This window comes from Microcystis wesenbergii NRERC-220, assembly GCF_032027425.1.
GTDB lineage: Bacteria > Cyanobacteriota > Cyanobacteriia > Cyanobacteriales > Microcystaceae > Microcystis > Microcystis wesenbergii_A.
Genome location: NZ_JAVSJA010000001.1, coordinates 690,267 through 920,952, shown reverse-complemented (window position 1 = coordinate 920,952; position 230,686 = coordinate 690,267). Strand labels below are relative to the sequence as shown.

Annotated in this window: 212 protein-coding genes, 2 tRNA genes, 13 pseudogenes and 1 riboswitch (2 of these 228 only partly in view); of the genes and pseudogenes, 126 read left to right on the top strand and 101 right to left on the bottom strand. The window is 42.4% G+C overall.

What is annotated here, in order from left to right:
- Positions 1 to 238, top strand: the final stretch of a protein-coding gene (locus RAM70_RS04605; RefSeq protein WP_190380518.1) for a response regulator transcription factor. The gene continues 419 nt to the left of window position 1, outside the view; the window shows 238 of its 657 coding nt (coding positions 420-657); its start codon lies off the left edge, out of view; it ends in the stop codon at positions 236 to 238.
- A gap of 14 nt (positions 239 to 252) precedes the next feature.
- On the opposite strand, the gene RAM70_RS04600 is transcribed toward RAM70_RS04605, so the two are convergent.
- The 4 genes from RAM70_RS04600 to RAM70_RS04585 form a co-directional block, all read right to left on the bottom strand.
- Positions 253 to 771, bottom strand: a complete 519-nt coding sequence (locus tag RAM70_RS04600) for a low molecular weight protein-tyrosine-phosphatase (RefSeq protein ID WP_287998580.1) — start codon at positions 769 to 771, stop codon at positions 253 to 255.
- Between the two features lie 2 nt (positions 772 to 773).
- Positions 774 to 1,067 (bottom strand): hypothetical protein, encoded by a 294-nt coding sequence (locus RAM70_RS04595; protein WP_002733401.1) that lies wholly within the window; start codon positions 1,065 to 1,067, stop codon positions 774 to 776.
- Between the two features lie 153 nt (positions 1,068 to 1,220).
- A complete protein-coding gene (locus RAM70_RS04590; RefSeq protein ID WP_287998577.1) occupies positions 1,221 to 1,859 on the bottom strand; it encodes a DUF2834 domain-containing protein in 639 nt (212 codons plus the stop codon).
- A gap of 107 nt (positions 1,860 to 1,966) precedes the next feature.
- The gene (locus RAM70_RS04585) at positions 1,967 to 3,559 is read right to left on the bottom strand and encodes a hypothetical protein (RefSeq protein WP_287998574.1); all 1,593 of its coding nucleotides are present in this window, start codon (positions 3,557 to 3,559) and stop codon (positions 1,967 to 1,969) included.
- A gap of 463 nt (positions 3,560 to 4,022) precedes the next feature.
- Here RAM70_RS04585 and RAM70_RS04580 point away from each other — a divergent pair, with 463 nt between their 5' ends.
- Positions 4,023 to 4,307 (top strand): hypothetical protein, encoded by a 285-nt coding sequence (locus RAM70_RS04580; RefSeq protein WP_045361508.1) that lies wholly within the window; start codon positions 4,023 to 4,025, stop codon positions 4,305 to 4,307.
- A gap of 108 nt (positions 4,308 to 4,415) precedes the next feature.
- Here the strand turns inward: RAM70_RS04580 and uvrC are convergent, their stop codons facing one another.
- The 7 genes from uvrC to rfbC form a co-directional block, all read right to left on the bottom strand.
- Positions 4,416 to 6,293 (bottom strand): excinuclease ABC subunit UvrC, encoded by a 1,878-nt coding sequence (uvrC, locus tag RAM70_RS04575; protein WP_312672480.1) that lies wholly within the window; start codon positions 6,291 to 6,293, stop codon positions 4,416 to 4,418.
- Positions 6,294 to 6,421: 128 nt separating this feature from the next.
- Positions 6,422 to 6,850, bottom strand: coding sequence for a hypothetical protein (locus RAM70_RS04570; protein ID WP_312672478.1), 429 nt, complete (start codon positions 6,848 to 6,850; stop codon positions 6,422 to 6,424).
- Positions 6,851 to 7,213: 363 nt separating this feature from the next.
- Positions 7,214 to 7,474: a hypothetical protein gene (locus tag RAM70_RS04565; protein WP_002742418.1), complete on the bottom strand. Its 261-nt coding sequence runs from the start codon at positions 7,472 to 7,474 to the stop codon at positions 7,214 to 7,216.
- A gap of 79 nt (positions 7,475 to 7,553) precedes the next feature.
- Positions 7,554 to 8,639, bottom strand: a complete 1,086-nt coding sequence (gene leuB / locus RAM70_RS04560; protein ID WP_312672474.1) for a 3-isopropylmalate dehydrogenase — start codon at positions 8,637 to 8,639, stop codon at positions 7,554 to 7,556.
- A gap of 172 nt (positions 8,640 to 8,811) precedes the next feature.
- On the bottom strand, positions 8,812 to 9,885 hold the full coding sequence (locus RAM70_RS04555) for a glucose-1-phosphate thymidylyltransferase (RefSeq protein ID WP_312672472.1): 1,074 nt from the start codon (positions 9,883 to 9,885) through the stop codon (positions 8,812 to 8,814).
- 4 nt (positions 9,886 to 9,889) lie between these two features.
- Positions 9,890 to 10,765: a dTDP-4-dehydrorhamnose reductase gene (gene rfbD, locus RAM70_RS04550; protein WP_312672471.1), complete on the bottom strand. Its 876-nt coding sequence runs from the start codon at positions 10,763 to 10,765 to the stop codon at positions 9,890 to 9,892.
- Positions 10,766 to 10,770: 5 nt separating this feature from the next.
- Complete coding sequence (rfbC, locus tag RAM70_RS04545) at positions 10,771 to 11,316, bottom strand: dTDP-4-dehydrorhamnose 3,5-epimerase (RefSeq protein ID WP_045361493.1); 546 nt, start codon at positions 11,314 to 11,316, stop codon at positions 10,771 to 10,773.
- Positions 11,317 to 11,449: 133 nt separating this feature from the next.
- Here rfbC and bioB point away from each other — a divergent pair, with 133 nt between their 5' ends.
- The 3 genes from bioB to lspA are packed head-to-tail and all read left to right on the top strand — an operon-like array spanning position 11,450 to position 13,645.
- Complete coding sequence (bioB, locus tag RAM70_RS04540; RefSeq protein ID WP_045361491.1) at positions 11,450 to 12,544, top strand: biotin synthase BioB; 1,095 nt, start codon at positions 11,450 to 11,452, stop codon at positions 12,542 to 12,544.
- The gene (locus RAM70_RS04535; RefSeq protein ID WP_045361489.1) at positions 12,516 to 13,166 is read left to right on the top strand and encodes a biotin transporter BioY; all 651 of its coding nucleotides are present in this window, start codon (positions 12,516 to 12,518) and stop codon (positions 13,164 to 13,166) included. Before bioB ends, RAM70_RS04535 begins: the two co-directional genes overlap by 29 nt.
- Positions 13,167 to 13,177: 11 nt before the next feature.
- Positions 13,178 to 13,645: a signal peptidase II gene (lspA, locus tag RAM70_RS04530; protein WP_045361486.1), complete on the top strand. Its 468-nt coding sequence runs from the start codon at positions 13,178 to 13,180 to the stop codon at positions 13,643 to 13,645.
- 348 nt (positions 13,646 to 13,993) lie between these two features.
- Here lspA and RAM70_RS04525 read toward each other — a convergent pair whose 3' ends face one another.
- Entirely contained in the window at positions 13,994 to 15,787 is a 1,794-nt protein-coding gene (locus tag RAM70_RS04525) for a fatty acyl-AMP ligase (RefSeq protein WP_312672469.1), read from the bottom strand.
- A 420-nt stretch (positions 15,788 to 16,207) separates the two neighbouring features.
- On the opposite strand from RAM70_RS04525, the gene RAM70_RS04520 reads away from it, so the two are divergent.
- The 7 genes from RAM70_RS04520 (at position 16,208) to RAM70_RS04490 (ending at position 21,820) form a co-directional block, all read left to right on the top strand.
- The gene (locus RAM70_RS04520) at positions 16,208 to 17,275 is read left to right on the top strand and encodes an IS4 family transposase (RefSeq protein WP_045356388.1); all 1,068 of its coding nucleotides are present in this window, start codon (positions 16,208 to 16,210) and stop codon (positions 17,273 to 17,275) included.
- Entirely contained in the window at positions 17,256 to 18,038 is a 783-nt protein-coding gene (locus tag RAM70_RS04515) for a Uma2 family endonuclease (RefSeq protein ID WP_312675807.1), read from the top strand. The genes RAM70_RS04520 and RAM70_RS04515 overlap by 20 nt, the downstream gene beginning before the upstream one ends.
- Positions 18,039 to 18,062: 24 nt before the next feature.
- Positions 18,063 to 18,596, top strand: a complete 534-nt coding sequence (gene purE, locus RAM70_RS04510) for a 5-(carboxyamino)imidazole ribonucleotide mutase (protein ID WP_045361479.1) — start codon at positions 18,063 to 18,065, stop codon at positions 18,594 to 18,596.
- A 42-nt stretch (positions 18,597 to 18,638) separates the two neighbouring features.
- Positions 18,639 to 19,439, top strand: a complete 801-nt coding sequence (locus tag RAM70_RS04505; protein ID WP_002761720.1) for a tetratricopeptide repeat protein — start codon at positions 18,639 to 18,641, stop codon at positions 19,437 to 19,439.
- 407 nt (positions 19,440 to 19,846) lie between these two features.
- Entirely contained in the window at positions 19,847 to 20,668 is an 822-nt protein-coding gene (gene cysH, locus RAM70_RS04500) for a phosphoadenosine phosphosulfate reductase (protein WP_045361446.1), read from the top strand.
- Between the two features lie 57 nt (positions 20,669 to 20,725).
- Complete coding sequence (locus RAM70_RS04495) at positions 20,726 to 21,592, top strand: alpha/beta fold hydrolase (RefSeq protein WP_287998529.1); 867 nt, start codon at positions 20,726 to 20,728, stop codon at positions 21,590 to 21,592.
- A gap of 99 nt (positions 21,593 to 21,691) precedes the next feature.
- Positions 21,692 to 21,820 carry a hypothetical protein gene (locus tag RAM70_RS04490; protein WP_312675968.1) on the top strand — a complete coding sequence of 43 codons (129 nt, stop codon included), beginning with the start codon at positions 21,692 to 21,694 and terminating at the stop codon, positions 21,818 to 21,820.
- Positions 21,821 to 22,195: 375 nt separating this feature from the next.
- Here the strand turns inward: RAM70_RS04490 and RAM70_RS04485 are convergent, their stop codons facing one another.
- The 6 genes from RAM70_RS04485 to rlmN all read right to left on the bottom strand — a co-directional run bounded on the left by RAM70_RS04485 (position 22,196) and on the right by rlmN (position 29,229).
- Positions 22,196 to 24,067: a GTPase family protein gene (locus RAM70_RS04485; RefSeq protein ID WP_045361442.1), complete on the bottom strand. Its 1,872-nt coding sequence runs from the start codon at positions 24,065 to 24,067 to the stop codon at positions 22,196 to 22,198.
- Positions 24,068 to 24,301: 234 nt separating this feature from the next.
- Entirely contained in the window at positions 24,302 to 25,177 is an 876-nt protein-coding gene (locus RAM70_RS04480) for a 3'(2'),5'-bisphosphate nucleotidase CysQ family protein (RefSeq protein WP_190380027.1), read from the bottom strand.
- Between the two features lie 92 nt (positions 25,178 to 25,269).
- Positions 25,270 to 26,112: a ChaN family lipoprotein gene (locus RAM70_RS04475; protein ID WP_045361438.1), complete on the bottom strand. Its 843-nt coding sequence runs from the start codon at positions 26,110 to 26,112 to the stop codon at positions 25,270 to 25,272.
- 98 nt (positions 26,113 to 26,210) lie between these two features.
- Positions 26,211 to 27,410 carry a bifunctional rod-capping linker CpcD/ferredoxin--NADP reductase PetH gene (gene cpcD/petH, locus RAM70_RS04470; protein WP_045361436.1) on the bottom strand — a complete coding sequence of 400 codons (1,200 nt, stop codon included), beginning with the start codon at positions 27,408 to 27,410 and terminating at the stop codon, positions 26,211 to 26,213.
- 292 nt (positions 27,411 to 27,702) lie between these two features.
- Positions 27,703 to 27,927: a rod-capping linker protein CpcD gene (cpcD, locus tag RAM70_RS04465; protein WP_502572676.1), complete on the bottom strand. Its 225-nt coding sequence runs from the start codon at positions 27,925 to 27,927 to the stop codon at positions 27,703 to 27,705.
- Between the two features lie 288 nt (positions 27,928 to 28,215).
- The gene (gene rlmN / locus RAM70_RS04460) at positions 28,216 to 29,229 is read right to left on the bottom strand and encodes a dual-specificity RNA methyltransferase RlmN (RefSeq protein ID WP_045361434.1); all 1,014 of its coding nucleotides are present in this window, start codon (positions 29,227 to 29,229) and stop codon (positions 28,216 to 28,218) included.
- A 503-nt stretch (positions 29,230 to 29,732) separates the two neighbouring features.
- On the opposite strand from rlmN, the gene rimK reads away from it, so the two are divergent.
- Positions 29,733 to 30,638 carry a 30S ribosomal protein S6--L-glutamate ligase gene (gene rimK / locus RAM70_RS04455; protein ID WP_312672463.1) on the top strand — a complete coding sequence of 302 codons (906 nt, stop codon included), beginning with the start codon at positions 29,733 to 29,735 and terminating at the stop codon, positions 30,636 to 30,638.
- A gap of 189 nt (positions 30,639 to 30,827) precedes the next feature.
- On the opposite strand, the gene RAM70_RS04450 is transcribed toward rimK, so the two are convergent.
- Positions 30,828 to 31,883, bottom strand: coding sequence for an ABC transporter ATP-binding protein (locus RAM70_RS04450; protein WP_312672461.1), 1,056 nt, complete (start codon positions 31,881 to 31,883; stop codon positions 30,828 to 30,830).
- A 123-nt stretch (positions 31,884 to 32,006) separates the two neighbouring features.
- Here RAM70_RS04450 and RAM70_RS04445 point away from each other — a divergent pair, with 123 nt between their 5' ends.
- Positions 32,007 to 32,687, top strand: a complete 681-nt coding sequence (locus tag RAM70_RS04445) for a hypothetical protein (RefSeq protein ID WP_312672460.1) — start codon at positions 32,007 to 32,009, stop codon at positions 32,685 to 32,687.
- 54 nt (positions 32,688 to 32,741) lie between these two features.
- A tRNA-Leu gene (locus RAM70_RS04440) sits at positions 32,742 to 32,823 on the top strand.
- A gap of 116 nt (positions 32,824 to 32,939) precedes the next feature.
- Here RAM70_RS04440 and RAM70_RS04435 read toward each other — a convergent pair.
- The gene (locus tag RAM70_RS04435; protein WP_190380023.1) at positions 32,940 to 33,842 is read right to left on the bottom strand and encodes an Rpn family recombination-promoting nuclease/putative transposase; all 903 of its coding nucleotides are present in this window, start codon (positions 33,840 to 33,842) and stop codon (positions 32,940 to 32,942) included.
- Positions 33,843 to 33,927: 85 nt separating this feature from the next.
- A complete protein-coding gene (locus RAM70_RS04430; RefSeq protein WP_190380022.1) occupies positions 33,928 to 34,590 on the bottom strand; it encodes a PEP-CTERM sorting domain-containing protein in 663 nt (220 codons plus the stop codon).
- A gap of 334 nt (positions 34,591 to 34,924) precedes the next feature.
- On the opposite strand from RAM70_RS04430, the gene RAM70_RS04425 reads away from it, so the two are divergent.
- The 7 genes from RAM70_RS04425 to RAM70_RS04395 all read left to right on the top strand — a co-directional run bounded on the left by RAM70_RS04425 (position 34,925) and on the right by RAM70_RS04395 (position 40,262).
- Positions 34,925 to 35,821: an ABC transporter permease gene (locus tag RAM70_RS04425; protein ID WP_045361429.1), complete on the top strand. Its 897-nt coding sequence runs from the start codon at positions 34,925 to 34,927 to the stop codon at positions 35,819 to 35,821.
- 267 nt (positions 35,822 to 36,088) lie between these two features.
- Complete coding sequence (locus RAM70_RS04420) at positions 36,089 to 36,421, top strand: hypothetical protein (protein WP_045361427.1); 333 nt, start codon at positions 36,089 to 36,091, stop codon at positions 36,419 to 36,421.
- A 286-nt stretch (positions 36,422 to 36,707) separates the two neighbouring features.
- A complete protein-coding gene (gene petP / locus RAM70_RS04415; RefSeq protein ID WP_002742483.1) occupies positions 36,708 to 36,899 on the top strand; it encodes a cytochrome b6f subunit PetP in 192 nt (63 codons plus the stop codon).
- Between the two features lie 22 nt (positions 36,900 to 36,921).
- Positions 36,922 to 37,998, top strand: coding sequence for a Get3/ArsA fold putative tail anchor-mediating ATPase NosAFP (locus tag RAM70_RS04410; protein ID WP_312672449.1), 1,077 nt, complete (start codon positions 36,922 to 36,924; stop codon positions 37,996 to 37,998).
- Positions 37,999 to 38,004: 6 nt separating this feature from the next.
- On the top strand, positions 38,005 to 38,985 hold the full coding sequence (chlG, locus tag RAM70_RS04405; RefSeq protein WP_045361424.1) for a chlorophyll synthase ChlG: 981 nt from the start codon (positions 38,005 to 38,007) through the stop codon (positions 38,983 to 38,985).
- Positions 38,986 to 39,274: 289 nt separating this feature from the next.
- Positions 39,275 to 40,003, top strand: coding sequence for a Bax inhibitor-1/YccA family protein (locus RAM70_RS04400; protein ID WP_312672447.1), 729 nt, complete (start codon positions 39,275 to 39,277; stop codon positions 40,001 to 40,003).
- A gap of 88 nt (positions 40,004 to 40,091) precedes the next feature.
- Positions 40,092 to 40,262, top strand: a complete 171-nt coding sequence (locus RAM70_RS04395) for a CAB/ELIP/HLIP family chlorophyll-binding protein (protein ID WP_002742489.1) — start codon at positions 40,092 to 40,094, stop codon at positions 40,260 to 40,262.
- Between the two features lie 51 nt (positions 40,263 to 40,313).
- Here the strand turns inward: RAM70_RS04395 and RAM70_RS04390 are convergent, their stop codons facing one another.
- Positions 40,314 to 40,934, bottom strand: coding sequence for a neutral zinc metallopeptidase (locus RAM70_RS04390; RefSeq protein WP_045361422.1), 621 nt, complete (start codon positions 40,932 to 40,934; stop codon positions 40,314 to 40,316).
- 310 nt (positions 40,935 to 41,244) lie between these two features.
- Here RAM70_RS04390 and RAM70_RS04385 point away from each other — a divergent pair, with 310 nt between their 5' ends.
- On the top strand, positions 41,245 to 42,528 hold the full coding sequence (locus tag RAM70_RS04385; protein WP_045361421.1) for a TldD/PmbA family protein: 1,284 nt from the start codon (positions 41,245 to 41,247) through the stop codon (positions 42,526 to 42,528).
- Positions 42,529 to 42,884: 356 nt separating this feature from the next.
- On the opposite strand, the gene RAM70_RS04380 is transcribed toward RAM70_RS04385, so the two are convergent.
- Entirely contained in the window at positions 42,885 to 44,567 is a 1,683-nt protein-coding gene (locus tag RAM70_RS04380) for a hypothetical protein (RefSeq protein ID WP_312672444.1), read from the bottom strand.
- 329 nt (positions 44,568 to 44,896) lie between these two features.
- Between RAM70_RS04380 and bchD the strand changes: the two genes are divergently transcribed.
- The 7 genes from bchD to RAM70_RS04345 all read left to right on the top strand — a co-directional run bounded on the left by bchD (position 44,897) and on the right by RAM70_RS04345 (position 52,081).
- Positions 44,897 to 46,894 carry a magnesium chelatase ATPase subunit D gene (bchD, locus tag RAM70_RS04375; RefSeq protein ID WP_312672443.1) on the top strand — a complete coding sequence of 666 codons (1,998 nt, stop codon included), beginning with the start codon at positions 44,897 to 44,899 and terminating at the stop codon, positions 46,892 to 46,894.
- 366 nt (positions 46,895 to 47,260) lie between these two features.
- Positions 47,261 to 47,764 (top strand): hypothetical protein, encoded by a 504-nt coding sequence (locus RAM70_RS04370; protein WP_045361410.1) that lies wholly within the window; start codon positions 47,261 to 47,263, stop codon positions 47,762 to 47,764.
- A 10-nt stretch (positions 47,765 to 47,774) separates the two neighbouring features.
- Positions 47,775 to 48,665: a hypothetical protein gene (locus tag RAM70_RS04365; protein WP_312672440.1), complete on the top strand. Its 891-nt coding sequence runs from the start codon at positions 47,775 to 47,777 to the stop codon at positions 48,663 to 48,665.
- A 281-nt stretch (positions 48,666 to 48,946) separates the two neighbouring features.
- The gene (locus RAM70_RS04360; protein WP_045361407.1) at positions 48,947 to 49,597 is read left to right on the top strand and encodes a hypothetical protein; all 651 of its coding nucleotides are present in this window, start codon (positions 48,947 to 48,949) and stop codon (positions 49,595 to 49,597) included.
- A 176-nt stretch (positions 49,598 to 49,773) separates the two neighbouring features.
- Positions 49,774 to 50,172: a DUF1824 family protein gene (locus RAM70_RS04355; protein ID WP_045361406.1), complete on the top strand. Its 399-nt coding sequence runs from the start codon at positions 49,774 to 49,776 to the stop codon at positions 50,170 to 50,172.
- A gap of 229 nt (positions 50,173 to 50,401) precedes the next feature.
- Positions 50,402 to 51,085: a 2-C-methyl-D-erythritol 4-phosphate cytidylyltransferase gene (ispD, locus tag RAM70_RS04350; RefSeq protein ID WP_045361404.1), complete on the top strand. Its 684-nt coding sequence runs from the start codon at positions 50,402 to 50,404 to the stop codon at positions 51,083 to 51,085.
- 54 nt (positions 51,086 to 51,139) lie between these two features.
- Positions 51,140 to 52,081 (top strand): glycosyltransferase family 2 protein, encoded by a 942-nt coding sequence (locus tag RAM70_RS04345; RefSeq protein WP_045361402.1) that lies wholly within the window; start codon positions 51,140 to 51,142, stop codon positions 52,079 to 52,081.
- Positions 52,082 to 52,218: 137 nt separating this feature from the next.
- On the opposite strand, the gene RAM70_RS04340 is transcribed toward RAM70_RS04345, so the two are convergent.
- A complete protein-coding gene (locus RAM70_RS04340) occupies positions 52,219 to 52,359 on the bottom strand; it encodes a type II toxin-antitoxin system HicB family antitoxin (protein ID WP_072024900.1) in 141 nt (46 codons plus the stop codon).
- Between the two features lie 187 nt (positions 52,360 to 52,546).
- Here RAM70_RS04340 and menB point away from each other — a divergent pair, with 187 nt between their 5' ends.
- The 4 genes from menB (at position 52,547) to RAM70_RS04320 (ending at position 56,212) form a co-directional block, all read left to right on the top strand.
- On the top strand, positions 52,547 to 53,380 hold the full coding sequence (gene menB, locus RAM70_RS04335; RefSeq protein WP_012267160.1) for a 1,4-dihydroxy-2-naphthoyl-CoA synthase: 834 nt from the start codon (positions 52,547 to 52,549) through the stop codon (positions 53,378 to 53,380).
- 247 nt (positions 53,381 to 53,627) lie between these two features.
- Positions 53,628 to 53,930: an RNA-binding regulator gene (rbp, locus tag RAM70_RS04330; protein ID WP_045361399.1), complete on the top strand. Its 303-nt coding sequence runs from the start codon at positions 53,628 to 53,630 to the stop codon at positions 53,928 to 53,930.
- A gap of 118 nt (positions 53,931 to 54,048) precedes the next feature.
- Positions 54,049 to 54,855 carry a TylF/MycF/NovP-related O-methyltransferase gene (locus tag RAM70_RS04325; RefSeq protein WP_312672436.1) on the top strand — a complete coding sequence of 269 codons (807 nt, stop codon included), beginning with the start codon at positions 54,049 to 54,051 and terminating at the stop codon, positions 54,853 to 54,855.
- A gap of 271 nt (positions 54,856 to 55,126) precedes the next feature.
- Positions 55,127 to 56,212: a glycosyltransferase family 4 protein gene (locus RAM70_RS04320; protein ID WP_045361396.1), complete on the top strand. Its 1,086-nt coding sequence runs from the start codon at positions 55,127 to 55,129 to the stop codon at positions 56,210 to 56,212.
- Between the two features lie 28 nt (positions 56,213 to 56,240).
- Here RAM70_RS04320 and RAM70_RS04315 read toward each other — a convergent pair whose 3' ends face one another.
- Together RAM70_RS04315 and RAM70_RS04310 are read right to left on the bottom strand one after the other, a co-directional pair.
- Complete coding sequence (locus RAM70_RS04315) at positions 56,241 to 57,011, bottom strand: FkbM family methyltransferase (RefSeq protein ID WP_045361395.1); 771 nt, start codon at positions 57,009 to 57,011, stop codon at positions 56,241 to 56,243.
- Between the two features lie 228 nt (positions 57,012 to 57,239).
- Positions 57,240 to 57,857, bottom strand: a complete 618-nt coding sequence (locus RAM70_RS04310; protein ID WP_002775352.1) for a DedA family protein — start codon at positions 57,855 to 57,857, stop codon at positions 57,240 to 57,242.
- 69 nt (positions 57,858 to 57,926) lie between these two features.
- On the opposite strand from RAM70_RS04310, the gene RAM70_RS04305 reads away from it, so the two are divergent.
- The 5 genes from RAM70_RS04305 (at position 57,927) to RAM70_RS04285 (ending at position 62,336) form a co-directional block, all read left to right on the top strand.
- A complete protein-coding gene (locus RAM70_RS04305; RefSeq protein WP_045361394.1) occupies positions 57,927 to 58,466 on the top strand; it encodes a pentapeptide repeat-containing protein in 540 nt (179 codons plus the stop codon).
- 525 nt (positions 58,467 to 58,991) lie between these two features.
- The gene (locus RAM70_RS04300) at positions 58,992 to 60,608 is read left to right on the top strand and encodes an ABC transporter substrate-binding protein (RefSeq protein WP_287998482.1); all 1,617 of its coding nucleotides are present in this window, start codon (positions 58,992 to 58,994) and stop codon (positions 60,606 to 60,608) included.
- Positions 60,609 to 60,756: 148 nt separating this feature from the next.
- On the top strand, positions 60,757 to 61,539 hold the full coding sequence (locus tag RAM70_RS04295) for an endonuclease/exonuclease/phosphatase family protein (RefSeq protein WP_045361391.1): 783 nt from the start codon (positions 60,757 to 60,759) through the stop codon (positions 61,537 to 61,539).
- Positions 61,540 to 61,809: 270 nt separating this feature from the next.
- Positions 61,810 to 62,046: a CsbD family protein gene (locus RAM70_RS04290; RefSeq protein ID WP_045361389.1), complete on the top strand. Its 237-nt coding sequence runs from the start codon at positions 61,810 to 61,812 to the stop codon at positions 62,044 to 62,046.
- A gap of 14 nt (positions 62,047 to 62,060) precedes the next feature.
- Positions 62,061 to 62,336 (top strand): GlsB/YeaQ/YmgE family stress response membrane protein, encoded by a 276-nt coding sequence (locus RAM70_RS04285; RefSeq protein WP_193745637.1) that lies wholly within the window; start codon positions 62,061 to 62,063, stop codon positions 62,334 to 62,336.
- 16 nt (positions 62,337 to 62,352) lie between these two features.
- Here the strand turns inward: RAM70_RS04285 and pyrR are convergent, their stop codons facing one another.
- Complete coding sequence (gene pyrR, locus RAM70_RS04280; protein ID WP_004162618.1) at positions 62,353 to 62,886, bottom strand: bifunctional pyr operon transcriptional regulator/uracil phosphoribosyltransferase PyrR; 534 nt, start codon at positions 62,884 to 62,886, stop codon at positions 62,353 to 62,355.
- 145 nt (positions 62,887 to 63,031) lie between these two features.
- Here pyrR and RAM70_RS04275 point away from each other — a divergent pair, with 145 nt between their 5' ends.
- Positions 63,032 to 64,429 (top strand): amidase, encoded by a 1,398-nt coding sequence (locus RAM70_RS04275; protein WP_045361387.1) that lies wholly within the window; start codon positions 63,032 to 63,034, stop codon positions 64,427 to 64,429.
- Here the strand turns inward: RAM70_RS04275 and RAM70_RS04270 are convergent.
- The gene (locus RAM70_RS04270) at positions 64,422 to 66,296 is read right to left on the bottom strand and encodes an ABC transporter ATP-binding protein (RefSeq protein ID WP_045361385.1); all 1,875 of its coding nucleotides are present in this window, start codon (positions 66,294 to 66,296) and stop codon (positions 64,422 to 64,424) included. The genes RAM70_RS04275 and RAM70_RS04270 overlap by 8 nt on opposite strands.
- A 664-nt stretch (positions 66,297 to 66,960) precedes the next feature.
- Here RAM70_RS04270 and RAM70_RS04265 point away from each other — a divergent pair.
- Positions 66,961 to 68,154: an IS4 family transposase gene (locus tag RAM70_RS04265; RefSeq protein ID WP_045356150.1), complete on the top strand. Its 1,194-nt coding sequence runs from the start codon at positions 66,961 to 66,963 to the stop codon at positions 68,152 to 68,154.
- Here the strand turns inward: RAM70_RS04265 and RAM70_RS04260 are convergent.
- Positions 68,119 to 68,373, bottom strand: coding sequence for a hypothetical protein (locus tag RAM70_RS04260; RefSeq protein ID WP_376750877.1), 255 nt, complete (start codon positions 68,371 to 68,373; stop codon positions 68,119 to 68,121). The two genes, RAM70_RS04265 and RAM70_RS04260, sit on opposite strands and share 36 nt — an antisense overlap.
- A 336-nt stretch (positions 68,374 to 68,709) precedes the next feature.
- The gene (locus tag RAM70_RS04255) at positions 68,710 to 68,940 is read right to left on the bottom strand and encodes a hypothetical protein (RefSeq protein ID WP_045361383.1); all 231 of its coding nucleotides are present in this window, start codon (positions 68,938 to 68,940) and stop codon (positions 68,710 to 68,712) included.
- A 1,045-nt stretch (positions 68,941 to 69,985) separates the two neighbouring features.
- On the opposite strand from RAM70_RS04255, the pseudogene RAM70_RS04250 reads away from it, so the two are divergent.
- The 4 genes and pseudogenes from RAM70_RS04250 to RAM70_RS04235 all read left to right on the top strand — a co-directional run bounded on the left by RAM70_RS04250 (position 69,986) and on the right by RAM70_RS04235 (position 75,073).
- Positions 69,986 to 71,248: pseudogene (locus RAM70_RS04250) on the top strand (RNA-guided endonuclease TnpB family protein).
- Positions 71,249 to 71,298: 50 nt separating this feature from the next.
- A complete protein-coding gene (locus RAM70_RS04245; RefSeq protein ID WP_312672424.1) occupies positions 71,299 to 72,687 on the top strand; it encodes an aspartate aminotransferase family protein in 1,389 nt (462 codons plus the stop codon).
- Between the two features lie 5 nt (positions 72,688 to 72,692).
- Positions 72,693 to 73,793, top strand: a complete 1,101-nt coding sequence (locus tag RAM70_RS04240) for a sulfotransferase family protein (protein WP_312672422.1) — start codon at positions 72,693 to 72,695, stop codon at positions 73,791 to 73,793.
- A gap of 284 nt (positions 73,794 to 74,077) precedes the next feature.
- Positions 74,078 to 75,073, top strand: coding sequence for a lysylphosphatidylglycerol synthase transmembrane domain-containing protein (locus RAM70_RS04235; protein WP_312672419.1), 996 nt, complete (start codon positions 74,078 to 74,080; stop codon positions 75,071 to 75,073).
- A 417-nt stretch (positions 75,074 to 75,490) separates the two neighbouring features.
- On the opposite strand, the gene kaiC is transcribed toward RAM70_RS04235, so the two are convergent.
- From kaiC to RAM70_RS04220, 3 genes are all read right to left on the bottom strand, one after another.
- Positions 75,491 to 77,053 (bottom strand): circadian clock protein KaiC, encoded by a 1,563-nt coding sequence (kaiC, locus tag RAM70_RS04230; RefSeq protein WP_045361377.1) that lies wholly within the window; start codon positions 77,051 to 77,053, stop codon positions 75,491 to 75,493.
- A gap of 193 nt (positions 77,054 to 77,246) precedes the next feature.
- Positions 77,247 to 77,561, bottom strand: a complete 315-nt coding sequence (gene kaiB / locus RAM70_RS04225) for a circadian clock protein KaiB (protein WP_002733742.1) — start codon at positions 77,559 to 77,561, stop codon at positions 77,247 to 77,249.
- 56 nt (positions 77,562 to 77,617) lie between these two features.
- Positions 77,618 to 78,547, bottom strand: a complete 930-nt coding sequence (locus tag RAM70_RS04220) for a circadian clock protein KaiA (RefSeq protein ID WP_312672415.1) — start codon at positions 78,545 to 78,547, stop codon at positions 77,618 to 77,620.
- 277 nt (positions 78,548 to 78,824) lie between these two features.
- On the opposite strand from RAM70_RS04220, the gene RAM70_RS04215 reads away from it, so the two are divergent.
- The 3 genes from RAM70_RS04215 (at position 78,825) to arsS (ending at position 84,308) form a co-directional block, all read left to right on the top strand.
- Positions 78,825 to 81,200, top strand: coding sequence for a hybrid sensor histidine kinase/response regulator (locus RAM70_RS04215; RefSeq protein WP_045361373.1), 2,376 nt, complete (start codon positions 78,825 to 78,827; stop codon positions 81,198 to 81,200).
- A 763-nt stretch (positions 81,201 to 81,963) separates the two neighbouring features.
- Entirely contained in the window at positions 81,964 to 82,713 is a 750-nt protein-coding gene (locus RAM70_RS04210) for a PEP-CTERM sorting domain-containing protein (protein ID WP_312672413.1), read from the top strand.
- Positions 82,714 to 83,330: 617 nt separating this feature from the next.
- The gene (arsS, locus tag RAM70_RS04205; protein ID WP_190380493.1) at positions 83,331 to 84,308 is read left to right on the top strand and encodes an arsenosugar biosynthesis radical SAM (seleno)protein ArsS; all 978 of its coding nucleotides are present in this window, start codon (positions 83,331 to 83,333) and stop codon (positions 84,306 to 84,308) included.
- A 124-nt stretch (positions 84,309 to 84,432) separates the two neighbouring features.
- Here arsS and RAM70_RS04200 read toward each other — a convergent pair whose 3' ends face one another.
- Positions 84,433 to 84,705, bottom strand: coding sequence for a DUF3143 domain-containing protein (locus RAM70_RS04200; RefSeq protein ID WP_045361351.1), 273 nt, complete (start codon positions 84,703 to 84,705; stop codon positions 84,433 to 84,435).
- Between the two features lie 5 nt (positions 84,706 to 84,710).
- The gene (locus RAM70_RS04195) at positions 84,711 to 85,205 is read right to left on the bottom strand and encodes a J domain-containing protein (protein WP_045361349.1); all 495 of its coding nucleotides are present in this window, start codon (positions 85,203 to 85,205) and stop codon (positions 84,711 to 84,713) included.
- 444 nt (positions 85,206 to 85,649) lie between these two features.
- On the opposite strand from RAM70_RS04195, the gene RAM70_RS04190 reads away from it, so the two are divergent.
- From RAM70_RS04190 to RAM70_RS04175, 4 genes are all read left to right on the top strand, one after another.
- Entirely contained in the window at positions 85,650 to 86,213 is a 564-nt protein-coding gene (locus RAM70_RS04190; RefSeq protein ID WP_312675805.1) for a thylakoid membrane photosystem I accumulation factor, read from the top strand.
- Positions 86,214 to 86,483: 270 nt separating this feature from the next.
- A complete protein-coding gene (locus RAM70_RS04185; protein ID WP_045361347.1) occupies positions 86,484 to 88,046 on the top strand; it encodes an iron uptake porin in 1,563 nt (520 codons plus the stop codon).
- Between the two features lie 180 nt (positions 88,047 to 88,226).
- Positions 88,227 to 88,565 carry a UPF0175 family protein gene (locus RAM70_RS04180; protein WP_008199858.1) on the top strand — a complete coding sequence of 113 codons (339 nt, stop codon included), beginning with the start codon at positions 88,227 to 88,229 and terminating at the stop codon, positions 88,563 to 88,565.
- Positions 88,558 to 88,911: a type II toxin-antitoxin system RelE/ParE family toxin gene (locus RAM70_RS04175; RefSeq protein ID WP_008199856.1), complete on the top strand. Its 354-nt coding sequence runs from the start codon at positions 88,558 to 88,560 to the stop codon at positions 88,909 to 88,911. Before RAM70_RS04180 ends, RAM70_RS04175 begins: the two co-directional genes overlap by 8 nt.
- A gap of 119 nt (positions 88,912 to 89,030) precedes the next feature.
- On the opposite strand, the gene RAM70_RS04170 is transcribed toward RAM70_RS04175, so the two are convergent.
- From RAM70_RS04170 to RAM70_RS04150, 5 genes and pseudogenes are all read right to left on the bottom strand, one after another.
- Positions 89,031 to 89,270, bottom strand: coding sequence for a hypothetical protein (locus RAM70_RS04170; RefSeq protein WP_045361344.1), 240 nt, complete (start codon positions 89,268 to 89,270; stop codon positions 89,031 to 89,033).
- A 2-nt stretch (positions 89,271 to 89,272) separates the two neighbouring features.
- Positions 89,273 to 89,509 (bottom strand): hypothetical protein, encoded by a 237-nt coding sequence (locus RAM70_RS04165; protein WP_004161776.1) that lies wholly within the window; start codon positions 89,507 to 89,509, stop codon positions 89,273 to 89,275.
- 125 nt (positions 89,510 to 89,634) lie between these two features.
- A pseudogene (locus RAM70_RS04160) lies at positions 89,635 to 89,727 on the bottom strand (PEP-CTERM sorting domain-containing protein); the annotation flags it as partial.
- A gap of 5 nt (positions 89,728 to 89,732) precedes the next feature.
- Positions 89,733 to 90,086 (bottom strand): immunity protein CdiI family protein, encoded by a 354-nt coding sequence (locus RAM70_RS04155; protein WP_002751842.1) that lies wholly within the window; start codon positions 90,084 to 90,086, stop codon positions 89,733 to 89,735.
- Between the two features lie 5 nt (positions 90,087 to 90,091).
- On the bottom strand, positions 90,092 to 90,508 hold the full coding sequence (locus RAM70_RS04150) for a hypothetical protein (RefSeq protein ID WP_287999301.1): 417 nt from the start codon (positions 90,506 to 90,508) through the stop codon (positions 90,092 to 90,094).
- Between the two features lie 340 nt (positions 90,509 to 90,848).
- Between RAM70_RS04150 and RAM70_RS04145 the strand changes: the two genes are divergently transcribed.
- Positions 90,849 to 91,094, top strand: coding sequence for a UPF0175 family protein (locus RAM70_RS04145; protein ID WP_002748168.1), 246 nt, complete (start codon positions 90,849 to 90,851; stop codon positions 91,092 to 91,094).
- Positions 91,091 to 91,600 (top strand): PIN domain-containing protein, encoded by a 510-nt coding sequence (locus tag RAM70_RS04140; protein ID WP_008205259.1) that lies wholly within the window; start codon positions 91,091 to 91,093, stop codon positions 91,598 to 91,600. The genes RAM70_RS04145 and RAM70_RS04140 overlap by 4 nt, the downstream gene beginning before the upstream one ends.
- A 34-nt stretch (positions 91,601 to 91,634) precedes the next feature.
- Here the strand turns inward: RAM70_RS04140 and RAM70_RS04135 are convergent, their stop codons facing one another.
- Complete coding sequence (locus RAM70_RS04135) at positions 91,635 to 92,372, bottom strand: PEP-CTERM sorting domain-containing protein (protein WP_045361340.1); 738 nt, start codon at positions 92,370 to 92,372, stop codon at positions 91,635 to 91,637.
- A 203-nt stretch (positions 92,373 to 92,575) separates the two neighbouring features.
- On the opposite strand from RAM70_RS04135, the gene RAM70_RS04130 reads away from it, so the two are divergent.
- From RAM70_RS04130 to thiC, 4 genes are all read left to right on the top strand, one after another.
- Positions 92,576 to 92,860 (top strand): type II toxin-antitoxin system Phd/YefM family antitoxin, encoded by a 285-nt coding sequence (locus RAM70_RS04130; protein ID WP_012264090.1) that lies wholly within the window; start codon positions 92,576 to 92,578, stop codon positions 92,858 to 92,860.
- Complete coding sequence (locus RAM70_RS04125) at positions 92,850 to 93,173, top strand: Txe/YoeB family addiction module toxin (protein WP_045361339.1); 324 nt, start codon at positions 92,850 to 92,852, stop codon at positions 93,171 to 93,173. The genes RAM70_RS04130 and RAM70_RS04125 overlap by 11 nt, the downstream gene beginning before the upstream one ends.
- Before the next feature lie 641 nt (positions 93,174 to 93,814).
- Positions 93,815 to 95,236: a type I glutamate--ammonia ligase gene (gene glnA / locus RAM70_RS04120; protein WP_045361338.1), complete on the top strand. Its 1,422-nt coding sequence runs from the start codon at positions 93,815 to 93,817 to the stop codon at positions 95,234 to 95,236.
- Positions 95,237 to 95,723: 487 nt separating this feature from the next.
- A riboswitch (TPP riboswitch) is annotated at positions 95,724 to 95,820 on the top strand.
- A gap of 8 nt (positions 95,821 to 95,828) precedes the next feature.
- Positions 95,829 to 97,211, top strand: a complete 1,383-nt coding sequence (thiC, locus tag RAM70_RS04115; protein ID WP_312672396.1) for a phosphomethylpyrimidine synthase — start codon at positions 95,829 to 95,831, stop codon at positions 97,209 to 97,211.
- An 86-nt stretch (positions 97,212 to 97,297) separates the two neighbouring features.
- Here thiC and RAM70_RS04110 read toward each other — a convergent pair whose 3' ends face one another.
- Complete coding sequence (locus RAM70_RS04110; protein ID WP_045361336.1) at positions 97,298 to 97,837, bottom strand: phycobiliprotein lyase; 540 nt, start codon at positions 97,835 to 97,837, stop codon at positions 97,298 to 97,300.
- 1,047 nt (positions 97,838 to 98,884) lie between these two features.
- Here RAM70_RS04110 and ltrA point away from each other — a divergent pair.
- Positions 98,885 to 100,727, top strand: a pseudogene (ltrA, locus tag RAM70_RS04105) (group II intron reverse transcriptase/maturase).
- A 102-nt stretch (positions 100,728 to 100,829) separates the two neighbouring features.
- The gene (locus RAM70_RS04100) at positions 100,830 to 101,750 is read left to right on the top strand and encodes an NAD(+) kinase (RefSeq protein WP_045361335.1); all 921 of its coding nucleotides are present in this window, start codon (positions 100,830 to 100,832) and stop codon (positions 101,748 to 101,750) included.
- Positions 101,751 to 102,277: 527 nt separating this feature from the next.
- Here RAM70_RS04100 and RAM70_RS04095 read toward each other — a convergent pair.
- From RAM70_RS04095 to RAM70_RS04065, 7 genes and pseudogenes are all read right to left on the bottom strand, one after another.
- Positions 102,278 to 102,736: pseudogene (locus RAM70_RS04095) on the bottom strand (ribonucleotide-diphosphate reductase subunit beta); the annotation flags it as partial.
- A gap of 43 nt (positions 102,737 to 102,779) precedes the next feature.
- Positions 102,780 to 103,457: a GIY-YIG nuclease family protein gene (locus RAM70_RS04090; protein ID WP_045361333.1), complete on the bottom strand. Its 678-nt coding sequence runs from the start codon at positions 103,455 to 103,457 to the stop codon at positions 102,780 to 102,782.
- Positions 103,458 to 103,753: 296 nt separating this feature from the next.
- Positions 103,754 to 104,359: pseudogene (locus RAM70_RS04085) on the bottom strand (ribonucleotide-diphosphate reductase subunit beta); the annotation flags it as partial.
- 53 nt (positions 104,360 to 104,412) lie between these two features.
- Positions 104,413 to 104,813, bottom strand: a pseudogene (locus tag RAM70_RS04080) (DUF29 domain-containing protein).
- A 63-nt stretch (positions 104,814 to 104,876) separates the two neighbouring features.
- A complete protein-coding gene (locus RAM70_RS04075) occupies positions 104,877 to 105,329 on the bottom strand; it encodes a DUF29 domain-containing protein (protein WP_312672395.1) in 453 nt (150 codons plus the stop codon).
- 3 nt (positions 105,330 to 105,332) lie between these two features.
- Positions 105,333 to 105,809 (bottom strand): DUF29 domain-containing protein, encoded by a 477-nt coding sequence (locus RAM70_RS04070; protein ID WP_159251557.1) that lies wholly within the window; start codon positions 105,807 to 105,809, stop codon positions 105,333 to 105,335.
- Between the two features lie 37 nt (positions 105,810 to 105,846).
- Positions 105,847 to 108,159, bottom strand: coding sequence for a ribonucleoside-diphosphate reductase subunit alpha (locus RAM70_RS04065; RefSeq protein ID WP_312672393.1), 2,313 nt, complete (start codon positions 108,157 to 108,159; stop codon positions 105,847 to 105,849).
- Positions 108,160 to 108,646: 487 nt separating this feature from the next.
- Here RAM70_RS04065 and RAM70_RS04060 point away from each other — a divergent pair, with 487 nt between their 5' ends.
- Entirely contained in the window at positions 108,647 to 111,640 is a 2,994-nt protein-coding gene (locus RAM70_RS04060) for a plasmid replication protein, CyRepA1 family (RefSeq protein WP_190380418.1), read from the top strand.
- A 25-nt stretch (positions 111,641 to 111,665) separates the two neighbouring features.
- Here RAM70_RS04060 and RAM70_RS04055 read toward each other — a convergent pair whose 3' ends face one another.
- Together RAM70_RS04055 and RAM70_RS04050 are read right to left on the bottom strand one after the other, a co-directional pair.
- Complete coding sequence (locus RAM70_RS04055) at positions 111,666 to 112,157, bottom strand: GNAT family N-acetyltransferase (RefSeq protein ID WP_045361323.1); 492 nt, start codon at positions 112,155 to 112,157, stop codon at positions 111,666 to 111,668.
- A 220-nt stretch (positions 112,158 to 112,377) separates the two neighbouring features.
- Positions 112,378 to 118,515: a translocation/assembly module TamB domain-containing protein gene (locus RAM70_RS04050; protein ID WP_312672390.1), complete on the bottom strand. Its 6,138-nt coding sequence runs from the start codon at positions 118,513 to 118,515 to the stop codon at positions 112,378 to 112,380.
- Between the two features lie 458 nt (positions 118,516 to 118,973).
- On the opposite strand from RAM70_RS04050, the gene RAM70_RS04045 reads away from it, so the two are divergent.
- From RAM70_RS04045 to RAM70_RS04030, 5 genes and pseudogenes are all read left to right on the top strand, one after another.
- Positions 118,974 to 120,164: a DUF3747 domain-containing protein gene (locus tag RAM70_RS04045; protein ID WP_312672388.1), complete on the top strand. Its 1,191-nt coding sequence runs from the start codon at positions 118,974 to 118,976 to the stop codon at positions 120,162 to 120,164.
- Between the two features lie 417 nt (positions 120,165 to 120,581).
- Positions 120,582 to 120,899 (top strand): annotated as a pseudogene (locus RAM70_RS04040) (IS630 transposase-related protein); the annotation flags it as partial.
- Between the two features lie 8 nt (positions 120,900 to 120,907).
- Positions 120,908 to 121,024: pseudogene (locus RAM70_RS22875) on the top strand (IS630 family transposase); the annotation flags it as partial.
- Positions 121,025 to 121,107: 83 nt separating this feature from the next.
- A complete protein-coding gene (locus RAM70_RS04035) occupies positions 121,108 to 121,518 on the top strand; it encodes a transposase (RefSeq protein ID WP_312675803.1) in 411 nt (136 codons plus the stop codon).
- A 29-nt stretch (positions 121,519 to 121,547) separates the two neighbouring features.
- Positions 121,548 to 121,973, top strand: a complete 426-nt coding sequence (locus tag RAM70_RS04030) for an IS630 transposase-related protein (protein ID WP_312672158.1) — start codon at positions 121,548 to 121,550, stop codon at positions 121,971 to 121,973.
- On the opposite strand, the pseudogene RAM70_RS04025 reads toward RAM70_RS04030, so the two are convergent.
- Positions 121,907 to 123,121: pseudogene (locus tag RAM70_RS04025) on the bottom strand (ISL3 family transposase). The gene RAM70_RS04030 and the pseudogene RAM70_RS04025 sit on opposite strands and share 67 nt — an antisense overlap.
- Positions 123,122 to 123,366: 245 nt before the next feature.
- Here RAM70_RS04025 and RAM70_RS04020 point away from each other — a divergent pair.
- From RAM70_RS04020 to RAM70_RS04010, 3 genes are read left to right on the top strand one after another with little or no spacing between them, the layout of a single operon-like run.
- Complete coding sequence (locus tag RAM70_RS04020) at positions 123,367 to 123,849, top strand: IS630 family transposase (RefSeq protein ID WP_235614858.1); 483 nt, start codon at positions 123,367 to 123,369, stop codon at positions 123,847 to 123,849.
- A 17-nt stretch (positions 123,850 to 123,866) separates the two neighbouring features.
- Positions 123,867 to 124,112 carry a transposase gene (locus tag RAM70_RS04015; protein WP_312675775.1) on the top strand — a complete coding sequence of 82 codons (246 nt, stop codon included), beginning with the start codon at positions 123,867 to 123,869 and terminating at the stop codon, positions 124,110 to 124,112.
- Between the two features lie 17 nt (positions 124,113 to 124,129).
- On the top strand, positions 124,130 to 124,375 hold the full coding sequence (locus RAM70_RS04010; RefSeq protein ID WP_376750906.1) for a transposase: 246 nt from the start codon (positions 124,130 to 124,132) through the stop codon (positions 124,373 to 124,375).
- Between the two features lie 112 nt (positions 124,376 to 124,487).
- On the opposite strand, the gene tnpA is transcribed toward RAM70_RS04010, so the two are convergent.
- Positions 124,488 to 124,928 (bottom strand): IS200/IS605 family transposase, encoded by a 441-nt coding sequence (gene tnpA / locus RAM70_RS22870; protein ID WP_376750909.1) that lies wholly within the window; start codon positions 124,926 to 124,928, stop codon positions 124,488 to 124,490.
- A 70-nt stretch (positions 124,929 to 124,998) separates the two neighbouring features.
- Here tnpA and RAM70_RS04005 point away from each other — a divergent pair, with 70 nt between their 5' ends.
- The 4 genes from RAM70_RS04005 to RAM70_RS03990 all read left to right on the top strand — a co-directional run bounded on the left by RAM70_RS04005 (position 124,999) and on the right by RAM70_RS03990 (position 130,354).
- On the top strand, positions 124,999 to 126,171 hold the full coding sequence (locus RAM70_RS04005; protein ID WP_312675802.1) for an RNA-guided endonuclease InsQ/TnpB family protein: 1,173 nt from the start codon (positions 124,999 to 125,001) through the stop codon (positions 126,169 to 126,171).
- A gap of 107 nt (positions 126,172 to 126,278) precedes the next feature.
- Positions 126,279 to 127,808: a glucose-6-phosphate dehydrogenase gene (zwf, locus tag RAM70_RS04000; RefSeq protein ID WP_008206375.1), complete on the top strand. Its 1,530-nt coding sequence runs from the start codon at positions 126,279 to 126,281 to the stop codon at positions 127,806 to 127,808.
- Between the two features lie 147 nt (positions 127,809 to 127,955).
- Positions 127,956 to 129,311 carry a glucose-6-phosphate dehydrogenase assembly protein OpcA gene (gene opcA / locus RAM70_RS03995; protein ID WP_312672385.1) on the top strand — a complete coding sequence of 452 codons (1,356 nt, stop codon included), beginning with the start codon at positions 127,956 to 127,958 and terminating at the stop codon, positions 129,309 to 129,311.
- A 458-nt stretch (positions 129,312 to 129,769) separates the two neighbouring features.
- A complete protein-coding gene (locus RAM70_RS03990; RefSeq protein ID WP_002776136.1) occupies positions 129,770 to 130,354 on the top strand; it encodes a Uma2 family endonuclease in 585 nt (194 codons plus the stop codon).
- Between the two features lie 132 nt (positions 130,355 to 130,486).
- On the opposite strand, the gene RAM70_RS03985 is transcribed toward RAM70_RS03990, so the two are convergent.
- Entirely contained in the window at positions 130,487 to 131,695 is a 1,209-nt protein-coding gene (locus RAM70_RS03985) for a phosphoglycerate kinase (protein ID WP_045361309.1), read from the bottom strand.
- A 163-nt stretch (positions 131,696 to 131,858) separates the two neighbouring features.
- On the opposite strand from RAM70_RS03985, the gene RAM70_RS03980 reads away from it, so the two are divergent.
- From RAM70_RS03980 to RAM70_RS03970, 3 genes are all read left to right on the top strand, one after another.
- Positions 131,859 to 132,269 (top strand): universal stress protein, encoded by a 411-nt coding sequence (locus tag RAM70_RS03980; RefSeq protein WP_045361308.1) that lies wholly within the window; start codon positions 131,859 to 131,861, stop codon positions 132,267 to 132,269.
- Positions 132,270 to 132,503: 234 nt separating this feature from the next.
- Positions 132,504 to 132,986: a photosystem I reaction center protein subunit XI gene (locus RAM70_RS03975; RefSeq protein WP_045361306.1), complete on the top strand. Its 483-nt coding sequence runs from the start codon at positions 132,504 to 132,506 to the stop codon at positions 132,984 to 132,986.
- A 56-nt stretch (positions 132,987 to 133,042) separates the two neighbouring features.
- On the top strand, positions 133,043 to 133,159 hold the full coding sequence (locus RAM70_RS03970) for a photosystem I reaction center subunit VIII (protein WP_002737043.1): 117 nt from the start codon (positions 133,043 to 133,045) through the stop codon (positions 133,157 to 133,159).
- Positions 133,160 to 133,302: 143 nt separating this feature from the next.
- On the opposite strand, the gene RAM70_RS03965 is transcribed toward RAM70_RS03970, so the two are convergent.
- Complete coding sequence (locus RAM70_RS03965) at positions 133,303 to 135,504, bottom strand: hybrid sensor histidine kinase/response regulator (RefSeq protein WP_312672383.1); 2,202 nt, start codon at positions 135,502 to 135,504, stop codon at positions 133,303 to 133,305.
- A gap of 403 nt (positions 135,505 to 135,907) precedes the next feature.
- Between RAM70_RS03965 and cobN the strand changes: the two genes are divergently transcribed.
- From cobN to RAM70_RS03935, 6 genes are all read left to right on the top strand, one after another.
- Positions 135,908 to 139,549, top strand: coding sequence for a cobaltochelatase subunit CobN (gene cobN, locus RAM70_RS03960; RefSeq protein WP_312672381.1), 3,642 nt, complete (start codon positions 135,908 to 135,910; stop codon positions 139,547 to 139,549).
- Between the two features lie 80 nt (positions 139,550 to 139,629).
- Complete coding sequence (locus tag RAM70_RS03955) at positions 139,630 to 139,809, top strand: hypothetical protein (protein WP_079210004.1); 180 nt, start codon at positions 139,630 to 139,632, stop codon at positions 139,807 to 139,809.
- 3 nt (positions 139,810 to 139,812) lie between these two features.
- On the top strand, positions 139,813 to 141,102 hold the full coding sequence (locus tag RAM70_RS03950; protein ID WP_072024898.1) for an AAA family ATPase: 1,290 nt from the start codon (positions 139,813 to 139,815) through the stop codon (positions 141,100 to 141,102).
- Positions 141,092 to 141,799 carry a DUF4276 family protein gene (locus tag RAM70_RS03945; RefSeq protein WP_045361302.1) on the top strand — a complete coding sequence of 236 codons (708 nt, stop codon included), beginning with the start codon at positions 141,092 to 141,094 and terminating at the stop codon, positions 141,797 to 141,799. The genes RAM70_RS03950 and RAM70_RS03945 overlap by 11 nt, the downstream gene beginning before the upstream one ends.
- Before the next feature lie 221 nt (positions 141,800 to 142,020).
- Positions 142,021 to 143,073 (top strand): phosphotransferase enzyme family protein, encoded by a 1,053-nt coding sequence (locus tag RAM70_RS03940; RefSeq protein ID WP_045361301.1) that lies wholly within the window; start codon positions 142,021 to 142,023, stop codon positions 143,071 to 143,073.
- 204 nt (positions 143,074 to 143,277) lie between these two features.
- Entirely contained in the window at positions 143,278 to 143,658 is a 381-nt protein-coding gene (locus RAM70_RS03935; RefSeq protein ID WP_045361299.1) for a DUF7682 family zinc-binding protein, read from the top strand.
- Positions 143,659 to 143,696: 38 nt separating this feature from the next.
- Here the strand turns inward: RAM70_RS03935 and RAM70_RS03930 are convergent, their stop codons facing one another.
- Together RAM70_RS03930 and RAM70_RS03925 are read right to left on the bottom strand one after the other, a co-directional pair.
- Positions 143,697 to 144,161: a DUF29 domain-containing protein gene (locus RAM70_RS03930; protein ID WP_045361298.1), complete on the bottom strand. Its 465-nt coding sequence runs from the start codon at positions 144,159 to 144,161 to the stop codon at positions 143,697 to 143,699.
- A 13-nt stretch (positions 144,162 to 144,174) separates the two neighbouring features.
- On the bottom strand, positions 144,175 to 144,663 hold the full coding sequence (locus RAM70_RS03925) for a DUF29 domain-containing protein (protein WP_287999262.1): 489 nt from the start codon (positions 144,661 to 144,663) through the stop codon (positions 144,175 to 144,177).
- Positions 144,664 to 144,943: 280 nt separating this feature from the next.
- Between RAM70_RS03925 and RAM70_RS03920 the strand changes: the two genes are divergently transcribed.
- Positions 144,944 to 145,879: an ROK family protein gene (locus tag RAM70_RS03920; RefSeq protein ID WP_312672377.1), complete on the top strand. Its 936-nt coding sequence runs from the start codon at positions 144,944 to 144,946 to the stop codon at positions 145,877 to 145,879.
- On the opposite strand, the gene RAM70_RS03915 is transcribed toward RAM70_RS03920, so the two are convergent.
- From RAM70_RS03915 to RAM70_RS03905, 3 genes are all read right to left on the bottom strand, one after another.
- Positions 145,862 to 146,464, bottom strand: coding sequence for a Crp/Fnr family transcriptional regulator (locus tag RAM70_RS03915; protein ID WP_045361294.1), 603 nt, complete (start codon positions 146,462 to 146,464; stop codon positions 145,862 to 145,864). The genes RAM70_RS03920 and RAM70_RS03915 overlap by 18 nt on opposite strands.
- 342 nt (positions 146,465 to 146,806) lie before the next feature.
- On the bottom strand, positions 146,807 to 147,238 hold the full coding sequence (locus RAM70_RS03910) for a hypothetical protein (protein WP_238567878.1): 432 nt from the start codon (positions 147,236 to 147,238) through the stop codon (positions 146,807 to 146,809).
- Positions 147,239 to 147,475: 237 nt separating this feature from the next.
- Positions 147,476 to 147,628 (bottom strand): hypothetical protein, encoded by a 153-nt coding sequence (locus RAM70_RS03905; RefSeq protein ID WP_238567877.1) that lies wholly within the window; start codon positions 147,626 to 147,628, stop codon positions 147,476 to 147,478.
- 332 nt (positions 147,629 to 147,960) lie between these two features.
- Here RAM70_RS03905 and RAM70_RS03900 point away from each other — a divergent pair, with 332 nt between their 5' ends.
- The 7 genes from RAM70_RS03900 to RAM70_RS03870 all read left to right on the top strand — a co-directional run bounded on the left by RAM70_RS03900 (position 147,961) and on the right by RAM70_RS03870 (position 153,533).
- On the top strand, positions 147,961 to 148,299 hold the full coding sequence (locus RAM70_RS03900; RefSeq protein ID WP_045361292.1) for a hypothetical protein: 339 nt from the start codon (positions 147,961 to 147,963) through the stop codon (positions 148,297 to 148,299).
- Positions 148,292 to 148,903, top strand: a complete 612-nt coding sequence (locus tag RAM70_RS03895; RefSeq protein ID WP_045361291.1) for a class II aldolase/adducin family protein — start codon at positions 148,292 to 148,294, stop codon at positions 148,901 to 148,903. Before RAM70_RS03900 ends, RAM70_RS03895 begins: the two co-directional genes overlap by 8 nt.
- A gap of 60 nt (positions 148,904 to 148,963) precedes the next feature.
- Complete coding sequence (locus RAM70_RS03890; protein ID WP_045361289.1) at positions 148,964 to 149,167, top strand: hypothetical protein; 204 nt, start codon at positions 148,964 to 148,966, stop codon at positions 149,165 to 149,167.
- A gap of 169 nt (positions 149,168 to 149,336) precedes the next feature.
- Positions 149,337 to 150,725, top strand: a complete 1,389-nt coding sequence (gene argH, locus RAM70_RS03885) for an argininosuccinate lyase (RefSeq protein ID WP_312672375.1) — start codon at positions 149,337 to 149,339, stop codon at positions 150,723 to 150,725.
- 202 nt (positions 150,726 to 150,927) lie between these two features.
- A complete protein-coding gene (locus RAM70_RS03880) occupies positions 150,928 to 151,383 on the top strand; it encodes an NUDIX hydrolase (protein ID WP_103112635.1) in 456 nt (151 codons plus the stop codon).
- A 285-nt stretch (positions 151,384 to 151,668) separates the two neighbouring features.
- Positions 151,669 to 152,850, top strand: a complete 1,182-nt coding sequence (locus RAM70_RS03875; protein ID WP_312672370.1) for a restriction endonuclease subunit S — start codon at positions 151,669 to 151,671, stop codon at positions 152,848 to 152,850.
- 446 nt (positions 152,851 to 153,296) lie between these two features.
- Positions 153,297 to 153,533, top strand: coding sequence for a ribbon-helix-helix protein, CopG family (locus RAM70_RS03870; RefSeq protein WP_045361284.1), 237 nt, complete (start codon positions 153,297 to 153,299; stop codon positions 153,531 to 153,533).
- A 363-nt stretch (positions 153,534 to 153,896) separates the two neighbouring features.
- Here RAM70_RS03870 and RAM70_RS03865 read toward each other — a convergent pair whose 3' ends face one another.
- Entirely contained in the window at positions 153,897 to 154,982 is a 1,086-nt protein-coding gene (locus RAM70_RS03865; RefSeq protein WP_312672368.1) for a molecular chaperone DnaJ, read from the bottom strand.
- Positions 154,983 to 155,381: 399 nt separating this feature from the next.
- On the opposite strand from RAM70_RS03865, the gene RAM70_RS03860 reads away from it, so the two are divergent.
- From RAM70_RS03860 to RAM70_RS03840, 5 genes are all read left to right on the top strand, one after another.
- Positions 155,382 to 156,740, top strand: coding sequence for a CmpA/NrtA family ABC transporter substrate-binding protein (locus RAM70_RS03860; RefSeq protein ID WP_312672366.1), 1,359 nt, complete (start codon positions 155,382 to 155,384; stop codon positions 156,738 to 156,740).
- A 112-nt stretch (positions 156,741 to 156,852) separates the two neighbouring features.
- Positions 156,853 to 157,683 carry a nitrate ABC transporter permease gene (ntrB, locus tag RAM70_RS03855; RefSeq protein WP_312675800.1) on the top strand — a complete coding sequence of 277 codons (831 nt, stop codon included), beginning with the start codon at positions 156,853 to 156,855 and terminating at the stop codon, positions 157,681 to 157,683.
- A gap of 69 nt (positions 157,684 to 157,752) precedes the next feature.
- Positions 157,753 to 159,771, top strand: a complete 2,019-nt coding sequence (locus RAM70_RS03850; protein WP_190380941.1) for an ABC transporter ATP-binding/substrate-binding protein — start codon at positions 157,753 to 157,755, stop codon at positions 159,769 to 159,771.
- A 79-nt stretch (positions 159,772 to 159,850) separates the two neighbouring features.
- Entirely contained in the window at positions 159,851 to 160,690 is an 840-nt protein-coding gene (locus RAM70_RS03845; protein ID WP_045361277.1) for a nitrate ABC transporter ATP-binding protein, read from the top strand.
- 530 nt (positions 160,691 to 161,220) lie between these two features.
- Positions 161,221 to 161,694, top strand: a complete 474-nt coding sequence (locus RAM70_RS03840; RefSeq protein WP_002800917.1) for a phosphate-starvation-inducible PsiE family protein — start codon at positions 161,221 to 161,223, stop codon at positions 161,692 to 161,694.
- Positions 161,695 to 161,757: 63 nt separating this feature from the next.
- On the opposite strand, the pseudogene RAM70_RS03835 reads toward RAM70_RS03840, so the two are convergent.
- Positions 161,758 to 161,910 (bottom strand): annotated as a pseudogene (locus RAM70_RS03835) (transposase family protein); the annotation flags it as partial.
- 146 nt (positions 161,911 to 162,056) lie between these two features.
- On the opposite strand from RAM70_RS03835, the gene mtnB reads away from it, so the two are divergent.
- Positions 162,057 to 162,674, top strand: coding sequence for a methylthioribulose 1-phosphate dehydratase (gene mtnB / locus RAM70_RS03830; protein WP_045361246.1), 618 nt, complete (start codon positions 162,057 to 162,059; stop codon positions 162,672 to 162,674).
- Positions 162,675 to 162,722: 48 nt separating this feature from the next.
- Here the strand turns inward: mtnB and RAM70_RS03825 are convergent.
- Positions 162,723 to 162,793: transfer RNA gene (locus tag RAM70_RS03825), tRNA-Cys, on the bottom strand.
- A gap of 134 nt (positions 162,794 to 162,927) precedes the next feature.
- On the opposite strand from RAM70_RS03825, the gene RAM70_RS03820 reads away from it, so the two are divergent.
- Positions 162,928 to 163,263: a hypothetical protein gene (locus RAM70_RS03820; RefSeq protein WP_045361244.1), complete on the top strand. Its 336-nt coding sequence runs from the start codon at positions 162,928 to 162,930 to the stop codon at positions 163,261 to 163,263.
- A gap of 830 nt (positions 163,264 to 164,093) precedes the next feature.
- Positions 164,094 to 166,739 carry an efflux RND transporter permease subunit gene (locus tag RAM70_RS03815; RefSeq protein WP_312672361.1) on the top strand — a complete coding sequence of 882 codons (2,646 nt, stop codon included), beginning with the start codon at positions 164,094 to 164,096 and terminating at the stop codon, positions 166,737 to 166,739.
- A gap of 6 nt (positions 166,740 to 166,745) precedes the next feature.
- Here the strand turns inward: RAM70_RS03815 and RAM70_RS03810 are convergent, their stop codons facing one another.
- The 5 genes from RAM70_RS03810 to RAM70_RS03790 all read right to left on the bottom strand — a co-directional run bounded on the left by RAM70_RS03810 (position 166,746) and on the right by RAM70_RS03790 (position 172,396).
- On the bottom strand, positions 166,746 to 168,170 hold the full coding sequence (locus tag RAM70_RS03810) for an FAD-binding domain-containing protein (protein WP_045361240.1): 1,425 nt from the start codon (positions 168,168 to 168,170) through the stop codon (positions 166,746 to 166,748).
- A gap of 175 nt (positions 168,171 to 168,345) precedes the next feature.
- A complete protein-coding gene (locus tag RAM70_RS03805; RefSeq protein ID WP_190380195.1) occupies positions 168,346 to 169,038 on the bottom strand; it encodes a Uma2 family endonuclease in 693 nt (230 codons plus the stop codon).
- Between the two features lie 130 nt (positions 169,039 to 169,168).
- Positions 169,169 to 169,858, bottom strand: coding sequence for a ParB N-terminal domain-containing protein (locus RAM70_RS03800; protein WP_312672360.1), 690 nt, complete (start codon positions 169,856 to 169,858; stop codon positions 169,169 to 169,171).
- Positions 169,859 to 171,208: an AAA family ATPase gene (locus RAM70_RS03795; RefSeq protein ID WP_045361236.1), complete on the bottom strand. Its 1,350-nt coding sequence runs from the start codon at positions 171,206 to 171,208 to the stop codon at positions 169,859 to 169,861. It lies immediately after the preceding gene.
- 246 nt (positions 171,209 to 171,454) lie between these two features.
- A complete protein-coding gene (locus tag RAM70_RS03790; protein ID WP_045361234.1) occupies positions 171,455 to 172,396 on the bottom strand; it encodes a serine hydrolase in 942 nt (313 codons plus the stop codon).
- A gap of 110 nt (positions 172,397 to 172,506) precedes the next feature.
- Between RAM70_RS03790 and RAM70_RS03785 the strand changes: the two genes are divergently transcribed.
- The 6 genes and pseudogenes from RAM70_RS03785 to RAM70_RS03760 all read left to right on the top strand — a co-directional run.
- Positions 172,507 to 173,169 carry a 4'-phosphopantetheinyl transferase family protein gene (locus RAM70_RS03785; RefSeq protein ID WP_312672359.1) on the top strand — a complete coding sequence of 221 codons (663 nt, stop codon included), beginning with the start codon at positions 172,507 to 172,509 and terminating at the stop codon, positions 173,167 to 173,169.
- A gap of 97 nt (positions 173,170 to 173,266) precedes the next feature.
- Positions 173,267 to 174,400: a glycosyltransferase family 4 protein gene (locus tag RAM70_RS03780; RefSeq protein WP_045361230.1), complete on the top strand. Its 1,134-nt coding sequence runs from the start codon at positions 173,267 to 173,269 to the stop codon at positions 174,398 to 174,400.
- Positions 174,401 to 174,455: 55 nt separating this feature from the next.
- Complete coding sequence (gene clpS, locus RAM70_RS03775) at positions 174,456 to 174,749, top strand: ATP-dependent Clp protease adapter ClpS (protein ID WP_002765336.1); 294 nt, start codon at positions 174,456 to 174,458, stop codon at positions 174,747 to 174,749.
- Positions 174,750 to 174,751: 2 nt separating this feature from the next.
- Complete coding sequence (locus RAM70_RS03770) at positions 174,752 to 175,036, top strand: DUF2103 domain-containing protein (RefSeq protein WP_002732155.1); 285 nt, start codon at positions 174,752 to 174,754, stop codon at positions 175,034 to 175,036.
- Between the two features lie 5 nt (positions 175,037 to 175,041).
- Positions 175,042 to 176,988 (top strand): pentapeptide repeat-containing protein, encoded by a 1,947-nt coding sequence (locus RAM70_RS03765; protein ID WP_312672357.1) that lies wholly within the window; start codon positions 175,042 to 175,044, stop codon positions 176,986 to 176,988.
- Positions 176,989 to 177,057: 69 nt separating this feature from the next.
- Positions 177,058 to 177,273 (top strand): annotated as a pseudogene (locus tag RAM70_RS03760) (DUF2442 domain-containing protein); the annotation flags it as partial.
- Positions 177,274 to 177,380: 107 nt separating this feature from the next.
- Here RAM70_RS03760 and RAM70_RS03755 read toward each other — a convergent pair.
- From RAM70_RS03755 to RAM70_RS03735, 5 genes are read right to left on the bottom strand one after another with little or no spacing between them, the layout of a single operon-like run.
- On the bottom strand, positions 177,381 to 178,421 hold the full coding sequence (locus RAM70_RS03755; RefSeq protein WP_045361225.1) for a sulfate/molybdate ABC transporter ATP-binding protein: 1,041 nt from the start codon (positions 178,419 to 178,421) through the stop codon (positions 177,381 to 177,383).
- Positions 178,422 to 178,440: 19 nt separating this feature from the next.
- Positions 178,441 to 179,283 (bottom strand): sulfate ABC transporter permease subunit CysW, encoded by an 843-nt coding sequence (gene cysW / locus RAM70_RS03750; RefSeq protein ID WP_312672356.1) that lies wholly within the window; start codon positions 179,281 to 179,283, stop codon positions 178,441 to 178,443.
- 41 nt (positions 179,284 to 179,324) lie between these two features.
- On the bottom strand, positions 179,325 to 180,167 hold the full coding sequence (gene cysT, locus RAM70_RS03745) for a sulfate ABC transporter permease subunit CysT (RefSeq protein ID WP_312672354.1): 843 nt from the start codon (positions 180,165 to 180,167) through the stop codon (positions 179,325 to 179,327).
- Positions 180,168 to 180,186: 19 nt separating this feature from the next.
- Positions 180,187 to 180,528, bottom strand: a complete 342-nt coding sequence (locus RAM70_RS03740; protein WP_194015022.1) for an NIL domain-containing protein — start codon at positions 180,526 to 180,528, stop codon at positions 180,187 to 180,189.
- An 11-nt stretch (positions 180,529 to 180,539) separates the two neighbouring features.
- A complete protein-coding gene (locus RAM70_RS03735; protein ID WP_312672348.1) occupies positions 180,540 to 181,583 on the bottom strand; it encodes a sulfate ABC transporter substrate-binding protein in 1,044 nt (347 codons plus the stop codon).
- A gap of 170 nt (positions 181,584 to 181,753) precedes the next feature.
- Between RAM70_RS03735 and RAM70_RS03730 the strand changes: the two genes are divergently transcribed.
- On the top strand, positions 181,754 to 182,533 hold the full coding sequence (locus RAM70_RS03730; RefSeq protein ID WP_045361217.1) for a Crp/Fnr family transcriptional regulator: 780 nt from the start codon (positions 181,754 to 181,756) through the stop codon (positions 182,531 to 182,533).
- A 19-nt stretch (positions 182,534 to 182,552) separates the two neighbouring features.
- Here RAM70_RS03730 and rnc read toward each other — a convergent pair whose 3' ends face one another.
- On the bottom strand, positions 182,553 to 183,230 hold the full coding sequence (gene rnc, locus RAM70_RS03725) for a ribonuclease III (protein WP_312672345.1): 678 nt from the start codon (positions 183,228 to 183,230) through the stop codon (positions 182,553 to 182,555).
- Between the two features lie 58 nt (positions 183,231 to 183,288).
- On the opposite strand from rnc, the gene RAM70_RS03720 reads away from it, so the two are divergent.
- From RAM70_RS03720 to RAM70_RS03690, 7 genes are all read left to right on the top strand, one after another.
- Positions 183,289 to 183,843, top strand: a complete 555-nt coding sequence (locus RAM70_RS03720; protein ID WP_312672343.1) for a hypothetical protein — start codon at positions 183,289 to 183,291, stop codon at positions 183,841 to 183,843.
- 208 nt (positions 183,844 to 184,051) lie between these two features.
- Entirely contained in the window at positions 184,052 to 185,908 is a 1,857-nt protein-coding gene (gene thrS, locus RAM70_RS03715) for a threonine--tRNA ligase (protein WP_288000173.1), read from the top strand.
- Between the two features lie 114 nt (positions 185,909 to 186,022).
- Positions 186,023 to 187,048: a CobW family GTP-binding protein gene (locus tag RAM70_RS03710; protein ID WP_190380185.1), complete on the top strand. Its 1,026-nt coding sequence runs from the start codon at positions 186,023 to 186,025 to the stop codon at positions 187,046 to 187,048.
- Positions 187,045 to 187,263 carry a hypothetical protein gene (locus RAM70_RS03705; RefSeq protein ID WP_190380198.1) on the top strand — a complete coding sequence of 73 codons (219 nt, stop codon included), beginning with the start codon at positions 187,045 to 187,047 and terminating at the stop codon, positions 187,261 to 187,263. The genes RAM70_RS03710 and RAM70_RS03705 overlap by 4 nt, the downstream gene beginning before the upstream one ends.
- Before the next feature lie 257 nt (positions 187,264 to 187,520).
- The gene (locus RAM70_RS03700) at positions 187,521 to 188,300 is read left to right on the top strand and encodes a hypothetical protein (RefSeq protein ID WP_045361207.1); all 780 of its coding nucleotides are present in this window, start codon (positions 187,521 to 187,523) and stop codon (positions 188,298 to 188,300) included.
- Positions 188,300 to 189,109, top strand: a complete 810-nt coding sequence (locus tag RAM70_RS03695; RefSeq protein ID WP_079208731.1) for a metallophosphoesterase family protein — start codon at positions 188,300 to 188,302, stop codon at positions 189,107 to 189,109. Before RAM70_RS03700 ends, RAM70_RS03695 begins: the two co-directional genes overlap by 1 nt.
- A 21-nt stretch (positions 189,110 to 189,130) precedes the next feature.
- Entirely contained in the window at positions 189,131 to 189,829 is a 699-nt protein-coding gene (locus RAM70_RS03690; protein WP_002802574.1) for a metallophosphoesterase family protein, read from the top strand.
- 354 nt (positions 189,830 to 190,183) lie between these two features.
- Here RAM70_RS03690 and RAM70_RS03685 read toward each other — a convergent pair whose 3' ends face one another.
- The 4 genes from RAM70_RS03685 to RAM70_RS03670 form a co-directional block, all read right to left on the bottom strand.
- A complete protein-coding gene (locus RAM70_RS03685; protein ID WP_312675796.1) occupies positions 190,184 to 191,167 on the bottom strand; it encodes a methyltransferase domain-containing protein in 984 nt (327 codons plus the stop codon).
- A 341-nt stretch (positions 191,168 to 191,508) separates the two neighbouring features.
- The gene (locus RAM70_RS03680) at positions 191,509 to 191,748 is read right to left on the bottom strand and encodes a FeoC-like transcriptional regulator (RefSeq protein WP_130757729.1); all 240 of its coding nucleotides are present in this window, start codon (positions 191,746 to 191,748) and stop codon (positions 191,509 to 191,511) included.
- Positions 191,749 to 191,857: 109 nt separating this feature from the next.
- Complete coding sequence (feoB, locus tag RAM70_RS03675) at positions 191,858 to 194,182, bottom strand: Fe(2+) transporter permease subunit FeoB (RefSeq protein WP_288000182.1); 2,325 nt, start codon at positions 194,180 to 194,182, stop codon at positions 191,858 to 191,860.
- Between the two features lie 36 nt (positions 194,183 to 194,218).
- Positions 194,219 to 194,860: a FeoA family protein gene (locus tag RAM70_RS03670; protein ID WP_288000184.1), complete on the bottom strand. Its 642-nt coding sequence runs from the start codon at positions 194,858 to 194,860 to the stop codon at positions 194,219 to 194,221.
- A gap of 166 nt (positions 194,861 to 195,026) precedes the next feature.
- Between RAM70_RS03670 and RAM70_RS03665 the strand changes: the two genes are divergently transcribed.
- The 3 genes and pseudogenes from RAM70_RS03665 to RAM70_RS03655 form a co-directional block, all read left to right on the top strand.
- Complete coding sequence (locus RAM70_RS03665) at positions 195,027 to 195,179, top strand: hypothetical protein (RefSeq protein WP_312672334.1); 153 nt, start codon at positions 195,027 to 195,029, stop codon at positions 195,177 to 195,179.
- 170 nt (positions 195,180 to 195,349) lie between these two features.
- Positions 195,350 to 196,888, top strand: coding sequence for an ApeA N-terminal domain 1-containing protein (locus tag RAM70_RS03660; protein WP_312672333.1), 1,539 nt, complete (start codon positions 195,350 to 195,352; stop codon positions 196,886 to 196,888).
- 184 nt (positions 196,889 to 197,072) lie between these two features.
- Positions 197,073 to 197,673, top strand: a pseudogene (locus RAM70_RS03655) (ATP-binding cassette domain-containing protein); the annotation flags it as partial.
- 491 nt (positions 197,674 to 198,164) lie between these two features.
- Here RAM70_RS03655 and RAM70_RS03650 read toward each other — a convergent pair.
- The 3 genes from RAM70_RS03650 to RAM70_RS03640 are packed head-to-tail and all read right to left on the bottom strand — an operon-like array spanning position 198,165 to position 199,173.
- Complete coding sequence (locus RAM70_RS03650) at positions 198,165 to 198,380, bottom strand: transposase (RefSeq protein ID WP_376750905.1); 216 nt, start codon at positions 198,378 to 198,380, stop codon at positions 198,165 to 198,167.
- A 47-nt stretch (positions 198,381 to 198,427) separates the two neighbouring features.
- A complete protein-coding gene (locus tag RAM70_RS03645) occupies positions 198,428 to 198,646 on the bottom strand; it encodes a transposase (protein WP_376750908.1) in 219 nt (72 codons plus the stop codon).
- A gap of 44 nt (positions 198,647 to 198,690) precedes the next feature.
- Positions 198,691 to 199,173, bottom strand: a complete 483-nt coding sequence (locus RAM70_RS03640) for an IS630 family transposase (RefSeq protein ID WP_235614858.1) — start codon at positions 199,171 to 199,173, stop codon at positions 198,691 to 198,693.
- A gap of 245 nt (positions 199,174 to 199,418) precedes the next feature.
- Between RAM70_RS03640 and RAM70_RS03635 the strand changes: the two are divergent.
- Positions 199,419 to 200,633 (top strand): annotated as a pseudogene (locus tag RAM70_RS03635) (ISL3 family transposase).
- Here the strand turns inward: RAM70_RS03635 and RAM70_RS03630 are convergent.
- From RAM70_RS03630 to RAM70_RS03600, 7 genes are all read right to left on the bottom strand, one after another.
- The gene (locus tag RAM70_RS03630) at positions 200,567 to 200,992 is read right to left on the bottom strand and encodes an IS630 transposase-related protein (RefSeq protein WP_312672158.1); all 426 of its coding nucleotides are present in this window, start codon (positions 200,990 to 200,992) and stop codon (positions 200,567 to 200,569) included. The pseudogene RAM70_RS03635 and the gene RAM70_RS03630 overlap by 67 nt on opposite strands.
- Positions 200,993 to 201,021: 29 nt before the next feature.
- Positions 201,022 to 201,405 (bottom strand): transposase, encoded by a 384-nt coding sequence (locus tag RAM70_RS03625; RefSeq protein WP_312675792.1) that lies wholly within the window; start codon positions 201,403 to 201,405, stop codon positions 201,022 to 201,024.
- A 112-nt stretch (positions 201,406 to 201,517) separates the two neighbouring features.
- Entirely contained in the window at positions 201,518 to 201,958 is a 441-nt protein-coding gene (locus RAM70_RS03620) for an IS630 transposase-related protein (RefSeq protein WP_312672026.1), read from the bottom strand.
- A gap of 135 nt (positions 201,959 to 202,093) precedes the next feature.
- Positions 202,094 to 202,327 carry a photosystem I reaction center subunit IV gene (locus RAM70_RS03615; RefSeq protein ID WP_045361194.1) on the bottom strand — a complete coding sequence of 78 codons (234 nt, stop codon included), beginning with the start codon at positions 202,325 to 202,327 and terminating at the stop codon, positions 202,094 to 202,096.
- Between the two features lie 77 nt (positions 202,328 to 202,404).
- Positions 202,405 to 203,034, bottom strand: a complete 630-nt coding sequence (locus tag RAM70_RS03610) for a DUF6391 domain-containing protein (RefSeq protein ID WP_045361192.1) — start codon at positions 203,032 to 203,034, stop codon at positions 202,405 to 202,407.
- On the bottom strand, positions 203,031 to 204,155 hold the full coding sequence (locus tag RAM70_RS03605; protein WP_045361190.1) for a hypothetical protein: 1,125 nt from the start codon (positions 204,153 to 204,155) through the stop codon (positions 203,031 to 203,033). Before RAM70_RS03605 ends, RAM70_RS03610 begins: the two co-directional genes overlap by 4 nt.
- A gap of 15 nt (positions 204,156 to 204,170) precedes the next feature.
- Complete coding sequence (locus RAM70_RS03600) at positions 204,171 to 204,872, bottom strand: 16S rRNA (uracil(1498)-N(3))-methyltransferase (RefSeq protein WP_045361188.1); 702 nt, start codon at positions 204,870 to 204,872, stop codon at positions 204,171 to 204,173.
- A 326-nt stretch (positions 204,873 to 205,198) separates the two neighbouring features.
- Here RAM70_RS03600 and RAM70_RS03595 point away from each other — a divergent pair, with 326 nt between their 5' ends.
- From RAM70_RS03595 to RAM70_RS03575, 5 genes are all read left to right on the top strand, one after another.
- The gene (locus tag RAM70_RS03595) at positions 205,199 to 205,525 is read left to right on the top strand and encodes a hypothetical protein (RefSeq protein ID WP_045361187.1); all 327 of its coding nucleotides are present in this window, start codon (positions 205,199 to 205,201) and stop codon (positions 205,523 to 205,525) included.
- A gap of 1 nt (position 205,526) precedes the next feature.
- Entirely contained in the window at positions 205,527 to 207,578 is a 2,052-nt protein-coding gene (locus tag RAM70_RS03590) for a DEAD/DEAH box helicase family protein (RefSeq protein ID WP_052426737.1), read from the top strand.
- An 80-nt stretch (positions 207,579 to 207,658) separates the two neighbouring features.
- Positions 207,659 to 207,829, top strand: a complete 171-nt coding sequence (locus RAM70_RS03585; RefSeq protein WP_190381420.1) for a hypothetical protein — start codon at positions 207,659 to 207,661, stop codon at positions 207,827 to 207,829.
- Between the two features lie 432 nt (positions 207,830 to 208,261).
- Positions 208,262 to 210,202 carry an AAA family ATPase gene (locus RAM70_RS03580; protein WP_312672328.1) on the top strand — a complete coding sequence of 647 codons (1,941 nt, stop codon included), beginning with the start codon at positions 208,262 to 208,264 and terminating at the stop codon, positions 210,200 to 210,202.
- Complete coding sequence (locus RAM70_RS03575) at positions 210,202 to 210,609, top strand: hypothetical protein (protein ID WP_312672326.1); 408 nt, start codon at positions 210,202 to 210,204, stop codon at positions 210,607 to 210,609. Before RAM70_RS03580 ends, RAM70_RS03575 begins: the two co-directional genes overlap by 1 nt.
- 42 nt (positions 210,610 to 210,651) lie before the next feature.
- On the opposite strand, the gene RAM70_RS03570 is transcribed toward RAM70_RS03575, so the two are convergent.
- The 11 genes from RAM70_RS03570 to RAM70_RS03520 form a co-directional block, all read right to left on the bottom strand.
- On the bottom strand, positions 210,652 to 210,903 hold the full coding sequence (locus tag RAM70_RS03570; RefSeq protein ID WP_012266136.1) for a hypothetical protein: 252 nt from the start codon (positions 210,901 to 210,903) through the stop codon (positions 210,652 to 210,654).
- A gap of 5 nt (positions 210,904 to 210,908) precedes the next feature.
- A complete protein-coding gene (locus RAM70_RS03565; protein WP_045361266.1) occupies positions 210,909 to 211,667 on the bottom strand; it encodes a hypothetical protein in 759 nt (252 codons plus the stop codon).
- Between the two features lie 30 nt (positions 211,668 to 211,697).
- Positions 211,698 to 212,090, bottom strand: a complete 393-nt coding sequence (locus tag RAM70_RS03560) for a Mo-dependent nitrogenase C-terminal domain-containing protein (RefSeq protein ID WP_045361182.1) — start codon at positions 212,088 to 212,090, stop codon at positions 211,698 to 211,700.
- A 721-nt stretch (positions 212,091 to 212,811) separates the two neighbouring features.
- Positions 212,812 to 214,569 carry an arginine--tRNA ligase gene (gene argS / locus RAM70_RS03555; protein WP_312672325.1) on the bottom strand — a complete coding sequence of 586 codons (1,758 nt, stop codon included), beginning with the start codon at positions 214,567 to 214,569 and terminating at the stop codon, positions 212,812 to 212,814.
- A 92-nt stretch (positions 214,570 to 214,661) separates the two neighbouring features.
- Positions 214,662 to 215,048 (bottom strand): type II toxin-antitoxin system VapC family toxin, encoded by a 387-nt coding sequence (locus tag RAM70_RS03550; protein ID WP_045361180.1) that lies wholly within the window; start codon positions 215,046 to 215,048, stop codon positions 214,662 to 214,664.
- Entirely contained in the window at positions 215,048 to 215,275 is a 228-nt protein-coding gene (gene vapB, locus RAM70_RS03545; RefSeq protein ID WP_002800430.1) for a type II toxin-antitoxin system VapB family antitoxin, read from the bottom strand. Before vapB ends, RAM70_RS03550 begins: the two co-directional genes overlap by 1 nt.
- A 41-nt stretch (positions 215,276 to 215,316) precedes the next feature.
- Entirely contained in the window at positions 215,317 to 215,796 is a 480-nt protein-coding gene (ispF, locus tag RAM70_RS03540; RefSeq protein WP_045361179.1) for a 2-C-methyl-D-erythritol 2,4-cyclodiphosphate synthase, read from the bottom strand.
- 583 nt (positions 215,797 to 216,379) lie between these two features.
- The gene (locus RAM70_RS03535) at positions 216,380 to 216,991 is read right to left on the bottom strand and encodes a DUF4276 family protein (RefSeq protein ID WP_052276065.1); all 612 of its coding nucleotides are present in this window, start codon (positions 216,989 to 216,991) and stop codon (positions 216,380 to 216,382) included.
- Between the two features lie 24 nt (positions 216,992 to 217,015).
- The gene (locus tag RAM70_RS03530) at positions 217,016 to 218,203 is read right to left on the bottom strand and encodes an AAA family ATPase (protein ID WP_052276064.1); all 1,188 of its coding nucleotides are present in this window, start codon (positions 218,201 to 218,203) and stop codon (positions 217,016 to 217,018) included.
- A gap of 609 nt (positions 218,204 to 218,812) precedes the next feature.
- Positions 218,813 to 221,629 carry a preprotein translocase subunit SecA gene (gene secA, locus RAM70_RS03525; RefSeq protein WP_312672321.1) on the bottom strand — a complete coding sequence of 939 codons (2,817 nt, stop codon included), beginning with the start codon at positions 221,627 to 221,629 and terminating at the stop codon, positions 218,813 to 218,815.
- Between the two features lie 775 nt (positions 221,630 to 222,404).
- Positions 222,405 to 225,620, bottom strand: a complete 3,216-nt coding sequence (locus RAM70_RS03520) for a type ISP restriction/modification enzyme (RefSeq protein WP_312672320.1) — start codon at positions 225,618 to 225,620, stop codon at positions 222,405 to 222,407.
- Between the two features lie 478 nt (positions 225,621 to 226,098).
- Between RAM70_RS03520 and RAM70_RS03515 the strand changes: the two genes are divergently transcribed.
- The 5 genes from RAM70_RS03515 (at position 226,099) to RAM70_RS03495 (ending at position 229,604) form a co-directional block, all read left to right on the top strand.
- Positions 226,099 to 226,839: a DUF433 domain-containing protein gene (locus RAM70_RS03515; protein ID WP_104397688.1), complete on the top strand. Its 741-nt coding sequence runs from the start codon at positions 226,099 to 226,101 to the stop codon at positions 226,837 to 226,839.
- Positions 226,836 to 227,258 carry a PIN-like domain-containing protein gene (locus tag RAM70_RS03510; protein WP_046662367.1) on the top strand — a complete coding sequence of 141 codons (423 nt, stop codon included), beginning with the start codon at positions 226,836 to 226,838 and terminating at the stop codon, positions 227,256 to 227,258. Before RAM70_RS03515 ends, RAM70_RS03510 begins: the two co-directional genes overlap by 4 nt.
- A gap of 252 nt (positions 227,259 to 227,510) precedes the next feature.
- The gene (rpmB, locus tag RAM70_RS03505; RefSeq protein WP_002775299.1) at positions 227,511 to 227,747 is read left to right on the top strand and encodes a 50S ribosomal protein L28; all 237 of its coding nucleotides are present in this window, start codon (positions 227,511 to 227,513) and stop codon (positions 227,745 to 227,747) included.
- A gap of 144 nt (positions 227,748 to 227,891) precedes the next feature.
- Positions 227,892 to 228,158, top strand: coding sequence for a photosystem I reaction center subunit PsaK (psaK, locus tag RAM70_RS03500; RefSeq protein WP_002734065.1), 267 nt, complete (start codon positions 227,892 to 227,894; stop codon positions 228,156 to 228,158).
- A 309-nt stretch (positions 228,159 to 228,467) separates the two neighbouring features.
- Entirely contained in the window at positions 228,468 to 229,604 is a 1,137-nt protein-coding gene (locus tag RAM70_RS03495; protein ID WP_312672311.1) for an amino acid ABC transporter permease, read from the top strand.
- Positions 229,605 to 229,661: 57 nt separating this feature from the next.
- On the opposite strand, the gene RAM70_RS03490 is transcribed toward RAM70_RS03495, so the two are convergent.
- Positions 229,662 to 229,907: a ssr2422 family thylakoid membrane protein gene (locus tag RAM70_RS03490; protein ID WP_002732005.1), complete on the bottom strand. Its 246-nt coding sequence runs from the start codon at positions 229,905 to 229,907 to the stop codon at positions 229,662 to 229,664.
- A 58-nt stretch (positions 229,908 to 229,965) separates the two neighbouring features.
- Positions 229,966 to 230,686: the 3' portion of a DUF4336 domain-containing protein gene (locus tag RAM70_RS03485; RefSeq protein ID WP_312672309.1), read on the bottom strand. The gene runs 455 nt beyond the window's last position; the window shows 721 of its 1,176 coding nt (coding positions 456-1,176); the start codon falls outside the window, past its right edge; the stop codon is at positions 229,966 to 229,968.

The window sequence follows — 230,686 nt, the reverse complement described above, 5'->3', positions numbered from 1 at the left end:
TCCCAAAACTAGGGATGTTTTAACTTCTTCTTTACAGGACGATTTTAAGTTAACTAATCGCGAGCGGGAAGTGTTAGAACATTTAGCCCGGGGACTTTCTAATATTGAAATTGGGCAAAAACTGCATCTTAGTTCTCGCACGATCGAGAAATATGTTAGCAGTTTACTCAGAAAAACAACTACTAACAATCGCGCCGAATTGGTGCGTTTTTCCCTCGAACACAGATTAATCGATTAGCTGGAAGAAAAAACTTAAATTTTGTTTTTTACGTCCTCCAAAAGACTGCCACAGGAGTCTAAAAGTAGCTCGATTACGCGGTCAAAACCTTCACGACCACCGTAGTAGGGATCGGGAACTTCTTTTTCTGGGTGATAACGGGCATAGTCACACATTAACTTGACCTTTTCTTGATATTTTCCTGTCCGATCTAGGGATAAAATATCTTGATAATTGGATTTATCCATGGCTAAGATTAGATCAAAATTCTCGAAATCCTCGCGGGTAAATTGTCTAGCTGTCCCTTGCAGAGGAATACCGCGTTTTTTGGCCGCCGTATTCATGCGAGAATCGGGAGGAGAACCGATATGATAACCGGCAGTTCCCGCGGAATCACAGAGGATTTTATTGCTTAATCCTTCTTGTTCAATCAGATAAGTCATGATATTCTCGGCAGCGGGAGAACGACAGATATTTCCTAAACAGACGAAGAGTAGTTTATAGGGCATAAATTGACTGGTAGAATCATCACTAAATTGCCAATTATAGGGCATTTTTAACATCCCGATAAAGATTTATCCTCAAAAAACTCCTCGCTGTCCATTAACCTAATTTTGGCTAATCCCAAGCTTTCTAAATAATCTTGCCACCCTTGGGGGGTATCTTCGATCGCTAATAATCCTAATACCCTAGCTACGTCTGCTACCCAGGGTAGGGTATGAATTCTATAACCCTGCCAGTTTACCTCTAAGGATAACCAAGCGGGAATCTCTTGGGGGTTAAATTGTTGGGAGGCAAGATAATCAGCTTGAAAGCAGTAAATCCGAGGTGGTTTTTGACTCTCTAACAAGGGTAAACACTCCTTCTAATCTGGACATTAATCTCTTTCCCCATATTTTAGGGGAACCTCAGCATAATTTTTGTTAAATATGAACTTCTCTTGTCAAGAAATGGTTAAAAAACAACTGATAACTAGGCCGAGTTTCCCCAAGGTAATTTACCCTTAATTCTCCCCTAAGCGAGGACGAATAATTAAATAAATTGCCGGACCGATTAGAGGCAATAGGGAAATTACCGGCAACAGGAAAGGATTTTTTAATCCCCGTCGGGTTAGATCATCTTGCAGCAAAATTGGACATAATAGGGTTAAAAGACAGAAATCTAAACTCATAACATGAATAAAACGGCTAGTTTGCCACTGATGCCAAAAATCAGACCAATTGCCGTTAATTAATCCGTAAGCGATTAAAATTGCCGCAGTAATTAGGGCAATTACTCCCAACCAAGGTGAGTCTAAAAGTTTAATGACCAGATTTTTTTTACCAGTAAAATTGCTATTAGGTTGACGGAGAGTTAGATAGGGTAAAATAGCGAAAGCACCCACAGCAAAGGAGGCAAAAGCAAAGGGCCAAGCGATGATTTTTTGGTCACGACCATCGATAATTAAAAGGCTAGTGTAGATAATTGGCCAAACTCCCATCAGGTTAAAAAGAGCAATAATTAACGGGTTGATATCTTGCCATTTCCCAGTGGAAAGATCGATAATTAAATTCACTGTATCTGGTTGATCGGGGGGCGCTAGTAAAAAAGCGTATAATCCGAAGCCTAACCACAGTAAACCGAGAATAATTTTTGTTAACATGGGAGTAGATAATTAGGTTAATTGAGTAATGGATTTTTCATCGGATATTTTAGTACAAAAGTGATCAAAATGTCAAGCAAGATTACCTAATCAATGATCACTAATTTTTAGGGAAGACGACGGGGATTCATGGTTTCTACCGGGCTAATTTCTGTACTTTGAGAGTGGAGTAAGCGAGTTTGTTCGAGGATAGTTTCTAAGTCTTCATCCGAGAATTCTTGTACATAGTTTAATTTCACTTCTTCTAGGAAGATAATTAATAACATCTCGATTCTTTCTAAACTGTGACGGGATTGTAATTCCCCGGCGAGAGATTGCCCGAAACGCTGGACTAATTGCTGCAATAAACGCTCAAAAACTTCGTCTTCCTGGGTAATATTTTCCGCTATGTTAACAAAAGATTGATACAATTGACTAGATAGACGATTGCTCAAGTCAGTTTTTAATCCTTTCATGCCGGGTAATCGCAATAAGCTTTGATAAGCGGGAGTTTGACTGAGAATTTTCTCGATATTGTATTTAATTAAAGCTTCTGCTTCTGGTTTAACTTGCGGTAAAACCTTGTTAACGGTGCTATTAACTACTAACTGAAAAATTTCAATAACTTCATTAGTATCATTGAGATTATTATATCCGCCATTGAGGGATCGATCGAGAAGTTTCTCCACTTGTCCCTGTCGAATATATTCCTGAATTTTATTAATAATTCTCAGGACAATTATCTCAGTAATATCTTTAGAAATTAGCGCAACTAAGCCTTTAACTGCCTGTTCTTTAATCAACCTTAAGTTAATAATTTTAACTTGATCTAGGCGAATAACGGTAGGAATAAATCGCAACCATCTCCAGATAGGAATAAACAGAAAAATATCGTACCATCGCCATAACATAGCCTCGCGCCAACGCAGACCTTTATGAGTGCGAGCAATCCACCAAGTTCTCAGCATAAATTCCCAGAAAAAGATGGTTCCAAAGAAAAAATCGATCGCCTCAAAGTTATCTATCGGTCTCCCATCTTCTCCTAGGGGACGAAAATAATTAGTTTCTATTAAAGGTTGAATTTCTTGATTAAAAAACTTCAACTCTTTTTCCCAGCCATTTTGACTGAGATAATCCCAAGTCCAAAACTTCTGAAAGGCTGTTTTTGCAGAAACATTTTCTGTTTGAAAAACCCGCAAGCGCATTTTATTTTTAATCTTCTCTAAAGTCCCAGTTTTCTCCGCCGAGGCAAAGGGATTATTATCGATCATATCGACACTTTTTTGGCGCAAATTGTCTAAAATCTTCTCAATCTCTTGGCGATATTCTCCCAGATTAAACTCTGGGTTAAAGAGCTTTTGATTAATTATTTGATTAAGTTTATTAACCGTATCTAAATATTCACTGGTACTGCGATAGGGTTTAATCCCTTTCACCACATCATACTTAGCGATTCCTTTAACAAAGGGAATTTCTAGGGGTTGATCGGGGGGTATTTGTAATTCTTGAAAGGCAATCGGCCCGAGTTTTATTGGTTCATTAAATCTTAATAAAGTTATTTGCAAGCGTCCCTGTAACCAAAAATCTCGCAGGGGAATATAGGTTAAATCGAAAATAACCAGAATATAATTACATAACACCAATAGGGCCATGCAAGTCTCAAAGAGATTGCGCGGGGAAAAACGACGGTTTCTGATCACGGGGGTTTTAGTCAAAGTCATTAGCCTAGAAAGCACACTTTGACCATGGTAAACCGAAAACGCCTAATTTTTTGCCTGAAAGCGATATAAGTAGTTAAAAAAGGAGCGGTTAAACTTAGTTCTGCCTCAGCAATTAATAGATGTGGTCTTCTATTCTGTGATAGCATCCTAGCAGATTCAGTTAAGCAGTTAAGTAGCTGGTTATAATTAAATTGAAGATAGATTTTGCGTCTGATCCCCCCTGCCCCCTTGATAAGGATAGGGCTGATTCATAGTAGGGTTAATTTAAGGTAGGGTTGATTCATGAATCAACCCTACCTTGATGAGGGGGGTGCCGATAGGCGGGGGGAGCTGAGAACTTTTAACACCTACCTACTTACGTCGGTAAGTCGCAGATTAGCATAAAATTACCCTGAATTGATTTTTATCTGTCAATAAGCCTAGGTTAAAATAGAGAGACAAACGTTGAAACAGAGTCTAGTCAATGAAAGTTGAGGCATTAAAAAAACGGCTGGAGAGAAATCGCCCTATGACTACAATCACGATTCCTATTCCCGAAGATGTGATTGAAGATTTAAAGCGGGTTGCACCGTTGCTTGGTTTCTCAGGTTATCAACCTTTGATCCGTGCTTACATTGGACAAGGGCTGCGTGAGGATTTGGAGCGTCTAGAGGGAGATACAATTTCTGCTCTCGTTGCTAGTTTGAAGCGTCATGGCGTAAGTGATGAACTGCTGCAAGAAGCCTTGAGTGAAGTTACTCAGCGTTAGTCTAGGTTTTCAGTTGTACTGCGATCGCTTGTAGAACATAGAGTTTTATTGAAGATATTCTCATCATAACCCCCCGTCAAGCCTTAGATATTCTTCAACAGCTTATCCCTACCTAGGATGAAAATAATTATAAATTTCCTTAGCTAATTGTTCCCCAATTCCTGTCACCTGTTGCAATTGTTCTAGGGAAGCTTCGCGAATATAATCCAGAGAATGAAAATGAGCTAATAAATCTTTTTGTCGCTTAAAACCTAACCCCGGTATCTCATCCAGACGGGAACGGCGACTTTTTTGCATTCTTTGTTGTCGGTGAAAGCTAACAGCAAAGCGGTGCGCTTCATCCCTGACTCGACGCAATAATTGCACTCCGGGTTGTTCCTTATCTGTCTCTAAAGGAGAGGATTCTCCGGGTAAAAAAATCTCCTCTCTCTGTTTAGCTAAACTAACAACTTTTACCTGTTCTAATAAATTCATCTCCCCTAAAACTGCCACCACTGCTGATAATTGTCCTTTTCCCCCATCAATCATGACCAAATCGGGAAAATCATCACTTTCGGCAATATTATCGGGATTTTCGGCATAACGACGGAAACGCCGGCGAATTACTTCTGCTAAACTGGCGAAATCATCGGAATGGCCGATTTTAACCTCGGGATTTTTGATTTTATAGTGACGATAATGTTGATTAGCGGCCACCCCATCGATAAACACCACTCCCGACGCGACTGCATTAGAACCCTGAATATGAGAAATATCATAACCTTCGATGCGGTGGGGTAGTGCTGGTAAATCGAGAATTACCGCTAAATCCTGCAAAGACTGTAAATCTCGTTCGGCGCTTCTTTTCGTCTTTTCTAACTCATAAAGAGCGTTTTTCTCCACCATAGCTAATAAATCCGCTTTACTTTGCCGTTGGGGGACAGTTAACTCGACTTTGCGACCCTTTTTTTCCCTTAACCACCCCGCTAACACCTCACCTTCCGGTAATTCGCAGGGTAACAGGATTTCGCTGGGAATTTCCACCCCTTCCACCGATAAATAATGTTCTTCTAGGACTTTTTGCAGGATTTCTCCCTCGTTTGCTGACTGACTATCGGCAAAAAATCCCAAACGTCCCACCAAACGACCGGAACGCACTTGGAATAATTGTATGCAACAATGCTGCTCGTCTTTAGCTAAAGCGATTGCGTCCCGGGATACGGTATCATCAGGTAAAGAGACTTTTTGATCGGTATTAAGGGCCTGTAATCCGCGAATTTGATCCCTAATCGTGGCCGCTTGTTCAAAATCTAGGTTTTCCGACGCTGCGAGCATCTTTGCTGCTAATTTCTCTAATAATTCTCCCGTCCTTCCCTGAAAAATCATCGCCACTTTCTGCAAGGTTTCCCGATAATCCTGGGGACTAATTAATTTTTGACAAACCCCCGGACAACGACCGATATCATAATTTAAACAGGGACGGTCTTTAAAAAGAGGTTGGGGACGTTGACGCAGGGGAAAAGTGCGTTTAATTAGGTGTAAAGTGTGGCGCAGCAGCCTAGTATCGACGTAGGGACCATAATAACGGTCTTTTTGGTTATTTATCCTACGTTTGCGGGTGATAAAAATGCGCGGGTAGGTTTCCGACCAAGTAATACAAATGTATGGATATTTTTTATCGTCCTTGAGGAGAGTATTAAAATGGGGCTGATGTTGTTTAATTAGATTAGCTTCCAGGGCCAAGGATTCTGCTTCCGTGTCGGTGACGATAAATTCAATTTCCGTCACCTGTCGCACCATCAAAGCAATGCGGGGACTGAGGGGTTGACTGGGACGAAAATAGGAACGGACTCTAGACCGGAGTTTTTTGGATTTACCAATGTAGAGAATTTCGCCATTTTGGTCGCGCAGGAAGTACACTCCCGGTTCGAGGGGAATTTCCCGAAGACGATTTTCTAGGCGATCGAGGTCTTGGATTAGGGTAGAGTTAAGATTATTCCCGAACATCTTTTTATAGTAACCCAGTGTACAACTATATTTTTAGTCTTGATTTACAAGGCTTTCAGAAATCAGCAGAGATTAAAGTATCCTCTGGAACCCTGATTCTGTCATTGTTAGTTGCACATCGCGTAAATTTAATAATGTTTTTGACTATCTAGACCGCCATACTGCCAATAGCGATCATCATCACTTCCTCTGACCCGCCCTAATACCTTTCCTGAGTCGTCATAGCATTTATACCATGTATAACCAAGAAAATTACTATTTTTTTTAACCCTTCTCGTCTCTGGAGCATATTTTCTGATTAGTCGCTGAATATCAGGCTTATAATCTTGAAGAACACGATCTAGCTCTTTGTCGTCGTTTGGTGGCGGTGGTGGCGGTGGCATTGTCCCCAATAGGTGATCAATGGTTTTGACGCAATCAAGAAAAGAGGAAATATTGCGTGCGATACATTCTCCTGTTTGTACAATCACAATGGCGTAGCCGTCACCGTGATTAATAACGCCATAAGGGCCTTTGACAGTTACAAATTCATTTTGGATTGGCTTGATGTCACTCATAGAACTACTTCTTTTTGTAATTACTAAAGTTAATATATAGCGTTTTTCAGTCTGCTGAGGTACAAAAGTTATGGGTTTTAGGCAAGAGGCAAGAGGCAAAAGGCAAAAGGGAAGAAAATAGGTGTACCTCACTAGCTTAGGAAACGCTATATAGCGTTTCCTGTTCGCAAGAGGTACATTATCGATGGTGAAAAGCTTAATTAGCAAAGGTTAAACTGTGCCACACAGGTGTGAGAACCGCTATATTACGCTCTGAGCTTCTTGTCTCTCCTTAGTTGCACATCGCGTTAGTAAACAAAAAAATTACGTCAGTGGGTATTAGCTGACGTTTGGCAAGATATTCGGGGCAAATCTTCACAAAAATTAATAGGCTTCTGATTCGATTTGCTTAATCGGGACGAAACATTCCCCGGGGAGAAGAATCGGTTTATTGTTAAAAATCAATTGGCCGCGATGATTGTCGCGGTTAATAGCGACACCGAAAGGACGTTTACTAACTCTGCTATTGAGGGTACAGTAGATGCGATAAATGCGTCTGGCCGCCCGTAAGACAGTAGGATCTAACAAAATTGGGATTTCCATATCGACACGCTGTTGTTCGGTTTTCTGGGATAGGGCTACCATATCACTCGTCTCCCCACGATTAAATTGACATATTTATTAAATCAATGGTATATGACGATTTCGGAATTTGGCACTTTTGTTAAGATTCTAAAACTTTCAGGATGGCCTGGCCCATCCCTTGGCATCCCACTAAGGTCATACCTTCCGAGAAAATATCTCCAGTACGATAACCAAACTCTAAGACTTTTTCGACGGCTTTTTCCAGCGATGCTGCCGCTAAAGGCTGATTTAGCCCATATTTTAACATCATAGCAGCGCTGAGAATCTGGGCGATCGGATTGGCTTTATCTTGGCCGGCGATATCTGGGGCCGAACCGTGGACAGGTTCAAAAACTCCCACCCCAGCAGTCCCTAAACTAGCGGAGGGTAACATTCCGATACTACCGGTTAACATGGCCGCTTCATCGGAGAGAATATCACCGAATAAATTGCCCGTGACGATAGTATCAAATTGTTTGGGGGCCCGGACTAACTGCATGGCCGCGTTATCGACGTAGAGATGGGAAAGTTCCACATCGGGATAATTAGCGGCGATTTTCGTCACCCGGTCGCGCCAGAGTTGGGAAACATCGAGAACATTAGCTTTATCGACGGAACAGAGTTTCTTGCCGCGTTTTTGGGCAATTTCAAAGGCCACCTTAGCGATGCGGTCCACCTCCGATTCCAAGTAAACCATGGTATTTACACCGCATTTTTCTCCCGTTTCCGTCTCAAAAATCCCCTTCGGTTGACCGAAGTAAACACCCCCGGTCAATTCCCGGACAACCATGATATCCACTCCCTCGATAATCTCCCGTTTGAGACTAGAAGCGTCGATTAATTGCGGAAAAATGGTGGCAGGACGCAAATTAGCAAAAAGACCTAGGCCAGATCTTAAGCCTAATAATCCCGTTTCTGGCCTTTGCTGCCGGGGTAAATTATCCCATTTATAACCCCCAATAGCGGCCAGAAGAACAGCATCACTATTTTTACAGGCGCTCAGGGTTGCTTCGGGGAGGGGACTGCCGGTTTCATCAATGGCTGCCCCTCCAATTAAAGCGGTTTGGAAGTCAAACTGGAGGTCAAATTTTTTACCGATGACTTTCAGTATCTCTACGGTGACAGCGAGGATTTCCGGCCCGATGCCATCGCCGGGTAGTAGGGTAATGCGATACTGTTGCGTCATAGTTCTAGAACGGTAAAATAGGTCAGACCCTTGATTATAACATAGTTAGGTGGGCTTTTTTCTCCTAAAAATGTCAATCTTTGCCAGAAAAACCAGGGAACCGCTGCGGAATTAGCTAAGGAAATTCTCGATCCTCTGGTATTAATTATAAGGGGCAGTTAATCCCCGATAACTACACTAATTCCACATGGGAATCATCCCCAATCATAAAGCGTAAAGCTTTTGGACGTTGGGGGGCAATTTCTAATTTTGCCCGTCGTCCGATAACACTATCAACTATGCGCTGATGAATGCCAATAATCGTGGCATCTTTGAGAATAACACTGTGTTCTATGTCGGCATCGATTAATTTTACTCCATTAGCCACACTACTATAGGGACCGATAAAACAATTCTCAATGTGACAATTTTCTCCAATAATGACAGGGCCGCGAATGGTACTATTAATAATTTTACTACCCTGACCAATTTGTACCCGTCCGATCACCTGACTATTAGCATCAATTTCTCCCTGCAAAGCGATTTCTAGAGAGGTATCGAGGATAATCCGATTTGCCTCTAATAAATCATCTTTTTTACCCGTATCTAACCACCAACCTAGTAGTTTATTGGCTTCTACTGCTTTATTTTGATTGATTAATTCTTGGATAGCGTCGGTAATTTCTAACTCACCCCGGCCCGAAGGTTGAATAGATGCGATCGCTTGGTGAATGGTGGGGGCAAAAAAATAAATCCCCACCAAAGCTAAATTTGAGGGAGGTTCTTTGGGTTTTTCGACTAAGTATAAAACTTTGCCGGTTTCATCTACTTTTGCCACCCCAAAAGCACTAGGATTAGACACTTTTCGCAACAGAATTAAAGCGTCAAGAGACTGTTTTTGGAAAGAGCCTAAAAAGGGCGATAAATCATCCTCGATTAGGTTATCACCCAAGTACATAATAAAGGGGGAATCTCCTAGGAAAGATTGGGCAGTTTTAACCGCGTGAGCTAATCCGGCTGGTTGATCTTGGCGAATATAAGTTATCTTAGCCCCAAACTGTTCACCATTGCCCGTGGTCTGACGAATTTCTTCCCCGGTTTCGGGACTGATAATAATGCCAATATCGGTAATTCCTGCGGCGACAATTGACTCGATTCCATACCATAAAATCGGTTTATTGGCAACGGGAACTAACTGTTTTGCCCCAGTATAGGTTAGGGGACGTAACCTCGTACCTTTACCACCGGATAAAATTAGTGCTTTCATAGTTTTAAAGATTAAATAGTTGGTTGAGCATAGCTTTGAGGGAATCCCGCCAATAGGGAGGAATATAACCCAATTGTTGTGAGATTTTTTGACCAGAAAGAACCGAATAGGCCGGACGCACTGCCGGGGTAGGATATTCAGCAGTAGTAATCGGAATTACTCTCTGAATTTTTAAGGGAATACCGCTTGTTTTTGCCTCCTCAAAAATCGCTTTAGTTAAATCAAACCAACTGGCGACACCGCTATTAGTAAAATTATAGATTCCTGCGGGATTATCGGCATTAATTAAAAGCTGAGTAATTGCCGCGGCGATATCTTTTGCCCAAGTGGGACTTCCCACCTGATCAACAACTACTTTTAACTCCTCTCTTTCCTTGCCTAATCTCACCATGGTTTTGACAAAATTACTTTTGCCATAACTGCCATAAACCCAAGCAGTCCGCAGGATAATTGCCTGAGAATTAACAGTATTAATCTCCTCTTCTCCCCTTAACTTTGATTGTCCATAAACCCCTAAAGGATTAGTTAGATCGGTTTCTAGATAGGGGGTATTTTTTCGACCATCAAAGACATAATCGGTGGAAATATGGAGAAATTTAGCTTTAATTTTCTCGGCAGATTCCGCCATAATTTTCGGGGCTGTAGCATTGATAGAATAGGCTAAATCTGGCTCGGTTTCGGCTTTATCCACTGCGGTGTAAGCGGAGGCATTAACCAGATAATCGGGGTGAATTTCCCTAATTAACTGGCCGATTTTTTCCGAGTTAGTTAAATCTAGTTCTTCTCGACCGATACTAATAACTTCACCTAACTGGGGTAAAGTTACTTGTAACTCTTGTCCCACTTGACCTTTAGCACCAATTAGTAAAACTTTTTTCATTGTCTTTAGGGGAAAACTTCCACGGATTTAAAGGGTTGTCCAGCTTGGTCTTTAGGGGAGAGAATCGGCGGGGTATCTAAGGGCCAGTCAATCCCTAAATCGGCATCATTCCAGGCGATGGTTTTTTCGTATTGGGGATAATAATAATTAGTGGTTTTGTAGAGAAATTCTGCTCGGTCGGAGAGGACTAGAAAGCCATGGGCAAAACCTTCGGGAACCCAGAAAATACGTTTATTTTCCGCACTTAAAATACAGCCTACCCATTGCCCAAAAGTGGGGGAACTTTGACGCGCATCCACTGCCACATCAAAAACACTACCGCTCACTACTCGCACCAGTTTACCCTGGGGATTGGGGATTTGATAGTGCAATCCTCGCAGGACATTTTTTAAGGACATAGAGTGATTATCCTGGACAAAAGTGGTATTAACCCCAGTTTTTTCTCGAAAATCTTTCTGATTAAAACTCTCCAAGAAAAAACCTCGATCGTCTCCGTAAACTTGCGGTTCAATGATTAAAACATCAGGAATTTCCGTCGGAATAACTTTCATAAAATCGGAGACAAGATAACTTTTGCGGGTAGTCTAGCACAAAAGGGTATTTTTTTCTAAAGTTTTTTATTAATCTTTCCCCAGTAACTGAATAATGATAAGATGAGCCTAACTTAGTTAGAGCATAAACGACGTGGTACAAGTCTCTACACACACCGCTACTCAATCTATCCCCGTGGAGGGAGAAGCCTTAAAAAACTGGTTACAGACTAGGGCTAATGAGATTATCGCCGGCGATCGACTCAGTAAGCAAGAGGCCCTAGCTTTAACTGCGATCGAAGGTCAGGAAAATATTTTCAGCTTATGTGAGGCTGCCGATCGCATTCGTCAGGCCTGTTGTGGTAATACGGTGGATTTATGTAGCATTATCAACATAAAATCGGGAAGTTGTTCGGAAAATTGTAGTTTTTGTTCCCAATCCGTCCACCATCCCGGACAAGATTCGCCTATCTACGGTTTAAAAAGTCGCGAGGAAATCGTCAGCCATGCGAAAGCAGCAGCCGACGCGGGGTCCAAACGCTTCTGTTTAGTTAGTCAAGGACGGGGATTAAAGTATAATAGCCCCAAATCCAAGGAATTCGAGGAAATACTGGCCACAGTTCAAGAAATCATTGAAACAGCCAAGATTAAACCCTGCTGCGCCCTGGGAGAGTTAACCCTTGCCCAAGCGCAAGCCTTAAAAGAAGCCGGAGTTACCCGTTATAATCACAATCTAGAGGCTTCCGAGAATTTTTATCCTAACGTGGTCTCCACCCACAGTTGGCAGGATCGGGTAGAAACGGTAAAAAACCTGAAAGCGGCGGGAATTCAGGCTTGTACGGGCGGAATTATCGGTATGGGGGAAAGTTGGACCGATCGTATCGATTTAGCTTTTTCCCTGGCGGAATTAGAAGTGGAATCAGTGCCGATTAACCTATTAAACCCCAGAAGTGGCACCCCTTTAGGTCATTTACCCAAACTAGACCCTTTTACTGCCCTAAAAGCGATCGCTATTTTCCGGTTTATCTTACCTCAACAAATCCTCCGTTATGCCGGGGGACGAGAGGCGGTGATGGGAGAATTGCAAAATCTGGGGCTAAAATCGGGAATTAATGCTATGCTGATTGGGCATTATTTGACCACTCTAGGACAACCCCCCCAACAGGATCAGGCGATGTTGGCTGATCTTAGTTTAATAGGAGGAGAAGCCCCCATCCCCGGTGAATACCAACCCCAACAGGCAACCTAAATCACGTCGAGGACGAGAATCTCCGCCGCGGCGCGCTTCCCTATCGGTTCCCAATGAGCTACTCTGGGCTTTGATTGGTTTGTTGCTGACAATTTTTAGTACATTCGTTCCAGTAAGCCTAGCTAGTTGGTCGGCTGCGGGTCTATCTTCACAAAAACTAGGCATAACTTACCAAATTGGGGCAGTATTGTTAACGGGCTGTCTGGGGGGCAAAAATGCTGGGCTTCTCGCCCAGGTGGCCTATATTTTTCTCGGTTTAACTTGGTTGCCTGTGTTTGCCCAGGGTGGGGGAATGGGTTATCTGAAAGAACCCAGTTTTGGCTATATTTTAGGCTTTATGCCGGGGGCATGGCTGTGTGGTTGGCTGGCTTTTCGCTGGCGCGCCAAGATAGAAACCCTGGCTTTAAGTGCTTTTGCCGGTTTGTTAGTGATTCATCTGTGCGGTTTATTATATATGCTGGGATTGTCGATTTTTCAGCCCCAAGCCAGTCAAATCATCTTTCCCGATAGTTTGCCCACCCTATTTATGAATTATTCAGTCTGGCCATTTTTAGGGCAGTTAGTAGTAATTTGTGTGGTGGTAATTATTGCCTTTTTCTTCCGTAAATTATTATTTTATTGATGCCACAGCCAATGTTAAAAAAGAATCGCTGGTTTTGGATAGTGGCGGTTATCGGTCTAATTTTAGACCAAGTAACTAAGTATATAACCGTGCAGAGTTTTGAGCAAATTGGTGATACTTTCCCGATTATTCCGGGGGTTTTTCATTTCACCTATGTGATTAATACTGGGGCGGCTTTTAGTGCTTTTCGAGGCGGTGTTGGTTGGCTCAAATGGCTATCCTTATTGGTTAGTTTGGGATTAATGGCTTTTGCCTACTTTGGACCGCATTTAAGTCGTTGGGAACAATTAGCCTACGGTTTTATTTTAGCAGGCGCTTTCGGCAATGGGATCGATCGCTTTTTGTTTGGTTATGTGGTGGATTTTCTCGATTTTCGATTGATTAATTTTCCTGTTTTTAATCTGGCCGACGTTTTTATTAATATCGGGATTATTTGCCTCTTAATTTCTACCTTTCCCCACAAGTCAAGGGTCCTGTAGGGGCGAAGCATTCGAGGGATAACCTATCGCTGAAACCGTAGATTTCCTATCCGAATGCTTCGCCCTTACTTGTTCTGTTCAAATGCAAGTGGAGTGACTCTTAAATTATTACAGATATATCAGCAGCCGTCTGTAAGCATCCCACCGAAAAACTAATGCGCTCCGGGGTTTGGGGGCGGCACTTCGACAGGCTCAGTGACCGCGCCACGCCCCCAACGGGTAGGGTTGATTCATGAATCAACCCTACTATGAATCAACCCTACTATGAATCAACCCTACCCCTGCCCCCTGCCTCCTGCCCCCTGCCTCTGTTATACTCGATCGGGTGAGCAATGCCCACCCGAAAAACTATGCTTCTGTTTCAGAAATAGAGCGATCGAATTTACTAACTAACTGAGGATTTTCTGACCAAGCATCGATAATACTCATATTCCCATTGAGAAAATTCTGTTTAATAGCGCGACGTTGAATTTTGCCACTGGCAGTTTTGAGAATTGTTCCCGATTTAGCTAAAACAATGGCATGGGTCATAATTTCGTGTTCTTCGGCGATTTCTTGACGGATATCGGCGATTAATTTGGCCGTATCTAATGCCCCGCTGCGACGTTCTAATTCCTGGACAATAACTAACTGTTCTTCCCCATTATCTTCAATAGAAAAAGCGGCACCATAATCGGGACGAAAAACCTCATTAAGATGCTGTACTGACCATTCTAAATCTTGGGGATAATGATTACTGCCACGGACAATAATTAAATCCTTAATCCGTCCCGTGATATGTAATTCCCCATCGAGAAGAAAACCTAAATCTCCGGTGCGTAAAAACGGCCCTTCTCCCGTATCAGCAAGATAAGCTTGAAAAGTCTCTTTGGTTGCGTCTTCCCGTTGCCAATATCCAGCGGCCATACTGGGGTCACTGGCCCAAATTTCGCCCACTTCATCGGCTGCACAAAGGGTGAAAGTATCGGGATTAACGATAGCTATACGGGTATCACAGACGCGACGACCACAACTGGGGACGTATCTAACTCCCGTGGTTTGATCGGAACCTACAGGGACAATTTTACCGCGTTCGTAGGCGGTGGCATCCAAAGCGGTGATAATTGGGGTGGTTCCCTTGGGTTTATTGGAAATCAAGAGGGTATATTCAGCTAATCCGTAGGCAGGGGCGAAAGTTTGCCAAGAAAAGCCATAATCTGCAAAAGTATCGACAAATTTGGCCATGACCTTCGGGTTAATCGGTTCGGCGGCATTTCCCGCGGCCTGCCAACTGCTCAGGTCTAATTCCGCTAAATCGGCAGCTTTAATCCTGCGAGTACAAAGATCATAGGCGAAGTTGGGGGCCTGACTATGAGTAACTTTGTACTTAGTAATATTTTTTAACCACTGCATCGGACGCTTAATAAAAGCAAAGGGAGACATGAGATAGCAGGGTGTACCGTTGTAGAGGGGGACGGTGATACCCTCGACTAACCCGTAATCGTGAAAATAGGGCATCCAAGTGAGGGTAACGCTATCCGGTTCGTAACCACAAGCTTTTTGCAAGTAACCGCAATGGTGCATCAGGTTAAAATGACTTAGCATCACCCCCTTGGGGATATTAGTCGAACCGGAGGTATATTGCAGATAGGCAAGCGCCGATTTATCCACCTGGGGATCTTGCCATTGGTCCGCTAGGGAAATATCAATACTTTCGGTAGTAATCCATTTCATTTGGTCGAATTCTGGGAATTCTTCCTTCACACCTTCAATAAGAGTCAGAATACTTTCGGTAACTAGGGCAAAGGTGGCATTAGCATCCTTGACAATTGCGCGTAAACGGGGCAGAGTGCGCTTAAGTCGTCCCGATTCCGGTGGGGGGACGGGAATGGCAATCACTCCCCCGTAGAGACAACCACAAAAAGCGGCCACTACTTCTAAACTTTGAGGATAGAGTAATAGGGCGCGTTCCCCTTGGGCCTGGTATTTTTGCAAATAGGCGGCGATTGCTCTTGCTTGGCGATCGAGTTCACTGTAGGTTAAAGGTGGGGTTTCTTTTTTACCATCGATAAGAAAAGTGTAGGCATGGCCGTCTGGTTGTGCCGTGGCGCGGTAACGTAAGAGTTCTACTAGGGTTGCGGGTTGAATTAAGGTTTCAGTCATCGTTGTTATCGGGCTTATTGGGGCTATTGTATAGAAGTTTTAACATATTTGCCGATGGCGCTAGGATAAGGTACGGAAGGCGATCGGTCAAGGTCTAGGATTAAGTAGCTGGTTATAATTAAATTAAAAATGGATTTTAGGTTCGATCCCCCCTGCCCTCCTTGATAAGGTAGGGTTGATTCATGAATCAACCCTACCCTTGATAAGGGGGGTGTCTGATGATTTTTAACGCCTACCTACTTAAGTTATTGGTTAAAATCCCGCCCCGCCCTATCTGTGCAATTGTGGGAAAAAGCTATAATTAATCAATCCTAAAATATCGGGAAAAAGTCATGACAGCCCTCTAAGTACAGGACAAAAAGCTTGAAAAGTAGGCGGGAGTGGGGTTTTATGAGAAATAGCACTAATCTCGAAACCCCTATGAACCAGTATAATGCGTTGAAACAAGCTCTCAAACCTCATTTGCGATGGCACGGAGCAAGACTCTCTTTCCTCGCTCTATTCTTACTGGCTCTGTTGAAAGTAAAAACCGTCAACCTCAAGGAATTAGCCCTAGGTTTTGAAGGTCGGGTATTGGTAGAGTCCCATTACAAACGATTACAACGCTTTTTTGGGGACTTCGAGATAGATTACCCTGAAATAGCTCGCATTGTAGTCCAGTGGCTCAATATCCCTCAACCCTGGGTATTGAGTATTGACCGCACCAATTGGTCATTTGGTAGTCATCACTACAACATCCTCACAGTCGGCATTGTCCATGAAGGGGTAGCTATTCCCATTCTCTGGTGGATGCTCAAGAAGAAAAAAGGCAACTCAAACAGCGATGAACGGATGCGTTTTATTGAGGAGATGCTGAAGATTTTTCCTTCTGCGGAGATTCGTTGCTTGTGTGGAGACCGTGAGTTTATTGGGCTGGCGTGGCTGAGGTATCTTTTGCTTGAACCGATGCTGGCTTTCTGTTTAAGAATTCGGGCGACAGACAAGATTGAGTACAATGGCAAGCGGTTGGCCGCCAAGGTTATTTTTGCCCATCTTGCCATTGGTGAATCTCAACGTCTGCAGGGGAGTTGTCTAATTTGGGGTTATCCCGTTTCTGTAGAGGCTCTTCGCTTACCCGATAATTCTTTGCTCATCGTCATTGGACAGCCCGATTGTCTGGGTCTGATTCAGGATTATGCCCAACGTTGGGGTATTGAAACTCTTTTTGGCATCTTTAAGACCCGTGGGTTTTGTCTAGAATCTACTCACTTTACTGACCCAAAACGTCTGCGTAAGCTTTTAGCCTTACTGACTTTAGCTTTGGTCTGGTCTCTCAAGACAGGATTGGAGATACATCATCTTAATCCAATTCCTATCAAGAAACATGGTCGCCGAGCAAAAAGCCTCTTTCGGCTAGGTTTAGACCACCTTCGTCATCTTATTCTCAATCCTTCATTACCTAACTTTTCTCTTTTTCTCCAGTCCTTACATTTTTTGTCCTGTACTTAGGACAGCCCTAGACATTATCCCAGATGTCACCTATCCCCCCACAGATTTATGGAGTGATGAACCACCCTTGGAAAGTGATCTACACCTGCAACAGATCATCATTCTCCTTAGTTGTCTAGAATTATTATGGCGCGAGAGGAGTGATTACTACGCTTCGGGAAATCTAACCATCTACTACAACGAGGAACAACTAAAAAAGCGCGATTTCTGGGGTCCTGATTTTTTTGTGGTTTTAGATACCGAAAAACGTCCCCGCAAAAGTTGGGTAGTTTGGGGAGAACAGGGTAAATATCCCGATGTAATTGTCGAGATTCTCTCCGATTCTACGGCTAATATTGACCGCAATAACAAGAAAATTCTCTATCAAAATACCTTTCGCACTCCTAATTATTTTTGGTTCGATCCTAATAGTTTAGAATTGCAGGGATTTAGACTAATTGAGGGACAATATCAAGCCATTTCTCCCAATGACCAAGGTTATTTGTGGAGTGAACAGTTAGGATTATATTTAGGTATATTTGACCGTAAACTGCGTTATTTTACCGCCGATGGTCAATTAGTCCCCACTCCCCAAGAAGCTGAGTTACAGCAACGACAGGCAAAAGAACAGGCTATTTTAGCCAAAGAACAGGCTATTTTAGCCAAAGAACAGGCTCTTTTAGAGAAAGAACAGGCTCTTTTAGAGAAAGAAAGGGAACGTCAGGCTAAGGAAAAATTGGCACAAAAACTGCGAGAATTAGACATCGATCCCGATACAATTTAGGGGAAATATTATTTTCTAGTAGTTATGGTGACAGCAGCGCCCCTAGTGGGTGTAATTATGGGCAGTGATTCCGACTTACCCACCATGAAAGAAGCGATCGCAGTTTTAGCGGCCTTTCAGATTAGCCACGAAGTCGCCATCGTCTCGGCCCATCGTACCCCCGAAAAAATGTTTGAATACGGCAAAAACGCTCATTTAAGGGGAATAAAAGTGATTATCGCTGGAGCCGGCGGCGCTGCCCATTTACCCGGGATGGTGGCATCTTTAACCCCCTTACCCGTGATTGGAGTTCCCGTAGTCACGCGCACTTTACAAGGGTTAGACTCTCTCTATTCAATTGTACAGATGCCCGCAGGCATTCCCGTGGCCACGGTGGCGATCGGTAATGCCAAAAATGCCGGACTTTTAGCGGTTCAAATTCTCGCCACCGGTAATGCCGATCTTTTAGAGCAAGTTATCGCCTATCGTCAATCCCTCAGCGATTCCGTCCTCGAAAAACAAAGCAATCTTCAACGACTAGGCTATCAAGACTATCTAGAGCAGAGTTCACCTAAGTAGGGTAGATTGAGAAAAGATTAAGTAACAAATTATGAAGTAATTATGCGTTGGATCACCGCTTGTGTATTGAGTCTATTGCTCTTTTTTGCCCTACCCATAGCGGCTTATGCCGATAGCCCGACTATTAGCGAAGAACAGATTAGAGAAGGGGAAGTTATCGCCGAAAAAGCCCTAGAAGCCACAGAAAAAGGGGATTACGCCCAGGCCGAAAGCTATTGGACCCAATTAGTCGCCAAATTCCCCACTAATCCCGCCGTCTGGAGTAATCGCGGCAATGCCAGAGTCAGCCTCAATAAATTAGAGGATGCGATCGCTGATTTCAACCAAGCGATCGCCATTGCCCCCGATGCCCCCGATCCCTACCTCAATCGCGGCACCGCTTTAGAGGGAGAAGGCAAATATCAAGAAGCGATCGCAGATTATAATAAAGTTTTAGAACTAGATCCCAATGATGCCTTTGCCTATAACAATCGCGGCAACGCTGAGGGCGGTTTAGGGGACTGGGAAGCCGCCGTCAAAGACTATCGCCAAGCCACTCAACTGGCCCCGAATTTTGCCTGGGCGCAAGCTAATCTGGCGCTGGCCCTGTACGAATTGGGCAGATATCCAGAAGCAGTCCAAAAAATGCGGAATATTGCCCGCAAATACCCCATGTTCCCCGATGTCAGGGCCGCCTTAAGCGCCGTTTTATGGACCCAAGGACAACAGGGAGAAGCGGAAAGCAATTGGGTAGCCGCCGTCGGCATGGATACCCGCTATCAAGACCTCGATTGGGTAAAAAGCGTGCGCCGTTGGCCGCCAAATATGGTTCTAGCCTTAGATAAGTTTCTTAACTTAAAGTAAAGAATTACTAAATAGTAACTTTTCTCGCAGTAGCCGGGCTGAGAGTCCAATTATCCTGAAATCAGCGACTAAGATACAATTGAGGCCTGTTAGTTCCATTAAGCTAAGACGCATTTAAACCGCTTATTCTTAGATTAGCCGAATCTCCCCCCCCTTGCCCCCCCGACCCCCCCGATGTCGGGGGGGGCGGGGGGGTGGGGGTTGGGGGTGTGTTGCCTTTTGCCTCTTGCCTCGTCTCAACAAGCAATTTAAATTACGAACAGCTTATCCTCGATCGAATAACCAGGCTCTAGAAAGGAAAAGGAATAGCTAGAGCGGGTCGATGGCCCAATGCTATAATCCAATTACAGGGATAGATTGGACTCTATCAGTATCCGCCGCTACTAATACCTTAAATCTTAGCCAGAATGCCAGATTTACACTTGCTTAATTCTCATCCACAGGCCCTAGAAACTGCCTTCATCCCCACTGCCGACCGGTCTTTTGCCTACCCTCTATCCCTCGACCTCGCCACAATTAATCAACGTTTTGACTCCGCTAACGCCGCGGAAATCGTCGCTTGGGCAGCGGCCACCTTTGGGGAAGGTTTGGTGATGAGTACCAGTTTCGGCATTCAAGCGGCAGTAATGTTGCACCTCGTCACCGCAATTATCCCCGATATTCCCGTCATTTGGATCGATACCGGCTATCTTCCCCCAGAAACCTATCAATTTGCCGAAGACTTAAGCCAACGCCTCCATTTAAACCTGAAAGTTTATCAATCTTCCCTCAGTCCCGCCCGCATGGAAGCAATCCACGGTAAATTGTGGTCAAATAACGATCTCGACTCCCTCAATCTCTACGACAAAATCCGCAAGGTGGAGCCGATGCAACGGGCCCTGAAGGAATTAAAGGCCACCGCTTGGTTAGCGGGTTTACGTCGCGACCAAACCGACCACCGCAAAACTCTCCAATGGGTCAATCAACAGGGCGAACGTTACAAAATATTACCGATCCTTGACTGGAATGCCAAAACCATATACCAGTATCTGACTAAATACGATCTTCCCTACCATCCCTATTTTGATCTGGGTTATGTCTCCGTCGGCGATTGGCACTCCAGTCGGCCTTTAACCGCCGATGATAGCAACGAACGAGACACCCGTTTCAAGGGTTTAAAACAAGAATGCGGTCTTCATTTACCCTTAACCCCCGGAGAAGCACAAAGTCTCGACGCAAGCTCCCTATAACTGCCAGGGTGGGAAAATTGCCGGTGCGATCGGTTCCTAGACGTTAGACAATGGTTAATGATTATTAATCCCCCATTAACCATGGCTATTTTAGAAAGTTTTCTCGAAGTCGGCCCTCTCAAGTGGTTTTATCGACAGGTTAACCCCGCTCAACAACCGGACACAACCCCCGTGATCCTACTCCATGGTTTACCCGCCCATGGCTATATTTGGCGGGAATTGTTAACCAGTTTAGAAGAATATAACATTAATGCTATTGCCCCCGATTGGATCGGTTCCGGTTTATCCGCTAAACCCGATGCCAGAGATTTCGCCTACACACCTAGCGCTTTTTGTCAAGCCTTGGCCGATTTTATTCAAGCTCTCCAATTGCCGAAAATCTCCCTCATTGTCCAGGGTTTTTTAGCCTCCGTCGGTTTACAATACGCCCTAGAAAATCCTGATAAAATTGAGCGCTTGATCGTTTTAAATACTCCCCTCTCCAGTGATGTCAAATTACCCTGGATAATGAAACAATGGGGGCTACCTTTCCTCGGAGATATGGCGACTCAAGATCCCTTATTAGTCGATCGTACTTTAGAAACTGGTAGCGGTTTTGTGATCAGTGATGCAGATCTGGCTATTTTCCGTCAACCTTATCTAAAAACTTCGGCAGTGGGTCGCGCTTTACTGGCCACGATTCGCAATTTAAACCTATCGAAAACTATGGCAGAAATTGAGACAGGTTTAGAGAACTTTGAAAAACCTATCCTTTTTGTCTGGGGAATGGCCGATCCTTGGTTATCTTCTGTCACCGTTGAAAAATTAGCTACTAAATCAGGAGTGGAATTAATCCCCCTCGCGGAAGCAAAACACTATCCCCAAGAACATTGGTCAAAAGAAATTAGTCCCCGGATTATTAATTTTCTCGGACGCAAAACCTAAAACCCGATACTTTCTGGGAATTGATAGCAAAATCTCCCTAGAAAGTATTGATCAAGTTATCCTTAGTATATCACTGTAGTTCTGCACTGGCCACCACCTATGGAAATACCAGCTTTAGGAAGGATAAATATAGAAAATAATCCCCCAGATATTAATAATTTAACCGATTGGGAGCGAGTTAAATCGATGAGCGATGCAGAAATCGAGGCTAATGCTTTGTCATACTAAATCTGGTTATTAAAGACTGATTATTTATTCCCCTTTTTGCATGAGTGCATGAGGAGAAAACGGGTTTCTCGGAGAAACCCGTTTTCTGTGCGTTATACCAAATCCCTTTTTAATAGTGTGATTAACTCTCAAGTTATGAATTGTTTCTCCCCACACCCCACACCCCACACCCCACACCCCACACCCCACACCCCACTATCCTATACTTTTTAAACAGGATTTAGTATTACTCAACGGATTTAGTATAAGCTGCACTGCATTTAAACTGCCTACTGAGGAATTTTAGTACAAAGGCCAGAAATCTCAACCCCAGAAACCTCTCCTCCCCACTCTCCTATACTTTTAAAGTGGAAGAAAGTTTTAGCTTAATTCTGGTTAAAGGCCTGTTTTTGTCGTTTCTAAATACCCCTGATAACTTGACTGGAACTGTTCGATCGATAGGTTCTTTGTCCAATATTCTACCAGAGCATGACCCCAGGCCCAAGCTTCCCTGTCGGCAGTGCTAGAATTTTCTAATAGTATTGGCCAAAGTGCCAATAAATCAAAACTTTTATTCTCCGTATTTAAGAGAGAATAAAGCTCGTAGGCCATCTGTAATTTACCGATCGCTACTGGTAATTGTTCCACAGGAATTTGTTCAGCTAAAAGATAGGCTAAAGTCGGTCTTCCCGTTGCTAAAGTGGAGATAAAACCTAGAATAGGACTTTTTAATAGGGCCGTTAAACCTTGCCCCGTGGCCATCTGTAAAGTATAGCGATCGATTATTTTCGCCGCTGCCAGAGTTCGAGTTTCTAAATCCGCTAAAAAACGGGCTAAACGCAACTGTTTTGCGGGCGAAATTGCCCCCAGTAAAGCGATTGATAACTCCTCATCCCCCCAAGCTTCTCTATCCGGCTGTTGACTGACCATCGGCAAAATGCGATCGCAGAGATCCTCGAATAATTCCGCCCGATACTGCAAGCATTCGCGGATATTGACTTCTTTGGGACTTTCTCCCGTCAGCCAATTATAGGGAGGTTGCCACTCTCGCACCGGACGCAGGCGATCGACTTGAGAAACACACACTATAACTGGTAAATTGTCAATAGTTTGTTGCAAATCTTTAAGAAAAGCCTCATCCATGGCCAGGGCGGGATCGAGGGCGGGAGTTACCAGAATCAATAAATCGGCGTTTTTGGCATAATTTAGAACCTTTTGCCGATCATCGGCCCGATTTGCCTGTTCGTAGCCCGGGGTATCCCAGAGGATTAACTCGTCTCCTTCTGGGGTTTGCCAATGGTAGGATTGGATCGCGTCGGTACTGGGCAATAGATCCACTTGGGCTAAATCGGCCCGAAAGAGAGTATTAATTAAACTGCTTTTGCCGGCCCCGGTGCGTCCAACCAGCAGAATATTAACCGGTTGGCGATCGATTTCCGTGATCGGTTCAGCTTGGGCGAGAATTTCCTTGAGAGTAGTAGTGGCGATTTTGGTCTTGGTGGGGAGAGTTGGGGCGAGATTGCCGCCACTGTAGAGTAACACCGCTTGGCGAGAGAGGTTTCTTAGGGCATTTTCCCGCAAAACTTGCCCTAAATTGACTAATAATTGCTGATCCGCTCGATCGCTGTACTTTTGACTGGCAACTTTAGCCGCTGCGGCGGCAGGATTAATTACCCATTGCGCCCAATTCCAGACCTGCCAAAGTTTCTGGGCCGAGGGTTGCAATTTTTGATAAACTTCGTAGGCCTGATAGGCTTGGCCGATGGTGATTTGATTCAGGGCCGGGGAAAGATTCTGCATCCAGCGATCGCTATCATCCACAGTTCCCCGAATTAAACCGTAGGCCTGGGGAATGTAAATATTTAATAAGGGGTACTTGACATCGGGGTAATATATATGGGCGATGGCACTGACCAAATCCTGACAGCGTTGCCAAAAAGTCGCCCAATCTTCCCAAACCGGGCGATCATTGCGGGACTCGACGATAATCCTCTCGATAATTTCCTCAACATTGCCCCCGGAATCACCCTCAGGAGGGGTTAATTCTGCCTTAATTTCCCCAATGGCGGCTTCAATTTCCCCGACTGCTGGGCGCGTCCATTTGACCAACAGGAAGCGCCAAGCAACAAAAATCAGGGTAAAAACTGCCCAAATCCAATTCAAACCCCATTGATTGATCTGGACACTGGCGGCCACGATCAGAAAGATGACCACAGCGGCGATCGGAACTGCTAAAATCAACCCTTGCCAAGTTTTTAACCGTAACATTTCTCGATCTGGTTTTTTTCCATTCTAGCGATCTCTGATTCTGGGTTAGGGGGCAGTCCTGATGCCAAAGTTGGCACCGCCAAGCCTGAAAATATTCTGATTGACGAATTGGCGTTATTTCAGCTTCTATTTTCCAGTCAGTCCCGATGAAAAAATTTTCACCCCCACAGATGAAAGAGGTTTCCTTCCCTACACCCCACACCCCACACCCTACACCCTCTTTCAAGTCAGAAATTAGACAGTGGCATCAATTTGGGCGAGGATTGCCGTGGACAACTGACAAAGTTGTTGATGACAAGGACCATTACTGGCCATGATCCCCCCCCATTGCCGCACATCGCCGCGATTATAGCGCACCGGTTGACCGTCAAAATAGGAGAATTTGCCGCCTGCTTCCGTTAAAATCAACTCTGGGGCGGCAAAATCCCAGTCTTTAGCCGCCGATTTCCCCGATAGGGAGATATAAACATCGGATTTTTGTTCGAGGATCGTGGCTATTTTACAGCCCACACTACCCACATAATTTTTACCGAAGAAGGGTATTTGACTTAATAAATTATCAAAACGTTGGTCGCGATGGGTACGACTAACCACCAGATAGAGATCGGTAATTTTGTCTTTATTGGCAACTTTTACCTGTGTAATAATTCCGTCGCTAGTTTCTAGAAAAGTGCCTTTTCCTTTTTGGGCAAAATAGAGTTTTCCTTGATCCGGCAGGGCAACCACGGCGATGATCGGTCTTCCTTGATAACATAAGGCGATATGTAGGGCATATTCTCCCGTTTTGTCGATAAAATCGCGGGTTCCGTCCAAAGGATCGATAATCCATACCCAATCTTTCGGGATAGCTTCATTACCCTGATGGGTTTCCTCGCTTAGATAACCAAAGTCGATATCCGAGAAATTTGTTTGTAATTCCCCTAAAATATAGTGATTTGCCGCTAAATCCGCCGCCGTCACAGGTCCGCCTTTTTTTTCCTCGTTGACGGCTAAATCCTCTTCACCGCGGTAGTAGGATTGGAGAATTTTAGCACCACCCCAACCCACGGCACGAGTCACAGCTAAAATGCGATCGAGCGTTTCGGTATCTTGACAGGTTAAATTAATCATAAAATAGCCTCAGTTTTTCAGACCTATTATCTACTAAATTGAAAGACTGGCATCTTAGCTTATCATCCCTTGCTCCCTAGCTCCTGACTGGCTTAATTTTGCCCCTGCCAAAAATAATCGGCGGGTTTTTTGGTTTCTTCCGGTGATGATTGAGGCGCGTCTCCCAAGAAAACCGAGCGCTGGCTGACGCGATCGCCTAATCTTCTTTGGACTCGACTGGGAATACCGTAACCGTAGGCAATATGACCTTTTCCTGCTAGGACGATGATCTGATATTCGGGATGAGCTTGCCAGAATTTAGCGATCGCATCGGCCATGGTTTCATCCCAGAGGACCTGTGCCAGAAAAAAGCGATCGAATCCCTGACTTTTGCCCCCCGTGTGTTGCTGATAAACGGCTAGGATCTGTTGACGGTACTCCTCGTTATCCTGGTTTATTTCGCTTTTAGGGGGAATGTAGGTCATTTCTGAGGTGGAGAGGCTTTCTAATCCCTCCCGTGCCACTTTTCTAGTGATTTCCGTGGGTGTATTTAGGGCGATCACTGGTAGTTTTTTCGCCTTGGCCAAGCGCAGGATCGGGGCGTAAAATTCCCAATCAAATCCCCAACGTTGGTCGTATTCACTTTTTTCTCTCAACTGATTTTCGCTAATTTTGCCGGCTAAATACTGATCCAAATAGATTTGGTAAGGACGTTGAAACATCTCAAAAGCGATCGCTATTTGGGGATTATTAGCCTGTAAATACTCGATAATAGCTAATTGGGCCTGATGATCGGCTTGACTATCGTGCCTTTCTCCCAGATAAATAATCTCGGCTGTTTTTAGAGCTGCCAGAATTTCTTTTTGGCTATTAGTAAAACTCCAGGCCCGGGGCAGCAAAATAAACAGTAGGCAGAGGGCAAGGAAAACGGGAAAAAAGCGTCGAGAGAATTTCATCTTTTTAAAGGCCTTTTAAGAAACCGATCTTAACCGAAGCCATGACAAAAAGGGTGGACAATGCCCACCCGAAAAAATTTTCAGAGAACCTTTTTGGTTTAGTAGGTTTCTACGTGCCAGCGATGTTCTTTTTTCAGTTGTTTCTGATAGACAGACCAATCAGCACTATTTTTAGTGGCGGCACCACTCATAGCATCGTTGATACCATCTTCCATCCCTTTCAGTCCGCACATATAAGCGTGGGTTTTGGGACTTTGGAGTAGATTCCAGATTTCGTCAGCGTGTTCGGCTACCCGGTGTTGAATATACATTCTGCCACCCTGGGGATTTTGCTGTTCCCGGCTGATGGCATAGGTGAGACGGAAGTTATCGGGAAATTCCGCCGCTATTTGCTCTAATTCTTCTTGGTAGAGAATATTGGCCGTTTTGGGAACTCCGAAAATCAACCAAGCTAGACCTTTGAATTTATAATCTTCGTGTTGTTCCTTGAACATCCGCCAGAGGAAAGCTCGGAAGGGAGCGATTCCCGTCCCGGTGGCCATCATAATGATAGTGGCATCTTCATCACTGGGTAGCAGCATTTCCTTACCCACGGGGCCAGTAATAGCCACATCGTCCCCCACCCCTATATTACAGAGATAGGTGGAACAAACCCCATAAACGGTTTCCTTCGTTTCTGGGTGTTGGTATTCTAACTGACGCACGCAGAGGGACACGGTTTTATCGTCTAATTTATCACCGTGACGGGTAGAGGCGATCGAATAGAGTCTCAATTTATGAGGTTTGCCATTAGCATCGGTACCCGGAGGGATAATACCGATACTTTGCCCTTCTAAATAGCGTAAATCGCCCCCAGAAAGGTCAAAGGTGACGTGTTGTACGATACCGATACCCCCCTCATCAACGAGAGCATAATTCTCGATACATTTGCCGATAAAGGGTTGATTCGGACGGTAGATGTTGACGGGGATATCTGTTTTTTCTTTCGCTTGAGTCATGGCCTTTTTCTTGGTCTGTTCGGGGACGGGCGATGATTGAGCGATTGGCTGTGGTGTGGAGGCACTAGAAACAGTTGCTACGGGGGCAATCCCATTTAAGGGTTTGATGCTGACGATACGACCACCTAAACGGGTAATCCGACGCATTTCTTGATTCATGCGACTGTAGGGAACCGTGAAAAACACGCTTCCACTCTGACGGATTGAATAATCCAAGCTGTCAGTATTGTCGTTTTGATTGAGACCCGCCACTTCGTAAACAAATAAACGGTTTCCCGCTAGTGTACTCGGACTGTACATTAAATATAACTCCCAACTCAAGTCACGATAATCGTTCCATAGTTTAGCCTACCATCGGTACACTACACCTAGGCCTAATTGAGAGTTATCTTAAAAAAACCACAGACATCGCTTTTATCCTTTCCTTGAAAATAGCTCAACTCTCTGGTTAAAATCTGTTACATTTGCAGCATTTTTACTTTTTATTAAGATTTATGTTATTTTTCCCCATTTATGTATGCTAAAAGTCCCCCTGGTTTGCCTGATCAGGACAAGACCGGGGGACAGATATTAGCGATAATTATTTTTTCAACTACTCGGCCGCAGCGGTGTTTAAGGGTTTAATGCTGACGATGCGAGCGCCTAAACGGGTAATCCGACGCATTTCTTGATTCATGCGGCTATAGGGAACGGTTAAAAAGACACTGCCACTCTTACGGATAGAATAATCTAGGTTATCAGTATTGTCATTTTGACTTAAACCGACGACTTCATAGACAAAAAGGCGATTTTCTTTGGCACTAGAGAGACTTTGCATCGAAATGGCTCCTACATTGATGTTATAGTTCTCTAGTTTAGCCTAGCAGGGAGACTAGCAATCTAGTTAGGGTTTGCGGCAAAAAGTTTCTCGTGGGGCCAGGGTGTGGGGTGTAGGGTGTAGGGTGTAGGGTGTAGGGTTTTATTTTAAGGTACTTTTCCCCTGAATTTTCCCCCCGATCCCTCCAATGGCTGGCACTTTTGGATTTCCCAAAAGTCTAAAAGTTTTACCCAACAACGTTTTTAGATTTATTCAGCCAACCCTAGTTAATGGCCGATTTACGGTCGTTTATTGTACCATGACGCTCGATCGCAATTGTCCACAGGCCGCATCGGCCGCTAAACCTCTGGAATAACGGACAGTAACGGCGACTTTTTCCTGTTCTAAAATAGTTTTAAAAGCCTTAATTCTCTTTTCATCAGGCCGTTGATAATCTACCTCTTGAATAGGATTATAGGGGATGAGATTGACGTGGGATTGAAACCCTTTCACCAGTTTTACTAATTCCCCTGCGTGTTCGGGTAAATCATTCACTCCCGCTAAAAGAATGTATTCAAATGTCACCCTTCGTCCCGTGATTTGAACGTATTCCTGACAGTCTTGGATCAGATTACTTAGGGGATAATGGTCGGCACTGGGGATTAATTTAGATCGAACTTGTTGATTAGAAGCATGGAGACTAACAGCAAAAGTTACTTGTAAATTATGTTCGGCTAGTTGCTTGATTTTATGGGGTAATCCCACGGTAGAAATCGTTAAACAACGCTGACCGATACCCACATCTTGATTCAGGGAATGAATCGCTGTCACCACTTCGGGGATATTTAATAAAGGTTCCCCCATACCCATAAATACCACATGACTAACTCGCTGTTGAAAATCCTCCTGTACTGTTAATACTTGGTCAACGATTTCATGTGCTTTTAAATTACGAGTAAAACCCCCTTTTCCCGTGGCACAAAAATCACAGGCCATCGGGCAACCCACTTGGGAAGAAACACAGACTGTCAATCTTTTTTCACTAGGAATTCCCACCGCTTCGATGATTAAACCATCGGCCAGTTTTAGCAGATATTTACGAGTGCGATCGGGTGCTACAGTGCGATAATGTATAAGGGAACGACCGATAGGATAATCTGCCATCTTGCTGCGCCATTCTTGGGGGAATACGGAAATATCCGCCAAAGAATGCACCCCTTTTTCGTATAGCCATTGGTGTAATTGTTTACCCCGATAAGCGGGTTGTCCCTGGTCTTTTACCCAGTCGGTCAGTTCCTCTAAAGATTTCGCTAGTAAAGTCATAAGTAGGTAGGCGTTAAAAATTATCAGACACCCCCGTTATCAAGGGTAGGGTTGATTCATGAATCAACCCTACCTTATCAAGGGGGGCAGGGGGGATCGAACCTAAAATCCATTTTAAATTTAATTATAACCAGCTACTTAATTATTGTCATTGCTCACCTTATCATTCTAACCGATCGCTCATGACTAGGAGTAAAACCCTAACAAAATTGTATTTATTAATTGACATCTTTTACCTTCGCTCCTTCTCTAGTCTTTGTTAGTCAATTAAATACTTAAAAACTATAACTTAAACTTAGCCTGACGACAAAAACCAATCTAGTCTTAAGCTTGATCTTTTTTGCTTTTTACCTAACCCAACTGTTCAAAGGGAACTGTCAGCGCCATAATAATCGATGGACTTCGATCGAGAGCAGAAATTTTATGAGTTGCCGGCCAAAAAAGCCAATATGGGGGAATAAGGAGCTATTCAGTTTTAAAAGCAATATTTAAGCGAACAATTTATGAAAATCGCTATTTTATCGCAAGATGCTTCTCTTTACTCGACTAAGCGACTGAAAGAAGCGGGAGAAGCCCAAGGACATGAGGTACGAGTGATCAATTATTTGCGCTGTTACATGAACATCACCTCCCATAAACCCACGGTTGTCTATAACGGTAAACCCTTGGAGAGTTTCGACGCAATTATTCCCCGTATTGCCGCCTCAAAAACCTTCTATGGAACCGCAGTCGTCCGACAATTCGAGGTGATGAATGTTTTTACTGCCAACGACTCGCAAGCAATTTCTCGGTCGCGGGATAAATTGCGTTGTCTGCAAATCCTGGCCAGGGAAGGGATAGGTTTACCGGTGACGGGAATTGCTCACGCAACTCAAGATATCGATGGTTTAATCGAAACCGTCGGCGGCACCCCTCTAGTGATTAAATTATTAGAAGGAACCCAAGGTATTGGGGTAGTCTTAGCGGAAACCGATCAAGCAGCCAAGTCAGTTATTGAAGCTTTTCGGCAATTAGAGGCTAATATTCTAGTACAAGAGTATATTAAAGAGGCCAGTGGGGCAGATCTGCGCTGTTTTGTCATCGATGGAAAAGTGGTAGCCTCGATGAAGCGACAGGGGGCCGAAGGGGATTTTCGTTCTAATCTTCACCGCGGTGGCAAAGCAGAAAAGATAAAATTAACCCCAGAGGAACGCAGTACGGCTATACGGGCTAGTAAAGCCATGGGTTTAAGGGTTGCGGGTGTGGACCTATTGCGGTCTAATCACGGACCTGTGGTTATCGAGGTCAATTCCTCTCCCGGTTTAGAAGGAATAGAAGCGGCCACCGGTGTGGATGTGGCCAAAAAAATTATCGATTTTGTCGCTAAAAATGCCACCCTAGTCCTAAATCGTGATCGATATCAATATTAGCCGTCAGCCTTGCATCAGTTATCAGTTATCAGTTATCAGTTATCAGTGGGTAAGTTATCAGTGGGTAAGTTATCAGTCAATAGTATTAAGCGATAAGCTCGGAGCTGCCTTTTTACTAAAAAAAATCTCCCCACACCCTACACCCTACACCCCACACCCTACACCCACTTTCAAGTCAGATGTGATTTATCAGTCGGCAAATACACGGACGCTATCGGGAATAATTGATAGTTTTACCTTTGTACCGATGTCTAATTGGGTGTTAATCGTTGTTCTAGCGTGGATTTGGCTGCCGGTGGCCGTTAGCAGACAATAACGGTATTCCCGCCCCAAAAATTGGCGATCGCAAATAACTAGATCTCCCGTCTCATCCGGGTTAATTTTGACATCTTCCTCTCTCAGCATCAATTCCCCTTTGTCCAAATCTTGACCATCGGCAATTTCCCAGACTCCTATCTCGGTTTGCCATTGTTCCCCCTCCCGTCTAGCGGGGAGAAAGTTAGCTTGGGTGACAAACTCGGCCACAAATCGCGAGGCTGGATGACTATAAATTGCTTCGGGATTGTTAATTTGTTCTAATTTTCCTTGACAAATGACCGCAATTGTGTCACTGATCACCATTGCTTCCTCCCGGTCGTGGGTGACAAAAATGGCCGAGATACCAGTCGCTTTCAGGATATGACGGATCTCGTGCCGTAAGCGTTGCCGTACCTGCACATCGAGATTACTTAAAGGTTCATCTAAGAGGATTAAAGAGGGTTTTGGGGCTAAAGCGCGGGCGAGGGCGACTCTTTGCTGTTGTCCTCCCGATAGCTGATGGGGATAACGTTTTTCTAGTCCTTGCAGTCCGACTAAATCCAAAGTTTCCGCCACCCTAGCGTTAATAGCTCGGCTCGATAATTTCTCCCCAGAATTTTTTAACCCAAAGGCGATATTGTCAGCGATGGTTAAATGGGGAAAAAGAGCGTAATCCTGAAAAACCATGCCCGTATTGCGTTTTTCCGGGGGAATAAAGGTTTTTTCGTCGGCAACTATTCGCCCCCCCAATTCAATTACTCCTTGAGAGGGTTTTTCAAATCCCGCAATCATCCGCAGTAGAGTGGTTTTACCGCAGCCCGACGGGCCCAATAATCCGAGAATTTCGCCCTCTGTTAAACTAAAACTGATATTATCAACAGCTAGAGTAGGAGAAGCGGGAAAACGCTTGTTAACCTCGGATAAACGCAGAATGACAGACTTTTTCATGGTGAGAAAGACAATCGCCCAGTCAGTGGCAGGGCCATTTACTTAAGAATTATTCCTAATTAGTTCACTACTATTATTTATAACATCTCAATGGACTAATTAGGAAACTTTCTCAAAAATTTCATGCTCACACCTGAAGATATTATTCTCGTTCCCCGGGGGGCCGAGCATAGCTCAATCCGCCGAGGATTAAGGAAAATCGGCGATTTAGCCCCGCAAATTATCCCGATTAACCTTGGCGCTCCAGAATTCCTCGACAGTTCCCCAGTCTCTAGGCAATCTCTAGAATTTCTTAATAAGTTCACGGGAAAAATTGTGCTTATGGGATTAGCGGGCAGTCTTAGCGATCGCTATCGAGTCGGAGATGGGGTAATCTGTCAAGGTTGTGGCGCGGAAAAGGGGAATTATTGGCAGTGCGAACCGGAAATAACCGCAGAAATCGCACAATTAACTGGATATAGTCTTGTTAAAGGTTTAACCAGCGATCGCCTGATTAGCCGATCCGAGGAAAAACGACGTTTAGGACAGGGGGGCTATGAAGTGGTCGATATGGAAGGAGCAAGGATTTTAGCGGCTTTATCGGGGCAAAAAGTGGCAATTGTGCGCGTGATTAGCGACGAGGTGACACAGGATTTACCCGATTTAGCCCCGGCAATTGATAATCAAGGTCAGCTGCTACCATTGCCCCTAGCTCGACAAATGTTAATCCGTCCTCTCCCGGCCTTCCATTTGATTCAAGGTTCCCTAAAAGGTTTATCCGTACTAACTCAGGTGGCGCGAAGGTTGTGCGGCAGTAATTTTTAAAAGTTGCTTGCAGATTATTTTTTTTCTGTGCTATAGTGATTAAGCTAAAATCAAGCGGATGTGGTGGAACTGGTAGACACGCACGTTTGAGGGGCGTGTGGCTTACGCCTTGCGAGTTCGAGTCTCGCCATCCGCATAAACTTTTATCTACCCTCCGACGAGAATTGCCCTTGTCACCCATCGTCAGGGATGGATATTTGGCCATCAAAATTTCCCAACTCACCCTTTCAGGTGGCTTAGGTTTGACTAAGTTTAGTTAAGCGGTTGCGAGGGGCGATTTAGCCAAAGCACTAGGTCGTTTAAGGTTGTAAAATCCAACAAAGCCTCAGCCAGGGACTCTAATTGCTCGATTTCTAAAGCCTGAATTCGGGCAGCCAATACCTCATCCACTGCACCAAAGCGACGTTGCAACAGACGTAAAATCAGGGCAGATTCCCCTTCCAGTCGTCCTTCCAGTCGTCCTTCCAGTCGTCCTTCCAGTCGTCCTTCCAGTCGTCCTTCTTCCTTGGCTTCACGATATACCCTTGTATCTGCCAATTGTAGTCCTAGCATCGCGTCAACCTCCTGCCGACTCAAGTTAGTAAATTTATACACCATAATTGTGGCAATCATTTCTATTATGGCGCGACTGGCTTCTGTATCTGCAATTTGCTCTTGGGTTCGTGCCAGTAAATAGCGGGCTTTTTCTGGTGCTTGGGTTTCTTCCACAGTAGTGAGTACCATCAAGGCAACTCCTAGGGGTAACTGCTGAATTTCCCCTAATTCTTTCAGATAAATTCGATGCACCTGATTACAATTGAGCAGCGCCCGGTAGGGATGGGTGTTACTTTGTTCTAGGCTACGGGTGGGATAGATGACAACAATTTGCCAATCGGTAAATCGTTCTCGCTGACGATAAAAATACAAAAATGATTCGCCAAATACCCTTTCATAGAGTCGTTCGTCTTTTTGAAATTGCACTTCGCAAAAATAGATCACCCCGCTACTATCATTATCGGGTGGCAGGAATACGCCATCGATCTCAAATTTGGGTTCCTTAACAGCTACGGAGTCAAAGCGGTATTCGGTGGCATTATCTGGCGGGTTTTCCAGTAAATCGAAGAGAAGGGAGGGGGATTGTTGAAAAAGCCGGTAAAATATCGAGTCTCGTTTCATTATGATCGGGATTGCACCATAGCGATCTTCCCATGAAACCCCTCAAAAAAGAGAGAGGAAACCCGCGTCTCCTCTCCCTTGGGCATTATTTTCTCGCTTTGCCCACAGCACCCCCTAGCATTAAACCGCCCAGGGTGATAAAACCAAGAACACTCGTGGGTTCGGGGACAGGAGTCGCATTAAGTGTAACGTTATCGAAAACTAATTGTGTCCCCCCATTATTCGGACGGTCAATAGAGATGCGAATTCCCGCACCCTGATCGGCAATCCCCGCCAGATAAGAAGTGTTGAACGATAAGAATACTCCTCTTGACGAAAAGGAACTCTGATTAAATGTAAAACTCGACAAAACCGTATTATTATCACTCCGGCGAAGCGAAATTGTACTGTTCGGCAAGGTCAAGTTGCCCGGTTCATCTAGACGAATACCCGCGAATAAATTGAGCGTGTATCGAGTTCCGGCTTGATAAGTGGCGGCTACATCTTGACGGATCGATCCACCATTGAAAGCAATAAGAGCCGCCTGCGAACCGTCGGGTACTCCGCTTGGAAATTGAGTCGCATTGAATGGCTGAACCCCCGCGTTGCCACTACTCACAGTCCAACCGGTAATAACTGGTGAAAAATTAGGGTTTGATGGTGTCTCGAAGGAAAAATTATTGACAGTCACGCTTGCAGCTTGTGCCGCACTAGCCGTTGCCAGAGTAGCCAGGGCAACCCCGGATAGAATGCCGAGTTGTAATTTCATCAAAAAAAAAGGGTTAATGGTAAATGGTTTGAGTGCGTGACATTTCGATTCGGGTTAAGCAATAGGGCAACCCAAAACAATGACAAGCAAATGCTCAAGGAGAGCACACACACTTCACCCCCTCCGCGTTGTATCAAAAGCTACAATTTAATAAATATTTACATTCCTCTCCACCAGGGCTTGCGCCCCTTGTATATTGGAGAAGTGGTAGGGTGTAAGTCTTTTCTTCGAGAGGATTTGCTGATCACCGGAACCCCAAGAGAGCCATCTGATCACTTATAAACTGTTGACTATCCAAATTACTCGTTGAGACTGCATTAGAGGTAAATATTTCATGAGCCAAACCATCACACCTTCTTCCTTAAAAGCTAGTTTAGCCCCCAATCCCACTAGAGCAGCAACGGTGGACGATGGGGGAAATGTGCTAGGGGAATTTCTGCAAGAAACTCTGGCCATGACTAAACGTCTGTTCATCCAATTACAACGTCGTCCTTCAACCCTAATCGCGGGGGTAATTCAGCCATTTATGTGGCTGATTTTATTTGGGGCATTGTTTTATAAGGCTCCCCAGGGTCTATTCGGCAACGATCTCAGTTATGCTAAATTTCTCGCCCCCGGGGTGATTGTCTTTACCGCTTTTTCTGGGGCCCTCAATGCTGGTTTGCCGGTAATGTTCGATCGAGAATTTGGCTTCCTTAACCGTCTCTTGGTGGCACCTTTAACCACTCGTTACTCGATCGTGGCCGCTTCTACCATCTATATTATCGCCCTCAGTTTCATCCAAACCGCCTCGATCGTGGCCGCTAGTGCCTTTTTAGGGGCAGGATTGCCCAGTTTAACGGGATTAGGTGCGATCGCTTTGATTGTTTTCCTAATAGTTTTGGGGATGACTGCCTTAAGTCTCAGTTTAACCTTTGCTCTGCCCGGACATATCGAATTAATCGCCGTCATTTTCGTCACCAATTTACCGCTTTTATTTGCCAGTACCGCCCTCGCTCCCTTAAACTTTATGGCAGATTGGTTACAAGTAATCGCTAGTCTCAACCCTCTTACCTATGCGATCGAACCGATCCGTTATATTTATTTCAATCAGCACTGGTCTTTTGATAGCATAGTCTTACAAACCCCTTGGCTTGACCTCAATTTCTTGACAGTTTTAGGCCTGCTCTTAGCTTTTGATCTGCTAATCCTTTTAGCAATTCAGCCCTTACTTCGTCGTCGTTTTGCTTAAATCAGTTATCAGTTATCAGTTATCAGTTATCAGTTACCAGTTACCAGTTATCAGTTTACTGTTCACTGAAAAGCCTACAACTTTCTCACCACCAAAAACTAGATAAGTAAGTAGTTATAATTAAATTGAAGATAGATTTTGCCTCTGATCCCCCCTGCCCCCCTTGATAAGGGGGATGCCGATCCCCCCTTAGTCCCCCCTTGATAAGGGGGGGGCTGACAACTTTTAACACCTACCCACTTAATTTTCTGAGGAGTTAGTCAGATTATGAATACTCAAAAAATGTTGCTCAAATCGTCTTTATTCCTAGCTACTATTTTATTAGTCGGGGCTGATTTTAATCCGCAAGTGTTAGCTCAAAGCTTGAACCCCAGTCAGCCGGATTATCAAAAAAATGAACGTAGTTCCGATGGCAGGGATGGTCTCGGTGGTTTTAATCCTCTAGACTTGATTCATAATAGTAATTTTCGCCGTAGCCGGGACGGAGCGGAATTTCAGGAAGACACCCTCAATAATATCAACGAAGCGGCCGAGGAGTTTAAACGCAAGCAAAGAGAACAAATAGAAAATCTCCAAAATCCTGCCCCAGAAACCAAATAAAACCCCTTTTTTGAGTAGCTAGACACAATTGATTACACATATCTAACTACCTCTTACCCCCCCAACCCCCCCGACATCGGGGGGGCTTACCTATTGCCTTTTGCCTCTTGCCTATCCTAACCAAGAAGTTGATTTTGTCCAACTACTTAGTATATATGATCGCTAAGTGCAGATGATCTGAGAAAGACCGATAACTGAAGAGCATTGGGGGGTTTATCTGACACGAATTTATATTAAACTTAGGATTGGTTTATTGAATTATCGTCTTATTAAAACTGTGGAAGTAATGGAAATCGGGCAAAAAGTCAAGGTCTGTCGCTTAAGAGACCGCGTTAACTCGGATGTAGCGGGTAAATTGGGTAAAGTGGGTGTCATCAAAAATTTTAAGATGACCGATGGCAGCGGTGTTGGTGCTGTTGTCCAGTTCGATGATAAGACCGCTACTTGGTTTTTTGAGGATGAACTCAAACTCATCTAAATACAATGCTTAGGAATTAATTATGTCCTTAATTTTGACCTTTTTGGGCAAGGGGGGCAGCGGTCGCAGTACGATAGCGATCGCTTCGGCAAGAAAAATGGCTGGTCTGGGGTCAAAAGTTCTCTTGATCGGTCAGGATCCTAGCCCCGCTTGGGGATTACTCCTCAAGGCCTCCCCTAGCTCCTCCATTACGGAAATTGCCCCTAATCTCTCGGTTATCCAGCTTAGTAGTACCCAGTTACTAGAAAAAAGTTGGGAAGAAGTCAAGGAATTAGAAAAGCAGTATTTGCGTTCTCCCACCTTGAAAAATGTTTATGGTCAAGAGTTGGGCATTTTACCCGGGATGGATCAAGCTCTAGCTTTAAATTTCCTGCGCGAACAGGATAAAAGCGGAAATTACGATGTCATCATCTACGACGGCAGCGGAGATATCAACAGTCTGAGAATGTTGGGGATTCCAGAGGTGGGTGGCTGGTATTTACGGCGTTTTCGGCAGGTTTTCAGCGATTCTGAGATCGGTCGCACCCTTTCTCCCTTTTTCCAACCGATCGCCGCTGCCGTGCTGAATTTCTCTTTTAATCCCGACGGTTTAGGGCAGAAGGCCGATAATAACATTTTAGACGAGGGACGCTCGGCTTTAGCTAATCCTCGGCGAGTTTTAGCCTATCTAGTCACCAATGATGATCCAATTGCGATCGCAGAGTCCAAATATCTTTGGGGTGGGGCGCAGCAAATCGGTTTAAATGTGGGGGGAGTGATTTTTAATCGCTGTCAGAGTGCTACGGAGGATTTTGCCCCGCTGCCGGCGGCGATTTTACCCGACCGTCAAGGAGAAGATTGGCAGGAATTAATCGCCGAGTTACCCAATTTTCTCACGGTGCAGCCGCCCAAACCGTTAATAATCGATACGGCAGCCGCTCAGGTCAAGGTTTATTTACCCGGATTCGAGAAAAAACAGGTAAAACTGACGCAATCGGGTCCAGAATTAACCATCGAAGCTGGGGATCAACGGCGTAATATTGATGTACCACCGCCGCTAACCGGACGAGCGGTAAAAGGGGCGAAATTCCAAGACGGTTACTTAATTATTTCTTTTTAAGGGATTATGTCGAACACCGAGATAGAAAACAAGGATAATCGAGGCGCAAAAACTCGCCAATTATTGGGCATGAAAGGAGCCTCATCGGCAGAAACTTCCCTCTGGAAAATCCGCTTACAATTGATGAAGCCGATCACTTGGATTCCTCTAATTTGGGGGGTTGTCTGTGGGGCGGCTTCATCGGGGAATTATACTTGGTCTTTAGAAGATGTCTTAAAAGCGGCCGCCTGTATGTTACTTTCCGGTCCGTTGATGACTGGTTATACCCAAACTTTAAATGATTTTTATGATCGAGAAATCGATGCAATTAATGAACCCTATCGTCCGATTCCTTCGGGGGCAATTTCTATTCCGCAAGTGGTCGGCCAGATTTTGGTTTTATTAGTGGGTGGATTAGGAATATCTTATCTTCTCGATCGCTGGGCCGGTCATGATTTCCCGATCATGCTCTGTTTAACCCTATTTGGTTCTTTTATCGCCTATATTTATTCAGCACCACCCTTAAAATTAAAACAAAATGGTTGGCTGGGAAATTATGCCCTCGGTGCTAGTTATATAGCATTACCTTGGTGGGCTGGTCACGCCCTTTTTGGTCAGTTAAATGGGACAATTATGATCCTAACTCTCATCTATAGTCTGGCGGGTTTAGGCATTGCTGTAGTTAACGACTTTAAAAGTGTGGAGGGTGACGAAAAATTAGGCTTAAAATCCTTGCCAGTTATGTTTGGAATTACCACTGCCGCTTGGATTTGTGTGATTATGATCGATGTTTTTCAAGCGGGAATTGCGGGTTATCTGATTAGTATTCATCAGAATCTTTATGCCGCTATTTTACTGTTACTAATTATCCCTCAGATCACTTTCCAAGATATGTATTTTCTGCGGGATCCGCTCAAAAATGATGTCAAATATCAAGCCAGCGCCCAGCCTTTTCTAGTGTTAGGAATGTTGGTGACAGGTTTGGCTTTAGGTCAGGGGATACTCTGAGGATTGTAATTAATAAAAACAGGAAATATCCAGTTGACGGGACATTATCGCCTTGAATCGGGCTTCTGTTGACGGTGACTTGAGCGGTCAAGGGGGGGTATCTGAGGATTTTTAACACCTACCTACTTAGCTCGATCCCTAGTCTTTTCGTTACAATCAAGAGGGAATCGATGCTGGGGAGAAAGTTACTTTTTTTTCTTCCCTCCGATTCGCCATTCTTGACGAACTAATCAAGAATAGTTTCTGTTTAACAAGATTGATTGAGACAAGTATCTCGAACCTAGTCACCATGAGTAATACCAGTAATTTTCGTCAAGCTTTACGCGAGGCTAAAAGCCAAGCACTTATCGGCCCTAATGTTATCCCCAAGGCCCTGCCCTATCTCGGTGGCGGTCTAATTTTGACTGCGGTGGGAACCTATGGCGGTTTAGGTGTGCTCCAATCCTATCCCCAGATTTTCTTCCCGACTTTCTTTGTCGCCCTGGTTGCCGAGATTATTTTATTTTTTGTCGCGCGTAATACTGCGGAAAGAGGCAATAAAAGCACTGCTCTGCCCCTCCTGACTCTCTATAGCCTTCTTTCTGGCTATACTCTCAGTGGAATCGTCTATGTGGCCTTAGGTACTTCCGGTGTCGGTTTGCGAGGAGTGGCAATTGCTGCCCTCGGTTGCGGCATCGCTTTTGTGTTGGGACGGAATATCGGCTCGAATCTGTCAGAAAAAGATGGTTTAGCCCTGACTCAAACCGTGAGCATCGGTATTCTCGCTCTTTTTATTGTTCTCATTGGTCAGCTAATTTTCTCTATCTTTGGTGGCGTTACTCCCACCTGGTTAGAAATCGCTATTTCCGGCATCGGGGTTTTCTTGTTTGCCGGCTCGGCAGTGGTGGACTTTTACATCTTGCCCCGTACCTACAGAGATGAGCAGTATCTCAGCGCTGCTTTATCGATGTATTTGACCTATATCAACCTATTTATCTTTATTCTGCGCCTTTTAATCGCTCTTAACGGTCGAGATTAGGGCAAATAGAGAGGAGTTAGAAATTAGTTACAACCTAACTTCTAACTCCGCTAGAATAGTAAAGAAATGTAAACAGCCTGTAAAGATTATGACTGAACCACAACCGACTCAAACCCCCAAATTAGAAGATCCCAAATTTGGCTTTAATGACTATGCCGAGCGCCTCAACGGTAGGGCCGCTATGATTGGTTTTGTGATCACCCTGTTGATTGAGTATCTCACTGGCCAAGGTCTGTTATCTTGGTTAGGGTTACAGTAGTTTTTTAAGCTTTTTTAGGCATTCTAGGGGAAATACAGCCTTGAGTGTTAGCTAACGCATACAGGCTTGATGATTTTCCCCGTAGAATCCTTGCAGGACCGAATCACCTCGCTGTTGGGGTGTGCCGTGGGAGCGATTAGGAGCTTCAAAATCGCCCACTTCCGAGGCCGCTTCCGCTAGAAGTTTTCCCGCTAGTATATAATCCTGTTTGGATAAACCTCTCGCTTCGGTAAATAACCAGGAAAGGGTATCTCCCGCAAGACAATCGGCCTGTAATTCAATGCCGATGCTCATTCCCCCTTCATCGATGCCACCGATACCCCGATTCCACTGAACAGCGTGAGCGGCCTCGTGAGCGACGGCGTAAAGGGGAAATAGGGGATTATCACTAATGCGAGTAACTTGCTGGAGATTGACGTAGACTGTATTATCTAGGGTGCAGAAAGCCGCTAGGGAAATTACACCGCAGGGAGTGGTTATCGGGCCATCGCTTAACAAATACTTAAAATTGATCTGATGTAATTGAGCAGTATATTCAATTACCGCTTCTAAGGCATCCGTAATATCGTCTGCTTGCGCTCTCTGGGCTAGAGGGGATAAAATCAACAGGGAACTACAAGAAACAGCAGATATCAGGGATAATAAACGTTTACGGCCAGAGTTAGGGTTCATGATACTAACAAAGTCGGGAGTGAGGAAGAAGTTTAATTGATCTGAATTAGCCTACCGCTACGATCAAAATTCTAAAGGCTATATCTAAGACTTCCAGAGAAAATACAGAATTTACGCAGCTTTTGATCGAAGTTATTTTGGCTCTCGATCGATTCTATGATAACTTTTTTGCCAACTGGATCATCTTTGCTCAAAAATATCGATGAATAAGCAAAAATTTTTTAACTCGCCGGAGTCTTATTAGCGGCGTTTGCGCCGAAGTGCCGGGGCTTGAGATAATCAGATAGCTATTATCTCAAAAACTATCACCATGACGATCGATCCGCAACAACTCATCGAACTGGCTCTCAAATCGGGAGCGGTGGCAGCCGAAGTTTATCAATCTTCCTCCCTTTCCCATCCCGTTTTTTTTGAGGCTAATCGTCTTAAACAGTTAGAAAGTTCCGAATCCGTGGGAACTGCCTTGAGATTATGGCGCGAGGGTTGTCCGGGGTTAGCGGTGGGTTATGGTGATGTAGAACCGGAAATTTTAGTAGAAACGGCGTTAAATTTATCCTATCTCAATGACCCGGAAGAAATCGAATTTTCGGCACCACGACAGGCAATTTATGACCCGATTGGGCAAGATGTGGCGGTAGAATCTTTAATCGAGATGGGTAATCAAATGATTGGCCAAATTCGCCAAGTTTACCCTGAGGTTATTTGTAGTGGTGAATGGGAATGTGAACGGGAAATCACCCGTTTAGTTAATTCTCAGGGTTTATATTGTCAATATACCGATACAGCTTTGAGTTATTATCTGGGGATTGAATGGGTGCGGGGGGAGGATTTTCTGGCGGTTTATGATGGGGAATATACTCGCAGTACACCTCATCCCGAAACGGTAATTAAACAGTTATTGCAGCGACTACAATGGGCAGCCAATAATGTGGATAGTCCCACGGGAAAATTACCAATTTTATTGACTGCTAATGCAGTTACCCTGTTATGGGGTACGGTGGCGATGGCTTTAAATGGTAAACAGATCCTAGAAAAGTCTTCGCCCTGGAGTGATAAAATCGGTCAATTGGTGATGTCAGAAAAGTTGACTTTATCCCAACAACCGGATCGAGAACCCTATAGTTGTCCCTTTGATGATGAGGGAACTCCTACCAAATTTTTATCTTTAATTGAGGGAGGTAGAGTTAAAGAATTCTATAGCGATCGTACCACGGCCAGATTATTAAAAACTACTCCGACGGGAAACGGTTTTCGTCCCGGTTTAGGGGTTTATCCTCAGCCGGATTTGGTTAATCTAATCGTTGCACCGGGAGAGGGAACTTTAGAGGATTTAATCTCGCAAATAGATGAGGGCCTGGTTATCGACCAAATTTTAGGTCATGGGGCGGATATTTCGGGCGATTTTTCTGTCAATATCGATCTGGGTTATCGCATAGAAAAGGGCAAAATCACCGGACGAGTTAAAGATACAATGGTGACGGGAAATGTTTATACAGCTTTGCAGAATTTAATCGCTTTGGGAGCCGATAATCAATGGAATGGCTCCTGTTATACTCCCTCGCTAATCGTTGATAGTTTATCGGTGGTGGGGTAAAAATGTGGCGTTGTCAAATTGAAAGATGCTCCTAATCAGATGGGAACTGAAATTACTATGTGTAGGGCTAATTCATGAATTAGCCCTACAATAGGCGTTGTCAAATTGAAAGATGCTCCTAATCAGATGGGAACTGAAATTAACTCAGCCTACTTTTTGGGGTTAATTTTTTTGGGCTTTATTTGACCTGAAAAAAGGGGGGTCGCAGGCAGGCACGGATTCCCATTATATAAGAAATTATCTGTCAAGTCGTGGGGTTTTGTCAAGCTTTTTTGGGAAAAAAAATTAACCGACACTCAAGGGGAGAAAATTAACCAAAGAGATATTATTTAATCCCCCCTGTGAGTCGGTATTTTTCAGCCCGGGATTAACGCTTTAGTTGTCGAGGCACCAAGGCGATTTAATTGCCGATTAATTTGCCATCCGAGGAGGGTTAAACCCAACCACTGACTGAAAATTGCCAAAGCGAAAGAGGGAAGTGTAGCGTATTTAGTAGCGGCAATGGGAAGAAAAGTAAAAAACCATAACAGCGGAGATTGACTGGGATCAACTCGCAAGACAGCAAAACAGAGAAAGGGGAAAATAATCAAAATGCCGATGCTAGTGGCTGCCAGCAAAGCGCGTTTATTTGTGCGGGCTAACATCAATAATTGGGCGATAGCGGCATAGACTAAAATCATGTTCATTGCCAAGAGAAACCCGGCTGCAGCGGCTAGTTTATATTGATGGAGAGGGGCGATAAAAATAGCGGGAAGGATAAATAAAATAGCAATAGCGACGTTAACAGCCATGGCTAGGGTAGAAGGGCTTTTTTCGCCAAAGATTAAAGCTTTCCCCAGACTAATGCCCTTTTTTCCTTGTAGATGACGATAGCGCGCCCAATCTTGGAGAGTTTGACGGGGGGGAGTGAGGGCAAAAAGGATTAACAAGGCAAAAATTGCCACAAAAACGCTAAGAATCGCAAAATTATCGAAAATATAGCTCGGTTCCAGAGTTTGGAAGACAAAACCTAGGCTAATAGCGCTAAAACAGCCCATCATCCAGTAACTTTGGGGTTTACTAACAAGAGTAGCGAGGGGATTATGGAAGCGACGCTGGATAATTCTGGTTAACCCGTAGGTGCAGAGGGCAAAATTGAGAAAAATTAAACTAATACCCGTTGTAACCGATTGCCAGAGAGATTGACCGTACCAACGCAGATCAAAGATTTGTGAGATTCCTAGATAGCCTACCGCATCGGGGGGGAGAAAGGTAGATTTAACTAGATAGGGGAGGACAAAACTAGGATTAAAGAGAATTAACCAATCAAAGGGGGTACGGGAACCACCATAGCCCGATGAAGTAAACATAGTGCTATAAAACACAAAGATTAAGACTGTAGCGCTGCCTAACCAGGGTTGAAATCCCCCTAACCATGGCGTGGCTAAAGCGAAACTGAGGGCGGCATGATAGAAAAAGGCACAACTAGCGATCAGAACCGCGTAGAAGGCTAAAATTAACGACAAGGGAATACCTGCTAATAAACCCGCCCCCAAGTGAAAGGGTAAAGCGAGAAGACAGACGAGATAGAGGAGAATGGGAACCCCGAAAAGTTTGCCGATAAAAATTGTTCTGGCGGGTTGGGGACTCAGACGGATAAAATTAAGTGTACCCCGGCGCTCTTCCCCGGAAAGATCGGCGATTAATTGATAGGTTCCCACCACTAAAAGAGCGAAAATGCCGGTAATACTCAGAAAAGTGAAGATATCTAACCACCATAACTGGGAGATAATCATCCATTGACCATTTAAGTCTTGGATACAGTATTTAATCCCACTATAGGGATAATAATCGTTGTTATTGGGGGGATTAGCGGTACAGTAACGACTAAATCCCGCCGCTACCGGCAAGAGATTTTGATAGTATAAATAAACTAATAATTGACCAACTAGGGAGATAATCGAGGCGATCGAGATATTTTTCGGGGTTAATCTTCCTTGCCATTCTCGCATAATTTGCGGGTTGGTTTCCGTAAGGCGATCGATTATTGTCGCTATCATATTTTTGTCCTCTCTACAGCCGTCAACAGGAGCTAATCCTAGATTAACCCGGCAACTTCTCGATCGGTTCGGGGTTGAAGAAATCGATCGAGATGCGGCTAAGTAGCTGGTTATAATTAAATTAAAAAGGGATTTTAGGTTCGATCCCCCCTGCCCCCCTTGATAAGGGGGGTGCCGATCCCCCCTTAATCCCCCCTTGATAAGGGGGGTGTCTGATAATTTTTAACGACTACCTACTTAAAATCTGAGTTCGGGAATCAAAAGGGGAAAAGTGCCAGACCAGTGAGCTTCTGTTTTACACTAGAATTTGGCCGCCTGAATCTAGATCTATGCCCACTCTGACCCTCAATTTTCCCCTAACTGCCGTTGTCGGCCAAGAAGCGATTAAATTAGCCCTACTCTTAGCCGCCGTGGATCCCGCCCTGGGGGGTGTGGTAATTGCCGGGCGTCGGGGAACCGCCAAATCAGTCATGGCGCGAGCGATACATTCCCTACTGCCACCGATCGAAATTATTGCAGGTAATGTCTTTAATTGTGATCCCAACAATGCCGACGAATGGGACGAGCGCACTAAAGAAGAATATAGCAGTGGAGAGGTCGCCACGGAAGTTATCCGGGCCCCTTTCGTGCAGATTCCCCTAGGAGTCACCGAGGATCGTTTATTGGGTTCCGTCGATGTGGAAGAATCGGTGAAACAGGGGGAACCAGTCTTTCAACCCGGTTTATTAGCCAGCGCCCATCGGGGAATTCTCTACATCGATGAAATTAATCTACTTGATGACCAAATTGCTAACCAATTACTAACAGTTTTAAGCGAAGGACGTAACCAAATCGAACGGGAAGGCATCAGTTTTCAACATCCCTGCAAACCAATCCTGATCGCTACTTATAACCCGGAAGAAGGGGATTTACGACCCCATTTATTAGATAGAATTGCCATTGCTCTTTCCGCCGATGGTGTCCTTAGTTTAGATCAACGAGTCACCGCCGTCAATCAGGCGATCGAGTATGCTGTTTCTCCCACCGCTTTTATCGCCCAATATGCCCAAGAAATTGATGATCTAAAAACCGAAATTATTCTGGCGAGGGAATGGTTAAAAGAGGTAAAAATTAAACCCGAACAAATTAGTTATCTAGTGGAGGAAGCGGTGCGCGGTAGGGTAGAAGGTCATCGCGCCGAGATTTTTGCCGTGAGAGTAGCCAAGGCCGCCGCCGCTTTAGAAGGTCGGGATTTAGTCAGTGCCGATGACTTAAAAAGAGCCGTCGAATTAGTTATTGTACCTCGATCGCTGATTACGCCGCCACCTCCAGAACAGGAACAACAGCCACCGCCACCACCGCCACCACCGGAACCGCCCCAAGACGAAAACCAGCAGGAACAGGAAGAAAAAGAGGAGGAGAAAGAGGAAGAAAAAGAACCAGAACAGCCCGATAATCTCCCGGAAGAATTTGTTTTCGACCCGGAAGGGGTTTTACTGGATCCTAGTGTGCTGTATTTCGCCCAGATGGCCCAGCGTCAGGGGAAATCGGGGGCGCGTAACCTGATTTTCTCGGAAGATAGAGGACGTTATATTAAGCCGATGTTACCCCGGGGCAAGGTGAAAAGAGTCGCCGTCGATGCCACTCTCCGGGCGGCCGCCCCCTATCAAAAAGCCCGTCGCTTAAGGAATCCCGAACGTCATGTGATTATAGAAGAAGGGGATCTGCGCTCAAAACGGCTGGCCCGCAAGGCCGGTTCTTTAATTGTCTTTGTGGTTGATGCCTCCGGTTCCATGGCCCTGAATCGGATGCAGTCGGCCAAGGGTGCGGTTATGCGTCTGTTAACGGAAGCTTACGAAAATCGCGACCAGATTGCCCTGATTCCTTTCCGGGGGGAGCGAGCAGATGTACTATTGCCACCAACTAAATCGATTACCCTAGCGAAAAAACGTCTAGAAACCCTGCCCTGTGGTGGCGGTTCCCCTTTGGCCCACGGTTTAACCCAAGCGGTTCATGTGGGGATGAATGCCCGTTTATCGGGGGATATCGGTCAAGTGGTGATTGTGGCGATTACCGACGGTAGAAGTAATATTCCTTTGGCGAAATCTTTAGGCGAACCGATTCCGGAGGGGGAAAAACCCGATATTAAGGCAGAACTGCTCGATATTGCCGCTAAAATTCGCTCTTTAGGCATTAAACTGCTGGTTATCGATACGGAGAAAAAATTCGTCTCCACTGGTTTTGCCAAAGAATTAGCCCTAAAAGCCGGGGGTAAATATTATCATCTACCCCGGGCTACGGAACAAGCGATCGCATCTATGGCGCGAGGGGCAATTGCGGGACTGTAGCTAGTGGTTAGGGGGTGCAGATCATTTTTGTCAATCTACCATCCCCACCCTAGCTTTAAGCCCTACCCTGTCAGGGTTTTAGACTATTATTGGGCTAGAAACAAATCGCACCCCCAAATGCGAGATGCTTACACGCAGTTTTTCATACATTTGTATTAATTGAAAAGTTACCGATAATTTCTCGGCAGTGGATATTTCTGTAATCTTGAGATACACGCCTAAAAATTGGCTATTGACTCGAATTTTGCTGATTTTCTGTTTGTTTTCTGGTCTGGTGTGAGAGAATCTAGAAAAACTTAACAATAATCAGGAATCAGCGAGGGATATACTACAAACAAACATGAGCAAGTTTTAATTAAGAGAACTATGAGCTTTCGATTTGGCAAAATCTTGATAGCAGGGGTATTGGCGGTACTTTTGCTAGTAACTTCCTGTGCTAAAGCTCCCTCACAATTTGACCAGGCGCAAAAAGAAAGTACCGCTCGCGGGGCGGCGGCAGTGGTGAAAGAATCCACCTCTGGCGGCAGTTTTAATCAGTTTTTCCCGCCTTCTGGGGGAGGATACGAGCGCGTCTATACCCAAGAGAAAAAAGGCTTTGCTGAGGCAAAACTGAAGCAAGATGGCAAAGTTCTGGCTATGTTAGCCATATCTGACATCAGCAATAATCCCGCCGCGGCCAATAAATTCCAAGACAGTAAAACCACAATTAAAGGTTTTCCCGCCGTCGAACAGGGTGCAACCGCCACCGCCGTTTTAGTCAATAATCGCTATCAAGTCAAGGTTTTATCGCGGGAGCCAGATTTTTCTGCCAGCGATCGCCAAGCTTGGTTAGCTAAGTTCGATTTAGATGGTCTAGCAAAGTTAAAGTAAGGAGACATCCGTGAGTAAGCCAATTTTTGAACTGGTGGACGAATTACCGACTAATAATCTCACCGTCAAAGTTCTCAAAACCCTTGATTATGTGGTGCCGGGGCAGTGGGATAACCTAGTCGGGTTTAAAAATACGATTATCACAGTCACCGGCGAAACCGACGAAAGCATGATCCAACAGATTGGCGATCGAGCCGTTTGGTTGTTTAATGATAAATCCCAGGGCTATCAACGGGCGCTCTGGCTCTACCAAACCATCGACAGCGCCGATAATGCCCTAGCCGCCGCCTCTCTTGCTAATGCCGTCGGGGGGAAAATTCCCCTCATGGGCGGTTTAATCGAAAGATTAACCCCTGCCCCCGAAAAAGCGCAAACCATCGATCTAACCCTGAAATTAGTGACAGAATTAGTCGCTTTTTGTCAAATTAATGGCATTCCGGGGGATAGTATCGATGATTTCGTCGCTTCTCTGGGAGATTATAGCGGCGAATCCCTGATGCGGATGGCGGCGTTAGTTTGTTTGGATGGTTTAATTCCCCTGGGAGGCAGTTTTATCCGGAAAGTGGAATCCACCCTCAGTATTCTCCACCCAGAAGAATTAGAATCTAACTCCACTTTCGGCAGTATTAAAGAATTGATTCCGGGGGGAAATACTGCCAGAAAATTAGACTTTATCGGTCAAAGTTTCGACTCGACTAAAGGTTGGATGAGTGGTTTTGTCAGCGAGCGCGGTTTGACCCAGCAGGGATTATTGAGCAAAATTCAGGGATTTATCGACTTTTCTGCCGATAAATTGGTATATGTTGGGGCATTCCTCGATATGACCACCAATTACTACGAACATACCGGCATTCAAACCCTCGCTCGTCGTTTAATCGAAAGAGCCGTGGCGGAAATTTAAGTGGCATTGAGGGCGGGGATGGACAGACCGATACTAAATCCGCTTTTAATAGTATGATTAACCGCCAATCCCACTTTAAAAACCCACTGCCCACTTCCCACTCTGCTATACCTTTTCAAGAGGATTTAGTGTAGTACCATTTTTCTAAAGTAATGGCAGAGATGGTTAATTACCCTCACCCCCAACCCCCCCCGACATCGGGGGGGTGGGAGAGGGAAATAAGATGCCTGCCACGAATAAAGAAAAATGGTATGATATACCATCCTTAGTCCCTCAAGGTCATGAATCAGTCACAACTTATCCATGCCGCTAAACAGCAAGATGCAGCCGCTATTATTGCCCTACTTAACCGAAGTCTCTTAACCAGAAAAATAGAGGTGATTGCAGCCACCTCACAAGAAAATGCCCTGACTCTAAAAGTTCAATCCAAAAGAATACCCAATCAACACAAGTTATTACCTTTTTTGTCGGCAGAAATCAAAAGCTTGGGCATCGATGGATTAGAACAAGTGATCGTTTACGGTATGACCAAGGAATCTGATATCCCCGTTTGGCAAGAATCGATAACCCTGAGTCAAGATGATTTAATCGTCAATCATGTCACCAAATTAAACTCTTTGCCGACAATAACCGCAGAAATTGCCGAAAATAACCCGGAAGATGTCCCAGAAGCTTTGGAAGACTCTGAAACAACTGAAGAAAAAGCCCTAGAGAAACGGGAGGAGTTCACTGAAGCGGCTGAGAATATTGTGGCGACTGGTGAGGGATTTTCCCTATCTCATCGGAGACATTCCTCTTTTCCCCTCAGTATAATTTTGCCTTACCTAGCGATTGGTTTTGGTGCTGGAATTATTATAGGTGCTTACTTCGGCTATCAAAAAGCAGTGAGTGAAATGTACGCACAACCTGGAGCGATCGAACAACCCCGATAAATTTTCTTGTCCCCAACCTGATATGATCGAAATTGGCGATCTTACGATTAAGACCAATGCAAAATTTTCCTATCTCCAAACCCCAATGATTTAGGGCTTTTTTTCTTGGGAATTTGTCGTTAAGGACAGCAGCAACAGTTTATTTTTTATCTTTAGCCCCACATATCTAACCGCTCATGTCTATTGAAGAAGCCTTGAAACTCCTAAAAGAATATGGCTGTATTCAACTAAAAATTGCCCAATCCTCTGAAGAAGAAGAAGCTCTAAGACAGGCAATTTTATTAGTTAACCAAGGTTCGGAATCAATTAATTTAGGTATCTGTGCCGATAACAATGAAGAGGGATTTAAAGCCCTAAAAAGTTATCTACAAGCCCTAGGATACCCCCTACCTAATACTCTCCCAGAAGACCAGCCAGAACCGGGAGCGGTGTATATTAAATACAGTACCCAAAGACAAGCTTCCTATCTCGATTCCTACACGGGAACCTATCGCGGTGTTCTGATTTCTTGTCAATCAGAAAATGATCAATTAGTCGGTACTTATGGTCACTTTCCCCTCGATTTATTCTCTTAAGAGGGATAGTTTTGGGCTTATTTAAGCGATTAACCATCAGCCGGACAGTGATTACTATTTACAAATAAGTAGGTGGGTGTTAAAAATTGTCAGATACCCCCCTTATCAAGGGGGGCAGGGGGGATCAAAGACAAAATCTATCTTCAATTTAATTGAAACCACTTACTTAACAACCAAAAAGCTCCCCACTCCTGTCCACTGAATTCTTAACTTTTTACCTGAAAAAAATATGTATTTGTTAATTCCAGCAGCGGGAATGGGTAAACGGATGGGCAGCGATCGCAATAAGTTACTGCTCACCCTGCACGGAAAACCTCTCCTCGCTTGGACTTTGCTGGCTGCCATGCAATCCAGGGCAATTATCTGGATTGGGATTATGGCACAACCGGAAGACTTTAACGATATCCAAGAAATTATCACCGCCATAAATGTCCTTAAACCCGTGCAAATCATCCAAGGAGGCGAAACCAGACAAAAATCGGTTTATAATGGCTTACAAGCCCTACCAGAGGGGGCTGAGACGGTTTTAATTCACGATGGGGCGCGCTGTTTAGCCACTCCCGAATTATTCGATCGCTGTGCCGCCGCTTTAGCCACTTGTCAGGGTTTCATAGCGGCGATTCCGGTGAAAGATACGATTAAAATTGTCGATAGCAAGGGTTGGATTGAGGATACACCCGATCGCTCGCGGTTGTGGGCAGCCCAAACGCCCCAGGGTTTTCAGGTAAAATTATTAAAAGAATGTCATGAACAGGGCCGAAAATTAGATTGGGAAGTCACCGACGATGCCGCCTTATTAGAAAAATGTGGTTTTCCCGTCAAAATTGTCGTCGGGGAAGAAACTAACTTAAAAATTACTACTCCGGGGGATCTGGCAATTGCCGAATATATTTTAAGTCAACGTTTGCCATAAAAGTTGACAGTAATTGTATTAGACTAGGTAGCGGTCAACTCTAGGCGGTCTCTGATGACTTTTCCCTTTATATCAGTAATCATTCCCATCTACAATGGTGAAGATGATCTTCCCGATTTGCTCAAATGTTTGCAAAGTCAAACCTATCCCCGAGAGCAAGTGGAGTATCTTCTCGTAAATAACAATAGCAGCGATCAAACAGGGTCTATTTTAGAACAGGCAGTGATCGAGAGTAAAGGGTCAGGATTTCCGTTAGTTGTTCTTACAGAAAATCAGATTCAAAGTTCCTACGCCGCTCGTAATTTAGGCATAAAAAATGCCCGTTATGATCTGTTAGTTTTTACCGATGCCGATTGTCGTCCTTCCTATCAATGGTTAGCAGAAATAGTTAAACCCTTTGGTGATGCTGATATTGGTATCGTTGCGGGGGAAATATTCGCCTTAACTGGTAACTCTATCCTAGAAAAATATGCTGAACGTCGAGAGATTCTCTCGCAAAAATTTCTCTTAGAACACCCTTTTTCTCCCTACGGTCAAACAGCTAATCTAGCAATTAGAAAAGCCGCTTTCGAGAAAGTTGGTCTATTTCGTCCTTATTTAACCACGGGTGGCGATGCCGATATCTGCTGGCGAATTTTACGAGAAACTCAATGGCAATTAGCCTATGCACCCACCGCCGTTATTTCCCATCGTCATCGTTCGACTATCAAGAGTTTTCGCAGTCAATTTCAACGCTACGGCCGTTCAAATCGCTATTTGCATGAACTACATGGTTGTGATTTACAAAGGAATTTTACCAGTTCCGAATTAATTTATCATCTCGGTCGTTGGTTATTAAAAGAACTACCAAAAAATACCCTCAAGTTACTGTTTGGTAAAGCTGATATAGTAGATTTATTGGCTACTCCCCTCGATTTAATTGGGTTTCAGTCCCGCAGCCAGGGACAAGCCACGGCCAAATTACCCGAAAAAGCTAAAGAAATCGAATGGCTTTAATTCAGTTATCAGTTCTCGGTTATCAGATGTGAGTTTTCAGTGATCAGTGATCAGTTATCGGTTATCAGATGTAAGTTTTCAGTTCACTGATTACTGATTACTGATTACTGTTTACTGATTAAGGTTTCTTCTATGGTTTATCCCTGAGTGAAACATCCCGGAAGGTCTTTAATTTCCGATACATATCCACCCTGATCATCAGGATAAATTGTTATTGGATATTTTAGTGCCAAATAAAACTCTAATAATTCCAGCTTAGTTTTATTAATTGTACTCATATTTTTACCTCTTTAAAGTTAGCAAATAGGATCAATATATTTTGAATAAACACTCAGAAAATATCAAGAAAGGAATCAGCTTTAAACCTTGTCCGTCAACTATCCATCCCCCTATTCTGGCGCTCCCTGCTTCAAAGTGGGGGACAAAATAGGGTAAGGTAAAAAAGCTGTGCCTATAACCGAGACCATGACCGTTGAATGGCAATCCGTCAAAACCTACGAGGATATTCTTTACCATAAATGGGGGGGAATCGCCAAAATTACCATCAATCGCCCCCATAAGCGTAATGCCTTCCGTCCGAAGACAGTTTTTGAGCTTTACGACGCTTTCTGTGATGCTCGCGAGGATGCGCGCATTGGGGTAGTATTGCTCACGGGTGCAGGTCCCCACAGCGATGGGAAGTATGCTTTTTGTTCCGGCGGCGATCAGACGGTGCGCGGTCAGGCGGGTTATATTGGCGATGATGGCGTACCCCGGCTCAATGTGCTGGATTTACAGAAATTAATTCGCTCCATCCCCAAGGTAGTTATCGCGCTGGTGGCAGGTTATGCGGTCGGGGGCGGTCATGTTTTACACTTGGTTTGTGATTTAACCTTAGCAGCGGATAACGCCATTTTTGGCCAGACCGGTCCGAAAGTGGGCAGTTTTGACGGCGGTTTTGGCTCTAGTTATCTGGCCCGGGTAGTGGGTCAGAAAAAAGCTCGCGAGATTTGGTTTCTCTGTCGGCAGTATAACGCCCAACAAGCGTTAGAAATGGGTTTGGTTAACCATGTCGTCCCGGTAGAGGAATTAGAGCAGGAAGGGATTAAATGGTCCCTAGAAATTCTCGAAAAAAGTCCCTTGGCGATTCGCTGCCTAAAATCGGCTTTTAATGCTGATTGTGATGGTCAAGCGGGTTTACAGGAGTTAGCGGGTAATGCCACTTTACTCTACTATATGACCGCCGAAGGGGCTGAAGGTAAACAGGCTTTTCTGGAAAAACGTCCCCCCGATTTTAGTCAATATCCTTGGCTACCCTAATCAGTGATCAGTAAACAGTAATCAGTGATCAGTGAAAAGAAAGCAGAAAACTGCCCTATAATACTGCCCACTTAATACTCCATACTCCTACTGATCACTGCTCACTGATAAGCTATGCTAGTTTAGAGAGAGTAGTTAGGTTCGGTAGCAGCATTGGTTTCAAACAGAAGCGGTTTTTCCCTGATGATCTTGACTGGGTTGTGTCCGATCTCCTTCTCAAAATGGCTGTGATATTGGGAGACAATCCATGACGATTTACGTTGGTAATCTGGTTTATGAAGTCACGAAAGAGGACTTGTACGGCGTATTCGCTGAATACGGCACGGTTAGTCGCATTCACTTGCCCGTAGATCAAGCAACGGGTAAAATGCGCGGTTTTGGTTTTGTGGAAATGTCCTCCGATGAGGAAGAAGCAAAGGCGATCGAAACTCTTGACGGGGCCGAATGGATGGGACGACAGATGAAAGTTAATAAAGCTCGTCCCAGAGAAGATAATTTTGGTGGTGGTGGCGGCGGTGAGCGCAAAAACTTCGGTCGCCGCGAACGTTAAAGAGATTCTTGTAAGATTCCAGAAGCGGTTATCAGAAATAACCGCTTTCCTATTGATAATTAATAAATCTGCGTTTGTTTTCTAACATCCTAATGCCCATTGTAAATGGGTAACAGCTATGAATGATCAATCCATTGCCCCGATTTCGTCCTTGATCGAGGATGAACCACTCCACCGCACATCGGAGCTGCCGATCTGGTTCGATAATTTCGCTAATCTGGCACAGGCCTACGAGGGAAGGCTCAACGAATCCGACCCCGTAATAGAGCCTAACGATCTTCGTCTGCATCTATTAACCACATTGCTCGGCACGCCTCCTTCAGAGGCCTATTATCTCGTGCAGGGTTTAGCCCGGTGTCGGGAGGTAGAGGGCGATGTGTGCGAGTTTGGTGTGGCGCAGGGAGAAACCTCCGCACTGATCGCCAATGAAATCGCCGGAACGGACAAGACCTTACATCTATTCGATTCCTTTCAAGGTTTGCCCGCCCCCTCGGAAAAAGATCACTTGCTCCACGATATTTTCGATTTGGGGAATATGGAAGCCTATAGGGGAAAAATGCGATGCCGTGAGGGAATGGTTCTAGAGCGATTACGGAAGATTTCTTTTCCCGAACATCGCTATGTAATTCACAAAGGATTTTTCGATCGAATCCTCGATCGAGGGGAAAATTTACCAGCGAGGGTTTCTTTCGCCTATGTGGATTTCGATCTGTACGAACCAATCAAACAGGTACTAGAGTTTCTCCACCCGATCACCCCCCTCGGAGCGATTATCATCGTCGATGACTACGGTTTCTTTTCTTCGGGCCCAAAGACGGCTGTAGATGAATTTATTCAAGATAAAAATGATCGGGAAAAGGTCTATGAGTACATGATTCCAGATACTCGATACGGACATTTCATCGTTTTGAGGAAAAAAGGCTAACGGACGCAAAGATATCCGTTCGTCTGTACCCGTAAATTGCCTCTGAATATCCAGTTTGTCGGGGGTAAATACAGAACCAAATCCTCTTTAAATCTCTTTAAAACTGCTCATTTGTCTGGCTGGACAGCTAAAATGAGAAAGTTTTAAGAAAGATAGATTTTGAGAATGTTATCAGGGAAAATCAAGATTTGATTCGCACCTACTCCCGCCTACCTTATTTGTTCTGATTTTCCCATCATCATCCAACCGCTGCCATAAACTTTGACAAAAAATGAAGATAGCAATCATCACAGCAACTCCCCAAAATGTCAAGCTCGGAAGTGGTACTTTCGTCACCAATATCCATCTGACTAACGAGTTACGCTCCCAGGGTCATCTGGTTGATGTCTTCTCGCCAGCCAAAGCATCGGGGCCGTTAGGCTATATGGCGCATCGCTTTCTTTGGAATTGGCGACTCCATCCCCGTCGCTTTGACCACTATGATGTGGTGGTAGGTTACGATATGGATGGTTACGCCATCAGCGATCGCCTGAAAGTCCCTTTTATCGTTTATATTCACGGTATTATTGCCGATGAAGCCACCTTTGAGCGGGGTTGGGTGCGAACTTCCTTAGAATTGATGGCAAAGGCCGAGAAAGTGAGCGTCCATCGTGCGGCTCTGGTCATCTCTACCAGTGAATATTCGCGTACTAGACTCAAGCAACTTTATCAGTATGATGGCAATATCGAGATTGTTCATCCTCTAATTGATCTCAAAGGGTGGGATGCAGCGGTCGCCTCGGTCAAGTATGAGGAAAAAAACCGCGAGCAGAGGAGGCCGACGGTGTTTTGTGTCGGTGTCCAGTATCCCCGCAAAAATGTTGCCACTTTAATCCGCGCCGCCGCAATTCTCCGCCGTCAAATACCTGATCTAGAGGTAAGAATTGCCAGCAAAGGTCCTGAATGGAATAATTTACGCCGTCTAGCACAAGAACTCAATTTAGAGCAAAATGTTAATTTTCTCGGCTATCTTTCCTATCAAGAACTGATCCAAGAATATCTTGATTGTCAAGTTTTTTGTTTACCTAGTCTGCAAGAAGGATTTGGCCTAGTTTTTGCTGAAGCTATGGCCAGTTATAAACCGATTGTCGCCAGTCGTTCTTCCTCGACACCGGAGTTGATTGAAGATGGTGTACAAGGTCTATTAGCCAATCCCTTAGATGCTGAAGATTTAGCCAGTAAATTAGCAGAAGTGCTTCTAAATCCAGAAAAAGCTCGTTCCTTAGGGAAAGCAGGTAGAGCGAAAGTTTCAGAATTTGATGCACCGATTATTGCCCAACGTTTCAGTCAGTTATTAACCAATTTTCTAGAAAAATAGATTAAATTTGACAATGAAAATTTAACTACTAACGCACAGCGTATAAATGGAAAATATCCACGAATGTCGAAGGTAACAGTTCTCTTTTTTCTAGTTGAATTTTGAAGCCGTTATCTGCCAGCATTTGGCTTATTTGCTTTAAGCGTCCCTTCTGATCGTGAATTTCAGCCACTATTTGCTTAATTTTTGGCCAGTCTTTAGCTTCGATGCTTTGAAATACTTCGTATTCTTCTCCTTCCACGTCAATTTTCAATAAATCGATGGAGTCGATACCGAGTTCATTAATTACGGAGGATAGAGTTTTTACTTCACAGACTACTTGTTCTTTTTCTTGGAAAAACTCTTCAAACAAATTTTCTATTTTTTGGGAATTCTGATCGACTTTAATATCTTCTAATTCAGCCAAGGTATCCTCTGGCTTTGTGGTTGAATTAGCAGACATATTAGGATAAAAAGTAAAGATTTTTGCTCGGTTATTTTCTGAACTTAATCCACAGTTAAATAAAACAACATCCTCTAAAGAATGCAAATGAATATTTTTTTGCAAAACCTCAAAAGTTGGACTGATTGGCTCAAAGGCGAAAACTTTTGCTGTTGGTTCAACTCCCTTGACAAAAATAGAGAATAGACCGATATTGGCTCCAACATCAAAGATCACATCGCCTTCTTTGATGACAATATCATGCCCTTCATATTGCCTTTCAGTAAATATTTCCGAAAAAATGTATTCTGTTTCCTCTTTGCTACTACTGTAGTAACATTCTAATCCATTAGAAAAAGTAATTTTTTTGGCTATCACCGTTGATGTATAGTTGTAATCTTGGACAAAATTATACTAACACCACGAATCGCTCCCCGTCAAGAATGAGGTAACAAGCCTCCCTTTCCAGGGGATAGCTAAAAGCTTTGATGTGCCTAGTTTCTAACCTTCTTTTTAGGTAGGAGAATTGTCAGATTCTGTCTTTTGCACGAGTGCCTGTTGCCTCTTGCCTTCAAAAGCTGATAACTGATAACTGAAATTACGGACTTAAGCCACCTTTTTCCGTGACTCAAGGATGGGGTGAATAATTGTCCAGGCCAGGACGATAATTAAAGCCAAGATACCAAAACGAGCCATAGAACTAACTAACTGGTGCAAGGGGAACAAACGGCCTAAAAAGAAAGATAATGTCACCATAATCGTCGCCCACACCGTTGCCCCACCGAGATTACAGAGGAAAAAGCGACCGTAGGGCATTCGGGCAATTCCCGCCATGGGACCGGCAAAGATTCTTAACAAAGCCACGAAACGACCGAAAAAGACCGCCCGGGGTGCATTTTTACTAAATTGATCCTTGGCTAATTCTAGTTTTTGGGGGGGAATCCGAAAGAATTTGCCAACTTTTAACAAAAACGGCCAACCTCCAGCGCGACCGAGCCAATAGCCAAAATTATCGCCCAAAACTGCTCCTGTAATTGCGCTGACTAAAACTAACCAATAGTTCAAATCACCGCTACCGGCAAGGAAGCCGCCGACAATTGTGATGGTTTCCCCGGGGATGGGAATCCCGGTATTTTCGAGGGTGATGCCGATAAATACTGCCCAGTATCCGTATTGGTGGGCGATTTCTTCAATATTTTCTAGGGATAATAGCTCTAGGGACATGGAGCGCTTTCTTAACAAAGGTTTACGAATATTCTAAGATATTTTTACAGTATTTAACCGTGGCTGAACATGACTTTTCCCAGTATTGATTTATTAGCAATTCGTCAGGGTCAGATAAAAGATTTAGCGGGCATGAACTTGTCAGGGGCTGATTTAGCGGGTGCAGACCTAGCAGGGGCGAATTTACGGGCAAATTTGCGCGGTGCTGACCTAACTGGGGCAAATTTAAGGGGAGCAGATTTTCGGAATGCCGATTTACGCGGGGCAATTCTCCTCGATGCGATCGTGACCGGGGCAAGTTTGGCCGGTGCTTTTTTAGCCGGGGCGGTTTTTAATCATCTAGATTTGTCTGGGGCGGATTTTCGCGGTGTCGATGGCCGGGGAGTGAGTTTTGTTGGGGCGATTTTAACCCAAGCGGATTTTACTAGCGCTAATCTGTCCGGGGCAGATCTGTCGGCAACCGATTTAGAGGAAGCAATTTTTTTCGGGGCGATTTTACGCGGAACAAATTTTACTGATGCCAATCTTCTTTGTGCTAGTTTAGCCTCGGCAGTAACCCCGGGGGCAATTTTCGATCGAGCTTGTTTAGAAGGGACAGGATTAACCTAAATGGCTGATAAGACCTCTTGTAAAAATCAAAAATTGTTGTTAGGGTTGGGAGTCAGTAGCCAGTAGTCAGGAGTCAGGAGAATTAAGAATGAACAATAATCAGTTAAATGGTCTATTTATAGACTTTATGCCATTTAATCCTTATTTCTGCCATTTTTGAACTCTGAAAAATTAATTATCCAAGAAATTTATAAAAGAAGAGCAGTTTCTAATCAGTTGCTGTCAGCTGCTCTAGGTTTAAAAATCTTGACCATTTCCCTGTTTATCTGCCTCCATAGCTCCAGCTATTCTCAACCATTTAACCCCTTTGCTGCCCTGGGTCTTATTCTTGGCCAAATTTATCAAGTTTTTGCCATCCTCGACCAGAAAATTTAGTTTAATTATCTGGGTAATCAGTGCAGTTATTGAAGAATTTTTCCCAACCAATTAAGCAATCAATTTACTTACTTAAGGCAACCTAGTAGAAAAGATTATGCTCAAAAATGATAGGATTGATTGATACCTAGCTGCCGTTAATCGCCATCGATGAGACCTTTACGCCGACTTTACCGCTATTTAAGTTTATTTTGCCTCTGTCTTCTTCTGACCGTGGGCTGTCAGTCCACTAATTCCAATTTACCCCGAGGGGATAGCGATCGCTTGATGATCGGGACAACCCTAAAACCACGCTCGATCGATCCTGCCGATAGTTATGAGTTAGCGGGACTTTTTATTATTTATAATCTCGGTGAAACTCTCTACACCTACGCGGAAGGAACCACTAATTTAAAGCCTCTCTTGGCCACGGAATTGCCCGAAATTAGCCCCGATGGTTTGACTTATACTATCCCAGTACGTCGAGGGGTTATTTTTCATGATGGCACGGTTTTTAACGCGGAGGCGATGAAGTTTTCCCTAGAAAGATTTATCAAAAATGGTGGTGAACCTTCCTTTCTTCTTCGGGATACAATTGATAAAATTACCGCTACAAAAGAAGACGAAATTACTATTAAACTAACCAGACCTTTTGCCGCCTTTCCCGCTCTTTTAGCTTACCCTGGAGCCTGTGCAGTTTCACCCAAATTTTATCAAATTGGCGAGGGTAAATTTAAACCCGAAGAATTTATCGGCACAGGACATTATCAATTAAAAGCAGTTACTAGCGATTCTTTTAGTTTAGAAGCCTTTGATCGCTATTGGGGAGAACCGGCCAAAAATAAGGGAGTTAATGTTCAAATTTATCTCTCTAATCCTGCCAATTTATTCAACGGTTTTCAGACGGGTGCGGTGGATATTGCCTATCAATCTTTACTCCCTCCTCAAGTGAGAAAACTACGCACAGAAGCAGACCAGGGAAAATGGCAAGCCATCGAATCTTCTGGGGCAGCAATTAACTTTATGAGCGTCAATCTCAAAAGTGAACCCACCGATAATATTTTAGTGCGACAAGCAATTGCTTCTCTAGTCGATCGAGATTTACTTAATGATCGCATTTTACAAGGTCAAGGCATCCCTCTTTTTAGTCTCATTCCTACTACTTTTTCCGAGTCACAACCGGTGTTTAAAGAGCGCTATGGCAACCATAATATAGAGCAAGCAAAACAATTACTAAAAACTGCTGGTTATAGTCAAGAAAAACCCGCGATTGTAGAAGTTTGGCACTCCTCCGGATCGATCACTTCCAGCACCGTGGCGGCGGTGATGAAAGCTCTAGCAAAACGGGATTTAGATAATATGATTCAATTTGAACCCAATAGTATCCTAGGAGCGGCATTTTTCCGTAATATTAGCCGGGGACTTTATACCACTGCTCTATCTAATTGGTATCCCGATTTTTTGGATGCAGATAACTATATTTATCCCTTTTTAGATTGTGCTAAAGGTTCCCCAGAAACTGGCTGCGAAGAAGGAGGATCGCAAAGTCAAGGCTCATTTTTTTATAGTCAAGAAATGAATCAATTAATCGACCAATCCCGTCGGGAAAGTAACCCAGCCAAAAGAAAGCAAATTTTTGGCAAAATTCAAGAAATTCTCGCCGATGAAGTTCCCTATATTCCCCTTTGGCAAACCAAGGAATACGCTTTTGCTCGCAATGGCATCAGGGGAGTTATCATCAATCCCAGTCAAACTTTTCCCTTCTGGACAATCGCCAAAAAATCCTGATAATTAATTATTAGGAGTCAGCATTGAATCAGTTATCAGTTATTAGTTATCAGTTATCAGTTATCAGATGTGAGTTTTCAGTTCACTGATTACTGTTTACTGTTCACTGACAAAACTCTCTATTTCCTTCCCCATTCTCCATTTTCCTATGAAACTAACAGCAATGTCCTTTAATATTCGCTACGATAAACCCGATACCGATGAGCGTAATTGGCGAGTAAGAAGGGAAGCCGTAGCGGCTTTAATTGCTCACTATTCTCCCGATATAATTGGTACTCAGGAAGCTCGCGCTAATCAACTATTGGATCTACACCGTTTATTGCCAAAATACCAAAGTTTAGGTAGTGATCGCAGGGGGACAGGATTAGATGAACATTGTGCGATTTTATATCAACCAAGTCGGTTAAAATGTTTAGAAATATACGAATTTTGGCTATCAGAAACTCCCGATATTATTGGCAGTATCACTGAAGCTTGGGGTAATCCTTATCCCCGCATGGTAACGGGAGCTAAATTTCGCACTCTTGAGGGGCAAACTTTGCAGTTTTATAACACCCATCTCGATTACTATAGTGACCAAGCTAAGGACTTAGGGGCTAAGTGCATACAGGAGCATTTTTGTCAACTAAATTTAACAAAAGATTACCTATTTTTAACGGGGGATTTTAATGTTAATTCTCAGCAATTACCCCGTCAGATTTTAACTCAACCTCTCCAGTCAGAAATTAGATTAAAGGATGCTTTAGCCGATTTGGAATTAGCCGAACAAATGAGCTTTAATAATTACACCGATACCCCCTATTTAGCCATCGATACCATTTATTATGATAGCCGTTTGCAGTTAGATTGGGCAAAAGTCGATCCTTCTCGTTGGCTGAATCTTATTCCTTCCGATCATTATCCCGTAATTGCTGCTTTTACCTTGCCCTAAAAATAGATGATTTTTGTATTTAGCAAATATATAGAGGCTGAAAGCTTCAGCAGACTCTGGTGATTCGATGGTTAAATTTGTTAAGTTTTTTAAACGGCAAAAAAATTAACAATAAGCGCAAGCCTTGCCAGATATAGATCGCTCTCAATGGCGAAACCAATAATAATTATTCCCAAAAACTTAAGATTTATTTACGTTTTTAAAGGGCAGTAATTACCGCATTTGTGTTATAAAAATAACAATAACAATTTCTTGACCGAGGAAAAATTTATGAGCATCGAAGACAAAATGAAAGCGGCTGCCAAAAATGTCGAGGGGAAAGTACAATCGGCTGCTGGAGAATTAACTGGCGACGAGAAAATGAAAGCAGAAGGAGAATTAAAGCAGCTACAAGCAGCGGCAATGAACGTGGCAGCTGATGTCAAAGATAAGGCAGAAAATTTGTTGGAGGACATGAAAAACGCCGCCCAGGACGCAATCGAAAACATCAAAGACAAAATTAACTGAACGGGATTAAAATCATGATTAATGTCATTTCTTGGATGATTTTGGGCTTTATTGCTGGTGCGATCGCAAAAGCTATTTATCCTGGGCGACAGGGGGGTGGTATTTTTGCCACGACTTTGCTAGGAATTATCGGGGCTTTTGTGGGGGGAACCCTGTTAAATTTGCTTCAAACTGGCAGTTTTGCCCTAGGGAGTTCTAGCTTGAGCATACCGGGTATTTTTGTGGCTATTATCGGGGCAATCCTGTTTATTTTCCTCTGGGGATTAGTTACCAAACTCCTTCCTCGCTAATAGTCTTAACTCCTGTTTATTTGATTAATTCCACCCCATCTTTGCCGTCAATCTCTTGTAGATAAACCTTTACCTGTTCCTCGGCTGCAGTGGGTAGTTTTTTGCCCGTAAAATCCGGGTGAATTGGTAATTCCCGATGACCACGATCAACGAGGACTAATAAGCGGATTTTTTGCGGTCTGCCATACTCAATAATAGCATTGAAAGCGGCGCGGATCGTGCGACCTTTATAGATAACATCATCGACTAAAATCACGGTTTTTCCCGTGACATCTAGGGGCATTTTGGTTTTAGCAGGAGTGCGGGTTTTAATGCGATCAAGATCGTCGCGATAGAAGGTAATATCGATCGCTCCCACGGGAACTTTTACCCCTTCTAAGCTCTCAATTTGACTAGCAATTAAATTAGCTAAAGGCACTCCTCGCGTGTAGATACCGATCAAAATCAAGTTATTTAAATCGCCACTTTTTTCGATAACTTCGGAAGCTAAACGGGTAATGGTGCGACGAATTTCGTCAGCCGAGAGAATTTCAATTAACTGTGGGGTCATAATTTTCCAAGACAAGGGGGGATAGGGGATAGGGAAATTTTTACGGCAATGGATACCTTTTTTTACTTTTTCTTTTTTCCTTTAAAACCATCTTCCCACTAACGAATATAATTATTTTCACTTACCTATTTTAACTCGATCGCTCATGAGTGATGAATTATTGCAAAAATCTGCCCTAGAATTAGCCCAACTGATTCGCACTAAACAAATCTCCCCCCTAGAATTAACCCATTTATACCTCGATAGAATTGAGAAATTTGACTGTCAAATCGGTAGTTTTGTCCATGTCGCCGGGGAAAGCGCCCTAGCAACCGCGAGCGCCCAAACGGAACAATTAAGTCAAATCACCGATACTGCCGAATTACCGCCTTTTTTTGGAGTTCCCACCGCCATTAAAGACTTAAATGCCGTCGCCGGAATGCCGGTTAGTTACGGAGTCGCCGCTTTACAGGGAAATATTGCCCAATACGACGAAGGAATCGTCACCAGAATGAAAATGGCGGGTTTTATCCTTCTGGGCAAAACTGCCACTTCCCAGCTAGGGTCCTTTCCCTACACCGAAAATCCGGGTTTTTTGCCGACTCGTAACCCCTTCAACCGCGATTATACCGCAGGAGGTTCCAGTGGCGGTGCGGCGGCGGCGGTAGCGGCGGGTTTCTGCCCGATTGCCCAGGGTTCCGACGGTGGCGGTTCCATTCGTACTCCGGCGGGTTGTTGCGGTTTGGTGGGGATAAAACCCAGTCGCGGGCGCGTTTCCTATGCCCCGGTGGGGGAATTTCAAAGCGGTATCGCCACTAACGGCACTCTTTCTAAGACGGTGGCAGATGGGGCGGCGCTGCTTACCGTGATTTCGGGCTATACGACGGGCGATCCCTACTGGCTACCCGATCCGCCCTTTTCTTTTCTAGAAGCCACTCAGAGAGGCGTAAAACCCCTGAGAATCGCTTTTTCTACTTCCATATCCCCCTTCGGCGAAGCGGCTTCCGTCTATAAAAATGCTGTGATCGAGACGGCTAAAATTTTAGAGGACATGGGGCATCACTTAACGGAGTATTCTCCCGATTTACAGGCTTTAATCGCTCCTTTTCGCCGTATTTGGCAAGCGGGGACGGCAGCGGCGGCAATTCCCAGGGAGTTATTAAGTCCCCTGAACCAATGGTTATTAGACAATTCTGGCAGCGCTGGGGAATACCTGCAAGCGGTGCGGCAGATGCACGTTATTTCGCGGCAAATTGTGGCGATGTTTGATAATTTTGATGTCTTACTTTTGCCAATTTTTCTACATCAACCCCCCGGAATTGGTGAGTGGGAAAATTTACCACCGGAAGAAACGATTAATAAGATGATTAGTTGGATTGCCCCTTCTCCGATTGCTAATGCGAGTGGTTTACCTGCGATTGCTTTACCCACGGGAGTGGATAGTCAGGGTTTACCCGTGGCAATTCAGTTAGTGGGCAAACCTGCCGATGAAATCACTTTGTTAGGTTTATCGGCACAATTAGAGGCAGCTAATCCTTTCGGTTTGATGGCTAATTTTAACTAGCAAGACTTTCGGTAAATTGGGGAATAGAAGCGATAAGTTTACGGGTGTAATCACTTTGGGGAGAGTTAATAATTTGGTTAGCTGTACCCATTTCCTCAATTTTACCTTTATTCATCACCATAATCCGATCGCTCATAAATCTGACGACACTTAAATCGTGGGAAATAAAGATATAAGTGAGATTAAATTCCTGCTGTAATTCTTTGAGTAAATTTAAGACTCCCGCTTGCACGGAAACATCTAAAGCAGAGACAGATTCATCACAGATAATAAACTGAGGATTTAAGGCTAAAGCGCGGGCAATACAAACCCTTTGTCGTTGTCCTCCTGATAATTGATGGGGATAGCGATCGAACCAATTAGGATCAAGTTTAACTCGTTCTAATAAATATTCTACTCGTTGCCGTCGCTTTTGGGAATTGCCGCCAGTATGATGAATAACCATCGGTTCTAAAATTGCTTTACCGATGGATAAACGGGGATTCAGGGAGTTGTAGGGATTCTGAAAAACTATCTGTAATTCCCGTCGCAGTAGTCTTAATTTTGGATCGCTGGGGTTTAATTTAGCGAGATTTTCTCCTCGGAAATAGATATCTCCAGAAGTGGCAGGAATTAAGCGCAGAATTGTCCTTGCTAAAGTGGATTTTCCGCAGCCAGATTCACCGACTAAACCGAGGGTTTCCCCCCGTTTAACAGCAAAACTGACCTGATCTACGGCATTAAAAAAGGTCTTTACTTGCCCGAAAACTCCCTTAACAGGAAATCTAACCGATAAATTTTCTACCGATAAAATATTCTCGTGATTCTGTAAACCTTCAATTCTGCTTTCTTCCTCTTGGAGAGTAATAAACTTAACTGCTGGTGGAGTAATTTCCTGTAAGTCAATAATCTTACCTTGAGAGTCTTTTTCGACTCGTAAAAAATCGCTGACGGTGGGCAATTTTTCTGGACGAGAGTTTAAGCGGGGGCGACAGGCAAGTAAACCTTTTGTGTAGGGATGTTGGGGAGAATTTAATACTTCTTCTTTCGTTCCCTGTTCGACGATTTCTCCTTGATACATCACGACAATTTGATCGGCAATTTCATTAATAACTCCTAAATCGTGGGAGATAAAAACCATTGACATTTCTCGATCGCTTTTACACAAATCGCGTAATAATCTTAATATTTCTGCTTGGACAGTCACATCTAAAGCGGTGGTTGGTTCATCGGCAATTAATAGGGTAGGATTACAAGAGATCGCCATGGCAATCATTACCCTTTGTAATTGTCCCCCCGATAATTCGTGAGGATAACGCTTGAGAATTGCTTCTTTTTGTTCTTGAATATAAGTTCTAATTTTTTCTCTGACATGACCCTTATTTTCTAAGGGAAAAGTTTCTATATACTTCTCCTCTAACTGTTCATCACTGGGTAATAAGCGCACTTCTTGCAGTAGAGAGATGGCTTGATTTTTTGCCTGTTCAGTGCTGACTTTTTGGTGCAGTAAAATTGCTTCGGTGAGTTGAAACTCGATGTTATAAACTGGATTAAGAGAACTCATTGGTTCTTGGAAAATCATCGCCATTTCTCCCCCGCGATAATAACGCAATTCTTCCGGGGGAATAGATAATAAATCCACTGCTTGCATTGACTGACCTTTTGCCGGACGAAAGCAAATTTCTCCCGCGGTAATTTTTCCCGGAGAGGGAACCAGTCCCATGAGTGCGAGGGAGGTGACGGATTTTCCTGAACCCGACTCCCCCACACAACCGAGAACTTGACCTTTCTGCAAGCTAAAACTAATGTTATTAACGGCGACTGTTGTTCTTTTCTGATTAGAAAATTCAACGGTGAGATGGCGAACGTCGAGAACTTTGTTATCCATGGGTCTTTAACTGGTGAAACCTAGCATCATCTTAACCTAAGTTGTCAATTTTAACTATATAGCAGTTATCTTATTGGTGAGGTGGGAAGTTTTACTTACCCAATCAGGTTACATTTTCTCTTGATGAGAAAAGCTATATTCACCTTCACTCATCAACAAATAAGAGGTAAGCTATTTTCTTAGCTTAATTATACTTATCCTCTCCAAGCCATTCATTTTGGTTCCGCATTCTATTTTTAATAATAGCTTTAATGGTGTCGGTTGAAACTTCGAGTTCTATCAGTAAACAAGTTTGTAATATTAAAGTTACGGTACACCATAGATCCTAGAGTTATTGATTTTTTATTTTTATTTTCTTGTCTGGGTTAGTTAAATTATTTCTAATCTCAGTTACTCGCTTAATAAATTTATCTTTTAAATCTTGATCTTGGTTTATTCTAGAGAATAAACTATCATCTTGTGAGTTGAAAGTATCAGCAAAGCTTTGTTTAGTAGCGTCATTGTTTTCAATGAATAAATAGGAAATATTATCTATAATATTTCTCAGTCTATCCTTTAGATCTCAAGGGGTGACAAAGGGGTTCAAAGGTAATCAAGATAAAGACTCTAGCCAAATGAACCCAAAAGAAATAGAGTGGTTGAGACAACCACCCAAAATTTCAATATGTTACCATCATTCTATCAGGCCTGTTTACAAGCCAGCTTGACACAAGCACAATATCTGACTCTACAAATTCTTATACTGCTCCTACAAAGCCATAGAACAGTACAATTGGAGAGATTGGCCGCCTTATTTCCCCAACCAATTACCTTTGAAAGCAGAAGAAGAAATTTACAAAGGTTTCTCAAGTTACCGCAATTAAGTGTAAAATTGTTATGGTTTCCGCTAATTAAACACATTATTAAGCAAGAGTTTAGCGAAAAAAATAAAAATCGACATCAAAGAAGAAAACTGAAAAAACTTAAGCATCTGGGACATCTATTATTGGTAATTGACCGAACAGATTGGAAAGGAAGAAATTTGTTTGTAGCTAGTGTTATTTGTGGAAAAAGGGCGTTACCTGTGTACTGGATATTGTTAGATAAACAAGGAAGCAGTAATTTAGGGAACCAAAAAAACTTTCTCAAGCCGGTATTAAAATTTTTGAAATCCTACCCAGTTGTCGTGATAGGCGACCGAGAATTTCACAGTGTTCAACTAGGAAAGTGGCTAGACGAAAAGGGGATAGCCTTTATTCTGAGACAAAAGAAGGGAACATCTTTGCTATTATCAGGTGAAGAAAACTATCAACCTCTAAAAGCTCTAGATATTCAACCGGGGACTCAGCATTTTTTTTCGGATATTTATCATACATCTGCTCATAAACTTGGCCCTTTTAATTTGGCCACTCGCTGGAAAAGACGCTACCGTAGTAAACAAGCCGAAGCTCCTTGGTATCTTCTTACTAATCTTGACTCTTTGGATGAGACTTTAAATTTATATGAATCTCGTTTTGGCATTGAAGCAATGTTCAAAGATTGTAAAACGGGAGGTTATAATATCGAGAAAACTAAAGTTAGCGAACCGCGTTTTTTAGCTCTTGTTTTATTAATTGCTATCGCCTATTCTTTAAATACAATACGGGGTCAACAACTCAATATTTTACCCCACCGTGTTTATATTTGTCGCCTCAAAGAATCTAATCGTTCTGCTGAAAGACATAGTGATTTTTGGATAGGGACTTATGGTACTTTTTGGGTTGAGTCGATGGATATTTTTTCGGAACTTGCCCTTTCTTTGATACGCCTCAAACCCCAGAAAAACCCTTATTTCTCCAAAGGGTTAACGGCTATGAGCCTTATCAAGCAAGCTCTTTAACCTTTCTGTCACCCCTTGAGCCTTTAGATTCATCTCAACCTTAAACAAGTATTTAACTTGGCTATCTAAAAACGTTTTGAAATCTTCTTGGATAGGATAATTTTGAATAACTTCGCAAAGTTGTTGAGCAATGCCATTTTGACAACTATCTTGAGACATATATTCGATATTATGTTTTATTTTTTTAGTTTGTTTATGATAGATATCCAACGCTTGCACAATATTCAGAAATTTATATTCCAGATATAATTTTGGAGTATAAATATTTATTAATAGTTCCTGAAAAATAGTTTTAAATTTCTCTCGGTTGTCTATCCAGTTTTGGGAATTTTTTCAAAATCATCTTTAATATCATCATAAGTTAACAGCATTTTTTACCAAGAGATATGATCGAAATTCTCTGAAAATTTTCTTTCATTCCATATAATCTCAATCGTATTTATTTGATCTGGGCATTGGCTATCAGTTTTATCATGTCTAGCGTGAACTGAAACAATTTGATTAGAAGAATAAGTAGCAAAGCTAAGAAAATCACGAAATTGGATATAGCACTTTTCACGTTACTGAGGTATCGACAAGTTTTGCCAGCAAGGGGCTTAAGCGCCTTGCCCATGCCTCATTCTGATGAAAACTGCTATAGATTTCTACAGTATTATCTAACCAGCCTATTTCTAAAGCTAAAGCTAGATATACTTTTAACGCAGAACCATCGATTTCTGACAGCTTCTCCTTGAGAGGCTTGATATAGAGTTTGATAAAACGACGTTGCTGGCGCAGTTTAGACATCGCAAACACCTTAACAGCTTTCGAGATACAGCACTTTCAGGCTCGCCCGCTCGCTTGTCGAAGTTGAACCCCCCCCTTACTGCAGGGTCTGACAACGGTTCCCGCGTTGCCTTAACGATCAAGGCGCCGCTTTAGTATTATATACCGTGTTTTCAAGGTAAAAATTACCGCTATTAAAATTCGCTACAACCCCTGCGCTGTATATTTTTGAAAAATAGATACTCAAATGAATGTCTTTGTCTAAATTTTAATATTTTAATAAACGGGGTCATGGAGCCGATTGGTGCTACGCACAGGTTGGCTGAAAGACCAAAACGCTTGGAGAGCTATCCACAAGTGGACAACTAGATAACAAGTGATATTCTAGTAGGTTCGGATAGGACCTAATCGTGTAAGACGTGAGTAGGGGAAACCAGAAAGCGCAGTGATGAGCTTCGAGAATCCCTCGCATGAGCGCTTCGGGGATTGTCAACTAGAGCGATCCGGCTTTTCTCGACTTTGTGTGATCATCAGTGCTTATCATTCGTAGGAGTCTTGCTAGACAAGGCTTTGAAGACTATATTTCTGGAAAATTATCCCTATTCTTCTTACTTCCACACAGAAACGAGAAGAGCCAAAAATCTTTAGCCGAAAGAGTTCATAGCTGTGAGAAATTTAGTTATTCTTGCGATAGAGATGTAGCCGCCGCTCAGGTTATGCTTAATTATGCAAGGGGTTGGGAACGAGCCTATGCGGGATGCAGAGTCGGTGAGCTTCTACCTTGTGCGGAAGCATGAGGCAAATAGAGGCAAAGAAGCGTCAGAAACCCCCCACTCACTGCTGAGTGGGGGGTAGTTTATCTCAAATGTCGGGGTGAAGACCCTCGCTTGAGTGCGACGGGATGAAACCCCGACCAATATAAAACAGCACTTCGACACATTTCGACACATTTCGACACGCTCAATGTAAAGGCTCAATGTCAAGGCTCAGTGACACGAAGCACGATTAAATCCTTGACAGTTTAGCCTTGCATAGTTTACCATAGTAGTATAGTTTGATAAGTAAGATGTTAAAAGCGTTTAAGTACAGAATTTATCCGACAAGTGAGCAATCAGTTTTGCTCGCCAAGTCGTTTAGCTGTGCTAGATGGTTTGACAATTACGCCCTAAATTTGACATCTGAAACTTACAAGCAAACTGGAAAAGGATTAAGCAGAAACGAAATAATTAAGCTGCTGCCTTCCCTAAAAAAAGAGTATGAGTGGTTAAGCGAAGTACCATCGCAGGTATTACAGCAAGCCGCTTTAAATCTTTCTAGTGCTTTCCTTAACTTTTTTGAAGGTAGAGCTAAATATCCTAACTTCAAGAAAAAGCAAAATAGGCAGTCAATTAGATTCCCTCAACACTGTAAGTTAAAAAATAATGTTCTGGTATTGCCTAAAATTGGTAAAGTCTATTGCCAAGTTTCACGGCCACCAGAGGGAAACTTAAAGTCTGTTACGGTTTCAGTTAATCCATCAGGAGAATATTTTGTATCTTCTCTCTATGATGATGGCAAGGATTTACCCCAGAAATCAACGTCTCGACTTCGCGGTTCGGCTGAGATCACCGTCGAAGCCTGAGCTCACGGCCGAAGCCTGAGCGAAGCCGAAGGGTCATCAGAAGGAAAAGCTATCGGGATAGACGTTGGACTAACCCATTTTGCTATTACATCAGATGGGACTAAACAGGGGAATCCTAAATACTATCGTAAGTACGAACAAAGATTAGCGAGGAGACAAAAGAAACTTAGTCGCAAGCAAAAAGGCTCTAACAACCGCAATAAAGCTAGAGTTAAAGTTGCTAAAGTTCACTCTAAAATTGTTCGTTGTCGTGAAGATTTCCTCCACAAACTAAGTCGTAAATTAGTTGACGAAAACCCAGTCATAGTGGTAGAAAATCTGGCAGTCAAAAACATGGTCAAAAACCATAAACTAGCCAAATCAATTAGTGATGCTGGTTGGGGTCAATTCTGTACCATGTTAAAATACAAGGCTGAATGGGAAGGAAAAATCTATATAGAAGTAGATAGATTCTTTCCTAGTTCTAAGACTTGTAGTAACTGTTTAAATCGTGTTGATAGTTTGAGTTTAGATATTCGTAGTTGGCAATGTCCTAAGTGTGGAGAAACCCACGATAGAGACATTAATGCCGCTAAGAATATTCGGGATGAAGGTTTACGAATTTTGGCGGTAGGGCATACCGCTACTGCTTCTGGAGGGAGAGTAAGACCAAGTAAAGGCACTGCTTTTACAAGGCATCTCCCCGTGAATGAAGAATCCCTCGCATGAGTGCGATGGGAGTGTCAAAATTAGTTTTTCAGTCATCAAATCTGGAATTTATGAGCATTTTAGAACTGATAGAAAAAAGACTAGAAGAAAACTTTGCCCTCCACGAACAATACCTAAACCCCCAGATGGTTAGGGTACTAAAAACGATCGGCTACGATCGCCACTACGTTAAAGCCGAAGGTCCCTACCTATTCGACAATCAGGGGGAAAAGTATCTGGACTTACTGAGTGGTTTTGGTGTTTTCGCTCTCGGACGCAATCACCCCAAGATCGTGCAAGCTTTACAAGAGGTATTGACGGCAGCATTGCCCAATTTAGTCCAATTGGATGCTTCCATCCTAGCGGGATTGCTGGCGGAACGGTTAGTAGCGATCGCACCGAATGGATTAGAACGAGTTTTCTTTGCTAATTCCGGCACAGAAACCGTCGAGGCTGCCATTAAATTTAGCCGCTACGCCACCGGACGCAGCCAAATTGTTTACTGTCAGGGGGGCTACCACGGGTTAACCATGGGTTCCCTTTCCGCCACGGGCGATCTCCATTATCGTGAGGGATTTGGGCCTTTTGTCGCCGATTTTAAGGAAATTCCCTTCGGCGATCTGGCCGCACTCGAAAAAGCTCTAATTAACCAAGACGTAGCGGCTTTTATTACCGAACCGATCCAAGGTCACGGGGTGAGAATTCCTGAACCGAACTATCTCCCGGCGGCGGCTGCCCTTTGTCGTCGTTACGGCACTCTTTTTGTGGCCGATGAAGTGCAGACCGGTTTAGGCCGGACTGGCAAAATTTGGGCTGTGGAACATTGGGGGGTAGAACCGGACATTTTATGTGTTGCCAAGGCTCTTTCGGGCGGTTTTGTGCCAGTGGGAGCGGTTCTCTGTCGTCGCTGGATCTTCGATCGAGTATTCGATCGCATGGATCGTTCTGTGGTCCACGGTAGCACTTTTGGTAAAAATAATCTGGCCATGGCCGCCGGTATTGCCACTTTACAGGTGATTGAGGAGGAAAAATTAGTCGAGCGATCGGCCGTAATCGGTCAACAAATTATCGCAGAACTACGGCCCCTCGTAGATCAGTACGAATGTTTGCAGGAAGTGCGGGGATTGGGTATGATGATCGCCTTGGAATTTGCCGAGCCGAGCAGTTGGTCACTAAAAGCCGCCTGGAAAATGCTAGAAACCGCCAATAAAGGGCTATTTTCCCAGTTAATCGTCGTTCCCCTCTTTACCCGCCATCAAATCCTCTCCCAGGTTTCCGGCCACGGCATGAATATCATCAAGTTTATCCCCCCCCTCACCCTCTCCGATGAGGATTGCCGTTGGCTTGTCACCGCCGTTAAAGATGTGGTCGCTGATGCACACCGCTTCCCTGGGGCCGCTTGGGAATTCGGTAAAACCTTGGCCAGCCAAGCTATACGCCAAAAAACCGCCAAAAAATAGTTAATATGTCCAGTTTGTTTCATCCCCTCTGCGGTAGTAACCTTAGTACCCTATTACGTTTATTTTTGACCAATGGCGGCATCGATCGCCCCAATTTGGCCCCAGCAACCTTGGCCCTGGCAGTTACCCTAGCGCGACTGCCTTTTTCTACCCTAGAACGAATTTTAATGACAGGGTTTTATGAGCGCGGCGTGCAGGTAAAAGCACCCATTTTTATTGTCGGCTATTGGCGCAGCGGCACGACCCATCTCCACAATTTACTCGGTCAATCGGAGCATTTTGGCTATATTTCCCCCCTAGCGGTGGGATTACCCTGGGATATCCTCGGTATCGTCCGCTTATTTCAACCGCTGCTAGAATTGGCCCTACCTAGCGATCGCCATGTGGATAACGTCGCCGTTACTCCCGATTCCCCCCAAGAAGATTCGATCGCCCTGGCCAGCATGATCCCCCTTTCCTACTACCATGGTTTATACTTTCCCCAACGTTTTCAGTATCATTTCGATCGAGGAGTTTTTTTTCAAGGCTGCAGCGACAGGGAAATCGCCACTTGGCAGCGTTGGCATACTCATCTATTAAAAAAAGTTTCCATCCATCAAAGAGGCAAACAATTACTAATCAAAAACCCCGTTTATACGGCACATATTGCCAAATTGCGAGCTATCTGGCCCGATGCTAAATTTATTCATATCTACCGCAATCCCTATCTAGTTTTTCCCTCAACTCGTCACTTTTTTACCCGCATCCTACCGGAACTAGCACTACAATCCTACGATAATTTATCCACGGATGAAATCGAGCAGACAATTCTGAAAAGTTATCCCCCAATGCTTAATTCTCTCCTGCGAGATAGCGCCGATTTACCCGCCGATAGTTTTGTAGAAATTCGTTTTGAAGATTTAGAAAAAGACCCCCTAGCACAAATCGAGAAAATCTACGATCAACTGCAACTTCCCGACTTAAAAATATCTAGGCCTCGCTTTGAGAAATATATCGCCAGTCTGCAAGGATATAAAAAAAATAATTATCACCCGGATGCCAAAGCGATCGAGTTAGTCGAATCCCATTGGCTCCCATTTATTCAACGTTGGAATTATTTTCAGTGATCAGCTTTTTCAGTTATCAGTTATCAGTTATCAGTCATAAGTAGGTAGGCGTTAAAAATTATCAGACACCCTCCTTATCAAGGGTAGGGTTGATTCATGAATCAACCCTACCTTATCAAGAGGGGCAGGGGGGATCGAACCTAAAATCCATTTTTAATTTAATTATAACCAGCTACTTAAGTCATAATTCCCGCTCTTTTATATCTTTTAAACAGGATTTAGTATAACTACTTCTTGCCTTTTGCCTATATCCTAACCAAAAACTTAATTTTACACGACTACTTATGAAATATCTTAAATTTATCTTTCTGGGTTTAGGTTTTGTTTTACTAGGGGTAATTTTACGCCAAACAAATCTACAAGAAGTTTGGCAACAAATCACCCTAGTCGGTTGGTGGGGAATGACATTAGTGATTATTTTTTATTTCCTAGAATTCCTCACCGATGTTTTTACTTGGCAACTAACTTTTAAGAGTATTCCTATCCAACCTCGATGGACAATTCGGCTATTATTAATTTACATGGTAGGGGCAGCCTTTAATCGCGTGACTCCCTTCGCTTCTTTGGGAGGAGAAGGTTTTAAAGCAGTGATGTTGAAAACTCACTATCAGATTAGCTATAAAGAAACCAGTGCCTCGATTATTCTGACCAAGACATTAAATACTGCTTCCCTTGTCTTCTTTGCAATTATCGGTTTTTTGCTGCTCCTAGCTTCCCCAAAATTCTCCAATTCTTTTAAAACTTTTACCGGATTAAGTCTTGCTATATTCTCCAGTTGTATCCTGATATTTTTCTTGATTCAGCGATTCCGTTTATCCTCCCGAATAGTTAATCGATTAGGTCATTCTTTTTTAGGCGATCGCCTAGCTAAACCTTTAGAAAATCTTCGCAGTGTCGATGATCGTTTAGGGGAATTTTACCGGAATCTGCCCCTATTTAGAAATGGCTTGATCGTCGGTTTTCTCAATTGGCCCCTCGGAGTTTTAGAAATCTATGTTTTAATGCAGTTTCTCCAACATCCGCTCAGTTTTGCCGATGCTTGGTTATTTGATTCCGTTGCCCAATTGGTGCGCGCTGGAACCTTTTTTATTCCCGCTAATATCGGTACTTTAGAAGGTTCTTTAGTGCTGCTGGGTGCTTCTTTAACCGGTAGTCTAGAATTAGGTTTAGCGATTTCCGTAATTCGCCGGGTTAAAGATATTCTCTGGATTATCTTAGGTTTGTTGATCTGGTGGTTATTTTCCCTAAGACCAACTTTACCCGATCGCTCTTCAAAATAATCTCAATCATACTAAATCCGTTGAGTATAGGTAACATATCAGGATAGGCACTCATGTACTCATGCGCTCATGCAAAAAGGGGAATAAATAATCAGTCTTTAATAACCAGATTTAGTATTATCAGTAACTTTTAAATTAGTACAAATATATGAACAACTGCGTGTAAGCATCCCACCGAAAAACTAATGCGCGGGGGGTTTGGGGGCGGCGCCACGCCCCCAACGGGGGGTTTGGGGGGTAGAACCCCCCAAAAGTCTGGATTTAGGACAAAAAATCTAGAAAGCACAGTTTTTAAAAATTCGCCGGGTTAAAGATATTCTCTGGATTATATTAGGTTTATTGATCTGGTGGTTATTTTCCCTAAGACCAACTTTACCCGATCGCTCTTCAAAATAATCTCCATCAGTCAACTGCCGATTATTCATCCTGTAATTTTTCGCGTACATTGCGAACAATCCGCGATAATTCAGTCTTTTCATCGACGCTAATTTTAGTCGGGGAACCACTAATAATCCGCTCGTAATTGCGGAAAGAATCCTTGATATCCGCCCCATCCTGACTGATAGTATATTCACGAATCCCTTTATCGTGCCAAGAACCGCGCATCTTAAAGACGTTAATCGCTCGCGACATTTCGCCGCGAATTTCCACATATTGCAACATTAAAATCGTGTCGGTAATCGTAGAAATATGGGATTCGGTGATCGAGTGCGCTCCCATAAATTGGTCGGTGGTATTGGTGAAAAATCCCGTAATTTCCTCCTGTTTGGCGTATCCTGTCACCCCGATCACAAATTGCCGAAAAGCATTATTTGTCACCCCGCGTGCGAGCGCCGATAGAGAATCGATGGCAATACGGGAGGGTTTAAATTCCGAGATTTCCGACTTAATCATCTGTAAATGGTCCTCTAATCCCGCCGATTCGGGGTAAGAACACAATAATTTTAATAATCCCTTGCGTTCCATCTCCTCAAAATCGATCCCCCAAGAAGAAGCATTTCGGGACAATTGGGCGCGAGATTCTTCATAAGCGAACAAAATCGCCCGCTCACCGCGCCGACAGCCTTCTTCCAGAAATTTACTGACTAAGAGAGTTTTACCCGTACCGGTTGCTCCTGTGGCCAAAATAATCGAATCCTTGAAAAAACCGCCCCCACACATATCATCAAGGGTTTTTACTCCCGAAGAAATGCGGACATTAGAAGATCGCTGAGTTAAACGCATCGCACCGAGGGGGAAGATATTAATGCCATCATTGGTGATAGTAAAGGGATATTCCCCCTTCATGTGGGTTGTTCCCCGTAATTTGAGGATTTCTGCGGTTCGGCGTCGCCTTTCTCCCTCTAGCACGTTCCGCATAATTACCACATTATCAGAGACAAATTCCTCTACACCAAAACGGGCCACCGCTCCGTATTCTTCGATACGTTCCGTGGTCATAATTGAAGTCACTTCTAATAATTTTAACCGGGCCACGAGCCGAAAAATTTCTCGCCGTACCACTGACACCGCTTCGTACTGCTGAAAAACAGCAGTTACAGAGTCAATTGATACCAGTTTGGCTTTATATTTGGTAATTGCGTATTGAATGCGCTCGATTAGGGCCGAAAGATCAAAACTACCCACCACCTCTTGACCTTCCGGATCCGGGGAAGCATCGAGAATAAATAATTTACCCTGGTCAATTAATTCTTCTAAATCCCAACCAAAACTATAGGCATTTTGGATAATATCGGTGGGAGATTCTTCAAAAGTAACAAACAGGCCCGGATAGTCAAAATACTTGATCCCGTGGTAGAGAAATTGCACAGCAAGCAGGGTTTTTCCCGTGCCAGAAGTGCCACTAACTAAGGTAGTTCGCCCCATGGGTAAACCACCGTGAGTGATCTCATCAAAACCTTCAATTAGGGTTCTAATTTTGCGAACACCTTTCGGTTTAATCGGTGGATTCAATTGGCTATTAGAGTTAGATTGAGTCATTATTTATCCAGCGAATATTTAAAGAGTAGGATTTTTATCTAATTTTTCCACAGAAACATATCAGGCCTGACTAGACACTTTACACCATCTTGATGTCCATTGACTCTTGACTTTCCCATAGACGTACTAGATTACGCACCGAGCATTTCTCCTTCAATAAATATAACCCGTCTAATCACCTATTGCCGAAGGCCTAGCTATCATTTTCTCGTTCACGAATTTCCTCGTACAGTAAGTCTAAACCGATCAGAACCTTCTCTCGATCGGACAAATCACCGATAATTTTCCGCACCGGGGGAGGGAGGACTTTCGCGAGGGTAGGAGTAGCGAGAATCTTGTCTTCCTCCGCTAGTTGCGGGTTTTTCAGTACGTCAATCACCTTGAGCGCATACACTCCCTGAAATTCCTCTTCTAGGATATTTTTCAGGGTTTTCAAGGCGCGCACGGAGTTGGGGGTATTCCCGGCGACGTACAGTTTTAAAACATAGGTTTTTTTAAAGACGCTCATAGGTTAGGATCACAGGGGCTGAGGATATGAGTTCATTGCTATTTGTCTGGGATATTTTAGTCTATTCCCAATAATAAATCATCAGGGATATCCTCGCGAGGTATGGAACGACGGTACATTTCCCCCAAGTGAGCAAGGATATCAATGAGAGCGAGACGATAATCTAGGAGAATTTCCTCACTTCTGCCTTCTAATTTTAATTGTTGGGAAAATTCATCCATTAACTCTATATGAATTTCCAGAATTTGCGACACTGAGAGATCGGTAAAAAAGACATTATTAACCAACTCATCGATCGCTTGATTAATCGGATAATCCTGTAGGAAGTAATTTAAAATAATCTCCCGATAATCTGCTCTTACTTCCCGCAGTAATTCTTTTTTTTCCTCCGGGGCAAGATTGCGATAAAATAGCTGCGGGTTGCGTTTGTAGTAAACACCTAAATAGCCGAGTCTTTCTTTTAATTTTTCTGCTAAACGGCGCTGTTGTAGGAGGAGAAAACTGTGATTATTTGCCACGGGATTCGGTTGGTTAACAATCGTAGTACGCTCGGAAAAAGAGCAATTAGGAGCTAAATGGAGAAATCTAGCGATCGCTTGGTCGATGACGGAGGTGATGCTGTCTAATTCCTTGACGGTAATTTGTAATTCGGCACTATGATAGAGACAGGTGGGAGAGTCATTCGTCTCGGCAGTGATGTTCTTGTCAGCGACAATGATCACTACTGGCAGTAAAATCCCCCCTTCGTAGAGTTGATTAAAAGTCGGCTGTAGGGAAGGATGAAAGACCACCAGCAAACAATCGATTTTTTCCTTCTGTGCCTCGATATTAGCCAGTAATTCGCTAGAAGACGACCCTAGGGTTAGATTATAGCGTTCATTAGCCAATAAAGCCGTCAAAGAATTAACCAGCCCCGGGGGTGAACTCACTCCCGTCAAGGGTGAGTCCGTTGGGACAAAAGCATAAATAGTCAGTCTCGGAGGCAACGTTTTCTCACCCGCAAGGTAGATAGAAAATAACAAACAATTAGGTTAGGCTTTCTCTGTTGAGAAGACAACCCTCTCGCCATCAGCTAAGGGAAGTTAAAGTTAACTTTGCTTTTTGGCAGTGGGTATTGTAGTTAATTGTAATCAATGGAGAGGTCGTCTAGATGAGCGAGCGTCATAATCAAGGTAGATTCAAGTTCTAGGACTACTAATAGTTTGGCCATCAGTTTGTTAATTATGCCCTAAAGTTACCGCCACCGCCCACCCAATTATCCCCATGCCTAGCGTTACCCTCAGTCTCCATCACTTTAATCAATCCGTCACTACCTGTGAATTAATTATTGACCGGGCCAGTCTTTGCGATTTAATTAATGCGGGCAATCCAGAAGTGATCGTGGTGGTGGATGAGCGGTATTGTCCCCTAGGACTGATTGAGAGTCAAGCCCTGATCGCTTACCTCCTCTATCAACAACAGCACCCCAAAACCAGAAACCCCTCCCCCAACTGTCTGGATCTGAGCGGTTGGCTGCGTCCGATTATCCCTCTTAACTCGCGCATGGCCGTCAGTGAGTTTCTGGCCACCCTGAGGGGAGAAGCGCTCGCCTTAGCCCCTATTTTAGTGGATGCTCAGGGCAAACTGTTAGGACGCTTAGACACGGGCAAACTTCTGCAATTTTGTCTCGGGCGCTCGATTCTCGATGATCCCCCTCCCCAGCCCCGCATCAGCGATCGCAATTTCCCCCCCCGCAGCGATCATCCTCTGGAATTTCTGGAACAATTACCGCTACCGCTGCTGCTCTACAGTCCAGAAGCGGGGATTTTATACCAAAATCAGGCTTGGTGCCAACAAATCGGGGCAGCTTTCCCCGCTAATATCGATAATTCTGCCTTGGCTTTGGTTAATGAACCCTTAACCCTCCCATCCCCCACCCCTCCCCTGTTCCCCCAGCGTCTAGAAACGCTGACATCAGGTTTAGCCAAGACTTGGCGACTGTTGTCCGCGCCGTTAAAATTGACAGGTAATTATCCCTTGATCGAGAAAGTTTCCGAACTGTGGTTACTGTTAGCCACCGATATCACGGAACAACAGCAATATTGTCAGGAATTAGCGGTTAAAAATGCCGATTTAGTCCATTTAAATCGTCTTAAGGATGAATTTCTCGCCTGTGTCAGCCATGAGTTTAAATCGCCCCTCACTGCCGTTATCGGTCTCTCCAGTCTGCTGCGCGAACAAAAAATCGGTGAACTTAACCCCCGACAGTCCAAATATGCCGATTTAATCTATCGCAGCGGTCGCCAGTTGATGGCTCTGGTCAATGATCTCCTCGATTTAACCCGCTTAGAGACAGGACAACTAAAATTAACTTTCACTAGAGTCAAAATCGATCGCCTCTGTCAACGGGTGTACGATATTATCGTCGATAAGTATCCCCAACGTCTAGATATCCCCGGCAGCTATCGTCTTGACATCGAATCCGGGTTAGATTATGCCCTGGCCGATGAAACCCGTTTACAACAGATGTTAGTGCATTTGTTAGATAATGCGGTGAAATTCACCATTGATGGCGGTAATTTGGGCATTAAAGTCAATCGTTGGGAAAATTGGCTGGCTTTTACCGTCTGGGATACGGGAATCGGTATTCCGGAAGAATCCCAGCATCTGATTTTTCAGAAATTCCAACAGCTAGAAAGTCCTTTCACCCGTCAATTTGAGGGTGCGGGTTTAGGTTTAGTCCTCAGCCAAAAATTAGCGCGTTGTCACGGTGGTGATCTATCCTTTGTCTCCAGAGACCGGGAAGGTAGTGAATTTACTTTACTGCTGCCGGTTCATCCCCAAGCAACAGAAGGGGAACAATCGCCTCCCCAGCGTCTGGTGTTGGTGGTGGAAGCTAATCCCCAAATGATCGAACAATTTGTCGATCGGTTGAGTGAATTGGGATTAAAAGCCATTATCGCTCGTAGCGGCACCGAAGCGATCGAAAAAGCCCGTCAGTTAAAACCCCGTTGTGTTTTTCTCAATCCCAATCTACCCCTCTTGTCCGGTTGGGATGTGTTAACGCTGCTCAAATCCCATCCCCAAACCAAAGAGCTGAAAGTTATTGTCACCGCCGCCGATTCCGAGCGCAACCGCAGTCAACAGCAAGGGGCCGATAGTTTTCTGGTTCCGCCGATCACCTCGGCCGCCCTGCAAGCTTGCCTAAATCTGACCGTTTCCCCTGTTCCTAGCCGAAAACGGCCCACTGCTCCGACTCTGCTGCGTTTACACGGCCATTATGCCCCCAATTTCTCCGATTTATCTTCCTTTAGCTGGATTTGGAATAATCAATTAGTTCGGGAGAATTATCGTTTTATTGAGGCCGATAGTTGCGAACAGGCGGAACTTTTAGCCACTGTCTGGGAGGTGGACGCTATCTTAATCGATAGTTCGATCGCAGAAGATTTATACTCTTATCTGCAAACCTTGAGCGAGTCGCAAACCCTCGCTAATTTACCCCTAGTCACCCTTGATGTGGCTGTCACCGAGGTGGCCAATCAAATCCCCGGTTTAGCTGTTTTTCCCTGTTTGGCCCCCCCGACGGAAAACCGCATCGAACAGCTATTAAAGGTAATCGAGACTGCTGATCTGGCTTTTTCTCGCCACAAAGAACGGTAAGGGGGAAGTGGGGAAGTGGGGAAGTGGGGAAGTGGGGAGAAGCTTTTTTCTGTGATCATTGGGTGCATCTCACATTTGCAGAAATACCGACAATCAGCAATTATCAGTGAATCTTAAATCATTACAGATATATCAGCAGCTGCCTGTAAGCATCCCACCGAAAAACTAATGCGCTCCAGGGTTTGGGGGCGGCACTTCGACACATTTCGACAGGCTCAATGTCAAGGCTCAATGTCAAGGCTCAGTGGCCGCGCCACGCCTCCAACGGGGGGTTTGGGGGGTAGAACCCCCCAAAAGCTGGGATTGAGTGATAAAATCGGGCATTACTTCCGATTTTAGCCGAGAGTTTCCCCGTAAAAATCCCAACTTGCTAGATTTACAAAAATGAGATGCACCCGTGATCATTGACCCCACTTTCCGCACTTCTTAACATTCAATTGATAACTTTTACTAATATATTGCTGACAACCCTTTGCCAGTAAGGACTATAGCTACAATGATGGATTTTTGTCAAGGTGAAGAATTGTAAATTTTTTTCTCAGAACAAATCAATTATTGAAAATGTTCTTAATAATAGTTTTTACAATGAAGGTTTTTCGTCAAAACATCTTGGGGAATGTAAAAATATATAGAGGTATATGAAGATGTGCGGAATGTCGGTTGACAAATAGGCCATTATGTGTTGACAGATGAGAGATTTACTGTTATCCTCGTGGGAGTAGCCTATACCCCAACCTTAATCTTCCTAACCACTGTCTATAAGATGAAAAAAATACGCACATACACCCTTCCCAATGCTGCTGCTCTGGCCGTCGCCGCTGGCGCAGGTCTGGCCACTGCACCAGCCCAGGCAGCCGCCGTCATACAATATAACGGTTGTGCAAGCACTAGCTTTTGCACATTCACCGAGCTTACTGGTGGTGGTAGTATCACCATTGATGAGGACGGGGATGGCAAAATTGACAAGAAGTTTGATAAGTGGGCGAGAACTGGAGCTGCGTTGCTACCAAGCGACCTTCAAATATCAGCTTCTGGGGCCCCTTTATCGGCTAAGTTAACATTCTCAACCGCCACCGGATGGAACGTTCCACCTGATCTTTTTAGTAACCAGTTCCTCTTCGATGTTACAGCCGTCAACCCCGACATACAGCTGACTACGTTGACAGCAGCCCTGATCACATCCAGTTCCACTCCTTTTGGAAATTTTCCGAACCCGACTGGAACGAGGGGGATCCAGGTGAATGCTAGTGGAGCAATTATATCTGACGATGTGGGTATTAAAACTTCTCCAAAGACTGTTGCCCTGCCCAACCCAATTACTGACACGATCAACGTAGCAATAACTGGGCTGTTATTAAACCCTGGTGTCTTTCCACCGGCGGGTACTGCCCAACTTAAGTCGTTCAGTCTTACTTTTGCCCAATCTACCAGAGTTCCCGAGCCGGGGACTGTTGCTGGACTTCTTGCTGTTGGTGGCTTAGGTCTGGCGATGAAACGCAGGCAACAAAGATAACTGAGCTTGGTGTCAGGACAACTATGAGGAGAGGCATCATAGGTCTTCGGTTTGAAACACCGTCCTTTCGGGGCGGTTTTGTTTTAAAGTTGGATTGGACACAGCAAGCCTCAAATGGTAAGCTAAGAGATTTTAACCGCCTATCCTTAGATTAGCTGCCCCCCCTTGCCCCCCCTTGCCCCCCCCAACCCCCCCGATGTCGGGGGGGCAGGGGGGGTCTCACAGGTGTAGGTATTTGACAAACCTGTGAAGACAAGACAAGGAGGACAAGGAGGGAAAGGGTGCATCTCATTTTTGTAAATCTACTAATTTGGGATTTTTCAGGGGAAACTTTCTCCTAAAATTGGGCGTTACTTTCGGTTTTATCACTCAATCCCAGCTTTTGGGTAGGGTTGATTCATAGTAGGGTTGATTCATAGTAGGGTTGATTCATAGTAGGGTTGATTCATGAATCAACCCTACCCGTTGGGGGCGTGGCGCGGCCACTGAGATCAGTTATCAGTTATCAGTTATCAGTTATCAGTTATCAGTTATCAGTTATCAGTTATCATTGATTATTGATTATTGATTGGTCACTGTTCACTGTTTACTGATTACTGTTTACTGATTACTCTCCCATGACTCCTTTTGTTGAGAAACTAAAAACTCCTTTAACTAAGCAAAAAATCTCGGTTCTGCAAATTAATTTGGGAAAAAGATGTAACCTTGCTTGTAGCCATTGTCATGTGGAAGCTAGTCCAGTTCGCTCCGAAGAAATGACTCCAGAAGTGTGCGAACAAATTATCGAACTGATCGAAAGATTTCCCCAAATTAAAACCGTCGATCTGACCGGCGGCGCCCCAGAAATGCTCTACGGTTTTAAACCAATTGTGGAAACCTCTAGAAAAGCTGGGAAAGAGGTAATCGTGCGCTCGAATTTAACTATTTATTTCGAGAAAGGATTTACTGATATTCCTGAATATTGCGCTGGCCATCAGCTGCGGGTGGTGGCTTCTTTACCCTGTTATCTTGCCGATAATGTGGATAAAATGCGCGGTCTGGGAGTCTATGACCGATCAATCGCCGCTTTACAATGGTTGAACCGTCTCGGCTACGCTCAAGAGCCGAATTTGATTGTGGATTTAGTCTATAATCCCCAGATTCCTAAGTCAGAGAATTTTTCTCTCACACCGGATCAACTATCCCTGACACGGGATTACAAAAAGTTCTTGCAAGAACATTTTAATATTTCTTTTAACAATCTATTTACTATCACTAACCTACCCGTCGGAAGGACACGCTTCCATCTGGAACACCGGCAACTCTATCAACCCTATCTTCAATTCCTCGAAGACTATTTTAATGGCGATACTATCGAGCATTTGATGTGTCGTAATCAGCTTTCCATTGATTATTTGGGTAATATCTATGACTGCGATTTTAATCAGATGGAGGATCGGGCCGCTTGCACCAGTCAAGGCCAAAAATTAACCCTGCCGGATTTATTACAAGCGGATAGTTTAGATGTAATTGCAGAGGTACAAACCGCTTCCTATTGCTACGGTTGCACTGCTGGCAGCGGTTCCAGTTGTGGAGGAGCTTTGATTTCAAGCTGAACAAGTGTACTGGATTGACAGCGTGTCTTGGAAAATTTAGTACAAATGCTCGGACTAACTCTCCCTGCTGCCAACTCCGGCACTGTCTTAACGAGTAATGTTAGATAGTCAAAAGTTTGGATGATTAGGGACCAGAAAAAACCGCCGATTCGATATCTTGGCGACTAAGGGAGTATTTAAAAGCGCGATTGATGTCACTGCCGTCATTGGCTGCCCGAAAGTAACGAACGGTGATTTCTTCGATATCGAGGCAGATTTCCGCTTTCCATGTCGGTTTTTCGACGATCCAACAGTGGACATTCTCGCTATTTTTCCGACAACCTAATTTAACTAGCCATGCTTCGATCGCCGGTAAGGGATGATTATAGAGGGGAGTATCAGCAGTGGGAATCTTCATCGCATCTAAATCAAAAATAATTGGGCTACAGTGACAGCATTCTCTCCTCGAAGCATAGCAATAATCACCGCTAGTAACAAGCAGCCGAGCAGGGTGAGTGCCAAGATAAACAAAGCAAAAATTTCTCCCGAAGATAGGGGGCGATCGGTAGGATCGAGATAGGCGCTACGATTAGCTATGGGTTCATCGCTATCGGGGATGGTTTGGATGACATTCCAGCGCGAGTAACCTATCTGTAAATCATACAGGGAACGGCGATCGGGATTACTCAGGGTGGCATAAGCTTCGTTAAGACGCTGGAATTTAACCTTTGCCACTTCGGGGCTGAGTTCGGTAGTATCGGGGTGGTATCGTTTGCTGAGTTCCCGATAGGCGCGTCGCACTTCGATCACCGAGGCCCTCGGATGTAGTCCTAGAATGGCATAATAAGTATCGGCAAAGCGCGAGTTAGCGGCAATGACTCGCGGGGTGGTTTGGGAATTATCGCGCTCGAAGGTCACAAGATTTTTTACCGAAAAATTGGGTTTAAAGCCTCGCCCTTTTAGGGCGACTTTATGTGATGTATGATATTAAGAATAGCGGGCCGGGTAAGCAACCGCTTAAAAAACCCAGTCATCAACCGATGAACGCACCTTGAAAACTAGAGTTATGGGGTTCTATAGGGGAATGCTCCTATAGGTAAAAGCTCTAAGCGTCAAGTACCAGAGAAACCAATTATTTTAGAGGTTTTGAACTGTATCCTAGGGCATAGGAAAACAGGCTTCTGTAAGGGAGCGAAAGTCTGAGGAGAGAACCACCTCTGGGTGGGATTTCGCCAGGAATCTAATTCAAGTGGACTCGTTGAGCCAGAAATTCTCAGCAGTGATGCTAGAAGAATCCACGTCCGTTTACGGCGTGGGGTATGTCAAACTGAAAATTGTCTTAATATTTTAACCCTGTTGATCATGAAATCTCGTTATCGGCTGCGTCTTCAGATCTGTCTTGTTTTTCTTATTATGGCCCTGGCGAGTTTGTCTCCTTGGCTAACCCCTAGCGCCTACGCGGGAATCGATGACGATCGCCTCGATGGTAATATTTTTGTGGTCTATGCGGGTAATGGTTCCCTCGTACCACCGCGTCTCAATTTAGCGGAAACTTTTCAACGGAAAATTCCGGCTATTATTGTCTATTATCTGGATGATAGTAGTGATTGTAAGCGATTTGCGGCGATTGTCTCCCGTTTTCAAGAGTTTTACGGTCGCGCCGCCAGTATTATCCCCGTTACTGTCGATTCTATCCCCTTAAAGTCTTCCTATCGTGCCGATGAGCCGGGTTACTATTATCGCGGTGGGGTTCCCCAAACGGTGGTTTTAGACCAACAAGGTAAAGTGGTTTATGATGGTTTGGGCAATGTTAAATATGAAGATGTGGATGATGTCTTAAGAAAGGTTTTTGATCTTTTGCCTCGATCGCAATCGCTAGAGTTAAAAAGACGCTCTTTTAACGAGTTTAACGCCGAATTGCGCTAGTTACCTCTTTTTTATCCTCAATTGAACCAAAAATAATCATTTAGAGATGCTGTCAGCAGCGTCTCTATCTTGTTCTTAGGAACAATAAAATTATTTACTTATTGCTTTTATTATCATTTAAGATTTATTTGAACCAATAAATGCTAGGCAATTCAGATTTTATCTGGAGTAACATTTGAAAAATATTTGCAACAGTGCCAGACTGGAAAAAGTTTGCTAACCTGATTATACTGAGAACAATAATCATTCTTGTAGGTGTGGGAACCAGCAATGAAAATCAAGCAAAATTTCCTAACAGCAGCGATATTACTGGGTTTTTCTGGTCCGGTACTGGCTAATAGTCTCGAAAACCTCTCTAGTAACCCCATGGCACAGGTAACAAGTGTCAATCAATTGCGGGATGTTTCTCCCACCGCCTGGGCTTTTGAGGCCTTAAGAAGTCTCGTGGAGAGGTATGGTTGTATAGTAGGTTATCCTGACCGCACTTTTCGCGGTGAACGCGCTTTAACTCGTTGGGAATTTGCCGCGGGGTTGAATGCTTGCTTAAATACCCTAGAAAGATTGATTCAAGAAGGAGTGGCGGTATTAAAAGAAGATCTAGACAGAATCAAGCGATTAGTCAGGGAATTCGAGACAGAATTAGCAGCCCTAGGAGCAAGGGTTGATAACTTAGAAAATCGAGTCGCTTTTCTGGAAAATAATCAATTTTCCACCACCACTAAATTAACTGGGGAAGTGGTGATGGCATTATATGGGGTAGCCACAGGAGAAAAAAACGGTGGTGAAGGGATTCCCCAAGTACCAGCTTTTGGTTATCGGGCCCGTTTAGAATTAAATACTAGCTTCACAGGCAAAGATTTACTCTATACCCGTCTAGCAACGGGAAATATTGCCGATTTAGCCGATACGACGGGAACTTTTGCAAGTACCTTAGCCTTTACTCAACCGGACGGCAATGATTTACTACTAGAAGTTTTAAACTACAGTTTCCCCCTAACGGAAAATATCCAACTCTGGTTAGAAGCGACGGGAGGTGCTAAAGATGACTTTACCAATACCCTCAACTTTTTGGATGGAGATGGTGCTAGTGGGGCGCTTTCCGCTTTTGGTACCCGCAATCCCCTTTATTTTGCCCCCGGACAAACTGGACTCGGTTTACAGGGTAATTATGGGGCTTTCCAATTCAGCGCCGGTTATCTTGCTGGAGATGCTAACGATCCTAACCCGGGCGCGGGTTTATTTAACGGTTCCTATACTGCCCTAGGGCAGCTGGGTTATGTTCCAAACGAGAATTTTGGCATTGCTTTATCCTACTTTCATGGTTATAACCAATTAGATACGGGAACGGGAAGCCAGCGCTCGAATTTCCAATTTTTCACCGAAGAGCTATTCGGGGAGGCTGTCCCGACAATTAATAATAGTTTGGGTTTACAATTTAGTTGGCGAATTGTCGATGGTTTTGTCCTCGGTGGTTGGGGGGGTTACACAAAAGCGAGAACTCTTAGCACTTTAGATGGACAACTAGAACGCGGGGATTTAGATATCTGGAATTGGGCGATAACTTTGGCTTTTCCTGATTTATTTAAGGAAGGAAATACCGCCGGTATTATTGTTGGTATGCAGCCTTGGGTATCTAGTTCTAGTATTAGATTAAATGATGGTAGTGGCACTAATGATCCCGATACTTCCTTTCATATCGAAGGATTTTATGAGTGGAAACTCACCGATAATATTGCCCTTACTCCGGGGGTAATCGTGATTACTTCTCCCAACTCAAATAACAACAATTCCACCTTAGTTATCGGTACTATCCGCACGACTTTTACTTTCTAATTTGTCTAGGCAGCAGGTCAGAAATAAAGATAAAGTATGACGGGATTTGACATCATCTCTCGACAACCGGCTGCTGTTCTGGCGTTTTGCACTCTAAACTAACTGAATTAAGGGGGCATTTATGGTATTTTTAGAAGCAATTTAGCCAACTTTTGTGGTTTACTTTTTAATGGCGATACAATGAAGTTACCACCACTTAATGAAACCTCTATGAGCCTCATCCTTCCTACTGAACTTCTGCAAACAGTCCAAATGACTGAAGCTCAAATGCTCACGGAAATCGCTATCATGCTCTATCAGCAGCAACGTCTTCAATTTGAACAAGCAGCCGAACTAACGGGAATGGCACTCGATGATTTCTACCAATTGCTAGTATCGCGTAATATCCTCACTCCATCCACTGACCCCGACGACGAACCCAAAGAACTGATCCTCACCAGTCTTTGTATTTCTCTTCAGCAAGCTAAAGAAGGCAAAGTACATCCCATCTCTGAACTGTGGGATGGCATAGATGTCTGAAGGAATCCCCTCTATTAAAATCCTTTTCTCTGATGAATTCAAGGACCGACTTCGCACCCTCGCCAAACGCTATCGGAGCATTCGTACTGATATACAACCCCTAATTGATGACCTTCAGATAGGCAAATTCATCGGCGATCGAATCCCAGGGACGGGCTACACTGTCTTTAAAGTTCGCCTCAAAAACAGCGATATTCAAAAGGGCAAAAGTAGCGGCTATCGTGTTATCTATCAACTTAAAGACAATAGTTGTGTTTTGATGCTCCTCATCTATGCCAAATCTGACCAAACAGACATCCCAGCGCAGCAAATTCAAGACATCATTAATAAGTTTGACAATTTTTAGAAGTATTAATAGATGCCAAAAATAAACCCCCTCAAGATTGAATGAAGGGGTATTTATGGTATTTTTAGAGGCAATTTAGCCTACTTTTGTGGTTTCTTTTTCAGTGGATTGAGAGGGTTTTAGTTGGCCATTGATAACAATGCCTCTTCTATTGGCTTTGGTAACTCAATAGGATGAAACCGATTCACAGAAAAAGCGTAATCTTCACCACTTTCATCAATAACCCGAATTAGACTGTTTATTTCCGCTGTCTCATCAGGGATAACGCGGTATATTTTGCCCACCTCTAGTGAAGCTTCGTAGCCTTCATTATTGAGACAAACTGCGAACTTATTTGTGGGAGATGACTCTATTTTCATGGTCAATCTAGAAACGGTAACTTGAGCTTAAATTCTTTTTTGCCGATGCCATGAGCTTCATACCAATGGACTTCAGCTAACCTTACTATACCATTGGGAAGCTGAACTTGGGCTATGCCCTTTAATTTTCTCCATTTACCTTTGCCATACTGTTTTTGCAACCGTTCCCGATTACGAATTCCTGTTCCTGTGGCAATAATCTCGATATTCGTGATATCGCTGATAATCTCAAAGTCCACGATCAAGCAAGCAATCTTAAAGAGTGGCCCTTCACTATAGCATCTATTGCCAAAAAAGAGATATAAAAAAACAAAACCCCCTCAAGATTGAATGAAGGGGCATTTATGGTATTTTTAGAGGCAATTTAGCCTACTTTTGTGGTTTCTTTTTCAGTGGATTTAGAGGGTTTTAGTTGGCGCTTAAGGGTTGCACCTGCGCCGAGAGTGCCGAGGGTGATGATACTCAAACTGTTATTTTTTGTACTGTAGATTTTGTGGTTATTTCCTTAGGATGTCTGAACAATTGACCTTCATTTTGGTAGAAAACTTCATAATCCGGGGCCAGTTCAAGACGTAACTGTTTCCATAAACTAATTCCTTCTTGTTTAAAATCCATTTCAGCTTGCTGATTAGGAAAATCTGATAAAGGTGGATAGTCTTGATTTAAAGTCTTATCGTAAGTATCCTGCCATGCGTTTAAACGCTGAATAGTTTCTTTACTTAATGGCAATTCTTCAGGAGCAATGTTATCAATTTCATCTACTCCCCAAAGTGGGTAACTTCCATAATCTGCCCAAAGTTTGATTCTGATTGCCATAACTATCATTCCTGAATAAGTTTGTTAATTAATCGAGTTGGAGTTGGATTAGCACTCACTAAGTAACCATTATGACTAATTTCTAGAGAAACATACTGAATAATTCCATTGATTTCTACTTGATAAATTATGCGACTTTTTCCTTGTATGCCAATAATTTTTCCCTCACTAATAGCTGTTACAATTAAATCGGGAATTTGTTCTTCAGTAATACCTCTCTGGAGAAAATCTTCTCGATGATTTTCTAGAATATGCAGCAATCCAGAACCTTTGTCACCTGCTTTTCCAGTTTCTAGAAAAACAATTTTCCCGCTAGTATCTTGAGTAATTATGATAATATTTTCTGGGGTATGTTTGATTGCTGCTTTTTTAAGTTCAGCAATCAGGAGTTTTTTCTGATCGTTGTTCGGATTCGACCTCATTGCCGATTATAGCTCAAGATTGCGTAAGTTGATCTAGTTTACTCATCCCTCAATTATACAATAAAACCCCCTCAAGATTGATTGAAGGGGCATTTATGGTATTTTTAGACGCAATTTAGCCTACTTTTGTGGTTTCTTTTTCGGTGGATTGGGACGGTTTTAGTTGGCAACTGATAATAAAGCCTCTTCTATTGGCTTTGGTAACTCAATAGCATAAAACCGATTCTTAATGTGTAAAATGTGTAAGAGGAAAAGACGCAAAAAATAAACCCCCTCAACTGACTAAATGAACGGGGTTATGATATTATTCCAATAGGAAGGGATAGATAGGGTTATAGCTATGAGTATTGATATCTCCGATGAAATTCTCAGTGCCACACGCATGACTGAAGCTGAGATGAGGCAGGAAATTGCGGTCATGCTCTTTCAAAAAGAGAAGCTCACCCTTGCTCAAGCGAGTCGATTTGCAGGAATGAATCGTATTGCTTTTCAACACCTACTTGCAAGTCGTCAAATTCCGGTACACTACGATGTCGAAGATTTTGAACAGGATATTAAGAACTTGCGGGAGATGGGAAGATTGTGATTGTTGTCAGTGATACATCCCCTATCAACAATCTTGCCGCCATTAATCAACTTCATCTGCTACAACAACTTTACGAAATAGTTTTTATTCCTGAAGCAGTTTATCGAGAATTAACTGAGCCTGATTTTCCGGTAGCAGGTTCAATAGAAGTCCAAACCTTAGATTGGATTCAAACTCGAACGGTAACTAACCGCACAGTGATTGAAGCTCTTGCAGATGAACTAGATAAGGGAGAAGCTGAGGCTATTGCTTTAGCACTTGAGTTGGGAGCAGATCAAGTTTTGATTGATGAGCGTCGTGGTCGTAGAATTGCTGCTAGACTTAATCTTCGATACACAGGAATTCTGGGCATTTTAGTTGAGGCGAAGAATCGAGGGTTAATCTCTGAGGTGAAACCCCTACTAGACGCTTTGATTGATCAAGCAGGATTTTGGGTGGCTGCACCTTTATACAGCAGTGTTTTACAGATTGTTGATGAAGAAAAAAATAAACCCCCTCAAGATTGAATGAAGGGGTATTTATGGTATTTTTAGAGGCAATTTAGCCTACTTTTGTGGTTTCTTTTTCGGTGGATTGGGAGGGTTTTAGTTTACGCTTCAGGGTTGAAGCTGCGCCGAGAGTGCCGAGAGCGAGGAGGCTGAGGATGGAGGAGGGTTCGGGAACAGAGGTAGAGGTAGTGTTGCCTAAGTTGTAACGAAAAGATGCGCTAGACAAGGCGGTATTAGTATCGCCTGCGCTAGGATAAGCAGGGCTACTGGCAGTGACAAACTCAAAAGGAGTAAAGCCAATATTGCTGACGTTGCCCCCCGCAGGAAGCTGCCCACCTTCACCATAGGCATCGCGACTTTTATTCAGGCCGTATGCAATTACCGAGTAATCGCCCGGTGCTAAATAGATGGCGTTGGTAAGGGATTTAAAGCGAAAGGAACTTTCTAGTGAAGCACCAGTGCCGCTGGCGATATTGACCGAACCGCCATTGATGGCTGAGACATTGGCGTTCGCTGCCCCTGCACCTGAGTTGATTTTAAACAGGGTTACATCATGTGAGTCTACCAAGCCATTCCCGCCCAAGTCGAAAACGCCCAAGTCTATGACAGTGATGCCCGACCCGGTGACGGTAAATTGGCGACCAATGTTGAGAGTGCCAGGGTTAAAGCCCTGAGTTGCGCCAGCACCGCCATAGGACAATATAGCAGCCTGTGCATTCCCAGTTACCGCCAGACTGATAAGTATTGCGCCCCCTCCCACGGAGTTTTTGACAAGTTTTGCCAATGTCATGGCTAAATTCCTCTTAAAAAATGTATTTTGGCTTGAAAAAACTAAAAACAAGCATACACACTCCCCCCCAACTGTATCCTAAGCTACAATTTAATAAATCTTTACATTTTTCTCCCTAACGAGCGACTCAGATTTTGGGGTTTTTGGGGACTTCAAGAGCTTTAAAGTGTACAATAAGGTTGTACAAGTCTCCCCTAAAAATCATGTTAAGCAAAGAAACCACTTACTCTCAGGCGAGAATGAATTTAGCCAGTATCTTAGATCAGGTGTGTGACGAATCGCAAATTATCGTCATTAAGCGTCGCAATCAGAAAAATGTCGCCTTAATTGCTGAAGATGAGCTTTCCAGTTTATTAGAGTGTGTTTATTTATTGCGATCGCCAGAAAATGCCCAACGCTTATTTCGCTCTTTAGCATGGACCCAGACAGAAGATGCAACTCCTCAAACATTAGCTGAATTGAAAGAGGAGTTAGGAATTGAGTCGTAAAAGAGAAAATAAGCCAGATAAACCTAAAAAAAATCCTATTCATGGTTATTTGCCCGTTTTTAGTCCTGATTTCAAAGCAGATCTAGCTTGGTGGTATCGGAACGAACCGAAAAAAGGCGATAAAATTTTAGACTTAGTGGCAGATATTTTGGATGGCGATCCGTTTACAGGATTGGGTAAACCCGAACCTCTTAAGTATATTGCTGCCGACACTTGGTCACGACGGATCGACTTAGAGCATCGTTTGGTTTATAAAGTCACAGGAAATAAGGTTTATTTTTTACAAGCTCGCTATCATTATCAATCAGGCTAAACTCAGACAAACCCATCAAGAACTGTTACAGGAGAAAGGGGACAAAGAACGTAGTAGGTTCCCCCTCGTAGCTTGGGTTGGGCTATCGCTTAACCCAAGACAGAAGGAGGACAGGGAAACAATACACACTCCCCCCTCACAACTGTATCAAAAGCTACAATTTTATAAATCTTTACATTTCTCTCCCTAGCTTAGGGGTTGACAGAGCAGGGAGTCTCAGGTGTTTTCCCCTGTTTTACTGCTTCTCAGGCGAACTATCGTCTTCCGTTAAAATGAGGGCAATTGGAGGAGATTACCATGCCAGCCAAGGACATCTATCATGATTGTGTCAAAATAGCCGGCCCTCTTGGGTTTGGTGGGTAAAATGTGGAACGAACCACAAAGGCACGAAGGACACAAAGATTGACCGCTTCCATATTAAGTTGAACTTATCACACAAAGAATAAGAGAGCCGAGACAGTAGAAGCCGATGGGCAAATCGCCATTGGGAGCCATTACCGACCTGAACAAGAAAATTACAGATTTTTTCAAGCTAGGATCAAAGATTTTGTATCGAAAAATACAAAACTGGACAAAGTGACTGTTTAGGATGGGTTTTTTGAGAAGCTTAAGAACCGATCCATACGTCAAAGGAGTTTTCCATGCCCGAAACGCCACAAGAAGTCTTGAAAATGATTCAGGACAACAATATTAAGATTATTGACCTAAAATTTATTGATATGCCCGGTATCTGGCAACACTGCTCGTTCTACTACGATCAAATCGATGAAAGCTCTTTCAGCGATGGTGTTGCCTTCGATGGTTCCAGTATTCGCGGTTGGAAAGCAATTAACGAATCCGATATGGCCATGGTTCCCGATCCTACCACCGCTTGGATCGATCCCTTCTACAAGGAACCTACCCTAAGCATGATCTGTAGCATCAAAGAACCGAGAACCGGTGAATGGTATAGCCGCGATCCTCGCTCTATTGCTCAGAAAGCGATCGATTATCTTAGCACTACCGGTTTAGGTGATACCGTATATTTTGGACCGGAAGCAGAATTTTTCCTTTTTGATAGCGCTCGTTTTGACCAAACCGCCAACTCCGGCTATTACTACATGGATAGTGTCGAAGGTCGTTGGAATAGCGGTAAAGACGAAAAGGACGGAAATCTTGCCTATAAACCCGCCTACAAACAGGGTTATTTCCCCGTTAGTCCCACCGATACCTCTCAAGACATTCGCACGGAAATGCTCTTAACCATGGCCGACTGCGGAGTTCCCATCGAAAAACATCACCATGAAGTCGCTACTGGTGGTCAAAACGAGCTAGGGATTAAATTCTCTACCCTAGTACGGGCTGCCGACTACTTGATGACCTATAAATACTGCATCAAGAACGTGGCCAAGAAATACGGTAAAACCGTCACCTTTATGCCTAAACCCATCTTTGGCGATAATGGTTCCGGGATGCACGTTCACCAGTCTATCTGGAAAGATGGTCAACCCCTGTTCGCTGGGGATAAATACGCCGGACTTAGTCAAATGGCACTGCACTACATCGGTGGTTTGCTTAGACACGCTCCCGCGCTCTTAGCTTTAACTAACCCCACCACCAACTCTTACAAGCGTCTCGTCCCCGGTTTTGAGGCCCCTGTAAACCTGGCCTACTCCCAAGGTAATCGCTCCGCTTCGATTCGGATTCCTTTATCGGGAAGCAACCCGAAAGCCAAACGTTTAGAATTCCGTTGTCCTGATGCCACTTCTAACCCCTACCTCGCTTTTGCCGCCATGCTCTGTGCCGGTATCGATGGGATTAAAAATCAAATTGAACCAGGGGAACCTCTCGATGTGGATATCTACGAACTCAGCCCCGAAGAATTGTCAAAAATACCCTCTACCCCCGGTTCTCTAGAAGCAGCTCTGGAAAGTCTCGAAAAAGATCACGCTTTCTTGACCGATTCTGGTGTTTTTACCGAAGACTTTATCCAAAACTGGATCACCTACAAACTCGATAACGAAGTTAACCCGATGCGCTTACGTCCCCACCCCTACGAGTTCTCTCTCTACTACGATGTCTAAGGTTTGATTGAATAATCATTAATCCTAGGGTAGGCTTTTGCCTGCCCTTTTTTTCGGAATCAGCAAGGGGTTGGGGAAGTGGGAAGTTTTTTGCCGTAAACAGTAAACAGTAAACAGTAATACTAAATCCGTTGAGCATAGGCTACATATCAGGAGAGGCAAGAGGCAGAAGGCAAGAGGCAAAAGGGGGAATAAATAATCAGTTTTTAATAACCGAATTTAGTATAATCAGTGAACTGAAAACTCGGCTCTTCTCGACTTTGTGTGATAATTTTTGCTTATGAAATCGTGAAATGTTTACTGGGAAAGACTTTTAGGACTATTTTGTTAAATAAACTATCAGTATAGACCTCGTTTCCACACAGAAACCAGAAGAGCCAAAACTCACATCTGATAACTGATAACTGATAACTGATAACTGATAACCGCCTAATCAAACAACAATCTTAAGCTTTATCTCCTCAGTCGTCAAGAGTGATACAATTGCCGTCATAGCTAGGGGTGTCTGAGGCAATCAGGCTGAGAAAGACCCTTAGAACCTGAGACTGGGTAATTCCAGCGTAGGGAAGCTGTTTACAGAGGAAATAAAATTATGAGACAAGAATGGGTTGCCCCCCGGCGCGGACAAGCAAATGTATCGCAAATGCACTACGCCCGTCAGGGGATAATTACCGAAGAGATGACGTATGTGGCAAAACGGGAAAATCTCTCTCCCGAATTGATTCGCGGCGAAATTGCCCGGGGAAGACTGATTATTCCCGCTAATATCAATCACCTCAACCTCGAACCCATGGCGATCGGTATTGCTTCTAAGTGTAAAGTTAATGCTAATATCGGGGCTTCGCCTAACTCCTCGAATATTAACGAAGAACTGGAAAAATTACACCTAGCGGTTAAATACGGCGCGGATACGGTGATGGATCTCTCCACGGGTGGCGGTAATTTGGACGAAATTCGCACTGCGATTATCAATGCTTCTCCTGTCCCCATCGGTACTGTACCCATCTATCAAGCGGTGGAAAGCGTTCACGGCAATATTGAAAAACTAACCGCCGAAGATTTCCTCCATATTATCGAAAAACACGCCGGGCAAGGGGTAGACTACATGACGATTCACGCGGGAATCCTCATCGAACACCTGCCTTTAGTCAAAACCCGTCTGACCGGGATTGTCTCCCGGGGGGGTGGTATTATTGCTAAGTGGATGTTACACCACCACAAGCAAAATCCTCTCTATACCCATTTCGATGAAATTATCGAGATTTTCAAGCGTTATGACGTTTCTTTTAGTCTCGGTGACTCCCTGCGTCCCGGTTGTACCCACGATGCTTCCGATGCAGCCCAATTAGCGGAATTGAAAACCCTCGGCCAACTGACGCGTCGCGCTTGGGAACACGATGTACAGGTGATGGTGGAAGGACCGGGCCATGTTCCCATGGACCAAATTGAGTTTAATGTGAAAAAACAAATGGAGGAGTGTAGCGAAGCACCTTTCTATGTTCTTGGTCCCCTTGTCACCGATATTGCTCCAGGGTACGATCATATCACTTCGGCGATCGGGGCGGCTCTGGCGGGTTGGTACGGGACGGCGATGTTGTGTTATGTCACCCCGAAAGAACATCTCGGTTTACCCAACGCTGAAGATGTGCGAAATGGCTTAATTGCCTACAAAATAGCGGCTCATGCGGCAGATATCGCCCGTCATCGTCCCGGGTCGCGCGATCGTGACGATGAACTCTCCATTGCTCGTTATAATTTCGATTGGAATCGTCAATTTCAGTTATCCTTGGATCCCGATCGCGCTAAGGAATACCACGATGAGACTTTACCCGCAGATATCTATAAGACTGCGGAGTTTTGTTCGATGTGTGGACCGAAATTCTGTCCCATGCAAACTAAGGTAGATGCCGATGCAATTACGGAATTAGAGAAGTTTCTCGCTAGTCAGAATCAAGACAATTTAACCCCAGTTTAAAGGGAGGTTATTGGAAGGGCTGATTTGATTTCAGCCCTATTCCTAGCATAGAAGTCAAAATTCTGGGAATAGCCGCCATTTTTTGACTAATTGACCCGTTTTTCTAGATATTGACCGATCATCAATTCTTGACCGGCGCGAGAGATAATAGTTTGTCGGGTGCGATATTGTTGACCGATGAGTTTAATTTCTTCTTCAAAGACAGAACCGGCGTATTCTGTTCTCAGACAGAGAGTAGAGGGGTTAGGAAAGGTATAAATGGCACTAACGGGTTTATCCGTCGCAAATCCCCGATCGCGATAGAGAATATTATCTAAAATACCGAATATAGTGGAACCGTTGGAGGGTTTTTTACTCTGGGGACGGAGATAATTACTTTGCCAAGTCACTTCCGTGCCACCTAATAAAGCTATATCTTCCAGATTATGTAAACGGGCAAGTTGAATTAATGGTTCGCTGCCTTGGGGTAAATATTTAATCTCGATGGCGCTGATAACTTCTTGGGGTTCCGTTTCTTGGGTGAGGGTGTAATAACGTCTCTGGGATTGCCAGCGTCCTTCTGTCTGCTTAAAAAAGGCTAAAGCCGAGGTTTCCAGCGATAATTGGGCGGTTTGAATTAATGTCATAGAAATAAAACCTTTCCTGTTTTTTGGGAGAGCAGATTTGTTATCCTTTGTCAAGAGTTTGCCAGAGAACTGTTACACATCTTAATACAATTATAACCTTGCGGGGAAATTAAGTGGTAGGGCTGTTGAGGGAGATAATTGGGAAAAAGTGACACAGATACAGCAGTTACAGGGAAAAAAGGGGATAAGATTGCTAAAACCTGCGAACTTATCCTAGTTACTTCCATTTACCTCTATCTATCGATTAATTCTGTCAAATTGGCTACAGTGAGGCCGAGGTGATTCCCCCAACCCCCTTTTTTACCTGTTACTTTTCACCCGATCTGCCCAGTCTTGGTATTGTTAAAAATATAGGTGCGAAACGTTTAGGCATGAAATAGGGCTGAAATGCCTGAAATAACCGCCTAGTAAGGTCTTCAGTCCCTTGACTGAATCTAAAAGGTCAACCTTGACCAACCTTATAACTGTTTATATGTCCCGACGTTTAGTATCACCCGATACCAAACTAGGCAAGGGAACTCAAGGTCAATACACTTTGTAACAATTATTTACAATTGCTACAAGGGTGAGAGTAACGGCGATAGCCACCCCCAGATTCAGAAATCACAATTCTGGGACTGAAGCGGGGAACGGAAGGCTCCGAGGTGTAACCTAACACCAGAATCGAGACCACTGCCAACCATCCATGATTAGGCGTGAGCCAAATGTCCGACCTGAACCATCGTAATAACTAAGCAGTGAAATAGGTTGAAACACTGCGTTCAAAAGAATAAGGGGAAAAGTAAGGACTTTTATATTTCACTTACACAGACCTGTTAAAGTACCCCGGTGGATAGGACAAATCTAAAGATGGAATGCCCATATAAACGGAACGTTATAAACCCTTTTAGGCTCTGAGTATCGGTCGAAATACCCAGCAGTGATAAGTGTAAGCGCAAGCCTTTAAGGGTGTGAGATGTAACCAAAAGCCAACGCTTGACGGTAATAGTCAAGATATGCTAACGGGTTACGGTTTGATTGTAAGGATAGAGTCTAGTAGGAGTCTATATGACGAAATCGAGAGAAGGTAAAGGGTTCGGGAAACCGAAAACCACTAAGACTACGAATGTATGGAAAGCTATCAATTGGGCGAAAGTCCAAAGATATGTTTTCAAGCTCCAAAAGAGAATATACCAAGCGGCTAAATCGGGACAGGATGCAAAAGTTAGAAGGTGGCAACGTCTATTGGTGAAATCGTACTACGCTCGTCTATTAGCGGTTCGCAAAGTAACCCAAGATAATCAAGGAAAGAAAACAGCAGGAGTAGATGGAATGATAACAATATCCCCAGAACAAAGGCTAAATCTAACCGAAGAAATCAAAGGAACACTTAAAGCAAAACCGTTAAGAAGGGTATGGATTCCTAAACCCGGTAGGGATGAAAAACGTCCATTAGGAATACCGACCATCAAAGACAGAGCTAAACAAGCGTTGATTAAATCGGCACTTGAGCCAGAATGGGAGTCAAAAATGGAAGGAACCAGCTATGGTTTCCGACCGGGAAGGTCTGCCCAAGACGCAATATCAAGAATATACATCACCATTAATCAAGGTAGCTACTTTGTGTTAGATGCCGATATTGCCAAGTGCTTTGACCGAATTAATCACAACTTTTTACTGTCCAAAATTCATTGTCCAAGTTCCCTGAAAAGAGACATAAAACAATGGCTCAAAGCAGGAGTATTGGATAACGGCGTATTTGAAGAAACAGAAACAGGGACACCCCAAGGAGGGGTAATAAGTCCACTACTAGCCAACATCGCACTGGATGGAATGGCAAGATTAATTGAAACTTTATTTCCCAAAAAGAGATATATCCAAGCCGTCTCAATAAGATACGCCGATGATTTTGTAGTAATTTCCCCATCACTCGAAATCATTGAACAGTGCAAAACTGCTATTTCTGAATGGTTAAAACCCATTGGATTAGAACTCAAACCAGAGAAAACCAGAGTGTGTCATACACTCAACCCCATTGAATACAATGGGAAAACAGAAGAACCCGGTTTTGACTTTCTAGGATTCAATATCAGGCAATATCCAGTAGGAAAATACAAATCTGGGAAAATAGGAGGGGGAAGACGATTAATTGGTCACAAAACCCACATTAAACCCAGCCAAAAAGCAGTTAAAGCCCACACAGAAGCGATTAAGGGTGTAATTAAAAAACACAGAACATCACCCCAAACAGCCCTGATTAGTCAACTAAACTCAATCATTAGAGGTTGGGCTAACTACTACTCAGGAGTAGTATCTACGGATACCTTCAATAAATTAGACAACACAGTCTGGTTAATGTTAAGGGCATGGACAGTATCAAGATGTGGTAAAGCGAGCTACGAAAAGCTGAGAAACTACTTTAGACCGGGTACAGTTAAACTCAGCAATGGGAAAGAAAGACACGAATCTTGGTTATTTCAAACCAAAGATGGTTATCAATTATGGAAACATAATTGGACACCAATTGTCAGACATACCCTAGTACGCCCCGACGCATCACCTTATGACGGAAATTGGACTTACTGGGCGACCAGAAGAGGACAAGCAATCGACACACCGACAAGAGTAGCCAAACTACTTAAGAAGCAACAAGGCAAGTGTAGCCGATGTGGGCAGTATTTCACCCCATCGGATTTAATTGAAGTTGACCACATTCACCCTCTAAGCTTAGGCGGAAAGGACGAATACAAAAACCTTCAATTACTACACCGCCACTGTCACGATGATAAATCGGCATCGGATGGAAGCCTAAAAATCATCTACATTGACACCATCAGAAGTTAATGTAGATAATACAAGGACAACCAAAAGATGTCAAGTTGTATCCTTAACAGGGGAACAGTCAAACTAGGAGCCGTGTGATGCGAAAGTATCACGCACGGTTCTGAATGGGAGGGGAGGTCGGTGACGACCTTCTCGACCCCTAATAACCTCCGAACCAGGTCTCAACTCCGTGCAGTTAAAACAAGTAATCATCGCTCACAAGGCCAACCATCCCCAAAGTAAAGCATGGGCGGAAAAATGCGCTAAACAGTTAGAAGCCCGTCAGTGTAAAGTTTTAATGGGACCCAGTGGCTTTAAAGATAATCCCTATCCAGTATTTTTAGCCTCAGCATCGGGAAAAATCGACCTCGCCATCGTTTTAGGCGGAGATGGAACCATTTTAGCCGCCGCTCGCTATTTAGCTCACGAAGACATTCCGATTTTAGCGGTGAATGTCGGCGGCCATCTGGGATTTTTAACGGAACCTTTTGAGATTTTCCAAGATACGGAGACGGTCTGGGAGCGTTTACAATCCGATCACTATGCGGTACAACAACGGATGATGTTAACGGCCAGAATCTATGAAGGGGATAAAAGGAACCCGCAGCCAGTGAGCGAGGCATTTTATGCCCTGAATGAGATGTGTGTGAAACCCGCTAGTATCGATAGGATGCCCACCTCGATCCTCGAAATCGAAGTGGACGGGGAAATAGTAGATCAGTACCAAGGAGACGGCCTATTAGTGGCCACTCCCACGGGGTCCACCTGTTACACCGCTTCCGCTAATGGTCCGATTATACACCCCGGCATGGAAGCGATCGCTGTCACCCCGATTTGTCCCTTGAGTCTCTCCAGTCGGCCGATTGTCATTCCCCCGGCATCTCTGGTCAGTATTTGGCCCCTGGGAGACTACGAATTAAATACTAAACTCTGGATGGATGGTGCTTTAGCCACTTCCATTTGGCCCGGGCAATGGGTGGGAGTTACCAAAGCCGAAAAATTCGCCCAATTTATTATCCTGCGGGAAAGCTATTCTTTTTATCAGACTCTACAGGAAAAATTACAATGGGCCGGGGCGAGAATTCATTATGATGGCAATCGTCATAATTAGGGTCTGCTGAAAAAGTTTTTCGTGGGGGTAGGGTGTGGCCCCCCCTGCCCCCCCGACATCGGGGGGGCAGGGGGGGTGTAGGGTTTTACCCATTTTCAGGACGTTCGGCGAGCTCAGTCGAGTGGACGGTGAGGCTTCGACGGTGAGCTCACGCCGAAGTCTCACGCCGAGGTCCGAACCGCTTGTCGAACCGCCGGGGTCAATTACCTAATTTTCAGGGAAAAAGTGCCTAAATTTCCCCCCCGATCACTCCAATGGCTGGCACTTTTTGATTTCAAAAAAGCCTAAAAATATTATCCAACAAGGTTTTTAGATTTATTGAGCAAGCCCTAAGTATATCTTCTAAAATTGGTCATTACTTCCGATTTTATCAGTAAATCTAGGCTTTTGGGGGTAGAACCCCCCAAACCCAGAAGTGCATTTGCTGATTGTCGGTATTTCTGCAAGAGAGGGTCAAAAGTTGTCAAAATATTTGACAAAGTTGCCACTTTATGGTAAGAAATTGGGTTATTCTTGTCCTGTAAATTTTAAATTTCATCCCATCCAGTTAAGCCAGAAGACATAACATAACTGGTAACGGTTGCTTCAAAAAAGTTAGCTTTGGTGTGGCCTTCTTTTTTGGTATCGGAGAAGCGTTCCAGATGGTTATAGGGACTTTTGTTATACTTTTCTTCCCTGTATAAAGGCTCAAGTCCGATCGCTTTTAGTCGAATATTAGCGAGGTATTTGGTGTACTGTTCGGTACTGTATTCGGTAATACCTAAAATGTCGTTGCCAACGATGTGATTAGTCCAGCGACATTCGTGTTTAACGGCACTATCGAACATCTCATAAATCTGTTCAACGGAATGGGAAAAAGTTGCCATGGCTTCGGGAATAAGTTTTTGATACAAACGGACGTGACTTAATTCGTCCCGGTTGATCATTTTGAAAACGTCAGCACTACCAGACATTAACTGTCGAGAAGCGAGATTATAGAAAAAGATGACGCAACTACCCATCCTTTCAGAGTGGGGCTAGAACATACCATTATCTCCTTGAACCTTTTCTTGAATCGATAGAGCGTATTGGATAACTATTATCATCCAAGATTTTTACAGAGTAAGTTCCTGCGTTAATCTTTCTGATAACAGATTCTGATTCCCATCCGAACATTGCGGCTATCTCAGAGAAAGAGATATTTATGTCAGACAGCAGTTCATGAATTAACCTTAACTGATCTATAGAGAGTTTTTTTCGTTTTACAGTGCTGCGTCTGATTGGATAGGTTATTGATGGATCGTACCAAGCTTTTCCGCAATTGATGTCAGATATAGTAGAGGCATCAATATTAAAAAACTCTGCAATAACGGAAAACTTAGTTTTCTCTGTCTTGAGGATTAGCTTTATTTCATTGACTTGTATCAAAGAAATTTTTTCATTCCCACTATACAGACATTCGTTATACCCGCACTCAATAGAGTTAAGCTTGTTTATCCAATAACTTTCTCTTTCCCTTAATCGACAAAGAGTTACTCCAGACTCTAGTATCTGAAAGTAAAATTTTTCAGGATACTTTTTTAACTCTGGGTAAAATCTCAATGATTCGTCTCCAATACTTGATAGCAACAAGTGTTGACCTATCCTTTGTGGAAAATTTCGGGTACACCCAATATATGCTCTTTCGTTTTCAAGGTTCTGCACTTTGTAAATAACGCCAGTCTCCATATCTGTAAAAAAAAATTTTTACATTTATAATTTGACATATTTACCAAGCGGAAGAAGATACTCACCCTCTGTTCGTTGAACCTTCCCCTTTAAAATAGAGGCTTGGCTGCTGATTACCCATTGTTTTTAATAACTGCCTTACGGCTTTTATTAAATCCCTTAAATTTTTTCTGCTCTCGCTCCTTTACGCTTATCTTTTCAGACTTCGCTTTGGTTTAAGGGCTTTAGGGCTTCCCAGCAATTTGGCGAGTTTTAACTAACACCTCACGATGCTAGTGGGCTACATCATTATTTAACCCGTTGTAAAAATACAAACTCTCCAGCAAATAATCGGCGACAAGGGCGATAAAATAGCTTTCAGTAGTTTGTTTATCGATGTATTGCTGGTAGAGAGTAGCAATAAATTCACAGCGATCCCTGAGAACTTTATCGGTACGCCAAAAGTCATAAACTTCACCTCTGCGATCTGGGGGAATAATCGTTTCAATTAAGTATTGATAACTTTGATTGTGCATGGCTTCTTGAGAAATTTGTTCCGCCATACAAAGACTAATTTCTGGCGCAGTGACGCTACCTTTTAGGTGGGGAATATTACAGGTTTGCACGGAATCAAGAAAGGTTAGATAGGACAAAATACCATGATATGCATATCTTTCTTCGTCGGTAAGATGCCCGTATTCAGTCACGTCTTGAGTGATATCTAAGCGTTGCGGGATCCAGAAATTTTCGCGCATTTGTTGATATAAACCCACCGCCCAGGTGTAGCGGACATCGTTTAACTGCATCAGGTTGGTGGTGTTACCAAACCAGATCGAACGGTTTTTGATCGCATCATCTCCCGCCGGATTGAAGATCGGGGAAATGGGCATCGAATGGCAAGAATTAACTAAATGTAAGGACATGATTACTTGGATATTATGGCACTTTTAGGTTATAATAGATTTTTGGTAAAAAGTCAAATGTTTTGATTTTGACTAGGAATAAATTCAAAATCTAGGGCTTCTGCCAAAGTAAATGGGCAATCCTTCGGGAATTTCTCTAGGTTTATCCCTGTTTCAATAGCGGCTTTTTTCTGGCTTTATCATAGCATTTTTTTAAATTTTCTTCTGTTAAAAAAATCTTAAGACTAGGGCTATTTTCTCAATCTTCTTCGATTCTTTCTCGCTGCTCAAAAAGGGTTAATGCCCAGCTTCTGATTTGTTTTTCTGGCTCTTGTAAGTATTTTAGTAAATGCCATAAAATCACAGTTAGATTACTTTTAAGGGCTTTCTGTTGACTTATAGACATAGATTTTATTTCGTCAATTAAATTCTCTAAATCTAAATCATAAAATTGATGATTTTCTAGTAAATATATGGTTTTATCTAACCAGAGATAGTAATCTTTTTCCTATAAGTTATTTTCCATAATTATCCCCCATTATTTTGAGATTTCAGGAAACCAATCCTCATTTAAAGCCTGTTCTATAGTGCAAATTGGAGCTAAACTGACCAAATTTTCAGCCATTCCAGATAAATCCAGAAATAATTTACGCGCATTTTGATAACAGGGCGAGAAAATTTCCGATAGATAGGGCTTTAAACTGGGACTGTCTTCAATAATTTGTTGAATTCTTAGGCGAAAGTTACGGATTTCATTTTTCCATCCTCTTTGATTATATTCTAATTCCGATTGCCAGTAAGCTAGTTTTAGCAAATGTTCTAATAACCGAGTTAAATAACTTTCTAAACTTCGTTTCTCACTTTTCCCCATACTACTAATTTCCTCGATGAGATTATCTAAATCCAAATCGGAAAATTGATGATTTTCTAGTAAAGATATGGTTTTCTCTATCCAGAGATAGTAATCTTTTTCGTATAAATCACTCTTCATTGCTTAATCCTCTCCGAGAAACTCAGGAAACCAATTTTCATCTAAAATTTGGTCGATTGATCCAATAGGTGTAGCACTTAAAAGTCTTTTATCGATGCCAGAACCTTCGACAAATAGATGGCAAGCATCCTCGTAACATGGCTCAAGAATCTCGGTGAGGTAAGATGCTAAGTTTGTATTATAAGTTCCATCCTTTTTGTTGCTAATAATTCTTTTGATTTGAATGCGAAAATTTAAAATCTCACGTCGCCACTTGTTTTTATTGTAATCGCGCTTAGATTGCCAATAAGTTAATTTAAGTAAATGCTCCAAGAGTTTAGTTAGTAAACTCTCTAACTTCTGACGTTCTCTTCTGGACATATCTTTTATTTCTTCAATTAAATTTTCTAAATCCAACTCAGAAAACTGGCGATTTTCTAGTAAAGATATGGTTTTCTCTAACCAGAGATAGTAATCCTGTTCGTATAAAGTCTTATCCATAGCTGTGATTCGGTGATGAATAAGACTTATCTTAGCCTTAATTAGCGCAACTAGAACAACTATCGTCAGACTCTCGAAAATTGTCCTTTTGTACGGTACGGATATAATAAATCGCTTTACAGCCCAATTCCCACGCCATAACTAGGGTATCAAAGATGTCTTTTGCTGTGAGACAACGGTTGGGTTCTGCGGGGAAGTAAACCCCTTCATTGAGGTTGAATAATAATTCCATAGAAATCCCCGTATCGATCCATTCTTGCATAGTAGCGATCGCTTTCACCACTTGTTGCTGTTCGAGATTTTTATTCTCTGAATAAAACCAGAAAGCTTCTTCAATAAAAGGTGGTGCGATGGGAACGGTTCCCTTTGCCCATTTATCGTAGAAAAAGCGACTATAAACCGGCAAAACACTAGCGGTACATCCCTGTACCAAACTAGAGGAAGTATTAGGAGCAATGGCGGTAATATGGGAGTTACGGATGCCAAATCGTTGAATATCTTCGGCTAATTGTTGCCATCTTTGCGGTTGCACCGCATTATTTAAAAACCATGCCACTGGTTTGGCACCGATTAATTTACCTTGACTCCATTCGCTACCCAAGAAAGCTTGATAAGCGCCGCGTTCTTTGGCTAATTCCATCGAGGAATAGGTACACCAATAGCCAATTTCTTCAAATAAATTACTAATTTCTGATAGGTTATTGTAGGATAATTTCCGTTTAGCTAACCAGTCAGCTAATCCCATCGCCCCTACCCCAATAGTGCGATATTTATCGTTGTGGTTTTTAGCATTATCAAAGGGAGGGTTAGTAATATCGATGGTGTTGTCGAGAATCCTGACAGCGATTTGACAATTAGACTCGATTTCTTCCCCGTCGATGTTGGCTAAATTAAGGCTAACTAAATTACAACAATGGGCAGTTTTATCGGGGGTGACATTTGAGAAGCTCTCCGTGCATAAATTTACACCAGGGATATAGCCATCGTGTTTATTAGGATTAGCGCGATTGATGGTATCTTTGAAGGCAATGTAGGGCATTCCTGTTTCTACTTGGGAACGCATGATAGTTTTAAATAAGTCCCGGGCATTGATTTTTTTATAGAGGACAATCTCTTTATCTAAATTAGCCTCTACTAAACGATAAGCCTCTTCAAATTCTTCCCCCCATAGTTCCGCTAATTCTATCCCTAATTTAGTGCGAACTTCGTAGGGATCTACTAATGTCCACTCGGCTTTAGTTATCACCCGACGCATGAATTCATCGGTGATAACTAATTGGGGAAAAATATCATAAGCTTTGCGTCTTTGATCACCGTTTTCTGTCTGCATTTCCAGAAATTCTGGCACGTCTAAATGCCAGATGTCAACACCGATAGTTACTGCCCCAGCGCGTCTTCCCCCCTGATTGACTGCAATAGCTGTATCGTTGAGTAATTTAATCCAAGGAATAATCCCACCGGAAGCATTAGCTTTCCCCATTACCCAGCTACCAGTGGCGCGAATTCTACTCACATTCACCCCGACACCGCCACCATTTTTTGAGATGCGGGCAGCATTAGTAATCTCGCCGAAAATGCTTTCTAAACTGTCGTCAATGGAAAGGATAAAACAACTGGTTAGGGAACCTTTGGGAGTGCGTAAATTGGCTAAAATTGGGGTGGCAAGAGAGATTTTTCTTTGGGCAATCGCCTGATAAAATTTCTTCGCCCAGGGGAGTCTATTACCAGGACTTTCCACACTGGCAAGCAGTAGGGAACAGGTTAATAATGCCTCTTGGGGTAACTCATTTTTGAGTAAATAACGGCTAGTGATTAACAATGCCCCGGCGTAGTCATAATCGATATCCCAATCGGGATTAATCCAAGAACCAGCTTCTTTTAATTCTGCCTCAGAATAGATGAGAATTCTTTCGTCGTATAGCCGATTCTTAACTTGAGTTTTGACAGTTTTCTCGTAATTTCCGTACTGATAACCCCGGGCTACTAAGGTATCTTTCCAAAGACTCCAAATATGCAATCTTCCCGCCACATAGCGCCAATCCGGTTCCTCTGGACTACACATTTCTAGGGCGCAATTGATTAAATTATCCTGTATTTCCCTAGTGGTAATCCCATCCCGCAGGCGTGTGGTTAAACCCGCTTCTAAGGCGATTGAATTGACTTTTTTGCCCTCACAAGCCCACTCTACCACCTCGCGAATTTTGCCGATATTTAAGCTTGTGGTGGAACCATCGCGCCGAATCACTCTAATTCCATGGCTGCCCATATTAGCTAAAGGGGTAGAACGAAAGGGTATTACTTCGTTATTTTTGTGAATGGAAACGGCAGTAGTCAAGGGCTTCGATTGCATAATTGGGAAATTGCGGCGTTAAAAAACTTGACAAATTAATCTATTTGTACTAGAGTATTCTATCAGATTTTCTGGGAAAACACAACATCTAGCGTGTTAAATAATCTTATCACTCTATATGTAGTAGAGCGAGGATTATTTTGTTCCCTAAAAACAGTGTTTTGGATGACATTTTCTGGAAAAAATTCTCGATTTTCCTAAAAAAATATAGTTCTTTTGTATGCTTGACAAAAAAAATATTCTTTGATAATAAAAACAGATTGACAAAATATTTTTGATCCGATTCTGCTTAACTGCTGAGGAGGTTGTGGTCAGACTTTATTTGTTCTTAACTTTTCGATAATTTAAGACAAGAGTGGATTAAAAGTCAAATTTCCTCTGAGAACCTCTGAGAGAGTGAATTTTCTCTTTTCGCTATTTAGTGGCTTACCGCTAGAATAATAGGACAAAAACGCTATATATAGCGTCTAGCCAGTAGAGGACAAGGATGAAATATTTAGAAGAATGGCGTGATAGCGGGGTGGATGCGGAGTTAATCGATCTCAATGTCACCAGTTTAGCGGGGTTATCTCCCAGTGAATACCTACTCTACTCCCAAGAATTACCGCGACGCAATGATGGCAGAGTTAGGGATGATATTCTCAAGCGTTATGAACATATCAGTCAAGGCGGTTGGTGGTGTTCAGGAATTGACTTATTAACGGGTAATTATGACCTTTGGGGCTGTTTTAAGCCCGATTTTCCCCGTTTAAGCCTTGATAAGGCTAAACCGATTAAGTACGAACATCCTCCCCAAACCCCTACGGGAGTCTTTGCTTTGCGGGTTCCCCTGAAAATTTGGCAAAGGATAGCCCAGCATATCAGTATTAATATTTTAACTGAAGAAGTGGATAATAAGCAAGAGGATCTCGGTTTTTGGTCCTGGGTAATTAAACATCCAGAGATACCTATTTGTCTTACGGAAGGAGCGAAAAAAGCGGGGGCATTACTAACAGCAGGTTATGCGACAATTGCCTTACCCGGAATTCACAATGGTTATCGTACTCCCAAGGACGAATTAGGTAGAAGAATCGGCAAATCTCATCTAATTCCGCAGCTAGAAAAATTAGCTAATTCAGGACGAAAGATTTATCTAGTTTTTGATCAAGAAACTAAACCAAAGAACCAACAAGCGGTTAATTTAGCTTTACAGAGAATGGGTTATCTATTCAGTCAGGCTAACTGTGAGGTAAAGGTAGTTACTTGGGATGCTGCTGACGGTAAAGGGGTGGATGATTTACTAATCAATCGAGGAGAAGATTACTTCCAACAAGTCTATCAAAAAGCTACCTCTTGGGAAATTTGGAAGGCAGCGAGTTTAAATAGTTTAACTCTCTCACCTCATCTAGAGTTAAATAGCCGTTACTTGCCAGATATTGCTATCCCTACATCAGCGCAGTTAATGGCGATTAAATCGGCTAAAGGTACAGGAAAAACTGAGTTTTTAGCTAAGATAGTTAAACAGGCTATTGCCAATCAACAAAAAGTTTTAGTTATTGGTCATCGAGTCAAACTGGTAGAGGAGCTATGTCAACGCTTTGGTTTAAACTATATCAGCAAAATTAGGGATAATCCTGCGGCACAAATTTACGGTTATGGTTTATGTATTGACTCTCTCCATCCCCAATCACAAGCTAAATTTCAAGCGGAAGATTGGCAAGAAGCTATGATTATTATCGATGAGATCGAACAAGTCCTATGGCATGGGTTAAATGGGGATACTTGTAAAGCTAATCGAGTAGCAATTTTAAAGTCTTTAAAGTCTCTGCTACAAGCTGTGGTCAGCAGTGGGGGAAAAGTCTTAGTTGCTGATGCTAATTTAAGTGATATTTCCCTAGAATATCTAACTTCTTTAGCGGCTATTAAACTAGAACCTTTCTTGATTAGTAACGAGTGGAAACCCAGTTATCAGGAAGCTTGGCGAGTTTATAACTACTCTGATAATACTCCCCAACAGCTAGTTAAGGATTTAGTTAAACATATTAAAGAGGGAGGAAAACCTTTTGTTTGTCTATCAGCACAAAAATTAACCAGCAAATGGGGGACAATTACCCTAGAATCTTATCTAAGAAAGCAATTTCCTCAGAAGAAAATTCTGCGGATAGATTCAGAGTCATTGCCAGATTCTAGTCACGATGCTTATCAAGCAATTGGCAATTTAAATCAGTTGTTGCTTAACTATGATATAGTTCTAGCTAGTCCTGCGATCGAAACGGGAATTAGTATTGATATTCAGCAACACTTTACCTCGGTTTGGTGTTTAGCACAGGGAATTCAAACTCCCACTTCTATCGCTCAATTTTTAGGGAGAATTAGAGAGAATATTCCTCGTTATATTTGGTCAGCAGTGTACGGATTTAATCAGGTGGGTAATGGTTCCACTTCTATCCCCAAACTTCTCACCTCTGGACACCGATTAACGGAGGTTAATATTCGCTTACTACACCAATCAGATTTAGAATCTCTTGAGGATTTAGATACAAATTTTCAAGCGGAATCTCTCCTCTGCTGGGCAAAAATGGCTGTGCGAGTAAATGCTTATATGCTTAATTATCGTCAGTCAATTCTAGGTATTTTACAAGCAGAAGGTCATAGAATTAAAGAACGTAATCAGGAAGAAGAACTAGAAATAACCAATCAGTTAACGGAAGCAATTGAAGAAATTAGGGAACATAATTATCGTTCTGAATGCGAGGCAATTGCCAGCGCTTCTGAGATCACGGAATCAGAATATCGTTGGCTTAAAAAACAGTTAATTAAGTCAGTGAAAGAAAGGCGAATTATCAGGAAATATGACCTATACAAACGCTATGGAATCCCCGTCACACCGCAATTAGTGATTAAAGATGATCAAGGATGGTATCAAGAACTACGCTTACATTACTTTTTGACAATTGGGCGACAATTTTTGTGCGATCGAGATGCTTTAATTGCGCGTAAACTGATAGAATCAGGTCACGGAAGTTTATTTATTCCCGATTTTAATGGTAGTCAATTAGGAGTGATTATCGGGACGTTAGAAGTGTTAGGAATTCCCGTATTATTAGCTAATCCTGAAAGAGAATTAACTAATCATGATGCCGACTTACAAAAAATGGCCGAAATCGCCATTAAAAACCGCAACGAGATTAAAACTATCACCAAGATTAATCTCTCTAATACTTCCCGTCCTCTGACGATTATTCGTAATTGTTTGAACTTGTTAGGTTATGAATTAACCAGCAAGGGCAGCCAGAGAATTGCTAAAAAATCTCTAAAAGTTTATCAGATTGTTGCCCCTCAGGATGGTAGAGAACAAGTGTTTCAACAATGGTTATTTAGAGATGAAAAATGTGCGGGAAGTTCTGAGATTTGGTATGAGGACTATCTCTTTTCTCTCACCCAGAAACCATCTCTAGGCGAATCAGAAAATGCTTATATTCAATTAAGTCTAGAATTATAGTCTAGCTATGGGGAAAATTGCCTATTTAAGCGACTTTTTTCCCTAAAATGACCACATCAGCCAGAAAATCCTCTAGAGCGGCAATTTGGGGTAAATAACCCCATCGTTGAAAGCCGAATTTTTCAAAGAGACGAATACTGGCTTGATTGTGGGCAAAAATAATACAGATAAGATTAGATATACCCAATTTTGGACAGCGCTCCAAGGCATATTCTACTAATAATTTACCGATTCCACGACCTTGATAATCGGGGGCAATATATAAACTAACCTCTGCCGTTTTTTGGTAAGCGACACGACCATAAAACATCTGTAAACTCAGCCAACCCACCACCCGACCTTCGATCACTATTACCCAGATGGGATACTGTTCAGGAGCGTGTTTTTTAAACCATTCTCGCCGACTTTCGAGGGAAATAGGCTTTAAATCTGCGGTTGCCTTGCGAGTGGGAACAGCAGCATTATAAATCTCGATAATTGTTGGTAAATCTGTTTCTTTAGCCTCGCGAATAATCATGGAAGGTCAAGTAAAAAGTAATAAAAGACTATTTCTTATTTCCTACAGCGTTTCTGATCAAGATGAAGTGTAACCTGATAGGGCATCGTTTCCTGTCTCCCATCCCCCCAAAACAAAAATCTCATACCTCACCATTAAGATAACTGCTAGATCTAGCTAGAGGATTTCTCCTGGTAATTAAGTATAACCCGATTTTGCCGCTTTATCCAGCCATCTTGCTTTAAAATTGAGTTTGATAGCGGACGGTAAACTCATTCAAATTGTAATCGTAGGAAAAGCGGATAAAAGACTGGGAATTAACTCGATAGACGGTTTCCAAATTGGGAAGAATATTAAAATCCGTTGCCCCGATCACATTACTAACCGCATTCTCCACATCATACACGACTCCTTGGGCTAAGAGGGGAATTGCCAACTGAACCACTCCAAACTGAATCAATTGTTCCGTATTTTTCCCCTGTAAACCATTAAAAACTGACAGCAATTGTTCCCCCAAAAGTCGAACTATTTCCCCTTGGCTGCGGGGGGGAGTGCTGGTTAATTTAACTAGGGGAGTGTTAAGCAATCCCTCATCTTCACCACTAGCAAAAGCCACTGCTTGTAGACAATTAGCAGCTTTTTGTAATTCTGCATTTGTATAGTTTTCCTCTAGGGGAAAAGGTGGACTATCAGGACGAATTTGGCACACTTCATTGATATTACCACCTAAATTTGGTAGCAAGCGGTTTAATTCACCTTCAACGCTGAGGGTGACATCGATCCGTTGAATGCGATTGAGGCTATCATCGGGAATTTCATTACTAGGAAAATCCCCCCCCGGACGGGAGATAGCAAAATCGCGAGATTGAGAAAATTCGCTGAGAATTGTTCGCAGTTGAATATCAACAAAGGGATTTAAAAGTCCCAACCCGCGACTAGAATCGAAAACAATAACATTTTGATTGCGTCGGTTAAGAAGAAAACGAGTATCGATGTAACTAACCCGTCCTCGATCGAGATTAATCACTCCATTGGTTTGTAATTTCTCCAGTGGAGTGAGCGAACCGTTCAAGGTTAAAGCACCACTAAAATCAAATTGATACAAAGGTTCTTGTTCGATGGATAATCCCGCTAAAGACACTTGGAAATTATTTAAAACTGGAGTAATATTTGTCGTCTGAGGAATGTTGAGAGGCTGCAGCCAGCGACTCACTGGTTTATCCGTTTCTTGATTAATTTCTGGGGTGCGAGGAAGAAAAACTTTACCCCTCGAAAGACGCACATTCCCCCCGATAATTGGTTGCTGAATTGTTCCCGTTACCATGGCATTCCCAGCAATTAATCCCCGATAAAGACCATTAATTGCTATATCTCCCTCTTGAATATTAACTGTTAAGGGATTAGGATTATTTTTGATGGCTTGAAAGAAAGGTAAAACTCCCACCACAGAAATTTGTCTATCAGCGATCGAGCCTTGTAATTCCTCTACTGTTAAGTTTTCAGGGGTTAACCCAATGCGGCCATTTACGGTTAAAATCTCTGGAAAAGCAACACTGCGGATAGCGGCATTATCGAGAGTAACTATACCATTTGCTTCTAAATCTTTGATTTTTAAGCCCTCTTTTACATCTAATCTTCCCGTCGCTGAAAGAACTACCTCTCCCTCACCGTTAACCCATTCGATGGCGTTTTGACTGATAGCTTCAATTAATTTGATTGCATCGGTTCCTAATTTTGCTTGGATTTTTAATTGATCATTACCCGGTAAGGGAGGATAGGGAATGCTGGCATAGATTTGGATTGATTCGGAGGAGGTTGTCCGCAAATCAAAACGATACTGATTATAGGTAAATAAACCAATTATATCTTGATTAATATTTTGGGCATTAATTGCACCATCAATAAAGGCAAAGTTACCCTGAATACGAGGATTTAATAAGGTTCCTGCAATTTGTCCTTGAGTTTTTAGACTACCGGATACATCCAAGGGAAACTGGACGAAATTTCTCAAGAGATCGAGAGAAATATTTTCCACGGCAAAAGTTCCCTCTACTTTGTTTAAGGAAAAATCACCCGCTAAAAATACGGAAGAATCTCGTGATTTTAATCTAATCGGTTCTATCCTGAGCAACTGACGATTTAAGTTAAGATTAATTGTTACTTCATCAATCGGAATTAATTGGGTATCGGTGGTGACAATTCCCAGAGGTTTAACAATATTTACTGTCGGTCTTTGGGGTCGCCATTCCCATCTATTGCCCTGAAATTGTACATTCAGTTCGGGATTTTTTAAAGTCCCAGTTAAGGCTATATTTGCTTGATAACGGCCGCGAAAATCTAGTTCGGAAGGTATGCCGACTACCCCTCTTTCCCCTGCTAATTGCTGGATTATTTCTTCAATTTTTGCCCGCAAATTTACCTGTTGTGCTAGGGAAGCTTCGGGATTACCTACTCCTAGGGGACTAAGTTGAATAGCTGGGTTATTCTCTGAGGAGAAAAGGGTGATTAAACTGGTTAAATCATAGATACTAGCAACTGATAATAAATCTTGAATATAACCTTTATCTACCCTCAGTTTAGCTTCTATTGCTTGGGTTTGCCAATTAAATAAACCTTGCAGATTATATTGACTTGCACCCGCTTGTAAACTACCTTCTTGCAGTTGAACTATAGAATCCCGATAAACCAAATTTGCCGTTAATTTTTCCCCGATTAAGTTACCTAAACTAGGTCGATTAATCTCTAGTTGTCCCTGTCCCTGTAAGTTAAATAAATTGATGTCTAGATTAGCATTCACTTGTCCAGCAATAATCCCCGGAATATTGTAGGCTGCCGTGGGAGATATTTTCAGGATTTCTAGGGGAAAATCGGCAATCTGAACATTTAAATTTTCTCCGCTTCGTTTAGCTGTTGCTAGAAAAGGAGTTTTATTTCCAAAAGCTTGGCGAATATTTATCCCTAAGGGAAGATAGGGCAGCAGACAATTATTTTGTTGACAAGGATCGAAAGTTAGGTCAATAATGTCCTGATTTCCCCGCAGATTTAAACTAATATTTTGACCGATTCCTGCTTGCATACTTCCTTTTAAGATAGGTTCAAAGGGTCGATCATTAATGCTAAAGTTAGCTAAATTTATATCTCCTTTGATTTGTATATTTCCCACTTTTTGCCAAGCAGTTAAGAGATTTTTTCCTGTGATTTGTCCTTGAAATTTTCCGATCCCTGTCAGTGTCGATTCTCTGGGTTTTAGGTTAGAATCAATCGGTAAAAGCGATATAATCTGAGTTAGCGGTACAGCAGCAAGGTCGGTTTTTGCCTGTAGATTTAAGTTAACCTCAGCGATATCGGGTTGACTGATAAGATTAGCTAAAAGAATATTTCCTCGCACATCAAAGCTATTTTCTCCCCACTGTGCCGAGAGATTATTAACCTGAATTGGTGTTACTCCCTGCCAAATTTCTTCAATGTTTCCCGCTAAATTAGCTCTAAAATCTAAGTTAGGAATCGAGATTGATTTTATTCCTGGCAATTGCCCTAGTACGGCAGTGGGATCGAGATTAGCGGCAATAATATCACTTTGCCAGAAGTTATTATTCAGTTGTGCCTTAGCTTTAATTTCTCCTTTGGCTACATTAATACGAGAGTTAAAAACTGCTTTGATACTGCTTAAGTTAAGTTGTTTTTCTAGCAGGGAGTCGAAAATAGTTTGGGCATTTCCTGTTGCTTGAAACCTGGTTTGGGAAATATTCAAAGGTATGGGAATATTAGTCTGAAAATTCTCTAAGCTACCGAGAATATTAAAAATCCCGTTGTTTAATTGAATAGCAGTATTAATCGGATTATTATCTACTAATAAGCGAGTATCTACCCTAGCATTGACGGTGGAAAAATTAGGGATTTTTCCCGCTAACAATTCCTTGATTGCACCAGTGAAATTGACTTGGGTTTTTCCTAGACTAACAGGAATATTTATATTGGGTAAAAACGGATTTAAGTTAATGCCATCTGTATTAACTATACCGCTTAAAATACCTTGTTCCAGTTGGGTTGTCGTTCTTAGGGATTGATTATTGACAAATAACTGTATATCTCCCTCTCCGCGCCAAGTTTGTAAATCCGTTAAAGTACCGCTAATCAGAGAATTTATCCTGCCAGCAAAGTTAATTTTTGCCCTGCCTAAACTGACGGGAATCGTTAAATTTTCTGTAAAATTATTGAGACTAATCCCACTGGTATTAACTGTACCTGTCATCAAACCTCGATTCAGTTTTGCTGTGGCAATTAAAGGATTATTATCTACTAATAACTCCAGATTTCCTTGACCTTGCCAACTGCTGAAAATATTATTTTTATTATTCAGTAATTCCCCTAAATAACCTTGTAAATTAATCTGCGATCGCAGTAATTTAACCTGAGTTGGTAAGTTAGGCAATAGGGAATTAATCGGCAATCCCGCTAGGACAGCTTTAGCCTGAAGATTTCCCTGCAATACTTGACTATTGACTAAAATTGTGCCTTGTTTACTGCTAATTCCTAAGTTAGCAACTGCGTTTAAAGTATTAACATTAAGTTGGTCAATTTTGCCACTAACCTGAATATTCGCTGTCTCTAAATTTAAGGGTTCTAAGGTTTCTAGGTAGGGGCAAATACTATCTACATATTGACAAACGATAGGCACAAAAGGAGTCAATAAAAAGTTATTACCCGTGATTTTTGCCTGGACTAATTTGCTAGTAAAATCACCATTCCCATTAACCTGTAGTCTGCCGCCATTTGTTTTAATGACCGTATCGGTTAAATTTATTTTGTTGCCTCCTAAAAATACTTTGCCCTCCCCGGCAACATTAATTAATCCTGACCGATTAACCCCAGGTATTTGCCAATTAATTAATAATTGAGGCAGTCCTAAACTACCTCTAGCTTTAATATTAGCTTGCAGATCGTTTATATTAATTTTAGCGGGAATTGTTGCGAATTGAGATATAATTTTTTTTGTGGGAAAATGCGCTTGTAAATTTAAATTAATCGGCATTTTTGTCCCGTCAAGAGGTTGATTTTTTTGCAGGGATTGCAGAATATTTAACTGCAATTTTCCTTCCCCTTTAATTTCTCCACCTGCGACGGGTTTAATTTGAATTTTATCTAAATTAAGACTATTGAGATTTGTTTGAAAATTACTGGTTATTGATTGAATAGGAATTTGCTCAAAAATAATCGGTTTGCTGTTGCTAACGGTTCCTTTAATTAGAGGTTGATCTAGTTTTCCCGTCACTTGAAAAGTAGAGCGTGCTTCTCCCCGTAAATCTAGAGGTGATTGCAGATAAATAATTCTTAAAAGCTGTTGTAAATCCACCGATTCTAGAGCGACATTGAGATGATAACCAGTTTGCCAATTTACTTCTCCTTTCACCTCAGTTTTAATCTTGCCAATACTTGCGATCGCCTGTTCAACTAATACTTTATCTCCCTGTAAATTTAACTTAGTTGTCAACTTAATTGGATACTGAAAAGGTTGGAATTTTCCCGCTACTTCCGTCACCTGAAAATTGCCATTACCTTGACTTTGATTTAGCTTTGCCCAACTGGGAATATTGAGAGCAATATTAGCATTTACTTGTCCTTGATTTAATTGAAAATTGCTCCCAGGAATTAAAGTTAATAGTTCACTTAAGTTTAAACGATCAATCTGAAGATTAGTTAGGCTTTCACCCGTTTTTAACGCTGTTTCTCCTTTAATTTTTACTTGACTTTTGAGGATTTCTGCGCTGAGATCGTAGGTGAGAGGTTGCTTTTGATGATCAATAAATCTTCCTTGACCATCGGCCTTAATTTCTATGGGTTTTTTCAGGGCATAGGGTTGGATAGTAATAGCTGCCTTCTCCACCTGAAAACCCAGATTTAACTTAATGGGTGCCTCCCGATCTAAGTTACTAGCTATTTTTTCTAAATTATCGAGCCATTGACCATTTTTATCCTGATCGAGATAAATACTGGGATTAATTAACTTGACATCAATCGGCAGCGGCAGGCCTAAAAGTAAGGGCAGCGGATTTAATCCCAATTCGATCGCATCAATAGATAAACTATCGGCAGAATTGGCCGTAGCTGGAATTTCCGATTTACCGATACGAATGCGATTAAAATAAAAACCCTCTATCTTACCTACCCTGACGGGTCTGTGTAGCATTTCACTGAAGATATTATCTAAAATTGGGGTGAGACGTTCATAAACTAAATAACGAGTCGTAAAATAGCCAAGGGAGGTAATTCCTAGGAGAGTAATTCCCCCGACAATTAAAGTAGAAGGCCGGCGGACAAATCGACCGAGACTCAGAAAAAGATTAGGACGAGGAGAAGGATCGCCAGGGGAGTTACTCATAATTGTTTACCTCACACACACCAAAGAAAGGGCAATGGCTCACTAGAGCTAATGAACTATGATAATTCACCGCAGCACTGATAGCCCTCAATCGATTAATTGCAATTTTTTAGGCGATTATTGGGCTTAAATCCTGTGAGGAATTCAAGGGATGCGGCCAATTAAAAGCCTCTCTCCCCATCTTAGCCTAAGACTCGAATGGCTGGCTAAAATTTTCAACAATTCGCCAAAATCTCCCTAGCTTCAACAGCTAACCGAATTAATATTGATCAATCCACCAGTTCCATCAGAATATTGCTCGGATCAATAGGTTCGGAAATTGAAGATTGAGAGAAAACTTGTGCAGACAGACAACAATCCGGCGCAGTCAGGAACAACAACCAGAAGTATTCAGTCTTAGAATATTGGGACTAGCACGTCTATTTTTACCGTAAAAATCGTCTTATAGATTAAAGATCATGAAAGCCAGATTATCGATCGCCCTAACCGCCCTAATGACCTTGGGCATAACTTCCACAGCAGCGGTCAACTTTGACGAACAGGACATCGAGCAGAGCCAGGTAATAGCGATCGCTCGTCCCTACGGAGGTAATAAATTTGACCTGCTAGTATTGGAACAAATCCAGGGAAAACAGAAGTGTTGGAGCGAAAGCGGCTCAAATCCCGTCATGATTGACCCGCTGCTCCTCAACTTTGACTTTACCGGCATTTGTCGCCGCGCCACCGATAGTAATGGTTATTCTATCCGTCTCGATGGCCGGGATTTTGGGCTAGATTACATCTTGCGTATTGTGGAACGCAATGGCGAATTATACTTAGTGGGAACTCCCCGGGATGCCCGCAGACCGGAATTAGTGGTGGGAAGAACCAGGGGAATGCAAACAGGATTTATGAAAATTATCCTCGAACCGGGTTGGAGATTTAGCCGTCGTACCTTCGAAGGCAAAAGTTTAGGCCACTTCTACTTTAGCGGCAAAGAAGCGGAAGTTCTCGCAGCCGCCGGCAGACCTTCCGTCAGCGAAACCACTCCTCCCCCCACTGCTGGGGCCAGTTTTCAGGATATTAGCGGCGATATCTATAAAACTGAGATCGAAAAAGCGATCGCGCTTGGGGTAGTGGCTGGTTTTAAAGAAGATAACACCTTCCGCCCCGAAAATCCCGTCACCAGGGAACAATTTGTCTCGATGATTATTGAAGGGATGGGAACTGTCACCAAAATTAACCTAGAAGAGATTCCCCCCGGCAGCGGCAGTTTTAACGATGTGGACGCGACGCGCTGGAGTGCCAAAAAAATCCAATGGGCCCGGGCCAATGGTATTGTTGCCGGCAAAGCTAACGGCGAATTCCGTCCCACCGACCCCATCACCAGGGCCGAATTGATGGCGATTCTCAAACAGGCCGCCACCTACCTGAAAACTCGGCAAAAACAAGCCCCCGATTTAGCCCAAACTAAAACCCCCGTCAATTTTTCCGATACTTCCGGTCATTGGGCCGCCGGTTTAATTACCCAGATGTCGGGATTTTGCGGTGTGGCCTCTCCCTTAAACGAACAGGGTAGTGCTTTTGTACCAAACGATCCCGCCCGTCGTAACTATGCGGCTGCTGCGATCGTCCGTACCCTCGATTGTGTTAAAACCGCCAAAAAATAACGGCCTCTCCTCCATCAGAGTTTGCGGCAAAAAGTTTTTCCTAGGGGTAGGATGTGGGGTGTGGGGTTTTATCCATTTTTAGGAAGTCAATTACCTAATTTTCAGGGAAAAAGTCCCCCCATTTTCCCCCCGCTCACTCCCAGGCCTGGCACTGTTTGATCTCAAAAAGGCCTAAAGATATTATCCAATTACCGATGACTGATGACTGATTACTGATCACTGATTACTGATGACTGATTACTGATTACTGATCACTGATTGTGGTTGTTAATTTTTACCTTAAATGTCGGTTTGAAGGAACCCTCGGTTTCACTGACGAGATGAAAAACCGACCAGCATAAAACAGCGAAGCACAACTATAGCAAAGAGCGGGATAGTTAGGACATAATAGAGAAAAAGAAATGAGGAGAAGCTTTCATGGCAGCACCCTATAGTGATGATTTAAGACAGAAAGCAGTGAGTGCCGTAGAGCGAGGGGAGAAAAAAAGCCATGTCTGTCGCACCCTCAATATTAGTCGTAATACATTAGACCTATGGCTGAAACGGAAGAAACAAACTGGGACGGTGGCCGCTAAAACTAACTATCGTCGAGGGCCGAAGCCCAAAATTGACGATTTAGAAGCCTTTCAAAAGTTGGCCGAACAATATGGGCATTTGACCCAAGAAAAAATGGCGCAAAAATGGGCTAACCCAGTCAGTAGGATGAGAATTGGTCAAGCGCTCAAAAGAATTGGATTTACTAGAAAAAAAAAACTTATGGCTACAGAGAAAGAGATGAAGAAGCCCGAAAAGAGTTTCTCCAAAAAATCAGAGGTTATGCCCCGGAAAGATTTGTCTATATTGATGAAGCTGGAATAGATAAGTACCTAAGCAAAATTAATTACACATATCTAAACACCTCTTGCAAGAGGCACTCTTGCCTCTTGCCTATCTTCACTAGGAAATTAATTTTGCACGACTACTTAACACCATCGATTACCCTTATGGATATTGTCACAAATCAGAAAGATTTGAGGCTTTAAAGTTAGGTCACTGTAGCGAAAGAGTTAGTGTGATCAGCGGTTGGTGGCGTGGTTCCACTATCGCGCCAATGGTGTTTGAGGGGTACTGTAATACAGAGTTGGTGTGTGAGTGGATAGAACAATTGCTATTACCCGAACTACTACCCGGTCAAATTATCATCATTGATAACGCCAGTTTTCATCCCAAAGAGAGAATCAAAAAATTGTTAGCTAAAGCGGGATGTGAAGTGCTATTTTTACCCGCCTATTCTCCAGATATCAACAAAATTGAAAAGTTCTGGGCTAGATTGAAAAACTATGTTATAGCAAAGAGCGGGATAGTTAGGACATAATAGAGAAAAAGAAATGAGGAGAAGCTTTCATGGCAGCACCCTATAGTGATGATTTAAGACAGAAAGCAGTGAGTGCCGTAGAGCGAGGGGAGAAAAAAAGCCATGTCTGTCGCACCCTCAATATTAGTCGTAATACATTAGACCTATGGCTGAAACGGAAGAAACAAACTGGGACGGTGGCCGCTAAAACTAACTATCGTCGAGGGCCGAAGCCCAAAATTGACGATTTAGAAGCCTTTCAAAAGTTGGCCGAACAATATGGGCATTTGACCCAAGAAAAAATGGCGCAAAAATGGGCTAACCCAGTCAGTAGGATGAGAATTGGTCAAGCGCTCAAAAGAATTGGATTTACTAGAAAAAAAGGCTCTTCGTTACTCTTTATGCTAAATCAACAGACAAGATGCCAAGATAACATACTTCTAACCCAAAAATTCCGAAAGTTTCTAAAGCCATAGCCTCGCCGTTTTATTAGTTTAAGTTTATTGTTGATTCCCTCGACTAATCCATTCGTTGTTCTTCGCTCGAAATAACTAATGATTTCTCCAAACCAGTTTCGGATTGTTTGACAACTCTTGGTAAAAACAATGGAGGATTTTGCCAACCATTCCGAGATAGATAGCAGTCCTTCTGTCGGATTCTCTGAGGTTTCATAAATCTTTCTGAATTCTTCCTTTAATTCCGGCATCTTTTTCAAATTTGGCCAATTTTCTTTGATAGCTTCTCGTTTAATTTTTTGGGGTTCCGTTCAATCTTCTTCATTTTTTAATAGGCTATATTTACTTCGCTTTAAAACTTCTAGCTTCGCTTCTTTTTCCGCTTTCTGTTTTTTATTTTTCTGCGCTTCTACGGCTCTTTTTTCTGCTCTTCTCTGTTCGTCTAACTCTTGATTAATTTGTTTCATTACATGGAATCTATCGGCGACTAATTCAACCGATGACATCAATTCTTTCACCAAATTTTTATAGGGCAACCAAAGGTCTATGCTCACTTCTTCAATTGGCTCTAACACCTCTTTTCCCCAGCCTGTAAGCGTTTTTCTCAACTCCTCTTGTGTTCGCTTCTCTAGAATAGCTATTAGTTTTCCCGTATCTAAATTTACTAAAACCGCACAGTAATTTTTTTGTCCTTTGACTAGAGCGATTTCATCAATTCCTAGTCTTTTTAATTCCGATAGGTCTGGCTCGGTAATTTCTTCAGCAATGTCCTCTAGCCTTCTTTGAATCTCTTCTTCCGTTACGTCATTTATTCGACTAACATTTAAAATATCTCCTGATTTTAATTGTTCGAGTATATTTTCGGCTAGTCTTTTCGTATAGGTTCGTTTACTGGCGACAAAATCTAACTCTTCGCTCAAGGGTTTTCGACAATTATCGCACTTAAATTGACGACGATTAACTTGTAGGTACACTGGTTGTCCTGAGATTGGTAAATCTTTGACTAAATATCGATGATTTTGGTGTAGTTTATCGCTCTCTAACCCACAACGAGGACAGATTGCTTTTTTCTTTTTCGATTCGACTGGTCAAACTATACCGACATTTTCTAGGTGTCGATAGCCTTGAATAGAGGTTCCTTCTAGGTTCAAAAATTTGTCAAGTATCATAAGTAAAATACTCTGGTTTTTGGCTATTATATCAAATCTTAACTCGATTGTCTATCTTTTGGTATTAACCTGTTTGTGTCTAAAATCTCTCCCTGTATAAATTTCAGCTATTTTTGAGCGTAGGCACTATCATCGAATTTTATTTGAAGTTAATTATTTGCATAACAATTACCGAAGAGCCGTAAAAAAAAACTTATGGCTACAGAGAAAGAGATGAAGAAGCCCGAAAAGAGTTTCTCCAAAAAATCAGAGGTTATGCCCCGGAAAGATTTGTCTATATTGATGAAGCTGGAATAGATAACACCATCGATTATCCTTATGGATATTGTCACAAATCAGAAAGATTTGAGGCTTTAAAGTTAGGTCACTGTAGCGAACGAGTTAGTGTGATCAGCGGTTGGTGGCGTGGTTCCACGATCGCGCCAATGGTGTTTGAGGGGTACTGTAATACAGAGTTGGTGTGTGAGTGGATAGAACAATTGCTATTACCCGAACTACTACCCGGTCAAATTATCATCATTGATAACGCCAGTTTTCATCCCAAAGAGAGAATCAAAAAATTGTTAGCTAAAGCGGGATGTGAAGTGCTATTTTTACCCGCCTATTCTCCAGACCTCAACAAAATTGAAAAGTTCTGGGCTAGATTGAAAAACTATGTTAGTCAGATTATCAATGATAGTGAAAACCTTGTGGATGCTGTGAGTAAAGCCTTCAGGCATCTGTCCTAACTAACTCGTTCTATGCCATATTACCCGAACTACTACCCGGTCAAATTATCATCATTAATAACGCCAGTTTTCATCCCAAAGAGAGAATCAAAAAATTGTTAGCTAAAGCGGGATGTGAAGTGCTATTTTTACCCGCCTATTCTCCAGACCTCAACAAAATTGAAAAGTTCTGGGCTAGATTGAAAAACTATGTTAGTCAGATTATCAATGATAGTGAAAACCTTGTGGATGCTGTGAGTAAAGCCTTCAGGTATCTGTCCTAACTAACTCGTTCTATGCCATATTACCCGAACTACTACCCGGTCAAATTATCATCATTGATAACGCCAGTTTTCATCCCAAAGAGAGAATCAAAAAATTGTTAGCTAAAGCGGGATGTGAAGTGCTATTTTTACCCGCCTATTCTCCAGACCTCAACAAAATTGAAAAGTTCTGGGCTAGATTGAAAAACTATGTTAGTCAGATTATCAATGATAGTGAAAACCTTGTGGATGCTGTGAGTAAAGCCTTCAGGCATCTGTCCTAACTAACTCGTTCTATGCCATAGTCAGATTATCAATGATAGTGAAAACCTTGTGGATGCTGTGAGTAAAGCCTTCAGGCATCTGTCCTAACTAACTCGTTCTATGCCATATGTCCTAACTATCCCGCTCTTTGCTATAATATTCAGGGGAGTCTTGATTCTCGACATATTTCTTAAGTTGGTCTATTGTGACACCGCCACAACTAGCCACAAAATATGCCCCTGTCCACAAAATTCTCTTATCTTGACCATATATCTCTTTCAAGTGGTCTGAAAAGTTATCCCACATCAGCTGGCAAGAAGTTGATTTTAAGTTAGCGATTAGACTACTTAACAGTTTATGAGGGGGGTAAGTTAAAAGAATGTGAACATGGTCTGATTCTCCGTTAATCTCTATTACCTTCGCCTCCCATTTCTCGGCTATGTTTTGAAAAACTATTCTCAAAAATTCTAAATGCTTTTTCTGAAACACATTTCTACGATATTTGGTGACGAGAACTATATGTACGGTGAGATTAAAGGTAGCTCTAGGAGTTTTAAAATAATTAGTCTTTATACTCTTGATATTTTGTACAGTGGATTGCTATAATCATAACATAACACATTGAGAGGTCGAACCCGTAGTCATAGAGTTTAAGTTAAAAGTCAATCCTTCCCAAGAAATAGCTATTCAAGAGGCTATCAGGGTGGGACAGTTTATTAGAAATAAGTGTCTAAGATTTTGGATGGACTCTACCAAAGAAGATCAGGTTAACTATGGTACTTTGTGTAAATTAACTACAGAATTAGCCAACAGTTCTGAATTTCCTTTTGTCGGTAAACTCAACTCTATGGCTCGTCAAGCAAGTGCCGAAAGAGCTTGGTTTTCTATATCCCGTTTTTACAACAATTGTCAAAGGGGTTTAGCGAAAAAAGGCTATCCTAAATTCAAAAAATTTTCAAGGTCTGTCGAGTACAAAACTTCTGGTTGGAAACTAACAGAAGACAAAAAGTTTATCCACATCACGGATAAAACAGGGATAGGAAAATTAAAGCTAATCGGTACTTTTAAACGTGAGATTCTCGATAAATCCACTATCAAAAGAATCAGGCTTATTAAACGAGCCGATGGCTTTTATTGTCAATTTGTCTTAGAAATTGAGAGAGTAGAACCCTTTGACTCTACAGGAAAAGAAGTAGGGATTGATTTAGGTTTAAACCATTTCTTAACCGACTCTAATGGGGATAAAATTGATAACCCACGGTTTCTTCGTAAGTCGGAAAAAAGACTAAAAAAGGCTCAACGTAAACTCTCAAAGAAGAAAAAGGGAAGCCAAAAAAGATTAAAACAGAAATCTAAAGTAGCTCGCCTTCATCTAAAAGTTTCTAGACAGCGTAAAGATTTTGCCGTCAAGACAGCAAAAGCGTTAATCCAATCTAACGATTTGGTAGTCTATGAGGACTTGAAGGTGTCCAATATGGTGAAAAATCCCAAGCTTGCTAAATCTATTCAAGATGCGAGTTGGTCAATGTTCACCGATTGGTTAGACTACTTTGGGAAAATACACGGGAAGTTTGTGGTAGCGGTGAACCCACAATACACTAGCCAACAATGTTCTAGTTGTGGTAATATCGTCAAGAAAACATTATCTGTAAGAACTCATGTTTGTTCTTGTGGGTGTGTCTTGGATAGAGACGAAAACGCCGCTATAAACATTCTCGCACGGGCAAATACTGTCGGGCGGACAGAAATTCAAGCCCGACTACAGACTACCCACTGTCTATTAAGTGAAAGCCTAATAGATAAGGTAACTGGATGAACAGGGAATCCTGAAGCGCTTGAGTGCGATGGGAGCGTCAATTTAGGTATCCCGTCGAGTATTTTCGCTAGACTGGAAAATAATGCACCTCGGCTAGACAAAATCCTATGGTAAAGCTGCTCGAAAATCCTCTCCGAGTGGGATTGCGACAAGAAAGAACCCCAGAACCCTTAATTTTAGTCATTTTTGGGGCATCAGGAGACTTAACCCAAAGAAAACTGGTTCCTGCCCTCTATCAACTGAAACGGGAAAGACGACTACCGGCCGAATTAACCATCGTTGGTACAGCGCGCCGAGAGTGGAGTCATGATTATTTTCGCCAACAGATGCGCCAAGGCATCGAAGAATTTTCCGACGGGATTGGCAGTGAGGAATATTGGCAAGACTTCGCCCAAGGATTGTACTATTTCCCCGGCAACATGGACGATCCAGAAAGTTACGCCAAAATGAAAGTCTTTCTGGAAGAACTAGACGGAATCCGGGGAACCCGCGGCAATCGAGTCTTTTATCTAGCCGTCTCTCCTAATTTCTTCCCCCCCGGCCTTAAAAACCTCGGCGCGGCCGGAATGCTGAAAGACCCGATTAAACACCGGTTAGTGATCGAAAAACCCTTTGGCAAAGACCTCAGTTCTGCCCAAGTTCTCAATCGAGTCGTACAAGAGGTTTGTCAGGAGAACCAAGTTTATCGCATTGACCACTATTTAGGCAAGGAAACCGTCCAAAACTTGCTGGTGTTCCGATTTGCCAACGCTATCTTTGAACCCCTCTGGAATCGTCAATTTATCGATCACGTCCAGATTACCGTGGCCGAAACCGTGGGAGTGGAGGAGCGGGCCGGATATTACGAAAAATCGGGAGCTTTGCGCGATATGGTGCAAAATCACCTGATGCAGTTATTCTGCTTGACGGCGATGGAAGCACCCAACGCTATTAACGCTGATAGTGTCCGCGGCGAAAAAGTCAAAGTCCTACAAGCGACTCACCTGGCCGATATTAATAACCTAGAAAAATCCGCCATCCGCGGCCAGTATAAAGCCGGTTGGATGAAAGGAAAACCTATTCCGGGCTATCGGGAAGAACCGGGGGTTAATCCGGAATCGACCACTCCCACCTATGTGGCCATGAAATTAATCGTCGATAACTGGCGTTGGCAGGGTGTCCCCTTTTATCTGCGCACCGGTAAACGTCTGCCCAAAAAAGTTTCCGAGATTGCCATCCAATTCCGCCATGTGCCGTTATTAATCTTCCAATCGGCGGCTCAACAAACTAATGCAAATGTACTGAGTATGCGGATTCAGCCTAACGAAGGCATTGCCCTCCGTTTTGAGGCAAAAATGCCGGGGTCGGAATTACGCACGCGCACGGTAGAAATGGACTTTAGTTATGGTTCCTCCTTCGGTGTCACCAGCGCCGATGCCTATAATCGCCTACTTTTAGACGCTATGCTAGGAGATCAAACCCTATTTACCCGTTCTGACGAGGTAGAAGAAGCATGGCGCATCGTTACTCCCGCTCTCGCCGCTTGGGATGCCCCCGCCGATCCCGCCTCCGTACCCCAATACGAAGCGGGTACCTGGGAACCCACAGAAGCGGAATTTCTCCTTAACCGCGATGGCCGTCGTTGGCGACGACTCTAAAACAGTGACCAGTAATCAGTAAACAGTGAACAGTAATCAGTAATCAGTAAACTAAAAACTCACATCTGGTAACTGATAACTGGTAACTCACATCTGATAACTGATAACTGATAACTGATAACTGATAACTGATAACTGATAACTGACATGACCACCCAAAGCCCCCCCATTGTCTCCCTGCAAGCACCGAAAGATGTTTCCATCGATGTGATCGAGCAGGAACTGCGCGATATCTGGCAATCCTATAATGATAATCAGGATGGTATGGCCGCCACCCGGGCCACCACCTTTAGCTTTATTGTCTATGAACCCGACGCAGTACAGGAATTGTTAACCCTTCTCGGCTATTACACCGGCCCGATTGATGGTATTGCCGGTCCGCGGACCCACGCCGCCATCAAAGTCGCCCAGAAGGACCTAGAACTAGAAGTAACTGGGCTTTCTAGCGATGAATTTGTCGCTCGGTTAAGGGCGGCCTGGGAAGCGGAAAAAAACGCCGAGGATGGGGCTAATCATCGTCAATACGCCGCCGATTTGGATGCGATTGGGGTCGCAGATGCGATCGCTGCTTCCAATCCCTGTCGCATTATTACCCTCTGTCCCACCGCCGAGGCCGATGAAGGGGTAAAAGCCTCTGTTTCTGCCTATTGTCCCGTTAACAAACGTAGTCAGAACACTTTAGTTTGCTGTGAATACGTTACTTTAAGCGGTACAGCGGAAGCTTTGGAACGAATTGGCGGCATTATTTCCGAGTTAACTATTCCCAGTTTGCCCAAATTTCTCTGGTGGAAAGCCAGTCCCGATGGCGAATATGGACTATTTAAACGTCTGGCCAGTCAATGTGATACGATTATCGTCGATTCCAGCACTTTTCGGGAACCGGAAACGGAACTGCTGCAAGTGGGGGATTTATTAGCCACAGATGTACCATTAGCTGACCTGAACTGGAGTCGTCTCGCTCCTTGGCAAGAACTAACCGCCGAGGCTTTTGATCCACCGGAGCGCCGGGATGCTATTCTGGAAGTCGATCGCATCACTATTGATTATGAAAAGGGCAATCCTTGTCAAGCTTTTATGTTCCTCGGTTGGATGGCCAGCCGGTTACAATGGCGACCGGTGGGATATAGTCACCGGTCGGGAGATTACGCTATTCATCGGATTAGTTTCCTCGGTCAGGACCAGCGTTTAATTGAGGCTGAATTAGCCGGTGTTCCCGTGGCCGATTGGGGTGAGATACAAGGGGATCTGATTAGTATTAAACTCAGTTCTACTAATCTTCAGGCCGATTGTTGTACGGTAATTTGTTCGGGAACTACCGGCTGTATGCGGATGGAAGCTTCGGGAGGGGCCCAATCTTGCCGGGTTGAACAAGTGTCCCATCTGGAAGACCAAAAAACAGAAACTCTGCTAGGTAAACAGTTACAGCGTTGGGGCCAGGACGTGCTTTATCAAGAAAGCATGAAAGTCACTAGCGCTATCCTCAAATTATCCCAACCGGATTAACAAATTAGCAACAATAATCCCACCCACTTTCGAGAGACCTTGTTAACAAGGTCTCTCGATATTTATACAGCAGTCAGCACCTGATTAAAACCGATAATTGTAAGTAGGTAGGCGTTAAAAATTATCAGACACCCCCCTTATCAAGCTATCCCTTATAGGGATCTTTCTTAACAATTTTTGCAGTAAGCACTCCAACCCTTATCCTGACTTGATTTCAGTTTTTTCTTTGTCAGTAAGGGTGTCAACAAGGAATATTACAAATTGTTAACCGAGTCTTGAAAGCCTTGTGCTACAAAGGTTTGAAATGTTAAGAAAGATGTGACTAAAGGACAGCTTATCAAGGGGGGGGCAGGGGGGATCTAACCTAAAATCCATTTTTAATTTAATTATAACCAGCTACTTACCTTTTCAGAAAACAGGTTATTATAAAGACAGAGCTTTGCTTTCAAGGGGTCAATATGGTCGCAACCACTGAGAAACGCTACACAGTCGCAGAATACTTTCAACTAGAGGAAACTGCCACCGACAGACACGAGTATCGAGATGGAGAAATTATTATTATGACTGGGGGAACTCCTAACCATAATCGCATTGCGGGAAATTTTTATAGAAGATTTCCCTTAACTATCCAGAATCAAGCCTATGATATATTTATCACCGATCTACGCTTGGCAATACCCGCCTATAATGTGTACACCTATCCCGATCTTATGATCGTTAAGGGAGAACCAATTCTTGAAAGAGGACGCACCGATACGATTACCAATCCACAGGTGATTATCGAGGTTTTATCAAAATCTACTCAAGACTATAATCGGGGTGATAAGTTTAAATTTTACCGTTCTCTTAATAGTTTTGAAGAATATATTTTAATCGATCAATATGGTTATTATATAGAACAATTTCATAAAAGAGGCGATCATTGGGCATTTCGGGATTATCACGATCAAGAAGCGATTTTAACTTTGTTTTCTCTAGATTTTCAAATATCCCTGACAGATTTATATCAGCGTGTCGATTTTACCGCGATTGAAGTATCCTAGTGGCTCAACTATTTTTGCCGCAAAAGTATTTGTATGATTAACTCCCAATCCAACTTTAAAAACCCACTCCCTAATTCATAAAAAAAGGTGGGGCAACACCCACCTTGTTTAAACCTGAGATATTAGCGATAATTAGGCTTCATCGAGAGCGGCAATACCGGGTAAAACCTTCCCTTCGAGTAATTCCAAACTAGCGCCACCACCGGTGGAAATATGGCTCATTTTTTCCGCCACTCCCACTTTTTCCACCGCCGCTACCGAGTCACCACCACCGATAATAGTAGTTGTACCCGTAGCGGTTAAATCGGCTAAAGTGTGAGCGATCGCATCTGTACCCGCCGCAAATTTATCGAACTCGAACACCCCCATGGGGCCATTCCAGAGGACAGATTTACAGCTAGATAAAGCTTCTTGGAAAACTTTAACTGATTCAGGTCCAATATCCAATCCCATCCAACCATCGGGAATATTTTCGACCTTGACGATTTGGGACTCGGCATCTTTATCGAATTGATCCGCTAACACCACATCGGTAGGAAGGAGGAATTCCACTCCTTTTTCTTTAGCTTTCGCTTCCAGGGATTTGGCTAATTCCAGTTTGTCCTCTTCCACCAAAGACTTACCAACACTTAAACCGCGGGCCTTGTAGAAAGTAAAGATCATACCGCCACCGATGAGCAGTTTATCGCACTTTTCTAATAGAGTTTCGATCACGCCAATTTTACTAGAAACCTTAGAACCGCCGATAATCGCCGCTAGGGGACGTTGGGGAGTTTCAATGGCGGCCTGTAGGTAGTTTAACTCTTTTTCAATCAAATAACCCGCCACCGAGGGGCTGAGATAGTGGGTAACGCCTTCCGTGGAAGCGTGGGCGCGGTGGGCGGTACCAAAAGCATCATTAACGTATAAATCGGCATTAGCGGCTAATTGTTTGGCAAAATCGGGGTCATTTGCCTCCTCTTCACCGTGGAAACGCAGATTTTCTAAAAGGGCCACTTGACCGTTAGACATTTGGCTAATCGCTGCCGTAACTCCCTCACCAATACAATCGGGACACATGATTACTTCCTGGCCCAGTAATTCCGAGAGACGTTTAGCCACAGGGGTCAGACGCAAATTTTCTTTAACTTGACCGTCGGGACGACCCATGTGGCTGCATAAAATAACCTTAGCCCCTTTTTTGATTAAATCCTCAATGGTTGGTAGTGCCGCCCGAATGCGGGTATCATCGCTGATTGCCCCGGTGGCTTTGTCCATGGGAACGTTAAAATCGACCCGGACTAAGACCCGTTTACCCGCTAAATCAGCTTCAGTCAAATTGGCTACTGTTTTTTTTGGCACAGCCGATAACCTCCTAGATTGCTTACCGTACAATAAAGATTAAATCAGGGTATCGCTACTTGCGGCAATTACTTTGACAAAGATTATTTCAGATTTGGGGATCAGTTTTGCAGTTCCAAGACCGATTTGCCCAGAAAAATTTGATTGGAGAGACTTGCTAATTATGTTTGAGACGATTTTATTTCCCATCGACCACAGCCGCGAAAGTCGTGACGCTACCAGTAGTGTGATCGAATTAGTCAAAATCTTTGACAGTCGTTTGGTCCTGTTGTCGGTGGTGGAAACGACACCCACCGGAGAAATTGCCCCCGACGATAAGATGAGTTCGATCGAAGCGGTGGATAGATTGTTACAATCGGCGCAAGCGATTTTCGCCCAAGCTGGCATCAAGGCGGAAATGATTGAAAGGGAGGGAATACCCTCTTTTGTCATCTGTGATGTGGCCGATGAAGTTAATGCCGACCTGATCGTTATGGGTTGTCGCGGTTTAGGATTAACCAGCGAAGGCGTGTCCGAAAGCGTCACCACCAAAGTTATTAACCTTGCCCCCTGTCCGGTGTTGATTATCCCTTAATCAGTGATCAGTGATCAGTGATCAGCTTTTTTCTCCCCCATCTCCCCACTCCCTTCTCCCCACTCCCCACTCCCTTCTCCTGAGAGAAATGTAACGAATTGTGAGAGTTTCAGCCGTCAACCCTTGAAAACTCGATCGATGGGGTTGCTTGAAGTAATTCTTAGGCCTAAAGTGTAATCTTAAAGTTTTATGATCAATTTTCCTGTTGATCGGAAAAAGGAGAACTCAAACACAATGGCTGAAACTGGATACAAACAGGTGGTGACACCCTACAATGATGATCCGTTCATTGGTCATCTAGCTACCCCCATTTCCGCTTCTGGTTTTACCAAAGCTTTTATTGGTAACTTACCTGCCTATCGTCCCGGTCTAGCCCCAATTCTGCGCGGTCTAGAAGTGGGTATGGCCCACGGTTATTTCCTCGGTGGTCCCTGGGTTGTCCTGGGACCCTTAAGAGACTCGGAATATGCTAATCTCGGCGGCTTAATCCCCGCTTTAGCCATGGTTCTTTTGGCTACGGGTTGTTTAGCTAGTTATGGTCTTGTCTCTTTCCAAGGTAAGGCCGCTACTGGTGATCCGCTGAAATCGGCGGAGGGTTGGAGTCAATTCGCCGCCGGTTTCTTTATTGGTGGTATGGGCGGCGCTTTTGTGGCCTATTTCCTCCTAGAAAATCTTGGTGTCGTTGATGGCATCATGCGCGGGGTTTTTAATCAATAATTAACCCTTTTTCTACCTGTTATCATTTCCTTATTTTTTTACTAGGAGCATTTGACATGACTGGTGCCTACGCAGCTTCTTATCTGCCTTGGATTTTAATCCCGATCGTCTGTTGGTTAATGCCAGCCGTAGTCATGGGTTTGTTATTCATCTATATCGAAAGTGAATCCTAATTTAGCCTAGGATTCCTACAATTAAGGGCTTGAAAATTAGCTATTTAATAGTTAGTTTTCAAGCCCTATTTTCTGAAGAAAAAAGAAGATGAAAATGGGTAAAACCCCTACCCGCACAAAAAACTTTTTGCCGCAAACCCCACTTATAAAGCGGTTAGATAGCGGATTTTTTCCAACAAGAGGGAGGGTTGAATCGGTTTGAGGAGATAGTCGTCAATGCCATGACGACCGAGGAAATTAACGCTGATTTCGGGGGTATCATTCAAGATTAGCACTTTACTGGCTTGAGTTTGGCTGGATTTTTTTAAGAGATGACAGAGATGATATATATCGGGCATTTTTCGATCGACAATTATAATACTTGGCTGCACGATCTCAATTTTTTTGATAGCGGAGACACTATCGATTAACCAAATAACTTGATAATGTGCCACCATCAATAACTCACAAATAAGATTGGCAATTTCTTCGTCACTTTCAATTAAAACTACAGTGGGATGGTGGTGATTAAAATGGGGATTATTATCCGAGGTTTGGGGTTGGGATTTGGGGGGCTTTTGTTGAGGTAAACGGACGGTAAAGATGGAACCTTTATCTAAGCAAGATTCTACCTCGATCGTGCCGCGATGGATTTCCACTAATTGTTTAGTTAAAGCCAATCCTAATCCCACACCACCATAACGACGTTTGCGGGAGCCATCCAATTGGGTAAATTTTTCAAACAGAAGCGGTATTTTTTGAGCAGGAATGCCGATGCCCGTGTCCTCTACCTGAAAAATGACCTGACTGCCTTCTTTCCACAGTCTCAGCGTGATAGCACCCTGTTCGGGGGTAAATTTCAGGGCATTTTTTAACAAGTATAAAAGTATCTGTTGAACTCGATCATAATCGGCATAAAAATAATGATCTTTTTCGGTAATTTTCATCTCTAAAATCAGATGAATTTCTTTAGTTTCTGCCTCTGTTTTAATAATTTCTAAAACGTGATTACAGAGATATTTTAGCGAAAATTGTTTAATATCTAAAACGGCTTTCCCTGCCGAAACTTGCGAGAAATTAAGCAAGTCGTTAATTAATTCTAATAGTTTATTGCCGTTATCCTGAATCACTTGTAGATAGTGTTTTTGTTTGTCGGGAGGTAAAAAATTACTGGCTGCCGAGCATTTTTGCAGGGTACTGGACAAACCGATAATACAAGTTAGGGGAGTTAATAACTCATGACTCATATTATTTAAAAATTCACTTTTGCAGAGGTTAGCGGCTTCCGCGGCCATTAAAGTATCTTGTAATTCTTGGGTTCTTTCTATTACCCGGCGTTCAAAAATATCTTTTTGTTCCTGGACTTGAGAATATAATTGCGCTTGATAGATAGCGATGGCGAGATGTTCACCAATCTGACCTAAAAATTTCTTTTCTTGCGGCAACCATCGGCGTTTTTCTTGACATTGATGGGCAATTAATAAACCCCACAATTCTTCTTGTACCACAATCGGGGCGATTAATTTTGATTGCACTTGGTGCTGTCGCAAAAATTCGGCTAAACAGAAGGAAGAAGAATAGTTAACATCCACATCATCCACAGCCAGAATTAATCCTTGACGATACTTTTCCTTGTATTGGGGAATATAGGAAAAACAATCGTCTTCGGGGGTTAAATTTAACACCGAATTTATCTGGTCAGAAATGCGCGACTCGGAAGTTATTTTTCCCTTTCCCTCACCAGTACCAGGGAAAAATTGATAAATTAACAATCGGTCCACTTGCAGAAACTCCCGCGCTTCCCTGACTACGGTTTCCAGAATCACCGGTAACTCCAGACTCTGACGCATTTGGGTGATGACTTGGTTTAATAATCTTTCCTGTTGGATTTGTTGGGATAGGGCAGCTTCTACCGGTTGACAAACGGAGAAGATGCGGGGACAACCCCCATCAGCAGACGGAGAAGAAATTATCGAGAGAATTTTGACTAAAATTTTATTTTGAAAACTGCTGACATTATTGGATAGAGGCAGATTTAAAATTTGATAACCCTGCTGAATTTTTGGGTGGTGGAGAGACTTGACAGCCAGTCCTTGCAGAAAGTTTTTAATCGTGTTCGCTTCAAAACTAATGCGGACTTCGTACTCAAAGTTATGTTCTTGGGGACTGGCTAACAATAAAACTTGTAGGTCAGTGGAAAGCAAGAGTTGATAGATTTCTCCTGTCTGTGGGGGAATATCTCTTTCACTTAGACTAATCCTCGGCCCTGTCACCTGTATTGCCAACTGTCCCCACCAAGAACGAATTTGTTCGAGGTGAGTAGATGACAACACTTGACAGCAAACATAAGCGGGAGAAGCATTCATTTATCATTTATCATTTATCAGTTATCAGTTATCAGTCATCAGTTATCAGTTATCAGTTATCAGTTATCAGTTATCAGTTATCAGTTATCAGTTATCAGTAAGGTGATGGGGGGACTGGGGACTGGGGTTTGGTCAAGTTTTCTTAGTCCCTATCCCCTACTATTCCCCAATCCCTATTCTTAACAGTGTTTCTCATAAGTGGGAAATGTAACCTAATTTGATATCAACTCCTGACGACCGACCACTGGCTCCCCAAAACGAAAACTTCGCACCTCACCATTAAGATAACTGCTATAAATTGCCGCAGACAGATATAATCATCTCTATCTACCTAAAAATGATCCCTCGATCGAGACCCTGATTCTCAAAACCTAATCATTATTTAACCTGACTCTCAAAACTTATGCACCGAATTGCTCCCCAAGCGGGTGGTTGGACAGCAGATACCGAAGGGGTGATTATTATTGACCAAAATCCGGCCCCGATTGTTCTCCTCACCATGGCTGATACCGATATTCAAACTCTAGCGGCAGCTATCGACCATCTACCGGATAATTTTCCCGCAATTCGCGCCCTCAATTTATCCCAGTTACAGCAGCAATACAGTATCGATAACTATGGGGACAAGGTACTATCCCAAGCAAGAGTGATTATTCTTCGCTTATTGGGGGGACGGGGGAGTTGGTCCTACGGGTTGGAAGTAGTTAAGGAAATTGTCGAGGAAACCGGTGCGACTTTATTTGTCCTCCCGGGAGAGGATAAACCGGATTTAGAGTTGATGAGTCATTCCACTGCTTCCCTGACTACTGTTAACCAGTTATGGTGCTATTTCACGGAAGCAGGGATAGATAACTGGATTAATGCTGCTAAATTTATCGCGCATACCTGTCTCCATCTCGACTATCCTCCCTCTCCTCCTCAGGTTGTCCCTCGGTTGGGAATCTATTCCCAGATAACCCTATCCCAACCCCAAGCACGGACTTGGATACTTTTCTATCGTTCCCATTATCTCGCGGGTAATACCAAAGCTATCGATGCTTTAATCAGCGCTTTCACCCAAAGAAATATGGAAACTGTCCCCATCTTTCTCTCCTCTCTCCGGGAAATTGAAGTGCAAGAGGAACTATTAACCCTCTTTTCCCACCATCCCCCAGACCTAATTCTCGACACCACTAGCTTCTCTATCCAACGACCGGAAGACAAACAAAATCATCACTTCTGGCAGTCCCTCAATAAACCCATCTTCCAAGTTATCCTCAGCAGCAGCAGTTTAGAAGCTTATCAACAGGGTTATCAAGGTCTTTCCCCCCGGGATGTGGCCATGAATATCGCTTTACCAGAAATGGATGGCAAAATTATCACCCGCGCTATTTCCTTTAAATCTGTCCTCACCCGACATCCCAAACTAGAAACGGAAATAGTTATCTATCAACCCCTCCCCCACCGGGTTGATTTTGTCGCTGATTTAACCGCAAACTATTGTCAACTCTCCTCCCTTCCCAACTCCCAGAAAAAAATTGCTCTCATTTTCCCCAACTATCCCAATAAGGATGGTCGTATCGCTAACGGAGTCGGTTTAGATACTCCCGCTAGTGGTTTGGAAATTCTTCGCGCACTACAAACCCAAGGTTATACCCTCACCGACCTCCCCGACCATAGCGATGAATTAATGCGATTGCTGATTTCCGGTATCACTAATGACCTGGAGACAAGGGAATTAAAACCTATCTATCAATCTCTCTCCCTAGAAGCATATCTAGATTATTTCTCCTCCCTTCCCCCCGATAATCAAAGCGCTATGCTTGACCGTTGGGGACATCCGGACGGGGATTTTCCTATCCCCGGCATCCAGTTAGGTAATGTCTTTATCGGTATTCAACCTTCTCGCGGTTATGACCTTGACCCGACTCTTAATTATCATTCCCCCGACCTGGAACCTACCCACAGCTATCTCGCTTTTTACCATTGGTTACGACAGGAATTCCAAGTCACTGCTGTGATTAATCTCGGTAAACACGGCAATTTAGAATGGCTACCCGGGAAAAGTCTCGCTCTTTCTCCCCATTGTTATCCCGAAATTGCTTTCTCGTCGCTGCCGAATTTTTATCCGTTTATTGTCAATGACCCCGGAGAAGGTTCCAGCGCTAAAAGACGTTCCCAAGCTGTTATCATCGACCATCTCACCCCCCCAATGACGCGAGCGGAATTGTATGGGGATTGGGAAAAGTTAGAGTCCCTCATCGATGAATATTATCAGGCAGAATCTCTTGATCCTTCTCGTTTAGCTCTGATTCGCGAGCGGATTAGTGATCTGGTGGCGAAAACTAATCTCGATCGAGAGCTAGGCACGATCTCGCGTAGCGAGCGCGTTGCGACCAGCGCTTCCTTTAGTCAATTTCTCACCGTCGTGGATGGTTATCTCTGTGAACTCAAGGAAGCACAAATCCGCGACGGTTTACATATCTTCGGTCAATGTCCCCAGGGTCAGCAGTTAATTGATTTAATCCAATCGATCGCTCGTTCTCCCAGTCCCGACCGCCCCGGTTTAACCCGTTCGATCGCCCTTGACCTCCATCTCGACTGCGACCCCCTGACGGAATATAACGATACTACTACCTATCTGGAAAGTCTCGCTCAGGATTTAATTAGCCAGAAAATTGAACCTCTAGGCGAAAATACGGCAAAAGAATTGGTTTGGCTAGAAAATCAGTTAATTCCTGCTTTAAAACAAACCCCCGATGAACTTACCTATCTCTTAAAAGGTCTCGCTGGCCAATACGTCCCCAGTGGTGCTTCCGGCGCTCCTACCCGCGGCCGTCCCGATGTTCTCCCCACCGGCAGAAATTTCTATTCTGTCGATACCCGCGCAATCCCCACAGAAACCGCGTGGGAAGTGGGAAGAAAGGCCGCAGAGGCACTAATTGAACGTTATACCCAAGAAAATGGCGAATATCCCCGCACTTTGGCGATTTCTATCTGGGGAACCTCGACGATGAGAAATAGTGGCGAAGATGTGGCCGAAGCCATGGCTTTACTGGGAATTCGTCCCCTTTGGGATGGTTTTTTCCGTCGGGTGGTCGGGTTTGAAATCCTTACCCCGTCTAGCTTAGGCCGTCCTCGCATTGATGTTACTGTTCGGGTATCCGGCTTTTTTAGGGACAGTTTCCCCAGCATACTACATCTTCTTAATTCTTGCATAAATGCGGTAGCTTGTCAAGAGGAAGAAGAAAAAATTAATCCTTTAGCGGCGAAAGTGAAGACAGAGAGGGAGTTTTGGCTAAGTCAGGGCTTAGGAGAAAAAGAGGCGAAACTGAGAGCTACTGCCAGAATCTTTGGCTGCAAACCGGGTGCTTACGGGGCCGGTTTACAGGGGTTAATCGAGTCACAAAACTGGCAAAATGATCAAGACTTAGCTAATGCTTATATTAACTGGAGTTGTTATGCCTATGATAGTCAAGGAACTGCCCATTCTTTACCGGAAGTATTGAGAAATAGACTGCAAGAATTAGAGATAGTGCTGCACAATCAGGACAATCGGGAACACGATATTTTCGACTCCGATGACTACTATCAATTCCAAGGCGGCTTAACTGCCAGTGTCCGGGCTTTAACCGGCAAAAATCCCGTCACCTATTTTGGTGATCATTCCCGTCCGGAAAATCCCCGCATCAGAAGCCTAGAGGAAGAAATTCGCCGGGTATATCGTTCGCGAGTAGTGAACCCCAAATGGATAGCGGGAGTGATGCGACACGGCTATAAAGGCGCTTTCGAGATGGCTGCGACCGTAGATTATATTTTTGCCTACTCTGCCACTACTCACCTAGTGGAGGATTTTATCTATCAGGGAGTAGCCGAAGCTTATTTATTTGACGACAAGGTACAACAATTTATTCAGGAGAAAAACCCCTGGGCATTGCGAGATATGGCCGAAAGATTATTAGAAGCTCAACAACGGGGATTATGGACGCAGGTGGACCAGAAAACTTTAGATCGATTGAGGGCAATTGTCCATGAGGCCGAAGGAGCGATCGAATCGGGTCAGTAATTAGACCTCTTGTAAAAATCAAAAATCTGACCTTAGGTGAGGAGTCAGTAGCCAGTAGTCAGTAGTCAGGAGAATTAAGAATGAGCATTAATCAATTAAATGCTCTATCTAAGGATTTTATGCCTATTTTTCTCATTTTTGAACTCTCAAAAATTAATCAGGCAAGAACTCTATTAATAACCGCTCTAGAATCAGTCTATACTATATATTCTCCGGGGAGAAATTGCTCAGATTACTTTAGTAATGAGAAACGGGACTAAATAATGGCCGGAATTGAGGGATTGAGGATTAAAAATTATCGAGCGCTCAAGGATATAACTCTGGGCAAGTTATGGAATACTCAAAATCGAGATTCTCTGACACCGATGACGGCCGTTATCGGCAAAAATGGTGTGGGAAAAAGCACACTTTTTGATGCGTTCGGTTTTTTATCTGATTGTCTTAAAGGAGGAGTAGAAGAAGCTTGTGATGTGCGAGGTCGGGGCGGGTTTGAGCGTCTTCGTTCCCAGGGTCAGGAAGGAAGCATTGAATTTCAGATTTACTATAAAGAAGATTACAATTCCCGACCAATTACCTATGAATTAGCTATTGATCTAGATACCGATAATAGACCTTATGTAAAAAAAGAAAGACTCAGACAGAGAAGAAAAGGTCAAAAGACCGGATGGCCTTTTTCATTTTTAATCCTCGATGAAGGGAAAGGAATCGTCTGGAAAGGAGAAGAAGAAGGGAAACAAGTAGAAGAAGGTCAAGACCATTTTGATTTACTTAAGTTAATAGAAAAAATTCAACGAGAAGCTGATGAGGAAAGCAAGGAAACCGAGTTAGTGGAACTGAATGATAAGCGCAAACTAGGAATTGCTACGTTAGGTTCTCTCAAACAGCATCCGAGAATTTCCCTATTTCGGAGATTTATTGAGGGATGGTATCTCAGCTATTTTACTCCCGATGCGGCCAGAAGTTTGCCCCTAGCCGGACCCCAGAAACATCTGAATATCCATGGAGATAATCTCGGTAATGTGGTGCAGTTTATGGAAAGAGAGCATTCCAAGAAATTTCAGAATATACTTAATAGTATTTCTCGTAAGATACCGGGTATAGAAAAAATTAGTACCGAAAAAAGTCCCGATAATCGACTACTATTAAAATTTAATGATCGGGGATTCCAAGACCCATTTTATGTACAGCAAATGTCCGATGGTACTTTAAAAGTATTCGCCTATCTCTTACTGTTAGAAGACCCTTCTCCACCGCCATTTATCTGTATTGAAGAGCCAGAAAACGGCTTATACCATAAACTATTAGAAACCTTGGCTCAAGAATTTAGAAAACACGCCACAGGACAGAGAGGACGTTCTCAAATTTTTATCACCACTCATCAACCTTATTTTGTTGATGCTCTCCAGCCGGAAGAAGTTTGGATTCTGGAAAAAGGTGATGATGGTTTTTCTCGGATTAAACGGGCCAGTGACAATCCCTTAATCAAGAATCTCGTCTCAGAAGGATTGCCCCTTGGTAGTCTTTGGTATAGTGATTACTTAGATGAGAGATAAGGTCAGGCACTTTGAAATTTTGGTCGAGGATTTGTCGAGAAAAAAAGCACTTGATATTCTGATTCCTAGGATTATTGACATGAATGCAGGTCATACATTTAGGGTTCATTCCTATAAAGGCAGTGGTCATATTCCCAGAGACTTACAGTCTGTTTCCGATCCTAGTAAACGGATTCTTCTTGAACGACTACCTAAACTGATTCAAGGATATGATAAAACTTTTTCTAGTTACCCTGATAATTATGCTGCTGTACTGAGCGTGGTTTGCGATCTGGATAATCGATGTTTTCGGGAATTTCGACAGGAATTAAGCAATTGTCTGGAAAAATCTGCTATCCAATCCCAAATTTACTTCTGTATTGCTATTGAAGAAGGAGAAGCTTGGTATTTAGGTGATATTAATGCCATAAAAATTGCTTATCCCCAGGCCAAAAGTGCTATCTTGGATTCCTATATTAATGATAGTATCTGTGGTACTTGGGAAAAACTGGCAGATGCTGTATATAAAGGTGGAGCGAAACAATTATCTAAGTTAGGTGGAGCTTCTGTGGGTCAAGAGAAAACAGTCTGGGCAGAAAATATTTCTCCTCAGATGAATGTGGATATTAATCGATCGCCCAGCTTTGGCTATTTTCGGGATAAACTACGTCATCTCAGTCAGGAAGAATCAACAACTTTAGTACAGCCTTTCTCATAAAGATGAAGTGTAACCTAATTTGGTATTAACGACCGACTCCCCAAAACGAAAACTTCCTATCTCACCATTCAGATAACTGCTGTGGGTGCTTAAAACTCAAATCTGATAACTTACAGAGGAATGTAGCAAAATATACGGAGCGCTCGAACCAATTTGTAATATATGTGGCCTATAAAATAGAATGATGCGAGCGTTGTCCATACTTGCATCGGGAGGGAACCGTGACGACTTTTCTGGCTTCGCTCAATTTACTGCTTTCTGATTCTCCCGCTGCTAATTTTCAGACTGGAGAACGAACTTTTCCCGCATTCTACTCGACTCTTGCTCCTGCGGCCCTAGCAGATTTAGTTTTTTCTCGTTACGAGATTGATGTACCGAAAAATTGTCAATTTTGGCATCGGGGTTTAAGTGATGTGTATCTCCTCGAAACCCTGACAACTCCCTACATTTTGCGCGTGTCTCACTGCCATTGGCGCAGCAAAATGGAAATCGACTTCGAGTTAGAATTATTAGATTATCTCGATCGCTCTCAGGTTCCCGTCGCCGCCCCAATTCGCACCAAAAACGGTGATTTATCGGTAGAAATTAATGCCCCGGAAGGGAAACGTTACGCCGTCCTCTTTCCCTATGCCCCGGGAGGAATTGCTATTGGGGATCTAGATATAGAACAAGCCTATCATTTAGGGGCGATCGTGGCTAATTTACATCGGGTGACAGCAGATTTTCAACCCCTAGCCTATCGTCATCCCCTCAACCTCAAATATCTTCTCGACGATTCCCTGCAAATTATCGCACCTTTTCTGCACCAACGACCGAGGGACCTAGACTGTGTTTTAGAAACCATTGGGGAAATAGAGGAAGAAACCGCTAAATTACCGACAGAATCTCCCTATTGGAGCATTTGTTGGGGCGATCCTCATAGTGGTAATGTGCATATCACCCCTGATAATCAGATGACCCTATTTGATTTCGATCAGTGCGGTTATGGTTGGCGAGTTTTTGATATCGCTAAATTTCTGCAAGTTTCCCTACAATCCGGCTTAAATCGCCTGGTTCGCCACGGTTTCATCCAAGGCTACGATGAAACAGTGCCTTTAACCGATGGTGAATTATCTTGTCTTCAGTATCTCACCCAAGCGGCCTATATTTGGTCTTGGTCAATTAGCTTAAATAACCTGCGTTTAACCGATTATAGTCGTCTGTGCGCCAATTATTTTAGCAGCCGTTTGGCCATTCTCAAACGTTTAAGAACCCAAGAATGGGAATTATTCTAAGCAGCCTTGATCTTGTCGGGACAGCAGCCTCAACTAACGAAGATAAACTTTCTTGCTGGTCAATGGCCAAACGAGGTATCGATCCCTGTATGCTGGTAAGTATAGATAATCGCTAGGTAAAGACTTTCTTCTCCATCTGCCAAAAGTGAAGCAAGCTTTACCGCTCTTGAATAGTCTCTCACAGCCTTACAGACAGATGGTATTATGTCCAGAAGAAAGAAGAAGTTTCCCTGTGGTCACAAGGGTTATGGCCAAGTCTGCCATCATTGCGCTGAACTAGATGCCGCTTGGGAAGAAAGAAAACGTCAAAAAAATGCCTGGGAAGCCACTTTTTCCCAAGATCCGATCGATCTGCGGGAATTACCGAAAAATGTGGTACTTAAAGCTAGGGAAATCCTGCAAGGATTGCAAAATCACCGCAATTATCGAGATTTCCATGGTAAACGATTGCGACACGATCGCTTTATTATCAGTATCCCCGTTACCCGCAATTATCGCCTCATCTGTCGCGACTACGGCAATCTCCTCGTCCCGGAAGCGGTCATCTCTCACGAAGATTATAATGTTTGTAAACCGGGTAGGTGAAGCTAATCTTTAGTTTGCTTGGGAAGATTTATCGCTGTTTATGTCTCCCGAAAATCCGGCAGCCAATTTTCATCGAGAATCTCCTCTAGATTAGCTAACACTTCCAGAGGGAAAATACTGGCATCTAATTCGGTTTCGTCAATAAGCAGATGGCGAGCATCGAGATAACATTCCTGCAAAATTTCCCTTAAATAGGACTTTAAACTGGGACTATCTTTGAGAATTTTTTTGATCTGAATCCGAAAATTTCTAATTTCTTTTTTCCATCCAGCTTGATTATAATCCCGTTGGGATTGCCAGTAAGTTAACTTCAGTAAATGTTCTAAAAGTCGAGTTAATAAACTTTCTAATGCTCGTCGATTATTTTTCCCAAAATCTGCTAACTCCTCTAATAAATTCTGCCAATCTACCGCTTGAAAATCACCCCGACGCAATTGATTGATAGTGTTTTCCAACCAAAGTTGATAATCGCTATCGTAGAGATTTGAAATAGTAATATTCATGATTTTTTACTCCTTAATTGCACTTTTCAGAATCATTGCCGATAGCTTCCCAATCCGGCAGCCAATTTTCAGCGAGAATCTCCTCTAGACTAGCTAACACTTCCCCAGGGAAAATACTGGCATCTAATCCAGTTATATCAATAATTATCTCCCGGGCATCGGTGTAACATTCCTCAAGTATCTCGGATAAATAGGGTTTGAGACTGGGACTATCTCTCAGTAATTTCTTGATTTGTTTCCGAAAGGTTCTAATTTCCCCTTTCCATCCAGCTTGATTATAATCCCGTTGGGATTGCCAGTAAGTTAACTTCAGTAAATGTTCTAAAAGTCGAGTTAATAAACATTCTAATGCTCGTCGTTCACTTTTAACCAAATCTGCTAACTCCTCTAATAAATTCGGCCAATCTACCGCTTGAAAATCCCCCCGACGCAATTGGTTGATAGTGTTTTCTAACCAAAGTTGATAATCGCTATCGTAGAGAGTGGAAGTAGTGGTGATCATCTGCTGCCTCCTTGTAGTTATCTCGATATTAACCCAAAAAAAACGGCTCTCTTGGACATTGGGTGAAAAATGTTCATTATGTTAGATTATGGGCGCAGGCAGTTCGATCAACTCACTGACCACGTTGCGCCCCTTGTATATTGGAGGAGTGGTAGGGGCGTATAGCGTACGCCCTTTCTTCGATCAGATCAGCTGATCACCATAACCCCAAGAGAGCCAAAAAACCGCCAAAAAGAGTGATAATAAACCTAGCTATTCCCAGAGTAACAAGGAAAGCCCGATGGTGAAAACAGTCATAGGTGTCGATTTAGGTGGAACCGCTATTAAAATTGGTAAGTTTGACCAAGAGGGCAATTGTCTCGAATCTCTCACCTTGCCCACTCCCCAACCCGCTACACCCAAAGAAGTCGCCCATACCATACATCAAGGCATTTGTCAAGTAAATTTAGATAAAAGTTGTCAAGCCATCGGTGTGGGAACGCCGGGGCCGGCGGATGCTCAGGGAAGAATTGCCAAAATAGCGATTAATTTGGCAGGATGGCGGGATATTCCCCTCGCCGATTGGTTAGAAGAAAGTACGGGAATGCCGACAATTTTAGCCAATGATGCCAATTGTGCCGGTTTAGGGGAAGCTTGGTTAGGAGCGGGCAAACGGTTTCAAAACTTGCTCCTGTTGACCTTGGGGACGGGAGTAGGAGGGGCAATTATCCTCGATGGTCACTTATTTGTCGGCAGCAAGGGAACAGCCGCAGAATTAGGCTTAATAACCCTCAATTTTGACGGTCCATTGTGCAATAGCGGTAATCAGGGTTCCTTAGAACAATACGCCTCCCTGCAAGCTATTCGCCGGATGACTGGCAAAGAACCGAAGCAATTGGCAGAATTGGCCGAAAAAGGCGATCGAGAGGCTTTAGAATTCTGGCAGGGTTACGGTTGTTTACTGGGGGCTGGTATCGCCAGTTTACTCTATGTTCTCACCCCAGAGGCGGTAATTATCGGCGGCGGCATTAGCGCCAGTGCTAAGTTTTTCTTTCCCTCTCTGCTCACAGAAATCGAAAGACGGGTTTTACCTAGTTCCAGAGAAGGATTAGAGGTATTAACGGCCGAGTTAGGTAATCGCGCCGGGATGGTGGGGGCCGCTAAATTAGCTTGGCAATTAATCGACCGCCGCGGGGAGTCTATTATGGTGGGGTCTGACTTAATCGTGAATGATTAAATGGCGAGCGCAATCGAGACTCACCGCTCCCTGACGCTGAAATTCCCCTAATAAACGCGTTATCGTTACCCTGGTGGTACCGATAGCATTGGCGAGATTTTGATGGGTTAAACGTATCTTTAAACGACTGCCTTGGGCGATTGGTTCTCCCATCTCCCGCTTTAATAACTGTAGTAACTGCTGGAGACGTTCCTCCACTCGTTTGAGTCCTGCGATTGCAAGGAGCGATTCCGTTTGTTGTTGACGACGGATCATTTGATTTAACATCATCCTGGTTAATTCCGCCGAATTTTCCACTTCGGCGCTCGTGTACCATTTTAGGTACAGTTCCGACAAGGCTCTGGCGTGATAGGATTCTAGATGGGTCAAATTTAAGCCGAAAAAGTGGGATGAATGAACCCAGCCTAGTAAAATTTCCTCTCCACTCTCAGATACTTGACTTAGTTGCGCCATACCCCGATAAACTTGCCAGACTCCATCAACCACCAGAGGAATATTTTCCCCGCGATCATAAAAATGGAGCCGACGACTCTCGCTATAGTCTTCTCGGAAGGGTGAGGAGTTGGGATTATAGGTGAGCAACATGATCAAAGTTCTCCTGGGTGAAGGGCTAACAATTTTAACCCCACTTTACTGTATCAAGGTAAACATTAGGTAATCCCCAGATTAACAGTGAGCAGTTATCACTGAGCGGATGTGAGCCTTTTTTCTGCTGCGGTTTGATCTTTCGCCAATCCCGCTACCTTTACCGGATAAGCAAGACGGCTCACCACTACTACCGAATCCCTCATCGAATCCCTAGCAAATGCCTTAAAAACCACTAAATCCCCTGACACCTAGATAGACTTGGCTGAATAAATCTAAAAACCTTGTTGGGTAAGACTTTTAGACTTTTTGTCAATCAAAAAGTACCGGGCATGGGAGTGATCAGGGGGAAAATTCCGGGACTTTTTCCCTGAAAATTAGGTAATTGGCCACCTCAAAACCGGTAAAACCCCACACCCGTTCGGACCTCGGCGTGAGCTTTTGTCGAACGCTGAGCTCACGGCCGAAGCCCACACCCCCCCTGCCCCCCCGATGTCGGGGGGGTTGGGGGGGCCACACCCTGCCCCCAGGAAAAACTTTTTCAGCAGACCCTAGATAGACTTCCCTCCAGTGGGTACGAAGATAATCTGGGTTAAAAGAACAGTCCACATAATTAACGACATTGGGTAATTCTTGCCCAGGAATTTCCTGTTTGAGAAACCTTAATAATTTGTTTTCCCAATCCCTAGGATAATCGCGGATAATTGGATGTTTGATCACCAGTGGTTGGTATTGATTCTCATCCAGATCGACGATAATATCAAGATTGAGCATTCCTCAAGGACAGATAAATATTCCTGGGACGGCAATTTGAAATTATCCTGCTAATTTTACCTGTTTAAGCACGACAACAAAATGACCCCCTTCAGGAATTTTATAGGGAATTTGACTTCTCTTGATAATGGGCTTCACTTCCAGATTGTAACTGCAACCTAAACCTTCTTCTAGGCTGATTTCTTCCTCTTGCTGATTGGGATGGGGAACGTATATGGTAAATTGATAGGAGTCCTGTCAAGGGTTGCCGATCGCTTCTTCGTGTTCTTCTTGATAATCGTGGTAAACTTTGCCTAGTTCTTGACCTACATAGCTATCTTGATCGCACATATTGCTCAGGGACATATTAATTACTCCCTGCTCAAATCTTGTCTCTCCTAATACATTCATTTTCTCTCATTTCCTACGCCTAATTAGGATCATTCAAATATGGGTAAATTAGTATTTATGTCAAGTTTTTAACAATTTTTTTGGAAAAAAAGATTAAATTATTTTAAGTAATTTGTCAGTTGATTACAATCTATGTCAAAATGGGATATACTTCTCGCAAAAAGGAAAATTTCTGCTATCGATGGGAATGTTGATGATGACCGGATTTTAGTTAAGGGTTTCTGCTTCAGTGATCACTAAAAAAAGCTGGTCAACATTCAGCTAATTTCTCTGCTTTTTTATCCATGAAAACTTAATTATTTACCCAATCTAATTGCCATGTATGAGAGTCTATGAACACATTTACTCCCCATCAAATTGTTAGTTTATTCTGCAAAAATCGAACTTTATACGGAGAAGTAATTCAGGTGATCGAAAGTCGTTCGGCTCTTTGGGTGCGTCCTCTTTGGTTAATTGTGTCCGATAATTTTGAGACAATTGATGTGCGGGAAGGTTCCGATTTAATCCTGCCGATGGACTTATTTAAACCCGCCTTAGACACGGAAGTTTTACCCCTATTTTCCCAAGTTATCAAAAATAATTATATCACTAATATTTCCTATCCTCTCCAGGACTTTGTGCAGAAAGTTTGTCAAAATTATCCCGAATATTTTCAAAAAATCTATGATTGATGAAGGTTACGTTAAATATAATTGTACTTGGATTCCTGACCGTCCCTTAGTAAGCTCAGAGATTGCAGAATTAAATTATTGGCGCAATCGGCTCTATCAACTGGGATTAATCGGTCAATACGATAACGGAATCGGTTTTGGGAATGTGAGTAAACGAGGAAAAATAGACAAAGAAATTATTATTTCTGGCACTAACACTGGAGGAATTCCAGTATTAAATGAATCCCATTACACCACAGTTATAGACTACGATTGGAGAGAAAATCGGGTCACTTGTCGGGGAACAATTGCCGCTTCTTCAGAAACCTTAACTCATGGAGCAATTTATGAAGCGAATCCCCAGATTAATGGGGTGATTCATATTCATCATCGACCCCTGTGGCAAAATTTGATGTATCGAGTGCCGACTACTCAAGAAAATATTGCCTATGGAACCCCAGAAATGGCCGCAGAAATTATCCGTTTATGTCAAGAAGATCGTCTAGAGGAGCAACAAATTTTAGTGATGAGTGGTCATGAGGAAGGAATTATCGCCTTTGGGCAAGATTTAGAAAAAGCGGGCAATTTACTATTAGCCTATTACCAGCAATCTCAATCATCTTGAAAGTGACCTCCTCTTTGTGTTAACTTGTTTTGTAGATTTTCGCCTTTGAGGAATGCCATCGTGATCGACACCTTGCATCATCTATCTGTCTCGATCGACTTTTCGCCTCTCACCAATGTCTTGATGACTATTTCGGAGCAAGACGTGGATATCATCGGGAATGTCCAGAAAGCCTTCTCAAATTTCGTCAAAACTGGGCAAGCATGGGCTTTAGTAATCGGTTTCATTGCCGGTTATATGTTTCGAGGTTTTACTTCTTATTAGCTTTTCGCCTATCAGCATTCAGCCAGAGTGAGCAATTCTTGCTATTCTTATGCTTGTAGGGTTGGAGATTTTTCTAACCTGAAGCGGTAATGCTATCAGCAGCGGATTATTCCCCAAAATTGTCCAGCATATTTTGGTTAACTTTATACACAATAATCTAACGAAAACAGTGACAGCAAAGAAAACTTGGAGCGATCGCTTTGAAGGTAGTCTCCATCCTACGATCGTAGAATTTAACGCCAGTATTGGCTTTGATATCGAATTAATCGAGTATGATCTCACCGGATCGATCGCTCACGCTAAAATGCTCGCCTATACGGGTATTATCAGCCCCGAAGAAGCAGATAGTCTCGTCTCTGGATTGGAACAAATTCGTCAAGAATATCGCACCGGCAACTTTAACCCCGGCATCGATCAAGAGGACGTGCATTTTGCCGTGGAACGTCGTTTAACCGAGATCGTGGGAGATGTGGGCAAAAAACTACACACGGCCCGTTCACGAAACGATCAGGTAGGAACGGATATACGTCTGTATCTTAGACAACAAATCGATGATATTAGGCAAGAAATTCGCAATTTTCAGCAAGCTTTAGTCAATCACGCTGAAAACCATCTGGAAACCCTGATCCCCGGTTATACCCACCTACAGCGCGCTCAACCGATTAGTTTAGCCCATCATCTCCTAGCTTATTTTCAAATGGCCGAACGGGATCACCAAAGATTAGGGGAAATTCGCGCCAGGACTAATATTTCGCCCCTAGGATGCGGGGCCTTAGCGGGGACGACTTTTCCCATCGATCGTCATTACAGTGCCAATTTACTCGATTTTGAGCAGGTGTATAACAATAGTCTCGATGGAGTTAGCGATCGAGATTTTGCCATTGAATTTATGACGGCCGCTAGTCTGATTATGGTCCACCTGAGCCGTTTGAGCGAAGAAATGATTCTCTGGTCTTCCCAAGAATTTAGTTTTATCACTCTCACCGATAGTTGTGCCACGGGATCTAGCATTATGCCCCAGAAAAAAAATCCCGATGTTCCCGAATTAGTGCGCGGCAAAACAGGGCGGGTTTTTGGGCATTTACAGGCGTTATTGACCTTAATGAAGGGTTTACCCCTAGCCTATAACAAAGACTTGCAGGAGGACAAGGAGGCGTTATTTGATGGCGTTAAAACCGTGCGGATTTGTTTGCAAGCGATGACGGTACTTTTAGCCACCGGAATTCAATTTAAAACCGACCGATTAGCTAATGCGGTGGCGGAAGATTTTTCTAATGCGACGGATGTGGCGGATTATTTAGCCAGTAAGGGAATTCCCTTCCGAGAAGCTTATAATTTAGTCGGGAAAGTCGTTAAAAGCAGTTTAGCAGCGGGTAAGTTATTGAAAGATTTAACCCTGACCGAATGGCAAGAATTACATCCAGCTTTTCAGGCCGATATCTACGACGCGATCGCTCCTCGTCAGGTGGTGGCGGCCCGTAATAGCTATGGTGGCACAGGTTTTGAACAAGTGCGATCGGCTTTAATTCAAGCTAAAGCCATTCTCGATCATGATTGATATTGTTGGGGGTTGGGGGATAGGTGTTAGGCAAAAGTCCTGACTTGAAAGAGGGTGTAGGGTGTGGGGTGTGGGGTGTAGGGAAGGAAACCTCTTTCTTCTGACAATTAGCCGAACCTCCCCCAATCCTTTTACTGTTGCCTTTTGCCTTTTGCCTTTTGCCTCGTCTCAACAAGCAATTTAAATTACGAACAGCTTATATATGGGTCGTGTTTGGCATTTTATTAAAAGTGTGATGGGAATTATCTTTCGTCATCCTGTAACTGGGGTGACAATAATTCCGCTGCTTGCTGATGGTACAATTGTTTTAATCCGACGCAGAGACACCGGCAAATGGGCCCTACCGGGGGGAATGATCGATTGGGGGGAAGATATTTTTAATACTGCTCAAAGGGAATTAAAAGAGGAAACAGGATTAAATTTAGTCAGTTTAGGGCGTTTAGTCGGGGTTTATTCCTCTTTTGACCGCGATCCGCGCATTCACTCCATTTCATTGTTAATTGAAGTGACAGCGGCGGGGAATTTTCAGATCAAAGATACATTAGAAGTTAGCGAGGTGAGAGCTTTTAGCGTCGAAACTTTACCTCTAGGCAATCTCAGTCACGACAATGATCGCCAACTAGAAGATTATCTCAGGGGTGCCACTGTAGTGGCTTGATTTTTTCCTAGTATCGGCTCTCCCAGGTTTGGTGGGTAAAATGTATTCTAGGATACAGTCCTGCTGGCGAGTGAGTGGAACGAACCACAAAGACACAAAGGACACAAAGATTGATCGATCATATTGTAAGTTCATAGTAGGGTGGGTTAGACGGCAACAATCTAGGCGTTAAAGTCAATCTAACAATCCGTCGTAACCCACCGTTTTAGTCAACCGAAAGGATATTTGATTTATGTTTGAAAATAAGATTGATCAGGTTTTACACGCGTTAAAGGAGATGTTGGGATGAGAACCACAACCTTTCGAGATGTCCTTTTGGAAGAGATTGCCGAAATAAAGTCCGGTGTTGGTTTCCCTATATCAATGCAAGGCTGCGAAAGCGGGGATTTTCCCTTTGCGAAAGTAGGAGATATTTCTAACAGAGCGCGAAGTGGAGAACAGTTTATTTCTGATGCTCCTAACTGGGTAAAAAATGAGGACTTGTCCACATTAAAATTCACTCCATTTCCTACGGGTACTATTGTATTTGCAAAGATTGGTGAAGCTATACGCCAAAATTTCAGAGCAGTATCAACCCGACCCATGTTATTTGATAACAACGTCATGGGGGTTATTCCACAAGAAGAAAGGGTCGATACAACTTATTTGTATTTTTACTTAAGAACACTTGATTTTTATCATCTTGCGGGAAAAACGACTGTTCCAGCCATCAGAAAATCAACTATCGAGAAGCTCAAAATCCCCCTCCCACCCCTCGAAGAACAGCGAAGAATTGCGGCAATTTTAGATAAAGCGGATGGGGTGCGACGCAAGCGCAAAGAGGCGATTCGGTTGACTGAGGAGTTGTTAAAATCGACTTTCCTAGAGATGTTCGGTGATCCTGTTACTAATCCGAAAGGGTGGGAGATATGTAAAATTGGAAAGATAACAGATGTAAAAACTGGCAAGACTCCAAGTCGTGAAGATGAAGAAAACTATGGCGGAGATATTAGATGGGTAAAAACGACTGAAGTAAGAGAATTGATAATTAAAGAAACTGAGGAGTTTTTAACCAAAAAAGGAGCATCACAAGTATCCATTTTCCCCAAAAATACTATTTTGATAGCTATGTATGGGCAGGGCGCAACTAGAGGAAGAACAGCACTCTTGGGATTACCTTGTGCGACTAATCAAGCTTGTGCAGCAATTATGCCAAGCGAAAAATATGCGCCATTTTATTTATGGACATTGTTAAGGCTTTCATACGAAAGACTTAGAGAACTTGGACGTGGAGGAAATCAGCCGAATCTTAATCTTAGCATGGTCAAAAATTTTTTGATCCCCATGCCACCTCTGGAAAAACAAATATACTTCCAAAATATTGTACTGAACTTACAGTCTCAACGACAAAAAATGGATCTAAATCTGCAATATCATGACAATCTCTTTAATTCCCTTTTACAAAGGGCATTTAGGGGGGAACTGTAGCCATGGCAGCTGGCGGATTGCTGCCATAATCTTGTGGGAAATGCCATTAAAAAAGACGGTTGGACAATTAGCCAAGATTCAGCTACCGCCGCGGCGACTTCGACCTCTGCGGTTTTCGGGTGGTGTGCGGTGCTGGGAGGACTTTGTAGCCCTTTTTCTCTTTTTTCCCTTTTTACCCTTATTCCCTATTTTTTCTCTTTTCCTTTCTTTCCCGCTCTTAGGCGGGTCGATTTTTTTGAGAAAATGGCGTTAATGTTAAATTTTATTAAGACAATGAAAGAGTTATCGGTTATCAGTTGGGAAGGTGGTGTGATATTATGGGTAGTAAAGTTGCTCAAAAAGCTGGTCAGTTTGCTATTAGCATAGTAAACGCTGATAAATATCTCAGCCCAGAAAAGAAAGAAGTTATCCTGTTATAATAAAGTTAATTGATATTTGTTTAAGTTATGAACTTCAATCTTTATCTGGAAGATGAATTAAGTCAGCAACTACAGGCTTTATCTCACTCTACAGGCAAATCCCAGAATGCTTTGATTCGAGAAGCAATACAGCTTTTAATTACCACAAAAGAACAGTCTCAATGGTCGTCAACTATCCTTAATTTTCAAGGGGTAAGTGATGGTATTATTTTTGAAGCTTATAGAGAGGAACTTTCCCCACCTAGAGAAGATGAGGTGATTTAGTGCTGGTTTTGCTCGATACTTGTACGATTAGTGATTTTGTCAAAGGTGATAGCAACACTCTAGTGCAGATCAAAAATCACTGTCTGTTAATAGGTGCAACGGCGATTACTCATAATCTTAAATTGAATAGGACTTGCTGAAAAAGTAGGGGCGAAGCATTCGGATAGAAAATCTACGGTTTCACCGATAGGTTATTGCCCGAATGCTTCGCCCCTACAGGACACGGGCCGATGAAGACGCAAGGTTTTGAACGACGATTCTCTCAAAATCTTGCACCTGTGAGAGCAAAACAGAACCCTAAAACCCTTACCTCGTCTATATTTCACATTTATTCAGCATACCCTAAATATTGGCGTTCTCTCTTCAACGGCTGATTCTGCGAAGTTGCTCCAGAAGTTGCTCAAGAATGTCTTCCATCTCTTCCGGGCTGCTGCCCATATTCCTGGCCGGTCCGCGCAGAAACTCTTTAACCGTTATCTTTTTATCGCGAAAGTCACGGACAAAATTATAGACTTTTTCGGTGGATTGAACTTGTAATTTCATCTCCTCTAGCATTTGCTCAATCGGGTCGATGCCATCCTTCTCACAAGCGCGACTGGCCCTCACCATCTCGCCTTCCGGGGTATTTCGCACCGAGCGCAGTTCTCTTTTCAGGTTCTCGTATTGCTTTTTGAGTAGTTCGTTATTGGTTTCAACCCTCTCGCACTGTCGTTTGAGGTCGCTTTCCGATGAGCCTTCAACCGCGAAAGAGTCCCCCATTTGATGCTGTCGTTCGATTTCCAGCAGTCTGGCAATATCTCCCTCTTTATAGGCACGGTTGACTTCCTTCATGATCTCGTTGTGACGCATCCGAGTTTCGGGATCCGTAACCTTGTCGGGGTGAAAAATCTCGGCCATTCTCAGGAAAGTGCGGCGTATTTGTCTAGATTCGGGAGATTTAGGCGAGCTTTCAGGTGATATCTCTGTTCCATCATCGTTACGGCCGTAGGAGTCTCCCCCAGAGAAGAAATCCTGCGCGGATTGCTCCGATGATCCTTCCGGTCCTTCGTCTCCGAAAAGTTCGTCTAGTTCTTCATCTCCATCCTCAAATTTTGGGCTAATCACCCCCGTTAACTGAAGTGTCTCGTAAATTCCGAGAATGCTTTTCTTTGTCTGCTGCCCCATTTTTCTAGCAGTGAGGATTTCGTCAAAAAGGGCGTGTATTTCGCGGTCGAGGTCGGTAAGTTTTTCATAGAGGGGTTGCCCTCTCTGGAAAATCTCCGTCGCCAGGGAACGCATCTGGTCGAGGAATTTCTTTAGTTCGGTGCGTTTTCTGGCAATCTGCTTGAGAAGCCACTGATGCTCCTCCTCTAAAGCTTGGAGACGAAAATGTAGGGAAGAGAGAGCCAAGGAAGGGGAGGTGGGCGAATCAGAGGAGTTCGGTGATTTCGGCTTTTTAGATCTGGTCATTACTTTGGGGTGAAAGCGTATTGTCTATTCTACCAAGCCAGAAGGAGCAGCATTCCTAAAACTCACCCTTGGCTCATTTTGTTGTTTCTCCCCACTCCCATCACCCCATCACCCCTGCGCCGGCGCTCCTGCGGAAACCTTTTTAAGTGGCTAGAAGCTAGATATATCAATGGTCTTAATTAATTCTTATCAATCGAATTAAATTTTTGTACATAAAATTCTCGCTCAGATTAATTATTTTTTCCAAATTCCGCTAGACTTATTTAGTAAGTTCAATCGAGTTTAGATATTCCATAGCTAAATTTCTATAGCACAGGCTAGAAGGAAAGTTTAGCTGGGGGTTTCTTTAGCCATAATTCAGCACACATATTTGCTCTAGCAAGCAGGTAGGAGGACTCTATGTCAAATTTTTCGAGACGGAAATTTTTAACCACGGCGGCAGTTTCAGCGGCAGGGGCTGTTGTCCTCAAAGGTTGTGTGGGTAATCCCCCCGACACTACGGGTGGAACCACCACCACCGCGCCCGCTGCCCCGGTTGCTTCTCCCGTCGCCATCGCCCCGGAACAAGCTCCTGAAACCACCAAAATTAAATTAGGTTATATTCCTATCGTTGAGGCCGCACCCTTAATTATTGCCAAGGAAAAAGGCTTTTTTGCTAAATACGGGATGCCCGATGTGGAAGTCTCCAAACAAGCAAACTGGGGATCCGCTAGAGATAACGTCGAAATTGGCGCAGATGCGGGCGGAATTGACGGGGGACAGTGGCAAATGCCCATACCTTACCTAATTTCCGAGGGACTAATCACCAAAAATAACGTTAAAGTCCCCATGTATGTGTTAGCGCAGTTAAACACCCAGGGTAACGGAATTGCGATCGCAGGTAAACACGAGGGCAAAAATATCGGTTTAGACCTGAAACCCGCCAAAGATTACATCCTCGCCATGAAAACGACGGGAACTCCCTTTAAAGCCGCCTATACCTTCCCGAAAGCTAACCAAGACTTCTGGATTCGTTACTGGTTAGCCGCTGGTGGTATTAACCCCGATACGGATATTAACCTAATTGCCGTACCCGCAGCCCAAACCGTGGCCAACATGAAAACGGGAACCATGGATGCGTTTAGTACCGGTGATCCTTGGCCGGCGAGAATTGTGGCTGATCAGATCGGTTTTATGTCAGCTTTAACCGCAGAAATCTGGCCCTATCACCCGGAAGAATACCTCGCTATCCGCGCCGATTGGGTGGATAAAAACCCGAAAGCCACCAAAGCGGTGTTAAAAGGAATTATGGAAGCGCAGCAATGGCTCGATCAAGAGGCAAATCGGGCAGAAGCGGCGGCAATTCTCGCTAAACCGGCTTATTTCAACCTCAAGGAAGAAATTATCGCCGGTCCTCTCAAAGGAATGCAGAAAATGGGTGACGGTAAACCGGAAATCACCGACAAAAATAAAGGGGTTTTCTACTGGAAAGATCCCGCCGGTAGCGTTTCCTATCCCTACAAGAGTCATGATCTCTGGTTTTTAACCGAAAGTGTTCGTTGGGGTTTCTTGCCGAAAGAAACTTTAACCACTGCCTCCGCATTAATCGACAAGGTTAACCGCGAGGATCTTTGGAAAGCGGCAGCCACAGAATTAGGGGTTCCCGCAGCTGATATTCCCACCAGTACCTCCCGCGGTGTCGAAAAATTCTTTGATGGCAAAACTTTTGATCCTGCCAATCCCCAAGCTTATCTCGATAGTTTGGCGATCAAAAAATAGCGAGCTTTTCTCGATAGGCTAGGGGCATAAAATATCTAGTCTATTAATCCCAAAAATGTTTTCTTCTCTCCCCAATCAAGTAACTTTATCTTCAACAAAGGAAAACGGCAAAATGGCAAGTAGCGTCAGCAGAACAAGTAAAGGTGGTTTCAACTTCGGTAAATTCTGGAAAAAACATTCCCAAGATATTCTTCCCCCGATTATCGGTACCTTGGGTTTTCTGATTGTTTGGCAATTAGTCTCGATGGTGGGATTAATCAAATTACCCCCCCCATCCGACCTAATCACCAATGAACGAACTCGTACTTATTTAATGTATCCTTTCTTTGATCGTGGGGGCATTGATAAGGGACTATTCTGGCAAACTTTAGCCAGTCTGCAACGGGTATTAATCGGTTATTCTTTTGCCGCAGTGGTGGGTATTGGTGTTGGGATTATGGTCGGTTTAAATTCTTTCTTAAATAAGGCCCTCGATCCCCTTTTCCAATTCCTGAGAACAGTTCCTCCTCTTGCTTGGGTTCCCCTATCTTTGGCCGCTTTACAACAAAACCAACCTGCAGCTTTATTCGTGATCTTTATTACCGCAGTTTGGCCGATTTTGATTAATACTACCGTCGGTGTCCAACAAATTCCCCAAGACTATATCAACGTTAAACAAGTCTTGCAATTGTCCAGCAAAAAATTCTTTTTCAAGATATTAATTCCCTCGGCTCTTCCCTACATATTCACTGGTTTGAGAATTGCGATCGGTTTAGCTTGGTTAGCGATTATTGCGGCGGAAATCGTTATGTCGGGTATCGTCGGTATCGGTTTCTTTATCTGGGATGCCTACCAAAATAACTACATCAGCGATATTATTCTCGCTCTGTTTTATATCGGTGGTGTGGGTTTATTACTCGATCGCTTTATGGCTTGGTTGCAAAATCAAATCGTTCGTCAATAGGGAATCGATGGGGAAAATTTCCCCATTTTCAAATAACTGAAACTTGAGCCAATTTAAGGAGAAAAAACTATGAGTTTGTTTGTCGCTGTCGATAACATCGATAAAGTATTCCCCCTCAGTGGTGGCGGTGAATATGTGGCATTGAAAGGGATTGATTTACAGATCAAAAAAGGGGAATTTATCTCCCTCATCGGTCACTCCGGTTGCGGAAAATCCACCCTCTTAAACATGATTGCTGGTTTAGATTTGCCCACGGAAGGGGTGGTGACTTTGCAAGGTCAAAGCATTAAAAAACCAGGTCCTGATCGCATGGTAGTTTTCCAAAACTATTCCCTTTTGCCCTGGTTAACCGTCAAAGAAAATATCACTCTGGCCGTCGATCAAGTTCTCACCCAACTATCAGAAGACGAAAGAAAAGCTGAAGTCGAAAAATATATCGATCTGGTCAATCTTCGTCATGCAGTGGATAAACGTCCCAACGAATTATCGGGGGGGATGAAACAACGGGTAGCGATCGCTCGCGCCCTAGCCATCCGTCCGAAAGTCCTCCTTTTAGATGAACCCTTTGGGGCGTTAGATGCCCTGACTAGAGGTAATCTACAGGAACAGTTAATGCAGCTGTGCGAAGAATACGAAATGACCTCGGTAATGGTGACGCACGATGTGGATGAAGCGGTGCTATTATCCGATCGCATCGTCATGCTCACCAATGGCCCCGGCTCAAAAATTGGCGGTATTTTGGAAGTGGATATCCCCCGTCCCCGCAAACGCATGGAAGTGGTGGAACACCCCAGTTACTACAGTCTCCGGAGTGAAATTATCTATTTCCTCAACCAACAAAAACGGATCAAAAAACTACGCGCTCGCAAAGTCGAAGTGATTGCCCGTCACGGTTTAGAAAAAGTCAATCTAGAGATCGGTTTTGTTCCCCTCACCGCTTGCGCGCCCCTAGCAGTGGCCAAAGAAAAGGGATTCTTCACTAAACATGGTCTAGATGAGGTGAATTTAGTCCGGGAAACCAGTTGGCGAGGCGTTGTGGACGGGATCGCGGGGGGATTCCTCGACGGGGCGCAAATGCCTTCAGGAATGCCCACCTGGTTAACCGTCGGTGGTTATCAGGAGCAACCTTTGCCGATTGTCAGCGCCCTGACGATGACTCGTAACGGTAACGGTGTCACCCTCGCTAAACGCTTCTATGACGAGGGAGTGATTGACGGTAACGCCTTAAAACAGATGCTATTGGAATCGAAGGAGCAGCGCCATATTTTTGGCATGGTTCACCCCTCCTCGATGCACAATTTGCTCCTGCGTTACTGGTTAGCGGCCTCTGGTATTGACCCGGATAAAGACGTTCACCTCGAAACTATTCCCCCGGCCCAAATGGTAGCCGACCTGAAAACCGGTAGTATTGACGGTTATTGTGTCGGTGAACCCTGGAATCTAAGGGCCGCCATGGAAGGTATCGGTTACACCGTCGCCACCGACTTAGAAATCTGGCAGGGCCACCCGGGTAAGGCCCTGGGAGTCCGGGAAGATTGGGCTAATAAATACCCTAATACCCATGTCGCTTTAGTCAAAGCACTGCTGGAAGGTTGTAGCTACTGTGCCGAGGAAGGGAATCAGGAAGAAATTCGTCAAATCCTCGCCAGTCGTCAGTATCTTAGTACCAATATAGATTATATCCAACTGGGTGATCCCAACTCCTACGCGTGCAGTCTCGATCAACCGATGAAAGAATATGCACACCATCTGTTCTATGGAGATGGGGTAAATCGTCCCAGTCGTACCGAACACCTCTGGATGATGACCCAAATGGCACGCTGGGGCCACATTCCTTTCCCCCGTAACTGGGTAGAAATTCTCGAACGCGTCTGTCGGGTGGGTGTTTTTAGTACCGCGGCCCGGGAATTGGGTCTAGGGGATATTAAATATCGTCGCACACCGATCCTTTTATTCGATGGTATCGAGTTTGATGCCGAGGATCCGATCGGTTATCTCAATAGTTTAGAGATCAAACAAAACGTCACCATGGCCGAAGTGGCTATTGATGCTCGTCCTAGTGCCAGTGAATCTCGCAAAATTGCCTAAAAATCGACTAAGGGGATAATTCCTAGCCAATTATCCCCGGCCATTGCCCCTATTAACTAATTTCCCCCAAAGACTAATCATGTACACCACCACCGACACAGTTAACCGAGCAACCCAGGCCCCCACTAAAGAAGCTTTTGTTACCATTGAAGGAGTTTCTAAGGTTTATCCCACTCCTAGAGGCCCCTACACCGTCCTCAAGGACGTTAATCTCAGCATCAATGAAGGTGAATTTATCTGTGTGATCGGTCACTCCGGTTGCGGTAAATCCACCCTATTAAATATGGTGTCGGGTTTTTCTTCTCCCACCGATGGCATCGTTAAAGTTAACGGTAAGAAAATTACTAAACCCGGGCCCGATCGCATGGTAGTGTTTCAAAACTATGCTTTATTGCCTTGGTTAAGCGTTTTTGAAAATGTCTATCTCGCGGTAGATGCGGTGTCTCCCAATGCTCCAGAGGCACAAAAACGCTCGATCGTGCGGGAACATTTAGCTATGGTGGGTTTAACGGAAGCTATGGATAAAACCCCTCCCCAAATCTCCGGGGGGATGAAACAACGGGTTTCGATCGCCCGGGCCCTTTCTATCCGTCCGGAAGTGTTGATTCTTGATGAACCTTTCGGCGCGTTGGATGCGATTACCAAAGAGGAATTACAGGAAGAATTGCTGAAAATCTGGCAAGATAAACGCTGTACGGTGTTGATGATTACCCACGATATCGATGAGGCCCTTTTCCTCGCTGATAAGCTGGTAATGATGACCAATGGACCGGAAGCGAAAATCGGCGAAGTGATGAATATTCATTTCCCCCGTCCCCGCGATCGGGAGAGAATTATGGAGGACCCTGAATATTATCGTCTGCGTAACTATGCCCTCGACTTCCTCTATAATCGTTTCGCTCACGATGATGTCAGCTAGATGTGAGCATTTGTATTAGTTTGGGGTGCGGTTGACTTAATAGCGATCGCACCTAGATTTTTTTCTAGGGAAGCCTTCTTCAAGTAAAATTATTTCTAAGTAGGTAGATTTTAAAAATTGTCAGACACCCCCCTTATTAAGGGTGGCAGGGGGGATCAGCACCCCCCTTATCAAGGGTGGCAGGGGGGATCCCCCCGCCTATCGGCACCCCCCTTATCAAGGGGGGATTAAGGGGGGATCCCCCCGCCTATCGGCACCCCCCTTATCAAGGGGGGATTAAGGGGGGATCGAAGGCAAAATTAAGATACACCCAATTATTTCGAGAGTTCTAAGTAAGTAGATGTTAAAAATTGTCAGATACCCCCCTTATTAAGGGGGGCAGGGGGGATCGGCACCCCCCTTAATAAGGGGGCAGGGGGGATCGGCACCCCCCTTAATAAGGGGGCAGGGGGGATCGGCTTACTTGTTAGCTAAATAGAACAATTAGCAATAAAATACAATAATAATTTTTACTTTTTACTTAATTGATCATGCTCAAACAGATACGGAAACTACTTATCAATTTTGGTCAACAATGGCGCGATGAAGATTTCATGAGGTCGATTCATCTCATCGAAAACATAGTTTCTAAGGTTTTATCCGTAGCCTTAATTGTTGTTATTATTGTTTCTCTTTATGATTTAGTAGTTATCCTAATCAAAGACCTATTTACTACGGAACCCGTCGGTTTTTTTAGTAAAACTTTAATTGAAATATTCGGATTATTTCTCAATATTTTGATCGCTTTAGAGTTATTAGAAAACGTCACTGCTTACTTAAGAAAACACATCGTACAGGTTGAATTAGTAGTAGTTACTGCCCTGATTGCCATCTCTCGAAAAATTATTATTTTCGATCCCAATAAATACAGTAAAGATGATTTAATTGCCCTCACCGTGGGAACCTTAGCTTTAGCGGCAAGTTATTGGTTAATCAGAAAAGTTAATCGCGATAATCGCTCTTGAAATAAGTAGTTGCGACCTGATTGATGCCAATAATTGCTGGTTAGATTTTGGTCAAATTGGCAGACTTTTGGCAAAATCCCCTAGCTCTCTATAGCCTGAGTATCCTTGCATAGTTCCTAATATTATTATTAGCAAAACTAGCGATAAAGGATGTCTTTTCCGTTTATTTTTCCGAGAGTCCTTGACTTATTTAAGTTTTTCTATTAAGCTAAACATATCTTTAAAATATTAACGGTCACTCTCTATTTTACCTGATAGTGATTGCTTTTGACTTTCTGACCGTATTATGAAACAACCCTAACCTTAAAGGGGGGTGAGGATGTCATAATAGTCAGTCCCTATCTACCATATCTCTAAAAACCATGAGCGATCCTCGTCTATCTCTAGTGGCAGCTGCCCGAAGATTTTATCAACTGGGTTGGATGCTTGGTACTGCGGGTAATTTATCCGCTAAAGTTGATGACCATAGTTTTTGGATTACTGCCAGTGGCAAAAGTAAAGGTAAACTCACAGAACAGGATTTTGTGCGAGTGGATCTGACGGGAAAAGTCAGAGAATTAGCTCATCGGGATAATCGTCCTTCGGCAGAAACTAGCATTCATCGGGTGATTTATTGCCTCTTTCCCCAAGCACAAGCTTGTTATCATGTCCACTCGGTGGAAGCGAATTTAGTTTGCCGTTTTGCTCGCGAGGACAAGTTATCGTTACCTCCCTTAGAAATGTTGAAAGGTTTAGGTATTTGGGTAGAAAATCCTCAAGTATTTATGCCAGTTTTTGCTAACTATCTCGATGTGCCGAAAATTGCCGCAGAAATAGAAAGTAGATTGTCAACTTTCCCCCCAGAAATTCCCGCTTTACTGATTTCTTACCATGGCGTGACGGTGTGGGGTGAGTCTCTAGAAACTACCGAGAATTATTTAGAGATAGTCGAGTATATTTTTCGCTATCTAGTGGCAGCCTATCAAGTAAAACCTTGTTAAATTTTCATTTAGACAAGGCAATCAGGAAAAGATTGCCGATATTTTTCAAGGCGCCACCCAGATTCGAACTGGGGGTAAAGGTTTTGCAGACCTCTGCCTTACCACTTGGCGATGGCGCCGATCAATAGACCTTTATCCTAACATAACAGTTGACAGTTTGCCAAGAGTGGAACCCAAGAGTCAAGCACTCAATCTATAATTTAGGCAGCCCTTCTCTAATCTAGTGGAGGATTTCAGGCTTAAAAAAGCGATTATGATGATAAATCAAAGGTATTTACTAACTTTTATCGGTTTATTAGCTTTATGCTTTCCAGTAAAGGCTAATAATGCCGTTTACCTTAGCCAAAGTTCTAATACTGCCACGACTTTCGACAGTTATCGTCAAGAATGTTTACAAAGAGCGCGCGGGGAAGGATTAGCTGCTGATGTGGCAAAAGACCTATGCGACTGCACGATTAAAAAATTCCAAGCTCGTTACAATCTACAGCAATTCCGCGCCCTCGTGCAGAAGTCGAAAACCGATAAAGCTGCCGCTAGGACTTTATCCAGTGTGGGAGAAGCTTGTTTTGATGAGATTTTGTATGAATAGCAGGGAAGGGAGCAGTTAAGTAGGTAGGTGTTAAAAGTTGTCAGACACCCCCCTTATCATAGGGCTGATTCAAGGTAGGGTTGATTCATGAATCAACCCTACCCTTATCAAGGGGGGATCGAGCCTAAAATCCATTTTCAATTTAATTATAAACAGCTACTTAAGTAGTCGTGCAAAATAAATTTCCTAGTTAAGAAAGGCACTCATGCAAAAGGCACTCATGCAAGAGGTGGTTAGATATGTGTAATTAATTTTGCTTAGGTACTTATCAGTAATCAGCTTTTTTTCTCCCTTCTCCCCTCTCCCTTCTCCCCAATTCATAATTCATAATTACCCGCTCATATATCATACTTTATGCTTTTTGTCAAAAAAACTTTTTTTTTGCAATAAAACTACATAAAAAAAAGATCATCGTTGTGGGTGAAAATGACTGATTTACCCGTCTTAATTAGGATCACCTTCTAGGTGTGGCAAGGGTTTCAACCATTGCTGCCCAAAAAAGCACAGAATAAGCCACTATGAAATTCTATCAAATCGCTGTTACCATGATAACGTCGTTGTTAAATAAAAATCTTTCTCAATTAATTCTTAAGAATTTATAAATATTGCGGAATATTAATTTAAATATTCTCAAGTTTTTACAGTCAATAAATAATTTTTGCTTATCTTTGTCGAAAAATAGAACTCCTGCAAAAATCCAACATCTACCATGGGGTTAGGAGTCAGTTATCAGTTATCAGTTATCAGTTATCAGTTATCAGTTCACTGAGAAAACACCCCACACCCTACACCCCACACCCCACACCCCATACCCCACTTATTCAACAAACATGAAAGAATCATGGCGAGAACGTCTGAATATCTCTCGAATAGCGATTAATGCCCCGAGGTTAACCATTGCTTTCTGGTTAGCGGTGGCCGTGGCGGGAATTTTGGCTTTTAGTTCCTTAAAATACGCGCTTTTCCCAGATATCAGCTTTCCAGTCGTCATAATTAACGCTCAAGCGGATTTAGCTACTGCTATCACCACGGAACAGCAATTAACTAAACCCCTAGAAAATCCTCTTTTCTCTCTCCCCGGTCGTCGTGATATTTCTTCGACTACTGCCCCCGGACAGTCAGTAATCAGCGTTTTCTTTAAAATTGGCACAAATTTAGACAAGGCCACCGCAGCAGTTAAACAGGCTATCTCGCAAGTCCCTTTACCCCCTCAAGCTACCACAGAAGTTATCCCCGTTGATTTAAATGAGTCGGCAACAGTTACATATACGCTGGTGAGTGAGCAGAAAAATCTAGAAGAATTAAGCCAAATCGCCCAAGATAATTTAATTCCGCCCTTAAAAGCTCTCCCAGGTACGGCTAAAGTTAATTTACTCGGTCAAGGTACAGTTAGGGAAGATAATCCCCATAAAAGTTTAACCCGACCATTACCCACGCTGGTACGCTTTAATGGCCAAGAAGCAATCGCAGTGCAGGTAATCAAAAAAGGTGCCGCCAATAGTCTCGATCTGGCCGCTCAAGCAGAAAAACTGGTTAAAGACATAGCACAAAAACTGCCCGATGTCAAGATAATTTTAGCTGAAACCCAAGCGGAATATATTCGCGCTGCCCTACAAGGCACGATCGATGATTTACTTTTGGCAGTTTTGCTGTCGGTGCTGGTGATCTTGATATTTTTAGGCAGTTTCGCCGCTACAATCATTTCTGCTCTGGTTATCCCCCTATCTCTTTTGGGGACTTTCATTATCATGGCCATCTATGGGTTTAATCTGGAAACCCTGACGCTGCTGGCCCTGGCTTTGGTGATTGGCATTGTCGTGGATGATGCGATCGTTGATGTGGAGAATATTTCCCGTTTAATCGACGCGGGGGAAACCCCGAAAAATGCGGCACTCAAGGGGACAAGGGAGATCGGATTAGCTGTCACCGCCTCCACTTTAACCATTGTTGCCGTGTTCATACCCGTGGCTTTTATGGGGGGTGCGGTGGGGCAGTTTTTCCAACCCTTCGGTTTAACTGTCTCGGCTGCGGTGATTTTTTCCCTGTTGGTCGCCCGAACTTTATCGCCAGTTTTGGCAGTATATTGGCTGAAACCGCAGTCACGGGCAAAAATGACGAAACAAAAGCGACCGATTGAAAACGCCTATCGACGGCTCTTAAACTGGTCATTGCGTCATCGTTTGCTGGTCATTGCTATTGCCCTAATTACCTTTTTGGCGGGTATTGCCCTGATTCCTTTTATTTCTAGGGGATTTATTCCCCGACTCGATCGCGGCGAGTTTAATCTGGTTTATACTTCTCCTTTGCCGAAAATAACGCAAATTAGCCCTAATAAACCGACCGCTAAGAGTTCTACTGATAGTTTCGCTTGGATTTCCCAGTTAGCTAGTTCTCCCGAAAGTTTTCTTTTGCGTCGCACTATCCGCGATGGCAGCAAATTAGAAGCGCCGATTTTGCAGGATGGGGAAGTGGAATCGACTTTTATGATCGCCGGTTTACGCGGTGAGCCGAATCGGGGCAAAATTCACGTTACACTGAAGGGCGATCGTAAATCTCACACCAGTGCCGTGCAGCAACGGATTCGGCAAATTTTACCGCCAATTAGAGGGGTGAATGTCAGTATCGAGGACATTCCTTTTGTGCAAACGGAAGCGGAAAAGCCGATCCAAATTGCGATTAAAAGCGATAATTTGCAGCTATTGCGCGATAGTGCCGAGAAATTGCGGGTTGAGGCTGCTAAAATCGCCGGTTTGAAGGATATTTCCCTATCATCTAGATTAAATGAGCGGGGGGATTTTTTGGCGATCGAGCGTTTAAATGGTCAACAGGCGATTTTTCTCAGTGCTAATCTCAGTCCCGATTTAGGATTAGAAGATGCGGCGATTAAAATTGAAGGGATTCCTTTACCGGAAGGGATAACTTTACAGCGTTGGGGTACTTCTTCTCAAAGTAGCGATGTTTTGGGCAGTTTTGGTCGCACTTTAATCCTAGCGACAATTTTAATGTTAGGAGTTTTATGGCTATTATTCAGAAGACTGCTAGAAACTATCGTCATCGCTTTATGTTTACCTTTAGCGATTGTGGGGGCAATGTTGGGGTTATTGGTAACGGGTAGTGAGTTTAGTATGATTTCTCTGATCGGGTTTATCTTCCTCTTGGGATTACTCGATAAAAACGCTGTGTTATTGCTGGATTATACTAACCAATTGCGTCAACAGGGTTGGAGTCGGGAGGAAGCGGTTTTAGAAACGGGAATGATTAGGTTAAGACCGATTTTAATGACCACCTGTTCGACAATTTTAGGTATGATTCCGATCGCTTTGGGATTGGGTACTGGTGCGGAATTGCGGCAACCCATGGCGATGGTGATTGTGGGAGGTTTAGTCACTTCTTCCCTGTTGAGTTTAATTGTTGTGCCTGTGTTATATCTAAGTTTAGAGGATGTTTGGAACCAGATTAAAGCCGGTCAAAAGTAGCTAGTTTTATTGTTTTGGCTTCTGATTACTATAGAGTCGTTTGAATTCTTTTTGTTGTTGATTATGATCGACAATTGGCTCAGGATAACCACAACGATGTCTTTCTAAACGGGGGATTTTCCCGGTTACTAGATATTCCGTATCTACGGAAGCTAATTCCGGCAACCACTGACGAATATATTCCCCTTCCGGATCGAATTTTTGTGTCTGACTAGCGGGATTAAAAATTCTTAAAGGTTTCGGATCCATGCCACTAGAGGCACTCCACTGCCAACCACCATTATTAGCGGCTAAATCGCCATCAAAAAGTTTCTGCATGAAGTATTTTTCGCCTTTTTGCCAGTTAATAATTAAATCTTTGGTTAAAAAACTCGCCACGATCATGCGACAACGATTGTGCATCCATCCCGTTTCATTTAATTGTCGCATGGCCGCGTCAACGATCGCATAGCCGGTTTTTCCCTGGCACCAAGCTTGAAAATGTTCTTCGTTATCCTGCCAAGGAAAATGACGAAATTCTTTTCTATAAGCACCGACCGCCAATTCTGGGAAAAAATAGAGACAATGCTGGTAAAATTCCCGCCAAGCTAACTCTTGCTGCCAAGTGATAATACTATCTTTTGCTTCCTGGGCGCGGCAATTTTCTAATAACTCTAGGGTTGCCGTCCAAATTGTGCGAATGCCAATCGCCCCAAATTTTAAAGCAGCACTCAAGCGCGAGGTCCCATCGAAAGCGGGGAAGTTACGATCTTCTTGATAATTGTTAATAACCCCTTGACAAAATTCTTCTAATCTGCTATGGGCGGCCTTTTCTCCGGGGGTGAGGGGTAAGGGGTTTTGCCAAGTAAAACCTAAATTTTCTAGGGTTGGTAAGTTAATAGTTTCTGTGAGTTTCTCCCCCTCATTTTCGTCTAATCCTTGCAGGTTTTCTAGGGTTTTGGGGCTGGCTTTGGCTAATTGGCTCCAATTTTTCCAAAAAGGAGTATATACGGTGTAGGGACTTTTTGAGAGGGTGAGGACTTGCCCTGGAGCGTGGAGAAGTTGATCCCAGAAGGTTTCTACTTCAATTCCTTTTGTTTGTAAAGCGGCGATTACCTGTTGATCCCGTTGACGCGCGTAGGGTTCGATATCGAGGTTAAAAAAAACTGCTTTTGCCGATAAATTGCTGGCTAAGTTGACGAGTGCTTGACTGGGGTTGCCGCGAATAATCAGTAATTGACTACCTTTTTGGCGATAATTTTTTTCTAATTCCTCTAGACAACCGAGGAGATAGGCAACTCTAGCTGGGGCGATATCATCCCCTTCTAAAATAGCAGGATCGAGGCAGAAAACCCCGATAATTTTCGGACTGCGCTCCCTAGCTTTACTCAGTCCAATATTATCCGAGAGACGTAAATCGCGACGATGCCAGAAAAGGATTAGATTTGACATAAAGTAAGGTGATGAGTGGTCACTGAGCTTGTCGAAGTGAAGATTATCAGGGGCGAGATTATTTTACATTGAGCTTGTCGAAATGTGGGGTACAGTTAAGAACAAATTCAAGTCAAAAATACTCTTTCTATAATTCTAGGACAGTGGATCAAGAATAATTGTCTAATTTTACAATCTAGCTGTAATTGGCAGTTAATTTCTTGACAAAATCTCGATGTTCTGCTGTTTCTAACCCCCGCTGCAAAATCAATAAAACTTTTCCTAAGTCGCCCATTAATAAAGCGTTTTTATCCAGCCATAAACCGGGGAAGATTTGGGAGCGCATTATGCCCTCACTATCGGGTTCTAGTTTAATATATTCTCCTGCCTGTAGCCGAAACCAATCAATTTCTTGTTCATAAAACCGCCAGACTAGATATTCTTGGACTTGATTGCGACGGTAAACATTTAATTTTTGATGAACATCGTAGGAAGCACTAGAAGCTGCAATTTCGACAATTAATTCCGGCGCGCCTTCTACATAGTCATCTTGACTAATTGTTGATTGTCCTCCCTTGTCAATTCTTAATAGGGCATCCGGTTGGGGTTCGTTATCAATATCTAATCTCACGGTGGCATTATCACCCAATCTAACACCGGGGGTCGCCGCTTTATAGAGAGCTAACCATCCGATAATATTAGCATGAGGCTCGGCGTGACTTTCAAATCTGAGGGGAGATGCCATATAAACAATTCCTTCAATTAATTCCGCTTTTTTGAGATGGGGCATCCCTTGATAACGTCGTTCAAATTCCCATCGAGTTAATTTATCGCCGTTTTCTAGGGGAGGAATTGTTAAAGAAGCAGCAATTACTGGGGTAGTTGTCATAAGTTTTCTCTTTTCACCCGTCTTCTAGTTAATCTTTGCCCGCTATCGGATCAGGCTTTTTTACTGATCTTCCATTATTATAACATCCATCGGTAGGGTGTGTTAAAGTAGCTCAACACACCCACAAAAATCAATTAGAAGTCAGCAAATAATCGATAAGTTTAATTAATCTTTTCTCTTTAACTCCTGACACTGGGCGATTTAGGACATCTTCCAAAGAATCAAAGGGCTTTTCTGAACGTTTTTTCAGAAAGTCATTAACAGATGCAGGTGGAATTCCCCCTTTTTTAAGTTGATTAGCATCACAGGTATTCAAAAGCTCTAAAATCGACTTAGAAGGAGGAGGAGGAGGAGGATAAATAATAATTTTTTCTTCCAGTCTTTTGATTTCTTTTTGGTACTCCTCTCGGATTGCTTGTAACTGGGTTTCTAATCGTTTTTCAAGATTACTCATCCTCAATTCTAGAGGATTATCTATTTTTTGGGGCCTGGTAATTAACCCAGGAGAAGGAGATAATAACTGTATTTGCTGTAAAGCGATATTCTCCGCTTCTTTATCAACTACAAAAGCGTTAATCATCTCGAGGTCAGGAACTTTCTGATTGGCGATAACAGAAGCATAATATTCTAAATCTCCACTGATAATATTATAACGTTCATCAACTTTTTTATTATCAGCTTTTTTGAGAATAGCAGGGCGAATAAGTCCACCCATTTCAATAATAAGATTGGCTAAATTTTCCAATTCAGTTTCAGAGAAGGTTTCTCTGGGAAGAGAAGGATTAATATCAGTAATATCGACTCGTAAAAATTTACACATTTATTTAACTCCTATTTTAGCTAAAACTTCTAGTGCTAAGGCTTCAAATTCTGCTGCTGATACTCCCGCATCGCCTTTATGTTCAGCATAATCCATTATAGATTGGGGAGCAGGAATTTCTAAATCTCCCACGGTAACGTATTGATTTATACAGCGAGATAAAGGCATTCTTTCCGAGATAGTCGATTCCATCAAGGGTAAATTATATTTGTCTGGAATCACTTGTTTTTGTTTGGGAAAATTATATCTTAAGTATTGAGCATGGGTGGAAATTTTGGAAGGTAAAACGCCTAAAATTTGTAAGGTTGGTTTACCCAAATCTCCACGACTTTCATTGATTTCCTCTTGAACAAAGTTTTTAACGCTATCTAATCCTTGATTAGAAAATGGTTTAAGATCAGAAGGAATTATCAGATAATCAGCTGCAATTAAAGCAATGCGTGCATATAAATCAAGTGCGGGAGGTGCATCAATAATTACAATATCGTATTGATCCTTTACTTTCTCTAATTTTCTGGCCAATCTAGCAAATACCGCCGCATTATCTTTAATTTTAGCTTGGTTAGCAATTAAAGATATGTGAGAGGGAATAACATCAATTTCTGGATGATTGAATCCTTGAGACTTTCTGACGATATTCTCAATAAAAATGCGGTTACTGTTATCTAGCAAATGAAAAACATTTTTATCTTTTAAATCATCGTCATCATCGAATTGAAACTTAATTAAACCAACGGCAAAAGTACTATTAGCTTGAGCATCAATATCAATCAATAATACTCGCTTGCCTTTTTTACTCAAAGCTGCCGCTAGATTGGTAGCGACGGTGGTTTTACCAACACCACCTTTATGATGATAAATTGCGATGGTTTTCATGGGATTTTTGTTGTTGATTGTTGGAGAATTGAGCGGTGGAATACCCAGGAATAAAGTTTCGTAGCCAATCAGAGATTTTAACTGTTCTAAGTGAGCGGCAATTTCTAACCCAGAACATCTAAAAACTAAATAAATTTTATCGGGTTTTCTTTGATAAAGTTGAATCTCATCACCGTTGGTTAATAATCCCCACTGCACTTTAAAGTAGTTGAGATAATAACCTAAGCGGTGACGATGATTGATGAGCTTTTCTCTGGGGTTTTTAGCCTCGACAATTAGACAGTGAGAGGATAAAAACTGCTTTTTGTTGATAGGTTTTTGAGCGGAAACAAGGAAATCTAAACGTACTTTACCGAAGCTAACTTGTTGATACCAATGTTCGGCATTGTAGCCTAGTTTTGGGAGTAAATACTGAACAATTAATTTACTCTCCACTTCCCTTTCGTTATGACAATGGTGAGGGTTGAAAGTCACACATTTGAGGAAATACTTAAGAACAACTTATTGTTAGTTTAAATGATGACGGCCTTTCCCGTCAAGGTGAAGCACAGACTAAATCCTTACTTAATCAAGTATTTCAGCTGCAATAAAGAACCCCATCTATCCGAGAAAAGCTGTATATTGAGATGCACATCAGTAAATTTACGGATTTATGGCAGTAGGATGTTTATCTAGCACTTTTGGCAATGGCAGAGAAAACCATCCTACTTACAGCTTCAATTAATTAAACTGCATGATTTTCTCGGCTACTTTCTGGGAAATAAAAGGTAAAATTGAGCGGTTTTGACTGTTATCTTTTCCCTCGGTAAATACCACCAAGAGATAGGGAGTATGATGGGGAATTTCAATATAGGCTGCATCGTGACGCACTTGACTTGTCCAACCAGCTTTTGACCAAATTTGACTACTTTCTGGTAATCCTTGTCCCAAAAATCCTAAAATTTGTGTCTCATCTCCTTGACTTGTCCAATCAGCAGGATTAAGACTTCGTTTTAGTAAAGACATCATCATCTGGGAACGTTGGGAAGAAACCGCAATCCCCCCGATAATAGTATGAATTAAACGCGCCACTGCATTGCTAGTTAACATATTGCGATTCTCCATTAATTCCCCTAAAAAAGCGCGTTCACGTCCATAGGGACCATCAGACCAAGTTTTTTGATTAACGTTAATTGTCGCTAATTCTGGCCAATTTAGGGATTGAAAATAACGATTAACTATGTTGCGTTGTTGCTTCCAAGTTTCAAAGGGACTGGCGGCAATTTCTGGACCGCTAGTGGTTCCCGTGACCAGATCTACAACTAAACTGGTAGCATCATTACTAGAGTCAACAATCATGTCACGAATGGCGCGATTTAATTCGGTGTTTTCGGGAATCATTCCCCCTTCTAACCACTCATGAATTGCTACTAGATAAAATAATTTCACTAAACTAGCGGGATAGGTTCTTTCTTGTCCGCGATAGCTAAATCCGCGGGGGGAATATTTCCAGAATTCTTCGTGAGAAATTGCTCCCCCCGTGTTGACGATAACGGGAGGATCATATACTATCCAAGTTAGGGCAATTTGTTCTTGAGCTAATTGGGGAAATTCTCGCCAAGTTGTTTCTAAAATATCTGTACCGAACTGTTGGAGGTGGTCTTCAGTATGAAAAAAGTTCATAGGTGTGCTGCAAAGTCAAGAGTTAGAAGGTGGATAAATTCTTGAGTCGGCAATTCTCATTTTACGGTAAAATTTACCGATAATTAATTATTTGAGTGCTTCTGAGTTTAATGTTTATATCTACCGATGAGGTTCATCTCTATTTTATCAGTCTTGATCCCTCTGGGGATAGACTAGAAAAACTGGCTTCTTTGCTCTCGGAAGATGAAATAATTAGAGCTAATCGTTACCATTTTCCCGAACACAAGCGGCGTTTTTTGGTGGCGAGGGGGTGTTTACGCGAGATTTTAGGGTCATATTTGGCGATAAGTCCCGAAAAAATCGAGTTTATCTACAGTGAACGGGGAAAACCGAGTATTAACTACCAATTACAGTTTAATCTCTCCCATTCCGAAGATATGGCCATCTGTGGCTTGACTTTAACCGCTCGCATCGGGGTAGATTTAGAGAAAATGCGCCAGATGAAAGATTTAAATAGCTTGACAAAAAGGTTTTTTTGTGCTAGGGAACACGAGCTTGTTGAAAAGTCCGCAGAGAAGGAAAAGCTATTTTTTCAGTTATGGACGGCAAAAGAGGCTTATTTAAAGGCACTGGGAACGGGAATTAGCGGGGGACTCGAACGAGTGGAAGTGGGCCTCAATCCCTTAAAATTAGACAATGTGGCGGGGGAATGGCAATTATGGACAGCGGCAATCGGCGATAATTATCGAGCGACGGTGGTTATCGAAGGTAGCGATCGAGTGATTAAAACCTTTGGCCTTTCTGATCTATGATTAATTGGGGAGTTAATTGCCTTGAGAAATTCAGTAATTATTCCTAGCTATCTCAAAAAAAGCTTGTCCTTAATTATTACTTAACCTTGTTTTCTCTATGCGAATTGCTCTTTTTACAGAAACTTTCTTGCCGAAAATCGATGGAATTGTCACCCGTCTTAAACATACCGTGGAACACCTACAAAGATTAGGTCATCAGGTATTAGTTTTCTCTCCCGATGGCGGTTTAAAGGAGTACAAAGGTGCTAAAATTCATGGAGTTACAGGGATTCCCTTACCCCTATATCCGGAATTAAAAATGGCTTTCCCCCGGCCTTCAGTCGGTCAAGCTTTAGAGAGGTTTAAACCTGATATTATTCATGTGGTTAACCCGGCTGTTTTAGGGGTGGGAGGCATTTATTTTGCCAAAACTATGAACATTCCCCTCGTCGCTTCCTATCATACCCATCTCCCCCAATACCTACAACACTATGGATTAGGTTCCCTAGAAGGATTACTCTGGGAATTATTAAAATTGGCCCACAATCAAGCAAGTTTAAATCTCTGCACTTCCACTGCTATGGTGCAAGAATTATCTAGTCGTGGCATTGAAAAGGTAGAGCTTTGGCAAAGGGGAGTCGATACGGAATTATTTCAACCTCATTTAAAATCCCCGGCTATGAGACTGAAATTATCCCAAAATAACCCCGATAGTCCTCTCTTATTATACGTTGGTCGAGTGTCGGCCGAAAAAGAAATTGATCGCATTAAACCAGTATTAGAAGCGATTCCCGAAGCAAGATTTGCCATTGTGGGAGATGGTCCCCATCGGGAAGCTTTAACAAGTCATTTTGCTGACACAAATACCCATTTTGTCGGTTATTTACAGGGGTTAGAATTAGCCTCCGCTTTTGCTTCCGCAGATGCTTTTCTTTTTCCCTCACGCACAGAAACCCTCGGTTTGGTACTCTTAGAATCCATGGCTGCCGGTTGTCCGGTAGTGGCAGCAAATTCGGGGGGAATTCCTGATATTGTCACCGATGGAGTTAATGGTCATCTCTTCGATCCTAGGGATGAAAAAGGTTTAATTAGTGCCACCCAAAGATTACTAACCGCCAAGGCAGAAAGAGAGGAATTACGACGAAATGCGCGCCTAGAAGCGGAAAAATGGGCATGGCAAGCGGCCACCAAACAGTTATTAAATTACTATCACCGGGTTTTGAATAATAATACTGTGGCTTTTGCCGCTTAATTGTTGTCAAAATGCTCGAATTTAATTGCAAAAACCTTGACCTATTATAACTTCTATGGCCAGCGCACCCAGTACCACCTTAGATAAGTCCACCCAAGTGGTCAAAAAGACTTATCCCAACTATAAAGTTATTGTTCTCAACGATGACTTTAACACCTTCGATCATGTGGCCAATTGTTTAATTAAATATATCCCGGATATGACCACCGATCGAGCTTGGGAATTAACTAATCAAGTTCACTACCAAGGACAGGCAATTGTCTGGACAGGTCCCCAAGAACAAGCGGAACTTTATCACCAACAATTGCGACGGGAAGGATTAACCATGGCTCCCCTAGAGGCCGCATAATTATGAATAATGGTCGCTTAGTTTGGAATCATTCTACTCATATTCCGGGGTTGATTGCGGTATTAGAAAAGTTAATTACCTATCAAGGAATCACCACTGTCACCCCGGGGGTACTTTCTCGCTCAAAAGGTCATTGTCCGCGGTTACAATTGCGGATATCAGTGCCAATTCGTGGTGGTTTTAAGCTGATTGCGAGGACAGGAAAAAGTGTTCAGGAGGTCTTTGTTATTACCGATTTAAACCAAGAGGATTTAGAAATGGCTATCCAAGCTTGTTTAGGAAAATAACTGTCGTGGGTGCGTTGTTGAAAGGCTGCTGGTTACTAATCATTGTTTTTCTGTTTTTCTCTGTACATTCTCTCCCTAGTTTGGCAGTAATGGATAGAGTTCCTTTAACAGTAACTTTATTGCAGGAACGTTTAAGCGCACCCGTCCTTAAAGAAGGGATGACTACCATCGATTTAGCCAATTTGGTTATCGATATCCGCGATGAAAATAAAGAACTGCAAGAACAATTTTATCAACAGATTCAAGGTCAAATTAATCGCGCTAAACAACCCCTAGGTTTAGATTTTAGTAATTCCTTAATTCAAGGCAATTTTATCGCTTCCCGTCTGGGTTTACCGACTCCTTTAACAAAAGTGGCTCTCGCTACCTTATTATCACCCACGGAAGAACAGTTATTACAACAGGACGAAAATTTTTTATTCGATAGCGATGAACCGGTTTTTAATGTCACAGTATTTCGCGGACCTGTGAAGTTGCAGGGAACCGTATTTATGGGAGAAGTGGACTTTTCTAAGACTTTTTTTCTGCAAATTGTCGAAGCAATGGCAGCAAAATTTAGTCGTGAAAGTAATTGGGTAGAATCTCGTTTTGCTAGGGTAGCGAAATTTACCAAAGCCACTTTTATGGGAGATGTAAATTTTAGTCAAAGTCAATTTTTAAATAAAGCTATCTTTCGCACGGCCCATTTTAAAAGTATTACTAACTTCCATCGCAGTCATTTTACTGCCGAAGCTTATTTTGATAAAACCAAATACGATAAACCCGCAGATTTTACCCGTACTTTCTGGGAAAAAGAAGCCAATTTTTCCCAAAGTCAATGGCGAGATCGTCCGCTATTTTCTAAGAGTAGATTTTTAAGTTTATTAACCTTTAAAAATGCCACTTTTGAGAAATCGGGTGCTTTCCGGTCTAGTTATTTTAATGGTGTGGTTAGTTTTCAAGATGTGAAACTTTTAGATCAGGTAGATTTTAGTAATTCCACTTTTACTAAAAATAGTTATTTGAGTGTATCAGGATTAGCTTTTGATTCCGATAAAGCGAAAATACTGGGAGATAGAGGAGTAATTGGTCAAGCAATTTATTTACCAACCTTAGCAGGAAATGAAACAGTTTTAAGAAATTTAGTTCGTAATTTTCGCTCCCTAGAACAAATTGCCGATGCTAATCAAATTGAATACAAAACCGAAAAATTGCGAGTTCAACAGTTAAAACAAAAGCTAAATAATATCTCAATTATTCGCCTAATTAACCTCACTTGGTTAGCTGATTTTCTGCATACTTCTTTCCTTGCTTTACTATTACTCTTAAGTCAAGATGGTACAAATTTTAGTTTAGTTTTCGGTACAGGAATCATAATTTTTGCCTATTTTGGCTGTTTATTTTGGTTAATTGATCGCGTGCGTCGTCTGACTCCTAAACCAGTAATTCCTAATCGTTATGAAATCCTTTGTATGGTAACTAGCTATATTATTCTCACCCTTTCAGGTGTGTTTAATATCCTGCAATCTGCCAGCCGTCCTCTACTAACTTTAACAGCTATTGCCCTAATTCTTGTCCCCTTACCCCTAATTTTAATTATCGAACTTTATCGTCGGGGACGCTATCACGATTTAATGGATAGTTCCTATTTCCTACAAGATGGTAGTATGCGACAATTACGCTTATTAATCACCCGTTTACCCGTAGTTCCCGAATTTCCCCTCTTTCGCGATCGTTATACTCCCATTCCTTGGCAAAAGCGTTGGAATTGGTTAAATTATTATGATTTAAGTCTCAATAATTTGCTAAAAATAGGCTTTAATGATTGGCGAGTTCGCGATCAAGAATTACCCGCTATCATTTCTTTTTTAGTTTGGTATCAATGGGGTATCGGCATCTTTTATATCACTCTCCTTATCTGGACCCTCTCGCGCACGATTCCGGGGTTAAATCTCTTGATTTATTTAAAATAAACTGTAAAAATTTAAATACAAATGAACTTATAAACCCTTGGACAAAATACTTCTCAAGCTGAAGTAACTCATATTTCTTCCCCTGGAATATGGATTCTTGCAAACAATGAAGAAATGTTTCTTTCTTATCAAGATTTTCCTTGGTTTCAAGATGTCCCTATTAGACAAATTTTAAATATACAAGAGCCTTTTCCTAATCATTTTTATTGGCCAGATTTAGATGTAGATTTAAGCACAGATAGCAAACCTTTTGACTTAGTGTCAGCAGAAGTCCCTAGCTTTTAGCGATGGGATGAATGCTGACACTAAGTTAAAATACACCAACAGCCGCCTAACCCCCGCATAAATTATACTTCATCTTTATGAGAAATGCTGTAATAAACCTAAAGTTTTTAAATTGAATAATCGATAAATTTCTCACTTTTATTGTCAAAATCAGTGAGTAAGGTCGCTTTTCTTGGTTTTAAATTTACCGTTTGTTCTGGTTGTAACTGTAATTGCTTGTACTCCTCACGATTGAGATAAGCCACCACCATTTCCCCATCGGCTAACATTAATTCTACTTGTATTTCCCAGCCTAAATGAATAACTCTTTTTACCACTGCCCAACTATTCAATCCATCTTGACTGGGCATAATTTCGAGGTCGTGGGGACGGATAAAAACGGTAGAATTATGACCCTGATGATGCCCATTTCCTAATCCCGCTAGATTAGGTAAGATATTCACTTCCCCAATAAATTGCATCACAAAAGGTGTGGCTGGATGATCGTAAATTTCGGCGGGAGAACCCACCTGTTCAATTTTACCATGATTCATCACGACAATCGTATCGGCTACTTCCATTGCTTCCTCTTGATCGTGGGTAACAAAAACACTGGTAACGTGAACTTCTTCGTGTAAATTTCTCAGCCATACCCTTAATTCTTTTCTAACTTTTGCATCTAAAGCCCCAAAGGGTTCATCTAATAATAATACATTCGGTTGAATGGCTAAAGCGCGGGCTAAAGCTACTCTTTGCCGTTGTCCTCCTGATAATTGGGCGGGATAGCGATCGCCTAATCCTTGTAATTGAATTAATTCTAATAATTCCTCAACTCTTTTCTTAATTACTGGCGATTTTTGCTGGCGAATTTCTAGACCAAAAGCAATATTTTGACGAACAGTTAAATGTTTAAATAGGGCATAATGTTGAAAAACAAAGCCGATATTTCTCCGTCTAGGATCCACATGGGTAGTATCTTGTCCGTTAATAATAATCGCGCCATTGTCGGGACTTTCTAATCCCGCAATTGAACGTAATAAGGTTGATTTTCCCGATCCCGATGGTCCGAGGAGGGCGACTAATTTGCCTTCAGGAATGGTTAAATTGATATTATCTAAGGCTTGAAAATTGCCGAAACGTTTGGAAACTTGGTGGATGGTAATACTCATATTTTTAGGTTAATTGTAGTTATGTAGTATGAATTTTGTGGGCGGTTTTACGTTCGAGAATTTCTTTGATAATTAAAGTAACTCCCGCTAGTAAGGCGAGAATAGCCGCCGCACTAAAAGCGGCAGGAGTGAGATAATTTTTATAGGCCTGTTCTACGAAAATTGGCAGGGTGGCAGTTCTCCCTAAAATACTGCCAGAAACCACAGAAACCGCCCCAAATTCTCCCATCGCCCGGGCATTAGTTAACAGCACTCCGTACATCAATCCCCAACGAATATTGGGTAAAGTTATGCGCCAGAAAATCTGCCAATCACTTGCCCCTAAAGTGCGCCCTGCTTCCTCTTGTTCCAAACCAATTTCTTCTAAGACTGGGATAACTTCTCTAGCGACAAAAGGCATAGTAACAAATATAGTTGCTAATACCATTCCGGGTAAAGCAAAAAGTATTTTTATATCGAAAAATTCTAAGAAAGGACCTAACCAACCATTGCGCCCATAGAGCAGTACAATCATTAAACCCGCTACCACGGGAGAAACGGCAAAAGGCAAGTCAATTAAACTAATTAATAAAGTTTTGCCACGAAATTGATTGCGAGCAATTACCCAGGCTGCACAAAGTCCAAAAATTGTGTTTAAAGGTACAGTAATTAGGGCAATAATTACTGTTAATTTCACGGCTTCGATAAAGTCAGAAGTTCCTGCCGCTTCTAAAAAAGCTTGGAATCCATTGCGAAAAGCATAGTAAAATACTGCCGCTGCCGGAATAAAAAGCAAGAAGGCAAGATAGACAAGGGCGATAATAATTAGTAGGGGTTTGTAATCCCATTCTTTCGGTTTAGTTAAGGCTTTTGGATTCTGCATTTTTGCTCTGTACTCAATTAGATTCTAATATTTTTTACTCTTTACTTAACTTTGTATTTTTGCCCCCATTGTTGCAGGAAATTAATTACTACTAACATCAACAAAGAAACCAGTAATAAAACCATGCCGATTACTGTCGCCCCTGTGTAATCATATTCCTCTAGTCTTTGGAAGATTAAAACTGGGGCAATTAAATCCTTAAAGGGGATATTAGAGGAGATAATAACTACGGAACCATATTCACCGATCGCTCTGGCAAAACCGAGGGCAACTCCTGTTAAAATAGCGGGTAGTATTGTGGGAAAAATAACTCGCCAAAAGATTTGCCAAGAGGAAGCGCCGAGGGATAAAGCCGCTTCTTCTACCTCTTTTTCCATTTCCTGTAAAACCGGCTGTAAGGTGCGGACAATGAAGGGTAAAGCGATAAATAACATCGCCACAAAAACCCCTAAAATGGTAAAGGATATCTTAATGCCAAAGGGGGCAAAAAATTGACCGAGCCAACCGTTATCACTGTAAACTGTGGCTAGGACTAAACCGGCAACAGAAGTGGGTAAAGCAAAGGGCAAATCTACACAAGCATCGACAATTTTTTTACCCGGGAATCGATAACGCACTAATACCCAAGCGATAATAGTGCCAAAAACTCCGTCAATTAATCCGGCGATTAAGGAAGTAAAAAAAGTGACTTGGTAAGCGGATAAAGAAATCGGTAAAGTGGCAATGCGCCAAAATTCGGCAAAACCAAGAGTTAGGGATTTAGCAAATAGTGCCGCCGCCGGTAAAACCAACAAAACCACTAGATAACTAATGGTAATTACCCAAGGAATAGAAACTTTTTTCAGGGGTTGACTGGGAGATAAAGATAATTGTGGGTTAGCCATTGTTTATTATTGCTAGAGATTACCAATTGTCGGCTTCTTCAAGAACTTGTGCTGAATCATACCAAACTTCTACATCTAAATCTGCCAGATAGGAAAGGGCATTTTCTATCCCTTGGGAGTTGCCTTGTAGTTGTAGATCGAACCAGCCATCTTGATTATTATTTGCCGCTAACAAAGCGGAAAATATATTCACTTTTAGACCGGAAAAAGACCCCAAACGTGCTATAATTGGCTCGTTAATATATTGTTTAGGAACCCGAATTTTTATTCTTCGGGAAGTGGGGCGATCGAGTCCTGATTGATCGAGATGTAAGTCACTTTGGGGATGATTAATAGTTTGCCATTGAGGTTGATTATCCATGGTTTTTCTCCTTAGGATTTACCAGCTTTAGTCAGAATTTTATCGAAGACGGCTCCACCATCAAAGAATTGTTTTTGTACCTGATCCCAACCGCCTAAATCCTGCACGGTAAAGAGATTTTTTATCTGAGGAAATTTACTCTCAAACTCTTTAACTATCGTCGGTTCAACGGGACGAAAACCCACCTTAGCAAATTCTCTTTGTGCCTCTGGGGTAAATAAAAACTGCACAAAAGCCTCGGCCACTTTTCTCGTACTTTTTTTATCCACATTGGCATCAACAACCGCCACGGGATTATCAATAGAAATATTGTAATCGGTGGGAACAGTGTAGGCCAACTTCTCGCCTTTTTGGTTAGCGAGAATCATCTCATTTTCGTAATTAATCAGCACATTTCCCTGGCCTTGTTTAAAAAATACATCACTAGATTCGCGAGCATCTCTAGGTAAAACTGGCGCGTTTTTAAACACTTTTTCGACAAAAGTTTGCGCCGCTTGTTCACTGCCTCCCGCTTGCGTCACCGAACCCCAAAGAGCGAGAAAATTCCAGCGCGCTCCGCCAGAAGTCTTGGGATTAGCGGTAATAACTTTAATATTATCCTTGGCTAAATCTGACCATTTATTAATTTTAATATTGGCATCACGAGGAACAAAAGCCACTACAGATTTATGAACAATAGAGTCATTCGGAGCTTCTTTTTCCCAACCGGGTTGAATTAATCCCGCTTGCTCAATTTTCTTGGTATCCAAAGCTAAAGCCAACGCTACCACATCCGCTTCTAAACCATCGATAACGGCACGAGTTTGGGAACCGGAACCACCATAACTCTGTTCAAAAGTTACCTTTTGCCCCGTTTTTTGTTGCCATTCCTCGACAAATTTGGGAATGATTTTTTCGTAGGCACTTTGGGTGACAGCATAGGAAACAAGCGTCACAGTCAGGGGTTTTTGGCTGTCATTGTCGCTATTGGTGGGGGATGGGGTGCAAGATACCAGCATTCCCCCCGTCAGGACAGTTGCCATGAGTAGGGACAAACAAGACTGGGATGACTGCATCGACGGCGCTCCTAAGCTTTACTCTGAGGTTGTATCTGTTTTCAGGCGTCTTTTAATCCTACAGCACAGAAAAAAAAATTTCAATACATTTATAAAACAAATTGGGAATAAGGCGATAACAAGGGAAACTGTGAGAAGATAAAATCAGTGCTACATCTAGGTTTGAGACTATGGGCAAGAGCGTCAAAGCCAAAAAAACAACCCTCCTACAACAACTGATTAACCAGAGTTTTCTCTTTCGCGGACTAGAGGAAGCTTGGTTAAGTCAGTATCTCGATGCCGACAATCTCAAGCTAGAGACGCTATTTTCCAATCGTCCCGTCTATACGGCTTTTCTCCCCGATGAATTTCTAGATGTTTTGTATGTGATTTTAGATGAGGGTGTAATCGTCGTCCGCAGCACTCCCCTCGACCGGATTATTGCCATTACCTACCCCGGCGGCTGTTTTGGTATGAGGAGTTTACCCTTTAGTTATGGTTTAGCCAGTCGCGCCTTTCCCTGTTTGGTGGAATCCTATAAAACTACCCACGTCCTGAAAATTCCCTTATCGGCACTAGAAAAGATTTACAACGATAACGAAAGTTTTCGTCAACGGTACTGTTTTTTATTTGAATTACAGCAAAAATTCGAGTATCATTTGCTTAATTGCAGTAGCTATCCACCCCAAGCTGTGGCGGCTTTACTGAGAGCTTTAATCTATCAAGAAAGAGAATTAGGCAGTCAACCGAGTGCTGAAAATATCTATACTTTTGATCTATCCGTCGATGTGATTGCTCGCGCTTGTCAACTCAATCAACGCACCGTCGAACAGGTATTAAAAGGATTGCAAACCGTGGGATTAATTGCCTCAGAATCGACGGGGGATTTAATTCGGGTACTAGATGCCGAGGGTTTAAAAGAAGTGTACAGTGCCACCAGGGATAAAGTTAATTGGTGGCCCCTAAGATAAGTAGGGTTGGCCCTATTTACTATTGCAATTGACAGCGCTTTAAGGCATCTTCGGCAGCCGCTTTGGTGGCATCCTGTTTCCGTTTACCTTTACCTGTACCGTAGAGAAGATTATTAACCCGCACTTCGGCAGTAAATTCCCTAGCGTGGGGGGGTCCTGTCACATCAATGATCGCATATTCTGGATTAGAGGCAAAATTGGCCAGCGCCCACTGTTGAAAGAGATTTTTGGCATCGATAAAAGATGGCGATTCCGATTGTTGAGAGACTAAATGAGAGGCTACAGGGATAAAAAGTTGATGCAGATAGTTTTTAACCGCATTTAACCCCGAATCTAGATAATAAGCCCCAATTATCGCTTCAAAAGTGTCCGCTAATAGGGTAGGATTTGATCGCCCCCGATCTTTAATTGCCCCCTTGCCTAAACGCATTAACTCCCCCAGGCCGATTTCAAGGCCCAATTGCGCTAATTGTTCTTCTTTGACCAAATTTGACCGCAAACGGGTTAATTCGGCCTCGTTCATGGCGGGATATTTCTGATACAAAAGTTCGCCCACCAAAAAAGCCAAAATCGCATCGCCCAAAAATTCTAGGCGCTCGTTATTTTCCGTCAATTCGGACTGTTCGTTAACATAGGAACGATGGGTTAAAGCTTGGGTGAGAAGGAGAGCATTTTGAAAAGGAGGCAAACAAGACATTACAGAAATGATCAAGTCAAGAGCATTTCTTATCTTAATCTGACCCCACCCCGAATAGATGAGACGAACGATCCTTTTTTTACTGTTTTTTCCGGCTAGTTTAGGCATAATCTCCCAAATCTTCTCACCGGAAAACCTATCCGCTGCTATTCTTGCCCTAGGTACCCTGGGGATGTGCATGGAACAGGCACGCATGGCAGCGGTGGACTTGGGAGAAATTGCCCAATTTCAGCAAAAAACCAGCGATCCTCGCCTCGATCGCTTTTTTATGGTCACAATTAGTACAATTGTTTTAGAATTAGCGGGCTTTTATGTGGCTGCCCTCTGGATAGGATGGGGAGCTTTAATAGTTTTAGTTAGTCAAATTTGGTTTCATTGTTTAGCCAAAATTCAACTGCAGCCAAGCACGGGAAAAATTATTGACCATGGCATAGGGCCACGTTTACCCATCTTACTCGCTGACGGAATCGGCATAATCTTCGTGGCTTTCTGGTTAGCCAAAATTGCCCCCCTAATTATGGCCATAACTTTAACGACAATGTTATTAATCTACGGCTCTATTAAGTATAGACCTCTTGTCAAATTCAAAAATCTTCCCTTGGTTGAGGAGTAAGTAGCCAGTATTCGGTCGTCAGGAGAATCAAGAATGAGCATTAATCAACTAAATTCTCTATTTAGAGATTTTATGCCTATTTTTCTCATTTTTGAACTCTCAAAAATTAATTATCGTTGAGCTTGCCGCTAGAGGATTTGAGCGCATTTTTCTCTCAGACATCAGCCCTCCTTTGCTAAAATGATAATCATTATCACTTTAACTAGCAATGGTCAATCAGATTAAGTACCCCCTAGCAGAAAGCCCCGTTATCGAAGAAGATTCGCAAAAAATCGTAAAAATACGCCATACTTGCGCCCATATCTTAGCGATGGCTGTACAAACTCTCTTTCCTGAAACCAAAGTCGCTATTGGTCCCTGGACAGAAACGGGATTCTACTACGATTTCGATCGCCCAACACCCTTTACCCCCGAAGATTTGGAGAAAATAGCGGCAGAAATGGGGCGAATTATCGGGCAAAACCTGCCAATTATCCGAGAAGTGCTGGAAAGAAGCGAAATTGCCGCAGAAATCGAGCGCCTTAATCAACCCTACAAAAAGTTAATTTTAGAGAGAATTCCCCCAGATGAAACCATTACCCGTTATTTTATCGGTAGTCCAGACGCAGGACGGAGCGATCGAGAACCCTCGTTAATTGATGGTGCTGTTTCTCCCCCGGAAGAATTTTGGTGGGATCTGTGCGCGGGACCCCATCTCAACTCGACGGGGGAAATTAACCCCGATGCTTTCGCCTTGGAAAGTGTAGCGGGTGCTTATTGGCAAGGAGATGAAAAACAGCCGCAATTACAGCGAATTTACGGCACAGCTTGGCAAACCCCCGCAGAATTACAAAATTATCTCCAACAAAAAGAAGAAGCGCAGCGACGAGATCATCGCAAATTGGGACAACAATTAAAATTATTTAGCATCCAAGAAGATGCAGGTGGAGGCTTAGTTTTTTGGCATCCCCGGGGTGCAACAATGCGTTATTTAATCGAAGATTATTGGCGCCAAGCTCATTTAGAAGCCGGTTATCAATTTCTTTATACTCCCCATCTAGCTAATTTAGATTTGTGGAAAACTTCCGGACATTGGGACTTTTATCGCGACAATATGTTTGAGGCGATCGAGTTAGAACAGCAAAGCTATCAAATTAAGCCGATGAATTGTCCTTTTCATGTTTTAACCTATCAAAATGACCTGCATTCCTATCGAGAATTTCCCCTAAGATGGGCAGAATTAGGCACAGTTTATCGTTACGAGCGCTCGGGGGTTTTACACGGATTAATGCGGGTGCGAGGTTTTACCCAAGATGATGCTCATATTTTCTGTTTACCCGAACAAATTGCCGCAGAGATTCTAGGAGTTTTGAACTTAACCGAGAAAATTCTCTCCGATTTTGGCTTTACTAATTATCAGATAAATTTATCGACTCGCCCCAGTAAATCCGTGGGTAGCGATAGTGTTTGGGAATTGGCAACGGCGGCTCTAATTGAGGCCTTAAATGCTAAAAAGTGGGATTATATTGAGGATCAGGGAGGTGGGGCTTTTTATGGTCCCAAAATTGATATAAAAATTCAAGATGCGATCGGTAGAATGTGGCAATGTTCCACGATTCAGGTCGATTTTAACTTGCCAGAACGCTTTGATATGCAATATGTCGCTAGGGATGGTACTCGGGAAAGACCGATTATGATTCATCGAGCTATTTTTGGCTCTTTGGAAAGATTTTTTGGTATTTTAATCGAGAATTATGCGGGAGATTTTCCTCTCTGGTTAGCACCTATTCAAGTCCGTTTATTACCCGTTAGTGATGAACAGCATCATTATGCTTTAGAGGTAGCAATGCAGTTAAAACAAGCTGGTTATCGAGTGGAAATCGATAAAAGTGGTGATCGTTTAGGTAAACAAATTCGTACAGGAGAACTAGAAAAAATCCCTGTCTTAGCTGTGATTGGAAAACGAGAAGTTAGCAGTAAAACTCTAAGTGTTCGCACTCGACAAGGGGGTGATTTAGGTTCGATGACGCTGGCAGATTTATTAGAAAAAATGCAAACAGCGATCCTATCTAAAATTAATCTCTGAAACTTTTGTATAAACCGGCAAATAGGGGATATCGATCCCTTCCAGGCGAATTTAACAGGGTTGAGAAAAGCCTATTTTCTGTCAATTAATTAACTTACAAGTGGGTTAGCTGCCATGAGTTCTTTGATAATTCCTCTCTCCGATTCCCTCCCTTGCTTGCCTAAATCGGGAATGCCTGTGACGATTATTACTGGTTTTTTAGGGAGTGGAAAAACCACCTTACTAAATCATATTCTTGACAATAAAGAAGGGTTAAAAGTTGCCGTGTTAGTCAATGAGTTTGGGGATATTAATATTGATTCTCAATTGCTTGTCTCCATCGATGAAGATATGGTAGAATTGAGTAATGGCTGTATTTGTTGTACGATTAATGATAGTTTAATTGAGACAGTCTATCAGGTCTTAGAAAAAGAAATACCCGTGGACTATCTAATTATTGAAACCACAGGATTAGCAGATCCTTTGCCAATTATCCTCACTTTCCTAGCCACGGAATTAAAATATCTGACTCGCTTAGATTCTATTATTACCCTCGTGGATTCTGAAAACTTTACTGCCGATCATTTTGATAGTAATATTGCCCTTAGTCAAATTCGTTATGGTGACGTGGTAATTCTCAATAAAATAGATCGAGTCAGTCCCAAGAAATTAGATGATTTAGAAAAGTTTATTCGTCGAGAAAAAGAGGGTATAAGACTCCTAAAAAGTAGTTATGGTCAGGTTCCTTTGGGTTTATTGTTAGACCTAGGTTTAACTAAAGAAGAATTGTATAAAGTCCAGTTGAGAGACTTTCAAAAAAATCGCCCAATCTCCAGTGATAATCAATCTCCTGAAGACTTTAATTTTGTCTCCTTTGTTAGCGATAAACCATTTAATCTAGATAAATTTGAACCTTTTCTCACGGAAAAAATGCCGATAAATGTTTTTCGAGCAAAAGGGATTCTCTGGTTTCAACAAAGCGATTTAAAACATATTTTTCAATTGAGCGGCCCTCGTTACGATCTGCAAGCGGTAGAATGGGATACATCTCCTAATAATCAGTTAGTTTTTATCGGCAGAAATTTAAATAAAGAGGAAATCTTGACACAACTAAACGAATGCTTGGCTAGTTCTCAAAAAATTAAAAAGCACAAACTATGAATAATTTATGGATAAAAACTTTAAAATTTAACGAACCCTCGATCCAATGGTTTACATCTCTTTGTTCTCCAAGCTCATTATCGCAAACCCTTGCACTTTACGGAAGCGGCGATCGATTAAGGGAACAATTAAAAACGAGGGGAATTACCTTAGTTGATTTACCCGATGGACAAAGCCAATGGTATCCTAGAGAAAAGAGCCATAACCATGATTAAGCTGTTAAGCATTTAAATTGCTTGTTGAGACGAGGCAAGAGGCACTCTTGCAAGAGGCAACAGTAAAGGGATTGGGGGAGATTCGGCTAATCTTAAGAATAAGTGCTTTAAATGCGTCTTAGCTTAATACCGCAAGAAACCGCCAATTTTTCCCAAAATAACCTTGCTAAGTCTAGAGGATTGGTTAAGGAAGATTACTTGCCCCAATCTCACTTATGCTAGAATGATTATCATTACCACAATAAAGAAGGAGCAAAATGATTATCGTGGTGACGGGGGGTATAGCTGCGGGAAAAACCCATTGGATTCGCCAACAAATCGCCCAAAGCAAGCAGCCAAGTCTATATTTTAGTCCCCAGACGGAAACTTTTCCCATTGATCACCTCACTTTACAGAGTGAGTTTCCCCAGTTGTCCTCTATTTCTAGGGAAGAAGAAGACCTTTTGAGCAGTTTATCCATGGAAAACACGATCTATATGGAAGTACCATGGCATTTAGACAGGCAATCCCTCGAAAGCTTTCTAAAACCCCTCAATTGTCATCGGGTAGCGATTACGTCTCCAGACGAAGAAATCCCCGAAGGACAAGTTCCCGTCGATGAAATGGTCATCAGTCCCGTCAAAACAACAATAAAAGGTGATCAATGGTTAAAAAAACGAGAAATACAGATTTATAGAGCCGTTTTAACGGGAGAAATCCTCGATTTTTCCAGTTTAACCACCTTTTGGACAGAATTAACCCAAGGGGCCTATGGGGAAGTGCTGCGGGTCAAAAGTATCTTCGATATCATCGACGGTCAGTGTATTTATGGGGAATTTATGGATGAATGGCCAGAAAAAGACTTTCAAAGCTTAAATTTCCCCTTAAATCTCGATGGGAGACCGAATCGCTTTAGTGGGATTGAAATCGTCGGTCGCAATCTCGATAAACCGACAATTGCCGATACCCTGAGTGATTGTTGTCTGTCCGATGAGGCACTTTTTTATTATCAACAACAATTTCAAGAATCTTTAGAGCCAGAAATGGAGTTAATCTGATGAAAATAGCCGTTTTATCCTGTATTCATGGCAATATGCCCGCTTTTAATGCTGTTTTGCGAGATTTAGACCAACAGGGTTGTCAAGAAATCTACTGTTTAGGGGATTTAGTTGGGTATGGACCCCATCCTAACCAAGTGGTGGAAAAAATCCGTCAACTGGGGATTACCACGGTACAAGGGTGTTGGGATGAGGATATCGTTGAGGGATTAAATGCCTGTGAGTGCAGTTATCCGTCGCTTTTAGCAGAAAAACGCGGGAGATTAGCTCACGAGTGGACAAATCAAATAATCACCCCAGAAAACCGTAATTATTTGTCAAAACTGCCCGAAATTTTTAAGCTAGATCACCTCTGTTTTGTTCATGGTAGTCCCCAAAGTAACCATGAGTACCTTTTAGCCGAAATGGACGCTTTTACGGCTTTAGAACGGGTTTTATCGGTAGATACAGAGGTTTTATTCTGTGGACATACCCATATCCCCTACATTCGCACTCTCGACGCGGGAAGCTTGCAAATAAAAGTGTATCAACCCGATGGGGAACAGTCGCGGCAATTTACCACACCGGTTAAACGTATCATCAACGTGGGATCGGTGGGAGAACCGCGTCACGGTCGTCCAAATGCCACCTATGTGATTTACGATCGAGAAACGGCAGCGGTACAACTGCGAGAAGTGGCCTATAACTATCAGGAAACCTGTCAGGCTATTTTAGCATCGGGTTTACCTCCTATTTTCGCTTGGCGATTGGCTAAGGGTCTAGAATATGCGGAAAAAGCCGATGATCCGACTCATGTTTGCGAACGTTAATTTGTGATAAATCAAGAAATTATGTGGGCAATTTTAAGCGGTATTCAAGGCAATTTACCAGCCTATCAAGCGGTCTTGGAAGATATTCAGCAACGGTCAGTTACTGTAGAAAATTTATATATTTTAGGAGATTTTATCGGTGTTAATCCCGATAGTGAAATGCTAGTAGAACAAATACGTTATCCCACTAAAAATAACTTATATCCGCAGGTTTGTCGGGGATGGTGGGAAGAACAATGTCTAATTTTACACAGTTTAGGAGCAACAGGAGAACCGACGGAATTAATCCATAAACATGGAATTGATAGCACTAAACAACTCTGGGACGCAGTTTCTTTAGAAACGGTGCAATGGTTACGAAATCTCGATTTTGGTTTTGTCGAGTTGGATTGTTTATTAATTCATGGCAGTAGTGTCAGTGTTAGTGAAGAATTAACCCCCGATACTCCCCCATGGCAAATTTTAGATCGACTGCAACGGGTGGGAGTTAATAATCTATTTTGTGGTCGTGCAGGACAAGTTTTTGATTATTCTTTACAGTCCGCTAATTTAACTAGCACTGTTACTACTTTAGATAAACGGCAACCAAGTCAAACTTTGACGATTCAAGATAAGCGTTTAATTGGGGTTGGTAGCGTTGGTAAAGAATTAAATAAAGCAGTTTACACTCTCTATAATCCTAGTAATAATTGCGTGGAGTTTAGAACCGTACCTTATTAATCCATGAAAGATTAATTAAATATTCAAGATTAATTTAAGTAGGGCTTGCTGAATAAATCTAAAAACCTTGTTGGATAAGGGTTTTAGACTTTTTTCCCCGCAAAAAGTGCTGACCATTGGAGGGATCGGGGGTAAAATTCAGGTACTTTTTCCCTGAAAATTAGGTAACTGACTACCTCAAAATCGGTAAAACCCTACACCCCACACCCCACACCCCACACCCTGCCCCCACCAACAAACTTTTTCAGCAGACCCTAAGTAGGTAGGCGTTAAAAATTATCAGACACCCCCCTTATCAAGGGGGGATTAAGGGGGGATCAAGGGGGGATTTATCTTCAATTTAATTATAACCAGCTAGATAACTGAGGTAAGAGACTCTTGCTGACTTGCTTGCAGATGGGATTGAGCGCGAACAGCGCGGAACATCCCAAAACGACATAAACCCGTGCCAAAGGCCAAACGCATCAGCAGAATTGTCGGCACTTCTCGGACGGATTTAAGCAACCCAGTTAGACCAAATTGCCACCAACCTTGGGGACGAATCACCCCCTGCCAAATGGTATCAATCCAAGAGGGTAGAGTGGCTTTTGTCCAGTCAGCAGTCACCACTTCCCCATCTACCAATCCTGTGGCCGCTAACTGTTCGGCAAAACCTTCGATACTGGCAAAAGCGGGGTGGGACCACTGATCCAAAAGTTGGCGCATTACAGGACTTTCCCAGAAATTAAGCGGTTTTTGACGGTCATCTCGCTGATTCCAGTCTGCTACCACCAGGACTCCCCCCGGCTTAAGAACTCGCAGTAATTCCTGAGCAAAAACGGCTTTGTCCGGCATATGGGGACCGGCTTCGATTGACCAGACCACATCAAAACTCTCGTCGGGAAAAGAAAGGGCCATGGCATCATCGACCAAAAAGCGAGCATTTACATCTGGGGGTGTTAGTTCTTTGGCCCGTGCCACTTGTTTGGGACTAATGGTGACACCGGTAACGGCAAATCCGTAGTCGCGGGCCAGAATGCGACTGCTGCCACCAATACCACAACCGACATCGAGGAGAGTTGCACCGGCGGGTAGTTTATCCAAACCTCCCCAAGAGACCATTTCCGCCACAAAGTCGGCTTTTGCCTGTAAAAAGTCTTTTTTTTCTGGTGGGGAACCGTAGTGACCTAAATGGATGTGTTCCCCCCAATAATATTCTAAAATCCCGTCTTCGGTCCATTGGTCGTAGGAGTTGGCCACCGAGTCCGACGATTGGTACTTGCGAGAGGAAACAAAATAGACGACGATAGCGATCGCTAGGAGTAAACCTAAAGATGATGTCAGCAAAAGTATATTCATTAAATGCTGCTGGGCAAACTGATACAAAGCTTAATAACTCTTAAAGATTATACAACCTTGAGGTTCTGCGGTTGAGTGACTTTGGTTCTTCGCCAGAAATTAACTATCCCCGTTGAAAGCGACTGGTAAGTAGGTAGGCGTTAAAAATTATCAGATCTCCCCCCTTATCAAGGGGGGATTAAGGGGGCAGGGTAGGGTTGATTCATGAATCAACCCTACTATGAATCAACCCTAGGAGGCAGGGGGGATCGAACCTAAAATCCATTTTTAATTTAATTATAACCAGCTACTTAATACAGCAGTTATCTTAATAGTTAGATCACTTCTGTAGTACTAAACTTTTATCTGTTTGTCCCTGTGGAATTGCCCTCAATCCATTCGTAAAAAGCCATAGATTCTGGGGAACAACGGCTGCATCCTCCGCATTTTTCTAGGGAAATCAGGCGAATTCGCCCTTTTTTCAGCAAGCGATCGAGCATAGGACTTAAGGCATCCGCCGACATCCGAAAGTGTGTAGATAAGTCAGCCAGAGATGCTTTCTGATTTTTGGCAAGATAAGCCTGTATATCGGTTAAAATCATGGTTTATAAGCGAAAAAAATCGAGAAAAGTTGCTTGATTGCGGTGGGTTACGGCGAATCTAAATAATTTGTTAGTTGCCTAGCTTTTTGTCGCCTAACCCACCCTACTTTTAAATTGCCGGACGGTTGATTTTTCGGGGACGGAGATTTTTTAAGGTGAATAAAACCCCGACTACGGTTAAACCCATCAAGACTATCCAAAAGAGAGAAAATCCCGGATGTCGAGAAAAAGTAGCGATTTGATAGAAGGAAGTGGCAACAATATAGGCCATTCCTGTGGTCCAGAAGGCAATAAAAGCAGTCCAACCGGCATTAGTTTCGCGATATACTGCCGATGTGGCCGAAACACAGGGAAAATAGAGCAGAACAAACAAGAGATAGGCAAAAGCACCCGCTTGACCATCAAATCTTTTCACCATTGCGCCAAAGATTCCTAAATCTACTTCTTGCTTCTCGGCAGCCGTTTTTTGATCTTGCAGATCACCAATATTTAAACCCAAGGGATCAAGTAATTGATTGGGTAATTGCGCTAAATTGGCGGGAATAGTGGCAATAGCTCGGTGAATTTGCCGCCAAAAGTCGAATTTTTCCGCCGCTGCCCCCTTATTCGGGTTATCTTCCCCTGCTAGTTGGCTGTAAATCGAGTTTAATGTCCCTACCATTGCTTCTTTGGCAAAAACTCCCGTAAAAATTCCCACTGTTGCCGGCCAATTTTCCGGTTCTAGTCCCATGGGTGAGAAAATAGGAGTTACAGCTTTACTGGTAGCACTTAAAACCGAGCGCTCGCTGTCTTGATTACCAAAAGAACCATCAAAACTGAGGGAGTTGAGTAGTCCCAAAATCATCACCATTAAAACGATAACTCGTCCAGCTTTCCATAAAAACGCTTGCAGACGTTCCCAAGTGCGAATTAAAACCCCTTTCAGACGCGGTAGATGATAGGGAGGCAATTCCATAATAAAGTGACTGACTTCTCCCTTGAGTAGGGTTTTTTTCATCACTAATCCCGTCAAAATAGCGGCGAGAATTCCTAAGATATAAAGACCAAAAACGATATTTTGACCACCTATGGGGAAAAAAGCCGCCGCAAATAGGGCATAAACAGGTAATCTGGCCCCACAGGACATAAAAGGGTTCATCATAATCGTCATTAAACGATCGCGAGAATTTTCTAGGGTTCTGGTGGCCATAATTGCCGGTACACTGCAACCAAATCCCACTAGCATGGGGACAAAGGATTTACCCGGCAATCCCACCAAACGCATCAATCGGTCCATGACGAAGGCTGCCCGGGCCATATAGCCGGAATCCTCTAAAATTGACAAAAAGAGGAACATAAAGCCAATTACGGGGATAAAAGTGGCGACGGTTTGCACACCTCCCCCCGCTCCATCAGCGAGCAGAGCAATTAGCCAACCGGGGGTATGGATTTTTTGTAAAACTTGGGACAAACCATCGACAAAGATAGTCTGGGCAGTTAAATCGAAGAAATCGATAAAGGCAGCACTAACATTGATGGTAAACAAGAACATTAGGTACATTACGCCCAAAAATATCGGAATTCCTAACCAGCGATCGAGAACAATCCGATCGAGGCGATCAGACATGGTATCATTTATTTGTCCAGTCCGTTGAGTGGCTCCCTGAGTAACTTGTTGAATAAAGCCATAACGAGTATCAGCAATTAAAATATCAAGGTCTTCCCCTAAAACTTGGTGTATTTGTCGTCTATGCTTGACGATAATGCTTAATAGTTCCTGGGAGCGCAATTCTGGGGCGATGCGATCCTCGTATTGCAGTAGATTTAAAGCGGTCCATCTTGGCTCAACGATCCTTTTACTGCTATGGTCGTTAATGTAGGCAACAATCTCGTTAAGAGCTTCCTCAATTACCGCAGGATAAGCCACATAAGCGGCAGTATGGTTAATATTACCAACTAATTCCCCAATTTTTTGCTTTAATTCTCCGATTCCCTCCCCTTTAACCGCACTAATCGCCACGACAATTGCATCCATGCGAGCGCTTAAGAGTTGCGGATTAACCACAATACCCCTAGTTTTAGCCACATCCATCATATTCAGGGCAATCAACATCGGTAAACGCATCTCCATGATTTGGGTAGTAAGGTAGAGATTACGCTCTAAATTGGCAGCATCGACGATATTAATCACTAAATCCGCTTCTCCTGACAGCAGATAGTCCCTAGCGACTAATTCATCCATTCCTGTCTCCCCTTCTTCTACATCGAGGGAATAGACTCCGGGTAAATCCACAAGGGTGATATCTTCCCCGTTAACTTGAAATCTTCCCTCTTTGCGATCGACTGTTACTCCCGGCCAGTTGCCGGTGCGTTGATTGGCCCCTGTGAGAGCATTAAAAAGGGTAGTTTTGCCACAGTTAGGATTGCCAATTAAGGCGATAATGGGTTTGACCATAATTTAGGATATTGAGTGACGAATAGGCTTAGATGATTAAATTTTGCTTTCTGGGTCTATTTCTTCGACGATTAAAGTGTCTGCCTCCTGTTTACGCAGACTGAGATGAAATCCCCGCACTCGAATCTCGACGGGATCCCCCAAAGGTGCGACGCGAATAACGGTAAACTCTGTCCCCGGAGTTAATCCCATTGATAACAATTTTCCTTTGTATCCGCGCAATGCTCGGTCATAACCGACAACTTTACCCGCTTTTCCTATGGGTATCTCCCGCAGAAATGTTCTTACTTCAGGTAGGTCTTTTTTGGGTTCCAGTTTTTTCGGTTGAATGTCACTAACGAGGATTTTTTCGGCCATTTCCGCCCCGATACCGATACGATTGTCTTGAATGCCAATTAAAACCGATCCCCTCGGTTGGGAGCTAATTACCTGTAATTGAATGCCGGGGTTTAATCCCATACCTAGGAGTCGATTGATTCCTCCTGTCCCCTGAAATCCCACTAACCAGACGGTTTTTCCCATTTCCACTTGTGCGAGGGGATAGGTGGCTGTTAGATCAGTATCCATGGAGCTAGTACGTTCTGAGGCTGCCTCTGTACCACCCCAAGGAGAAAATTGGGCTTTATTTGGCGATTTTTCTGGGTCTTCTGGTTCATTAGGTCTAATTTTATCGTCCATGCTTTTCTTATCTCCAAAGGTAAAGAAGGTCTTTCATTCAAGAGTGATAATAATTCCTTGATAGCTCATCGAGTTTACTGAAGTAGCCAAAGGGTGAGAACTGCACTACTGTCAGCCTCAGTCAACGGTTTTGAAACTGTCTAAGACTTGTGATCGCTAAAAATAAATGCTAATTATTCTCAATTACCAGTCTAATCGAAAAGGGGAGACAGGAACGAAAAATATTTCTTTAAAAAAGTCACCAGTCTCCGGTAAATGGCGATCGCTGAGAGACGAAAATCTTCTTAATGCCGAAAACTTGTTAGTTATCTTGTACTAAATTCGCTATAATGCGAAAAGGTATATTTATACTACAAACTTAATGATCAGCTATAGCGTTTTTCAGTCTGCTGAGGTACAAAAGTTATGGGTTTTAGGCAAAAGGCAAGAGGCAAAAGGCAAAAGGGAAGAAAAACAAGTGTACCTCACTAGCTTAGGAAACGCTATAATATGATTGACGAATTTGAAAGAGAAGGTTACTGGTGGCTCCCTGAACACCCAGAAAAACGAGTAATTGGTAAACTTTCCCATAAACTTAATCAACGTTTAGTTTTAAATATTGATGATACTTTCAACACTTTAGCCCCGCTATTGTCCTGGTTTCCTGATGGATTAAAACCACAAGTAACCCTGATTTATGGAAAACTTATCGATGGGAAATTTGTCAGCCTTTTTAACTGTGATATCGAGGAAACAACAACAGGAGAAAATCTGGTGAATTTGCAAGTAAATCCCGAAATGCTTTTGTATAATATATATTTTCAGAACAATTATCTTTTAAATAAGGAAGACTTGAACAAATTTCAAAAATTAAGAGTTGATTTTTCTTCTTTAAATGAATGGGTAAAAATTAGTCCTTTAGATATGAAAAGTGAAATTTCATCCACTGGAGAAATTAAGCAAGTCAAGGTTACTTACGAACAATTGCCAAATATTAAGCTAGGAGTAATCAAAGAACTGGAACTGAGTATCTATTTTGTCCCGATTTTTAATCTTAGCTCCACTGAAAGTGCTGATATTAAATATATAATTGGTCTTGAGATTGTCAATAAAAACTCAAGCAGTTTAGAAGATTGTAAAAACTTAGTTATCCAATTTCGTGATTTTCTTAGCTTTGCTACTTATTCTTCTAATCAAATTGTTTCAGTTCACGCTAGACATGATAAAAATGATAGCCAATACCCAGATAAAATGACTCCGATTGAAATTATATGGAATGAAAGAAAACTGTCAAAAAATTCCGATTATGTCCATCATCGGTCAAAAATGCTGTTAACTTATGATAATGTTAAAGATGATTTGGAAAAAATTTTTCAAAACTGGATAGATAAGCGAGAGAAATTTAAAATTGTCTTTCAGGAACTATTAATAAATATTTATAATCCAGAATTGTATCTGGAATATAAATTTCTGAATATTGTGCAAGCGTTGGAGATATATCATAAACAAACTCAAAAAGGAAAACATAAAATCGAATATATGTCTCAAGATAGTTATCAAAATGGCATTTATCAAAAACTTCGCGAAGTTATTCAAAATTATCCTATGGAAGAAGATTTCAAAAGGTTTTTAGATGGGAAAGTTAAATACTTGTTTAAAGTTGAGAAGAATCTAAAGGATAGACTGAGAGATATTATAGATAATATTTCCTATTTGTTCGTTGACAACAATGACGACACTAAACAAAGCTTTGCTGATACTTTCAACTCACAAGATGATAGTTTATTCTCTAGGATAACCCAAGATCAAAATGAGTTAGATAAATTTCTTAAGCGAGTAGTTTATATTAGAAATAACTTAATAGTTCACCCAGACAAGGAAATCAAAATAAAAAATCAAGAACTCTATGATCTTTTGTGTACCGTAACTTTAATATTACAAACTTGTTTACTGATAGAAATCGAAGTTTCAAACAACACCATTAAAGCTATTATTAAAAATAGAATGCGGAACCAAAATGAATGGCTTGGAGAGGATAAGTATAATTAAGCTAAGAAAATAGCTTACCTCTTATTTGTTGATGAGTGAAGGTGAATATAGCTTTTCTCATCAAGAGAAAATGTAACCTGATTGGGTAAGTAAAACTTCCCACCTCACCAATAAGATAACTGCTATATAGTTAAAATTGACAACTTAGGTTAAGATGATTCTAGGTTTCACCAGTTAAAGACCTATGGATAACAAAATTCTCGACGTTCACCATCTCACCGTTGAATTTTCCAATCAGAAAAGAACAACAGTCGCCGTTAATAACATTAGTTTTAGCTTGCAGAAAGGTCAAGTTCTCGGTTGTGTGGGGGAGTCGGGTTCAGGAAAATCCGTCACCTCCCTCGCACTCATGGGACTGGTTCCCTCTCCTGGAAAAATTACTGGGGGAGAAATTTGCTTTCGTCCAGCAAAAAGTCAGTCAATGCAAGCAGTAGATTTATTATCTATTCCCCCGGAAGAATTGCGTTATTATCGCGGGGGAGAAATGGCGATGATTTTCCAAGAACCAATGAGTTCTCTTAACCCAGTTTATAACATCGGGTTTCAACTCACCGAAGCCATTTTACTGCATCAAAAAGTCACCCCCGAACAGGCAAAAAATCAAGCAATATCTGCAAGAAGTGCGCTTATTACCCAGTGATGAACAGTTAGAGGAGAAGTATATAGAAACTTTTCCCTTAGAAAATAAGGGTCATGTCAGAGAAAAAATTAGAACTTATATTCAGGAACAAAAAGAGGCAATTCTCAAGCGTTATCCTCACGAATTATCGGGGGGACAATTACAAAATTTTCGCCACCAGAGATGAAAGAGGTTTCCTTCCCCACACCCCACACCCCACACCCCACACCCCACACCCTACACCCTACACCCCACACCCTACACCCTACACCCTCTTTCAAGTCAGGAGTTTCAGGCTTTGTTGCCCTCTTTTTTAGTACCAGTTTATGTACTATAAGAAGGATAATGCCAGGTTTTTGAAGGTCCCAATCCTATTTTCGCAGCATGAACATCGGATTTTAACAGGTCAAAAGCCTTATTTTAAAAGGGTTTTACCATTATTCAGCCAGCCCTATTTATCCAAATATCAGTAAACAGTAAACTGATAACTGATAACTGATAACTGATAACTGATTGGCTGATATAGCAAAGAGCGGGATAGTTAGGACATATGGCATAGAACGAGTTAGTTAGGACAGATGCCTGAAGGCTTTACTCACAGCATCCACAAGGTTTTCACTATCATTGATAATCTGACTATGGCATAGAACGAGTTAGTTAGGACAGATGCCTGAAGGCTTTACTCACAGCATCCACAAGGTTTTCACTATCATTGATAATCTGACTAACATAGTTTTTCAATCTAGCCCAGAACTTTTCAATTTTGTTGAGGTCTGGAGAATAGGCGGGTAAAAATAGCACTTCACATCCCGCTTTAGCTAACAATTTTTTGATTCTCTCTTTGGGATGAAAACTGGCGTTATCAATGATGATAATTTGACCGGGTAGTAGTTCGGGTAATATGGCATAGAACGAGTTAGTTAGGACAGATACCTGAAGGCTTTACTCACAGCATCCACAAGGTTTTCACTATCATTGATAATCTGACTAACATAGTTTTTCAATCTAGCCCAGAACTTTTCAATTTTGTTGAGGTCTGGAGAATAGGCGGGTAAAAATAGCACTTCACATCCCGCTTTAGCTAACAATTTTTTGATTCTCTCTTTGGGATGAAAACTGGCGTTATTAATGATGATAATTTGACCGGGTAGTAGTTCGGGTAATATGGCATAGAACGAGTTAGTTAGGACAGATGCCTGAAGGCTTTACTCACAGCATCCACAAGGTTTTCACTATCATTGATAATCTGACTAACATAGTTTTTCAATCTAGCCCAGAACTTTTCAATTTTGTTGAGGTCTGGAGAATAGGCGGGTAAAAATAGCACTTCACATCCCGCTTTAGCTAACAATTTTTTGATTCTCTCTTTGGGATGAAAACTGGCGTTATCAATGATGATAATTTGACCGGGTAGTAGTTCGGGTAATAGCAATTGTTCTATCCACTCACACACCAACTCTGTATTACAGTACCCCTCAAACACCATTGGCGCGATCGTGGAACCACGCCACCAACCGCTGATCACACTAACTCGTTCGCTACAGTGACCTAACTTTAAAGCCTCAAATCTTTCTGATTTGTGACAATATCCATAAGGATAATCGATGGTGTTATCTATTCCAGCTTCATCAATATAGACAAATCTTTCCGGGGCATAACCTCTGATTTTTTGGAGAAACTCTTTTCGGGCTTCTTCATCTCTTTCTCTGTAGCCATAAGTTTTTTTTTACGGCTCTTCGGTAATTGTTATGCAAATAATTAACTTCAAATAAAATTCGATGATAGTGCCTACGCTCAAAAATAGCTGAAATTTATACAGGGAGAGATTTTAGACACAAACAGGTTAATACCAAAAGATAGACAATCGAGTTAAGATTTGATATAATAGCCAAAAACCAGAGTATTTTACTTATGATACTTGACAAATTTTTGAACCTAGAAGGAACCTCTATTCAAGGCTATCGACACCTAGAAAATGTCGGTATAGTTTGACCAGTCGAATCGAAAAAGAAAAAAGCAATCTGTCCTCGTTGTGGGTTAGAGAGCGATAAACTACACCAAAATCATCGATATTTAGTCAAAGATTTACCAATCTCAGGACAACCAGTGTACCTACAAGTTAATCGTCGTCAATTTAAGTGCGATAATTGTCGAAAACCCTTGAGCGAAGAGTTAGATTTTGTCGCCAGTAAACGAACCTATACGAAAAGACTAGCCGAAAATATACTCGAACAATTAAAATCAGGAGATATTTTAAATGTTAGTCGAATAAATGACGTAACGGAAGAAGAGATTCAAAGAAGGCTAGAGGACATTGCTGAAGAAATTACCGAGCCAGACCTATCGGAATTAAAAAGACTAGGAATTGATGAAATCGCTCTAGTCAAAGGACAAAAAAATTACTGTGCGGTTTTAGTAAATTTAGATACGGGAAAACTAATAGCTATTCTAGAGAAGCGAACACAAGAGGAGTTGAGAAAAACGCTTACAGGCTGGGGAAAAGAGGTGTTAGAGCCAATTGAAGAAGTGAGCATAGACCTTTGGTTGCCCTATAAAAATTTGGTGAAAGAATTGATGTCATCGGTTGAATTAGTCGCCGATAGATTCCATGTAATGAAACAAATTAATCAAGAGTTAGACGAACAGAGAAGAGCAGAAAAAAGAGCCGTAGAAGCGCAGAAAAATAAAAAACAGAAAGCGGAAAAAGAAGCGAAGCTAGAAGTTTTAAAGCGAAGTAAATATAGCCTATTAAAAAATGAAGAAGATTGAACGGAACCCCAAAAAATTAAACGAGAAGCTATCAAAGAAAATTGGCCAAATTTGAAAAAGATGCCGGAATTAAAGGAAGAATTCAGAAAGATTTATGAAACCTCAGAGAATCCGACAGAAGGACTGCTATCTATCTCGGAATGGTTGGCAAAATCCTCCATTGTTTTTACCAAGAGTTGTCAAACAATCCGAAACTGGTTTGGAGAAATCATTAGTTATTTCGAGCGAAGAACAACGAATGGATTAGTCGAGGGAATCAACAATAAACTTAAACTAATAAAACGGCGAGGCTATGGCTTTAGAAACTTTCGGAATTTTTGGGTTAGAAGTATGTTATCTTGGCATCTTGTCTGTTGATTTAGCATAAAGAGTAACGAAGAGCCTTTTTTTCTAGTAAATCCAATTCTTTTGAGCGCTTGACCAATTCTCATCCTACTGACTGGGTTAGCCCATTTTTGCGCCATTTTTTCTTGGGTCAAATGCCCATATTGTTCGGCCAACTTTTGAAAGGCTTCTAAATCGTCAATTTTGGGCTTCGGCCCTCGACGATAGTTAGTTTTAGCGGCCACCGTCCCAGTTTGTTTCTTCCGTTTCAGCCATAGGTCTAATGTATTACGACTAATATTGAGGGTGCGACAGACATGGCTTTTTTTCTCCCCTCGCTCTACGGCACTCACTGCTTTCTGTCTTAAATCATCACTATAGGGTGCTGCCATGAAAGCTTCTCCTCATTTCTTTTTCTCTATTATGTCCTAACTATCCCGCTCTTTGCTATAACATAGTTTTTCAATCTAGCCCAGAACTTTTCAATTTTGTTGATATCTGGAGAATAGGCGGGTAAAAATAGCACTTCACATCCCGCTTTAGCTAACAATTTTTTGATTCTCTCTTTGGGATGAAAACTGGCGTTATCAATGATGATAATTTGACCGGGTAGTAGTTCGGGTAATAGCAATTGTTCTATCCACTCACACACCAACTCTGTATTACAGTACCCCTCAAACACCATTGGCGCGATAGTGGAACCACGCCACCAACCGCTGATCACACTAACTCTTTCGCTACAGTGACCTAACTTTAAAGCCTCAAATCTTTCTGATTTGTGACAATATCCATAAGGGTAATCGATGGTGTTAAGTAGTCGTGCAAAATTAATTTCCTAGTGAAGATAGGCAAGAGGCAAGAGTGCCTCTTGCAAGAGGTGTTTAGATATGTGTAATTAATTTTGCTTAGGTACTTATCTATTCCAGCTTCATCAATATAGACAAATCTTTCCGGGGCATAACCTCTGATTTTTTGGAGAAACTCTTTTCGGGCTTCTTCATCTCTTTCTCTGTAGCCATAAGTTTTTTTTTTCTAGTAAATCCAATTCTTTTGAGCGCTTGACCAATTCTCATCCTACTGACTGGGTTAGCCCATTTTTGCGCCATTTTTTCTTGGGTCAAATGCCCATATTGTTCGGCCAACTTTTGAAAGGCTTCTAAATCGTCAATTTTGGGCTTCGGCCCTCGACGATAGTTAGTTTTAGCGGCCACCGTCCCAGTTTGTTTCTTCCGTTTCAGCCATAGGTCTAATGTATTACGACTAATATTGAGGGTGCGACAGACATGGCTTTTTTTCTCCCCTCGCTCTACGGCACTCACTGCTTTCTGTCTTAAATCATCACTATAGGGTGCTGCCATGAAAGCTTCTCCTCATTTCTTTTTCTCTATTATGTCCTAACTATCCCGCTCTTTGCTATAGCTATAAAAAAACCGACCAACAAGAGAGAATTCCTGTCAGTCAGTCAGTGATGATAGGCCGAATTTTACTCAGCTTTATTTCTTAGCGGGGGCAGCCTTAACGAGTTCCAATTCACTTTCAGCGAAGTTATTGGTATTCAGTCCACTGGCGCTACCACTAAAACCGTTGTAGTTAACAGTGTCAAAACGAACGATAACGGGATAGAGGATACCACTTTTATCAACACTGGCTACGGTTCCCACATCGTTGTACCAGTAAGACTCTTTACGTTTGATTCTAACTTTGGCTCCGCGTTCGATTCCAGGCATAGGTGTTGTTTTTTTTAGGGTTTAGTTAACAGGTTACAATCAGAGCGAATTTGCCGAAAGGGTTTTTACTTTAAGTTTTATTGCAAATCTTGCCACTCTGTTTGGACGAAATGCCCCGAACGTCCCCATAGGTCTGCCTTTGGTGCAATATTAACGATTGTTAAGTTAAAGGGAATGGCTGTGGTCAGGTATTTTTGGGCCGACATTCCCACATCTGGCCCGATTTGAAAAGCGGTGGCGGTGGCTAAACCTAAGCCTAATAACTGAGAAATCGGACCTCTGGGGAAGATAAGATGAGTTCCTAAGACTAAGCCGGCGGTTAAGGCTAAAGTTACCGATAAATTGGTGCCACAACGCGGATGTAATGCCAATTGCCCCTCGCCATTTTTGAGACGATGGAGTGCCTGTTTGGCCGCAATTTGCAGTTCATTTGTATTAACCTGTCCGTAGAGATAAAAACCCCTATCGGTGGAGAGTCCCCCCAGGGCCTCGTTATCCGCTGGGGAATGGTCAAAAGGGGATTGACGACGGGCGGCCATTTCGCTTAATACCCAGACGGTGGCGTGTTCCAAGGCGTGAACCTGTCGCAGGGTGAGAAATTCTTTGAAACCGGGGATAAAGCCGATTTGTGCCAGTAAATCGCTGTCTTGCTGGGGCGAGGGGTTAAACCAGTCGAAAGAGGGGTTAGAAGGGCTACTAGGGGTCATAAAGTTGCGGTAGGGGGAGTTTTTTCGAGAAAGATGAGGGCGCTATAGAGTTGAAAGGCGGTGTCCCAGTAGGTGTCTTCAATGCGTAATAAGTCCAAATGGGGATTGACCATAGGCAGTAATTCGTAAAAATCGGCGGTGGTTTCGGCAAAAGCTGGAAAATCTGACCACAGGGGAACTGCTGCTAGTTGTTGTTTTAGGTAAGAAGCGAAATGATTCCAGTTATCCCGATTGGTGGTCTGTCTTTCCCGACTTTGTTGGTGGTCGGAAAAAGTAATCCCCGCTTGAAAGTGGTAATGGTGATCGCAAATACGAATAATTAAATCCTGTTTTTTCAAATGTAGATCAATAATCTGGGCATAATCAAGAATACTAATTTTTCTCACTTGATTGCGGCGCGCATCCATATCGACACATTCCCCAAAAATCGGCAAGATTCCCTCTACCACGGCGGTAACTTCTGACCAATCAAAAGTTATACTTGCGGTTAGGTCGCTATGGGAAGATTGATAGACTAGGGTGGCTTCTGGTTGGATAGCCCGGAAATATCGAGCTAAATAGACCCTAGGCCGGTTAATCGCTGTAATTGGCTGGCAAAAACAGGGAATTCCTTCTTTTTGCAAGTCGTGAACATATATTGCTAATTCTGCCATCGCCCCGACTCGATACAAGCGCCACGAACGGCTAGGGATTTGTAAGCGGGCGCTATAGGCATCTATTTTAAATATTTGGGCAAATTTTTGGGCTAAGGGCTGTTTTTCTTCGTTAGCCACCGGTTCAAGAATTAACAGCCCCATTTCTCGATTACTAGGGTTGGTTTTGGCTTTTTCGAGGGCAGCCTGTCGCTGTTGTTGTTGCTGTTCCACTTCCACCCGTTCAATCGCTTCTAAGCGGGCGATTCCTTGACGAATTTGGGCGATAAGTTGAGGATTAGTGCTAACTTGCAACATTTTTCGGTATTCTTGCCCTGCTAGTCCGATTTCTCCCTTGATTTCGCTTAAACGCGCTTGGTAGAATTTCAGCCAAGGGTTATCGTTTTCTAGGGTCTGGAAGTCGTTGACAAGACGGGCGGCAGTTTGATAGTCTTGACGGTCGAGTGCTTCAGCAATTTCTTTGAACATAGAAACTCCAATCAATTAGCTGTCTAAATAGGCGTTAATGATAGCAAGAGCCACTAAGGGAGCGGTAATTGTTCTCAAAATGCGTTTTCCCAGTGATACAGGCAGAAAATCAGCGGCGAGCGCTTGTTCTATTTCTGCCTCCGTCCATCCCCCTTCCGGTCCGATGGCAATAGTTATCTCGGTTGATGTTTGCAATTGAGAAAGTAGCGGGGCCACTGTTCTACGGGTAACACCAATATAACAAGTTGTCTGTGGGTTAGCTCCCCGCTTAAGGATTGCTAAAAATGGTTGTGGTTCTTCGATAATAGGAATAATCTGTCTTTCTGATTGTTCTACAGCTTCCCGGGCAATTTTTCGCCAACGGTCAATTTTTTGAGGACTAGGATTAACTAAACCGCGTTCTGTTAGCAGCGGGATAATCCGATAAACTCCTAATTCGGTGGCAGCGCGGACGATATCATCAAAGCCATTTTTGGGAATTGCTACCATTAAATTCACTTGTACTGGTAGTTCGGTAGTTTCGTTTATCGCTTCTAAAAGATGGGCCGAATTATCAATTATTTCTGCTAACCACGCTTGTCCTTGTCCATTTAGGGCAATAAAATGGTCATGGGATTTTAAACGAACAACTTTTTTAAGATAATGACTTTGTTCGGATGTTAAGGCAATTAACCCGTTTTCTAGGGTGTTAAAATCGAGAAGAAGACGGTAATACAAGGCGGTTTAGTCTATATTGCTATTGTGAGCAGAATCACTGTCAGCTATCTATTTTAGCTTTTATAGCGGTAAGCGCTTGAGTGAGATACAGACCAAGCTTTGCCTAGCATGGTTTATAGCTTGTGACACTGTACCTAATACGACTGCACACCGCTATAAGCTAGTGAGGTACACATATTTTTCTTCCCTTTTGACTTTTGCCTCTTGCCTTTTGCCTAAAACCCATAACTTTTGTACCTCAGCAGACTGAAAAACGCTATATGGTGTTTTTGTGTAGGGTAGATTAGCCTAAAACCTTGATCATTAACAAACACGGGAATTGATTAATGAATTTACTAGGCATCGTTTTATACTCTTTTACTGGGGTGCTTTTGTTGGGGTTAGCTGTAGCTATCTGGTGGTTGGTCGATACCCTATCTTTATCCTCCACTAAACCGAAAAGATTCACTTCTAAAAATAATCGTCAAAATTTGCCAATCAGTCAGCCTAAACTTTTCTACTTAGAAAGAGAACTTTTAACCCTCGTGAATGGAGATAAAGCTTTAGCGACTCGATTGCTTTTAAATATTAGATTGAGAAATCCCCAACGCAGTAAAAGCTGGTGTTATGAAAAAGTTATTTATGATCTAAAACGAGATCGAGGAGGAATTTAAATTGCCATTACAACAATTAGACCTATTAGAAGAATATCGCAGTGATCGCCATAATCTCATTGCCGATTTTTATCTACCTTGTTTAGCACAATCTACCCTCTATTGTCGAGCAGTCGGCTTTTTTTCTAGTTCTTCCCTTGTCTCTCTAGCTAAAGGATTAACTGCTTTAATTCGCGGAGGGGGAAAAATGCGTTTAATTGCTTCTCCCTATCTCTCGAAAGAAGATATCGAGGCCATTAGCCAGGGATTAAAGCAAAGGGAAGAAGTGATTAATAAATCTTTATTATCTGTTCTGGAGATTGACTTAGACGAAATTACTAAAAATCGTTTTGCCTGTTTAGCGTGGCTATTAAGTCAGGGAGTCTTAGAAATAAAATTAGCCATTCCCAAAAACTTAGTTAATTTTGGCTTATATCATGAAAAGTTAGGCCTATTTATTGATGCTTTTGAAAATGCGATCGCTTTTACTGGTTCTGCGAATGAAAGTCACAGCAGTTTACAGGATAATTTCGAGTGTATCGATATTTTTCGCTCTTGGCAATCTCAGGAACAGCTAAGAGTTCAGAGAAAAATTGATAATTTTGAAAAACTCTGGCACAATCAAACTCCCCATCTAGATATTTGGGATTTTCCCGCAGCAGCAGCCCAATCTCTCTTAAAATTTCGTCCTGATTTTCCACCCACTACCGAACCCGATAGCAGTAGCAAAAAAACTTTTAAAGTTGCCGCCGATACCGGCAAATATCAGTTATCCTCTCCTCTAAAAATAACACCCCAGCCCCGTCAAATTGAGGCAATAAGTGCCTGGAAACAAGCCAAATATCAGGGGATACTCGCCATGGCAACAGGGGCGGGAAAAACGATTACAGCCCTAGCGGCAGCTAGTGGTTTATCAAGGTTAGAATTAATTGTTATCGCTGTACCCACTAAAGAATTAGTCCAGCAGTGGGTGAAAGAATTAAACTGTCGAACTACCTATGCTTTTCCTGTGGTAGCGATGGGTAATTCTCGTGCTTGGCGTGAGGTTTTATTTCGCAAATTACGGTTAATTAATCATCAAGAATTGCCCTCTCAGAGATATCCTGTAATTGTGGTGGGAACCTATGGAGAGTTAGCTAAAAATACCGTTAGTGATTTAATTACTGATGCGGGAGGTTTGCCAAAAGAATCTTTATTAATTGCCGATGAAGTTCACGCTACTGGTGCGGGAGTTTATCAGCGTCTTTTACGCGATGATTTTAGTTATCGTTTGGGTTTATCAGCAACTCCTTTGCGTGCCTACGATGAACTCGGTACGGAAAAAGTTTTAGATTATTTTGGGGGAATTGTCTATGAATACGGGTTAGAGTTAGCTATTCAGCAGGGTATTTTGTGCGAGTACGATTATCACGTTTATGTCACCTATCTCGCAGAAGAAGAACAGGAAAAATATCGTCAGTTAACGGCAAAAATTGCTCGCTTATCTACCCAAGAAGACAGTCAAAAGGTGAATTATTTATTAATTCAACGGGCGCAATTAATTAAAGCAGCGGGGGCAAAATTAACTATAATTGATCGTATTCTGGCTGAACACACCTTAGAACAAACACTAATTTATTGTGCCGATATTGCCCAAGCAACTGCTATTAGTACCCGATTGGCGCGTCAGGGAAAAAGAGTCGCTCGCTATAGTTCCTTAGACAGCGATCGAGTTATGTTATTATCACAGTTATCTTCGGGAAATCTTGACGCATTAGTGGCAGTAAAATGTCTCGATGAGGGAGTTGATATCCCACAAGTCAGTCAGGGAATTATCCTCGCTGCCGATGCTTCTCCTCGTCAATTTATTCAACGTCGCGGCAGAATTCTCCGGGCAGCCGTGGCCAAGAAGAAAGCGACTTTAATCGATGTCTTGGTGGTTCCTCCTTGGGGCGATGGTGAGGTAAAATTAATTGCATCGGAGATCAAAAGAGTTATTGATTTTGCCCGGGCAGCCAGCAATCAAGCTACAGTTATCAACAGATTAGTCCAAGAATTAAGTTACTATGGCCTTACCTACTCAGATCTGTTATAAAATTTATCCTCATCAAGGTATCTCTTGGCAAATAAGAGTTAAGACTTGACAATCCCCACTCCCCAACCCCCAAAAAATTCATGGACATAACTGCTAAAATTAAAGAACTAGCACAAAAATATGAGATACCTGCCCAACTGCTGGGGGAAGCCATGGCTTTAGAAGTAGAAAAAATTACTCTAAAAAATCGGCGGCTATCACCTAAAATTGTCGAACTTATCGAAAAATATACCGACTCCTCACAATCATAAATTTTATAGATATCTTGCCTAATTTATTTGTAACTGTTCAGGGGGTAGGGTTGATTCATGAATCAACCCTACAATGAATCAACCCTAGTTCAGGGGGGGACAAAATCTGATAATCTAAAAAGGCGTAGAAAAGAGCGGCTACTGTGGGAGAGTAGTATCCATGCCTCTAGGAAAGGCAGTTCTTCTCCTTCTCTGCTGCCCCAGGAGAGTCCTTCCACAGAGTCAATGCCACTGGCGGCTTGACATCCCCCCCCTGAACGGTTACATTTATTTTTGGTAGTTTAAAAACGACAAAAATAAATATTAAGTTGCATAAAATATCTAAATAAACCATTTAATTGATTATTATTCATTCTTAATTCTCCTGATTACTGACTACTGGCTACTGACTCCTAACCAACCACAAAATTTTTGATTTTTACAAGAGTTATTATGACTTTGAGACTGAAACAAATTCGCTTAACTAATTGGAAATGTTATCCCAGTCAAAATATTACTTTTAACCTGCATCCCGACAGAAAAATTCAGATCATCTTCGGTAATAATGGCCACGGTAAAACTTCTCTGATGACGGCGATTTTATGGTGTCTCTATGGGGTAGATATTGTATCTAAAGAGACTCTGAAAACCTATTTTTATCGAGGTAAGGATGATTCTTCACCGGCAAGAGAAATGCGGGTAGAATTAAATTTTACTAGAAACGAGAAAAATTACTTTATCAGTCGCACAGCGAAATTAAAAGTTAATGGTAGCACTTCTTATCCCAGCGTAGAGGAAGCATTATTTTATGAAGATGGAACCATGAGAAGTAACTCTAGGGAATATATCGAAGCATTGCTTCCTAAATCTATTCGAGATTTTTTCTGTTTTGATGGCTTAAAAATTGAACAATATACCCAGATAACCCAAACTAAAGAAGCAAAAGAAGCAATTGAAAAAGTTTTGGGTATCCCTGAATTAAGAAATCTGCGCGATGATACAGAAAAAGCCTTGCAAGAATTAGAAAACCGTTTAAACAAAGCAGAGGGAACCAGTCAAACTTTAAAAGATAAGAGAAAACAATTGCGAGAATTAGAAGGAGACCTTGACCTTCAAAAAGGTCAGCTTAAAAATGCTAAAGATGAGGAAAAAAATGCTAAAATTATCCATCATGATGCTCAAGAAAAAGCCGCACAGATTGAAGGTTTACGAGAAAAACAAGAGGAAATTCATGACTTAGAGAAAAAGCGTATCGGTTTACAAACTCAGTTAAATAACCTACAAAAGTCTATCGATTCTTGGTTAAAAAAAGCTTCGATACCTTTGCTGATTAACTTTGTGCAGGAAATGGCTGACGATTTGCAAGTTACTAGCTTAAAAAGCACCTATAAAACTAATTCTACAGCAGTTTTAAAAGCAATACTTGACGACGAAAGCTGTCTATGTGGTCGTTGTTTAGATCAAAATTCTCGTGACTTTATCCTGCAACAAATTGCCGAACTAGAGTCCTTAGAAGTGGACAACGCCACCAGAATAGAAAAAGACCAAATTAGAATTGATTTACAGGGAATTATCCGAGATAATGCCAAATTTAGCAATTATAGTCAATTACTTTTGCAAAGAGATCTTTTAGAAGAAGAAATGGAAGAAATTAAGCAACATATTAAACAGCTAAAACAGGAAACCACGGGAATAAATCAAGACTCGGCAAGGGATATTTGGCGAAAAGTTGACGAATGGGAACGAAAAGTCAATGAGAGTGAAGAAAGGATCGAACGCTTGCAAAAGGAAATTGAAATCAAAGAAAAGCAATTAGAAAATTTACGCAAAGAAGTGGAAATTTTAGCTAGTGAAAATCAAACCACATTGATGTTATCTAATCAGGTTAAAATGGCCAGAGGTTTAAAAAATGCCACTAACGAATTAATCGAATGGCATATCGATAATTCCCAAAAAATGATTAATCAAGTAACCAGCGATCGCTATTTACAAGTAACCAACAAACCGGAGGAATATAGAGGAGTAGAAATCACTCCCGAATACACTTTAGGAATCCGTACTATCACAGGAAAATTATTAAATCCCGATGTCTTAAGTGCGGGAGAAAAGGAAGCTTTAGCCTTTGCTTTTATCACCAGTTTAAATCAAATAACCGATACCTGTGTTCCCCTAATTATGGATACACCTTTCGGACATTTAGACGAAGAACATCAAAAAAATATTATTAACTCTCTCCCTAATTTAAACTCCCAAGTAATTATTTTAGCCACCGATCGCGATCTTCCCGATCCACTTTTAAATCTGCTGCTTCCCCACACTACTGATATGTTCAAAATACACCGTTTAGCTGCCGATGAAGATGCTTCCGTGATTGAAGTGATGGAGAGTTACTAATGCAGAGAATCGATTCCAGTTTGAAGATTTATGCCTCGGAAACTTCCAGAAATTATCTACAGGTACTAAAAGATAATAAAACCTTTGAGCGCATGGTAGATGCCTATTTATTCGCCGCTGCTTTTGCCATTAAACAAGACTTCAGTATCTACGGAACCACTCTGAGCAATCGACAAGATTTAATTAATATTAGTCAAATCGATCAAGAAGTTATTTTAGCTTTAACCGCAGGAATTTATATTATCTGTAAAAAGAATTCCTATCCTCAACCCAGCGACGGCAAAGAAGTTTTAGATAAGATCTGTCAATACGCAGAAGTGGGATTAAGGGAATTAAAAGAACGCTGGCAAGGCAAAGTCAGCAATCAAATTCAAGCTGATATTGAGAGAATTATCAATAATCTCTGAAATTCTCTCCATCTAACTATCTTTTTTAGCGATAACGACAAATTACATTCTTTCCACACTGCCAAAAAAGACGGGTTCCACGCGAATAGCGACGATACTAGCCGGACGTAAAACCATATATTCCCCTTGGATATTTCTGATCGGAACATTGATAAAATCCTGGGAATCGGCTTTCGGAACTAATTCGTTACTGTACCACTTTTGAAATTCTTGGATAGTCAAAAAACGGACCTCCTCGCGATGTCCACTGCTTAAGAACAAATGTACGGCGTACTCGTCAGCTTTTCTACTCATTTTTTTTAACTAATCAGATTGAATTTTTGTAATAAAGTTGCCATTAAAGGCGGAAAGGTGAGACGCAATTCGCTAGGATCCGAGAAAATTAATTTTTGGTAGCTTGGCAGGTCAAAAGCCAGTTTACCCTTTAATTCCGCTCGATTTTGATAGGTTAGCAGAATTTGTCCGCCCTGTTTACAAGCGATCGCATAACCTAATTCTACACCCACTAGGGGACTGGGCAGTAATTCCGTTTCCTTTTGACTAATCGCCGTAGCATCGGCGATAAATAATAAACTTTTGCGGATTTTGCGTAATTGACTATCACTCAATCTGGTGACATTGCCCTCAGTTCGGGGCGTTTCTTCGATGGTTAAGGGCAAACGGGAGCGTTTATTGAGATTTTCGACGGTTTCGGTCAAAACTGTTTTTAAAGCGGTGCTAGAGTCCTTAAATTGGCTTTGGGAGCTAAAATAAATGACGGGATCCAACCAAGCGCTGAGGTCCTGTTTAGTAAAGTAAATTTCTTGGGAAATCAGGTCAATATTCGAGATGACGTAACCGCCACTACCTTCGAGGTAAAATTCCACCCTTTCCCCTTCTAGATAGCGTTGGAACCAGACAGAACCCTGTATTGTCAGACTATCATCGAGAAAATCGGCTCTTAAACCCGATTTTAAGAGACTATTGCGACTTAAGCGCAAGTCGTGGGGACGTTTGACAACCTCGCGGATAGGTTCGTATTTGTCCAGATACCAAGCTTTCAGAGCGATGATGGCCATAGGTGTGGCGATTAAAGACACTCACCCATTTTAGCAGTAAGCACCGATATCCTCTCCACATTCATCGGCCAGGTAAGAAAGAGCGCGAAATCTTAACATCATCAGGTTTTCGTAGAGGGGATTTAGCTTGCAAAGGGGCGGAATCTCTAGAATTGTCTGGTTAAATAGGGTAATTTTCCGCGCAAAGGGACATTGAGCCGGAATTAGACGACAAATCTGATGGGCTAGTGCGGGTGTATTGATTTCTAGGCGATCGATTCGTTGCCGCAGGGGTTGCCATAAATCCCATTTTGGTTGCGGTGACGGGTTTTTCCGATTGCCTTTCGACCAAGGGGCAATCCAATTAGACAAAATTATTTTATTTGTGGTATAATCTGATACATCAGCATCAGCCATAGCCTTACCTTCTATTGATTGACTCATAAGGTTCTATTTGAGATTACGACAGGGCGAATACTCTTTCCCGAAAATCCTCTAGGACGTTCCGACATTTGACCGCTTTAACAATAACATCTCTGGGATAATAGGTGTGGCTTATTGCGTCAGCGGCCCAGATGCGGGAGTAAGCTGTTAACTATCTAAATTACTCGTTAAGACTGTCTATGAGCGAGCAGGGAGCAGGGAGAGGAAGTCTGAGCATTTGTACTAACTTCCCATCTCCGAGTTATCACCTGAAAGCGAATAGGCAACAGACGACAATAAGATAACGTCACGAGTGAGTTTAACTAGATTAATCTCTAAGCTTCGCCCAAAGATATTGGCTCTGATTAGAGCTATTTCTAGGTTAGCAAAAACTCAGGTTTTTTCACGTCAGCATAGGACATTTTTTCGGTGTATAAAATAGCACCTACTTTTGTCAAAGATACGCAATCCAAGGTGTGGGGTGTAGGGTGTGACCCCCCCTGCCCCCCCGACATCGGGGGGGCAGGGGGGGTGTGGGGTGTAGGGTTTAGGGTGTGGGGTGTAGGGTGTGGGGTGTGGGAATTATGAATTATCAATTATCAATTATAAATTGGGTAGTTTTTTGCTGTGAATAGTAAACGGTGAACTGATAACTGATAACTGATAACTGATAACTGATAACTGATAACTGATAACTGATAACTGATAACTGATAACTGATAACTGATAACTGATAACTGATTTACATTCTTTCCAAAACGGGGATTCCCAGGAGAGATAAGCCTAATTTTAGGGTTCTTGCCGTTAAATCACACAGAACTAAACGAGAGGTTTTAATCGGTTCTGCCGCTTTAAGAACGGGACAATTCTCGTAGAAACGATTATACTTTTTACTGAGTTCATAAAGATAATCACATAAACGATTGGGTAATAAATCCTCTTCCACGGTCCTAATTACTTCCGGAAGTTGCAGTAATTGTTTAGCCAGAATTAATTCGCTTTCATCCTTGAGAATTAGCGGTGAATTGGCACTTAAATCCTGAAAATTAATACCACCTTCGCGACTGATACTCTGGACTCTAGCGTAAGCGTACAGCATATAGGGGGCGGTGTTGCCTTGCAGATTGAGCATTTTGTCGTAACTGAAAACGTAGTTACTATGGCGATTTTGGCTGAGATCGGCGTATTTAACGGCACTTAAACCGACAGTTTCGGCAGTCTTAGCGATAAAATCGCCGGTTTCTTCTCTTTCCTCGCTCGCCAGTCTTTTTTCTAAGTCAGCTAGGGAACAGGCGATCGCTTGATCGAGTAATTCTTGTAATTTTACCGTCTCCCCGGAACGAGTTTTTAATTTTTTACCATCTTCCCCTAAAACTAATCCAAAAGCGACGTGAACCACTGCCACATTATCGGGTAAAAATCCCGCTTTTTTAGCCACCTGAAATACTTGGGCAAAATGGTTGGCTTGTCCAGCATCGGTGACATAAATTATTCTTGCGGCTTTATCTTGCTGAACTCGATAACAAATTGCCGCTAAATCGGTGGTAGCGTAATTATAACCGCCGTCGGATTTCTTGACAATTAGGGGCAAAGGATCACCCTCTTTGTTGGTAAAACCATCGAGAAAGACGCATAAAGCGCCGTTGTCTTCTGTTAGCAATCCCTGTTGATCTAATTCTTTGATTACTGCCTCAAGGTAGGGATTATAAAAAGATTCACCCCTTTCGGTTAGTTTTATATCGAGAATATCATAGATTTTCTGAAATTCCCGTCGTGATTGTTGACAAAGTAACTGCCATGCTTGACGACTTTGAGGATCACCCGACTGTAATTTTACTACGGCTTGGCGGGCAGTTTCTTTAAAGTTTTCGTCTTCATCAAAACGAATTTTGGCCTTTTTATAAAAGCTAACCAAATCCCCCAAATCGAGAGCATCTGCTTGGGTTAAAGCGCTAGGATAAGCTTCTTGTAGATAGGTGATTAACATCCCGAATTGAGTACCCCAATCCCCGACGTGATTAAGACGAATTACTTGATGATGACGAAATTCCAAAATCCGAGCAATACAATCACCAATTATAGTCGATCGCAAGTGGCCAACGTGCATTTCTTTGGCAATATTGGGACTGGAAAAATCGACAATAATTTTTTGACTGGGGTTAGCAGCGGCAACTCCTAAACGGTTGTCAGTAATTAGGTCTTTTAATTGGGTTTCTAGATAACTGGGTTTCAGGGTAAGATTGATAAAACCGGGTCCGGCAATTTCGGGGGGTTGACAGAGATCATCTATCTCTAGATTTTTTAGTAAAGTTGCCGCCACTTCCCGGGGTTTTTGTTTTAATTCTTTGGCTAAAGAGAGGGAAATATTACATTGATAATCGCCAAAACGGGGGTTACTAGCGGCCACAATTAGGGGATCGGTAGCGGCGAAGTTTTCCCCAAAGGATTTAACTAGGGATTGGGAAAAACGTTCTTTTATTTGTTGGATAATGGCAGTCATAGAGAGAATTTAGCAATGAATGTTAGAAATCTATGGGTAATGAGGAAATTTATCTTGCTCTCATCTTGAATAGAATTGAGCCGGACGGGGTATTATGTCCATTTTCTTGGTACATTATAAGCATCAAATTTAGTATCTTTACTAATTAGAATTAGCGATCTGTTTAGAGATTGAGCAATTAGCATTCTATCAAATGGATCACGGTGATGCAAGGGTAAAGTACAAATTTTTAGAGTATCAGAAAATGATATAGACAGTAAGGTTATATCTGATGCTTCTAGTTTAGTTTCAATGGTTTCATAACTTTTTTGTAGGGCTAACTTACCTAAATTTAACTTAATCGCGATTTCCCAGAGACTAACAATACTGACATAAACTTCAGGAGCAAAATCAATTTCCTCCCGAAGATTATTAGGTAAGTTAGGATCGTTTTCAGTTAACCAGATGAAAGTATGGGTGTCCAGAAGAAAAGATGTCATCACATATATTCCTGAAAATCTTCCAAAGACTCATCAAAATCATCAGACAAAGGTAAGGTAAATGTACCTTGTAAAATTCCTGAACGACGTTTTCTAAGAGAAGGTTTCTCTATAATAGCATCTGATTGATAATTGGCCATCAAATATTCAGCATAGTGAAGCAGCTCTATTTTTAAGAACTCTGGCATTGTTTCGACAGTTTCTAAGATTTTTGTGTCTATATTCATAAGTTCTGGATACTTAATCTCAGCAAATTTTTACTAATTACTTATTCCTTAACCAATAAAACCACGGCATAAACTGCTATACCTTCTTCTCGTCCTACCGGTCCTAATTGTTCGTTAGTAGTGGCTTTAATTCCCACCTGTTCCGGATTAATCTTGAGGGTTTCTGCTAACTTGGCTCGCATCGCATTAAGGTGGGGTTTCATTTTCGGTTTTTCGGCGACAATTACCGAATCAATATTATTAATCTGCCAACCTTTATCGATAATTAACTGATTAACTTGCTCTAATAATTTTAAACTATTCGCCCCTTGCCATTGCGGGTCTGTGGGGGGAAAATAATGACCGATATCGCCTAAACTAAGCGCCCCCAGCATGGCATCCATAATAGCGTGGGTTAAGACATCGGCATCACTATGACCCAATAAACCCACAGTATGGGCAATTTCTACTCCTCCTAAAATTAAAGGTCTTCCTGTTACCAATCGGTGGATATCGTAGCCGTTACCAATACGAATATTCATAGAGCAGTCTCCTTGAAGTTATATTAATTATCTTATCGCAAAAGGGAACGGGAAACGGGGAAATATTTTCCCTGACTTGTCCTTATTAGCTAATTAGCTAGGAAGGATGAACTATTCTGCTGAAGTTTTTTGCAGTGCAATGAAAGCTTATACTAAATTGATTTTTGATAGTATCATTAACTGCCAATCCAACTTTAAAAACCCACTTGCCACTTGCCACTTCCCACTCTATACTTGTTAAATAAGATTTAGTATAACTCGATCGCTGTTAAAATTGCGGTAGAATCAGGAGAGGGTTGGGTTTCATGCTTCAACCGTTCGGCAAAAGCTCACGGCCGAAGCCCAACCTACGTTCTTTTTCAATAAGATTTATAGCGTTTTTCAGTCTGCTGAGGTACAAAAGTTATGGGTTTTAGGCACTCATGCAAAAGGGAAGAAAAATAGGTGTACCTCACTAGCTTCGGAAACGCTATAGTTAAACACCGAATTGTGAACAATTATGCAACAATTTATTCAACAGTTAAAAATCGATTTATCCTTGACAGTGATCTAGCAGTTTCATCATTTACTTTCCTAAATATCCTTAGCTAATCATCGCCAATAAACCTTGATAAAAAATCTGAAAACTAGGAGAACAATTATGAGCAGGAGTCATAAATTGAGAAATTTCTCGGGCTGCTTTCACTTTTTCTAAACCTCCTCGATGATACCCAGCTTTTTGAAGTATCTTTTCTAAGTTTTCCCAAGTTCCGCCCGTAATTTCATCGGGTTTTCTGTATTTTGCTTGCTGTCCCACATTAGTAGAAACTTTGGGATAGGCTGAGACTATAGCCTGAATATCACCAAAAAACCAAGCTTCTAGTTCTTCTATAGCAATTCTATTTAACACCTGAAATGTTTTTTTATCTTCACTAATCGTTTTGGTGATCAGTCCTGTTTGTTGGGCAATATTTTCTAACTTTTCTTTGAGCATTTGACAATCTTCATTGTCTCTATCTACAAGAATAATGATTCGATAATCATCGGGTATCCAGCATTGATAGCCTTTTAATCGCTCCGGTAGTTTTTTGATTAAATCGGATTTACCTCGAAAGGCATGAATTTTATAGGTGACATTCTCAAATAATATTTTAGGTAAAATTCGATTTAAACATTCTTGGGTAGAAAATTCTTCAACTAAAAATTCAATATGCACTTTTTCCCTCCTTTGCTATTAAACTTAAATGCTAGGATTACCCACATCAAAATAGTCCTCCATCCATAATTGACCCAACAAAGCACCATTTTGAATAAATTCCTTAACTCCTTGCATTGCTGAAGTACGTTTAGCTTGAGTAAAACCATTTTCATCTCGATAAAGTACCCAAACCTCATCTGGTTTCAAACCATCTACAAAAAAGGGAGAATGAGTTGTTACCATTAATTGTGTACTTGCGGTCGCTGCCCGACATTCTTCTGCTAATTCAGGTAATAAACGGGGATGAAGATGATTTTCTGGTTCTTCTATTCCCAGTACTTGCGGAGGGCTTGGATCGTATAATATAGTTAAATAAGCCAACATTTTTAAAGTGCCATCGGAGGCAAATTTGGAAAGAATTGGCTCTTGAAAAGGTGCGTCTTTAATTTGAAGTAAAAGCTGTCCATTCGGCATAATAGATGCTTCGACTTTTTCTAATCTAGGAATTCGACGAGAAAGGGTTTGTAAAATAGATTCTAATCGTTGAGGATGATCTTCTTTTAAATATTGAATAACATTAGGTAAATTGTCACCAGTTGGCGATAATCTTTCTTGCGCTCCTGCTTCTGGTTGAGTGCGAGTATTATCTGCGGTTAAGTAGGAAAGATACCAACTTGTGATAAAACGACGCAAAGCACTAACCCGGGGATGTTTGGCCAATTGTCCGAGGGTACTAACAGCTAAAAATTCTGGGGAGTCTAATCGTTCATAAATTCGTTCATCTTCTTCTTGGGGATTTTCTCCACTAATCACTATTCCTTCCCCTTCTTTAAAGTTTAAAAAGCGATAAGGTTTGCCCCTCGCTCCTTGTCTCCACTGTAACCATTCTTCGGCAACATAAGGGCGATTGTTAGCTTCATTAATAGCCAAATGATAGGTAATTAAAGGTGATGCAAATTTTTCTCGATATTTTAATTCGATAATGATGTAACCTTCTTGTCCTCTGGTTCTTAATTCTTTAAATCTTCCCCGTTTGTCCCAAGCTTTTTTTAAACCAACAGTAAAACATTCAGAGAGGAAAGCAAAGACATCAAATATGGTAGATTTTCCGCTCCCATTAGGACCGAGAAAAACGGTTAAAGGAGCAATGCTTTTTAATTCTAAGTCCTGTAAAGCTCGGTAATTTTGTACGCGCAGATTTTCGATTCGAGGTATAGAGTTTTTAGACATTGATTGTTGCTCTCTGCTGCTTTTAGCTCGTCTTGTCCCAGATTAGCTGTTAATTTTCCCAGTTCCCGCAAAAAACTGGTCAATTTTTAGTAATCTGGCTCTTCTGGACTGGTTATAGCAAATTAGCTCTCCTGATTCTACCGCAATTTTAACAGCGATCGAGTTATACTAAATCTTATTTAACAAGAACGTAGGTTGGGCTTCGGCCGTGAGCTTTTGCCGAACGGTTGAAGCATGAAACCCAACGCTCTCCCGATTCTGCCGCACTCCGAGTTTTTTCTTGGGGATAATCTCCTAACTTCTGACCATCTACTGTCGATTACCGCAAAGGATAGCCATTTATTCTATCAGAATGAGAAGATTTAATTATGATAACACTTGTGACTATATTTTTCACTGCCTTGCTGGCAGTTACGGATTTTACTTACCAAGTTTTGATTCATTTTCCCATACAAATCCTCAATTTTTTGGGGTCGTTGCTGTCCTATGGAGTAATCGGACTGATAATTTTCGTCCTAGTGTGGATTGTGGGTGACTGATTTCTCGGTAGAAAAAAATGAGAGAATCAGCCTTAGCCAATTCTCCCCAATTTAAGCCAACTTTTAGTTTTTACTGTTCACTAGCCACTGCTTGGGGTTGTCCTTGCGGTTGGAATTGGAACATGGAATAAACCACATTGCGACGGATATCAATCATCATTTCTAAAAACATCTCGTAGCCTTCCTGTTTATACTCAATTAGGGGGTCTTTTTGACCGTAACCGCGTAAACCAATCGACTCGCGTAAAGCTTCCATCGCTTGCAGGTGTTCGCGCCATAACATATCGATTTGTTGCAGGATAAAATAACGTTCGGCATCGCGCATTAAACCGGCGCGAATATTATCCACTTGACGTTCCTTAATTTCGTAGGCTTTGCGCACTTCTTCGTGTAGGAACATCTTGATATCATTAACACTCATATCCTCGACATCTTTAGCGGTAATATCTGCCAAGAGATAGACGAATTCCTGAGATTTACTAATCAGTTTTTCTAAATCCCATTCTTCCGCCGGCAGTTCGGGATTAACATAAGCCATGACGATTTCATCCATGGTTTTTTCGGCGTATTGCAGCACCTGTTCTTTTAAGTCCATCCCCTCCAAAACCCGACGACGTTCGGCATAAATAGCGCGCCGTTGATTATTCATCACCTCGTCGTATTCAAACACCTGTTTCCGGGCATCATAATAGAAGGTTTCCACTTTTCTTTGCGCGCCTTCCAGGGAACGAGTTAACATTCCCGACTCAATGGGCATATCTTCTTCCACCCGGAAGGCATCCATTAAACCAGCCACGCGGTCGCCCCCAAAAATCCGCAATAAATTATCTTCTAGGCTTAAAAAGAAGCGTGTGGAACCGGGGTCGCCCTGTCTGCCCGCCCGGCCTCGCAATTGGTTGTCAATACGGCGGGATTCGTGGCGTTCCGTCCCGATAACGTGCAGTCCGCCCCTTTCTACTACCTCATCGTGTTCTTTGCCTGTGTAATCTTCATAACTTTTGCGAATTAATTTATAGACTTCGCGTAACTTTTGAATAACTTGGTCATCCGTGGGGGCTTTTTCGGCTGCGATAGCGATTTTTTCTTCTACTTCTAATTCCGGTAAACTTTGAGTTCCGTGGGTATCAACGGCAAATTTAACCGCTTCTTTCAGGGCATTTTCTACCTCTTTCGGTAACTCGGTGGGAAAAATTTCCGCCGAGGCGCGCCAGTTTTTTTTCTTCTTACCCGGGGCGAATCCTTGCGGGCGATTGCGTTCTCCTAAACTGGGTAAACTAAAGGCCAAATTGTCATCTTCGGGCATAACTAATTTGGGCATTAAATACTCGCGAATTTTCAATCGGGCCATATAGTCGGAGTTACCACCGAGGATGATATCGGTTCCCCGTCCCGCCATGTTCGTAGCAATAGTTACGGCCCCAGCCCGGCCTGCTTGGGCGACGATTTCCGATTCCCTTTCCACGTTTTCCGGACGGGCATTAAGCAAGTTATGGGGAATCTTTCTTTCCTGTAATAACAGCGAAAGCACTTCTGATTTTTCCACACTGGTGGTACCGACTAAAACCGGGCGACCCTGTTCGTGCATTTGTTGACATTCTTCGGCGACGGCGTTCCATTTTGCCTGTTCATTTTTATAGACCACATCGGCTAAATCTTGCCGACGAGAAACGCGGTTAGTGGGAATAATTGTTACTTGCAGGTTATAGACTTTTTCTAGTTCCGTTTCTTCGGTTTTGGCCGTCCCGGTCATGCCGGATAATTTCGGATAGAGTAGGAAAAAGTTTTGATAGGTAATCGTGGCTAAGGTTTGGGTTTCCTGTTGAATTTCTACCCCTTCCTTAGCTTCCACTGCCTGATGTAAACCATCGCCCCAACGTCGGCCCGGTAATACCCGTCCCGTGAACTCATCAACGATAACAATTTCACCACTGCGAACGATATAGTTAACGTCTTTTTTCTGGAGTTCTTTGGCACGAATAGCGTTAGAAATATAGTGCGCCCAGGGATTTTCTTGGTCGTATAAATCGGTGACTTCTAATAGTTCTTCCGCTCTTTTAAAGCCTTCATCGGTCATTAAAACGTTACGGTCTTTTTCGTTAACTTCGTAGTCTCCCGGTCCGTCTTCTACTTCTTGGCGCACTAATTGCTTGGCGATTTCGGCGGCGAGAATATATTTTTCTGTGGGTCGATCGATCTGTCCTGATATAATTAATGGAGTTCTGGCCTCATCAATAAGAATTGAGTCCACCTCGTCGATAACGCAGTAGTTAAAGGGTCTTTGGACAACTTCCCCCATCACTGTAGCCATGTTATCGCGCAGATAATCAAAGCCGAGTTCGCTGTTAGTGGTGTAGGTGATGTCACAGGCATAATTTTTCTTTCTTTCTTCCGGACTCATGCCGGCTTGAATTAGTCCCACACTTAACCCTAAAAAGCGATGTACCTGCCCCATCCACTCCGCGTCACGACGGGCGAGATAATCGTTGACGGTGACGACGTGAACCCCTTTTCCGGTCAATCCATTCAAATAAGCGGGGAGAGTGGCAACTAGGGTTTTTCCTTCCCCGGTTTTCATCTCGGCGATTTGTCCTTTGTGGAGTACCATTCCCCCCAATAACTGCACGTCAAAGTGACGCATCCCTAAGACTCGGATTCCCGCTTCCCGGACAATGGCGAAAGCTTCGGGGAGGATTTCCTCGAGAATCTCCTCTCTTTCGTCATAATTTCTCGCTTTGTCCAATCTTTCCTTAAATTCGCTGGTTTTGCTCCTTAATTCCTCATCGGACAGGTTTTTAATGTCTTCTTCCAGCAGGTTGATTTCGGTGACGAGGGGCTGAAATTTTTTAATTTTGCGGGCGTTGGGATCTCCGAGTAGGGCTTTTAACATAGCAGTTTTTATTCTCTCGCTTCGATTGGCTCTTGGTCTGTGGTGTTAACAATTGTATCACTCTCGTTGGGAGTGGAGAATCATTTATCGGTGAACAGGGACGGCGTTGTCAGATTCAGAAGAGGAAAGATGCAATGCTCCCAACTGATTCGGAGCATCTTTCAATTTGACAACGCCGATTGTAGGGCTAATTCATGAATTAGCCCTACGCCGATTGTAGGGCTAATTCCACTGCTAAATCGAGCGACCCCTTCGACTTGGCTCAGGGCAAGTCTTGTTCCCCACTTAAGCCCAACTATCGGCACTATTCGTTCATTAAACACTAATTGTCAAGATGCCATGTAATCTTTCCTATCAAAGTAATTTCAGTTCCGGTGCTGATTCGGAGCATCTTTCAATTTGACAACGCCAAAATTTTTGAGACATTTCAATATAAATTTAAAAGGCAACCGCAACAAAAAAGGAAGAAAAACCCTAATAAATATAACCTAGAAGACGCTTTATCTGTGGTTGAAACCTGCGATAAAATATCAATCTAGGGTTTGCGGCAAAAAGTAGGGGCGAAGCATTCGGATAGAAAATCTACGGTTTCACCGATAGGTTATTGCCCGAATGCTTCGCCCCTACAGGACGCGGGCCGATGAAAACCCAAGGTTTTGAAGCACGATTCTCTCAAAATCTTGCACCTGTACTGATTATTTATTCTCCCTTTTACCTCTCCCAATATGTAGCCTACAGTCAACGGATTTAGAGTTAATCTTCTCTCACCGGTGGCTTAACTAAAGGGGAAACCACCATATTTATTGATAATTATATCTATAGTTTCCATAATTGCGATCGATTCGCCCAAAATGGAGATAATTTGTTGATAATGTTCTAGGTCATCGTAGCTAAGGTGGCGACCTTTGCGGTCTTTTAGCCACTTCTGACACACTTGATAACCGCCGATATAAAAGTTCCAAATTTGGGGCGGAATCCCCGCAAAATACTGGTCAGAATTAATCGAAATTTGTTGTTTATTTTCGTCATATTTCACCTGCTCGACTAGATTAGAACCCGCCACGGGATAGCTACTAATTTCTTTTCCCGTTGCTTTCATTAGGTGTAACTGCACTAATCTGTCACCTTTTTTGACTAATTCCCAGAATAATTCTTGATTACTGGTGAGAGGAACACGAGGAAAGTCTATTTTTAAAAATTCGGCGTAACGTTGGCGATATTGGGGAGAGTGAAAGACGGCATAGATATAGTTAAAAATGTCTTCTGGTCCAAAGGTTTTCTTTTTGTCTCCTTTGCCATCATTGATAAATTCTAATTCAAGTTTTGCCGAAAGTTTGTTAATAAATTCTGGTGCTAGATTAGGACGGCGAGACATTCCCATGTCTTTCTCTGCCTGAGTTTCAGGATAACAATATAATGGCATAGTGTATCCTCTTTCTCTACTTTTGTTTGAAACATAGGAATCGTCTGTAAGCTGATTAGTAATTAAAATATGTTGCCAAGTTTCACTGACTATTTGTCTGCATATATGAAATCCTAAATTATTTTCTTTTAGGTGACGCATAGTATCAATTCTTGCTCTACAGTGAAACCCACCTGAATTACCTGTATAATAGGTATATCTTTGATCAAAAGGTCTATATGAAATGGGTAAGAGGTTATCTTTAGATAAATTTGATTGCTTAACATCTTTCTGTGCTAAATCTATCTTCCAATCTTGAGAATCTTTACCTAAATTATACTTAATTCTAGCTTCTTCTGGACTGAGATTGACAAAATCATTGATTATATCCCAAATTTCTTTTTTATTCCATTGAATTGTTAAACTATCTCTAGCTGTGACGATACCAACACTATTAACTGGCATAATTTCAGTAATCTTCCAAAATTGATCGTATTCCGAGCGCAGATTAATATTCTGAGGTTTAAATAGATAAAAAGGAGAATCAGGTTGTAATTCCTGCCAAGAAGTAGAATAAAGATCATTTTCCTCTAACCAATGATACTTACCACCGACAATAACTTGATTCTCAATTATCTCTCTTTTGCCCCATAAATCAGCATGATAAACTTTAGCTAAATTTGAAGAACCATTGTGATATTTAATAAAAATACCAATAGCTACACCTTGCTGAATATCAAACACATTTTGATCTGGTGAACCATCGGGACAAACTTCTTTTTTCTTACTATTACCGTGTAAATCGAGGATATAAATATCATCAAAAGTTTTTAATAAACTTTGACGCATTCCCCGAAAAGTCGGGTTATCCAGATAACCATGATTAGTAACAAAAGCTAAAATTCCGTAACCAGTTTTCTCGATGCGCCATTGACTAAAGCGAATAAATTTTACATAATCATCATTTAACCATTTAGGATTTTTTTCGCCTAAAGGTTGCTCATCTACTTCAAAATAACTAGCAGTTTTTTCTCCAGAAATAATATCTTTTCCCTTCAATAATTCCTTAATCCATTCTCCTGTATTTACGGAATGTCCAGAGTAGGGAGGATTACCAATAATCACCATAACAGGATGTTCTTGCTTAACACCTTGCGCTGACTCTGCTTCATCGCGAATGCGATTTAAAAAACCATCAGCAGGGGGAATTTGAAAAGCTTCCTGTAGGGTGTTTGTGAGATAGATTCCCAAGCGTTCATCGGCACTAAAATCATAGCCTAATTCCTGAAGTTGTAAACCTAATTTCATGTGTGCTACGGTGTAGGGAGCCATCAGTAATTCAAACCCAAAGAGACGGGGTAATAAATGTTTACTGACATAACTAGACCACATCCCTTTCTGTTGACGAAAACTGTCATAGATATGGTCAATAACAGAGTGTAAAAAAGTGCCAGTTCCCACAGCAGGATCGAGGATTAAAACTTGGTGAACTTCCTGAGTTTCTTGGCTATTATTAGGATTTTTAATCGTAATTTTTTTAGCATCGGCCAAACCTTTAGGAATCTGAAACTTATTTTTTAGAATATAGTCCACACTGCGAACCATGTAAGAAACCACGGGTTCAGGGGTATAATAAACCCCCCTAGACTCACGCATTTTACTATCGTATTCTGCTAAAAAAGTCTCATAAAAGTGAACCACAGGATCCTGCTTGCGCGTGCGTTTTCCAAAGCTGCCGAGAATCCCCTCCATGTCCGTTTGTTGTAAAATAGTCGCTAGAGTATCCACGGCCCAAGTAATCCGCTCATCTAATTCTGTACCAGCAATTTGATGAAAAATTCCCCGCAAAAAAGGGTTAGTTTTTGGGAGTCGAAATGCTGCCGTTTCCCTGGAAAAAGAACTTATTTGATCCGTATTACAGCGTGCTGCGAATAACCCATAACAGATTGTTTGTGCATACATATCCGCAAACTGCGCTTCGTTGAGATCACTAATTAAAACTCGTTGAAAAGATTGCAATTGTTGCCGCAACATTCCCCCGCAATCTTGATCTTTTAAAGCTTGGCCGATTGCATCTCGAATTAACTGCGCTAAAGCGGCCATTTTTTTCGCTAATTCTCGCGGTGTTGTTATCTGAATAACTTTTGAGAGGAAAAATTGACAGAACAATTGTTCTACTTGCAAAATACCCTGGGAATCAGGTTTAATTTGCTTTTTTTGATTAAGACTTGCCACGGCAGCTGATAGACGCAATTCTCCCGATACATACCAACGAAATTCTAAATGATCGGTGATAATTAAATTACCCAAAGCCTGTAAATAACGTTTTATTTGGGGAGTATTTTCAACCTTTTTGAGAGAAGTTCCGATATCTTTTGCTTCCAGATGACCAATTTCTACCATACCCTGATTAATCACAAAATCTGGAGCGCCACAAGCAATCCTTTTGGGTTCATTGAGAGCTTGTAGGTTATTATTTAGGGATTCAATTAATTTTTTTAAAGCAGGACGATAACTGTGTTCTGTGGCGTTACCCTGTTGATAAATGCCTGTGATTTCCTCTAGATATTTTGGCAGTGAGTTACTCATTATCGTTGCGACATACAAACGTTCTTCTCTAGATAAAATATAACCTCATTTGCCCCCAATGTCCACTGCCCTCATCCTACTTTATGGCTGCATCTGACATTTGCAGAAATACCGACAATGAGCAATTATCAGTGATTCTTGAATTATCACAGATATATCAGCAGCTGCCTGTAAGCATCCCACCGAAAAGCTAATGCGCGGGGGGTTTGGGGGCGGCACTTCGACAAAGCTCAGTGACCGCGCCACGCCCCCAACGGGGGGTTTGGGGGGTAGAACCCCCCAAAAGCTTGGATTGATTAATAAAGTCGGAAGTAATGCCCAATTTTATCAGAGAGTTTTTGCGTAAAAATCCCAACTTGCTAGATTTACAAAAATAAGATGTACCCTGCTTTATCCCTATCCTCAAGGATACCAAAATTAGCTAAAATGAAATAATAGGCGATAATCTCATCCCAACAACTTCACCAAAATATTAACGATGGTCAAAGCATCATCTCCCTTATCTCTAGAGCATCTCTATCATGTTCCCACCTACACTATAGCCGATACTGCGCGCTATCTCCATATTCCTTTACCCACTCTGAGAACGTGGGTACGAGGACGCACCTACCCGACGTTTCGGCTAAGCTCAACGACCACAAAAAAAGGACAAAAAGAGTTTTTACCCCTCATTCAACGACCTAATCCGAATATTCCGCAACTTTCCTTTACTAACTTAGTGGAAGCGCACGTTTTAAGAGTTATTCGCAAAGTTCATAACATCCCTCTCGATAAAGTTAGACTGGCCCTAGACTATATTAGTGAACAATTTAACACCGATCATCCTCTGGTTCAAAAACAATTTAGTACCGATGGAACTGACCTTTTTATCGAACAATTTGAGCATTTAATTAATGCCTCCCGTTCGGGACAATTGACGATGAAACAATTCTTAAATAATCTCTTAACTCGTATTGAATGGGATGAACAAGATATCGCCACACGGCTTTTTCCCACTATCGACATAAATGGGGAAGACTTCAGCAATAAAGTCCTAAAGATAGACCCTAATATTTCCTTCGGAAAACCCGTGATCACAGGAACAGGAATTCCCACTAAAGTTGTCACAGAACTTTATGATGCGGGGGACTCTATAGAAGATATTGCCAATGATTATAATTGTCAACCTTGGCAAATTGAAAAAGCGATTTTATTCGAGTGCAATTGGCAAGCGGCATGACCTATCAATACACCTATTTTATCGACCGCGCTTTAGGAAAATCTATCGGTGAAGCTTTGCAAGAAATAGGGGTTAAAATTGAATTTCATCATGCCCATTTTGCCCCAGATGCACCGGATACAGATTGGCTACCTATTGTTAGTCAAAGAGGATGGATAGTATTAACTAAAGATGTAAACATTGGTAGAAATATTTTAGAAGTTCAACAGATAGCCCGTTATCAGGCTCAAGTATTTGTTCTAGTTTCTGGCAACTTACCTCGTCAAACTATGATTAATATTTTTGTCGAAACAATCGATAAAATCGAAAAAATAATTCAAGGTAATCAAGCTCCTTTTATCGCCAAAATATACCAAGATTTTCAAGTAAAATTATGGAAAAACAAAAATGAATTAACCAGAATACTAGAAACTATGTAAAACTTATTAAAATATTTTTTATTCAGTAAAAAATTACAGCTAAATTTGTTGACAATATTCTCACCATTACCTTTGATGCAATTGTCGAAATTGTCTGAGCAGTGAACCGGTTCAATCAACTTCTTAATCCCCCCACTTGCTGTTAAATTTATCTCCGTTCACTTCACCCAGGGGAAGGGGGACTTCTGGCGAGATTTGAGTTAAACTAGAAAGGTTGACTATTGACAAACATCGATCGCACAGGAGTAAATTATGTCTAGAGTCTGTACTATGACGGGGAAAAAGGCCAATAACGCCTATGCGGTGTCCCACTCCCACCGTCGCACCAAAAAATTACAAGAAGCTAACCTACAATGGAAAAGAGTCTGGTGGTCGGAAGGCAACCGTTGGGTAAAACTACGCATCTCCACCAAAGCTATCAAAACCATTGAAAAGAAAGGATTAGCCGTCTTCGCTAAAGAAGTAGGCTTAAACTTAAATTTGTACTAAGCGAGTAGTTCGGAAGTGGAGACGAATCGGCCCTATCGTTGACTCCTCTGCTTTTGATTATTAAGTATTGCAACAGGGCGTGATGTGGGGTGAAAACTACCTTTAAGATTAAAAACTTAAAACGACCTGTTCAGGAGAATTTCAATGTATTCAACCCTATTAATGGCCGCCACCGCCGTGCAAGGTTCCAGCGAATGGAGTCCCAAAGTGGCGATTGTCATGATTATCTGCAATATTCTCGCTATTGCTTTCGGTAAAGCGACTATTAAACAACAAAATGTCGGTCCTGCTTTACCTTCCCCCGCTTTATTCGGTGGTATGGGATTAGGCGCTTTACTGGGTACTACCAGTTTTGGTCATGTCCTCGGCGCCGGTGTTATCCTCGGTCTCTCCCGTCTGGGAGTTATCTAAATATGTTTTGATTTTCTCAATCGGTGGCCAAAAGTCACCGATTTCTTTTGTGAAAAATTCTGGACTATATAAGTAGGTAGGCGTTATACTAAATCCAGTTATTAAAAACTGATTATCTATTCCTCCTATTGCCTTTTGCCTTTTGCCTATCCTTATAAGTAGTCTATACCCAACGGATTTAGTATTAAAAATTATCAGACACCCCCGTTATCAAGGGTAGGGTTGATTCATGAATCAACCCTACCTTATCAAGGGGGGATCAAGGGGGGATATAGGGGGGATTTAATTATAACCAGCTACTTAATAAATATGACTCTACCTCAAAAAAATTCTTTTTGGTACGATGAGCGATTTCAGAAGATTTTTCTACAGGTAATTATTCTACTAATTGTCTGCCTAATTTTCTGGTTTTTTGGCCACAATTTAGTGATTAATTTCCAACGCCTACGCTTAAGTTTTGGCTTTGGCTTTCTCTTTGATACCGACCGACCAGCCTCTTTTGCTATTGGTGACTCTCCTATTGCCTACAGTCCCACCGATACCTATTTTCGCGCTCTTTTGGTGGGATTAGTTAATTCCCTCCGCATTATGATTACTGGCATATTTTTGGCGATTAGTCTGGGAATAGTCATCGGGTTAGGTCGCTTGTCGGATAATTGGTTAATTCGTCAGTTAGCAACAATTTATGTGGAAACTATTCGCAATACACCCCTATTATTACAATTATTTTTCTGGTATTTTGCTGTATTTCTGAAACTGCCGAAAATTGAGGAATCTTTAGAGTTTTTTGGCAGGGTATTTTTAAATAACTCAGGAGTCTATTTGCCTTTCCCCGCTAATAGTTTTAGGACATGGTTAGCCTTATTTATCATTGCTTTAGGAATAATTATCTCAGTATTTTTATACCTAAAAAATAAACTTAGTTTATGTCTAACTAGCCTAATACTCCTAGTTATAATTCCTCTAATCTGGGGTTTACAATGGCAAAATCCCCAAGTTAATCCTCTTAATCAAAATATTGACTTTGGTTTACATCTTTCTTCCGAGTTTGCTACTCTCTTAATCGGTTTAACTGTTTATACAGCTGCCTTTATCGCGGAAACGGTACGGGGGGGGATTCAATCGGTTAATCGGGGACAATGGGAAGCAGCTAAAGCCTTGGGATTAAAACCTTTATTAGTGATGAGATTAGTAATTTTTCCCCAAGCTTTGCCAGTGATTATTCCTCCTTTAACTAATGAATGTTTAAACCTGGTTAAAAACTCTAGTTTAGCGATCGCTATTGGTTATAATGATATTTATGCTATCTCTAGTACCATCGCTAATCAGACAGGAAAAGCTGTAGAGATGTTAATAGTAGTTATGGCCACCTATTTATTCTTTAATCTGGTGATTTCTCTGGCTATGAATCAATTAAATCAACGGGTAAAAATTAAGGAAAGATAGGGTGTGTTAGCAAGCGCCTAACGCACCGAATCGCACCAGAATTTAGCGATAAAGTAACTAATGAGCATTAGCAGAATATAAAGCGGTGATAATTGCTGTCACCGCAGGACTAAGACTAGATAAAACTACCACAGAAGCGGTGGCAATGATGATAGTAGTAGCCATTCTCACCATACCATCTGTACCTTTTTGATAGGCATCAAATTTATATTCTAAGCGGTCAACTTTTTGACCAAGTTCTTCTCGCAATTGAATCAACGCTGCTCTGATGTCATCATTACTGGGATTTTCGGGAATTTGCATGACCTTGATTAGCAATCAACTAACAACCGCATACATTATAGCAGTTCTTAGCCATAAATTACAATTTTTTATCAGGAGGAGGAGTCAATCGCCAGCGCACTAAAAAACTATCAATACTTTCTAAACATTCCAAGTCATCTTTAGGTAAATAAGAATCTTTTGACAAGAAAGAAAAAGCCTGCTGAAACTCTTGACTATCAGCTTGAATTGGACTAGCAAAATGACAAGGAATAACCTGTTTAATCGGCCATTGGCAAATTTTATCAACCCATTGACTCACCTCGTCAGTATTGCGATTAAGAATCAAAGTTTGCAAAATTGGCGCTACTATTAACCTCCCCTCGCGACGCAAATTTAAAAAAGTCCTTTGCCAATCATCACCCCATTGAAAAGGGAATAAACCAAAATAGGCTTTTTTACTCCTTTCCTTAGCATTAAAAGCATCTCGAAACACCTTAATCCAATTGGGAACAGCTAAAACAGGAGGTTGAAAATAAAGAGCAAAAAGACAAATTCTCTGCCAACCCCGACGGCGATTTTCTGGGGTATCCTCCACCAGATCCTTAGCACTATTTTTAGCGTGGAACAGGAGAGGATAGGGGTCTAATTCTAAAATAGCGGGAGGATTTTCTGGGATAGAAATAATGGCATCGGTTAGCAGCAGAGTTTGAGAGTAGTGATGAAAAAAAGCCACTTCCGAGAAGTATCCCACATTCAGATCGATTGCGGGTAAAATTTCATAACTAAAATCTTTTCCGAAAGGAGTGGTTGCCGAGTCA

Excerpts from the sequence above, each read along its gene's own strand:
- rlmN (WP_045361434.1), bottom strand. The coding sequence starts at position 29,229 with ATGACTTTACTAGCGAAATCTTTAGAGGAACTGACCGACTGGGTAAAA.
- RAM70_RS04240 (WP_312672422.1), top strand. The coding sequence starts at position 72,693 with ATGTCCAGTTTGTTTCATCCCCTCTGCGGTAGTAACCTTAGTACCCTA.
- RAM70_RS03950 (WP_072024898.1), top strand. The coding sequence starts at position 139,813 with ATGGCCGGAATTGAGGGATTGAGGATTAAAAATTATCGAGCGCTCAAG.
- rfbC (WP_045361493.1), bottom strand. The coding sequence starts at position 11,316 with ATGAAAGTTATTCCGACGGAAATTCCTGATGTTTTAATCATTGAACCG.
- cpcD (WP_502572676.1), bottom strand. The coding sequence starts at position 27,927 with ATGCAAAGTCTCTCTAGTGCCAAAGAAAATCGCCTTTTTGTCTATGAA.
- RAM70_RS04050 (WP_312672390.1), bottom strand. The coding sequence starts at position 118,515 with ATGAGTAACTCCCCTGGCGATCCTTCTCCTCGTCCTAATCTTTTTCTG.
- ispD (WP_045361404.1), top strand. The coding sequence starts at position 50,402 with ATGTATTTGTTAATTCCAGCAGCGGGAATGGGTAAACGGATGGGCAGC.
- RAM70_RS04495 (WP_287998529.1), top strand. The coding sequence starts at position 20,726 with ATGATTATTAATCCCCCATTAACCATGGCTATTTTAGAAAGTTTTCTC.
- RAM70_RS03915 (WP_045361294.1), bottom strand. The coding sequence starts at position 146,464 with ATGTTGCTCACCTATAATCCCAACTCCTCACCCTTCCGAGAAGACTAT.
- lspA (WP_045361486.1), top strand. The coding sequence starts at position 13,178 with ATGTTAAAAAAGAATCGCTGGTTTTGGATAGTGGCGGTTATCGGTCTA.
- cpcD/petH (WP_045361436.1), bottom strand. The coding sequence starts at position 27,410 with ATGTACAGTCCGAGTACACTAGCGGGAAACCGTTTATTTGTTTACGAA.
- rpmB (WP_002775299.1), top strand. The coding sequence starts at position 227,511 with ATGTCTAGAGTCTGTACTATGACGGGGAAAAAGGCCAATAACGCCTAT.
- RAM70_RS03495 (WP_312672311.1), top strand. The coding sequence starts at position 228,468 with ATGACTCTACCTCAAAAAAATTCTTTTTGGTACGATGAGCGATTTCAG.
- RAM70_RS03740 (WP_194015022.1), bottom strand. The coding sequence starts at position 180,528 with ATGGATAATCAACCTCAATGGCAAACTATTAATCATCCCCAAAGTGAC.
- thiC (WP_312672396.1), top strand. The coding sequence starts at position 95,829 with ATGAGACAAGAATGGGTTGCCCCCCGGCGCGGACAAGCAAATGTATCG.
- RAM70_RS04030 (WP_312672158.1), top strand. The coding sequence starts at position 121,548 with ATGGCAGCACCCTATAGTGATGATTTAAGACAGAAAGCAGTGAGTGCC.
- RAM70_RS04340 (WP_072024900.1), bottom strand. The coding sequence starts at position 52,359 with ATGAGTACAATTAATAAAACTAAGCTGGAATTATTAGAGTTTTATTTG.
- RAM70_RS03920 (WP_312672377.1), top strand. The coding sequence starts at position 144,944 with ATGGTGAAAACAGTCATAGGTGTCGATTTAGGTGGAACCGCTATTAAA.
- RAM70_RS03565 (WP_045361266.1), bottom strand. The coding sequence starts at position 211,667 with ATGGCCATCATCGCTCTGAAAGCTTGGTATCTGGACAAATACGAACCT.
- RAM70_RS03865 (WP_312672368.1), bottom strand. The coding sequence starts at position 154,982 with ATGACCAGATCTAAAAAGCCGAAATCACCGAACTCCTCTGATTCGCCC.
- RAM70_RS04480 (WP_190380027.1), bottom strand. The coding sequence starts at position 25,177 with ATGATTAATTTAACCTGTCAAGATACCGAAACGCTCGATCGCATTTTA.
- RAM70_RS04475 (WP_045361438.1), bottom strand. The coding sequence starts at position 26,112 with ATGAAATTCTCTCGACGCTTTTTTCCCGTTTTCCTTGCCCTCTGCCTA.
- RAM70_RS03705 (WP_190380198.1), top strand. The coding sequence starts at position 187,045 with ATGAATAATTTATGGATAAAAACTTTAAAATTTAACGAACCCTCGATC.
- cysH (WP_045361446.1), top strand. The coding sequence starts at position 19,847 with ATGCCAGATTTACACTTGCTTAATTCTCATCCACAGGCCCTAGAAACT.
- RAM70_RS03560 (WP_045361182.1), bottom strand. The coding sequence starts at position 212,090 with ATGAGTCAATCAATAGAAGGTAAGGCTATGGCTGATGCTGATGTATCA.
- RAM70_RS04345 (WP_045361402.1), top strand. The coding sequence starts at position 51,140 with ATGACTTTTCCCTTTATATCAGTAATCATTCCCATCTACAATGGTGAA.
- RAM70_RS04505 (WP_002761720.1), top strand. The coding sequence starts at position 18,639 with ATGCGTTGGATCACCGCTTGTGTATTGAGTCTATTGCTCTTTTTTGCC.
- ispF (WP_045361179.1), bottom strand. The coding sequence starts at position 215,796 with ATGAATATTCGTATTGGTAACGGCTACGATATCCACCGATTGGTAACA.
- RAM70_RS04520 (WP_045356388.1), top strand. The coding sequence starts at position 16,208 with ATGAACCAGTATAATGCGTTGAAACAAGCTCTCAAACCTCATTTGCGA.
- RAM70_RS04600 (WP_287998580.1), bottom strand. The coding sequence starts at position 771 with ATGCCCTATAATTGGCAATTTAGTGATGATTCTACCAGTCAATTTATG.
- RAM70_RS04355 (WP_045361406.1), top strand. The coding sequence starts at position 49,774 with ATGTCTATTGAAGAAGCCTTGAAACTCCTAAAAGAATATGGCTGTATT.
- RAM70_RS04210 (WP_312672413.1), top strand. The coding sequence starts at position 81,964 with ATGAAAAAAATACGCACATACACCCTTCCCAATGCTGCTGCTCTGGCC.
- RAM70_RS04070 (WP_159251557.1), bottom strand. The coding sequence starts at position 105,809 with ATGGATAAGACTTTATACGAACAGGATTACTATCTCTGGTTAGAGAAA.
- RAM70_RS03735 (WP_312672348.1), bottom strand. The coding sequence starts at position 181,583 with ATGCAGTCATCCCAGTCTTGTTTGTCCCTACTCATGGCAACTGTCCTG.
- RAM70_RS03935 (WP_045361299.1), top strand. The coding sequence starts at position 143,278 with ATGTCCAGAAGAAAGAAGAAGTTTCCCTGTGGTCACAAGGGTTATGGC.
- RAM70_RS03550 (WP_045361180.1), bottom strand. The coding sequence starts at position 215,048 with ATGACATCTTTTCTTCTGGACACCCATACTTTCATCTGGTTAACTGAA.
- rnc (WP_312672345.1), bottom strand. The coding sequence starts at position 183,230 with ATGTCTTGTTTGCCTCCTTTTCAAAATGCTCTCCTTCTCACCCAAGCT.
- RAM70_RS04485 (WP_045361442.1), bottom strand. The coding sequence starts at position 24,067 with ATGTTACGGTTAAAAACTTGGCAAGGGTTGATTTTAGCAGTTCCGATC.
- RAM70_RS04275 (WP_045361387.1), top strand. The coding sequence starts at position 63,032 with ATGAGTGATGAATTATTGCAAAAATCTGCCCTAGAATTAGCCCAACTG.
- arsS (WP_190380493.1), top strand. The coding sequence starts at position 83,331 with ATGACTCCTTTTGTTGAGAAACTAAAAACTCCTTTAACTAAGCAAAAA.
- RAM70_RS03630 (WP_312672158.1), bottom strand. The coding sequence starts at position 200,992 with ATGGCAGCACCCTATAGTGATGATTTAAGACAGAAAGCAGTGAGTGCC.
- RAM70_RS03695 (WP_079208731.1), top strand. The coding sequence starts at position 188,300 with ATGAAAATAGCCGTTTTATCCTGTATTCATGGCAATATGCCCGCTTTT.
- RAM70_RS03610 (WP_045361192.1), bottom strand. The coding sequence starts at position 203,034 with ATGACCCCTAGTAGCCCTTCTAACCCCTCTTTCGACTGGTTTAACCCC.
- RAM70_RS04090 (WP_045361333.1), bottom strand. The coding sequence starts at position 103,457 with ATGGAGACTGGCGTTATTTACAAAGTGCAGAACCTTGAAAACGAAAGA.
- RAM70_RS04370 (WP_045361410.1), top strand. The coding sequence starts at position 47,261 with ATGAGCTTTCGATTTGGCAAAATCTTGATAGCAGGGGTATTGGCGGTA.
- RAM70_RS04150 (WP_287999301.1), bottom strand. The coding sequence starts at position 90,508 with ATGAGGTCGAATCCGAACAACGATCAGAAAAAACTCCTGATTGCTGAA.
- RAM70_RS04360 (WP_045361407.1), top strand. The coding sequence starts at position 48,947 with ATGAATCAGTCACAACTTATCCATGCCGCTAAACAGCAAGATGCAGCC.
- RAM70_RS04200 (WP_045361351.1), bottom strand. The coding sequence starts at position 84,705 with ATGAAGATTCCCACTGCTGATACTCCCCTCTATAATCATCCCTTACCG.
- rfbD (WP_312672471.1), bottom strand. The coding sequence starts at position 10,765 with ATGAAAAAAGTTTTACTAATTGGTGCTAAAGGTCAAGTGGGACAAGAG.
- RAM70_RS03970 (WP_002737043.1), top strand. The coding sequence starts at position 133,043 with ATGACTGGTGCCTACGCAGCTTCTTATCTGCCTTGGATTTTAATCCCG.
- RAM70_RS03570 (WP_012266136.1), bottom strand. The coding sequence starts at position 210,903 with ATGAGTAGAAAAGCTGACGAGTACGCCGTACATTTGTTCTTAAGCAGT.
- RAM70_RS04590 (WP_287998577.1), bottom strand. The coding sequence starts at position 1,859 with ATGTTAACAAAAATTATTCTCGGTTTACTGTGGTTAGGCTTCGGATTA.
- RAM70_RS03515 (WP_104397688.1), top strand. The coding sequence starts at position 226,099 with ATGGTCAAAGCATCATCTCCCTTATCTCTAGAGCATCTCTATCATGTT.
- RAM70_RS04215 (WP_045361373.1), top strand. The coding sequence starts at position 78,825 with ATGCCTAGCGTTACCCTCAGTCTCCATCACTTTAATCAATCCGTCACT.
- RAM70_RS03955 (WP_079210004.1), top strand. The coding sequence starts at position 139,630 with ATGAGCATTAATCAATTAAATGCTCTATCTAAGGATTTTATGCCTATT.
- RAM70_RS04155 (WP_002751842.1), bottom strand. The coding sequence starts at position 90,086 with ATGGCAATCAGAATCAAACTTTGGGCAGATTATGGAAGTTACCCACTT.
- RAM70_RS04060 (WP_190380418.1), top strand. The coding sequence starts at position 108,647 with ATGAAATATTTAGAAGAATGGCGTGATAGCGGGGTGGATGCGGAGTTA.
- RAM70_RS04410 (WP_312672449.1), top strand. The coding sequence starts at position 36,922 with ATGTCCTTAATTTTGACCTTTTTGGGCAAGGGGGGCAGCGGTCGCAGT.
- purE (WP_045361479.1), top strand. The coding sequence starts at position 18,063 with ATGGTGACAGCAGCGCCCCTAGTGGGTGTAATTATGGGCAGTGATTCC.
- opcA (WP_312672385.1), top strand. The coding sequence starts at position 127,956 with ATGACCACCCAAAGCCCCCCCATTGTCTCCCTGCAAGCACCGAAAGAT.
- RAM70_RS04310 (WP_002775352.1), bottom strand. The coding sequence starts at position 57,857 with ATGTCCCTAGAGCTATTATCCCTAGAAAATATTGAAGAAATCGCCCAC.
- kaiB (WP_002733742.1), bottom strand. The coding sequence starts at position 77,561 with ATGAGCGTCTTTAAAAAAACCTATGTTTTAAAACTGTACGTCGCCGGG.
- RAM70_RS04430 (WP_190380022.1), bottom strand. The coding sequence starts at position 34,590 with ATGAAATTACAACTCGGCATTCTATCCGGGGTTGCCCTGGCTACTCTG.
- ntrB (WP_312675800.1), top strand. The coding sequence starts at position 156,853 with ATGGCAAGTAGCGTCAGCAGAACAAGTAAAGGTGGTTTCAACTTCGGT.
- RAM70_RS04180 (WP_008199858.1), top strand. The coding sequence starts at position 88,227 with ATGAAGTTACCACCACTTAATGAAACCTCTATGAGCCTCATCCTTCCT.
- RAM70_RS04435 (WP_190380023.1), bottom strand. The coding sequence starts at position 33,842 with ATGAAACGAGACTCGATATTTTACCGGCTTTTTCAACAATCCCCCTCC.
- RAM70_RS04385 (WP_045361421.1), top strand. The coding sequence starts at position 41,245 with ATGACGATCGATCCGCAACAACTCATCGAACTGGCTCTCAAATCGGGA.
- RAM70_RS04045 (WP_312672388.1), top strand. The coding sequence starts at position 118,974 with ATGAAAGCCAGATTATCGATCGCCCTAACCGCCCTAATGACCTTGGGC.
- uvrC (WP_312672480.1), bottom strand. The coding sequence starts at position 6,293 with ATGTTCGGGAATAATCTTAACTCTACCCTAATCCAAGACCTCGATCGC.
- RAM70_RS04270 (WP_045361385.1), bottom strand. The coding sequence starts at position 66,296 with ATGGATAACAAAGTTCTCGACGTTCGCCATCTCACCGTTGAATTTTCT.
- RAM70_RS04420 (WP_045361427.1), top strand. The coding sequence starts at position 36,089 with ATGAATACTCAAAAAATGTTGCTCAAATCGTCTTTATTCCTAGCTACT.
- RAM70_RS03860 (WP_312672366.1), top strand. The coding sequence starts at position 155,382 with ATGTCAAATTTTTCGAGACGGAAATTTTTAACCACGGCGGCAGTTTCA.
- RAM70_RS03815 (WP_312672361.1), top strand. The coding sequence starts at position 164,094 with ATGAAAGAATCATGGCGAGAACGTCTGAATATCTCTCGAATAGCGATT.
- RAM70_RS04450 (WP_312672461.1), bottom strand. The coding sequence starts at position 31,883 with ATGAAAAAGTCTGTCATTCTGCGTTTATCCGAGGTTAACAAGCGTTTT.
- RAM70_RS03870 (WP_045361284.1), top strand. The coding sequence starts at position 153,297 with ATGAACTTCAATCTTTATCTGGAAGATGAATTAAGTCAGCAACTACAG.
- RAM70_RS03965 (WP_312672383.1), bottom strand. The coding sequence starts at position 135,504 with ATGAATGCTTCTCCCGCTTATGTTTGCTGTCAAGTGTTGTCATCTACT.
- RAM70_RS03605 (WP_045361190.1), bottom strand. The coding sequence starts at position 204,155 with ATGTTCAAAGAAATTGCTGAAGCACTCGACCGTCAAGACTATCAAACT.
- RAM70_RS04490 (WP_312675968.1), top strand. The coding sequence starts at position 21,692 with ATGGAAATACCAGCTTTAGGAAGGATAAATATAGAAAATAATCCCCCA.
- RAM70_RS03990 (WP_002776136.1), top strand. The coding sequence starts at position 129,770 with ATGGTCGCAACCACTGAGAAACGCTACACAGTCGCAGAATACTTTCAA.
- feoB (WP_288000182.1), bottom strand. The coding sequence starts at position 194,182 with ATGGTCAAACCCATTATCGCCTTAATTGGCAATCCTAACTGTGGCAAA.
- RAM70_RS03800 (WP_312672360.1), bottom strand. The coding sequence starts at position 169,858 with ATGTGTAAATTTTTACGAGTCGATATTACTGATATTAATCCTTCTCTT.
- RAM70_RS03720 (WP_312672343.1), top strand. The coding sequence starts at position 183,289 with ATGAGACGAACGATCCTTTTTTTACTGTTTTTTCCGGCTAGTTTAGGC.
- vapB (WP_002800430.1), bottom strand. The coding sequence starts at position 215,275 with ATGAATATAGACACAAAAATCTTAGAAACTGTCGAAACAATGCCAGAG.
- RAM70_RS04235 (WP_312672419.1), top strand. The coding sequence starts at position 74,078 with ATGAAATATCTTAAATTTATCTTTCTGGGTTTAGGTTTTGTTTTACTA.
- RAM70_RS04285 (WP_193745637.1), top strand. The coding sequence starts at position 62,061 with ATGATTAATGTCATTTCTTGGATGATTTTGGGCTTTATTGCTGGTGCG.
- RAM70_RS03975 (WP_045361306.1), top strand. The coding sequence starts at position 132,504 with ATGGCTGAAACTGGATACAAACAGGTGGTGACACCCTACAATGATGAT.
- RAM70_RS04525 (WP_312672469.1), bottom strand. The coding sequence starts at position 15,787 with ATGACTGAAACCTTAATTCAACCCGCAACCCTAGTAGAACTCTTACGT.
- RAM70_RS04580 (WP_045361508.1), top strand. The coding sequence starts at position 4,023 with ATGAAAGTTGAGGCATTAAAAAAACGGCTGGAGAGAAATCGCCCTATG.
- RAM70_RS03585 (WP_190381420.1), top strand. The coding sequence starts at position 207,659 with ATGGACATAACTGCTAAAATTAAAGAACTAGCACAAAAATATGAGATA.
- RAM70_RS04255 (WP_045361383.1), bottom strand. The coding sequence starts at position 68,940 with ATGTCTAAACTGCGCCAGCAACGTCGTTTTATCAAACTCTATATCAAG.
- RAM70_RS04065 (WP_312672393.1), bottom strand. The coding sequence starts at position 108,159 with ATGCAATCGAAGCCCTTGACTACTGCCGTTTCCATTCACAAAAATAAC.
- RAM70_RS03900 (WP_045361292.1), top strand. The coding sequence starts at position 147,961 with ATGAACACATTTACTCCCCATCAAATTGTTAGTTTATTCTGCAAAAAT.
- RAM70_RS03595 (WP_045361187.1), top strand. The coding sequence starts at position 205,199 with ATGAATTTACTAGGCATCGTTTTATACTCTTTTACTGGGGTGCTTTTG.
- RAM70_RS03930 (WP_045361298.1), bottom strand. The coding sequence starts at position 144,161 with ATGAATATTACTATTTCAAATCTCTACGATAGCGATTATCAACTTTGG.
- RAM70_RS03945 (WP_045361302.1), top strand. The coding sequence starts at position 141,092 with ATGAGAGATAAGGTCAGGCACTTTGAAATTTTGGTCGAGGATTTGTCG.
- RAM70_RS03895 (WP_045361291.1), top strand. The coding sequence starts at position 148,292 with ATGATTGATGAAGGTTACGTTAAATATAATTGTACTTGGATTCCTGAC.
- RAM70_RS04395 (WP_002742489.1), top strand. The coding sequence starts at position 40,092 with ATGACTGAACCACAACCGACTCAAACCCCCAAATTAGAAGATCCCAAA.
- leuB (WP_312672474.1), bottom strand. The coding sequence starts at position 8,639 with ATGACGCAACAGTATCGCATTACCCTACTACCCGGCGATGGCATCGGG.
- RAM70_RS03875 (WP_312672370.1), top strand. The coding sequence starts at position 151,669 with ATGAGAACCACAACCTTTCGAGATGTCCTTTTGGAAGAGATTGCCGAA.
- RAM70_RS03880 (WP_103112635.1), top strand. The coding sequence starts at position 150,928 with ATGGGTCGTGTTTGGCATTTTATTAAAAGTGTGATGGGAATTATCTTT.
- rbp (WP_045361399.1), top strand. The coding sequence starts at position 53,628 with ATGACGATTTACGTTGGTAATCTGGTTTATGAAGTCACGAAAGAGGAC.
- bchD (WP_312672443.1), top strand. The coding sequence starts at position 44,897 with ATGCCCACTCTGACCCTCAATTTTCCCCTAACTGCCGTTGTCGGCCAA.
- RAM70_RS03820 (WP_045361244.1), top strand. The coding sequence starts at position 162,928 with ATGATGATAAATCAAAGGTATTTACTAACTTTTATCGGTTTATTAGCT.
- RAM70_RS04565 (WP_002742418.1), bottom strand. The coding sequence starts at position 7,474 with ATGGTAGCCCTATCCCAGAAAACCGAACAACAGCGTGTCGATATGGAA.
- petP (WP_002742483.1), top strand. The coding sequence starts at position 36,708 with ATGGAAATCGGGCAAAAAGTCAAGGTCTGTCGCTTAAGAGACCGCGTT.
- RAM70_RS03905 (WP_238567877.1), bottom strand. The coding sequence starts at position 147,628 with ATGAATGTATTAGGAGAGACAAGATTTGAGCAGGGAGTAATTAATATG.
- RAM70_RS04190 (WP_312675805.1), top strand. The coding sequence starts at position 85,650 with ATGAAATCTCGTTATCGGCTGCGTCTTCAGATCTGTCTTGTTTTTCTT.
- RAM70_RS04555 (WP_312672472.1), bottom strand. The coding sequence starts at position 9,885 with ATGAAAGCACTAATTTTATCCGGTGGTAAAGGTACGAGGTTACGTCCC.
- thrS (WP_288000173.1), top strand. The coding sequence starts at position 184,052 with ATGGTCAATCAGATTAAGTACCCCCTAGCAGAAAGCCCCGTTATCGAA.
- RAM70_RS03685 (WP_312675796.1), bottom strand. The coding sequence starts at position 191,167 with ATGAATATACTTTTGCTGACATCATCTTTAGGTTTACTCCTAGCGATC.
- RAM70_RS03980 (WP_045361308.1), top strand. The coding sequence starts at position 131,859 with ATGTTTGAGACGATTTTATTTCCCATCGACCACAGCCGCGAAAGTCGT.
- RAM70_RS03910 (WP_238567878.1), bottom strand. The coding sequence starts at position 147,238 with ATGCTCAATCTTGATATTATCGTCGATCTGGATGAGAATCAATACCAA.
- RAM70_RS03810 (WP_045361240.1), bottom strand. The coding sequence starts at position 168,170 with ATGTCAAATCTAATCCTTTTCTGGCATCGTCGCGATTTACGTCTCTCG.
- RAM70_RS04130 (WP_012264090.1), top strand. The coding sequence starts at position 92,576 with ATGTTAAGCAAAGAAACCACTTACTCTCAGGCGAGAATGAATTTAGCC.
- RAM70_RS03755 (WP_045361225.1), bottom strand. The coding sequence starts at position 178,421 with ATGAGTATTACCATCCACCAAGTTTCCAAACGTTTCGGCAATTTTCAA.
- RAM70_RS03785 (WP_312672359.1), top strand. The coding sequence starts at position 172,507 with ATGTTTATATCTACCGATGAGGTTCATCTCTATTTTATCAGTCTTGAT.
- RAM70_RS04320 (WP_045361396.1), top strand. The coding sequence starts at position 55,127 with ATGAAGATAGCAATCATCACAGCAACTCCCCAAAATGTCAAGCTCGGA.
- RAM70_RS04135 (WP_045361340.1), bottom strand. The coding sequence starts at position 92,372 with ATGACATTGGCAAAACTTGTCAAAAACTCCGTGGGAGGGGGCGCAATA.
- RAM70_RS04325 (WP_312672436.1), top strand. The coding sequence starts at position 54,049 with ATGAATGATCAATCCATTGCCCCGATTTCGTCCTTGATCGAGGATGAA.
- RAM70_RS03925 (WP_287999262.1), bottom strand. The coding sequence starts at position 144,663 with ATGATCACCACTACTTCCACTCTCTACGATAGCGATTATCAACTTTGG.
- chlG (WP_045361424.1), top strand. The coding sequence starts at position 38,005 with ATGTCGAACACCGAGATAGAAAACAAGGATAATCGAGGCGCAAAAACT.
- psaK (WP_002734065.1), top strand. The coding sequence starts at position 227,892 with ATGTATTCAACCCTATTAATGGCCGCCACCGCCGTGCAAGGTTCCAGC.
- RAM70_RS04075 (WP_312672395.1), bottom strand. The coding sequence starts at position 105,329 with ATGAAGAGTGATTTATACGAAAAAGATTACTATCTCTGGATAGAGAAA.
- cobN (WP_312672381.1), top strand. The coding sequence starts at position 135,908 with ATGCACCGAATTGCTCCCCAAGCGGGTGGTTGGACAGCAGATACCGAA.
- RAM70_RS04145 (WP_002748168.1), top strand. The coding sequence starts at position 90,849 with ATGAGTATTGATATCTCCGATGAAATTCTCAGTGCCACACGCATGACT.
- pyrR (WP_004162618.1), bottom strand. The coding sequence starts at position 62,886 with ATGACCCCACAGTTAATTGAAATTCTCTCGGCTGACGAAATTCGTCGC.
- RAM70_RS04185 (WP_045361347.1), top strand. The coding sequence starts at position 86,484 with ATGAAAATCAAGCAAAATTTCCTAACAGCAGCGATATTACTGGGTTTT.
- RAM70_RS03840 (WP_002800917.1), top strand. The coding sequence starts at position 161,221 with ATGCTCAAACAGATACGGAAACTACTTATCAATTTTGGTCAACAATGG.
- RAM70_RS04110 (WP_045361336.1), bottom strand. The coding sequence starts at position 97,837 with ATGACATTAATTCAAACCGCCCAATTATCGCTGGAAACCTCGGCTTTA.
- RAM70_RS03665 (WP_312672334.1), top strand. The coding sequence starts at position 195,027 with ATGCTAATTATTCTCAATTACCAGTCTAATCGAAAAGGGGAGACAGGA.
- argS (WP_312672325.1), bottom strand. The coding sequence starts at position 214,569 with ATGACTGCCATTATCCAACAAATAAAAGAACGTTTTTCCCAATCCCTA.
- rimK (WP_312672463.1), top strand. The coding sequence starts at position 29,733 with ATGAAAATCGCTATTTTATCGCAAGATGCTTCTCTTTACTCGACTAAG.
- RAM70_RS04425 (WP_045361429.1), top strand. The coding sequence starts at position 34,925 with ATGAGCCAAACCATCACACCTTCTTCCTTAAAAGCTAGTTTAGCCCCC.
- RAM70_RS04055 (WP_045361323.1), bottom strand. The coding sequence starts at position 112,157 with ATGATTATTCGCGAGGCTAAAGAAACAGATTTACCAACAATTATCGAG.
- RAM70_RS04265 (WP_045356150.1), top strand. The coding sequence starts at position 66,961 with ATGTTACCATCATTCTATCAGGCCTGTTTACAAGCCAGCTTGACACAA.
- RAM70_RS04570 (WP_312672478.1), bottom strand. The coding sequence starts at position 6,850 with ATGAGTGACATCAAGCCAATCCAAAATGAATTTGTAACTGTCAAAGGC.
- menB (WP_012267160.1), top strand. The coding sequence starts at position 52,547 with ATGACCGTTGAATGGCAATCCGTCAAAACCTACGAGGATATTCTTTAC.
- RAM70_RS04305 (WP_045361394.1), top strand. The coding sequence starts at position 57,927 with ATGACTTTTCCCAGTATTGATTTATTAGCAATTCGTCAGGGTCAGATA.
- RAM70_RS03680 (WP_130757729.1), bottom strand. The coding sequence starts at position 191,748 with ATGATTTTAACCGATATACAGGCTTATCTTGCCAAAAATCAGAAAGCA.
- RAM70_RS03845 (WP_045361277.1), top strand. The coding sequence starts at position 159,851 with ATGTACACCACCACCGACACAGTTAACCGAGCAACCCAGGCCCCCACT.
- clpS (WP_002765336.1), top strand. The coding sequence starts at position 174,456 with ATGGCCAGCGCACCCAGTACCACCTTAGATAAGTCCACCCAAGTGGTC.
- RAM70_RS03710 (WP_190380185.1), top strand. The coding sequence starts at position 186,023 with ATGAGTTCTTTGATAATTCCTCTCTCCGATTCCCTCCCTTGCTTGCCT.
- RAM70_RS04400 (WP_312672447.1), top strand. The coding sequence starts at position 39,275 with ATGAGTAATACCAGTAATTTTCGTCAAGCTTTACGCGAGGCTAAAAGC.
- RAM70_RS04300 (WP_287998482.1), top strand. The coding sequence starts at position 58,992 with ATGAGACCTTTACGCCGACTTTACCGCTATTTAAGTTTATTTTGCCTC.
- RAM70_RS04290 (WP_045361389.1), top strand. The coding sequence starts at position 61,810 with ATGAGCATCGAAGACAAAATGAAAGCGGCTGCCAAAAATGTCGAGGGG.
- mtnB (WP_045361246.1), top strand. The coding sequence starts at position 162,057 with ATGAGCGATCCTCGTCTATCTCTAGTGGCAGCTGCCCGAAGATTTTAT.
- RAM70_RS03620 (WP_312672026.1), bottom strand. The coding sequence starts at position 201,958 with ATGGCAGCACCCTATAGTGATGATTTAAGACAGAAAGCAGTGAGTGCC.
- RAM70_RS03575 (WP_312672326.1), top strand. The coding sequence starts at position 210,202 with ATGCAGAGAATCGATTCCAGTTTGAAGATTTATGCCTCGGAAACTTCC.
- RAM70_RS03850 (WP_190380941.1), top strand. The coding sequence starts at position 157,753 with ATGAGTTTGTTTGTCGCTGTCGATAACATCGATAAAGTATTCCCCCTC.
- RAM70_RS03690 (WP_002802574.1), top strand. The coding sequence starts at position 189,131 with ATGTGGGCAATTTTAAGCGGTATTCAAGGCAATTTACCAGCCTATCAA.
- RAM70_RS04445 (WP_312672460.1), top strand. The coding sequence starts at position 32,007 with ATGCTCACACCTGAAGATATTATTCTCGTTCCCCGGGGGGCCGAGCAT.
- RAM70_RS03780 (WP_045361230.1), top strand. The coding sequence starts at position 173,267 with ATGCGAATTGCTCTTTTTACAGAAACTTTCTTGCCGAAAATCGATGGA.
- cysW (WP_312672356.1), bottom strand. The coding sequence starts at position 179,283 with ATGCAGAATCCAAAAGCCTTAACTAAACCGAAAGAATGGGATTACAAA.
- RAM70_RS04245 (WP_312672424.1), top strand. The coding sequence starts at position 71,299 with ATGAGCATTTTAGAACTGATAGAAAAAAGACTAGAAGAAAACTTTGCC.
- RAM70_RS03700 (WP_045361207.1), top strand. The coding sequence starts at position 187,521 with ATGATTATCGTGGTGACGGGGGGTATAGCTGCGGGAAAAACCCATTGG.
- RAM70_RS04175 (WP_008199856.1), top strand. The coding sequence starts at position 88,558 with ATGTCTGAAGGAATCCCCTCTATTAAAATCCTTTTCTCTGATGAATTC.
- glnA (WP_045361338.1), top strand. The coding sequence starts at position 93,815 with ATGCCCGAAACGCCACAAGAAGTCTTGAAAATGATTCAGGACAACAAT.
- RAM70_RS03520 (WP_312672320.1), bottom strand. The coding sequence starts at position 225,620 with ATGAGTAACTCACTGCCAAAATATCTAGAGGAAATCACAGGCATTTAT.
- RAM70_RS04585 (WP_287998574.1), bottom strand. The coding sequence starts at position 3,559 with ATGACTTTGACTAAAACCCCCGTGATCAGAAACCGTCGTTTTTCCCCG.
- RAM70_RS03790 (WP_045361234.1), bottom strand. The coding sequence starts at position 172,396 with ATGAACTTTTTTCATACTGAAGACCACCTCCAACAGTTCGGTACAGAT.
- RAM70_RS03580 (WP_312672328.1), top strand. The coding sequence starts at position 208,262 with ATGACTTTGAGACTGAAACAAATTCGCTTAACTAATTGGAAATGTTAT.
- RAM70_RS03510 (WP_046662367.1), top strand. The coding sequence starts at position 226,836 with ATGACCTATCAATACACCTATTTTATCGACCGCGCTTTAGGAAAATCT.
- RAM70_RS03805 (WP_190380195.1), bottom strand. The coding sequence starts at position 169,038 with ATGACAACTACCCCAGTAATTGCTGCTTCTTTAACAATTCCTCCCCTA.
- secA (WP_312672321.1), bottom strand. The coding sequence starts at position 221,629 with ATGTTAAAAGCCCTACTCGGAGATCCCAACGCCCGCAAAATTAAAAAA.
- RAM70_RS03770 (WP_002732155.1), top strand. The coding sequence starts at position 174,752 with ATGAATAATGGTCGCTTAGTTTGGAATCATTCTACTCATATTCCGGGG.
- RAM70_RS04380 (WP_312672444.1), bottom strand. The coding sequence starts at position 44,567 with ATGATAGCGACAATAATCGATCGCCTTACGGAAACCAACCCGCAAATT.
- cysT (WP_312672354.1), bottom strand. The coding sequence starts at position 180,167 with ATGGCTAACCCACAATTATCTTTATCTCCCAGTCAACCCCTGAAAAAA.
- RAM70_RS03490 (WP_002732005.1), bottom strand. The coding sequence starts at position 229,907 with ATGCAAATTCCCGAAAATCCCAGTAATGATGACATCAGAGCAGCGTTG.
- kaiC (WP_045361377.1), bottom strand. The coding sequence starts at position 77,053 with ATGACTCAATCTAACTCTAATAGCCAATTGAATCCACCGATTAAACCG.
- RAM70_RS03530 (WP_052276064.1), bottom strand. The coding sequence starts at position 218,203 with ATGTCTAAAAACTCTATACCTCGAATCGAAAATCTGCGCGTACAAAAT.
- RAM70_RS03670 (WP_288000184.1), bottom strand. The coding sequence starts at position 194,860 with ATGGACGATAAAATTAGACCTAATGAACCAGAAGACCCAGAAAAATCG.
- RAM70_RS04390 (WP_045361422.1), bottom strand. The coding sequence starts at position 40,934 with ATGAACCCTAACTCTGGCCGTAAACGTTTATTATCCCTGATATCTGCT.
- RAM70_RS03730 (WP_045361217.1), top strand. The coding sequence starts at position 181,754 with ATGGGCAAGAGCGTCAAAGCCAAAAAAACAACCCTCCTACAACAACTG.
- zwf (WP_008206375.1), top strand. The coding sequence starts at position 126,279 with ATGGTAAAGCTGCTCGAAAATCCTCTCCGAGTGGGATTGCGACAAGAA.
- RAM70_RS04295 (WP_045361391.1), top strand. The coding sequence starts at position 60,757 with ATGAAACTAACAGCAATGTCCTTTAATATTCGCTACGATAAACCCGAT.
- RAM70_RS03660 (WP_312672333.1), top strand. The coding sequence starts at position 195,350 with ATGATTGACGAATTTGAAAGAGAAGGTTACTGGTGGCTCCCTGAACAC.
- RAM70_RS04170 (WP_045361344.1), bottom strand. The coding sequence starts at position 89,270 with ATGAAAATAGAGTCATCTCCCACAAATAAGTTCGCAGTTTGTCTCAAT.
- RAM70_RS03615 (WP_045361194.1), bottom strand. The coding sequence starts at position 202,327 with ATGCCTGGAATCGAACGCGGAGCCAAAGTTAGAATCAAACGTAAAGAG.